This is a genomic window from Enterococcus sp. DIV1444a (assembly GCF_051712125.1).
Classification (GTDB): Bacteria; Bacillota; Bacilli; order Lactobacillales; family Enterococcaceae; genus Enterococcus; species Enterococcus faecalis.
In genome coordinates this window covers 2,169,872-2,400,557 of record NZ_JBIOOG010000001.1, presented here as the reverse complement: position 1 = coordinate 2,400,557, position 230,686 = coordinate 2,169,872, and the positions used below count along the sequence as shown (strand labels likewise).

Annotated in this window: 241 protein-coding genes, 3 tRNA genes, 2 pseudogenes, 2 riboswitches and 1 other annotated feature (2 of these 249 cut by a window edge); of the genes and pseudogenes, 197 read left to right on the top strand and 49 right to left on the bottom strand. The window is 37.1% G+C overall.

Going from position 1 to position 230,686, the window contains the following annotated elements:
• The 23 genes from IGI87_RS11590 to IGI87_RS11480 form a co-directional block, all read left to right on the top strand.
• Positions 1-148: the 3' portion of an NAD(P)-dependent oxidoreductase gene (locus IGI87_RS11590; protein WP_104855058.1), read on the top strand. Its footprint begins 743 nt before the window's first position; the window shows 148 of its 891 coding nt (coding positions 744-891); its start codon lies off the left edge, out of view; it ends in the stop codon at positions 146-148.
• A 100-nt stretch (positions 149-248) separates the two neighbouring features.
• Complete coding sequence (locus IGI87_RS11585; protein ID WP_002379802.1) at positions 249-479, top strand: YkuJ family protein; 231 nt, start codon at positions 249-251, stop codon at positions 477-479.
• Positions 480-868: 389 nt separating this feature from the next.
• Positions 869-1,309 carry a fatty acid biosynthesis transcriptional regulator FabT gene (gene fabT, locus IGI87_RS11580; protein WP_002362455.1) on the top strand — a complete coding sequence of 147 codons (441 nt, stop codon included), beginning with the start codon at positions 869-871 and terminating at the stop codon, positions 1,307-1,309.
• Between the two features lie 15 nt (positions 1,310-1,324).
• The gene (locus IGI87_RS11575) at positions 1,325-2,290 is read left to right on the top strand and encodes a beta-ketoacyl-ACP synthase III (protein WP_280212132.1); all 966 of its coding nucleotides are present in this window, start codon (positions 1,325-1,327) and stop codon (positions 2,288-2,290) included.
• Between the two features lie 52 nt (positions 2,291-2,342).
• Positions 2,343-2,570 (top strand): acyl carrier protein, encoded by a 228-nt coding sequence (locus IGI87_RS11570; protein WP_002356278.1) that lies wholly within the window; start codon positions 2,343-2,345, stop codon positions 2,568-2,570.
• Between the two features lie 136 nt (positions 2,571-2,706).
• Complete coding sequence (gene fabK, locus IGI87_RS11565) at positions 2,707-3,663, top strand: enoyl-[acyl-carrier-protein] reductase FabK (protein ID WP_104855055.1); 957 nt, start codon at positions 2,707-2,709, stop codon at positions 3,661-3,663.
• A gap of 32 nt (positions 3,664-3,695) precedes the next feature.
• A complete protein-coding gene (gene fabD, locus IGI87_RS11560; protein WP_104855054.1) occupies positions 3,696-4,625 on the top strand; it encodes an ACP S-malonyltransferase in 930 nt (309 codons plus the stop codon).
• Positions 4,626-4,628: 3 nt separating this feature from the next.
• Positions 4,629-5,366: a 3-oxoacyl-[acyl-carrier-protein] reductase gene (fabG, locus tag IGI87_RS11555; RefSeq protein ID WP_280212135.1), complete on the top strand. Its 738-nt coding sequence runs from the start codon at positions 4,629-4,631 to the stop codon at positions 5,364-5,366.
• An 18-nt stretch (positions 5,367-5,384) separates the two neighbouring features.
• Positions 5,385-6,620, top strand: a complete 1,236-nt coding sequence (fabF, locus tag IGI87_RS11550) for a beta-ketoacyl-ACP synthase II (RefSeq protein WP_104855052.1) — start codon at positions 5,385-5,387, stop codon at positions 6,618-6,620.
• A gap of 1 nt (position 6,621) precedes the next feature.
• A complete protein-coding gene (gene accB, locus IGI87_RS11545; RefSeq protein WP_438737091.1) occupies positions 6,622-7,116 on the top strand; it encodes an acetyl-CoA carboxylase biotin carboxyl carrier protein in 495 nt (164 codons plus the stop codon).
• Positions 7,117-7,119: 3 nt separating this feature from the next.
• Entirely contained in the window at positions 7,120-7,545 is a 426-nt protein-coding gene (fabZ, locus tag IGI87_RS11540; RefSeq protein WP_002356286.1) for a 3-hydroxyacyl-ACP dehydratase FabZ, read from the top strand.
• Between the two features lie 7 nt (positions 7,546-7,552).
• A complete protein-coding gene (locus IGI87_RS11535; protein WP_104855050.1) occupies positions 7,553-8,923 on the top strand; it encodes an acetyl-CoA carboxylase biotin carboxylase subunit in 1,371 nt (456 codons plus the stop codon).
• 94 nt (positions 8,924-9,017) lie between these two features.
• Positions 9,018-9,884 (top strand): acetyl-CoA carboxylase, carboxyltransferase subunit beta, encoded by an 867-nt coding sequence (gene accD / locus IGI87_RS11530; RefSeq protein WP_002356293.1) that lies wholly within the window; start codon positions 9,018-9,020, stop codon positions 9,882-9,884.
• A 1-nt stretch (position 9,885) separates the two neighbouring features.
• The gene (locus IGI87_RS11525; RefSeq protein ID WP_113794560.1) at positions 9,886-10,674 is read left to right on the top strand and encodes an acetyl-CoA carboxylase carboxyl transferase subunit alpha; all 789 of its coding nucleotides are present in this window, start codon (positions 9,886-9,888) and stop codon (positions 10,672-10,674) included.
• Between the two features lie 221 nt (positions 10,675-10,895).
• Entirely contained in the window at positions 10,896-11,423 is a 528-nt protein-coding gene (locus tag IGI87_RS11520) for a YqeG family HAD IIIA-type phosphatase (RefSeq protein ID WP_002356296.1), read from the top strand.
• Positions 11,420-12,529 carry a ribosome biogenesis GTPase YqeH gene (gene yqeH, locus IGI87_RS11515; protein ID WP_104855048.1) on the top strand — a complete coding sequence of 370 codons (1,110 nt, stop codon included), beginning with the start codon at positions 11,420-11,422 and terminating at the stop codon, positions 12,527-12,529. The genes IGI87_RS11520 and yqeH overlap by 4 nt, the downstream gene beginning before the upstream one ends.
• 23 nt (positions 12,530-12,552) lie before the next feature.
• On the top strand, positions 12,553-12,864 hold the full coding sequence (gene yhbY, locus IGI87_RS11510; RefSeq protein WP_113794559.1) for a ribosome assembly RNA-binding protein YhbY: 312 nt from the start codon (positions 12,553-12,555) through the stop codon (positions 12,862-12,864).
• A 17-nt stretch (positions 12,865-12,881) separates the two neighbouring features.
• Positions 12,882-13,541 carry a nicotinate-nucleotide adenylyltransferase gene (locus IGI87_RS11505; protein ID WP_002365150.1) on the top strand — a complete coding sequence of 220 codons (660 nt, stop codon included), beginning with the start codon at positions 12,882-12,884 and terminating at the stop codon, positions 13,539-13,541.
• Positions 13,519-14,109: a bis(5'-nucleosyl)-tetraphosphatase (symmetrical) YqeK gene (gene yqeK, locus IGI87_RS11500; protein ID WP_438737088.1), complete on the top strand. Its 591-nt coding sequence runs from the start codon at positions 13,519-13,521 to the stop codon at positions 14,107-14,109. The genes IGI87_RS11505 and yqeK overlap by 23 nt, the downstream gene beginning before the upstream one ends.
• A gap of 46 nt (positions 14,110-14,155) precedes the next feature.
• Positions 14,156-14,494: a ribosome silencing factor gene (gene rsfS, locus IGI87_RS11495; RefSeq protein WP_033072556.1), complete on the top strand. Its 339-nt coding sequence runs from the start codon at positions 14,156-14,158 to the stop codon at positions 14,492-14,494.
• Between the two features lies 1 nt (position 14,495).
• Positions 14,496-15,236, top strand: coding sequence for a class I SAM-dependent DNA methyltransferase (locus IGI87_RS11490; RefSeq protein WP_002356302.1), 741 nt, complete (start codon positions 14,496-14,498; stop codon positions 15,234-15,236).
• 80 nt (positions 15,237-15,316) lie between these two features.
• Positions 15,317-16,504 carry a nucleotidyltransferase gene (locus IGI87_RS11485; RefSeq protein ID WP_438737086.1) on the top strand — a complete coding sequence of 396 codons (1,188 nt, stop codon included), beginning with the start codon at positions 15,317-15,319 and terminating at the stop codon, positions 16,502-16,504.
• Positions 16,505-16,590: 86 nt separating this feature from the next.
• Complete coding sequence (locus tag IGI87_RS11480) at positions 16,591-17,310, top strand: YebC/PmpR family DNA-binding transcriptional regulator (RefSeq protein WP_002356305.1); 720 nt, start codon at positions 16,591-16,593, stop codon at positions 17,308-17,310.
• A 273-nt stretch (positions 17,311-17,583) separates the two neighbouring features.
• Here the strand turns inward: IGI87_RS11480 and IGI87_RS11475 are convergent, their stop codons facing one another.
• Complete coding sequence (locus IGI87_RS11475) at positions 17,584-18,804, bottom strand: IS110 family transposase (protein WP_438736402.1); 1,221 nt, start codon at positions 18,802-18,804, stop codon at positions 17,584-17,586.
• Positions 18,805-19,218: 414 nt separating this feature from the next.
• Here IGI87_RS11475 and IGI87_RS11470 point away from each other — a divergent pair, with 414 nt between their 5' ends.
• Complete coding sequence (locus tag IGI87_RS11470) at positions 19,219-20,049, top strand: DUF6287 domain-containing protein (protein WP_438737084.1); 831 nt, start codon at positions 19,219-19,221, stop codon at positions 20,047-20,049.
• 279 nt (positions 20,050-20,328) lie between these two features.
• Here the strand turns inward: IGI87_RS11470 and IGI87_RS11465 are convergent, their stop codons facing one another.
• Positions 20,329-21,273: an endo-beta-N-acetylglucosaminidase gene (locus IGI87_RS11465; protein WP_438737082.1), complete on the bottom strand. Its 945-nt coding sequence runs from the start codon at positions 21,271-21,273 to the stop codon at positions 20,329-20,331.
• 157 nt (positions 21,274-21,430) lie between these two features.
• The gene (locus tag IGI87_RS11460) at positions 21,431-22,012 is read right to left on the bottom strand and encodes a YdcF family protein (RefSeq protein WP_086317983.1); all 582 of its coding nucleotides are present in this window, start codon (positions 22,010-22,012) and stop codon (positions 21,431-21,433) included.
• A 121-nt stretch (positions 22,013-22,133) separates the two neighbouring features.
• Here IGI87_RS11460 and IGI87_RS11455 point away from each other — a divergent pair, with 121 nt between their 5' ends.
• The 8 genes from IGI87_RS11455 to IGI87_RS11420 all read left to right on the top strand — a co-directional run bounded on the left by IGI87_RS11455 (position 22,134) and on the right by IGI87_RS11420 (position 31,559).
• Entirely contained in the window at positions 22,134-22,997 is an 864-nt protein-coding gene (locus tag IGI87_RS11455) for an aminoglycoside 6-adenylyltransferase (RefSeq protein WP_438737080.1), read from the top strand.
• Between the two features lie 145 nt (positions 22,998-23,142).
• Positions 23,143-24,588: a L,D-transpeptidase family protein gene (locus tag IGI87_RS11450; protein WP_438737078.1), complete on the top strand. Its 1,446-nt coding sequence runs from the start codon at positions 23,143-23,145 to the stop codon at positions 24,586-24,588.
• A 162-nt stretch (positions 24,589-24,750) separates the two neighbouring features.
• A complete protein-coding gene (locus IGI87_RS11445; RefSeq protein WP_002356318.1) occupies positions 24,751-24,930 on the top strand; it encodes a 2-hydroxymuconate tautomerase in 180 nt (59 codons plus the stop codon).
• Positions 24,931-25,324: 394 nt separating this feature from the next.
• Positions 25,325-27,262, top strand: coding sequence for a threonine--tRNA ligase (thrS, locus tag IGI87_RS11440; protein ID WP_104855040.1), 1,938 nt, complete (start codon positions 25,325-25,327; stop codon positions 27,260-27,262).
• 165 nt (positions 27,263-27,427) lie between these two features.
• The gene (locus IGI87_RS11435; RefSeq protein WP_438737076.1) at positions 27,428-29,563 is read left to right on the top strand and encodes a peptidoglycan D,D-transpeptidase FtsI family protein; all 2,136 of its coding nucleotides are present in this window, start codon (positions 27,428-27,430) and stop codon (positions 29,561-29,563) included.
• 125 nt (positions 29,564-29,688) lie between these two features.
• A complete protein-coding gene (gene rpmG / locus IGI87_RS11430) occupies positions 29,689-29,838 on the top strand; it encodes a 50S ribosomal protein L33 (RefSeq protein ID WP_002356321.1) in 150 nt (49 codons plus the stop codon).
• A gap of 95 nt (positions 29,839-29,933) precedes the next feature.
• A tRNA-Ser gene (locus tag IGI87_RS11425) sits at positions 29,934-30,023 on the top strand.
• Between the two features lie 471 nt (positions 30,024-30,494).
• Complete coding sequence (locus IGI87_RS11420; RefSeq protein WP_104855037.1) at positions 30,495-31,559, top strand: FUSC family protein; 1,065 nt, start codon at positions 30,495-30,497, stop codon at positions 31,557-31,559.
• Between the two features lie 294 nt (positions 31,560-31,853).
• On the opposite strand, the pseudogene IGI87_RS11415 reads toward IGI87_RS11420, so the two are convergent.
• From IGI87_RS11415 to IGI87_RS11405, 3 genes and pseudogenes are all read right to left on the bottom strand, one after another.
• Positions 31,854-32,786, bottom strand: a pseudogene (locus tag IGI87_RS11415) (DUF4950 domain-containing protein).
• Positions 32,787-32,943: 157 nt separating this feature from the next.
• Positions 32,944-34,503: a hypothetical protein gene (locus tag IGI87_RS11410; protein ID WP_438737074.1), complete on the bottom strand. Its 1,560-nt coding sequence runs from the start codon at positions 34,501-34,503 to the stop codon at positions 32,944-32,946.
• A gap of 90 nt (positions 34,504-34,593) precedes the next feature.
• Positions 34,594-35,169, bottom strand: a complete 576-nt coding sequence (locus tag IGI87_RS11405) for a DUF805 domain-containing protein (protein WP_104855035.1) — start codon at positions 35,167-35,169, stop codon at positions 34,594-34,596.
• Positions 35,170-35,334: 165 nt separating this feature from the next.
• Between IGI87_RS11405 and IGI87_RS11400 the strand changes: the two genes are divergently transcribed.
• From IGI87_RS11400 to IGI87_RS11365, 8 genes are all read left to right on the top strand, one after another.
• The gene (locus IGI87_RS11400; protein WP_317094955.1) at positions 35,335-36,105 is read left to right on the top strand and encodes an alpha/beta fold hydrolase; all 771 of its coding nucleotides are present in this window, start codon (positions 35,335-35,337) and stop codon (positions 36,103-36,105) included.
• An 87-nt stretch (positions 36,106-36,192) separates the two neighbouring features.
• Complete coding sequence (locus tag IGI87_RS11395) at positions 36,193-36,735, top strand: 5-formyltetrahydrofolate cyclo-ligase (RefSeq protein WP_002394065.1); 543 nt, start codon at positions 36,193-36,195, stop codon at positions 36,733-36,735.
• A 10-nt stretch (positions 36,736-36,745) separates the two neighbouring features.
• Positions 36,746-37,456 carry a rhomboid family intramembrane serine protease gene (locus IGI87_RS11390; protein WP_104855032.1) on the top strand — a complete coding sequence of 237 codons (711 nt, stop codon included), beginning with the start codon at positions 36,746-36,748 and terminating at the stop codon, positions 37,454-37,456.
• 17 nt (positions 37,457-37,473) lie between these two features.
• Positions 37,474-37,692, top strand: a complete 219-nt coding sequence (locus tag IGI87_RS11385) for a YqgQ family protein (protein WP_002356332.1) — start codon at positions 37,474-37,476, stop codon at positions 37,690-37,692.
• Complete coding sequence (locus IGI87_RS11380; protein WP_002356333.1) at positions 37,693-38,664, top strand: ROK family glucokinase; 972 nt, start codon at positions 37,693-37,695, stop codon at positions 38,662-38,664.
• 15 nt (positions 38,665-38,679) lie between these two features.
• Positions 38,680-39,078 carry a rhodanese-like domain-containing protein gene (locus IGI87_RS11375; RefSeq protein ID WP_002356334.1) on the top strand — a complete coding sequence of 133 codons (399 nt, stop codon included), beginning with the start codon at positions 38,680-38,682 and terminating at the stop codon, positions 39,076-39,078.
• A gap of 123 nt (positions 39,079-39,201) precedes the next feature.
• On the top strand, positions 39,202-39,552 hold the full coding sequence (locus IGI87_RS11370; protein WP_113794548.1) for a DUF488 domain-containing protein: 351 nt from the start codon (positions 39,202-39,204) through the stop codon (positions 39,550-39,552).
• A 13-nt stretch (positions 39,553-39,565) separates the two neighbouring features.
• Entirely contained in the window at positions 39,566-41,404 is a 1,839-nt protein-coding gene (locus IGI87_RS11365; RefSeq protein ID WP_113794547.1) for an FAD/NAD(P)-binding protein, read from the top strand.
• 162 nt (positions 41,405-41,566) lie between these two features.
• Here the strand turns inward: IGI87_RS11365 and IGI87_RS11360 are convergent, their stop codons facing one another.
• Positions 41,567-41,734: a DUF3042 family protein gene (locus tag IGI87_RS11360; RefSeq protein WP_002356337.1), complete on the bottom strand. Its 168-nt coding sequence runs from the start codon at positions 41,732-41,734 to the stop codon at positions 41,567-41,569.
• A gap of 267 nt (positions 41,735-42,001) precedes the next feature.
• Here IGI87_RS11360 and galE point away from each other — a divergent pair, with 267 nt between their 5' ends.
• The 8 genes from galE to thiD all read left to right on the top strand — a co-directional run bounded on the left by galE (position 42,002) and on the right by thiD (position 49,520).
• Positions 42,002-42,994, top strand: a complete 993-nt coding sequence (galE, locus tag IGI87_RS11355; protein ID WP_104855285.1) for a UDP-glucose 4-epimerase GalE — start codon at positions 42,002-42,004, stop codon at positions 42,992-42,994.
• On the top strand, positions 42,975-44,225 hold the full coding sequence (locus tag IGI87_RS11350; protein WP_164982968.1) for a UDP-glucose--hexose-1-phosphate uridylyltransferase: 1,251 nt from the start codon (positions 42,975-42,977) through the stop codon (positions 44,223-44,225). The genes galE and IGI87_RS11350 overlap by 20 nt, the downstream gene beginning before the upstream one ends.
• 72 nt (positions 44,226-44,297) lie before the next feature.
• Entirely contained in the window at positions 44,298-46,058 is a 1,761-nt protein-coding gene (dnaX, locus tag IGI87_RS11345) for a DNA polymerase III subunit gamma/tau (protein WP_438737071.1), read from the top strand.
• A gap of 20 nt (positions 46,059-46,078) precedes the next feature.
• The gene (locus IGI87_RS11340) at positions 46,079-46,393 is read left to right on the top strand and encodes a YbaB/EbfC family nucleoid-associated protein (protein ID WP_002382484.1); all 315 of its coding nucleotides are present in this window, start codon (positions 46,079-46,081) and stop codon (positions 46,391-46,393) included.
• Between the two features lie 148 nt (positions 46,394-46,541).
• A riboswitch (TPP riboswitch) is annotated at positions 46,542-46,630 on the top strand.
• A gap of 140 nt (positions 46,631-46,770) precedes the next feature.
• Positions 46,771-47,259 (top strand): energy coupling factor transporter S component ThiW, encoded by a 489-nt coding sequence (gene thiW / locus IGI87_RS11335; RefSeq protein ID WP_438737434.1) that lies wholly within the window; start codon positions 46,771-46,773, stop codon positions 47,257-47,259.
• Entirely contained in the window at positions 47,243-48,061 is an 819-nt protein-coding gene (locus IGI87_RS11330) for a hydroxyethylthiazole kinase (protein WP_438737069.1), read from the top strand. The genes thiW and IGI87_RS11330 overlap by 17 nt, the downstream gene beginning before the upstream one ends.
• Positions 48,058-48,693: a thiamine phosphate synthase gene (thiE, locus tag IGI87_RS11325; protein WP_438737066.1), complete on the top strand. Its 636-nt coding sequence runs from the start codon at positions 48,058-48,060 to the stop codon at positions 48,691-48,693. The genes IGI87_RS11330 and thiE overlap by 4 nt, the downstream gene beginning before the upstream one ends.
• Positions 48,690-49,520: a bifunctional hydroxymethylpyrimidine kinase/phosphomethylpyrimidine kinase gene (thiD, locus tag IGI87_RS11320; protein WP_438737064.1), complete on the top strand. Its 831-nt coding sequence runs from the start codon at positions 48,690-48,692 to the stop codon at positions 49,518-49,520. Before thiE ends, thiD begins: the two co-directional genes overlap by 4 nt.
• 93 nt (positions 49,521-49,613) lie before the next feature.
• On the opposite strand, the gene IGI87_RS11315 is transcribed toward thiD, so the two are convergent.
• On the bottom strand, positions 49,614-49,970 hold the full coding sequence (locus IGI87_RS11315; RefSeq protein ID WP_280211057.1) for a winged helix-turn-helix transcriptional regulator: 357 nt from the start codon (positions 49,968-49,970) through the stop codon (positions 49,614-49,616).
• A gap of 143 nt (positions 49,971-50,113) precedes the next feature.
• Between IGI87_RS11315 and IGI87_RS11310 the strand changes: the two genes are divergently transcribed.
• Complete coding sequence (locus tag IGI87_RS11310; RefSeq protein ID WP_438737061.1) at positions 50,114-51,304, top strand: MFS transporter; 1,191 nt, start codon at positions 50,114-50,116, stop codon at positions 51,302-51,304.
• A gap of 51 nt (positions 51,305-51,355) precedes the next feature.
• On the opposite strand, the gene IGI87_RS11305 is transcribed toward IGI87_RS11310, so the two are convergent.
• Positions 51,356-52,717, bottom strand: coding sequence for an MFS transporter (locus IGI87_RS11305; protein ID WP_438737059.1), 1,362 nt, complete (start codon positions 52,715-52,717; stop codon positions 51,356-51,358).
• Between the two features lie 162 nt (positions 52,718-52,879).
• Positions 52,880-53,665: a TraX family protein gene (locus IGI87_RS11300; RefSeq protein ID WP_104855294.1), complete on the bottom strand. Its 786-nt coding sequence runs from the start codon at positions 53,663-53,665 to the stop codon at positions 52,880-52,882.
• Positions 53,666-53,843: 178 nt separating this feature from the next.
• Positions 53,844-53,934: riboswitch (TPP riboswitch) on the top strand.
• 104 nt (positions 53,935-54,038) lie between these two features.
• On the opposite strand from IGI87_RS11300, the gene IGI87_RS11295 reads away from it, so the two are divergent.
• The 15 genes from IGI87_RS11295 to dinB all read left to right on the top strand — a co-directional run bounded on the left by IGI87_RS11295 (position 54,039) and on the right by dinB (position 65,617).
• The gene (locus tag IGI87_RS11295) at positions 54,039-54,602 is read left to right on the top strand and encodes an ECF transporter S component (protein WP_104855295.1); all 564 of its coding nucleotides are present in this window, start codon (positions 54,039-54,041) and stop codon (positions 54,600-54,602) included.
• Positions 54,599-55,957 (top strand): ABC transporter ATP-binding protein, encoded by a 1,359-nt coding sequence (locus tag IGI87_RS11290; RefSeq protein ID WP_438737057.1) that lies wholly within the window; start codon positions 54,599-54,601, stop codon positions 55,955-55,957. Before IGI87_RS11295 ends, IGI87_RS11290 begins: the two co-directional genes overlap by 4 nt.
• Positions 55,948-56,601: a CbiQ family ECF transporter T component gene (locus tag IGI87_RS11285; RefSeq protein ID WP_113794536.1), complete on the top strand. Its 654-nt coding sequence runs from the start codon at positions 55,948-55,950 to the stop codon at positions 56,599-56,601. Before IGI87_RS11290 ends, IGI87_RS11285 begins: the two co-directional genes overlap by 10 nt.
• Before the next feature lie 11 nt (positions 56,602-56,612).
• Positions 56,613-57,296, top strand: a complete 684-nt coding sequence (tenA, locus tag IGI87_RS11280) for a thiaminase II (RefSeq protein ID WP_438737055.1) — start codon at positions 56,613-56,615, stop codon at positions 57,294-57,296.
• Between the two features lie 31 nt (positions 57,297-57,327).
• On the top strand, positions 57,328-57,750 hold the full coding sequence (locus IGI87_RS11275) for a hypothetical protein (protein WP_438737053.1): 423 nt from the start codon (positions 57,328-57,330) through the stop codon (positions 57,748-57,750).
• A gap of 179 nt (positions 57,751-57,929) precedes the next feature.
• On the top strand, positions 57,930-58,526 hold the full coding sequence (gene recR / locus IGI87_RS11270) for a recombination mediator RecR (RefSeq protein ID WP_002356363.1): 597 nt from the start codon (positions 57,930-57,932) through the stop codon (positions 58,524-58,526).
• Between the two features lie 208 nt (positions 58,527-58,734).
• The gene (gene tmk / locus IGI87_RS11265) at positions 58,735-59,373 is read left to right on the top strand and encodes a dTMP kinase (RefSeq protein WP_002356366.1); all 639 of its coding nucleotides are present in this window, start codon (positions 58,735-58,737) and stop codon (positions 59,371-59,373) included.
• A gap of 19 nt (positions 59,374-59,392) precedes the next feature.
• Positions 59,393-59,722, top strand: coding sequence for a cyclic-di-AMP receptor (locus tag IGI87_RS11260; RefSeq protein WP_002356367.1), 330 nt, complete (start codon positions 59,393-59,395; stop codon positions 59,720-59,722).
• A 1-nt stretch (position 59,723) separates the two neighbouring features.
• Complete coding sequence (gene holB, locus IGI87_RS11255) at positions 59,724-60,674, top strand: DNA polymerase III subunit delta' (protein ID WP_438737051.1); 951 nt, start codon at positions 59,724-59,726, stop codon at positions 60,672-60,674.
• 116 nt (positions 60,675-60,790) lie between these two features.
• Complete coding sequence (locus tag IGI87_RS11250; RefSeq protein WP_002356371.1) at positions 60,791-61,630, top strand: PSP1 domain-containing protein; 840 nt, start codon at positions 60,791-60,793, stop codon at positions 61,628-61,630.
• Positions 61,623-61,970: a DNA replication initiation control protein YabA gene (locus tag IGI87_RS11245; RefSeq protein ID WP_002356372.1), complete on the top strand. Its 348-nt coding sequence runs from the start codon at positions 61,623-61,625 to the stop codon at positions 61,968-61,970. The genes IGI87_RS11250 and IGI87_RS11245 overlap by 8 nt, the downstream gene beginning before the upstream one ends.
• A 111-nt stretch (positions 61,971-62,081) precedes the next feature.
• The gene (gene rsmI / locus IGI87_RS11240; RefSeq protein WP_104855301.1) at positions 62,082-62,954 is read left to right on the top strand and encodes a 16S rRNA (cytidine(1402)-2'-O)-methyltransferase; all 873 of its coding nucleotides are present in this window, start codon (positions 62,082-62,084) and stop codon (positions 62,952-62,954) included.
• Positions 62,955-62,968: 14 nt separating this feature from the next.
• On the top strand, positions 62,969-63,631 hold the full coding sequence (locus tag IGI87_RS11235; protein ID WP_317094976.1) for an ABC transporter ATP-binding protein: 663 nt from the start codon (positions 62,969-62,971) through the stop codon (positions 63,629-63,631).
• The gene (locus IGI87_RS11230; protein WP_104855303.1) at positions 63,615-64,373 is read left to right on the top strand and encodes an ABC transporter permease; all 759 of its coding nucleotides are present in this window, start codon (positions 63,615-63,617) and stop codon (positions 64,371-64,373) included. The genes IGI87_RS11235 and IGI87_RS11230 overlap by 17 nt, the downstream gene beginning before the upstream one ends.
• A gap of 125 nt (positions 64,374-64,498) precedes the next feature.
• Positions 64,499-65,617 (top strand): DNA polymerase IV, encoded by a 1,119-nt coding sequence (dinB, locus tag IGI87_RS11225; RefSeq protein ID WP_104855304.1) that lies wholly within the window; start codon positions 64,499-64,501, stop codon positions 65,615-65,617.
• A gap of 44 nt (positions 65,618-65,661) precedes the next feature.
• Here dinB and nrdG read toward each other — a convergent pair whose 3' ends face one another.
• Both nrdG and nrdD read right to left on the bottom strand, forming a co-directional pair.
• The gene (gene nrdG, locus IGI87_RS11220) at positions 65,662-66,258 is read right to left on the bottom strand and encodes an anaerobic ribonucleoside-triphosphate reductase activating protein (protein ID WP_002356379.1); all 597 of its coding nucleotides are present in this window, start codon (positions 66,256-66,258) and stop codon (positions 65,662-65,664) included.
• A gap of 32 nt (positions 66,259-66,290) precedes the next feature.
• Positions 66,291-68,474: an anaerobic ribonucleoside-triphosphate reductase gene (gene nrdD, locus IGI87_RS11215; protein WP_113794532.1), complete on the bottom strand. Its 2,184-nt coding sequence runs from the start codon at positions 68,472-68,474 to the stop codon at positions 66,291-66,293.
• A 405-nt stretch (positions 68,475-68,879) separates the two neighbouring features.
• On the opposite strand from nrdD, the gene IGI87_RS11210 reads away from it, so the two are divergent.
• The 14 genes from IGI87_RS11210 to IGI87_RS11145 all read left to right on the top strand — a co-directional run bounded on the left by IGI87_RS11210 (position 68,880) and on the right by IGI87_RS11145 (position 84,287).
• Positions 68,880-69,647, top strand: a complete 768-nt coding sequence (locus tag IGI87_RS11210; RefSeq protein ID WP_104855306.1) for an ABC transporter ATP-binding protein — start codon at positions 68,880-68,882, stop codon at positions 69,645-69,647.
• A complete protein-coding gene (locus IGI87_RS11205) occupies positions 69,637-71,733 on the top strand; it encodes an ABC transporter permease (protein ID WP_113794531.1) in 2,097 nt (698 codons plus the stop codon). Before IGI87_RS11210 ends, IGI87_RS11205 begins: the two co-directional genes overlap by 11 nt.
• A gap of 204 nt (positions 71,734-71,937) precedes the next feature.
• Positions 71,938-72,087, top strand: a complete 150-nt coding sequence (locus IGI87_RS11200; protein ID WP_002356384.1) for a teichoic acid D-Ala incorporation-associated protein DltX — start codon at positions 71,938-71,940, stop codon at positions 72,085-72,087.
• A 14-nt stretch (positions 72,088-72,101) separates the two neighbouring features.
• Positions 72,102-73,622, top strand: a complete 1,521-nt coding sequence (dltA, locus tag IGI87_RS11195; protein WP_113794530.1) for a D-alanine--poly(phosphoribitol) ligase subunit DltA — start codon at positions 72,102-72,104, stop codon at positions 73,620-73,622.
• Positions 73,619-74,824 carry a D-alanyl-lipoteichoic acid biosynthesis protein DltB gene (dltB, locus tag IGI87_RS11190; RefSeq protein WP_002382500.1) on the top strand — a complete coding sequence of 402 codons (1,206 nt, stop codon included), beginning with the start codon at positions 73,619-73,621 and terminating at the stop codon, positions 74,822-74,824. The genes dltA and dltB overlap by 4 nt, the downstream gene beginning before the upstream one ends.
• A 32-nt stretch (positions 74,825-74,856) precedes the next feature.
• Positions 74,857-75,093 carry a D-alanine--poly(phosphoribitol) ligase subunit DltC gene (gene dltC / locus IGI87_RS11185; protein WP_002356389.1) on the top strand — a complete coding sequence of 79 codons (237 nt, stop codon included), beginning with the start codon at positions 74,857-74,859 and terminating at the stop codon, positions 75,091-75,093.
• Positions 75,093-76,367, top strand: coding sequence for a D-alanyl-lipoteichoic acid biosynthesis protein DltD (dltD, locus tag IGI87_RS11180; RefSeq protein ID WP_438737047.1), 1,275 nt, complete (start codon positions 75,093-75,095; stop codon positions 76,365-76,367). The genes dltC and dltD overlap by 1 nt, the downstream gene beginning before the upstream one ends.
• Before the next feature lie 215 nt (positions 76,368-76,582).
• Positions 76,583-77,665 (top strand): M42 family metallopeptidase, encoded by a 1,083-nt coding sequence (locus IGI87_RS11175; protein WP_164982969.1) that lies wholly within the window; start codon positions 76,583-76,585, stop codon positions 77,663-77,665.
• Between the two features lie 20 nt (positions 77,666-77,685).
• Positions 77,686-78,477 (top strand): DUF975 family protein, encoded by a 792-nt coding sequence (locus tag IGI87_RS11170; RefSeq protein WP_104855311.1) that lies wholly within the window; start codon positions 77,686-77,688, stop codon positions 78,475-78,477.
• 144 nt (positions 78,478-78,621) lie between these two features.
• On the top strand, positions 78,622-79,362 hold the full coding sequence (locus IGI87_RS11165; RefSeq protein ID WP_104855312.1) for an MBL fold metallo-hydrolase: 741 nt from the start codon (positions 78,622-78,624) through the stop codon (positions 79,360-79,362).
• A gap of 32 nt (positions 79,363-79,394) precedes the next feature.
• Entirely contained in the window at positions 79,395-80,399 is a 1,005-nt protein-coding gene (locus tag IGI87_RS11160) for a lipoate--protein ligase (RefSeq protein WP_113794529.1), read from the top strand.
• A 615-nt stretch (positions 80,400-81,014) separates the two neighbouring features.
• Positions 81,015-81,704, top strand: a complete 690-nt coding sequence (locus IGI87_RS11155) for an O-methyltransferase (protein ID WP_280211027.1) — start codon at positions 81,015-81,017, stop codon at positions 81,702-81,704.
• Between the two features lie 240 nt (positions 81,705-81,944).
• The gene (gene ahpC / locus IGI87_RS11150; protein ID WP_104855189.1) at positions 81,945-82,508 is read left to right on the top strand and encodes an alkyl hydroperoxide reductase subunit C; all 564 of its coding nucleotides are present in this window, start codon (positions 81,945-81,947) and stop codon (positions 82,506-82,508) included.
• A 96-nt stretch (positions 82,509-82,604) separates the two neighbouring features.
• Positions 82,605-84,287, top strand: a complete 1,683-nt coding sequence (locus IGI87_RS11145) for an FAD-dependent oxidoreductase (protein WP_438737044.1) — start codon at positions 82,605-82,607, stop codon at positions 84,285-84,287.
• 99 nt (positions 84,288-84,386) lie between these two features.
• Here the strand turns inward: IGI87_RS11145 and IGI87_RS11140 are convergent, their stop codons facing one another.
• From IGI87_RS11140 to IGI87_RS11130, 3 genes are all read right to left on the bottom strand, one after another.
• Positions 84,387-84,977, bottom strand: a complete 591-nt coding sequence (locus IGI87_RS11140) for a hypothetical protein (RefSeq protein ID WP_438737432.1) — start codon at positions 84,975-84,977, stop codon at positions 84,387-84,389.
• 120 nt (positions 84,978-85,097) lie between these two features.
• Positions 85,098-85,631, bottom strand: a complete 534-nt coding sequence (locus IGI87_RS11135; RefSeq protein WP_002356400.1) for a 3'-5' exonuclease — start codon at positions 85,629-85,631, stop codon at positions 85,098-85,100.
• A 33-nt stretch (positions 85,632-85,664) separates the two neighbouring features.
• On the bottom strand, positions 85,665-86,420 hold the full coding sequence (locus IGI87_RS11130) for an exodeoxyribonuclease III (protein WP_002367205.1): 756 nt from the start codon (positions 86,418-86,420) through the stop codon (positions 85,665-85,667).
• A 206-nt stretch (positions 86,421-86,626) separates the two neighbouring features.
• On the opposite strand from IGI87_RS11130, the gene IGI87_RS11125 reads away from it, so the two are divergent.
• Both IGI87_RS11125 and murB read left to right on the top strand, forming a co-directional pair.
• Positions 86,627-87,541: a Gfo/Idh/MocA family protein gene (locus IGI87_RS11125; RefSeq protein ID WP_431448971.1), complete on the top strand. Its 915-nt coding sequence runs from the start codon at positions 86,627-86,629 to the stop codon at positions 87,539-87,541.
• Between the two features lie 86 nt (positions 87,542-87,627).
• A complete protein-coding gene (murB, locus tag IGI87_RS11120; RefSeq protein WP_225589862.1) occupies positions 87,628-88,515 on the top strand; it encodes a UDP-N-acetylmuramate dehydrogenase in 888 nt (295 codons plus the stop codon).
• 74 nt (positions 88,516-88,589) lie between these two features.
• On the opposite strand, the gene cbpA is transcribed toward murB, so the two are convergent.
• Entirely contained in the window at positions 88,590-89,228 is a 639-nt protein-coding gene (cbpA, locus tag IGI87_RS11115) for a cyclic di-AMP binding protein CbpA (protein WP_104855195.1), read from the bottom strand.
• Between the two features lie 285 nt (positions 89,229-89,513).
• Between cbpA and rpmG (IGI87_RS11110) the strand changes: the two genes are divergently transcribed.
• The 4 genes from rpmG (IGI87_RS11110) to IGI87_RS11095 all read left to right on the top strand — a co-directional run bounded on the left by rpmG (IGI87_RS11110) (position 89,514) and on the right by IGI87_RS11095 (position 91,526).
• Positions 89,514-89,666, top strand: coding sequence for a 50S ribosomal protein L33 (gene rpmG, locus IGI87_RS11110; RefSeq protein WP_002356408.1), 153 nt, complete (start codon positions 89,514-89,516; stop codon positions 89,664-89,666).
• 20 nt (positions 89,667-89,686) lie between these two features.
• On the top strand, positions 89,687-89,857 hold the full coding sequence (gene secE, locus IGI87_RS11105; protein ID WP_002356409.1) for a preprotein translocase subunit SecE: 171 nt from the start codon (positions 89,687-89,689) through the stop codon (positions 89,855-89,857).
• Between the two features lie 125 nt (positions 89,858-89,982).
• Positions 89,983-90,528, top strand: a complete 546-nt coding sequence (gene nusG, locus IGI87_RS11100; protein ID WP_104855196.1) for a transcription termination/antitermination protein NusG — start codon at positions 89,983-89,985, stop codon at positions 90,526-90,528.
• 110 nt (positions 90,529-90,638) lie between these two features.
• Entirely contained in the window at positions 90,639-91,526 is an 888-nt protein-coding gene (locus IGI87_RS11095; protein WP_438737041.1) for an alpha/beta hydrolase, read from the top strand.
• A gap of 92 nt (positions 91,527-91,618) precedes the next feature.
• On the opposite strand, the gene IGI87_RS11090 is transcribed toward IGI87_RS11095, so the two are convergent.
• Positions 91,619-92,341, bottom strand: coding sequence for a MurR/RpiR family transcriptional regulator (locus tag IGI87_RS11090; RefSeq protein WP_438737039.1), 723 nt, complete (start codon positions 92,339-92,341; stop codon positions 91,619-91,621).
• A 77-nt stretch (positions 92,342-92,418) separates the two neighbouring features.
• On the opposite strand from IGI87_RS11090, the gene IGI87_RS11085 reads away from it, so the two are divergent.
• The 3 genes from IGI87_RS11085 to IGI87_RS11075 are packed head-to-tail and all read left to right on the top strand — an operon-like array spanning position 92,419 to position 96,006.
• Positions 92,419-94,047: a peptide ABC transporter substrate-binding protein gene (locus tag IGI87_RS11085; protein WP_438737037.1), complete on the top strand. Its 1,629-nt coding sequence runs from the start codon at positions 92,419-92,421 to the stop codon at positions 94,045-94,047.
• A 13-nt stretch (positions 94,048-94,060) separates the two neighbouring features.
• Positions 94,061-95,164: a M42 family metallopeptidase gene (locus tag IGI87_RS11080; protein ID WP_438737035.1), complete on the top strand. Its 1,104-nt coding sequence runs from the start codon at positions 94,061-94,063 to the stop codon at positions 95,162-95,164.
• Complete coding sequence (locus IGI87_RS11075; RefSeq protein WP_002419265.1) at positions 95,161-96,006, top strand: M55 family metallopeptidase; 846 nt, start codon at positions 95,161-95,163, stop codon at positions 96,004-96,006. Before IGI87_RS11080 ends, IGI87_RS11075 begins: the two co-directional genes overlap by 4 nt.
• 65 nt (positions 96,007-96,071) lie before the next feature.
• Here the strand turns inward: IGI87_RS11075 and sdaAA are convergent, their stop codons facing one another.
• Complete coding sequence (gene sdaAA, locus IGI87_RS11070) at positions 96,072-96,944, bottom strand: L-serine ammonia-lyase, iron-sulfur-dependent, subunit alpha (protein ID WP_002367199.1); 873 nt, start codon at positions 96,942-96,944, stop codon at positions 96,072-96,074.
• A 22-nt stretch (positions 96,945-96,966) separates the two neighbouring features.
• Positions 96,967-97,635: an L-serine ammonia-lyase, iron-sulfur-dependent subunit beta gene (sdaAB, locus tag IGI87_RS11065; protein WP_002414070.1), complete on the bottom strand. Its 669-nt coding sequence runs from the start codon at positions 97,633-97,635 to the stop codon at positions 96,967-96,969.
• Positions 97,636-98,010: 375 nt separating this feature from the next.
• Here sdaAB and lsa(A) point away from each other — a divergent pair, with 375 nt between their 5' ends.
• The 5 genes from lsa(A) (at position 98,011) to rplL (ending at position 102,106) form a co-directional block, all read left to right on the top strand.
• Positions 98,011-99,507 carry an ABC-F type ribosomal protection protein Lsa(A) gene (lsa(A), locus tag IGI87_RS11060; RefSeq protein ID WP_438737033.1) on the top strand — a complete coding sequence of 499 codons (1,497 nt, stop codon included), beginning with the start codon at positions 98,011-98,013 and terminating at the stop codon, positions 99,505-99,507.
• Positions 99,508-99,629: 122 nt separating this feature from the next.
• Positions 99,630-100,052 carry a 50S ribosomal protein L11 gene (gene rplK, locus IGI87_RS11055; RefSeq protein ID WP_002356424.1) on the top strand — a complete coding sequence of 141 codons (423 nt, stop codon included), beginning with the start codon at positions 99,630-99,632 and terminating at the stop codon, positions 100,050-100,052.
• Positions 100,053-100,163: 111 nt separating this feature from the next.
• Complete coding sequence (gene rplA / locus IGI87_RS11050; protein WP_002356425.1) at positions 100,164-100,853, top strand: 50S ribosomal protein L1; 690 nt, start codon at positions 100,164-100,166, stop codon at positions 100,851-100,853.
• A 62-nt stretch (positions 100,854-100,915) separates the two neighbouring features.
• Positions 100,916-101,045, top strand: a sequence feature (ribosomal protein L10 leader region).
• Positions 101,046-101,174: 129 nt separating this feature from the next.
• Positions 101,175-101,675, top strand: coding sequence for a 50S ribosomal protein L10 (gene rplJ / locus IGI87_RS11045; protein WP_002356426.1), 501 nt, complete (start codon positions 101,175-101,177; stop codon positions 101,673-101,675).
• A 62-nt stretch (positions 101,676-101,737) separates the two neighbouring features.
• Positions 101,738-102,106 (top strand): 50S ribosomal protein L7/L12, encoded by a 369-nt coding sequence (rplL, locus tag IGI87_RS11040; RefSeq protein WP_002356427.1) that lies wholly within the window; start codon positions 101,738-101,740, stop codon positions 102,104-102,106.
• Positions 102,107-102,195: 89 nt separating this feature from the next.
• Here rplL and IGI87_RS11035 read toward each other — a convergent pair whose 3' ends face one another.
• The 3 genes from IGI87_RS11035 to IGI87_RS11025 are packed head-to-tail and all read right to left on the bottom strand — an operon-like array spanning position 102,196 to position 104,495.
• Positions 102,196-103,341, bottom strand: coding sequence for a site-specific integrase (locus IGI87_RS11035; protein ID WP_049090507.1), 1,146 nt, complete (start codon positions 103,339-103,341; stop codon positions 102,196-102,198).
• A 1-nt stretch (position 103,342) separates the two neighbouring features.
• Positions 103,343-104,164, bottom strand: a complete 822-nt coding sequence (locus IGI87_RS11030; RefSeq protein WP_239661523.1) for an ImmA/IrrE family metallo-endopeptidase — start codon at positions 104,162-104,164, stop codon at positions 103,343-103,345.
• Positions 104,136-104,495: a helix-turn-helix domain-containing protein gene (locus IGI87_RS11025; RefSeq protein WP_048962513.1), complete on the bottom strand. Its 360-nt coding sequence runs from the start codon at positions 104,493-104,495 to the stop codon at positions 104,136-104,138. Before IGI87_RS11025 ends, IGI87_RS11030 begins: the two co-directional genes overlap by 29 nt.
• Positions 104,496-104,732: 237 nt before the next feature.
• Here IGI87_RS11025 and IGI87_RS11020 point away from each other — a divergent pair, with 237 nt between their 5' ends.
• From IGI87_RS11020 to IGI87_RS10785, 48 genes are all read left to right on the top strand, one after another.
• Positions 104,733-104,933, top strand: coding sequence for a helix-turn-helix domain-containing protein (locus IGI87_RS11020; protein WP_048962511.1), 201 nt, complete (start codon positions 104,733-104,735; stop codon positions 104,931-104,933).
• A 12-nt stretch (positions 104,934-104,945) separates the two neighbouring features.
• Positions 104,946-105,230: a hypothetical protein gene (locus IGI87_RS11015; protein WP_048962509.1), complete on the top strand. Its 285-nt coding sequence runs from the start codon at positions 104,946-104,948 to the stop codon at positions 105,228-105,230.
• Positions 105,231-105,244: 14 nt separating this feature from the next.
• On the top strand, positions 105,245-105,943 hold the full coding sequence (locus tag IGI87_RS11010) for a Rha family transcriptional regulator (RefSeq protein WP_438737030.1): 699 nt from the start codon (positions 105,245-105,247) through the stop codon (positions 105,941-105,943).
• A 12-nt stretch (positions 105,944-105,955) separates the two neighbouring features.
• Entirely contained in the window at positions 105,956-106,129 is a 174-nt protein-coding gene (locus tag IGI87_RS11005; RefSeq protein WP_002369040.1) for a hypothetical protein, read from the top strand.
• 106 nt (positions 106,130-106,235) lie between these two features.
• Positions 106,236-106,391, top strand: a complete 156-nt coding sequence (locus IGI87_RS11000; protein ID WP_002389151.1) for a hypothetical protein — start codon at positions 106,236-106,238, stop codon at positions 106,389-106,391.
• A 56-nt stretch (positions 106,392-106,447) separates the two neighbouring features.
• On the top strand, positions 106,448-106,684 hold the full coding sequence (locus IGI87_RS10995; RefSeq protein WP_002389004.1) for a hypothetical protein: 237 nt from the start codon (positions 106,448-106,450) through the stop codon (positions 106,682-106,684).
• Positions 106,685-107,362 carry an ERF family protein gene (locus IGI87_RS10990; RefSeq protein WP_010824907.1) on the top strand — a complete coding sequence of 226 codons (678 nt, stop codon included), beginning with the start codon at positions 106,685-106,687 and terminating at the stop codon, positions 107,360-107,362. It abuts the gene before it with no gap.
• Positions 107,347-108,285, top strand: coding sequence for a DUF1351 domain-containing protein (locus IGI87_RS10985; RefSeq protein WP_438737429.1), 939 nt, complete (start codon positions 107,347-107,349; stop codon positions 108,283-108,285). Before IGI87_RS10990 ends, IGI87_RS10985 begins: the two co-directional genes overlap by 16 nt.
• Positions 108,282-108,962 (top strand): putative HNHc nuclease, encoded by a 681-nt coding sequence (locus IGI87_RS10980; protein ID WP_016618508.1) that lies wholly within the window; start codon positions 108,282-108,284, stop codon positions 108,960-108,962. The genes IGI87_RS10985 and IGI87_RS10980 overlap by 4 nt, the downstream gene beginning before the upstream one ends.
• Before the next feature lie 2 nt (positions 108,963-108,964).
• The gene (locus IGI87_RS10975) at positions 108,965-109,933 is read left to right on the top strand and encodes a phage replisome organizer N-terminal domain-containing protein (protein ID WP_010824910.1); all 969 of its coding nucleotides are present in this window, start codon (positions 108,965-108,967) and stop codon (positions 109,931-109,933) included.
• The gene (locus IGI87_RS10970) at positions 109,934-110,563 is read left to right on the top strand and encodes a hypothetical protein (RefSeq protein WP_048942192.1); all 630 of its coding nucleotides are present in this window, start codon (positions 109,934-109,936) and stop codon (positions 110,561-110,563) included.
• Entirely contained in the window at positions 110,564-110,983 is a 420-nt protein-coding gene (locus tag IGI87_RS10965) for a Cas9 inhibitor AcrIIA9 family protein (protein ID WP_002409390.1), read from the top strand.
• Positions 110,980-112,353 (top strand): PcfJ domain-containing protein, encoded by a 1,374-nt coding sequence (locus tag IGI87_RS10960; RefSeq protein WP_048962238.1) that lies wholly within the window; start codon positions 110,980-110,982, stop codon positions 112,351-112,353. Before IGI87_RS10965 ends, IGI87_RS10960 begins: the two co-directional genes overlap by 4 nt.
• Positions 112,354-112,355: 2 nt before the next feature.
• Positions 112,356-112,628: a hypothetical protein gene (locus IGI87_RS10955; RefSeq protein WP_048942194.1), complete on the top strand. Its 273-nt coding sequence runs from the start codon at positions 112,356-112,358 to the stop codon at positions 112,626-112,628.
• The gene (locus tag IGI87_RS10950) at positions 112,603-112,998 is read left to right on the top strand and encodes a YopX family protein (RefSeq protein ID WP_239661525.1); all 396 of its coding nucleotides are present in this window, start codon (positions 112,603-112,605) and stop codon (positions 112,996-112,998) included. Before IGI87_RS10955 ends, IGI87_RS10950 begins: the two co-directional genes overlap by 26 nt.
• Complete coding sequence (locus IGI87_RS10945; RefSeq protein WP_048962584.1) at positions 112,995-113,330, top strand: hypothetical protein; 336 nt, start codon at positions 112,995-112,997, stop codon at positions 113,328-113,330. The genes IGI87_RS10950 and IGI87_RS10945 overlap by 4 nt, the downstream gene beginning before the upstream one ends.
• On the top strand, positions 113,327-113,575 hold the full coding sequence (locus tag IGI87_RS10940; protein WP_048962582.1) for a hypothetical protein: 249 nt from the start codon (positions 113,327-113,329) through the stop codon (positions 113,573-113,575). Before IGI87_RS10945 ends, IGI87_RS10940 begins: the two co-directional genes overlap by 4 nt.
• An 11-nt stretch (positions 113,576-113,586) precedes the next feature.
• Positions 113,587-114,171: a DUF3850 domain-containing protein gene (locus IGI87_RS10935; protein ID WP_049090553.1), complete on the top strand. Its 585-nt coding sequence runs from the start codon at positions 113,587-113,589 to the stop codon at positions 114,169-114,171.
• 13 nt (positions 114,172-114,184) lie between these two features.
• Positions 114,185-114,367, top strand: coding sequence for a hypothetical protein (locus IGI87_RS10930; protein WP_002389222.1), 183 nt, complete (start codon positions 114,185-114,187; stop codon positions 114,365-114,367).
• A gap of 182 nt (positions 114,368-114,549) precedes the next feature.
• Positions 114,550-114,750, top strand: coding sequence for a hypothetical protein (locus tag IGI87_RS10925; RefSeq protein WP_002409380.1), 201 nt, complete (start codon positions 114,550-114,552; stop codon positions 114,748-114,750).
• Positions 114,751-114,894: 144 nt separating this feature from the next.
• A complete protein-coding gene (locus IGI87_RS10920) occupies positions 114,895-115,311 on the top strand; it encodes an ArpU family phage packaging/lysis transcriptional regulator (RefSeq protein ID WP_048962392.1) in 417 nt (138 codons plus the stop codon).
• A gap of 440 nt (positions 115,312-115,751) precedes the next feature.
• Positions 115,752-115,824 (top strand) — tRNA-OTHER (locus IGI87_RS10915).
• Between the two features lie 167 nt (positions 115,825-115,991).
• Complete coding sequence (locus tag IGI87_RS10910; protein WP_239658511.1) at positions 115,992-116,216, top strand: hypothetical protein; 225 nt, start codon at positions 115,992-115,994, stop codon at positions 116,214-116,216.
• Positions 116,217-116,247: 31 nt separating this feature from the next.
• Positions 116,248-116,667, top strand: a complete 420-nt coding sequence (locus IGI87_RS10905) for a terminase small subunit (protein ID WP_048943744.1) — start codon at positions 116,248-116,250, stop codon at positions 116,665-116,667.
• Positions 116,664-117,956: a hypothetical protein gene (locus IGI87_RS10900; protein ID WP_438737022.1), complete on the top strand. Its 1,293-nt coding sequence runs from the start codon at positions 116,664-116,666 to the stop codon at positions 117,954-117,956. The genes IGI87_RS10905 and IGI87_RS10900 overlap by 4 nt, the downstream gene beginning before the upstream one ends.
• Before the next feature lie 88 nt (positions 117,957-118,044).
• Positions 118,045-119,532 (top strand): phage portal protein, encoded by a 1,488-nt coding sequence (locus IGI87_RS10895; RefSeq protein ID WP_239661526.1) that lies wholly within the window; start codon positions 118,045-118,047, stop codon positions 119,530-119,532.
• Positions 119,492-119,695 (top strand): hypothetical protein, encoded by a 204-nt coding sequence (locus IGI87_RS10890; protein WP_048962400.1) that lies wholly within the window; start codon positions 119,492-119,494, stop codon positions 119,693-119,695. Before IGI87_RS10895 ends, IGI87_RS10890 begins: the two co-directional genes overlap by 41 nt.
• A 12-nt stretch (positions 119,696-119,707) precedes the next feature.
• Positions 119,708-120,610: a minor capsid protein gene (locus tag IGI87_RS10885; protein ID WP_048962402.1), complete on the top strand. Its 903-nt coding sequence runs from the start codon at positions 119,708-119,710 to the stop codon at positions 120,608-120,610.
• Position 120,611: 1 nt separating this feature from the next.
• Entirely contained in the window at positions 120,612-120,806 is a 195-nt protein-coding gene (locus IGI87_RS10880; RefSeq protein WP_048962432.1) for a hypothetical protein, read from the top strand.
• Positions 120,784-121,131 (top strand): hypothetical protein, encoded by a 348-nt coding sequence (locus IGI87_RS10875; RefSeq protein ID WP_048943747.1) that lies wholly within the window; start codon positions 120,784-120,786, stop codon positions 121,129-121,131. The genes IGI87_RS10880 and IGI87_RS10875 overlap by 23 nt, the downstream gene beginning before the upstream one ends.
• 96 nt (positions 121,132-121,227) lie before the next feature.
• Entirely contained in the window at positions 121,228-121,869 is a 642-nt protein-coding gene (locus tag IGI87_RS10870) for a DUF4355 domain-containing protein (RefSeq protein WP_438737019.1), read from the top strand.
• A 12-nt stretch (positions 121,870-121,881) separates the two neighbouring features.
• Entirely contained in the window at positions 121,882-122,859 is a 978-nt protein-coding gene (locus tag IGI87_RS10865; RefSeq protein ID WP_048962407.1) for a hypothetical protein, read from the top strand.
• Between the two features lie 14 nt (positions 122,860-122,873).
• A complete protein-coding gene (locus tag IGI87_RS10860) occupies positions 122,874-123,257 on the top strand; it encodes a phage head-tail connector protein (RefSeq protein ID WP_048962409.1) in 384 nt (127 codons plus the stop codon).
• The gene (locus IGI87_RS10855) at positions 123,254-123,532 is read left to right on the top strand and encodes a hypothetical protein (protein WP_048962412.1); all 279 of its coding nucleotides are present in this window, start codon (positions 123,254-123,256) and stop codon (positions 123,530-123,532) included. The genes IGI87_RS10860 and IGI87_RS10855 overlap by 4 nt, the downstream gene beginning before the upstream one ends.
• Positions 123,529-123,876 (top strand): HK97-gp10 family putative phage morphogenesis protein, encoded by a 348-nt coding sequence (locus tag IGI87_RS10850; protein ID WP_048962414.1) that lies wholly within the window; start codon positions 123,529-123,531, stop codon positions 123,874-123,876. The genes IGI87_RS10855 and IGI87_RS10850 overlap by 4 nt, the downstream gene beginning before the upstream one ends.
• A 1-nt stretch (position 123,877) precedes the next feature.
• Positions 123,878-124,234, top strand: coding sequence for a hypothetical protein (locus IGI87_RS10845; RefSeq protein WP_048962415.1), 357 nt, complete (start codon positions 123,878-123,880; stop codon positions 124,232-124,234).
• An 11-nt stretch (positions 124,235-124,245) separates the two neighbouring features.
• A complete protein-coding gene (locus IGI87_RS10840; RefSeq protein ID WP_048962417.1) occupies positions 124,246-124,875 on the top strand; it encodes a phage major tail protein, TP901-1 family in 630 nt (209 codons plus the stop codon).
• A 5-nt stretch (positions 124,876-124,880) separates the two neighbouring features.
• A complete protein-coding gene (locus IGI87_RS10835) occupies positions 124,881-125,789 on the top strand; it encodes a hypothetical protein (protein WP_048962420.1) in 909 nt (302 codons plus the stop codon).
• Positions 125,768-126,244, top strand: a complete 477-nt coding sequence (locus IGI87_RS10830) for a tail assembly chaperone (protein ID WP_048962421.1) — start codon at positions 125,768-125,770, stop codon at positions 126,242-126,244. Before IGI87_RS10835 ends, IGI87_RS10830 begins: the two co-directional genes overlap by 22 nt.
• Positions 126,245-126,267: 23 nt before the next feature.
• Complete coding sequence (locus IGI87_RS10825) at positions 126,268-126,558, top strand: hypothetical protein (protein ID WP_233071247.1); 291 nt, start codon at positions 126,268-126,270, stop codon at positions 126,556-126,558.
• A gap of 4 nt (positions 126,559-126,562) precedes the next feature.
• Positions 126,563-130,477, top strand: coding sequence for a tape measure protein (locus tag IGI87_RS10820; RefSeq protein WP_048962423.1), 3,915 nt, complete (start codon positions 126,563-126,565; stop codon positions 130,475-130,477).
• A gap of 11 nt (positions 130,478-130,488) precedes the next feature.
• Positions 130,489-131,343, top strand: coding sequence for a phage tail domain-containing protein (locus tag IGI87_RS10815; protein WP_048962425.1), 855 nt, complete (start codon positions 130,489-130,491; stop codon positions 131,341-131,343).
• Positions 131,344-131,356: 13 nt separating this feature from the next.
• Positions 131,357-133,681: a phage tail protein gene (locus IGI87_RS10810; protein WP_048962427.1), complete on the top strand. Its 2,325-nt coding sequence runs from the start codon at positions 131,357-131,359 to the stop codon at positions 133,679-133,681.
• Positions 133,682-133,764: 83 nt separating this feature from the next.
• Entirely contained in the window at positions 133,765-135,174 is a 1,410-nt protein-coding gene (locus IGI87_RS10805; protein ID WP_048962429.1) for a BppU family phage baseplate upper protein, read from the top strand.
• A gap of 79 nt (positions 135,175-135,253) precedes the next feature.
• Complete coding sequence (locus IGI87_RS10800) at positions 135,254-135,472, top strand: hypothetical protein (RefSeq protein ID WP_002411210.1); 219 nt, start codon at positions 135,254-135,256, stop codon at positions 135,470-135,472.
• Positions 135,469-135,702, top strand: a complete 234-nt coding sequence (locus IGI87_RS10795) for a phage holin (protein ID WP_049090496.1) — start codon at positions 135,469-135,471, stop codon at positions 135,700-135,702. The genes IGI87_RS10800 and IGI87_RS10795 overlap by 4 nt, the downstream gene beginning before the upstream one ends.
• On the top strand, positions 135,703-137,004 hold the full coding sequence (locus IGI87_RS10790) for a LysM peptidoglycan-binding domain-containing protein (protein ID WP_438737012.1): 1,302 nt from the start codon (positions 135,703-135,705) through the stop codon (positions 137,002-137,004).
• 405 nt (positions 137,005-137,409) lie between these two features.
• Positions 137,410-137,483, top strand: a tRNA-Ile gene (locus IGI87_RS10785).
• Positions 137,484-137,686: 203 nt separating this feature from the next.
• Here IGI87_RS10785 and IGI87_RS10780 read toward each other — a convergent pair.
• From IGI87_RS10780 to IGI87_RS10770, 3 genes are all read right to left on the bottom strand, one after another.
• Positions 137,687-138,058, bottom strand: a complete 372-nt coding sequence (locus tag IGI87_RS10780; protein WP_048962657.1) for a hypothetical protein — start codon at positions 138,056-138,058, stop codon at positions 137,687-137,689.
• 341 nt (positions 138,059-138,399) lie between these two features.
• A complete protein-coding gene (locus IGI87_RS10775; protein ID WP_104855203.1) occupies positions 138,400-139,902 on the bottom strand; it encodes a glucosyltransferase domain-containing protein in 1,503 nt (500 codons plus the stop codon).
• A 194-nt stretch (positions 139,903-140,096) separates the two neighbouring features.
• Positions 140,097-140,927 carry an AraC family transcriptional regulator gene (locus tag IGI87_RS10770; protein ID WP_104855204.1) on the bottom strand — a complete coding sequence of 277 codons (831 nt, stop codon included), beginning with the start codon at positions 140,925-140,927 and terminating at the stop codon, positions 140,097-140,099.
• A 148-nt stretch (positions 140,928-141,075) separates the two neighbouring features.
• On the opposite strand from IGI87_RS10770, the pseudogene IGI87_RS10765 reads away from it, so the two are divergent.
• The 3 genes and pseudogenes from IGI87_RS10765 to IGI87_RS10755 all read left to right on the top strand — a co-directional run bounded on the left by IGI87_RS10765 (position 141,076) and on the right by IGI87_RS10755 (position 146,058).
• A pseudogene (locus IGI87_RS10765) lies at positions 141,076-142,576 on the top strand (amino acid permease).
• Positions 142,554-145,631, top strand: coding sequence for a beta-galactosidase subunit alpha (ebgA, locus tag IGI87_RS10760; RefSeq protein ID WP_280211019.1), 3,078 nt, complete (start codon positions 142,554-142,556; stop codon positions 145,629-145,631). Before IGI87_RS10765 ends, ebgA begins: the two are co-directional and overlap by 23 nt.
• A gap of 178 nt (positions 145,632-145,809) precedes the next feature.
• On the top strand, positions 145,810-146,058 hold the full coding sequence (locus tag IGI87_RS10755) for a GlsB/YeaQ/YmgE family stress response membrane protein (RefSeq protein ID WP_002356434.1): 249 nt from the start codon (positions 145,810-145,812) through the stop codon (positions 146,056-146,058).
• Between the two features lie 71 nt (positions 146,059-146,129).
• Here the strand turns inward: IGI87_RS10755 and rlmD are convergent, their stop codons facing one another.
• Positions 146,130-147,500 carry a 23S rRNA (uracil(1939)-C(5))-methyltransferase RlmD gene (gene rlmD / locus IGI87_RS10750; protein WP_113794520.1) on the bottom strand — a complete coding sequence of 457 codons (1,371 nt, stop codon included), beginning with the start codon at positions 147,498-147,500 and terminating at the stop codon, positions 146,130-146,132.
• A 131-nt stretch (positions 147,501-147,631) separates the two neighbouring features.
• On the opposite strand from rlmD, the gene recX reads away from it, so the two are divergent.
• The 4 genes from recX (at position 147,632) to IGI87_RS10730 (ending at position 151,534) form a co-directional block, all read left to right on the top strand.
• On the top strand, positions 147,632-148,432 hold the full coding sequence (gene recX / locus IGI87_RS10745) for a recombination regulator RecX (RefSeq protein ID WP_104855208.1): 801 nt from the start codon (positions 147,632-147,634) through the stop codon (positions 148,430-148,432).
• Complete coding sequence (mutY, locus tag IGI87_RS10740) at positions 148,422-149,606, top strand: A/G-specific adenine glycosylase (RefSeq protein ID WP_438737008.1); 1,185 nt, start codon at positions 148,422-148,424, stop codon at positions 149,604-149,606. The genes recX and mutY overlap by 11 nt, the downstream gene beginning before the upstream one ends.
• 180 nt (positions 149,607-149,786) lie before the next feature.
• Positions 149,787-150,911 (top strand): LCP family protein, encoded by a 1,125-nt coding sequence (locus IGI87_RS10735; protein ID WP_438737005.1) that lies wholly within the window; start codon positions 149,787-149,789, stop codon positions 150,909-150,911.
• 137 nt (positions 150,912-151,048) lie between these two features.
• The gene (locus tag IGI87_RS10730; RefSeq protein ID WP_002356444.1) at positions 151,049-151,534 is read left to right on the top strand and encodes a hypothetical protein; all 486 of its coding nucleotides are present in this window, start codon (positions 151,049-151,051) and stop codon (positions 151,532-151,534) included.
• 44 nt (positions 151,535-151,578) lie between these two features.
• Here IGI87_RS10730 and IGI87_RS10725 read toward each other — a convergent pair whose 3' ends face one another.
• Together IGI87_RS10725 and IGI87_RS10720 are read right to left on the bottom strand one after the other, a co-directional pair.
• A complete protein-coding gene (locus tag IGI87_RS10725) occupies positions 151,579-152,103 on the bottom strand; it encodes a GNAT family N-acetyltransferase (RefSeq protein ID WP_438737003.1) in 525 nt (174 codons plus the stop codon).
• 16 nt (positions 152,104-152,119) lie between these two features.
• Positions 152,120-152,959 (bottom strand): NUDIX domain-containing protein, encoded by an 840-nt coding sequence (locus IGI87_RS10720; RefSeq protein ID WP_438737001.1) that lies wholly within the window; start codon positions 152,957-152,959, stop codon positions 152,120-152,122.
• Positions 152,960-153,273: 314 nt separating this feature from the next.
• On the opposite strand from IGI87_RS10720, the gene IGI87_RS10715 reads away from it, so the two are divergent.
• Complete coding sequence (locus IGI87_RS10715; protein WP_438736402.1) at positions 153,274-154,494, top strand: IS110 family transposase; 1,221 nt, start codon at positions 153,274-153,276, stop codon at positions 154,492-154,494.
• 199 nt (positions 154,495-154,693) lie between these two features.
• Here the strand turns inward: IGI87_RS10715 and IGI87_RS10710 are convergent, their stop codons facing one another.
• Both IGI87_RS10710 and IGI87_RS10705 read right to left on the bottom strand, forming a co-directional pair.
• Positions 154,694-155,881: a toxic anion resistance protein gene (locus tag IGI87_RS10710; protein WP_002356447.1), complete on the bottom strand. Its 1,188-nt coding sequence runs from the start codon at positions 155,879-155,881 to the stop codon at positions 154,694-154,696.
• Positions 155,882-155,900: 19 nt separating this feature from the next.
• Positions 155,901-156,581 carry a 5-bromo-4-chloroindolyl phosphate hydrolysis family protein gene (locus IGI87_RS10705; protein ID WP_002384086.1) on the bottom strand — a complete coding sequence of 227 codons (681 nt, stop codon included), beginning with the start codon at positions 156,579-156,581 and terminating at the stop codon, positions 155,901-155,903.
• Between the two features lie 402 nt (positions 156,582-156,983).
• On the opposite strand from IGI87_RS10705, the gene IGI87_RS10700 reads away from it, so the two are divergent.
• The 3 genes from IGI87_RS10700 to IGI87_RS10690 are packed head-to-tail and all read left to right on the top strand — an operon-like array spanning position 156,984 to position 158,572.
• A complete protein-coding gene (locus tag IGI87_RS10700) occupies positions 156,984-157,568 on the top strand; it encodes an NUDIX hydrolase (RefSeq protein ID WP_002356449.1) in 585 nt (194 codons plus the stop codon).
• A complete protein-coding gene (macP, locus tag IGI87_RS10695) occupies positions 157,565-157,861 on the top strand; it encodes a cell wall synthase accessory phosphoprotein MacP (protein ID WP_002356451.1) in 297 nt (98 codons plus the stop codon). The genes IGI87_RS10700 and macP overlap by 4 nt, the downstream gene beginning before the upstream one ends.
• A 15-nt stretch (positions 157,862-157,876) precedes the next feature.
• Entirely contained in the window at positions 157,877-158,572 is a 696-nt protein-coding gene (locus IGI87_RS10690; RefSeq protein WP_317094992.1) for a 5'-methylthioadenosine/adenosylhomocysteine nucleosidase, read from the top strand.
• 67 nt (positions 158,573-158,639) lie between these two features.
• Here IGI87_RS10690 and IGI87_RS10685 read toward each other — a convergent pair whose 3' ends face one another.
• Both IGI87_RS10685 and IGI87_RS10680 read right to left on the bottom strand, forming a co-directional pair.
• A complete protein-coding gene (locus tag IGI87_RS10685) occupies positions 158,640-158,906 on the bottom strand; it encodes a GIY-YIG nuclease family protein (RefSeq protein ID WP_438736998.1) in 267 nt (88 codons plus the stop codon).
• A complete protein-coding gene (locus IGI87_RS10680) occupies positions 158,896-159,630 on the bottom strand; it encodes a tRNA1(Val) (adenine(37)-N6)-methyltransferase (RefSeq protein ID WP_002394906.1) in 735 nt (244 codons plus the stop codon). The genes IGI87_RS10685 and IGI87_RS10680 overlap by 11 nt, the downstream gene beginning before the upstream one ends.
• 188 nt (positions 159,631-159,818) lie before the next feature.
• Between IGI87_RS10680 and IGI87_RS10675 the strand changes: the two genes are divergently transcribed.
• The 10 genes from IGI87_RS10675 (at position 159,819) to elrE (ending at position 174,529) form a co-directional block, all read left to right on the top strand.
• Positions 159,819-160,445: a lysophospholipid acyltransferase family protein gene (locus IGI87_RS10675; protein WP_002356461.1), complete on the top strand. Its 627-nt coding sequence runs from the start codon at positions 159,819-159,821 to the stop codon at positions 160,443-160,445.
• Between the two features lie 51 nt (positions 160,446-160,496).
• The gene (locus IGI87_RS10670) at positions 160,497-161,765 is read left to right on the top strand and encodes an exonuclease SbcCD subunit D (RefSeq protein ID WP_425291983.1); all 1,269 of its coding nucleotides are present in this window, start codon (positions 160,497-160,499) and stop codon (positions 161,763-161,765) included.
• Between the two features lie 4 nt (positions 161,766-161,769).
• Positions 161,770-164,907: an SbcC/MukB-like Walker B domain-containing protein gene (locus IGI87_RS10665; RefSeq protein ID WP_438736996.1), complete on the top strand. Its 3,138-nt coding sequence runs from the start codon at positions 161,770-161,772 to the stop codon at positions 164,905-164,907.
• 19 nt (positions 164,908-164,926) lie between these two features.
• Positions 164,927-168,124: an SNF2 helicase associated domain-containing protein gene (locus tag IGI87_RS10660; RefSeq protein WP_438736994.1), complete on the top strand. Its 3,198-nt coding sequence runs from the start codon at positions 164,927-164,929 to the stop codon at positions 168,122-168,124.
• A gap of 66 nt (positions 168,125-168,190) precedes the next feature.
• The gene (gene elrR, locus IGI87_RS10655; RefSeq protein ID WP_164982979.1) at positions 168,191-169,096 is read left to right on the top strand and encodes an Rgg family transcriptional regulator ElrR; all 906 of its coding nucleotides are present in this window, start codon (positions 168,191-168,193) and stop codon (positions 169,094-169,096) included.
• Between the two features lie 189 nt (positions 169,097-169,285).
• Positions 169,286-171,457: an enterococcal leucine-rich protein ElrA gene (gene elrA, locus IGI87_RS10650; RefSeq protein WP_438736992.1), complete on the top strand. Its 2,172-nt coding sequence runs from the start codon at positions 169,286-169,288 to the stop codon at positions 171,455-171,457.
• A 12-nt stretch (positions 171,458-171,469) separates the two neighbouring features.
• On the top strand, positions 171,470-171,829 hold the full coding sequence (elrB, locus tag IGI87_RS10645) for an LPXTG anchor domain-containing protein ElrB (RefSeq protein ID WP_104855334.1): 360 nt from the start codon (positions 171,470-171,472) through the stop codon (positions 171,827-171,829).
• Between the two features lies 1 nt (position 171,830).
• Positions 171,831-172,613 (top strand): WxL domain-containing protein ElrC, encoded by a 783-nt coding sequence (gene elrC / locus IGI87_RS10640; RefSeq protein WP_104855333.1) that lies wholly within the window; start codon positions 171,831-171,833, stop codon positions 172,611-172,613.
• A 39-nt stretch (positions 172,614-172,652) separates the two neighbouring features.
• Complete coding sequence (gene elrD / locus IGI87_RS10635; RefSeq protein WP_104855332.1) at positions 172,653-173,429, top strand: WxL domain-containing protein ElrD; 777 nt, start codon at positions 172,653-172,655, stop codon at positions 173,427-173,429.
• A gap of 74 nt (positions 173,430-173,503) precedes the next feature.
• Positions 173,504-174,529, top strand: coding sequence for a transmembrane protein ElrE (gene elrE, locus IGI87_RS10630; protein WP_438736990.1), 1,026 nt, complete (start codon positions 173,504-173,506; stop codon positions 174,527-174,529).
• A gap of 64 nt (positions 174,530-174,593) precedes the next feature.
• Here the strand turns inward: elrE and IGI87_RS10625 are convergent.
• Together IGI87_RS10625 and IGI87_RS10620 are read right to left on the bottom strand one after the other, a co-directional pair.
• A protein-coding gene (locus tag IGI87_RS10625; protein WP_438736988.1) for an IS3 family transposase occupies positions 174,594-175,738 on the bottom strand; the annotation gives its coding sequence in 2 pieces (ribosomal slippage) (positions 174,594-175,465 and positions 175,465-175,738; 1,146 coding nt in all).
• 110 nt (positions 175,739-175,848) lie between these two features.
• Positions 175,849-176,562 (bottom strand): HAD family hydrolase, encoded by a 714-nt coding sequence (locus IGI87_RS10620; protein WP_104855330.1) that lies wholly within the window; start codon positions 176,560-176,562, stop codon positions 175,849-175,851.
• Positions 176,563-176,888: 326 nt separating this feature from the next.
• Between IGI87_RS10620 and IGI87_RS10615 the strand changes: the two genes are divergently transcribed.
• Positions 176,889-178,604, top strand: coding sequence for an ABC transporter ATP-binding protein (locus IGI87_RS10615; RefSeq protein WP_104855329.1), 1,716 nt, complete (start codon positions 176,889-176,891; stop codon positions 178,602-178,604).
• A gap of 44 nt (positions 178,605-178,648) precedes the next feature.
• On the opposite strand, the gene trpS is transcribed toward IGI87_RS10615, so the two are convergent.
• Positions 178,649-179,659, bottom strand: a complete 1,011-nt coding sequence (trpS, locus tag IGI87_RS10610) for a tryptophan--tRNA ligase (protein ID WP_438736986.1) — start codon at positions 179,657-179,659, stop codon at positions 178,649-178,651.
• Between the two features lie 359 nt (positions 179,660-180,018).
• On the opposite strand from trpS, the gene spxA reads away from it, so the two are divergent.
• From spxA to pepF, 4 genes are all read left to right on the top strand, one after another.
• Positions 180,019-180,417, top strand: coding sequence for a transcriptional regulator SpxA (gene spxA, locus IGI87_RS10605; RefSeq protein ID WP_002356477.1), 399 nt, complete (start codon positions 180,019-180,021; stop codon positions 180,415-180,417).
• 342 nt (positions 180,418-180,759) lie between these two features.
• Positions 180,760-181,422 (top strand): adaptor protein MecA, encoded by a 663-nt coding sequence (locus IGI87_RS10600; protein ID WP_317094995.1) that lies wholly within the window; start codon positions 180,760-180,762, stop codon positions 181,420-181,422.
• A gap of 89 nt (positions 181,423-181,511) precedes the next feature.
• Entirely contained in the window at positions 181,512-182,690 is a 1,179-nt protein-coding gene (locus IGI87_RS10595; RefSeq protein WP_438736984.1) for a competence protein CoiA, read from the top strand.
• Positions 182,691-182,737: 47 nt separating this feature from the next.
• Positions 182,738-184,549: an oligoendopeptidase F gene (gene pepF, locus IGI87_RS10590; protein WP_438736982.1), complete on the top strand. Its 1,812-nt coding sequence runs from the start codon at positions 182,738-182,740 to the stop codon at positions 184,547-184,549.
• Positions 184,550-184,640: 91 nt separating this feature from the next.
• Here pepF and IGI87_RS10585 read toward each other — a convergent pair whose 3' ends face one another.
• Positions 184,641-185,300, bottom strand: a complete 660-nt coding sequence (locus tag IGI87_RS10585) for a ClpXP adapter SpxH family protein (RefSeq protein WP_438736980.1) — start codon at positions 185,298-185,300, stop codon at positions 184,641-184,643.
• A 63-nt stretch (positions 185,301-185,363) separates the two neighbouring features.
• Positions 185,364-185,942, bottom strand: coding sequence for a CYTH domain-containing protein (locus IGI87_RS10580; protein WP_104854893.1), 579 nt, complete (start codon positions 185,940-185,942; stop codon positions 185,364-185,366).
• Between the two features lie 196 nt (positions 185,943-186,138).
• Here IGI87_RS10580 and IGI87_RS10575 point away from each other — a divergent pair, with 196 nt between their 5' ends.
• Genes IGI87_RS10575 through mgtE form a run of 4 tightly spaced genes read left to right on the top strand, consistent with a single transcriptional unit; the run spans position 186,139 to position 189,916 of the window.
• Positions 186,139-186,813 carry a GTP pyrophosphokinase gene (locus IGI87_RS10575; RefSeq protein WP_280211001.1) on the top strand — a complete coding sequence of 225 codons (675 nt, stop codon included), beginning with the start codon at positions 186,139-186,141 and terminating at the stop codon, positions 186,811-186,813.
• 12 nt (positions 186,814-186,825) lie between these two features.
• Entirely contained in the window at positions 186,826-187,623 is a 798-nt protein-coding gene (locus IGI87_RS10570; protein ID WP_113794507.1) for an NAD kinase, read from the top strand.
• A 7-nt stretch (positions 187,624-187,630) separates the two neighbouring features.
• The gene (locus IGI87_RS10565) at positions 187,631-188,524 is read left to right on the top strand and encodes an RluA family pseudouridine synthase (RefSeq protein ID WP_104854891.1); all 894 of its coding nucleotides are present in this window, start codon (positions 187,631-187,633) and stop codon (positions 188,522-188,524) included.
• Positions 188,525-188,554: 30 nt separating this feature from the next.
• Entirely contained in the window at positions 188,555-189,916 is a 1,362-nt protein-coding gene (mgtE, locus tag IGI87_RS10560; RefSeq protein WP_002362548.1) for a magnesium transporter, read from the top strand.
• A 117-nt stretch (positions 189,917-190,033) separates the two neighbouring features.
• On the opposite strand, the gene cutC is transcribed toward mgtE, so the two are convergent.
• Positions 190,034-190,663 (bottom strand): copper homeostasis protein CutC, encoded by a 630-nt coding sequence (gene cutC / locus IGI87_RS10555; protein WP_202566569.1) that lies wholly within the window; start codon positions 190,661-190,663, stop codon positions 190,034-190,036.
• Positions 190,664-190,792: 129 nt separating this feature from the next.
• Here cutC and IGI87_RS10550 point away from each other — a divergent pair, with 129 nt between their 5' ends.
• The 4 genes from IGI87_RS10550 to recD2 all read left to right on the top strand — a co-directional run bounded on the left by IGI87_RS10550 (position 190,793) and on the right by recD2 (position 195,951).
• Positions 190,793-191,638, top strand: coding sequence for a methyltransferase domain-containing protein (locus IGI87_RS10550; protein ID WP_438736977.1), 846 nt, complete (start codon positions 190,793-190,795; stop codon positions 191,636-191,638).
• Positions 191,639-191,948: 310 nt separating this feature from the next.
• Positions 191,949-192,455 carry a tRNA (uridine(34)/cytosine(34)/5-carboxymethylaminomethyluridine(34)-2'-O)-methyltransferase TrmL gene (gene trmL, locus IGI87_RS10545; protein WP_002356493.1) on the top strand — a complete coding sequence of 169 codons (507 nt, stop codon included), beginning with the start codon at positions 191,949-191,951 and terminating at the stop codon, positions 192,453-192,455.
• Positions 192,456-192,670: 215 nt separating this feature from the next.
• The gene (locus tag IGI87_RS10540) at positions 192,671-193,315 is read left to right on the top strand and encodes a histidine phosphatase family protein (protein WP_438736975.1); all 645 of its coding nucleotides are present in this window, start codon (positions 192,671-192,673) and stop codon (positions 193,313-193,315) included.
• Between the two features lie 26 nt (positions 193,316-193,341).
• A complete protein-coding gene (gene recD2 / locus IGI87_RS10535) occupies positions 193,342-195,951 on the top strand; it encodes an SF1B family DNA helicase RecD2 (protein WP_438736973.1) in 2,610 nt (869 codons plus the stop codon).
• Positions 195,952-196,017: 66 nt separating this feature from the next.
• Here recD2 and IGI87_RS10530 read toward each other — a convergent pair whose 3' ends face one another.
• Positions 196,018-196,977: a diacylglycerol/lipid kinase family protein gene (locus tag IGI87_RS10530; RefSeq protein ID WP_438736971.1), complete on the bottom strand. Its 960-nt coding sequence runs from the start codon at positions 196,975-196,977 to the stop codon at positions 196,018-196,020.
• A gap of 262 nt (positions 196,978-197,239) precedes the next feature.
• Between IGI87_RS10530 and IGI87_RS10525 the strand changes: the two genes are divergently transcribed.
• Positions 197,240-197,746: a QueT transporter family protein gene (locus IGI87_RS10525; RefSeq protein ID WP_002356499.1), complete on the top strand. Its 507-nt coding sequence runs from the start codon at positions 197,240-197,242 to the stop codon at positions 197,744-197,746.
• Positions 197,747-197,983: 237 nt separating this feature from the next.
• Positions 197,984-199,192, top strand: coding sequence for an aminoacyltransferase (locus IGI87_RS10520; protein ID WP_104854884.1), 1,209 nt, complete (start codon positions 197,984-197,986; stop codon positions 199,190-199,192).
• Between the two features lie 51 nt (positions 199,193-199,243).
• Here IGI87_RS10520 and IGI87_RS10515 read toward each other — a convergent pair whose 3' ends face one another.
• From IGI87_RS10515 to IGI87_RS10500, 4 genes are read right to left on the bottom strand one after another with little or no spacing between them, the layout of a single operon-like run.
• The gene (locus IGI87_RS10515; RefSeq protein WP_104854898.1) at positions 199,244-199,879 is read right to left on the bottom strand and encodes an ECF transporter S component; all 636 of its coding nucleotides are present in this window, start codon (positions 199,877-199,879) and stop codon (positions 199,244-199,246) included.
• A 3-nt stretch (positions 199,880-199,882) separates the two neighbouring features.
• The gene (coaC, locus tag IGI87_RS10510) at positions 199,883-200,437 is read right to left on the bottom strand and encodes a phosphopantothenoylcysteine decarboxylase (RefSeq protein WP_438736969.1); all 555 of its coding nucleotides are present in this window, start codon (positions 200,435-200,437) and stop codon (positions 199,883-199,885) included.
• On the bottom strand, positions 200,434-201,207 hold the full coding sequence (coaB, locus tag IGI87_RS10505; protein WP_438736967.1) for a phosphopantothenate--cysteine ligase: 774 nt from the start codon (positions 201,205-201,207) through the stop codon (positions 200,434-200,436). Before coaB ends, coaC begins: the two co-directional genes overlap by 4 nt.
• Positions 201,208-201,222: 15 nt before the next feature.
• On the bottom strand, positions 201,223-202,215 hold the full coding sequence (locus IGI87_RS10500; protein ID WP_113794501.1) for a YhdH/YhfP family quinone oxidoreductase: 993 nt from the start codon (positions 202,213-202,215) through the stop codon (positions 201,223-201,225).
• A gap of 261 nt (positions 202,216-202,476) precedes the next feature.
• Here IGI87_RS10500 and IGI87_RS10495 point away from each other — a divergent pair, with 261 nt between their 5' ends.
• The 11 genes from IGI87_RS10495 to IGI87_RS10445 all read left to right on the top strand — a co-directional run bounded on the left by IGI87_RS10495 (position 202,477) and on the right by IGI87_RS10445 (position 213,301).
• Entirely contained in the window at positions 202,477-203,019 is a 543-nt protein-coding gene (locus tag IGI87_RS10495) for a helix-turn-helix domain-containing protein (RefSeq protein ID WP_002356507.1), read from the top strand.
• Positions 203,020-203,044: 25 nt separating this feature from the next.
• Positions 203,045-204,130, top strand: coding sequence for an ABC transporter ATP-binding protein (locus IGI87_RS10490; RefSeq protein ID WP_002356508.1), 1,086 nt, complete (start codon positions 203,045-203,047; stop codon positions 204,128-204,130).
• An 18-nt stretch (positions 204,131-204,148) separates the two neighbouring features.
• The gene (locus tag IGI87_RS10485; protein WP_438736965.1) at positions 204,149-204,955 is read left to right on the top strand and encodes an ABC transporter permease; all 807 of its coding nucleotides are present in this window, start codon (positions 204,149-204,151) and stop codon (positions 204,953-204,955) included.
• Positions 204,955-205,791 (top strand): ABC transporter permease, encoded by an 837-nt coding sequence (locus IGI87_RS10480; RefSeq protein WP_002356512.1) that lies wholly within the window; start codon positions 204,955-204,957, stop codon positions 205,789-205,791. The genes IGI87_RS10485 and IGI87_RS10480 overlap by 1 nt, the downstream gene beginning before the upstream one ends.
• Positions 205,788-206,861, top strand: coding sequence for an ABC transporter substrate-binding protein (locus IGI87_RS10475; protein WP_438736963.1), 1,074 nt, complete (start codon positions 205,788-205,790; stop codon positions 206,859-206,861). Before IGI87_RS10480 ends, IGI87_RS10475 begins: the two co-directional genes overlap by 4 nt.
• Before the next feature lie 149 nt (positions 206,862-207,010).
• Positions 207,011-207,694 carry a TVP38/TMEM64 family protein gene (locus IGI87_RS10470; RefSeq protein WP_438736961.1) on the top strand — a complete coding sequence of 228 codons (684 nt, stop codon included), beginning with the start codon at positions 207,011-207,013 and terminating at the stop codon, positions 207,692-207,694.
• Positions 207,695-207,803: 109 nt separating this feature from the next.
• The gene (locus IGI87_RS10465) at positions 207,804-209,096 is read left to right on the top strand and encodes a GntP family permease (RefSeq protein ID WP_002359581.1); all 1,293 of its coding nucleotides are present in this window, start codon (positions 207,804-207,806) and stop codon (positions 209,094-209,096) included.
• Between the two features lie 21 nt (positions 209,097-209,117).
• The gene (locus tag IGI87_RS10460) at positions 209,118-210,266 is read left to right on the top strand and encodes a glycerate kinase (RefSeq protein WP_438736959.1); all 1,149 of its coding nucleotides are present in this window, start codon (positions 209,118-209,120) and stop codon (positions 210,264-210,266) included.
• Positions 210,267-210,407: 141 nt separating this feature from the next.
• Entirely contained in the window at positions 210,408-211,421 is a 1,014-nt protein-coding gene (locus IGI87_RS10455; protein WP_438736957.1) for a CdaR family transcriptional regulator, read from the top strand.
• A 123-nt stretch (positions 211,422-211,544) separates the two neighbouring features.
• Positions 211,545-212,447: a diacylglycerol/lipid kinase family protein gene (locus IGI87_RS10450; protein ID WP_438736955.1), complete on the top strand. Its 903-nt coding sequence runs from the start codon at positions 211,545-211,547 to the stop codon at positions 212,445-212,447.
• A gap of 119 nt (positions 212,448-212,566) precedes the next feature.
• A complete protein-coding gene (locus IGI87_RS10445) occupies positions 212,567-213,301 on the top strand; it encodes a YcjF family protein (RefSeq protein WP_002384134.1) in 735 nt (244 codons plus the stop codon).
• Positions 213,302-213,583: 282 nt separating this feature from the next.
• On the opposite strand, the gene IGI87_RS10440 is transcribed toward IGI87_RS10445, so the two are convergent.
• The 4 genes from IGI87_RS10440 to IGI87_RS10425 all read right to left on the bottom strand — a co-directional run bounded on the left by IGI87_RS10440 (position 213,584) and on the right by IGI87_RS10425 (position 219,270).
• The gene (locus IGI87_RS10440) at positions 213,584-215,293 is read right to left on the bottom strand and encodes an ABC transporter permease/substrate binding protein (protein ID WP_113794496.1); all 1,710 of its coding nucleotides are present in this window, start codon (positions 215,291-215,293) and stop codon (positions 213,584-213,586) included.
• Positions 215,286-216,476, bottom strand: coding sequence for a quaternary amine ABC transporter ATP-binding protein (locus IGI87_RS10435; RefSeq protein ID WP_002388977.1), 1,191 nt, complete (start codon positions 216,474-216,476; stop codon positions 215,286-215,288). Before IGI87_RS10435 ends, IGI87_RS10440 begins: the two co-directional genes overlap by 8 nt.
• A 200-nt stretch (positions 216,477-216,676) precedes the next feature.
• On the bottom strand, positions 216,677-217,309 hold the full coding sequence (locus tag IGI87_RS10430; protein WP_002356525.1) for a GntR family transcriptional regulator: 633 nt from the start codon (positions 217,307-217,309) through the stop codon (positions 216,677-216,679).
• A gap of 14 nt (positions 217,310-217,323) precedes the next feature.
• On the bottom strand, positions 217,324-219,270 hold the full coding sequence (locus tag IGI87_RS10425) for an ABC-F family ATP-binding cassette domain-containing protein (RefSeq protein WP_438736952.1): 1,947 nt from the start codon (positions 219,268-219,270) through the stop codon (positions 217,324-217,326).
• Positions 219,271-219,483: 213 nt separating this feature from the next.
• Between IGI87_RS10425 and IGI87_RS10420 the strand changes: the two genes are divergently transcribed.
• On the top strand, positions 219,484-220,134 hold the full coding sequence (locus IGI87_RS10420; RefSeq protein ID WP_002356528.1) for a redox-sensing transcriptional repressor Rex: 651 nt from the start codon (positions 219,484-219,486) through the stop codon (positions 220,132-220,134).
• Positions 220,135-220,176: 42 nt separating this feature from the next.
• On the opposite strand, the gene IGI87_RS10415 is transcribed toward IGI87_RS10420, so the two are convergent.
• Entirely contained in the window at positions 220,177-220,830 is a 654-nt protein-coding gene (locus IGI87_RS10415; protein ID WP_104854913.1) for a CPBP family intramembrane glutamic endopeptidase, read from the bottom strand.
• 18 nt (positions 220,831-220,848) lie between these two features.
• Entirely contained in the window at positions 220,849-221,025 is a 177-nt protein-coding gene (locus tag IGI87_RS10410) for a hypothetical protein (protein ID WP_002356530.1), read from the bottom strand.
• A gap of 229 nt (positions 221,026-221,254) precedes the next feature.
• Between IGI87_RS10410 and groES the strand changes: the two genes are divergently transcribed.
• The 9 genes from groES to IGI87_RS10365 all read left to right on the top strand — a co-directional run.
• Entirely contained in the window at positions 221,255-221,539 is a 285-nt protein-coding gene (gene groES / locus IGI87_RS10405; RefSeq protein ID WP_002356531.1) for a co-chaperone GroES, read from the top strand.
• A 57-nt stretch (positions 221,540-221,596) separates the two neighbouring features.
• Positions 221,597-223,222 (top strand): chaperonin GroEL, encoded by a 1,626-nt coding sequence (gene groL, locus IGI87_RS10400; protein ID WP_104854914.1) that lies wholly within the window; start codon positions 221,597-221,599, stop codon positions 223,220-223,222.
• Positions 223,223-223,525: 303 nt separating this feature from the next.
• Entirely contained in the window at positions 223,526-224,245 is a 720-nt protein-coding gene (locus tag IGI87_RS10395; protein WP_162782527.1) for a response regulator transcription factor, read from the top strand.
• A 23-nt stretch (positions 224,246-224,268) separates the two neighbouring features.
• Positions 224,269-224,979: a hypothetical protein gene (locus tag IGI87_RS10390; RefSeq protein WP_280210981.1), complete on the top strand. Its 711-nt coding sequence runs from the start codon at positions 224,269-224,271 to the stop codon at positions 224,977-224,979.
• Positions 224,980-224,995: 16 nt separating this feature from the next.
• Complete coding sequence (locus tag IGI87_RS10385) at positions 224,996-226,543, top strand: glucosaminidase domain-containing protein (RefSeq protein ID WP_438736950.1); 1,548 nt, start codon at positions 224,996-224,998, stop codon at positions 226,541-226,543.
• 218 nt (positions 226,544-226,761) lie between these two features.
• Complete coding sequence (locus IGI87_RS10380) at positions 226,762-227,172, top strand: GtrA family protein (RefSeq protein ID WP_280210977.1); 411 nt, start codon at positions 226,762-226,764, stop codon at positions 227,170-227,172.
• A gap of 77 nt (positions 227,173-227,249) precedes the next feature.
• Positions 227,250-228,734, top strand: a complete 1,485-nt coding sequence (locus tag IGI87_RS10375; RefSeq protein ID WP_002356538.1) for a nicotinate phosphoribosyltransferase — start codon at positions 227,250-227,252, stop codon at positions 228,732-228,734.
• A gap of 2 nt (positions 228,735-228,736) precedes the next feature.
• Positions 228,737-229,564: an ammonia-dependent NAD(+) synthetase gene (nadE, locus tag IGI87_RS10370; RefSeq protein WP_104854918.1), complete on the top strand. Its 828-nt coding sequence runs from the start codon at positions 228,737-228,739 to the stop codon at positions 229,562-229,564.
• Between the two features lie 170 nt (positions 229,565-229,734).
• Positions 229,735-230,686 carry the 5' portion of a heavy metal translocating P-type ATPase gene (locus tag IGI87_RS10365; RefSeq protein ID WP_438736947.1) on the top strand. It continues 878 nt past the right edge of the window, so the window shows 952 of its 1,830 coding nt (coding positions 1-952); it begins with the start codon at positions 229,735-229,737; its stop codon lies beyond the right edge, outside the window.

The window sequence follows — 230,686 nt, the reverse complement described above, 5'->3', positions numbered from 1 at the left end:
AAAAAAACTTGACCTTCCATTACCAGCGACGCAAAAAGCGACAGAATTATATGAAAGCCTTGCAGATAAAGGGTTTGAAAATGATGGCACACAGGCCCTAATTAAGCTTTGGTGGACAGACGGCAAGCAACCAACTAATAAAAATTAAAGAACAACAAAAAAATCAAAAAAAATGACGAAAAATCATGCAAGTTAGGCAATGTTTTGTTACAATGGTACAGAACTAGTTTGCAAAAGGAGGCCCACTGATGAAACACTCACAACTTGTGGCGATTATTAAGAGACTGGAAGCAATGATCGAAGCAGCAGATAATGAAGTACAAGTACGCCGCTTTGAACGTGAAGGCGTAGAGAAATGTATTGTAAGTTTTGATAAATCAACAGAAACATTTGAATTAACAGAATCTGATACGCACCAAAGCTATCAATTCGATAACATCGATATTGTAGCAATGGAAATTTACGACTTAATTCAATAATTAATCGTCCTACATTTTAATAAGGGAGTGGAGTAGAAGCACCAAAGCTTCTGGTTCACTCTCTTCTCGTATTATCCAGTCAAGTTGTAGCAGTAGCTTAGTGGGAGTTTAAGAATTATATAACAAAAATCACTGGCACTTCTCAATCAGGGGAGTGCCAGTGATGCTTTTTAGTTGCACTTCTTTCCTTTTTCTGTGAAAATAGTTTGGGTATCAAAGTAATTGATACTTTTTTTAAAAGCCCCGTCCCTTGAAAAATTACCTTTTTTGAAATATTTGAAGAATATTTCATTAAAAATATAGAAAATTCTCTTGCATTCTTTGCTTATTTACGATATAGTTTGAACATCAAATGTTTTGATAATCAAAGTATATGGATGGTGCACAGAATGGAACCTAATTTAGAAACAGTCAATGATTACTTAGTCAGTGTCTTTAATGACATCTTAACGATTGAAGAATCTGAATTGAAAAAATCACAATTTAATGATTTATCCATTACGGAGATGCACACAATCGAAGCAATTGGTATGTACAAGAAAAAAACGTCTTCAGAAGTAGCCAAAGAACTGTCAATTACCGTCGGAACACTTACTGTAGCAATTAACAACTTAGTTAAAAAAGGCTATGTTGAACGTTTGCGTAGTGAAGATGATCGACGTGTAGTAAAACTTGGCTTAACCAAAAAAGGAAAATTACTTTTTAGAGTCCATCAGCATTTTCATCGTGAAATGGTTAAAAACATTTTGAAAGGCATGGAGCAAGAAGAAGAACAAGCGCTGTTAAGAGCCCTGAAAAATCTTCATGATTTCTTGCAAGAATACAAATAAAAAGTGAGGATCCCCATGAAGAATTATGCACGAATTAGTTGTACAAGCCGTTATGTTCCAGAGAATTGTGTCACGAATCACCAACTGAGTGAAATGATGGATACCTCTGATGAATGGATACATTCGCGAACAGGCATTAGTGAACGTCGCATCGTTACGCAAGAAAATACGTCTGATTTATGTCATCAAGTCGCAAAACAGTTATTGGAAAAATCTGGAAAGCAAGCAAGTGAGATTGACTTTATTTTAGTCGCAACAGTGACACCAGATTTCAATATGCCTTCTGTTGCTTGCCAAGTGCAAGGCGCAATTGGTGCTACTGAGGCCTTTGCTTTTGACATCAGTGCAGCATGTTCTGGTTTTGTCTATGCCTTAAGCATGGCAGAAAAACTAGTCCTAAGTGGTCGTTATCAAACAGGTCTAGTAATCGGTGGCGAAACATTTTCCAAAATGTTAGATTGGACCGATCGCTCCACAGCGGTGCTTTTCGGTGATGGGGCTGCCGGCGTTTTGATTGAAGCGGCTGAGACACCGCATTTTCTAAATGAAAAATTACAAGCAGACGGGCAACGCTGGGCGGCTTTAACGTCAGGCTACACGAACAATGAAAGTCCTTTTTATCAGGGGCAAGAGCAAGCTAGCAAGACGCTACAGATGGAAGGACGTAGTATTTTTGATTTTGCGATCAAAGATGTTTCACAAAATATTTTATCACTCGTGACGGACGAAACCGTGGATTATCTTCTGCTACATCAAGCAAATGTGCGCATTATCGATAAAATTGCACGTAAGACGAAGATTTCCCGCGAGAAGTTTTTAACGAATATGGATAAATATGGCAATACCTCAGCTGCTAGCATTCCCATTTTGCTGGATGAAGCAGTTGAAAATGGGACCTTAATTTTAGGTTCCCAGCAACGCGTGGTGCTAACAGGATTTGGCGGCGGCTTAACATGGGGCTCACTGCTCCTAACGCTGTAAAAAACTGTTCACATATAAATGAAGAAAATGACTATTTTGGAGGAATATACACATGGTATTTGAAAAAATTCAAGCAATTATCGTAGAAGAATTAGGAAAAGATGCTGAAGAGGTCCAATTAACTACAAACATTCAAGAAGAATTAGACGCGGATAGCTTAGATTTATTCCAAATCATTAACGAAATCGAAGATGAATTTGATGTGAAAATCGAAACAGAAGATGGCATCCAAACCGTTCAAGATTTAGTAACATATGTAGAAAAACAACAAGCAAACTAATACATGAAAATAGGGGGCTGGGACATTTAATTGCTAAATGACCCAGTCCCTAAAAAAACAAGTAAATAAGCCGGAAAAATCCTTTTTTACTTGAATGAAGTGTACTTATCTTAGAACTAAAGGACGTATAAAATCAATGAATCAACAGTTATGTGAGTTGCTTGGAATTAATTATCCCATTTTTCAAGGCGGTATGGCTTGGGTAGCCGATGCTTCATTAGCAAGTGCCGTGTCAAACGCTGGTGGATTAGGGATTATTGCTGGCGGCAATGCCCCAAAAGAAGTCGTAAAAAAAGAAATTAAAAAAGTTAAAGAATTAACGGAGCAACCCTTTGGTGTCAATATCATGTTACTTTCACCTTTTGTAGATGAAATTGTCGATTTGGTTTGTGAAGAACAGATTCCTGTCGTTACGACAGGTGCGGGCAATCCAGCCAAATACATGGCTCGTTTTAAAGAACATAATATTAAAGTAATTCCAGTAGTTCCTTCTGTTGCTTTAGCAAAAAGAATGGAAAAAATTGGTGCCGATGCTGTCATTTTTGAAGGAATGGAAGCTGGTGGACATATCGGAAAGTTAACCACTATGAGTGGCTTACCGCAAATCGTTGACGCTGTGTCAATTCCTGTGATTGCAGCAGGTGGGATTGGTGATGGTCGTGGTATGGCTGCTGCCTTTATGTTAGGTGCTGAAGCAGTCCAGTTAGGTACACGCTTTTTAATTGCCAAAGAATGCAACGTTCATCCAGATTATAAACAGAAAGTTTTAAAGGCACGTGATTTAGATGCAGTAATTACCTGCCAACATTTTGGCCATCCAGTGCGTACTTTAAAAAATAAATTAACCGCTCAATATAATCAATTAGAAAAACAAGAACTCCAAAAAGAAGTTCCTGATTTAGAAATGTTTGAAAAGATTGGGCAAGGCGCTTTGCGCAAAGCTGTCGTTGACGGGGATATGGATTACGGTTCCGTCATGGCGGGACAAATTGCCGGGTTAATAAAAAAAGAAGAAACAGCCCAAGAAATCATTGATTCACTCATGTCTGAATACAAAGCGAGTGTACATAAGATGAATCAGCGTTGGGGCTAAGTGAATAATTTTAACAAAAAATGAGGTGTCGTATGAAAACAGCGATTTTATTTAGTGGACAAGGAGCCCAGTATCAAGGGATGGGTGAAGAATTATATCACCAAGAAGCGATTGTTCGGGAAACCTTCGATGAAGCAAGTCATATCTTAGGTTATGAGATGGCAGAACTTTGTTTTACTGAAAATGAACGTTTAAATGAAACAGAATACACGCAACCTGCTATTTTGACAGTCAGTGTCGCATTTTATCGTCTTTTGAAACAAAAAGGACTAACGCCTGATGTCGTAGCGGGTTTAAGCTTAGGGGAATATAGTGCTTTGGTTGCCAGCGGGGCTTTGCGTTTTTCAGAAGCAGTGGCCTTGGTCCAAAAGCGCGGACAGTACATGACAGACGCAGCACCACAAGGAACTGGCAAAATGGTTGCTGTCATGAATGCTGAGCGTGAAGTAATTGAAAAAGCCTGTCAAGAAGCCAGTGCTTTCGGAATTGTGGCTCCAGCAAATTATAATACACCACAACAAATCGTGATTGGTGGTGAGGTTGCTGCTGTTAATCAAGCGATGACACTTCTCAAAGAAGCTGGTGTGAAGCGAATGATTCCGTTAAATGTGAGTGGCCCTTTCCATACGGCACTGTTACAACCAGCATCAAAAAAATTGGCTCAGGATTTAGCGAAATTGGACTTTCAAACGATGCAAATTCCTGTCATTAGTAATACGACTGCCGAAATTATGCCACAAGAGGCAATTCAAGCGTTATTGGAAAAGCAAGTCATGTCTGCGGTGCGTTTTGAAGACAGTATCGAAACGATGAAGGCTATGAACGTAGGAACGATGATTGAAGTTGGTCCAGGGAAAACATTAACTGGTTTTGTTAAAAAAATTGACAAAACAATTGAAATGCACCGTGTGGAAGATGTTGCAACATTCACAGAAACTTTAACAGCACTTACTGGGAGGTAAAAAATGGAATTAACAGGAAAAAACGTATTTATTACTGGAAGCACTCGTGGGATTGGCAAAGCAGTTGCGTTAGCTTTTGCGAAAGAGGGCGCCAATATTGTCTTAAACGGTCGGAGTGAGATTACGCCAGAACAACGACAAGAAATTGAAGCCTTTGGGGTAAAATGTATTGGCCTTTCTGGAGATATTTCCGATTTTGATGCAGCAGGTGAGATGATTCAAGCAACCGTTGACCAATTAGGCTCGATTGATATTCTGGTGAATAATGCTGGGATTACGAATGACAAATTATTATTACGAATGACAAAAGAGGATTTTAATGCCTGTTTAGATATTAACTTGGTAGGAACTTTTAACATGACCCAACAAGCGGTTAAACGTATGATGAAACAACGAAGTGGCCGGATTATTAATATGGCTAGCGTTTCTGGTTTAATGGGAAATATTGGTCAAGCAAACTACGCTGCGAGTAAAGCGGGTGTTGTTGGTTTTACTAAATCGGTGGCGCGAGAAGTTGCGCCTCGTGGTATTACCTGCAATGCGATTGCACCAGGGTTTATCCAAACCGAAATGACGGATGTTTTATCAGAAAAAGTTAAAACACAAATGAATGCGCAAATTCCCTTACAAACGTTTGGGCAAGTCGAAGATGTCGCAGCTACAGCGATTTTCTTAGCTAAAAGTCCCTATATTACTGGGCAAGTCGTGAACGTTGATGGCGGCTTAGTCATGCACGGATAAACGAAAGGAGTCAAAAGGATGAATCGAGTAGTAATTACCGGTTACGGTGTCACCTCGCCGATTGGCAATGAACCTGAGACTTTTTTGGAAAGTTTGAAAACAGGGAAAAATGGTATCGGACCGATTAGTAAATTTGATGTCAGTGAAACAGGTGTGACCTTAGCAGCTGAAGTGAAAGACTTTCCAATGGAAAAATATTTTGTTAAAAAAGATGGCAAACGCATGGATAAGTTTTCGCTATTTGGCATTTATGCTGCCTTAGAGGCAATGGCTATGAGTGGCTTGGATACTAGTCAACTAGATGTGGATCGGTTCGGCGTTATGGTAGGCTCTGGTATTGGTGGTTTAGAAACAATTCAAAATCAAGTAATTCGGATGCACGACAAAGGACCTGAACGTGTTGCACCGTTATTTATTCCAATGGCGATTGGAAACATGGTGGCGGGAAATATCGCTTTACGTGTTGGTGCCAAAGGAATTTGTACTTCAACAGTGACGGCTTGCGCTAGTGCAACTCATTCAATTGGGGAAGCGTTCCGCAATATCAAACATGGCTACTCCGATGTCATTATTGCCGGTGGAGCAGAAGCGCCTATTACAGAAATCGGTATTTCAGGATTTGCTTCCTTGACCGCTTTAACAAAGGCGACTGACCCAGAAAAAGCCTCAATTCCCTTTGACAAAGAACGTAGTGGATTTGTGATGGGAGAAGGTGCGGGTGTCTTTATTTTAGAATCATTAGATCATGCTCTAGAACGAGGCGCAACTATTTTAGGTGAAGTGGTAGGCTATGGTGCTAATTGCGATGCCTATCATATGACATCACCAACCCCAGATGGGAGCGGCGCAGCGAAAGCCATGGTACTAGCAATGGAAGAAGCTGGGATTTCTCCAGAAAAAATTGGCTATATTAACGCCCATGGAACAAGCACACAAGCCAATGACAGTGCAGAATCTAAAGCAATTGAGTTAGCTTTAGGTGATGCCGCAAAAACGGCGTATGTAAGTAGTACGAAGAGTATGACGGGACATCTCTTAGGTGCCGCTGGTGGAATTGAAGGAATTGCCACCCTAAATGCTTTACAACATCAATTTATTCCACCAACCATTAATGTGGAAAAGCAAGATGAAGCAATTACGGTGAACGTTGTTTTAAACGAAAGCAAAGAGCATAAATTTGATTATGCTTTAAGTAACTCGCTAGGCTTTGGTGGCCACAATGCAGTTATTTGCTTAAAACGCTGGGAGGATTAACATGCAGTTAGAAGAAGTAAAAGCATTATTAACACAATTTGATCAATCAACTTTAACCGAATTTGATTTACGAGAAGGCTCGTTTGAATTATATATGAATAAAAATACAGCTTCTGGACGAAGTGCCGTAGAATCAGTAGCGCAACCACAAGAAACACCAGTAGCCTCTAGTACTAGTAGTGTGTCAGTGCCTGTTGAAACAGTTTCTGTTGTTGAAGAAACGCCAACCAATACACCGACAGCCAATGAAAAGACTGAAGAAATTACGTCACCAATTGTAGGAATCGTTTATTTACAACCAGCTCCAGATAAAGAAAACTTTGTCAAAGTAGGAGACACTGTTAAAACGGGTGACGTTGTGTGTATCGTTGAAGCGATGAAATTAATGAATGAAATTACGGCGACAGTTGACGGTGTGATTACCGAAGTGTTAGTCAACAATGAAGATGTGGTTGAATTTGGTCAGCCGCTATTCCGAGTTGCTAAAGGAGAATAAAACATGAAATTAACAATTACAGAAATTCAAGAAATTTTACCCCATCGTTATCCCTTTTTATTATTAGATAGTGTTGAAGAAGTCATTCCCGGGGAACGCGTTGTAGCGAAAAAAAATGTAACGGTTAATGAGCAAGTTTTTCAAGGTCATTTTCCTGGAAATCCTGTTTTGCCAGGAGTTCTAATTATTGAATCATTGGCTCAAGCAGGCGCCGTGGCACTACTTTCAATGCCTGAATTCAAAGGGAAAACGGCATACTTTGGTGGATTAGATAAAGCAAAATTTAGACAAAAGGTAACACCAGGCGACACATTAATTTTAGAAGTTGAACTTTTAAAAGTCCGCGCTTCTGCTGGAATGGGTAAAGGTGTGGCAAAAGTTAATGGAAAAAAAGTTGCCGAGGCTGAATTAACCTTTATGATTGGATAGGTGAAAAATGTTTTCGAAAGTATTAATCGCAAACCGCGGAGAAATCGCTGTTCGCATTATTCGTGCCTGTCGCGAATTAGGCGTTCAAACAGTTGCTGTTTACTCTGAAGCGGATCAAGAAGCGTTACACACACAGTTAGCAGATGAAGCCATTTGTATTGGACCGGCGAAAGCAACTGATTCTTATTTAAATGTTCAAGCTGTTTTAAGTGCAGCGATTGTTACCAATGCTGAAGCGATTCATCCAGGGTTTGGTTTCTTATCTGAAAATAGTCAATTTGCTTCAATGTGCGAAGAATGTAACATTACTTTTATCGGTCCTAAAGCAGAAACGATTGATGCAATGGGCAATAAAATAAACGCACGTCAACTGATGCAAAAAGCGAAGGTACCTGTTATTCCAGGGAGTGATGGCGTCATTGCTTCTGTCGAAGAAGCGTTGTCGATTGCTGAAGAAATTGGTTACCCAGTGATGTTAAAGGCAGCTGCTGGTGGTGGCGGAAAAGGGATCCGAAAAGTTCTTTCAAAAGAAGAGTTACCGAAACACTTTACTTCAGCGCAGCAGGAAGCCAAAGCCGCATTTGGTAATGATGATATGTATTTAGAAAAAATTATTTATCCAGCACGTCATATCGAAGTGCAAATTTTAGGTGATCAATATGGGCATGTGATTCACTTAGGGGAACGTGATTGCTCACTACAAAGAAATAATCAAAAAGTATTAGAAGAATCACCATCGATTGCTATTTCTGAAGAAAAGCGTCAGATGTTAGGCGAAACGGCCGTTCGAGCAGCACAAGCTGTGCATTATGAAAATGCCGGAACCATTGAATTTTTGATGGATCCAGCTGGCGACTTTTATTTTATGGAAATGAATACCCGCATCCAAGTCGAACATCCAGTTACGGAAATGGTAACAGGGATTGATTTAGTCAAAGCACAATTAGAAATTGCTTCAGGTGAACCTTTAGCCTATACCCAAGAGGATGTTATCATGACTGGGCATGCGATTGAGTGCCGAATTAACGCTGAAAATCCTGCCTTTAATTTCGCCCCTTCACCAGGTAAAATTCAAAATCTCTTGTTGCCTAGTGGTGGAATGGGCTTGCGTGTAGACAGCGCTATGTATTCAGGTTATTCAATTCCGCCTTATTATGATTCAATGATTGCGAAAGTCATTGTGCATGGTGAAAATCGTTTTGATGCCTTGATGAAAATGCAAAGGGCTTTAAATGAAATTGTAACAGAAGGTATTATTACGAATGCCGAATTCCAATTGGATTTAATTACACATGACAATGTTTTGACGGGTGACTATGACACAAGCTTTTTACAAGAAACATTTCTACCAAATTGGGAGCCAGAAAGCAATCATTAAAGAAAGAACGCCGCAAGAGCTCTCTTGCTTGGAAAGATTATTGATCTTTTGAAAGGAGCTGTGCTCTTGCCGCTAAAATACGAGGAGTAAGCAAATGGCATTATTTAAAAAGAAAAATTACATTCGCATTAATCCAAATCGTGCTGATGCAAATGATGCATCAAAGAAGCCTTCTGTTCCAGATAATATGTGGGCAAAATGCCCTTCTTGTAAGCGAACACTGTATACAAAAGAAATGGGTGCAGAAAAAATCTGTCCGCATTGTGGCTATAGTTTTCGGATTGGTGCATGGGAACGATTAGCGATAACCGTTGATGAAAAAAGTTTCCACAATTGGGACAGTGAATTAGTGACAAAAGATCCACTAAATTTTCCTGGTTATCTTGAAAAGATTGAAAAAATGCAAGAAAAAACTGGACTAGATGAAGCTGTCTTAACGGGAGAAGCAACAATTGAAGGACAAGCTGTTGCAATTGGAATCATGGATGCTAATTTTATCATGGGCAGTATGGGAACGATTGTTGGTGAAAAAATTACACGCTTATTTGAACGGGCGACAGAAAAGCATTTACCAGTGGTGATTTTCACTGCATCTGGTGGTGCCCGTATGCAAGAAGGAATTTTTTCATTGATGCAAATGGCGAAAATTTCGGCTGCTTTGCAACGGCATAACAAAGCAGGCTTGCTGTATCTTACGGTCTTGACTGACCCAACGACTGGTGGTGTTACCGCAAGTTTTGCGATGGATGGCGATATTATTTTGGCAGAGCCTCAGAGTTTAATCGGTTTTGCTGGCCGCCGTGTAATTGAACAAACAATTCGTCAAGAGTTACCAGATGATTTTCAAAAGGCTGAGTTTCTTTTAGAACATGGCTTTGTAGACCAGATTGTGCCAAGAAATCTTTTGCGTCAACGATTGAGCGACTTGTTACGTTTACATTCTTTGGAAGGGTGGCGCTAGCATGGAAAAGAAAACAGCCAATGATGTTGTTACCTTGGCCAGAGCCCAAGATCGTTTAACAACTTTAGAATATATAGAAGCAATTTTTGATGACTTCTTAGAATTTCATGGGGATCGTTACTTTGCCGATGACTCAGCTGTAGTCGGTGGTGTTGCTACTTTGCAAGGGAAACCAGTTACAGTGGTAGGTATCCAAAAAGGCCGAAATCTACCAGAAAATATTGAACGTAATTTTGGTTCACCTAATCCTGAAGGGTATCGCAAAGCGTTACGTTTAATGAAACAAGCGGAAAAATTTAATCGCCCAGTCATTACCTTTGTGAATACTGCTGGTGCCTATTGTGGCATTGGTGCTGAAGAGCGAGGAGAAGGGGAAGCCATTGCGCAAAACCTGTTAGAAATGTCTGATTTGAAAGTGCCAATTATTTCAGTCATCATTGGTGAGGGCGGCAGTGGCGGTGCTTTAGCTTTAGCAGTCGCAGATGAAGTTTGGATGTTGGAACACACGATTTATGCGGTCCTTTCGCCAGAAGGTTTCGCCTCTATTTTGTGGAAAGATGGCAGTCGTGCGAAAGAAGCAGCAGAATTGATGAAAATCACAGCGACAGAGCTGAAGGAATTAGCTATTGTAGATAAAGTAATTCCAGAAGTTATGAATGGTCAGCCTCTGGAACAAGCAAAAATTAATCGCATGTTACAAAAAGCGTTCATTTCAAAATTAACTGAATTAGCTAAATTAGATACGGAAACGTTACTAGAAAAAAGATACCAACGTTTTCGCAAATATTAGAAGTTACTACTCATCAACGAACTTTTCAGGGGTTGATGGGTGGCTTTTTTTATTTTTTCTTTTATTTTACTTGTTCTTTTACAAGGAACGACCGTCCTTTATAGAAATTTTCAGTAAAATGCAGTATAATACAATAGGTAGAGACTGAAGCATAATTGTTTAGTTATGTTTCAGTCTCTTAAAATCGAAGAAACTACATAGTGTCAGTGAGAGGAGTCACGATGTTTTCAAAATATAAACCGACATGGATGATTGATGCGATTTATAAAATTACCCCCGCACAATTAAAAAAACTGGGGATTAAGGCAGTGCTAACTGACTTAGATAATACTTTAATTGCTTGGAATAATCCCGATGGAACAGAAGAATTAAAAACTTGGTTATTAGAAATGAAAAATGCAGGAATTACTGTCCTCGTTGTTTCAAACAACAAAGATAGCCGGATTAAACGCGTTGTTGAAAAGTTTGACTTAGATTATGTAGCACGTGCCTTGAAACCAACCGCACGTGGCTTCAAATTAGCAGAAAAAAAATTAGGTTTGAAGCCGTCTGAAATGTTAATGGTCGGCGATCAGATTATGACAGATATTCGGGGAGCTAACGCAGCGGGCATACGCAATGTTTTAGTTCAACCGATTGTCGATACAGATGGTTGGAATACTAGAATCAATCGGTTCTTTGAACGGAAAATTATGAAATACTTATCAAAAAAACATCCAGAAATGACATGGAGAGGCGGATTAGAATGACAGAGGCAATTCATTGTATTGGCTGTGGTGCGATTATCCAAACGGAAAATCCTCATGAATTAGGCTATACACCAAAAACAGCTTTCGAAAAAGGAATGGAAACAGGGGAAGTTTATTGCCAACGTTGTTTTCGCTTAAGACATTATAATGACATTCAAGATGTCCAATTAACAGACGATGACTTTTTACGTTTATTGAATGGTTTAGGAACAGAAGATGCGCTGATTGTGAACGTAGTGGATATTTTTGACTTTAATGGGTCTCTCATTCCAGGATTACATCGTTTTATCGGAGACAATCCCGTGTTGTTAGTTGGCAATAAAGTGGATATTTTGCCTAAATCATTAAAAAAACCTAAAATGGTTCAATGGATGAGAGAACGGGCCCATGAAGCAGGATTACGCCCTGTTGATGTTTTACTAACAAGTGGCAAGAAACCGCAAGAAATGCAAGAGTTATTAGATATAATCGAAAAATATCGTGAAGGCCGAGACGTTTATGTCGTAGGTGTGACCAATGTTGGAAAATCAACACTAATCAATCAAATCATTCAACAAACAGTGGGTGTTCAAGATGTGATTACAACATCACAATTTCCTGGCACAACGCTAGATAAAATTGAAATTCCATTAGACGATGGCCACTTTTTAATCGATACGCCAGGAATTATTCACCGTCATCAAATGGCACATTACCTAGGTAAAAAAGACTTGAAAATTATTGCACCGCAAAAAGAAATCAAACCGAAAGTTTACCAATTAAATGCTGAACAAACCTTGTTTTTAGGTGGCTTGGCTCGCTTTGATTATGTCCAAGGTGCTAAAAGTTCCTTCATTGCCTATGTTTCCAATGACTTAAATTTACACCGAACAAAAACAGCAACCGCCGATGCTTTTTATGAAAAACATGTTGGTGGCTTATTACAGCCTCCACGTGCCGATGAAGTCGCTGAGTTTCCTGAATTAGTGCGCTTTGAATTTTCCGTGAAAGAAAAAACGGATATTGTGTTTGCTGGTCTAGGTTGGATTACTGTCACAGAACCTGGTGTCGTCGCTGGTTGGGCGCCTAAAGGTGTCGATGTTTTACGTAGAAAAGCATTAATTTAAATTTTAGAGAGAAGGCAAACAATTTGAAACTTAGAGGAAAACAAAAACGTTATTTACGTAGTCAGGCACACCATTTACAACCTATTTTTCAAGTAGGTAAAGGTGGTTTGAATGACGCAATGATTACACAAATTGATGAAGCGTTGGAAAAACGTGAATTGATTAAAATTACGTTATTACAAAATACAGATGAAGTGGCAGAAGAGGTTGCAGAAGAACTAACAGCCGCCATTCATTGCGATGTGGTACAAGTTATTGGTCGCGTGTTGGTTTTATTCAAGCCATCAAGTAAAGAAAAATATCAAAAAATTTCAGCAGCAGTCAAAGAGATTTAATATTGGAGGGATGAACAATGGGAGAAAAAAGACAAGCGCGTCAAGGAGCGGACGTTCTCTTGCAAGAGGAACCGTTACGTTTTCAAACAAGAAAGCAAGTCGGCTTGTTAGGTGGTAATTTTAATCCCGTTCATTTAGCACATCTTGTCATGGCCGATCAAGTTCAAAATCAACTAGGTTTGGACAAAGTTTACTTAATGCCTACGTACTTACCACCACATGTAGACGAAAAGAAAACAATTAGCAGCGAACATCGGTTAGCGATGTTAGAACTAGCGGTGGCTGATAATCCCTGCTTAGATATTGAGCCAATTGAATTAATTCGCAAAGGCAAAAGTTACACGTATGATACGATGAAAGCTTTAAAAGAAGCCAATCCAGATACTGATTATTATTTTATAATTGGTGGAGATATGGTGGAATACTTGCCCAAATGGCATCGGATTGATGACTTACTCCATTTAGTTCAATTTGTCGGCATTCGGCGTCCTAATTATCCAACGGAATCTACCTATCCAATTATTTGGGTCGATGTTCCGCAGATGGCGATTAGTTCCACTTTGATTAGACAAAAAGTGAAAAGTGGTTGCTCAACACGCTATCTTCTTCCAGAGAATGTGATAAACTATATTCAAGAGAAGGGACTGTATCAAGATGAGCTGGACAACAAATTATGATGCTGCACAACGCGAATTATTAATGCAAAAAGTTCAAATGCAAATGAGTGAACGTCGCTTTCGCCATGTGTTAGGGGTCGAGGAAACAGCTGTGGCCTTGGCAGCAAAATATGGTGCCGATGAAGCCAAAGCCAGTATTGCTGCTTTGACGCATGATTACGCCAAAGAACGTCCAAACGATGAATTCGAGTTGATTATTCGCCGTGATGGCTTTGATTTGGGTTTATTAAACTATGGCAATGAAATTTGGCATGGCTTAGTTGGTGCGGATATTGTTCAACGGGAATTAGCCATTGATGACGAAGAAATCTTGCAAGCAATTCGTGTGCATACAACTGGGGCTGCTGAGATGAGCTTGCTAGATAAAATTATTTATGTCGCAGATTACATTGAACCAGGACGTGATTTTCCAGGTGTGAAAGAAGCCCGTGAAATTGCCCTTGTTGACTTAGATGCAGCGGTTGCTTATGAAACGAAACATACCTTGTTACATTTGATTGAACAAGAACATAAAATTTATCCAAAAACGTTAGAGACCTACAATCAATGGGTCGTTAATCAAAAATAAAAGAAGAAAGAATTACTAGGAGGGAACTATCATAGATAGCCAGAAAATTTTAGAAATTGCTGTCAAAGCAGCAGATTCAAAACGAGCAGAAGAAATTGTCGCATTAGACGTAAGAGAGATTTCATTATTAGCAGATTATTTTTTAATTTGCCAAGCCAATAGTGAACGTCAAATCAATGCGATTGTTGATGAAATTAACGAACAAGAAGCCAAAAATCAAGTAGAAGTCAAACGTGTGGAAGGTAAAGAAGGCGGAAAATGGATTTTAATCGATTTAGGTGATGTTATTGTCCACGTATTCCAATCTTCAGAACGTGCCTTTTACAACTTAGAAAAATTATGGTCAGATGCCCCAATGGTTGATCTAAGCGCTTGGGTCGACTAAAATGGCCTATGAAACGTTTGCTTTCGTCTATGACGAAGTGATGGACGAAAGCCTATACCAAAAATGGTTGGATTTTTCCAATCGTCATCTCCCACAAGGAACCCAACAAATTCTTGAAATGGCTTGTGGTACAGGCGCTTTAGCAGTTGATTTTGCAAAAAGTGGTTACGATGTGACGGCCTTAGACTTATCAGAAGAAATGTTGATGATTGCTAGTGAACGAGCTTTTGAAGAAGAAGTGCCAGTTCAATTTGTTCAGGGAAATATGCTAGATTTATCTGAAGTGGGACAATACCAAGCCATCACTTGTTTTTCTGATTCACTGTGCTACATGGCTAATCGCCAAGAAGTACAACAAGTGTTCGATGAAGTTTATCAAGCGTTAGAAGAGGAAGGAACGTTTATTTTTGATGTTCATTCTACTTATAAAATTGATTCAGTTTTTCCGGAATATAGCTATCATTATCAAACAGAAGAATTTGCTTTTCTATGGGATAGTTACGCTGGTGAAAAAGAACACAGCATCGAACATTTCTTAACATTTTTTGTGAAAGAACAGGAAACAGATGAACACTTTGTTCGGTATGATGAATTGCATCAAGAACGAACCTATTCGTTAGATAACTATTTACGAATGTTAGAAAGTGCTGGTTTCATGAATGTCAAAGTTTATGCAGATTTTACAGATGAAGCACCAACTGAAACAAGTGAACGCTGGTTCTTTGTTTGTCAAAGAGATTAATAAGATTTGGCTTATGAGCTTGGGACAGCGCTTAAAAACGTTGGTCTCTTTGCTGATAAGTCCATTTTTTTATAACGGAGGTGGCTAGAGTGAAAGCCTGTGGCATTATCGTGGAATATAATCCCTTTCATAATGGACATCGCTATCATGCCCAACAAGCTCGCCAACAAAGCGGAGCTGAAGTAGTGATTGCTATAATGAGTGGAAATTTTTTACAAAGAGGAGAACCAGCCTTACTAGATAAGTGGGCCAGAGCAGAAGAAGCTTTGCAAAATGGTGTGGATTTAGTCATTGAATTGCCGACAGCTTGGTCGGTACAGTCTGCGGATTACTTTGCCAAAGGCGGTATAAAGTTATTACAGGCGTTGCAATGTGAGAGCTTATGTTTTGGAACAGATAGTACAACCGCAATTGATTATGCGGCTTTCGGCCAGTTTGTCCAAGAAAATCAATCCTTAATTGATCAAACGTTCCACGCATTGACAGACAAACAATTGAGTTATCCACAAAAAATGACTGCTGTTTTTCGTCAAGTATATCCTGAAAGCAAGTTTGATTTTTCTTCGCCTAATCATATTTTGGGGATGAGTTATGCGAAAGAGAATGCCACGTATCCAACTCCGATGACGCTCTACCCAATTGCTAGAAAACAAGCGGGCTTTCATGATGCAACGATTTCTGGGAAAGTTGCTAGCGCCACGGCGATTAGGCAAAGTATTTTTCAACAAGAGATAACGCAAGTGCTACCAACGGTTCCTCCTATAACCGCACAACATTTACAAACACAGGCCATGATTTCATGGGAAAACTACTGGCCCTTCCTAAAGTATAAAATTGTTCAATCCTCGCTAGAAGAGTTACAAGCCATTTACCAAATGACGGAAGGACTTGAATATCGACTAAAAGATCAAATCCAAGCAGCAGGTTCTTTTCACGAATTAATGGAACGCATGAAAACGAAGCGTTATACTTGGACAAGATTGCAACGATTAGCAACCTATATATTGTTAAATATGACCAAAGAAGAAGTTGAAAATGTTTGGCAAGACAGTTATCTCCATGTGCTAGGATTTACGCCAAAGGGACAAGCTTATCTAAAAGAAACCAAAACACAGATTCAATTGCCGGTAATTTCTAAAGTATCTAAAGAAAACCGCGCAATGCTTTCGTTAGATATTCGCGCCAATCAACTATACCAGATGGGAGATTCTTCTTTAAAAGAACAAAATTTTGGTCGGTTTCCCCTACGATTTTCGCCAGATAATTAAAAAATACTTAACAAAAATCAGTTTCCCCAGTATAATAAACAAGGGATAAGATACTAACAACAAATCAGAGAAAGCGAAGTGAGAATATGGGCCGTAAATGGGCAAATATTAAAGAGAAAAAAGCTGCCAAAGACGCAAACAATAGCCGTGTTTATGCAAAATTCGGGATTGAAATTTACGTAGCAGCGAAGTCAGGAGACCCTGATCCTCATGCAAACCAAAAATTACGGTTTGTAATCGAACGCGCCAAAACATACAATGTACCAAAACATATTATTGATCGCGCTATTGAAAAAGCAAAAGGTTCAGCAGATGAGCAATATTCTGAATTACGCTATGAAGGATTTGGACCAAATGGTTCAATGGTCATTGTTGATGCTTTAACAAACAACGTGAACCGAACAGCAGCAGATGTGCGGGCCGCATTTGGTAAAAACGGCGGAAACATGGGTGTCAGCGGTGCTGTTTCCTACATGTTTGATAATACAGGTATCATTGGCTTTGCTGGTGACGATGCTGATGAAATTTTAGAATACTTAATGGAAAAAGACATTGATGTTCGCGACGTTGTTGAAGAAGACGGTCAAATTATCGTTTACACAGAGCCAGAAGATTTTCACCATGCACAAGAAGCGTTAAAAGAAAAAGGCATTGAAGAATTCACGGTTACTGAGTTAGAAATGGTTCCACAAAACGAAGTAACATTAGAAGGCGACGATTTAGCGAACTTTGAAAAAATGTTAGACGTTTTAGAAGATTTAGAAGATGTTCAAAAAGTTCATCATAATGTAGATTTACCTGAATAATCCATTTGTTAGTTTATTTGAAGATTTAGAAAGAGGTCGGGACAGAAGTGTTTAACTCCGAGAAATAAGAAGGAGTTGCTTCTGTTCCCGCCGTTTATCAGTTTTTGAGCGTGGAGCAAAAATCCAAAGTGATTTTTGTCCCACGCTCTTTCCTACGTTTAGTCAAGTGTTTTTTCGTTTATTTTTATCACGAAAAAAAAGTATACGAAATAAGCCTAATAAATTAGAATTTTTTTTATTAGGTGTGCTATAATCTATTTAAGGATATATTCCTTATTGGTCGTTAGAGGCCGTGTATGAGTAATCATACGGACTTGAATGTCGTACCATTGAGTGGAGACATTTCAAGAGCTTGTTGATGCAGGCGATGAGCGCAACCTTATGCTTTTTGGGCGAAGGTTGCGTTTTTAGTTTATAGTAATAGTCCACCAAATGATTGGGGCCCGCCGCTTGTTGCCTGATCATGTTCATCATAATAAAATACAAATTCTTTCGTGCCTTTGGATTCCCATGTTTATTCATGTGTTCTTGGGCAATATATTTTCCAGATTGATACCTCCTGGTATCAACACCGACGAAAGCGTTCAATTGTTTATGAGAAGAAAAACGACGAATGTCCCCTAATTCACCGATCATGAGTCCAGCAGAAAGTTCACCAATCCCTGGAATACTTTGATACAAATCAAATTCTATTGTTTGTTGCGCAGTTTCAATTAATTGTTGAGCGAGTTGCTCTTTCGTCACCAGTAATTGTTTCAATTGTTGGGCATAGTACACCACTTTTTGAACAGAAATACTTTGTCTAGATTCTGCTGGATAAGAATTTTGCGCCAGTGAAAGTAAGGTTTGGGCTTTATTCAATGCTTTTTGATCGGAGATTTTTTTATCGGTATTTTTCTTCAAAAGATTTTTTACTTTTGTTTGACTCAAACCTTCTAAACAAGTAGGATGCGGGAACAGCTCGACAAGATTTAAGGCGAGTTTTGATAACCTGTTGGTGAAAAGTGTTTCCAATTCTGGAAAAGTTAATTGTAAAGCGGTATGCAGGTTCATTCTCATGCGTTTAATGTCCCCTTCAACTTGTTGATAAAAACGTGCTAAATCACGTGTTTGTTCATAGATTTCTGATTGCGATTGTTTTTGTTTCCGCAAAAATTGACCGTGTGTTTGTGCGAGACGATGGGCATCACGTTTATCCGTTTTTACTGAACGTAAGTCAATATTCAGTTGTCTTTTGGCTTCTAAAGGGTTTAGTAAACAATAGGCGAAATGATTCTTTTGACAAAACGTTTCAATGACTCTTGAATAAACACCCGTTGCTTCAAAAACGATTTGTGGTCGTTCTGGAAGAGCATAAATTTCTTGAAGAAGTGCATTGAAATGTATTTTATCGTGAAGAATTTCTTGTTCAAAAAGACAAGTATTTTCATGATAAATAACGGCATAACTTTTTCCCATTGAGACATCTAAAGCAAGTACATACATGATTTTCATCTCCTAAAAAGTATTGAAAGGTTCTTCACTGCTTCATTTCGTTCCTAATTTCCTTCACACGGGCTCGAAGCCCCAACATACTTAAACCAGATTTTAAAATGACAGTGAAGGAGACCATTTTTTGTTTGGGACTCGAAGTCCAAGAGCCTGTGGTCGGTCTTCCTTTCACATCCAACTATACGCTTAAAAGAGCAATAGAAGGTAAATTCATCCGTCGATGAATTTACCCTCTAATCTTAGTATGTTTTTTCCATAGAATACATAGAAAAAAAGAAAGTTGATTGATAGGTCCATGTGACACAAAGCATTCAATGACAGGTTCAACTTTTGTCTGTTCCATAAATATTTGTCTAAACAGTTGAATTAATAGTACAATATTTTAGTAAGATAGATTATTGAACGGGGTGAATAGGCGTGAAAAAGGGAAGACTAGCGATTCTTGTAGGGGTAGCGGTTTTATCGTTAGCCGCTTGTCGGGAACCAAAAGAAAAGAAAGTAACCGCTCCAACTGAGGCATCCTCTAAAGTTGAAGAGACGAATGAAAAAACGAGTGAAACAATTGATAAGACAAACAAACAAGTGAGCAGCAGTGTCGAGTCTAACGAATCAGTGAAAAGTGAAGAGCCCACAGCTGATGAAAACAACAGTCAGCTAACCGTAGCTGATTTAGACACTACAGCGATTAATACTGGCGATTTTACTACTTTAGCTGGAACATGGAAAAATGGTAAAGGAGAGAGTTTGATCATTCATCCTGATGGTAGTACAAATACCGGAGGAATGATTACGAAGGATTCACCTACTGATGAGTCGCGACCAATTACAAGCTTAAGTATTAGGTGGGGGCCTACTGGTGCTGCGTTATTATTATATAAAATTGGTGTTGAAAATCCTAACGGCGACCAATCGGATAAGACGAAACCGCGATTGTTAATTACTCAAGATAGTGGAAATTATCCTGCGGAAGAGTATTACTATCGTTCTTCTGAAGAGGAAAATCAAGACAAAAATGAAGAGGCAAAAATCATCGATACACAAGAAAAAGCAGAGACATATATTAGAAAGACACTGACTGATGCAGAAAATAATGATACGAACCTTGGATTTTTGGGTATGAATGGAAATGACTTCTTTTTTAGAGCACAATCGAAACAGATGGTTGCAAATGGAGGGACTGGGACTGTCGGTTTTTACAGAGTATCGCCACAAGGAGCAGTTAGAATAACGGATGCACAAGGCAACTAAAGATAGTTCGTGGCAGTCTATTTAATTCCTATAAAAGTAGCAAAATAAGAATGAAATGATCATAAAATATTCACATTTAGTTTGTAAGATATAAGCATACCAACAAACAATCTTAACAACACAAAACACTTTTTCATTTTTAACTCCTTTCCCGTCCTTACCCAAAGGGCGGGTCTTTTTTATGTTCAAAACTATTCGCTCAAGATACCAAAAAGCCAGCTTGTAGTAAGCTGGCTTTTAACTCTTTATATGTTGGCGCTTGTAGACACGAGATAATAATTAAGGTGTTGGAACAGTTGGTGAATAATTCGTTTTTCGACCATAAAGTTCTTGTGTTGCCGCCGAGATATACGCAGATGAATCTTTTCCTGGGAGGTTATACATTAAATAAATACCATATTGTTCCGCTTTTGTACGTTTAGCATATTGCGCAGCTAGATTTTGATTGACACCAACTTCAACAGCGGAAGCACCTAAACGAGAAGCAGGCATACCAGCAATTTGTGGTGGATTCCAGGTACTATAATAAGGATTCCAAGCATAATCAATTAAAGAACTCATTTGAGGATTGGCTGAAGAGTTCGCAGCCGCTGGTCCAATATTATAAAAAGTAATTAATTTATCATTACCTAAGCGATTTCTTAAGGCTTGAAGTAACCAAATGAACGAAGAATTATTTGGCTGAGGCGTACCATTTTTTCCGTATTCAGCATACTCATCATCAAAATCAATACCATCTAAATGATACGTATTAACGACTTGTTCTAATTGGGATGCAAAGGCATCCGCACTTTCGTAAGTCGGGAAGTTAGCAAAGCCAGCGCCTTCATGGTTGCCTAAAATAGACAATAGGACTTTGGTGTCGCGTGCTTGAACTGGACGAATTTGTGTCTCAGCTTCGTTTAAAGTTTCTTGGACCCGTTCATTTAGATATAAGTAAGGTTTTTTATTGACCGTATCATAATTAATATTGGCTGCAAAAATAATCCCCATATCAAAAGCAGGTTGATTGGTCCCCGCTAAAGTATATTTTCCCACATTGTTAAAATCGTGGTTGTTTACTTCTACATACATGACTGTTTTAGGCGTAACATTTGATGCTGCTTGTACTTCAAATGCAGGTAGTGCAAACAGTAAACCACCGACTAAAAGGATCAAACTTAAAAAAGTTGAAATAAACCTTGTTTTCTTGTTAAAAAAATGAGTGCTTAATTGATGCCCCATAACTTTCTCCTCCTATAAATAAATATTTTTTTGTAAGCGCTAACAAAGACATGTTATCATTTTTATAATTTAAACACAAGAAGAAGAGAACAAAAGTGAGTAAATCCACAGAATAAAAAAGCGACCTTCGCAAAATGATCTTGCGAAGGTCACTTTTTTACCAATCAAAGAGTAGAGCATAGCCTAAAGAAAGCAGCTCTCGACCAAAATTTTTGATGTCTTTTGGAAAAGAAGAAGCCGCGGTAATGCCTGAAACGTTTGAGATGCCCACTCGCTTGGCTAAAAGTTGCGAGCGATACATATGAAAGTCACTAGTAACAATCACTAGACGTTTAAAAGAAAGGAGTTTTTGTGAATTGACAATATTTTCTTTGGTGCGTGTGGCACGATTTTCTAAGAGAATCTGTTTTTCTGGAACACCTTTATTTAGCAAGTATTGTTTCATAACCGCGGCTTCCGTAGCCGGCTCATCTGCTCCTTGCCCTCCGCTAACAATAACGGGTGTCTCGGGGTGTTGTTTAATATAGGGGATAGCCACATCTAACCGAGCTTGCAAAACACGGCTGGGCAGTGCGGTTTCTTTAGACGTTCCTAAAACACGGGCCCCTAAAATTAAAATAGCATCTGGTTTATCGGTGGGTTGCGTATTTTTGCCAGTAAAAATAAGTAGACCTAAAATCAAAAGAATACAAAAGCCAAAACTGACAATGGATAAACTTGTTATTTTTAACCAATGCATGAAACATCCCTCCTTGTAATGTTAGTGTATACGAAGTACCATAGAAAAAGCGATAGAAAACAAAAGACTTATAAAAAAATCTATGTTTTAATAGAAACTTTTGAAGAAAGGGAGCGAGTGAATGCGTACAGAAGAAGAAATGTTTCAACTTATTCTGGATGTAGCAAAACAAGAAGAACACATTCGAGCCGTGGGAATGGTGGGTTCTCGCACGAATGTGAAAGCGCCAAAAGATAGTTTTCAAGATTTCGACATTGTTTATATTGTAGAACCATGTGCTGAATTTTTTGAAACAGCAACGTGGATAGCAAAATTTGGACAACCATTAATTATGCAACGTCCCAAGGAAATGACCTTATTTCCCACAGAACCGAAGACTCGGGAAACATTTTTAATGTTATTTGAAGATGGTCAACGTATCGATTTAACGTTGTGTCCTCTCGCAGAAAAAGACAATTGGAATGAAGGAGATTCTTTAGCAATTATCTTGTTAGACAAAGATGACAGCTTGCCACCTTTACCTGTAGCATCTGATAAAAATTATACAGTAACAGTTCCGGATCAGCAGCAATTTAACGATTGTTGCAATGAATTTTGGTGGGTTAGTACGTATGTAGTTAAGGGGCTTTGTCGGAATGAATTATTTTACGCTGTCACACATCTCTATGAATATTGTCAGCAGGAACTGTTGCGCTTGCTTTCTTGGCAAGCAGCTTGGCAGGAACCAGAGCCAATTTCTGTTGGGAAACAATTTAAGTATCTGAAAAATTATGCCACTCCTGACACGATGGATCAATTAGCATCGTTGCTAGATTTTTCTAGTAAAGAAGCTTGTTGGAACAGCTTAATAAAGACACAAGCCTTTTTTAACGTCGTCGCTCAGGATTTTGCTAAAATGGCCCAGTTTACGTATCATTTACAAGAAGCAAAAAAAGTCACAGAGTATACAAATTCTTTAAGATTAAAGGATTTACAAGGAAAATAAGCTGAACACAACGTAAAAATAGTGTATAATTGAAAAAATTAATCAGCGAAGATAGGGCATCTTTTTTACTTGTAAATCACCGCAGTTGTTTGTTGCCTAGTCTCTAAGAAATAAACCTAAAATTATTGATATAAAGGATGAACAAATGAAAAAAGAAGAAATGCAAATACGTAATACACGTCGTCAAAAATCAAGAAAAAATAATAAAAAGAAAGTAATTATTACTTCTTTGGTTGGACTAGCTCTGGTTGCTGGGGGCAGCTATGTTTATTTTCAAAGTCACTTTTTACCAACCACAAAAGTAAATGGAGTTTCTGTGGGCTGGTTAAATGTAAATGCCGCAGAAGAAAAATTAGCGCAAGTTAATCAAACCGAAGAAGTTGTGGTTCAAACGGGGACAAAAGAAGAAAAAATTCAACTTCCTAAAAAATACCAATTGGATCAAAAATTTTTAAAAGACCATTTACACAGTAGCAAGGTGAAGCTACCGTTAAATGAGGCGTTCAAAAAAGAACTAGAAGCTAAATTAGCGACTTTGAGTTTTCCAGAGGGGACGCCAAGCAAAAATGCGAGTATCCGTCGAGGCAATGGCACTTTTGAAATTGTTCCCGAAGAACAAGGCACAGTAGTGGACACGCAGCGCTTAAATCAGCAGATTATTGCGGATGTTGAAGCGGGAAAAGGCAACTATCAATACAATGCCAAAGATTTTTATAAAGCCCCTGAAATTAAAAAAGAGGATCAAACGTTAAAGGCAACATTGACAACGCTCAATAACAAGTTAAATAAAACAATTACAGTTGATATTAATGGTGAAAAAGTAGCCTTTGATAAAACACAAATTCAAAACGTGCTGAATGATGATGGCACAATCAACAAAGAAAAACTAACTACTTGGGTGACACAATTAGAAACAACATATGGTTCTGCTAATCAACCAGTTTTATTTACAGATGTTCACGGCACGACACGTCGTTTTAAAAACAACGGAAGTTATGGCTGGTCGATTGATGGGGCCAAAACGCAAGAACTACTAGTAAACGCGCTGAATAGCCAAGAACAAACGAATGCAATCACTGCTCCGTTGGTTGGCGATACCAAAGAAAATAGTAAAATTGCCAATAATTACATTGAAATTGATTTAAAAGATCAAAAAATGTATTGTTTCATTGATGGTAAAAAAATAGTCACCACAGATGTCATTACTGGCAGATATAACAAAGGAACCGCAACAGTGCCTGGATTCCATACAATTTTATATCGGACAACCGATGTGAATTTAGAAGGTCAAATGCTTGATGGTTCTCGATACAGTGTACCAGTAAAATATTGGATGCCGTTATTAAGTCAAGGGGGCGTTGTGACACAAATTGGGATTCATGACTCCGACCATAAATTGGATAAGTATGGCGATAAAGAAGCCTTTAAAACCGATGCTGGTAGTAATGGCTGTATCAATACGCCAGGAACAGAAGTTTCGAAAATCTTTGACGTATCTTATGACGGAATGCCGGTAATTATTTACGGGCATATCTATGATGATGCACCAGGTGAATTTGATAAACCTGTGGATTACGGCGAAGAAGTATAGAGAGATACTAGGCAAAATCGTATTTTAGTCCACTTATTTATCTGAAGAGTGAAAATTGGGGACGTCAGCGTAACGACTGATGTTCCCAATTTTTTATTGACAAGCGTCATAACCCGCTCTATGATACAAACAGAACAAGCAATTTAAATTGGGGGAACGAAGATGCCATTTGTACATGTAGAATTAATTGAAGGCCGCACAGAAGAACAGTTAACTAATATGGTCAAAGATATTACAGAAGCTGTGTCAAAAAACGCTGGTGCACCAAAAGAGAATATCCATGTGATTGTCAACGAATTGAAAAAAGACCGCTATGCACAAGGCGGCGAATGGAAAAAATAAGTTTTCAGAGAATTTCTGTTGAATCACTTGCTTTTTCTGAAAATAAGTGGTTAAATAAGTGCATAAATGATTGATGAGAAAGACAACTGAACTTGCCCGCGATCTATTAGAGAGGAAAATCTTGGCTGAAAATTTTCCAGATTGGCACAAGGGATGACCACTTTCGAAACCTTTGTTGAAACAAAGGCGGTCGCACCGTTAACACGCTAGAGGAACACAGATTATTTGTGTTCAAAATTAGGTGGAACCACGATATTTTCGTCCTAGTATTCGTTAGAATACTAGGACTTTTTGTTTTTTAACAAGGGGAACAGGTGGCTGTTTCGTTTCATTGTGAAAAACAGGAACACAATGAAACGCTTCAAATCAAAAATTAAAAGGAGAGAATTTTATTATGTCTATTCACATTACTTTTCCAGATGGCGCTGTCAAACCGTTTGATTCTGGGATTACAACATTTGATGTTGCTAAAAGCATTAGCAACAGTTTAGCCAAAAAAGCTTTAGCTGGTAAATTCAATGGTGTTTTAATCGATTTAGATCGTCCTATCGTAGAAGATGGTTCGCTTGAAATCGTGACACCTGATCATGAAGATGCTTTAGGAATTTTACGTCACTCGGCAGCTCATTTAATGGCTAATGCTTTACGCCGTCTTTTCCCTAACATTAAATTTGGCGTAGGTCCTGCGATTGATTCTGGGTTCTACTACGATACAGATAATGGAGAATCCCCCGTGACAGCGGAAGATTTACCTGCAATTGAAGCCGAAATGATGAAAATTGTGAAGGAAAATAACCCAATCGTTCGTAAAGAAATCTCACGTGCAGAAGCGTTAGAATTATTTGCTGATGATCCTTACAAAGTTGAATTAATTACAGATTTACCGGAAGATGAAATCATCACTGTCTATGATCAAGGTGATTTTGTTGATTTATGTCGTGGCGTTCACGTTCCTTCAACAGGACGGATTCAAGTCTTTAAATTACTTTCAGTAGCTGGTGCTTATTGGCGCGGAAATTCTGACAATCATATGATGCAACGAATTTACGGCACTGCCTTTTTCGATAAAAAAGATTTAAAAGAGTTTATCAAAATGCGCGAGGAAGCCAAAGAACGTGACCACCGTAAATTAGGAAAAGAGTTAGATTTATTTATGGTTTCACAAGAAGTTGGTTCAGGGTTACCTTTCTGGTTACCAAAAGGCGCAACCATTCGTCGTACAATTGAACGTTATATTGTGGACAAAGAAATTAGCTTAGGGTACCAACATGTGTATACACCAATTATGGCTGATGTGGAATTATACAAAACATCTGGTCACTGGGATCATTACCATGAAGATATGTTCCCACCAATGGATATGGGCGATGGCGAAATGCTAGTATTACGTCCAATGAACTGTCCACACCATATGATGGTTTATAAAAATGACATTCATAGTTACCGCGAATTGCCCATTCGAATTGCTGAATTAGGCATGATGCACCGCTATGAAAAATCTGGCGCATTATCAGGATTACAACGTGTTCGTGAAATGACTTTAAACGATGGCCATACTTTTGTTCGTCCTGACCAAATTAAAGACGAATTTAAACGTACTTTGGAGTTAATGGTAGCTGTCTATGCTGACTTTAACATTACGGATTATCGTTTCCGTTTAAGCTATCGTGATCCAAATAATACAGACAAATATTTTGATGATGATGCGATGTGGGAAAAAGCGCAAGCGATGTTAAAAGCTGCCATGGATGAATTAGAATTAGATTACTTTGAAGCAGAAGGTGAAGCCGCCTTTTATGGTCCTAAGTTGGATGTTCAAGTAAAAACAGCTTTAGGAATGGAAGAAACACTATCAACAATCCAATTAGACTTCTTATTACCAGAACGTTTTGACTTAACTTATGTCGGCGAAGATGGTGAAAATACACATCGTCCAGTTGTTATCCACCGTGGTATTGTCTCAACAATGGAACGATTTGTAGCTTACTTAACAGAAGTTTACAAAGGCGCTTTCCCAACTTGGTTAGCACCAATTCAAGCAACTATTATCCCAGTTTCTGTAGAAGCACATTCGGATTATGCTTATGAAATCAAAGAACGTTTACAAGCACAAGGCTTACGTGTTGAAGTCGATGATCGTAACGAAAAAATGGGCTACAAAATTCGGGCCTCTCAAACACAAAAAGTACCTTATCAATTAGTGGTCGGGGACAAAGAAATGGAAGACGCAACGGTGAACGTCCGTCGTTATGGAAGCAAAGAAACGTCTGTCGAAGATTTATCAATTTTCGTTGACAGCATGGCTGCTGAAGTTCACAACTACAGCCGTTAAAAAAAGAGAAAAAGTCAAAAGGACTTCTGAATTTAGAAGTCCTTTTGACTTTTTTTTAACAACAAAATAATTAAATATTTCCTTAGAGCTAGGAATAATCCTGATTTTTTGACTATTTTTTGTTACAATGAGAATGCGAAACTTTTTAGTGAAGGGACTAGAGGTATGAAGAAAAACTCATTTATAGATAAAATAAAAAAAACAGATGCCGCAGCAAAGAGTCAACGAGGTAGAAAGCCACATATTCCTTTTCGATTGAACTTATTATTTTTTGTGATATTCACTTTATTTGTTTCATTAATTGTCCGTTTAGGGTATTTACAGATCGTAGAAGGAGAAGAGTTTAACAAAAAAATCACTGCCAACTCTTCACTACAAATCACGACACCATCCCCTCGAGGACAAATTTATGATTCACAAGGAAAAGTCTTGGTTTCTAACAAAGCCAATTTAGCAATCACTTACACACGAGGAAAAAATATTGAAGGAAAAGATATTTTGCCGATTGCGAATAAAGTCAACGAACTTATTAACGTTCCAGTTGATCCAAACTTAACGGATCGTGACAAAAAAGATTATTGGTTAGCGAATCCTGAAAATTTAAAAGCAGCTCAAGCCCGTTTAACCAATCAAGATAAAGAAGATGAAAAAGGCAACAAAATTACGGACGAAGGCACATTATATGCCAAAGCAGTTGAAAAAGTCACTCCTGAAGAAATTGCGTTTGATGATCGGACCTTACAAGCAGTGACGATTTTTAAACGAATGAATGCAGCGTCACAAATGAACACGGTCTTCATCAAGAATGAAGGTGTGACAGAAGGTGAAATTGCGACAATTGGTGAACATACAGCGGAAATATCTGGTGTTTCAACAGGGACTGATTGGACGCGTGATTATTCTCAAAGTGGTGCATTACGTAGCCTGTTGGGCACCGTTTCAACTGAAAAACAAGGATTGCCAGCCGAAGAAGTCGATGAATATTTGAAAAAAGGCTATGCACGAAATGACCGTGTCGGGACTAGCTATTTAGAAAAACAATATGAAGACGTTCTACAAGGTAAAAAAGCAAAATCAGAAGTCGTTTTAGACAATAACGGAAATATTGTTTCACAAACCCCAATTTCCAAAGGGGAAAAAGGCTCCAACTTAAAATTAACGATTGATTCAAATTTCCAAAACAAAGTTGATGAAATTTTACAACGAAACTATTCACAAATAGTCAAAACCATTGGACCATACTCAGAAAATGCGTATGTCGTTGCTATGAACCCTCAAACAGGTGCTATTTTAGCGATGTCTGGATTTCATCATGATTTAGCAACTGGAGAAGTTACACCTAATCCTTTAGCACCTATTTTGAATTCTGAAGTTCCTGGATCAGTTGTGAAAGCAGGTACTTTAACAGCTGGTTATGAAACAGGAGTCATTAAAGGCAATGACGTTTTAACAGATGAAGCTATTTTACTAGCAGGTAGTAATCCAAAAGCTTCTTGGTGGAATGCTTCTGGCGGAACAACCATGCAATTAACTGCGGAGCAAGCGTTAGAATATTCTTCGAATGCCTATATGATGAAATTAGTCTTTAAAATGATGGGTGTGAATTATTATCCCAATATGGTTTTCCCTTATGAAGTAGGAGATGACACTGTCTTTAAAGAATTAAGAAAAGCTTTTGCAGAATATGGTATGGGAACGAAAACTGGAATTGATATACCAGGAGAAACAACAGGAATCCAAAACAAGGACTTTAAGGATTCGTCTTCTGCTCCACAAGGCGGTAATCTTCTTGACCTATCTTTTGGACAATATGATACCTATAGTGCGTTACAATTAGCACAATACGTTTCCACTGTCGCAAATAATGGTATTCGCGTGCAACCTCATGTAGTAGAAGGAATCTATGGCAATGATGAAAATGGAGCTTTAGGAAAAATTTTAAAAGAAATCGAACCGAAAGTTTTGAATAAGGTAAATATTTCTCAAGACCAAATAGGAATTCTTCAACAAGGTTTCTATAATGTGGTAAATGGAACTAGTCCTTTCACAACTGCACGTGGTTTAAAATCAGACAAGTTTTCAATTGCTGCTAAAACAGGGACCGCTGAAACGCAAGCAACGGATGCTAATGGAGTAACCCATACAACGGTTAATAGTAACTTGGTAGCTTATGCACCTTACGAAAACCCTGAAATTGCAATTAGCGTTGTTTTACCACACTTAAATGACGAATCTTCAAAACCAAACCAAACGATTGCCAAAGAAGTTTTAGAAGCGTATATGGAAATGTACAAAAAATAAAATTTGTAAAGTAGTTCTACTTTACAAATTTGCCCAAAAGGGTAGTCAAATGACAAAAAAAATGGTATGATATTCAAGTCTAAGAAATCTCTTGGAAAGATCAATTATTAGTAGGAGGGGAAAACATGCGCGTAAACATCACTTTAGAGTGTACTTCTTGTAAAGAACGTAACTACTTAACAAATAAAAATAAACGTAACAATCCTGATCGTTTAGAAAAACAAAAATATTGCCCACGTGAAAGAAAAGTTACTTTACACCGTGAAACTAAATAATTTAGTTAGATAGAGCCTAGAATCCTTGTTGTGTAAGGGTCTAGGCTTTTTATCTATAGATTCATTACATGTTCATTTGTAGATGGAATGTATCGGGAGGATTACCCAAGTTTGGCTGAAGGGGACGGTCTCGAAAACCGTTAGGCGAGTAACATCGTGCAAGGGTTCGAATCCCTTATCCTCCGTAGCGAGAAGTAGTTTAGTTATTAGTTGCAAATAAAACGACAGAGACGTACACTTAAAGTAGAGCAATACTTAAGAAGAGGTGTCTATGATGTCAAACTATGAAAAAAAAGAAGCGCAAGCATTAGTAAAAATTGCCGACGTTTTGAACAATTGGATGCAAGTTTAGAAGAGTTGGGCTCGCTAGATGAGGATACAAAAAAACATAGTATGAAGAAATGGATCTGCTAGAAAAGTTTATGTAATTTATTTAATTTTGAGCCTAGAATTAATCGTTTTGATTTTTTCTAGGCTTATTTTTTATGAACTAAGCAAATATTATAAGAGGTATTGGATTAAGAAGTAAAGCATGTATTGATTCAGAAAAAAAGTTGTAGTAAAATGTTCGTCACAACTACTTTTTTTATGATTTTGTAGAAGGAAAAGTTGGAATAATGAATTGAGAAGAGTCGAGTTTTAGGAGATGATTTTTGGTGACTTTTTATCAATTATTGCAGTTAGATCCATTTATTTTAAAACAAAAAATTCATCAAGCGGACACTAAAAAACAGCGGAGATATTTTTGGCGCGCTTTGTTAATAAGAGATCTTTTATTAGTTTCGTTTGCGATTTTATGGGTGTCGACGATTACTTTTTTCTTTGGAAAAGCTGTAGCGCCTTTTTCAATTGTATTATTTTGTTTGCTGTTGAGTATCCGTTTCGTCTCATACGGCTATAGGGAAAAACAGGCCTTGCTTAGTTTAGGAATCGTGTTAACAATTCTGGGTGTTAGTCCACTAATTTCATTGATTTCTGTATCATTTTTACAATTAGTTCTTCATTTTATCTGCTTGCTGGCATTGTTTTTCTTAACTGGTAAAAACCCTAAAATGGGTAATCCTGGCTTGTATACGTTCTCCTACTTATATTTAGTTGGCACTGTTCACTATCAATCGTTTCAGCAATTAGAACAAACTTTCTTTGTATTAGTGTTTGCCTATCTACTTTTAGCTTTTGTTTATCATGTGAAACATAAAAAGTTGGATCATGAGATTACTTTTATACAGATGGTTAAGGAAAATGGTTTTTTTAATCAAAGAAATATTTGGTTTGGTTATTACGCTTTAGGCATTAGCTTATTACTTTTTATAGGAACGCACCTTCAGATTGACCGCTTTATGTGGGCAACATTTGCTAGTTCTTCATTATTTTCTGGGTATGACACGTTTAAATTGTCTGAACGAGCCAAAGAACGAATAATAGGGGTCGTTATTGGCTCTATAGTATCGGCTATCTTGTTATTTTATTTACCAACGAACCTGCTTGGTATTTTAGGAGGTCTTTGTTTAGGCCTATGTACGTCTTATAAAAGTAAAACGATTTTTAATTGTGTTGGTGCTATCATGGCAGCTTCTATGATATTTGGGCTAGAAACAAGTCTTTACTTAAGAATTTTGTTAAATATGTTGGGGCTAGCTTATGGTTTGTTTTATCATTTTGTCTTTGTAAAAACTATGTCTTATTGCAATCGCAAGCAGTGGCTGAAATTGTCGGAATAAAAGGAGCCTAACACTCTTTCTTGAAAGAGTGTTAGGCTCCTTAGGCATTACTTTAATTATAGAGAATGGGGAAAGATTCATTTTAGCGTATATTCCATATTATCAAATTATACGCATGCTGTTAATCAATGAGCAACTGTTATCTTTAAATGCCGCAATTTTTGCTGAGCCAGTCGGGACAAGGTCTAGTTCCACTTCGTCAAACTGATTGTCATCAACTGGTACCCAAAAGTAAATTGTAGATGGTCCAGTTCTACTTTTATAGACTATTTATCTATTAGTATACCTAAAATTCTATTTAATTCGTAATGACTGACCCGGATAAAAAACAGAGGTTTCAATGCCTGGATTTAACGCTAATAATTCTTTTAAGGTTAAACCATTTCTTTCAGCTAACTGTCGCCCACCTTCACCACTTCGTACCGTATCGTATATAGGTTGGTCTGATTTAGAATTTTGTATCTATTCACCAGAATCAGAGTTTTGTGGCGGTTGCTGTTCAGATTGTTCAAAAACTTGTTGAGCTTGATTATTTCTTTTAATTAATTGTTCCAACGTAATATTACCTAGATAAGTGTATACTTGTTCATCAACAGTTAAAGTACCGTCATTATTTTTCGTTACTATTCGGGGCGTATTATTCAAAAGAAACGTCATTGTTTGATTACCATTCTCATCCACAGAAAAACTTACATTTTGAAGAGGAACATTCGATTGAGTAGTGCTAGTAAGCGTTCCGTCAGCATTTATAAAAAATAAGTTATCACTTTGAGGAATACCCCAACCGCCTATAAAATCAGCTAAGCTAGCTTGTGCTAGCGGTTCTTTAGTAGTAGATGAAGGGGTAGATTGGATTGTTCCAGATGAGATGTTTTGATAATTAGAGCTGGTTTCTTTCGTTTTATCTTTTTGAGTGGAAGAATCAATACTTTTCTTTGTGTAAGGTTTTAAAACTAGTTTTGTTTGGTTATCAGAATTGTTTGTCTTAGTAGGCGTGAAAAGTAGATTTTGCTTTTCTTTTTTTATCTTGTAAGCTACTTCTTTTCCTTCATTTTCCCAACGAATTTGATTGTTTTTTAGATGGTATTTGACTTTGTAGTCTATTTTATTTGCAATTTGCTTACCTAATTCTTCGCCTACTTTTTCCAAATCATTTTTTGCAGTTGATGTGCGTTCATCTGTATTGATTTTGAAAGTAGCGGTATCTTCGCTGAATGATACAATCATTATTACTTCATCAACGTTGGAGTTCACGGTCCACTCGTTTGCCATTAGCTCTTTTGTGGTCACTTTATTTCTGCATGAAGTAAGGGTCAGTAAGGATAAAAAAACAATCAACCCCAGTAAACTTTTTTTCATTTTTAACTAAATCCTCTTTTCTATTTTACTGTTTTTTGTATCTTCGGATATCTCTCAACCCCAGCCAACCACTCGCTGATAACAAGTACCAAAACGGCATAAACTGGATTAAATAGCGAGAGCGGCCGCCTTCAAAGAGCAATAAATATAGAATAGCTCCAATGAAAGCTAATTTTAAAATCGCGTAGTTATTTTTTGAATCTTTTAGAGGAATACTGAATAATAGACCTAATAATGTGAGTAAATAGAAGAAATGCATATAAATTCGTAGATAGTTACTTTTTGGATTTTGCGGATAATACAGTGCCCGCAAGTGTTCTTGCCAACGATTTTTAGAAGGTGTTTCTGGTATTAAATCACCACCATCCCAACCCCAGTCAAAATCACCATTGGCAGTATTATGACGATTTTTTTGAACCAGAAAACGGAGATAACCAAAGAAGCCTTTATTTTTTAAACGTTCTTGGATTGTTTTTATGGTATAAGCTTTTTTGGCTTCTTGTGTGGGCAACTGATTTACTGCTTGTGTATCTGCATCATTGTAACCGCCAGTTCCCGTCAAGCCCATCATTACAAAAAGTGTCCAAGGTTTGGCTTGTTGTTTATCGATTTCCGTAATCGCTTGTTTTTCTACAAAAAATTGAAAACTAGAATATGCGCTAGCGAAACCGGTCAGTAAAAAGAGAGCAACCACGGTTAATTTTACGATAGACTGTTTGTTCCGATTTACTAAAAGAAGTTGCAGCACTTTTAAACAACTAAATGCAATAAAAAAGATAATAGACGAAGGTTTCATTAAAAAACACCAAGCTAAGCCAATTCCAATAAACAGTAATAAACAATATTTTACGAAGGGAGGGGAAACTTTCTCAAAAAGGCTATATGCAAAAAAGACTAGGTTGATGAACAATAAGACGGCCGTATCTGTATAAGGCGTTAGTAACCATGGAGACAATCCGAAAGAAAGAAAAAATAAACTGTAAGCAACGAAGGCCGTTAGTGGATTAAAGACACGTTTAGAGGCATGATAAAAGAGAAATAAACTGCTATTAATAAACAAGCAATTAACTACTTGCCAACTAAACCAAGTGTTGCTCCAGCTCCCTGTTACATCAATGAAACGCAAAAATTGATTAAGGTAATACATCATGAAAAAGAAAAATTCGTTATTGGGATTTAAAGAAAGTACGATTTTTGAATAATCCTTATTTTCAGTGGTAATACTATGAAAGTTGTCAAAAACATCCCAACCAATTGGCACAGTAATCTGCGTCAGGAGTAAAAGTTGCAGTAAAAATAAACTGATCAAACTACCAATAATAACCACACAATCATGGGTTTTTATTAAGTGCCAGAGCGCTTGAATCTTAGTGTAAAGAAATTTTTTGTTTTTATAAATAATCAACAATAGAATAATTAATAGAGGAAGTAAAACAAGCAAGTGCTTAGGCTTTTCCAAAAGAATTTTTACCAGCGAATAGGGAGAGTTAATTGCGCCGTAAAAGACGAATAAAATAAAAAAAGTAAAAATATAATTTTCTAGATTCAGAATCCGTTTAAAAGTAGCCATATTTTCTCCTTCCATTTTTTTAGCTAGACTAGTTCTTATTTTATCATAAAGATTTTAAAATAAGAAAAAAGCCTTTCTTTTAAAAGAAAGGCTTAAAACTTTTCCTTACTTCACTTCTTTGTAACGGAAGAAGAAGCGTAAGACGCTATTTTGGCTAGTTGTTGTTAGTTTATCTGTCGGTAAGACTGTTAGTAAGAAGAAAAACAGACTAATCACAAGAGTGAAAAATAAGAAGACGGGACTGCCACCTGTTATCACAGTATCTGTTTGAACATCATATTTAAATGTTGACATAACAGAGAAAACTTGTGTATAGCTACATGCAATAGAAAGTAGATATAAAACAAGCACGCCCCAACCTGTCATCCCAGCATCACGATAACGACGTACGCACATTGCCCACGTTGGTAATAATAAAGCTAACCATAAAACAAGTGCAAAAAGCATCAACGGTAATAAGTTCCCAAAATCATAGGTTTCAAAATATTCAGCTGCTAAAATGGCTGACACGGCTTTGCCGACAATAGCAATATAAAAAATAAGTCCTAAAATGCTTAATACCAAGGTCATCCACCAATAACCAGCACGTGTGGTCCGACCTTTAAAATCCACATATCCACGAAAATAATCTTTAAAAGCTTGTCCAAATGTTACTTTGCCTTTTTCCTCAATTTTAACCATAAAAACACCCCTTTGTATTTAATAAAATGATTATAACGGAAAGTAATAAAATAGGAAAATGCGAATTCGCATATTTTGTGTTTTTTTTGATAAATCATATAAGAAGCAGGTTTTATCAAAAAACGGTAAAATAAGAGAAGATATTTTATAATGGAGGAATCATGAATGAAAATTAGTATTAGACATCGTTACATAGCAAAAATTCCAGTATTAGAAGTGACAACGGAAGAGCAAAAAAACGAAGCCTTACCTTTAATTGTTTACTATCATGGTTGGCAATCGGCAAAAGAATTATCTTTAACACAAGCGAGAAAATTAGCATACGAGGGGTTTCGGGTCATTTTACCAGATGCCATGAACCACGGAGAAAGAAAAACAGGACCTATTTCCACGATCCCTTCGATTACATTTTGGAGTAGTATTCAATATAATTTGATTGAATTTCCAGTAATTATTCATCATTTTCATAAATTAGGGTTGATTAAAGAAAATTGGATTGGTGTGGGTGGTGTATCCATGGGCGGTATTACTACCAGCGCTCTTATGACCCAACATCCTGAGATTCAAGCTGCTGCTTGCTTAATGGGAACGCCATATCCAGCGCGCTATATTCAGCGAGTGATTCAACGGGCGAAAGAATTTGCTATTTTTGTGCCTAAAGACTTGCCATTGTTGCTAAGCTGGGTGCACCAATACGATTTATCACAAACGCCAGAAAGACTGCAAGAACGACCGATGCTGTTCTGGCATGGAACAGAAGACGAAAAAATTCCCTATGAAGACATGGCTGCTTTTGAACAATTAGTGTCTGGGAAAACGTATGCAAAAAATACGCAATTTATAACGGAAGTCGGTGAGCGACATTTAGTGAAAGGAGAAACAATGGATTTGGTTGTTGACTTTTTTAAAGAAGCGTCAAAAACGTTAGAAAAATAACGGGATTTTTCAAAGAGAAAAGGGGAATCAGCTTGTTTTTTAAGAACACTTTCTATAAACTTAACAGAAAAGGGGTTGAAGGTGTACATGGAGAAAAACAAGTTGAGAAAAGTGGGCTTAACTGCCCTGGAATGGCTAAAACAACATCCAGAAATTAAACAACATAAAGAATCAAGTCTCTATGAACAGTTGTTTGCTAGTCAGCAATGGCAACAAGCACAAACAATCGGAATGATTCGGTCGTTACCGCTAGAATTATCAACACAGCCAATTTTCGAAAGGGCCATGCAAGAGGGTAAGCAAGTGGCGGTGCCGCGAACATTTAAAGGAGGCAAAATGCACTTTTATCAAGTCTTTCCAGAGACGGTTTATGACACCAGTGCATTTGGCGTGGAAGAACCTCCGTTAACAGCGGCAGAAATAACAGCTACAGCGATTGATTTATTGATTGTGCCAGGGATTGTTTTCAATCGTGCTGGCTATCGAATAGGCTTCGGCGGTGGTTTTTATGATCGTTATTTGGAACATTTTTCGGGCCATTCATGTAGTTTAGTTTTTAGTGAACAACTCCATGAACAATGGCAACCAGAAGCGTTTGATCAGCCAATCGAACAATTATTTATACAATAGGAGGAATGGAATGAATTATCAAACAGAAATGAAATTGAAACGGCTAAAAAATCAGCCGTTCATTACGTATGCCCTTTTGGGTATTTCAATCATTGTTTTCCTTGGATTGGAATTAACTGGAGGATCAGAAAATATTTTAAACTTAGTTAATTGGGGGGCAATGGTTCGTCCACTGGTAGCTCAAAACCATGAATACTGGCGGTTTATCACGCCAATGTTTCTTCACATTGGGTTTATGCATATTATTTTGAATATGGTTACTCTTTATTATATCGGCGCACAGGTTGAGGCAATTTATGGACATTGGCGCTATTTGGGAATTTATTTATTGAGTGGGATTGCTGGAAATATCGCCAGTTTTGCCTTTGGGACACCCAACAGTGTCTCAGCGGGTGCTAGTACAGCGCTTTTTGGTTTGTTTGGCGCATTTGTTATTTTAGGACGCCATTTTAGAAACAATCCAGCGATTATGTATATGGTGCAACGCTATTCAATGTTTATTGTAATTAATTTGTTATTTAACTTGTTTAGTAGCTCTGTAGATATGATGGGGCATGTTGGTGGTCTAATTGGTGGATTATTAGTAGCGACGGCTTTTGCTGTTCCAAATCGTGAAGAAGCATTTAATAAGCACGAGCGAATTATGGCCACGTTAATTTTTATTTTTCTTGTCGTAATTTGTCTGTTATTGGGTTTTAAAAAATACGGTTTACCTGTATAATAAGGAAGTGTTTTCGTATGGAAACGTTATATGATGTACAACAACTTTTTAAACAGTTTGGGATGTATATTTATGTCGGTGCACGGATTTATGATATTGAGTTAATGATGATTGAATTAAAAAAATTGTATGAAGGTCAATTGGTAGACCGAGATACGTATTTACAGGCCCGGCATATTTTGCAAAGAGAGCATCGAATAGAAGAATCTAGAGGGAAGCAGAAAGGAATCGACTAAATGGATAAGAAAATTATTGGGATTGATTTAGGTGGAACGACCATCAAATTTGCTATTTTAACAACTGATGGCGTTGTTCAACAAAAATGGAGTATTGAAACGAATATTTTAGAAGATGGCAAGCATATTGTGCCATCAATTATTGAAAGTATTCGTCACCGTATAGATCTTTATAATATGAAAAAAGAAGATTTTGTGGGAATTGGTATGGGAACACCAGGAAGTGTCGACATTGAAAAAGGAACTGTTGTAGGTGCCTATAATTTAAACTGGACGACTGTACAGCCTGTCAAAGAACAAATCGAATCTGCTTTAGGAATTCCGTTTGCCTTAGATAATGATGCCAATGTTGCTGCTTTAGGTGAGCGTTGGAAGGGCGCGGGGGAAAACAATCCCGACGTGATTTTTATTACTTTAGGAACAGGTGTTGGCGGAGGCATTGTTGCAGCGGGAGAATTGCTCCACGGTGTTGCTGGCTGTGCTGGTGAAGTTGGGCATGTGACGGTTGATCCTAACGGTTTTGACTGTACTTGTGGCAAACGCGGCTGTTTAGAAACCGTTTCTAGTGCCACTGGTGTCGTTCGTGTTGCACGTCATTTATCAGAAGAGTTTGCAGGTGACTCTGAACTGAAACAAGCGATTGATGATGGACAAGATGTTTCAAGTAAAGACGTTTTTGAATTTGCTGAAAAAGGCGATCATTTTGCTTTAATGGTGGTGGATCGTGTTTGTTTCTATTTAGGCTTAGCCACAGGAAACTTAGGTAACACGCTAAATCCAGACAGCGTAGTTATCGGTGGAGGTGTTTCTGCAGCAGGAGAATTTTTACGTAGTCGTGTAGAAAAATATTTCCAAGAATTTACCTTCCCGCAAGTTCGAAATAGTACAAAAATCAAATTAGCAGAGCTAGGTAATGAGGCCGGCGTGATTGGTGCCGCTTCACTAGCATTACAATTTTCAAAAGAGAAATAGAGAGGGCTTTTTAGAATGAGTATTTTATGGGTAATCAATGGTATTTTGCTAGTTATTGTACTAGCGATGGTATTCAATGAATTATATTTGAAAATTATGGTGAAACGTTCAGCAAAAATGTTGACGGAAGAAGAATTCAAAGAAACAATGCGTAAAGCACAAGTGATTGACGTTCGTGAGAAAGATACATTTGATGCTGGGCATATTTTAGGGGCGCGCAGCATGCCATACAGCATGTTAAAAACAACAATTGGCTCTCTTCGTAAGGATCAACCTGTTTATCTTTATGATCAGAAGAAAGCTTTAAGTATCCGAGCAGCTAATTTATTACGCAAAAATGGCTATACTGATATTTATATTTTAAAAGGCGGCTATGATGGCTGGACTGGGAAAGTGAAAAAGAGAAATAGTTAATAACAAAAAGAGTTGGTCTTCATTGAGATCGACTCTTTTTGTATAGGAAAGCTTAATAGAAATGTTGCTATTTTTGTCAGTCCTCATTTTTTGAGCTACAATAAAGAGAAGAGGTGAAGGCAGATGATTCAAATCAAGCGAGCATATGAAGCACCGACAGAGCAAGATGGCTATCGTGTTTTAGTTGACCGTGTTTGGCCACGAGGAAAATCCAAGGAATCTGAAAAGTTAGATGAATGGCTCAAAGAAGTGGCCCCTAGTACGGAGCTACGGAAATGGTTTAATCATGAAGCAAATAAATATCCCGAGTTTAAACAAAAATACCAAGAAGAATTGAAACATGAGCCAACTGCCACAGCGTTTAAGCAGTTACAGACAATTGTAAAAAATCAGCCAATAGTTACGCTGGTCTATGGAGCGAAAGATACAGCGCATAATCAAGCGGTTGTCTTAAAAGAATTATTAGAAAAATAGAGTAGGTGATTGGATGAAAATTGCAATTGTAGGTGCTGGACCCAGAGGCTTATCAGCTGCAGAACGAGTCATTGAATGGGCTCGTAAAACGGAAATAAATGTTCAGCTCACGTTGTTTGATCCATACGGTCCAGGTGGGAAAATTTGGCGAGCAGAGCAACCTAATTATTTATTAATGAACACCGTGATTAGTCAAGTCACTTTATTTACAGATGAATCTTTTAGTGGCGAAGGACCAATTGTCAAAGGCCCCACTCTCTATGAATGGACCCAAACAGAAGCTGCGCAGTACATTCAACAGCAACAACCCTATAATTATCTTGAGTTGTTGAAAGAATGTCATCGCCTTGGACCGAATGATCACTGCTCGAGGGCTTTTTATGGCATGTACCAAAAATGGTTTTATACTTATTTAGCCAAGCGATGTAACGAACAAACATCGCTGACGTTTTTTAAAGAGCCAGTAACTGCTGTACGGGCAGGAGAGGATAACTATTATGTGTACACCCAATCCATTGAGTTTACGGCAGACAAAGTAATTTTAGCCATGGGTCACCAAGAAAATGAATTAACGACTGTTGAACAAGAGCTTGCGGACTACGCCAAGGAGCATCGTTTGTTTTATTCTTCCCCTAAAAATGCGGTGGATGCTTTATTGGCACTTGCCAATATACCCGCAAAACAACCCGTTGTGTTAAAAGGCTTAGGTTTGGCATTTTTTGACTATTTATCTGCCTTGACGATTGGTCGTGGGGGTGTTTTTTCTCGTCAAAATGGCCGCTTACGTTATGAACCTTCTGGAAGAGAACCTATTATTATTGCTGGTTCTGGTCGCGGTTTTCCTTCTCATCCTCGAGGGATTAATCAAAAAGGCTACGGGGAAACCTATCAACCTGTTTTTTTAACCGAAACGTATTTAGCTGAATGTCGTAAAAAAGGACAGGTTACAGGCGCAGAGTTTTTTGGGTATTTAAAAAAAGAAGTGGAATATGTGTATTACACCTGCTTAATCGAAGAAAAATATCCGCATCTTTCTAAAGAGGCCTTTCAACAGCTGTTTATTCAAACCAAGGGAGCGCCGGAAAGCCTAGCCCACTTTGAAAAACAAGATTGGTTTGATTGGCAAGCGTTAGAACATCCTGAAACAAAGAAAACCACCCATGAAAGTTTTCGTTCGTTTTTACTAGAGTATTTAAAATGGGATATTCAAGAAGCAGAGAAAGGCAATCTTAGCGGTCCTTTGACCACTGCTTTAGACAGTTTAAAAGATTTAAGAGATCAGATTCGCTTTGTTTTGGATGAAGGGTTATTAACGAATGACGAGAGTCAAAAGTGGTTGTGGCATTGGTTTACCCCGTTGAATACCTTTTTGTCAGTGGGACCTTCTGTTGAAAGAACAGAAGAGCTACAGGCGTTAGTTGAACTGGGGTTAGTCACGATTCTGGGGCCAGAAATGCGTGTCGAAATGAAAGCGGGTCAATTTATTACTTATGCTAATTTGTTTCCGGAAAATCGGTATAATAGTCACTTTTTAATTGAAGCGCGCATTCCCAAAGTTAATAATGAAAAAAGCTTGAATCCTTTAACGAGGCAGTTGTTAGCCGATAAGCTAGCTACGCTCCATCAACTGGCATTAGCCGATGGTCAAATAGTCAAAACAGGCGCACTCTTGATTGTGCGTGCCACGAATCAAGTCATCACAAAAGATGGACAGGTGGCGACAGGCCTTTTTAGTTGTGGTATTCCAACAGAAGGTATTCATTGGTTAACAGCCGCTGCAGCTCGTCCTGGTGTGGATCCTTGGAATATGCGCGATATGGATCGGATTGCTGCTACTATTTTTAATAGTTAAGAAAAATAGTCAGCTCCTTTGGTAAAAAAGAAAGCATAACAAGTGGTCATCCATCGCTTTGATGGATGACCACTTGTTATGCTTAAGAGAATCAACCGAGCCAGAAGTGCTCCTGTTGATTTCTTGGCGTTAGATTTTTTATCTCAACGTCACAGCTATTTTTTAACGTGCAATACGTTTACGCATCGCTTTTTTACGGTTTTCTTCAATCATATCTTCTTTTTCTTCAATTGGATCAATAACTGTTTTTTTAATAGTTGTAGCCACACCGGCTAAAGCAGCAACTGTGATAGCAGTACCGACTAACATACCTGATACAAATTTTTTCATCGTTCATTCCTTCTTTCAAATTGTATTTGTTTCTATTATGACGGAAAACAGCAAAAAAATCCAATAGTTACAATGATTTTTCATAAACTCTACGACTAATTTAGAGATTTGTTAAAATTTAACAAGTCCTTTCTGTATTTTTATAGGAAAAATGAATAAGGAGAAATGGCCAAATTAAATCCTGTTTACAAAATGAAATAATTCAGAAGTAAACCTTATTTAATGGTACAATAGAAAAAGAAATTAGAGAGTAAAAGGAGCGTATTTATGTCTATTTTAGTATTAGGTGGCGCAGGCTACATTGGCTCACATGCCGTTGATCAATTAATTTCAAAAGGATATGCCGTTGTGGTTGTTGATAATTTATTAACGGGGCATCGTGCATCCGTTCATGAACAAGCGACTTTCTATGAAGGCGATATTCGTGATAAAGCTTTTTTACGTAGTGTCTTTGAAAAGGAATCAATTGAAGGGGTGTTGCACTTTGCGGCCAATTCTTTAGTAGGAGAATCCGTGGAGCAACCGTTAATGTATTTCAATAACAATGTTCACGGCACTCAAATTGCCTTGGAAGTCATGCAAGAATTCGGAGTGAAACATATTGTTTTTTCTTCCACAGCAGCCACTTATGGCGAACCAAAAGCAATGCCTATTACAGAAGAAACCCCAACGAATCCTAAAAATCCGTATGGGGAAAGTAAATTAATGATGGAAAAAATCATGAAATGGTGCGACAACGCTTATGGAATGAAATATGTTGCTTTGCGTTATTTTAATGTCGCAGGAGCAAAAAAAGATGCCTCAATTGGGGAGGATCACACGCCAGAAACGCATATTGTGCCGATTATTTTACAAGTAGCATTAGGCCAACGAGCAGAGCTAAGTATTTTTGGGGATGATTATGATACACCAGATGGCACGTGCATTCGAGATTATGTTTATATTGAAGACTTGATTGCAGCACATATTTTGGCTTTAGAATACTTGAAAAATGGTGGCGAAAGTGACGTCTTTAACCTGGGTAGCAACAACGGCTATTCTGTTAAAGAAATGTTAGATGCTGCTCGTGAAGTGACAGGCCAAGAAATTCCTGCGACAATCGCGCCACGCCGAGCAGGGGATCCTAGCACGTTGATTGCTTCTAGTGAAAAAGCCAAGCGGGTTTTAGGCTGGCAACCAGAAGTAACTGAGGTCAAGGACATTATCGCCACCGCTTGGCAATGGCACCAAGCTCATCCACATGGGTATCAAGAAAAGTAATAGGAGGAATGAATCGATGACCACGAGTCAAATGATTGCCGATTTTACCACACTTGCTATTCAAGCAGGTGGTTGGATGGAATTGGATCGCTTATATCTTCAGAACCGTTTATTAGCAATGATTGGTGAACAAGAATTAGGCGAAGTAGACATACGGCCTGTGGCAACACCCGCCGCTGATTTGGCGGAACAATTGTGTCAAATTGCGATTGCCAACCAATTTGTAAAAACAGAGCAACAAAAAGAACAGTTCATGGTGCAATTGATGGATTTGTTGACACCGCCCCCTTCTGTGGTTAATGCTTTTTTTGCACAACATTATGCTAAAGAGCCACAAGAGGCTACCGAGTATTTTTACCAACTTTGTCAAAAAAACGGTACGGTCATTGAACAGGAAGAACCTGTTGTTTTTTCAACGGTCTATGGTGATTTTTTAGCAAGTAAGGTACACAGTGAGGCGCCAAAAGCAACGCTCTCTGACCAAAGATATCCCCGCTGTGAATGGTGCATGGCAACAGAAGGCTACCAGGGAAGTCAGCAATTTCCTGCGACTACGAACCATCGGGTGATTCGGATGAACTTAGATGGCGAAAGCTGGGGGTTTTCCTTTGTAAAACAGGCACAATATCAGCAACAAGGTGTGATTGCGTTTGAAAAACATCAGGCAGTGAAACGTTCAGTTAAGACTTTTCAGCAGTTGTTGAAAATTGTGGAGGTCTTTCCTCATTATTTTGCTGGGATTGATGCTGTCTTTGAACAAAATGAGCATGTCTATTATCAAACGGGTTTGCAACAATTTCCATTAGCCGCCGCGAGTATTTCAGAATATGTTGAGTTAGCTAACTATCCTTTAATCAACGCAGGAATGGTGAATTGGCCAGTTGCGACATTTCGCCTAGAGGGGCCGAATGCGTCAGAAGTTGCCCAAGCCGCAAATGATATTTTTGAGCAATGGCAAATGCTGAAACTGCCAACGGATGAGATACAAATCGTTGCACGACGAAAAGAACTTTTATATGTCATGGACTTAATTTTTAGTCGACCTCAAGCAAAGCCTTCGTTAACGTTAGCGGAAGTCCAAGGTTTAACGACTTGGAGCAACCAGGAAACGCAGACACTTGAAAATGTGGTTTCAGCGTATCAACAGCGTCTAAAAGAAGCCAGTGCGTTTGCAGAAACAAGTGAAGGAAAAGCGGCTTTTTTAGCAATGGTTGCGCCAGTGACTCATTAAAAGAAAAAAGATGCCGAATGACTAAAAATCACGTATAATAGATAAGAATGAAAAATAAGGGAGGGTAAAAAAATGGCTTATCAAGCACTTTATCGGGTCTGGCGTTCACAACGTTTCGATGACGTAGTAGGACAAAAAGCAATTACTCAGACACTGAAAAATGCGATAGTGAAAAAGAAAACATCTCATGCCTATTTATTTACTGGCCCTCGTGGTACAGGTAAAACCAGTGCCGCAAAAATTTTCGCTAAAGCGATTAACTGTAAACATAGTCAAGATGGTGAACCTTGTAATGTTTGTGAAACCTGTGTAGCCATTACGGAAGGTCGTTTAAATGATGTCATTGAAATTGATGCGGCGAGTAATAATGGCGTGGAAGAAATCCGTGATATTCGTGATAAAGCAAAGTATGCACCGACGCAAGCAGACTATAAAGTTTATATTATTGATGAAGTTCATATGCTATCGACAGGCGCGTTCAATGCACTTTTAAAAACCTTGGAAGAACCGCCACAAAATGTTATTTTTATCTTAGCAACGACTGAACCACACAAGATTCCGTTAACGATTATTTCGCGGACACAACGCTTTGATTTTAAGCGAATTAGTACGCAAGATATCGTCGATCATATGGCCCATATCATGCAGGAAATGGCTCTTGATTATGAGGAACAAGCCCTATATGTGATTGGTCGTGCTGCGGAAGGCGGGATGCGAGATGCCTTGAGTATCTTGGATCAAACGATTTCCTTTAGTGATGAAAAAGTAACATTGGAAGATGCAATGCAAGTGACAGGTAGCCTAACCTATGAAATGATGGATCATTATATTCAGCGTTGTGTCGCCGGTGATGTTGAACGAGCATTAGAAGGCTTGGAAAGTATTTTAGGCGAAGGCAAAGAAGCGCGCCGTTTCTTAGAAGATTTGTTATTATATTGTCGAGATTTGCTGATGTACCAGCAAGCACCGAAGTTATTAGCAGAAAAAGCAGGAACCTTAACAGAAGCATTTAAGGAACTAGCTACACAAACGCCTGCTGAAAAAATCTACCAACTAATCCAAATTTTAAGTGACACACAAAATGAGATCCGCTTTACCAACAATGCGAATATCTATTTGGAAGTAGCCACTGTCAAATTGGCTAAAACGGTGCAGCTCAATAAACACAACACGCCAGAAACAGCTAATCAAGGTGGTAGCGCAGAGGAAAATCCAGAATTAGCCGATTTACAAAATCAAATTGGGCAACTGAAGAAAGAACTGGCTGAATTAAAGAAACACGGTGTAGCTGCCAAAGAAGCAGATGCGCCACGTCAACAAGCACGACCACAAGCGCCAAAAAGTTCGTTCCGTGTGCCCACAGAACGGGTATATCAAGTCTTAAATGAAGCGACTAGAACACATTTAATGAATGTGAAAAATGTCTGGGAAGACTTACTGCAAACATTATCTGTGACTCAACGAGCGATGCTCAAAGCTAGTGAACCTGTCGCAGCGAGTCCTAAGGGCATCGTGGTGGCATTTGACTATGAGATTGTTTGTGCTCGTGCAACAGACGATGAAGAGATGCAGTTAGCTTTCAATAATAATTTAAGCCGTTTGATGGACTATACACCAGAGATGGTCTGCATTACTAGAGAAAGCTGGCCAAAACTAAGACAAAGTTTTATTAACCAAAATCAGGGCAGTTTGAATCATTCTGAACCTGAAAATGAAATGGCTCGTCTAGCGGACGAACCGCCTGTAACAAATGAACATTCACAAGAAAATCCAGTAGTAGATGAAGCAATCGCTATGTTTGGTGAAGAGCTTGTCGAAGTACTAGATGATTAATACGAAGGAGTAGAGGAATTATGATGCGAGGAATGGGCAACATGCAAGGCATGATGAAACAAGTACAAAAAATGCAAAAAGAAATGGCCAAAGCGCAAGAAGCGCTAAATGAAAAAGAATTTATCGGTGAAGCAACCAATCAACTTGTGACAGCGACATTTACTGGTGATCGCACAATGAAAGATTTGACGATTAAAGAAGACGTGGTTGATCCTGAAGACGTTGATATGTTACAAGATTTAGTCATTATGGCTGTCAACGATGCGTTAGTAAAAATTGAAAAAGAAACCGAAGCAACTTTAGGTAAATACACCAAAGGAATGCCAGGATTCTAAAAAAACAAGACAAACGCGAGTATGAAAAACGCCATGCCCAAAAAATCGAACTTTTGGGGCATGGTGTTTTTTCTGTTTTTGTGGGAAAACTCTTTGGCAATTTTAGTAGTCGCTTCCAAAAAACTATGCTATACTAAAGCCAATTGAAGAGAAACATTTGGGGTGCTATTAGCTGAGATTATACCCATGGAACCTGAAACAGTTAGGACTGGCGCAGGGAAATGTCTTGAAATTTTGACCGATTATTGCACCCAACTACGTTTATTTGTGGTTGGGTTTTTCTGTCTTTTTCAGTCGCGCCTCCTTTTGCTTCTCGCAGAAAGGAGTTTTTTTACGTGGAAAAAAATCGAATCCACAGAGTTACGTTACTGGCTTTGATGATTGCGATGGACGTTGTATTATCGCCGTTAATGCGAGTTGAGGGAATGGCCCCTATGTCCAGTGTCATGAACATTATTGCCGGAGTTTTATTAGGCCCTCTTTACGGAACGCTCATGGCACTTGTCTGCGGCTTAATCCGTATGACGTTCTTAGGTATTCCGCCATTAGCGTTAACAGGTGCCGTCTTTGGCGCATTTTTTGCTGGTTTATTTTATCAATGGGGACAAAAATTAGGCTGGTCGATGCTAGGAGAAATTTTTGGTACAGGCATCATAGGCTCGTTATTGTCCTATCCTGTAATGGTTTGGTTTACTGGCAGTAAGCAGGATTTTTATTGGTTCATTTATACACCACGATTTATTGGCGCCACACTGATTGGTTCAGGGATTGCCTGGCTTGTCTTAGTAAAGCTGAAAGAAACTCGGGTATTTAAACAAACACAGGAATTATTTTTAGGAGGATACTTTTATGAAAACAAGCGTTAAGTTTGAAACGATTTTTCCACTGACAACAGCACCATTAATTCAGTGCATTACGAATGAAATTACGTGTGAGTCTATGGCGAATGCATTACTTTATATTGATGCTAAGCCCATTATGGCAGATGATCCACGGGAATTTCCGCAGTTGTTTCAGCAAACCAGTGCCTTGGTTTTGAATTTAGGACATTTATCACAAGAACGAGAGCAGAGCTTGTTAGCAGCTAGTGATTATGCTCGGCAAGTGAATAAACCGACCGTAGTCGATTTAGTCGGTTATGGCGCCAGTGATATTCGGAGTGAAGTCGGGGAAAAGCTGGTGCGCAATCAGCCAACCGTTGTGAAAGGGAATCTTTCAGAAATGCGGACTTTTTGTCAGTTGGTTAGTCATGGCCGAGGAGTGGATGGCAGTCCTTTGGATCAAAGTGAAGAAGCAATTGAGGAACTGATTCAGGCTTTACGTCAACAAACGCAAAAGTTTCCCCAGACGGTATTTTTAGCAACAGGGATTCAAGATGTTTTGGTTAGCCAAGAGCAAGTGATTGTCTTACAAAATGGCGTTCCTGAGTTGGATTGTTTCACTGGCACAGGTGATTTAGTCGGCGCATTAGTTGCCGCTTTATTAGGTGAAGGCAACGCGCCAATGACTGCGGCAGTAGCCGCAGTGAGCTATTTTAATCTTTGCGGAGAAAAAGCCCAAACTAAGAGCCAAGGGTTGGCCGATTTTCGCCAAAATACGTTAAATCAGTTATCTCTTTTAATGAAGGAGAAGGATTGGTTTGAGGCGGTGAAAGGACGAGTGCTATGAGAGAGCAATTGAAAGTTTATTTGGTGACAGGACGGTATGATTTTAGTGAGACTGAATTTTTAAAACGAATTGAAACTGCTTGTCGCAGTGGAGTGACATTGGTGCAACTGCGCGAAAAGGAAGTGTCAACCCGGCGCTTTTACGAATTAGCAGTGAAAGTCAAAGTGGTAACAGATGCGTATCAGATTCCGTTGATTATTAATGATCGCGTCGATATTTGCTTGGCAGTGGATGCGGCAGGTGTGCACATAGGTGATGATGAATTGCCGATTGCTCTTGTGCGAAAACTGGTTGGGTCTACAAAAATCGTAGGTGTTTCAGCCAAAACGGTGGCACGAGGAGTTGAAGCGGAAAACGAGGGCGCCGATTATTTAGGCGTGGGCGCAATTTTCCCCACAACGACTAAGGACAGTCCGTTAACTTCTTTGCAGACACTTTCTGAAATTACCGCAGCAGTCACGATTCCGGTTGTGGCGATTGGTGGGATCAAAGAAGAAAATATAGAACAACTTATGGGAACGGGAGTGGCTGGTGTTTCACTGGTCAGTGAAATTATGCTGGCCGAACAGATAACCGAGAAAGTGCAGGGGTTGATGCGTGTAACGGAGCAAATGTTGGAGGCGAGAAAATGACCGAATATAATTTGACCCCACAAGTAGTCACGATTGCTGGTTCTGATTCTGGTGGGGGAGCAGGCATGCAAGCAGATTTAAAAACATTTCAAGCGCGGCAAGCATTTGGCTTAAATATTGTCATTGCATTGACGGCACAAAATACGTACGGGGTGCAAGATAGCTTACCGATTCCTAGTTCATTTATTGATGCACAATTTCAATCACTGGCGGCTGATTTTAAAATTGGGGCAGCAAAAACGGGAATGTTAGCAGATAGTGAGCGTGTCGAAGCTGTTGTCCGCAATTTGCAAAAAGTTGATTTTGGTCCGTTGATTGTCGATCCTGTAATGGTGGCTAAAGGTGGACATCATTTGTTAGAAGCCGAGGCAGTTCAAACAATTAAAGAGCAACTGTTGCCACTAGCAACGGTCGTGACACCTAATTTACCAGAAGCGGAAGTTTTACTAGAGACAACCATCAAGACAGAGCAAGAAATGCAAACAGCAGCAAAAAAATTACAGCAATTGGGCACAAAAAATATTATTATGAAAGGCGGACATAGCACGAATCAACAAGCGGCTGATTATGTGTTAATGGAAGACGGTTCGAGCTTTTGGCTAAGTGCACCGCGAGTTGTAACGAAAAATACTCATGGAACAGGAGATACTTTTTCAGCGTGTATCGCAGCCGAATTAGCAAAAGGCACGCCGTTAGAAGCGGCGATTGTGATTGGCAAACAGTTTATTCAAGGGGCCATCAGCCAAGCAATTTCTGTTGGACATGGCCACGGACCTACTAATCATTGGGCCCAATTAACGCAAGATATTCAAATTATTGAAGCATAAGAAAAGCCTGGGGAAAAATCATTTTAGATTTTTCCCCAGGCTCTTAAATAGCTTAAAGCTCCTTTTTGATATAGTTTATAAACGTTTTGTTCACTAATCTTCACATTTTAAATAAATTTCTTGGCCTTGTTCTTGCAAATAAGCCACGTGGGATTCTCCCCAATTACATAAGTTATCTAAGACAGCAGAGAGGCTTTGACCATAATCGCTTAAATAATATTCGACTTTTGGTGGAACTTGGTTGTAAACTTTCCGCTCGATAATGTTGTCTTCTTCGAGTTCCCGTAATTGTTGTGTCAGCATTTTTTGACTAATGCCAGTAATGCCGCGTTTTAAATCGCTGGGGCGCATGGCGCCGTGCCGTAAATTACACAGAATAATTGGTTTCCATTTGCCGCCAATAACATCCATCGTTGCTTCCACACCAATCGCATATGTACGAGTTTCCAAAAAACATTCCTCCTTAATAGGTTGATAATAAACAAAAGTTACTAAAAGGTACTTATGATACAAAAAAGTAGGTACTTATCAAAAAATCAATCTTAGTATATAGTAATTTTTGTTGAAATTCAAATGTTTTTAGGAGGAAGAGAATGGAAAAGAAAATTTCACCAAATTTAACGCTCTTTGCATTAGCTATCAATGCTTTCGCAATCGGCTCAACGGAATTTATTAGTGTGGGTTTATTACCAATGATTGTTAAAAGTTTTCATATTAGTCTTTCCCAAGCTGGTTTGACTGTTTCTTTATACGCTTTAGGTGTGACGATTGGGGCGCCGTTATTAACAATTTTGACAGGAAAATGGAATCGTCGCTCATTAATGCTGGGGATTATGCTTCTTTTCATTAGTGGGAATTTAATTGCTGCGTTTGCGCCAACGTTTATTATTTTATTGGTAGGGCGGATACTTTCTGCATTGGCGCATGGTATTTTCATGTCTGTTTCGACTGTCATCGCCGCAGATGTTGTGCCGCCATCACGTCGAGCCAGCGCTATTGCTATTATGTTTACGGGCTTAACGGTTGCAACAGTGACTGGCGTACCTTTAGGGACGTTTATTGGACAACAAACAGCTTGGCATATGTCCTTTCTTTTTATAGCCAGTATTGGCTTGGTGGGACTGATTGCTAGTTATTTTTTAGTTCCCAAAAATTTACCGATACCAGGAAAGGTTGACTTAAAAGGAATCACGCGAATTTTTACGAACAAATCCCTCGTTTTCTCTTTTCTAATTACTGCTTTTGGTTATGGTGGAACGTTTGCTGCATATACGTACTTGTCACCATTATTGGAAAATTTAGGCTTTTCAGCCAACGTGGTAGTGATTATTTTAGTCGTTTATGGTGTAATGGTCGCAATTGGCAATACAGTAGGTGGTCATTGGGCAAATAATAAACCCTTAGATTCGTTAGTAAAAATGTTTAGCTTATTAATTCTGTCCTTAGTCTTTTTATTTATTACTGTTTTAATGGATAATAGTCTTCTAGGCTTGTTAGCAAGTTTGATGTTGGGGCTATTTGCCTTTATGAATGTACCTGGCTTACAATTATATGTTGTAGAATTAGCGGAAAAGTATGTCCCAGAAGATATCACTTTGGCCTCAGCTTTTAATATTGCAGCCTTTAATATTGGGATTACCGTCGGCTCAATGACAGGTGGGGTGGTCACAGATCATTTATCAGTAACATATACACCGATTTTTGGTGGTTTTATCGTGTTGATTGCTGTCTTGTTTGTACTTTATATTCGGAAGCAAGAAGAACAAAAAAACAACTATCTTTAGAAAACTAAAAAAAGCAGCTGGTCACTACGGAACTGACCAGCTGCTTTTTTTTTAAACTTTTTTGCGGAAATAATTCCAACAAGCAATCAAAACAATCACTAATAAGGTTAGCAAGAAAATCAGAGAAATGAGTGAACCCATCGTTGTCCCCTGAGCAAAATTATCTGCGTGGTCTTGAGCGATATTAATAATCGTCGCTACAATGGCCGTTGCAATAGCGCCAGAAAATTGTTGAAGGGTATTAAATAACGTATTGCCGTCGCCAAAATCTTTCTCCTCTAACAAGCTCATACCAGTCGTCATCATGTTACTGTATGCAAAACCTAGACCAATCATATAGGTAACATGTCCAGCAACGAATCCTAATAAAATAGGCATCTCTAGTAAAATTGTTAAAGCTAGCCAACCGATTGTCGCCAAACTTAAGCCAAATAATATGGGTTTTTTAGCGCCGTATTGATCCAAAACTCGTCCAGAAAGTGGTGCCAAAATGGCCCCAACTGTAGCACCTGGTAGCATGACTAGCCCAGCTACAAACGCATTTTTTCCAAGGACGATTTGAACAAAGTTTGGTAAGACAAAGGAAATACCTAACAATAAGAATTGACAAACTAAAAAGCCGCATAAAAATAAAACGAAGGCGGGATTTTTTAAAATTGTCAAACGAACTAGTGGCTGTTCAGCGGTCGTTGCTCGTTTATAAAAAATAACAAAGCCAATAATGGCTACCAGAAGTGAAAGCCAGCCAAACAATGTGCCAATTTTACTTAAGAACATCAACAAACCACTAAATAACAGGGCAATACCAATTAAACTAACTAAATCAAGGGTAGTGGTTTTTTTAACAGGTATTTCTGGAATAGCAGATAATCCCATAAACAAAGAAAGTAGTAAAACAGGAATTAAGAATAAGAAGATGGCATGCCAAGACAGGGAAGAAGTTAAAATTCCACCATACGTTGGACCAATGGCTGGAGCAATTGAAGTGGTCAATGTGCCTACTCCCATCATTGTTCCCCGTTTTTCTATCGGAGTAAAGTTCAAAATAATATGAAACATCAGTGGCAAAGCAATCCCAGTGCTAGCCCCTTGGAAGAGTCGGCCTAATAACAAGATACTGAAAGTTGGTGAATAAACATCAATCGCTAAACCAATCAAAAAGAAAAAATTCGCAACAATAAATAAGCGTCTTAGCGAATAGGTTTTTAATAAATAATTGGATAAGGGCACCATGATAGAAATAACTAATAAATAAATTGTTGTTACCCACTGCACGGTACCGGTGGAAACGCCAAATTCCTTCGTTAATGTCGGAAAGGTTACATTCATTGCCGTTTCAATTAAAACGCCAGCAAAAGACATAATTCCTGTCGCTAAAACGGCAGGGAATAATCGTACGTTTTTTTGTTCCATTTAATCACCTCTATAGTTTTCATTTTTCGTAAAAAAATAGAAGCAGTTTCTATAAGAATAGAAACCGCCTCTCTCTCGACACGCAACTCGCGTGTTATCTGTACGATTTGTTTACATGTTGCATTGTAAACAGTTTTTAGGCAATCGTCAAGCAGAAAATAATTAACGTTGCATGAAGAAACTAATAATTGCAAAAATAGCAATGTGGGCTGGATAGAAAATATAAAAGAAATTCCGCATGCCACGGCCTTTTTCGCCGTTATAAAGAACAATTGGAATGGCTGCTAAAATCATCATCCATTGGTGGTTCGCTCCAAATAGTTCTTGGAAGTTATAACTGGCTGCTGAAATTAACGCAACAACGCCAATCGCTGAAATTTGTAACCATTTTTTGCCATGGAATAGATAAAAAGCGACGGCTAAGAGAACAAATAAAAACCCACCTTCTGTCATCATTAGTGATGGCACAATCAGATTGAAAAGTTGGAAACCAATTAAGATAGCAGGGTTGCTTAGTATATCTGGAGAACTAAAAATAACGAAAGGTAGAGCACTGATTAATAAAGGCACAATAAACCAAAGAAGCCCTTTACCAATTTGTTTTTGTTTAAAATATTCCATAGACTGCATATAGACCGTACCTAAAAATAACGTCCCAAAAATATTATTGATAATTAAGCCACCTGTTGAAAAATACGCATTTAAAATGCCGTTCAGAATCCCCATAATCCAGAAGCCTAACAATAACCGGAACATGTATTTTCGCCGATTACTTGTGTGAATGAAGCCTTCAGAACTTTCAAATAAGAAAATAGGTGCAGCGATTCGTCCAATCCAACCGAACCAACCAGGCACGCCTAAAAAACTAAAAAATTGCAATAGATGGTCAAAGACCATTGAAATAACTCCAATGACTTTCAAATGAAAGCCAGTTAATGTTTTACCCATAGTATAAACTCCTCTCTTTCATAAAAAACAATATAACAAAATCCATAACAATCAACCATTTATTTGCCTAACAGTTATCTTACAAAATTGTTTGATTTCGTCAGCTTTTGATGAAAGAAAAAAGAACCAAGACTAGTTTTTATAATTATTCTATGCTATAGTAAAAGTACATTTTAATAAAAAACATTTGGGGTGCTGTTATGGCTGAGATGATACCCATTGAACCTGATGCAGTTAGTACTGTCGCAGGGAAATGCCGATTTACTTTGATTTTTCACGCACTCATTCTGTCCTAGGATGAGTGTGTTTTCTTTTATCAGGGTTTATTTAAGTCACTCCTTTTGCTTTTTGTTAAGAGAAAGGAGTTTTTTTATTGAAAAAATGGTCATTGCAACAAGTCGTCTTACTCGCTTTTTTAGCCTTTTTGTTTGGCGGTGTTTTTATGGGAGCAGGTTTCCTCTATGCGTTAGTGAATGCTGCGCTGTTACCATTAGGACTGAGTCCATTTGCCAATGAGCTTTTATTTGGAATGTGGACCATGGTAGCACCAATTGCAGCGATGCTGATTCCACGAGCAGGGAGTGCTGTTTTGGCGGAAGTTTTAGCCGCCTTAGCAGAAATGCTTTACGGTTCGTATTTCGGACCTAGTGTGTTAATTTCTGGTGTGATTCAAGGCCTAGGCAGTGAAAGTGGCTTTTTGGTAACACGCTATAAACGTTACGATACACTAACGTTATTTTATAGTGCGATTGGGACGACTATTTTTAGTTATGTGTATGAATACTTTAAGTTTGGTTATGGCAATTACGGTCTGGGGATGAACATTGCTTTAATTAGCGTTCGGTTCGCTTCTATTTGTTTCTTTGGTATTTTCTTAACGAAAGTTATTATACGAATGTATCAGTCTGCGCAAGGGTTAGCTGTGAAGGCAAAATGAATAGTATTCAATTAAAAGCTGTGTCCTTTTCACGAGAACAACCCTTGTTTGAAAAGACAAATTTAGTAATTCCTCAAGGAACGTTTTCCTTATTAATTGGCGATAGTGGCAGTGGAAAATCAACGCTTTTACGCTTGATTGCAGGGTTTGCTCCGCTTGACTATCAAGGAGAAATTTTGATTGAAGGAATGGAACGCCGACAATTATCAACTCGTGAAAAGGCGCAAAAAATTGGCATGCTTTTTCAAAATCCCAGTCAACAATTTACAATGAAAACCTTGGAACGAGAACTGATTTTTGCTTTAGAAAATCTAGGGATCTCTCCTGAAGAAATGAATCAAAAGATCCAAACAGCGCTTCAACTTGTTCAGACTCAAACCTTATTCACACGAGAACTAGCGACGTTATCTGGTGGTGAAAAACAAAAAGCGGCGTTGACAGTTCTGCTAGCAATGAACCCAGATATTCTTTTATTAGATGAACCTTTTGCAAGTATTGATCCAACCTCTCGAAAACAATTTATTCAAATTTTAGCAAGACTTCATCAAGCAGGCAAAACGATTTTGGTGTGCGACCACGATTTCAGCGATTACGCTGATGTTGTGGACCAAGTCGTCACGTTGAAAAACGGCCAGTTTGAAAAACAACCGCTGACGTTTATCAAAACAAAACCGCAGACATTTCACCTTACAAATTCTGCGGTAAAACAACCGATGCTCCAATTGAAAAATTTTCGTTTGTCTCAGGGAAAACGAGTGCTACTTGAAGAAAAAGAAGCTCTTTTTTTAAAAGGAATTACCACGTTGACGGGGCCAAATGGGGCGGGTAAATCAACCTTATTAAAAGCCATTGTTCAAAGACAAAAATATCAAGGGAAAATGTTCTTGGCAGGCCGCCGCTTGCGGTCTTCAAAAAAGTTGTACCAACACATGACATTAGCGGTGCAACAAGCCAATCGTCAGTTTGTCACGTTGACTTTACGAGAAGAGCTTTTGTTTGGTCAGAACATGACGGCAGAAAAAAGAAGAAAACAAGAGGAAGCCTTAACTTTTTTAGGGTTAAAAGAAAAACTAGAGCATAGTGTTTTCCAACTAAGTGAAGGGCAAAAAAAGATGGTGCAATTAATTAGTTTGCTGAGCTTAGATTTGGACTGTTTACTTTTAGATGAACCTTTTGCTGGGTTAGATGAGCGCGCATGCAGTTATTTTGTTGAATGGATCAAAGAAAAAAGTGCGCAACAAGATTTTCTAATCGTCACGCATCGGCTAGAACCTCTCTCTGGCGTGAGCAATTACCGAATAGAATTGCTGCAGCAACAACTGAATATCTGGCAGGAGGGAACCACATGCAAATAAGGCAAACGAATGCAGCGATTTATGCTTCTTTGATTCTTATTTTGACCTTTGAATTATCTTTTTCTCAATCCATTTTGGCAAATTTGGCGGTTTTTATGGGTTGTGTCATTTTTTTAATAGGCCAGCGAAAATCCCGCTTACTTCTTTGGTTATTTTTCTTGCCACTTTTACCAGCCATCGGAACTTTCTGGTCTATTTATCTGCATGGTACAAGTAGTCAACAAGCCTGGCTTTTGTTTAGTCGAACATATGCCTTTGCCGGTTTAGGACTAGCTTTTGCTGTAGGCGTTGATTTTGAAGAATTATTGTTGTTATTGGAACAAAAGGGGCTAGCACCGAACTTTGTTTATGGAATTTTAGTGGTGGTTCACGCCTTACCGGAAGTGAAAAGAGAAATTAATGATTTAAAAGAAGCGAGCCTGCTCCGTGGCAAAACGTTTCATTTTTGGTCGCCGATGCTTTATGTTAAAACACTGCTCGTTGCTGTTTCCTGGCGAGATAAATATACGGAAGCAATGTCTGCCCATGGCTATGAAGAAGGAGCCGCCAGAAGTCGAAAAGAGCATTTTGTGTCAGCAAAAGTCAGTCTTGGGCTTGCTATTTTGATCATCATTTTTACAAATTTGTTTATTTTTCTAACGTAAAGGAGAAACCTATGACATTTACAGAACAAGCCAAAGAACAAGCGCAAGCTTCTTGGCAAGGGAGTTTTCAGCATCCTTTTATCACAGAATTACATGAAGGAACCTTGAGTCCAACGATTTTTCGCTACTATTTAATTCAAGATCATTACTATTTAAAACATTTTAGTCAACTTTATCGCTTGATTGCGGCACAGACGCAACAACCTCGATTAAAAAAATTACTCTTAACAAATGCGGAAAATCTCGCGTTGGGCGAATTAGCTATTCGTGAAACTTTTTTTGAAGAACTAGCGATTACGGAAGAAGAAGTTACAGCGACACCGATTGCACCAACCGCTTATCACTATGTTTCTCATATGTATCGCCAACTTATTGAAGGAACGCCTAAGACGGCCGCAGCAAGTATGTTGCCTTGTTCTTGGCTCTATCAAGAAATTGGTACACAGTTAGTCAAACAACACTCACCAGAGCCACTGTACCAACGTTGGATTGAAACCTATGCCGGGGAGGATGCGTATCAACACGTCCAAGAGGAACGCCAACTGTTGGACCAATTATATGAAGAAAGTTCACCACAAGAACAAGCAGCTATGATCACCGCTTTTGTTATCAGCAGTGAGATGGAATACGCTTTTTGGGAAATGGCCTATACACACGAAACCTGGATACAAAAAGAAGAGATGAACATGTGGTAAAATAAATTTATCAAAATAGGAGGATAAATTTATGAAAAGTGTTGGTATACTATTGTTCATTGTTGGTATTGGAAATTTTGTTTATCAAGGGATTTTGACCTTACGGAAACTGCGTAAAGAAGCAAATGAGGTACGCACAACGCATAGGTTTTGTTGCACGGCTTGTGGTGAAAAATATGAGTTAAGTACAGTGGAAACAAAGGAAAAAATCAAGTGGAGTATTCATACCCGCAAAGAGACGTTAAATACACAAAAAAACTTGTACAAATTTATTTGTCCAATCTGTGGTGAAAAAACATTTCAGGAACGATTGTATGATTTGAATATTGCCAAATTGAAAGGCAGGATTCGGTATCAAGGTACAGAATTTCAGCTAAGAGAATTAGTTCTTTTTTTCTTGAAAGGTATATTACCATTATTACTAGTACGTTGTCTATTGCGATTTTTAATTTGAGCAAAATAAAAAAACTTCCATTTTGTCACAACAAAGTGGAAGTTTTTTTGATTCTTTAAATAGCGGTTAAATATTGCTTTTTTGACAGAGCGTGATAAGATATTCAGTGACGCAAAATCTGTTATAACTCGCTTAGTAATAACAGAAACGCCTTGCTAAGAAAGGACTGTAGAAGCCTCATGAATTATCCAGAACCGATTGCAAAATTGATTGAAAGTTATATGAAATTACCAGGGATTGGTCAAAAAACAGCGACACGGCTTGCTTTTTATACAATTGATATGAAAGAAGAAGACGCTAATGCTTTTGCAAAAGCGCTAATTAGTGTCAAGAGAGATCTCCATTTCTGTAGTATTTGCGGAAATATTACTGAAGAAGATCCTTGTGAAATTTGCCAAGATAAAAATCGTGACCGTAGTATTATTTTAGTAGTGGAAGAGCCAAAAGACGTTATGGCAATGGAAAAAATGCGTGAATATCAAGGCTTGTATCACGTACTCCACGGGGTGCTTTCACCGATGGAAGGAACAGGACCAGAAGATATTAATATTGCCTCTTTGATCAAACGTTTGCACGATGATGAAGTGAAAGAGGTCATTATAGCAACCAACGCTACCACGGAAGGAGAAGCGACGGCGATGTATTTATCACGGCTTATTAAGCCAGCTGGAATCACCGTTACTCGTTTGGCACACGGCTTGTCTGTCGGCAGCGATATTGAATATGCAGATGAAATAACCTTGCTGAAAGCAGTTGAAGGACGTCGAGAAATTTAACAGAAACATCGTTGGAAAAAGAGATTGAAATCGAAGTAGCTCGTTTCTGTGGGCAAATGTCGCAGTTCTAGCTTCTCCGTATTTCTTTTTCAACTTCTTTTTTTTCAGCGGTGCATCACTTTAAATAGGACGTAAGGATTTCAATTAGACTGATAGAGCAAGATGAAGTATAATAGATACAAGTAAAAATTGATTGGAGTTTTCGCACGTGCAGGGTATTTTTATCACATTTGAAGGTCCAGATGGCGCTGGCAAAACCAGTGTTTTGAAGGAAGTTTCTGAAAGATTAGCTAAAGAGTCAAAACGAAAAATTGTCACCACAAGAGAACCAGGCGGCATACCGATTGCCGAAAAGATTCGAACAGTTATTTTAGATCCGAGAAATGACAGAATGGATGAGCGAACAGAAGCTTTACTTTACGCAGCTGCTCGTCGTCAACATTTAGTGGAAAAAATCTTGCCAGCTTTGGAAGCGGGTCATTTAGTCCTATGTGATCGTTTTGTTGACAGCTCATTAGCCTACCAAGGCGCTGGGCGTAGAATTGGGATTGCACCCATTGCTTCAATTAATGCGTTTGCGACAGAAGGTGTCTCACCAGATTTTACAATTTATTTAGACGTTGACTCAGATACTGGCTTACGGCGGATTCAAGAAAATCGAACACAGCAAATTGATCGCTTAGATTCAGAAGGATTAGAATTTCATCAACGTGTTCGCCATGAATATTTGAAATTAGCAGAAGAAAATCCACAACGTATCAAAAAGATTGATGCACGGATGAGTTTAGAACTTGTCGTAGAAGCAACGTATCAGGCGATTATTGAACGTTATCCAGAAAACTTTTAATTATAGGAAGGTGTAGACCATGAAGATTATTTTAGCCATTGTACAAGACAAAGATAGTAACCGATTAGCCAACGAATTTATTGATGCCAATATTCGTGCTACAAAATTATCCTCAACAGGTGGGTTCTTAAAAGCGGGAAACAGCACATTTATTATTGGGATTGATGATGAACGTGTTGACGAAACATTAGCTTTAATTAAGGAAACATGTCAATCAAGAAAACAATATGTTTCAACACCTGTGACTTTAGATATCACAATGGATGGCCAAATTCCTTATCCTGTAGAAGTTGAAGTCGGCGGCGCTACTTGCTTCGTCTTGCCAGTTGAAGGATTCCATCAATATTAAGATGAATGAAACACAACAACTGCAACAAATGCAACCTTTGCTGTACAAGCAACTCCAAAAAAGTTTTGAGCATGGTCGTCTTGCCCATGCTTATCTTTTTGAAGGAGATACAGGAACTGGAAAACAAGAATTTGGCTTATGGATGGCGAAACATGTCTTTTGTACGAATTTAGTAAATCAACAGCCTTGTAACGAATGCCATAATTGTGTGCGGATTAATGAAAATGAACACCCAGATGTTTTAAGAATTGCGCCAGATGGGCAAACCATCAAAGTGAACCAAATCCGTGAATTAAAAGCGGAGTTTTCTAAAAGTGGGGTTGAGACTGCTAAAAAAGTTTTCTTAATTCAAGAAGCTGATAAAATGAGTACCGGCGCAGCCAATAGTCTCTTAAAATTTTTAGAAGAACCAGAAGGACAAATTTTAGCTATTTTAGAAACCACTTCACTCTCTCGAATTTTACCAACGATTCAATCACGATGCCAAACCTTACATTTTCAACCATTAGTCAAAAAAACATTAATTGATCGTTTAATCAAACAGGGGATTAGCGAAAAGACTGCAACCCTTTTAGCTGAGCTGACAAATAGTTTTGAGAAAGCAGTTGAAATCTCTCAAGATGAATGGTTTAATGAAGCTAGGGAAATCATTTTACAATGGTTTAATTATCTAAAAAGTAATGATTTACAGGCATTTATCTACGTTCAGAAGAAAATGGTCAAAGTATTTAAGGAAAAAGAACAACAAGCGCTTAGCTTTGACTTGCTCATGGTTTATTACCGTCAATTATTGGAAGAAAGTGTTGTAACACAGCAAGCCAAAAAAGTAACGGAAGAGCAGGCGGAACGGTTGGCACTAATTTTGAAAGCACGCCAAAAATGGACAGCCAATGTTAGTTGGCAAAGTGTTTGTGAACAATTAGTTATCCAAATGATTCACCCTAAATCATAAAGTAAAAAAGTGCCAAGTGGCATTCAGTTTCATAATATAGTAGGAATTTAGTTGTTTCAGCAAGTTCCTTAACCGATTGAAGCGACGTTCACTTGAACTAGATTAGGAGGAATAAAATGGTAGAAGTAGTAGGAGTTCGCTTCCGTGAAGCCGGTCATATCTATTATTTTGCTCCTGGAAAATCTGAGTATATTTATAATGAGAAAGTACTCGTTGAATCTCAACAATCAAAACAATTAGCTACTGTTGCTATTCCTAAAAAAACAGTCGATTCAGACGATTTACCAGAGGACCTAAAACCCATTTTAAATAAAGCAACAGCCAATGATTTAGAAAAAGAACAAAAAAATTTGGCTGATGCAGAAGCTGCCAAAAGCATTGCCAATGAAAAAATTCGAGCCCATGACTTAAAAATGAAATTAGTGCGAGTAGAATATACCTTCGATCGTAGCAAAATGATTTTTTACTTTACGGCAGATGGGCGAATTGATTTTCGTGAATTAGTCAAAGACTTAGCGGCTATTTTCCGGACGCGGATTGAGTTACGTCAAATTGGTGTCCGAGATGAAGCGAAAATATTAGGTGGCATTGGCCCTTGTGGCAGACAACTATGTTGCTCAACATTTCTAGGAGATTTTATGCCAGTTTCAATCAAAATGGCTAAAGATCAAGGGTTATCTTTGAATCCTGTCAAAATTTCAGGATTATGTGGCCGTTTAATGTGTTGTTTGAAATACGAAAACGACGAATATGAAGCCGCCAAAAAAGAATTACCAGATTATGGAAAAGAAGTAATAACACCAGATGGCAAAGGCAAAGTCGTCGGGTTGAATCTATTAAGTCGGATTGTCAAAGTTCGTCTGCATGGTCGTGAAATCGCAGCGGATTATGATTACGAAGAAATCAAAGAAGCTACTGCGAAAGTTGCTGCTGAAAAAGGTGATCAAAATGGATAAACGTTCGCTCTATGATGGATTAAATTCGTTGGAAACTGATTTAGACAGTTCCGTGACACAATTAAGAGAAATTAAAGCAGCACTCCATGAGTTGGTAGAAAAAAATACCACGTTGGAAATCGAAAACCAACGCTTACGGGAGCATCTCCAAGAACTGAATAAGTTAGCAGGAAATACAACTGAAACTGAAAAACAAGAGCTATCAAAATCACGTATGAATTTGGAAAAACTTTATGAAGAGGGCTTCCATGTCTGCAATATTTTATATGGTTCAAGACGTGAAAATGATGAAGAATGTGCCTTTTGTCTTGATGTTATTTATGGGGAACGCACGCGTTAAGTCTAGTGGACACTGCAAATAAAAAGGAAAGGTTTGGTTTGACAGTCAATCGATTGTCAAATCAAACCTTTATCTATTTATAGAACGAAAAATGAAAATGAGGGATGCGCTATGCAAAAACAGAAAAGTTTTGATAAGCAAACAACAAAAGGAAAATTGTATCTTGTCCCAACTCCTATCGGCAATCTAGAAGATATGAGTATTCGTTGTTTAAACATATTGAAAGAAGCAACGGTGATTGCTAGTGAGGACACAAGAAACACACAAAAATTGCTAAATCATTTTGAGATTACGACACCACAAATTAGTTTACATGAACATAATTACAAAGAGCGAATTCCTCAACTGATTACACGATTGCTGAGCGGCGAAACGATTGCCCAAGTTAGCGATGCAGGGATGCCTTCAATTAGTGATCCTGGTCATGAATTGGTTACGGCATGTCTTGAAGAAGAACTGGCAGTGATTGCCTTGCCAGGACCTACGGCAGGAATGACCGCTTTGATTGCTTCAGGTCTTTTACCACAGCCATTTACGTTTTATGGTTTTTTACCAAGAAAGAAAAAAGAACAGAAAGACGTGTTATCAGAATTAAAAGAAGAACGGCCGACACAGATTTTTTATGAGTCCCCCTATCGGATTGCGAAAACGGTAGCAACGTTTGCTGAAGTCTATGGTCAAGAACGCCCCGCGGTGATTTGTCGAGAATTAACAAAACTTCATGAAGAATATTTGCGTGGTACCTTAGGAGAACTAACAGAGTATTTAGCAGAAAATACGCTAAAAGGCGAATGTTGTTTATTAGTGAGCGGATTTACTGGTGAGAAAGAGACAATAGCAGCAATGCCGGCTATTTCTCTCAAGGAACATGTGCAAGTTCTAATGGAGGAAGAGGGACGGAGTTCCAAAGAGGCAATCAAAGAAGTGGCTAAATTGAGAAATGTAAAAAAACAAGAAGTATATAAAGAATATCATTCCATTTAAAAAAGGAGAGAAACATGAGTAATTTATTGAGAGCAGAAGGCGTGTCTTATCAAGTAAATGGTCGTAGCATTCTTTCTGATATTGATTTGTCATTTGAAACAGGCAGCAATACAACAATTATTGGTCCTTCAGGTAGCGGGAAAAGTACATTTTTAAAAATTTTATCTTCATTATTAAGTCCTACAGAAGGCGAAATTTTTTATCAAGAAGCGCCAATTACTACAATGCCAATCGAAACATACCGCCAAAAGGTGTCTTATTGTTTTCAGCAGCCAACTTTATTTGGTGAAACCGTGTATGATAATTTGTTATTTCCATTTACTGTCAGACAAGAAGCGTTTAATCAAGAAAAAGTCGTAGCATTGCTCCAACAAGTGAAATTGCCCGCTACTTATCTTGAAAAGAAAATAGCCGAACTCTCTGGTGGTGAGCGACAACGGGTTGCTTTGCTACGAAACATTATTTTTGTACCAGATGTTTTATTATTAGACGAAGTTACAACGGGATTAGATGAAGAAAGCAAACAAATTGTTAATCAATTGTTAAACCAATTAAACAAAGAGCAAGGAGTCACGCTGATTCGTGTCACGCATGATACCGAAGAAATTCAGCAAGCACAGCAAGTGATTCGTATTGTAGCAGGAAAGGTGGCACCGACAGATGGATTTAGCAGTTAATAATTTATCCTTATTTTTTTCAGCCATGCTAGTGGTGGTCGCATTAATTATTAGTACTAAAGAAAAATTAGGTTTTACAAAAGATATTATTATTAGTGTGATTCGAGCAGTCATTCAATTAGTCGCAGTCGGCTATTTATTAAAATATGTTTTTCAAGTCAATAACCTGATTTTAACGCTCGTCATGGTTTTGGTGATTGTTTCCAACGCAGCCTTTAATGCAAAAAAACGCAGCCAGCAATTACAAAAGGGCTTTTTGATTTCTTTTATTGCAATTGGTTGTAGTACAGGAATTACCATTGGTATTTTGATTTTTTCTGGTTCTATTAAGTTTATTCCTTCTCAAATCATTCCTATCAGTGGGATGATTGCTAGCAATTCGATGGTGGCAATTGGTTTATGCTATCGCAATTTAGATACTCTTTTTCAAAACCAACGGCAAGCGGTAATGGAGAAACTAGCATTAGGTGCAACTATCAAACTCGCCTCTTTACCAATTATCCAACAAAGTGTCAAAACGGGGATGGCGCCGACGATTGATTCTGCCAAAACTGTTGGAATTGTTAGTTTGCCTGGGATGATGTCAGGCTTGATTTTTGCGGGCGTTGATCCTGTCCATGCGATAAAATATCAGATTATGGTGACTTTTATGTTGCTATCAGCAACAAGTATTGGTTCAGTAATCGCAACTTATCTTGCCTATAAAGGCTACTATAATCAACAAAAACAATTGGTCGTATAATTAAAAAGCTGGAAATCTGTGACTGTAACTTCACGGGTTTTCAGCTTTTTATGATTGAAATAAAGAAGTTTCAATTTGAAAAAGAACGGACGTTCGTATATAATGGAGGAAGGAGGCGAATCAAAATGATGAGCGAATTACGTTTTCCCTTAAAAAAAGATACGTCGAGAAAAATTATACATATTGATATGGATGCGTTTTTTGCTTCAGTTGAAGAGCGAGATCATCCAGAGCTAGTAGGACATCCGTTAGTTATTGCGCGCCATCCAAGTGATACTGGGGGCAAAGGAGTGGTGACCACAGCAAATTATATTGCTCGACAATACGGCATTCACTCGGCTATGAGTGCTCAAAAGGCGTATGAACTATGTCCAAGTGCCATTTTTAAGCCAGGTAATTATCAGAAATATAGTGAAATTTCTCAAGAAATCCGTGAAATTTTTCGCCGTTACACTGATGTGATTGAACCAGTATCTATTGACGAAGCGTATTTAGATGTAACTGAAAATAAGGCCAACAGTAAGTCGGCTATTAAAATTGCAAAAATGATCCAATATGATATTTGGCATGAATTGCATTTAACTTGCTCGGCAGGTGTTAGTTACAATAAGTTTTTAGCCAAGTTAGCATCAGATTTTCAGAAACCAAAGGGCCTGACAGTTGTCTTACCGGAAGAGGCCGAAGATTTTTTGAAAGCATTACCGATTGAAGACTTCCACGGAATCGGGAAAAAAACAGTGCCTAAAATGCATGAACTAGGGATTTTTACCGGAGCAGATTTATATAAGCAAGATGAGATGACGTTGATTCGGTTATTCGGTAAAATGGGTTATTCATTGTATCGTAAAGTCCGCGGTATCCATGATGCGCCAGTTCAAGTGACTAGAGATCGTAAGTCAGTAGGGAAAGAACATACTTACGGCACCCCTTTAACGACGGAAGAGCAGGTTACGGCTCAATTGAGACAATTAGCAGCAGGGGTTGAACGCGCGTTGCAACGAGTGCAAAAGCATGGCAAAACAGTAGTCCTAAAAGTTCGTTATACTGACTATACGACGATTACGAAACGTGTGACATTACCTGAATATATTTCTAAAAAAGAAGAACTTTTCTATCAAGCGAATTTAATTTGGGAAGATATTTTAGGTTTAGAACAAGGAATCCGTTTATTAGGCATTACTTTAACGAATTTAGATCCACTAGCGTATGAAAACATTGTCTTACCTTTATGGGAAAAAAGTTAGCCCTTTAGACACATCCTCAAGAGATGGCTAAAGGGCTAACTTTTTTAAATTGATTTTTTGATTTGTTCATAAGACGTTTCGGCATCATGACATTTTTCCCAAATAACAGCTTTGCCAGCAGCAAGTGATTTGGGCACATCAATGATGCGTTGATTACTACTGCCACGAAATTGTAAATTTAAATTACGTTTTGCCAGTTCAAAGCGCCCATCGACTAAAATATCAATTGAATGGAGTAGTTCAAGCTTATCAGGCGTTTCTAAAAGTAGTTCTTCAAAGGTATACCCTGACCAAGACCAGATATCTTTGGCTGAGCCGAATGTTTCCCGCACACGTTTGACTACGCTAAGGCAAACATCTGTATTCAGAAAAGGTTCACCGCCCAAAAGAGTTAAACCTTGGACATAGTCATGGGACAAATCTTCAATAATCTGATTCATTAAAGATTCTGTAAACGGCGTACCATAATTGAAATTTTGGACAGCTTTGTTAAAACAACCTTCACAAGCAAAGAGACAGCCACTCACATATAAACTATTGCGTACACCTTCGCCATCAACAAAGTTGAACGCTTTGTAATCGGCAATCTTTTTTTGGCTGTAGTCTTCGGTTTTCCATTCTTGTGGTTTCGGATTACGCATCAGCAAAACTTCTTTCTATAGAATAATCGAGTTTAATTTTTTAAATGTTTCACACGAGAGGAAATTTCTTTGTGACGACCGTGTACCATGGGGCGAGCTTGTGGATTACCTAAATAACCACAAGTCCGTTTAACGACATCACAAGTCTTAGGATCATGATTGCCACACTCTGGACATTCAAAGCCACGTTCGGTCGGGTTGAAGTCCCCTTCAAAACCACAGGCATAACAATGATCAATTGGCGTATTGGTTCCTAAATAGCCAACTTTGTCATAAGCGTAATCCCAGACTGCTTCAAGTGCTTTGGGATTTTGCTGTAACATGGGGTATTCACAGTAGTGGATAAAACCACCAGAACAGTATTTTGGATAATCCTTTTCAAAATCAAGTTTTTCAAAAGGTGTTGGATTTTTGCGTACATCATAATGGAAACTGTTTGTGTAATATTCTTTATCTGTAATATTTTCGACGAGACCAAATTTTTCAGTATCTAAACGACAAAAACGGTCAGTCAAGCTTTCGCTTGGTGTAGAATAGACACTAAAATGATAGCCATATTCATTGCCCCAGTTGTCGGCATTTTTTTTCAGTTCTTTTAAAATATCGAGTGTAAAGTTTTTGGCCTCTTGATTGTCTTCCCAAGCACCGCCGTAAAAGGCAGAAGCCACTTCATACAAGCCAATATAACCAAGTGAAACCGTGGCACGTTTGTTTTTAAACAGTTCATCTACGGAATCCTGTGTAGCTAAACGTTTTCCGAAAGCGCCATACATGTATAAAATCGGCGCATTCGCCGGTTTAGCTTCTTTAACTCGTTCGACACGATAAACCAAAGCATCTTTAACGATTGCCAACCGTTCATTTAAAATTTGCCAGAACTTTTCTTGACTTCCTTGCGCTTCTAAAGCAATTCTTGGTAAGTTCAAGGTCACAACGCCTAAATTCATGCGGCCAACATTTACTTCTTCACCTTGTTCGTCTTTCCAGCCTTGTAAAAAGGAACGACAGCCCATCGGTACCTTGAAACTACCTGTCAGTTCAACGATTTTATCATAGTTTAAAACATCAGGGTACATGCGTTTCGTTGCGCATTCTAGTGCCAGTTGTTTAATATCGTAGTTTGGATCAGTAGGTTGCGCATTAACGCCTCGTTTAATCGTGAAAATCAATTTTGGAAAAATAGCTGTTCGTTTTTCAATCCCTAAGCCATTGATTCGGATTTGTAAAATCGCCCGTTGAATTTCTCGTTCAAACCAGTTGGTACCTAAACCAAATCCCAGAGAAGTAAACGGGGTTTGTCCATTGGAAGTAAATAAGGTATTAATTTCATACTCAAGACTTTGCATGGCATCAAAAATATCTTTTTTCGTTTTCTTCTGAGCGAATGCTTTTTGGCGTTCTTCTCCTTCAATCCATTCTTGCGCATCTGCTAAATGTTTTTCATAATTGCGTTCCGCAAACGGCGCTAATAATTCATCAATCCGATCGGCAGAGCAACCACCATATTGACTGGAAGCTACATTGGCAATAATTTGAGAAATTTGTGCAGTGGCCGTTTGAATTGATTTTGGTGATTCAACATCAGCGTTCCCAATTTTAAAGCCATTGTTTAGCATGCCTTTAAAATCAATTAAACAGCAGTTTGTCATGGGAGTATAAGGATGATAATCCAAATCATGGTAATGAATGTCGCCTTTTTGATGGGCATTAGCCACGTGTGAAGGCAACATCTTTAAACCAATCGATTTCCCAACAATCCCAGCTGTTAGATCACGTTGCGTATTAAAAACATCGCTGTCTTTGTTGGCATTTTCGTTCACGACAGTCTGATCTTTATTAATTAATTTACCAATAGATACATTAATATCAGTCGCTTTACTACGCTCAAAATCACGTTGTGTTCTGTAATGAATGTATTCTTCGGCTAAGGCATATTCATTGTTGGATAGGAGGGTATGTTCCACAATATTTTGGATTTCATAAATTTTTACGTTATTGGTAAAACGTTCGGCAATTTCTCGATTGACATCGGCAACAATCGATTGGACTTTTTGATGGGTCAAAGGAGTAACTTGGTCATGTATTTTTTGTTCAGCTTTGATCAAAGCGTCGTATATTTTTTGATCATCGAAAGTCACTAAACGACCATCTCGTTTGACGACCTTAATTGTTGAGAGATTGACATCCTCGGTTTTTTCATCAGTAATCTTCATCATTTTATCCAGCTCCTTATATCTCGTTAGTAACTATCCTAATACAAAGACCGACTAAATTCAATCGATATATTGCGTATTTTTAGTAAAATATCACTAGACAAACACTATATATTGTGCTTGTGGTGTTTTGAAAAAATATGAAAACAAATGAAGAAAAGGATTGAGTAAATTTTTTTACGTGAAAAAATTTTTTTGTCCAAATTAAAAAACAGCAAAGATTTTTTTGCCAATTCGCTAAAAGAAACACTAAAAAATAACAATTATTAAGTAATAATTGTTTGCGGATTTATTCACGAAATGACAATTATTCTTTGACTACCGAACGATATTGTAAGATAAAACGATGTTCATTCAGATTTTTTCTTGGTAAAATAAGAGTAATAACAAAACGTTGGAGCGAGAAAAATGAAAAAAATTGTAGAAGTAAGTCATGTCAGCAAGACATATGGTCGTTTAAATAATAAAACAGAAGTATTAGATAATATTTCATTTACTATTGATGAAGGTGAATTTGTGGGGATTATGGGTCCCAGCGGTGCTGGAAAATCGACACTGTTGAATGTCTTATCCTCAATCGTTTTACCAACCGCAGGAATTGTGCGCATTGCCGGACAAGATATTTTAAAAATGCGAGATAATCAATTAAGTGATTTTCGGAGAAACGAAATGGGGTTTATTTTTCAATCGTTTAACTTAATTGATACGTTAAATGTGAAGGACAATATTCTGTTGCCTTTAGCTGTAGAAAAAGTTTCATTAGAAGAAATGGATAAACGTTTGTTACATGTGACTTCGATTTTGGGGATTCAGGAGCTTTTATCTGCTTATCCACCAGAGATTTCTGTGGGACAAAAACAACGGGTAGCAGCTGCTCGTGCTTTGATTACGAACCCTAAAATTATTTTTGCAGATGAACCCACTGGCTCACTGGATTCAAAATCAGCAACAGAATTGTTGAAATATTTAGCTGAAATTAATCTACATGATGATGCCACAATTTTGATGGTGACACATGACCCGTACACGGCCAGCTTCTGCAATCGCATCTTGTTCATTAAAGACGGTGCGATTTTCTCAGAAGTTGTTCGTCAAGGATCACGTAAGGAATTTTTTAATCGTGTGATAGATATGCAAGCAACGATTGGTGGAGGCGGGCGCGCAAATGATTTTTAAACTATCATTAAAAAATTTAAAAGCTCACGTACCTAATTATCTGGTTTATTACATTAGTATGACTTTTGCAGCAGTCGTTTATTATTGTTTCCGCGCGATTGCTTATAACCAGCCTCTGGTCGCAGGTGCAGGCCGTGATATCGAAATTAAGCGATCTTTAGGACTCGGTAGTACCTTAGTCACCATTATTATTTTGGGCTTTATGTTGGCAGCAAATCGCTTTTTTATTGGCAAACGTAGCCAAGAAATTGGGTTGTATCGATTAATTGGCTTGAGAAAGAGTCAAGTTTCACTAATTTTCTTAGTGGAAAATTTAGTTTTAGGCTTTGTTTCGCTAATTAATGGGATTATTTTAGGAGTGATTTTCACCAAGTTGTTTTCAATGATTTTAGCCAAAGTTATGTTTTTAGAAGTGCCCAGTTTCTTCTATATTTCTTGGCGTTCTGTTATTGAAACCGGTGTAGCTTTTGCATTTATGATTTTGATCGTCTGCTTAAGAAGTATTTGGATGATTTATCGATATCCATTGTCGCAGCTTATGCATCAAGAAAAAATTGGTCAAATTAATTATAGTCGTTTAACGAAACGGCGGCAGTTTCTAGGTATCTTAGGACCTATTTGTTTACTGGCTGGTTATTTTATTGCGTTTGATTTTCGTAATTTAGCGACAGGTATTGTGTATAAACAATTAAATAATTCACTTGATATCTCGATTCCAATGATTATTACGTTGACACCTTTTATCATTTTGGGTCTATGTGTGGTGGGAACTTATTTATTTTTCCGTTATACCATGTATTTTATCATTCGCTTATTTAATCATAGAAAAAAATGGTATTACCAAGATTTACGCATGATTACTTTAGGCAACGCCAAACGTTACTTATTTAAAAGTAGCAAAACACTCACTGGTTTGACCTTGTTAATTGCGACAGCCTTGAGTGGGATTGGCGTGATGGTTTTTGTGTATACGATTAGTATGCACAAGGTCAACAGTGATGGTCCCGTAGATTTTTTGGTTTCGCAGGAAAGCTATCCTAAATTGAAGAAAGTTCTCGATGAAGCAGCGGACACCAAAATAAAAAATGAAGTGACACTTTCTTATAAAATTACTGGAATTGAACGCAGTTTGCGAATTGGTCAAACGCAAGAGGAACAGGAAACGATTGAAGCAGTTAATGTTTTATCCTTCTCCAATTATCGCAACTATCAAAAAATTAATCCTTATTTGAAAGATCTGCATTTAAAAAATGACAAAAGTGTTATTTATATGGATAGCTTTACCAATATTTTAAGTGGTATGTCTCGTTATGAATCGAAACTGCAATTTGTTGAAGGGGAGACGGCACAACTGCAACAAGTGCTACCTAACTATCTAGGCAATTTTTTATTGCAATATTTCTTACCAACAATTGTCGTTTCCGATGCCCTTTACCAGAAAGTGACAAAAAATTCCATTCAGTATCAGATTAAGGCTGTAAATATTGACACGAAAAGCCGTGAAAAACTTTATGAAGCGGTAAATAAACAAATTGCCACAGAATGGCAAGCGCCAATTTTGTATAAGTATGAAAAAACCAACCAGCAGTTGAGTGGTTTTGCCAAACGAATGCCAAACGAAACGGCGAATAATACGCAAGATGATGTCACGGAAACTTGGCGGCTAAATATTAATGATCGCTATGCATCTTTACGCTATGAACGAAAAATTAACGGTTTGACTTTATATGTCTCTATGTTTGTGGCGGTTTTAGCGTTGTTTATTACGGGAAGTATTTTGATGTTACGGCAACTGTTTTCCGCTGTGAGCGAGCGTCAAGATTACGTGACCTTAAAAAGGATGGGTGTTTCTAGTAAAGCGATAACTAAGCAAATTTATCGACAAAATAGTTTGATATTCTTTCCGCCGATGGTCATTGGGATTTTGCATACCACCTTTGCCATTTATTTGTTAAGCCAATTTATTAAGAGTCCAGGATATTTGTTAGTATATCTTTCTTGTGGAATCTTAATAATTGTTTATCTAATTTTTTATATTTTAACGTCTGCCATTTATGCACGGATGATTCGACACATCCATTTTTAAAGAAACTGTAAAAGCCGTTTTGAAGCGGTTTTTACAGTTTCTTTATGCGAAAAAATTATGAGAGTTCAGTTTATGAAAATCATGAAAATTTAAGAAGTGACGAAATTGTTAGTTTTTTTATTAAATTGTAAGAAATTTCAATGGACTTTGCTGAAATATAGCATAAAATAATGGATAGCGATTAACCTTAGGAGGTGAATGATAATGAAAACAACTTTTCAGAAAATTCTCAATAACGAAAGTCTTAAATTCATCGGTAAAACGTTATTTTATTCTTTCATTGTCATTGCATTAATTTATCTTTATCATTACAAGAATATCAATGGAGGAACCTTCATTTATAACGAGTTTTAAGGAGGCGGCTATATATGGAAAAAGTAATTAATATGATTCAAACGATTGATGAATGGGCACGTAAAGAACCCCAACGTCCTGTTTATTTAACCGAAGAAAAAGTCTCTACGTATGGAGAGTTAAAAGAAAAATCAGACAATCTAGCCGCTTATTTAGCTGAGCTGAAAACGGACAAGTCAGCGATTGTCGTATACGGAGAATTAGATTTTGAAATGATTGTGAGTTTTTTAGGCGCATCGAAAGCTGGTTTTAGCTATATCCCCATTGATGCACATACACCAAAAGAACGCATTGAACTAATTCTAAACGTAGCCAAACCAACCGCAGTTATTGCTGTGCATGAATGGCCTGAATTAGCCACCGAAGTGCCAGTAATTACGGCGGAAGAATTAACAGAAATGATGAGGCATGCACCCCGGCATGCGCCTGCGTTGGCGCCTGTCACAGGAGCAAGTAATTACTATATCATTTTCACTTCAGGGACAACTGGCGTACCAAAGGGTGTGCAAATCAGCCATGATAATTTAGTTAGCTTTACGAATTGGTTGTTGCAAGATTTTGGTTTAGAAGAAGGGGCACGCTTTTTAGCACAGGCACCTTATTCGTTTGATTTATCGGTGATGTCTATTTATCCCGCATTGGCGTTAGGCGGCTCATTAACTCCGTTACCCAATAAAATCATTAACGATTTTAAGCAATTATTTACGCGTTTGCCACAATTAACGATCGACGTCTGGGTTTCAACACCGTCCTTTATTGAATTGTGTCTAATGGAACCAACCTTTGATGGTGAACATCTACCAGCACTGCGCACGTTTTTATTCTGTGGAGAAGAATTACCAAAACCAACGGCTGAGAAATTAGCCGCTCGTTTCCCAACTGCGCATATTTATAATACGTATGGGCCGACAGAAGCGACTGTAGCGATTAGTGCCATTGAAATCACCCAAGAAATTTTAAAAAATGTCCAACGTTTACCAATCGGGTATGTGAAAGAGGATACGCAAATTTATATTATGGAAGGCATGTCAAAATTACCTGCAGGTGAAATTGGTGAAATCGTCATTGCTGGACCAAGTGTTTCCAAAGGCTATCTAAATAATCCTGCGAAAACAGCTGAAGCTTTTTTCCAATTAGATGGCGTACCAGCTTATCGCACAGGCGATGCTGGAAAGTTAGTCGATAACCTATTGCAGTATGAAGGACGCTTAGATTTTCAAATTAAGTTGCATGGCTACCGCATTGAGTTAGAAGAAGTGGATCATCACTTAACGAATGTTTCCTACGTGAAACAAGCAGTCGTTGTGCCGAAATATCAAGGAAATAAAGTCCAACAATTAATTGCCTATGTCGTTCCGCAAGCACATGAATTTTCAAGTGATTTTCAATTAACTAAGGCAATTAAACAAGAATTAGCCACGTTGACAATGGACTATATGATTCCGCAAAAATTTGTATATGTTGAACAATTACCTTTGACAAGTAATGGCAAAATTGATCGGAAAGGGTTGATGAATGAGGTGAATGCCACATGATGAATTTTCCTCATATGATTCCCTATAATGCACCGTATTACTTTGTTCTGCTAATTGCGGCCTTGTTGCCGATGATTTTAACTTTAGCCATTAAAGGGACACGTTGGCCTTGGTACCAAACACTTGTGACACTGGTCTTTTTATATATCAGTTTTGGTGGCGAATTTTGGCAACAAGGAGTCGCTCTGATTGTATATGTTATTTATCAAACGTTACTAACGTGGGGCTATGCGGCTTATCGAAAAAATAAAAATGCAGGTTGGGTCTTTTATCTGGCTGTCTTTTTAGCTATATTACCGCTTGTTTGGGTGAAAGTTTCTCCCTTCATGACAGGCAAAACAACCTTACTTGGCTTTTTAGGGATCTCTTATTTAACCTTTAAAGCGGTCCAAGTGGTCATGGATTTACGGGATGGCGTAATGAAAGAATATCATCCGTTTCGTTACATTCAGTTTCTCTTGTTTTTCCCGACTATTTCTTCAGGACCCATCGATCGTTATCGGCGCTTTGAAAAAGATTTGAAAAACCCGCCGAGTGCGGAGAAATATTTAGACTTTTTAGAAAAAGGAATTTTTTATTTATTTCTAGGATTTTTATATAAGTTTATTATCAGTCATTATCTTGGTGGTGTCTTTTTACCACATGTGGAAAAAATGGCCTTGGCACAAGGTGGTTTATCCTGGTGGACAGTCGGCTATATGTATAATTACAGTTTGTATCTATTCTTTGATTTCGCAGGCTATAGTTTACTGGCCGTAGGCACAAGTTATTTAATGGGCTATGATACACCAATGAACTTTAACAAACCGTTCCTAAGTTGGAATATTAAAGAATTCTGGAATCGTTGGCACATGACCTTATCTTTTTGGTTCCGTGATTACATTTACATGCGCTTAATGTTTTTCTTAATGAAAAAGAAAGTCTTTAAAAGTCGGATCGTGACTTCTAATATTGGCTACTTTGCGTTGTTCTTAATTATGGGCATTTGGCATGGATTAACGTGGTTCTACATCGCTTATGGGCTCTACCATGCAACACTAATTTGTGTAACAGATGCTTGGCTACGTTTTAAGAAAAAACATAAAGACAAGATACCATCAAACAAATTTACACATGCATTTGCAGTCTTTTTAACTTTCCAAGCGGTTTGTGTCAGCTTCCTGATTTTCTCAGGATTTTTAGACAAACTATGGTTTAAATAAACAAAAATAAAAATATAAAGGGGCAATTTATAATGAACATTCAAGAAACAGTATTAAACATTTTAGAAGATATTACAGGAACAGACGAAGTTGTGAACAATCAAGACATTCAATTATTTGAAGAAGGATTATTGGACTCTTTAGCAACGGTTCAATTATTAGTAGAAATTGAAGGACAATTAGGAATCCAAGTTCCTGTATCAGACTTTGACCGTGAAGTATGGGGAACACCAAAACAAATCATTCAACAAGTGGAAGCTTTACAATAATGTCTAGAAAAAAACGACTAATCAGAATCTTAGGTCCAGTGCTTTGTTCAGCGGTCTTGGTTGCAGTGTTCTTTTTTGCACCGTTCAGAATCAATTTAACTTCCGAAAAAACGTTGAAGGAAGCATCAACGTCAATGGCACCGAACGTTTTAAAAGGCAATGTGATTAAAAACAAAGCAGTGGCTTCTGGTAAATATGTTCCTTTTTTTGGCTCTTCTGAATTAAGTCGATTTAGTGCTTTCCACCCTAGTGTGCTCTCTGAAAAGTATCAACGGAACTACCGACCGTTTTTACTAGGAGAAGCGGGCACACAGTCATTAACCCAAGCAATGGTCATTCATTCGATGGGCGATGCGATTGCCAATAAGAAAGCGGTCTTTATTTTATCTCCGCAATGGTTTGTCAAAAAGGGTGTACCTAATGATAGTTTTGGTGCACACTATTCACAATTACAAACCTACCAATGGTTAGCTAATTTAACCGAATTAACCAGCGGTGACCAATATCTAGCACAACGTTTGACCAAATTTCCAGTTGTTCAAAAAGACAAAGTCTTAATGGAAACTTTGGCAAATCTGCAGGCAGGGCAACTTCCCCAACGCTCTCAACGAGATTATTTTATAATGAATCTCCGTTTCTTGAATCGTGAAGATGAATTGTTTAGCCAAATTGGCATGGTTAGCAGAGAACCAATTGTTGAAAAAGATATGAAACAATTACCTGCTACTTATAATTTTAATGAATTAGATCAGCTAGCTGGAAAAATTGCGGCAAAAGCCATTAATAATAATAAATTTGAAATTAGTAACGGTTTTTATCGCCAACGGATTAAACCAGTTTTACCGAAATTAGCTCATTCACAAAAGAAATGGGATTATCGTTTTTCTCCAGAATATGGTGATTTCCAAGCTGCGTTAGAACAGTTAGCAGAAAAAAATGTTGATGTTTTATTTGTAATCCCACCTGTTAACAAACGTTGGTCGGACTATACGGGCTTGTCACAAGATATGTTGCAGCAAGTAGCGCGCAAGCTGAAATATCAACTTCAAGAGCAAGGCTTTACGAACATTGCTGACTTTTCAACATGTAGTAATGAACGCTACTTTATGGCAGACACGATTCATTTAGGTTGGCGTGGTTGGCTGGCTGTTGATCGTCGAGTAGATGAATTTATGAAACAACCTGCGCCTAAAAATTTAGCCTATCAAATTGATGACCGTTTTTACCAGACAGACTGGCAACAACAAAATCCATTGGCCTTACCTCAGTTTTAAGAAGGCAAGATAAATCAAGCACCAATTATTTTGGTGAAGAGGACTAGAAGTACCTCGTAACAATGAAAATAGCCTGTACCTGCCGTTGAACAACGAGCGTGCAGGCTGTTTTTTCGTTTACTTTTAGTGGAGAACGTTGCTCAATTTATTTTTGTAAGTATTTTTTTAGTTCGTGGTATAATGGATAAAATTGGTTTTTGAGGGGAGTTATTTTTATGGATGCAAAAGAAGAAAAAATGTTAATTGAGTTAACAAGTGCTAAAGGGATTGCTGGAAATGAAGACGAAGTCCGTTCGTTATTTAAAAAGTATGCAGCACCTTATGCGGATAAATTTTTATATGATGGCCTAGGCAGTATTATTGCAAAAAATGTTGGTGATAAAGAAGGACCAAAAGTCTACATTTCTGGGCACATGGATGAAGTCGGGTTTATGGTCACTCAAATCACAGAAAAAGGCTTTTTAAAATTCCAAACTGTTGGCGGTTGGTGGGGCCAAGTGATGTTGGCCCAACAAGTCCAAATTAAAACCACCACGGGGAAGGTTTACCATGGTGTCATTGGGTCTAAACCACCGCATGTGTTAACAGCGGAAGTTCGTAACAAACCTTATGAGATTGCAGATATGTTTATTGATATTGGTGCAAGTAGCGAGCAACAAGTCGCAGAATGGGGGATTCACCCAGGGGATATGGTGACACCCTATATTGATTATCGTCGCATGAATGATACAAAATTTTTATTGGCAAAAGCGTGGGATAACCGAATTGGTACGGCCGTTTCATTAAAAGTTTTAGAAAATTTAGCGACAGAAGGGCACCCCAATATTTTATTTGCAGGCAGTGATGTGCAAGAAGAAGTCGGGCTACGCGGTGCACAAACAAGTACGCATCTTGTGAATCCAGACATAGCGTTTGCTTTAGACACAGGAACAGCTGGTGACACACCAGGAATGACACCTAAAGAAGCCGACTCTGTTTTAGGTGAAGGGCCCCAAATTTTGATTTATGATGCATCAATGATTCCACATAAAAAATTACGTGATTTTGTTATTCAAGTGGCGGAAGAAAATAACATTCCCTTCCAATATACAGTGATTACAGGGGGAGGTACGGATGCTGGGCGCATGCATTTAACACGCAATGGGATTCCATCATTAGCTATCACGGTGCCTGTTAGATATCTGCATTCACATACCTCAGTTATTCATGAAGATGATTATTTCAACACAGTCAAATTAGTCACAGAAGTGGTGAAACGTTTAGATAAAGAAACAGTCGCTAAATTGACTAGCTATTAGTTTCAGAAAGGATGAAATGAATGAAAAGTTTAGTAACAAATTCGCAACATCGTGCCAATGCTCGCAGAGCCCTTGATGGGCAATGGGGGATTATGGCTTGGTTAACTTTCTTAGGAGTGGTTTTACAGAGCTTCTTAACATCGATTGTGCAAAATTTATTTTCTGGCGACAATCAAGTTTTTCAAAGTAGCTTTGCCGCAGTATTACTGCAAATTTTTGTTTTATTCGCGTTAAGTTATGCGCTATATTACGCAGCCTTGAAGGTGTTGCGTGGTGAAAAGGTGCGGGTCAATATTTTAATGAGTGTTTTTCAAGGAAAATATTATGGTCCGCTATTTGTGGTCAACCTACTTCAAAAAGTACTTGAACGTGTAATTGGTTTGTTATTTTTGTTACCAATTTTATTCGGTGCAGGGACAACCTTGTATTTCAAATTGATGTTTAATACCGTTACGCCAGAGGAAATCCAAACCTTTTTCTTAAATGATTTTTCCTTTTTCCTAGCGTTTGGCGTTGCCACTATCTTGATCTTTTTAATTGGTTTATTTGTGAGTGGCGTTTTTCAATTTGCTGTGTGGTTACGTTTTGATAATCCAGAACTGCCAATTATGCTGGCATTGAAACAGGCGTTATATTTAATGAAAAATCGTTTTTGGCAATATTTATGTTTACAATTTTCTTTTATTGGTTGGTATATTGTGGGCTTTTTAGCTATTGGTATCGGTCTATTATGGGTGATTCCTTATAACTATGTAGCGTTAGCTAGTTTTTATCAAACTGCCTTAGAAGAAAAAGGGTTAGCCGAAGAATAAAAAGAAGCTTGAATCCTTCGTCATCTCGACAAAGGGTTCAGGTTTTTTCTTTGGTCTTTTTGTGAAAATTTAAGCGTTTTAACCTCGTTTTTCCGTTATTTTATGGTAACATGGAAGTATCGTATTGAAGGAGGTTGTCCACACATGAAATTGACTGTCTTAGGCTGTTTAGGTGCTTATCCATACAAAGGAGAAGGAACGAGTTCCTATTTGTTAGAATCTGAAGGCTTTCATTTGCTTATTGATGCAGGCAGTACGACATTAGTGCGTTTAGAAAACTATCTAGATCCATTGAAATTAGATGCTGTCATTCTGTCGCATTATCATCATGACCATATCGCAGATTTAGGCGTTTTACAATATTATCGTCAGCTTTATCCAACGCTAGAACCGACTCCTATTTTGCCAATATATGGCCATACACAAGATCAAATGCATTTCAAAGAACTAACGCTTCCTAACGTTTCCGAAGGGAAAGAGTATTTTGAAGCAGAAGAGTTGGCAGTAGGACCATTTCTGATTACTTTTATGGAAACGATTCACCCTGTCACTTGCTACGCGATGCGGATTGTTGAAAAAGCGACCGGCAAAGTCTTTGTCTTTACAGGAGACTCTGGTTACTTAGCAAGTTTTGAAGAATTTGCAAAAGACGCCGATTTATTCTTAGCGGATACGTACTTATTTGAAGGTAATGAACGACATCATGCACATTTTACGTCAAGAGAAGCGGGTGAAATTGCCAAAGCAGCACAAGTCAAACAATTGATGTTGACCCATTTACCACAACATGGGTCATTGGAACAACTACGTGAAGAAGCGCAAAACTATGCTGGAACGGAAATTCCAGTGACGTTAGCCCAACCAGATTTAACAGTTGAGATTTAAAAAAGTAACTATACCAAGGGAGAGAACCGATTGTGATTTTTGTACCGAATGAAAATAATGACCCACGAGTGAACTTAGCAATTGAAACATATTTGTTAACAGAAATGCCTTTAGATGAGCCCATCCTGTTATTTTACATTAACGAGCCGTCAATCATTATTGGCCGTAACCAAAATACAATTGAAGAAATTAACAAAGAATATGTAGATGAGCATGGTATTCATGTTGTTCGTCGCTTGAGTGGCGGCGGCGCCGTTTATCATGATCATGGAAATTTGAATTTTAGTTTTATTATGCCCGATGACGGCAACTCTTTCCGTGATTTTGCGAAAGTTACACAACCAATTATCCAAGCATTGCACGACTTAGGCGTTGAAGGTGCCGAATTAAAAGGACGCAATGACCTAGTGATTAATGATATGAAGTTTTCAGGAAATGCGATGTACGCTACAAATGGCCGCATGTTTGCACATGGAACCTTAATGTTTGATAGTGACATTGACGAAGTTGTAAATACATTGAAAGTACGGAAAGATAAGATCGAATCTAAAGGCATCAAGTCTGTTCGTTCCCGGGTAACAAACATCAAACCATTTTTATCTGAAGATAAACAAGATATGACAACGGAAGAATTCCGCCAAGAAATTCTTTTGAAAATTTTCGGTGTAGATTCGATTGATCAAGTTAAAACGTATGAATTAACTGATCAAGACTGGGCGGCCATTAACAAAATTTCAGAGCAATACTATCGCAATTGGGATTGGAATTATGGTAAATCACCCGCATTTAACTTAGAACGTCGCCATCGTTTCCCAATTGGTTCAATTGAAATGAAAATGAATGTGGCGGATGGTGTCATTCAAGAAATTAAAATCTTTGGGGACTTCTTTGGGCTTGGTGAAATTAAAGATGTTGAAGATATTTTAACTGGCGTGAAATATGAGAAAGCTTCTTTAAAAGAAGCCATCAATCAAATTGACGTAAAAAAATACTTTGGCAATATCGAAAAAGAAGATTTGCTTGGGTTAATTTATTAAAAAAAAGACAGCCGTTTCAAACGGTTGTCTTTTTTCTAGCTAAAATAACTATTTTTAGCTTTTAGAAAGGTAGTGCTATGTGCAAAATCGTCGAAACGATTTTTATCAGGGAACTATCAAATAGCTCGCCTGCATATGTACTTGAACCAAGTCAAGTCCGGGAATTTGGTTATGTGCTTCACTATAAATCACTATCTGTAAAGAGTATACAAGATTTCCTTTCTTTTGTGATATCAAATTTTTACAGACAAAGTAGTAAAAATTGACGTTTCTTATTTTAGCAAGGTTATAGGCTTGTTTTGGGGCTTGAAATAGCAAGAGTCGAGAGTGATTTAAGGGAAAATATTAACATATGTAGAAGTATTTTTATAAGAAATAATGAGAAAAAATCAATAGGTATGTTCTTGAAGGCTACTTTTTGACGTTTTCTGAATAAAACTTAATAAAAAAATAGCGGAAACAAAGGAAAAATGTGCTTCAGAAAAGTAATCAGTACTTAGCTAGGAAGTTAAGACCGCGCATGTTATTTTCAAACAAATAATAAGAATCCTATTTCAATCCTTTACAGAGGAACAAGGACTTCGTATAATAAAGGAACGAAAAGGAGCGAAAGTGATGAGAAACGAAATGATGCATCGACCAGTCGTTAAACCAGAATTGGTTGAGTATATGCGTACAAAACAAAAGAAACTTCCCGGAGAATTAGGTGCAGTGGAAGCGGAAGCCAATGAAGCAGGTGTGCCGATTATTCCGCACGAAACAGTAGTTTTTCTACAATTTTTGCTAGGACAACTAAAGCCAAAAAATATTTTAGAAATCGGGGCAGCCATTGGTTTTTCTTCAAGTTTAATGGCCCAATTTGTCGGTGAAGAGGGCCACGTGACCACGATTGATCGTTTTGATGTAATGATAAAAAAAGCGAAGAAAACCTACCAACGTCTAGGCTTAGAAGAAAAGGTCACTCTTTTAGAAGGACAAGCAGCTGAGATTTTACCAACGCTAGAAGGACCTTATGACTTTATTTTTATGGATAGTGCCAAATCAAAATACATTGAATTTTTACCCGAATGTTTACGACTGCTACCAGTTGGCGGCGTTTTAATGGTGGATGATGTATTTCAAGCTGGGACAATTTTAGACCCTGCTGAGGAAGTACCGAAAAAAAATCGAGCGATTCATCGTAAATTAAACCAATTTTTAGATGTAGTCATGGCTCACCCTGATTTAACTTCTACTTTAGTTCCTCTTGGTGATGGAGTTATTTTAATTACCAAAGAAAAAGAAACGATTATTTTAGATAGTTAAAGAATGTCTTCACAAAAAGAAAGCGAATCATTAAAAAGCAAGCTCTTTTAATGATTCGCTTTCTTTTTTATGTTATTTAAAAAGTTATCTCACTATTTCTAATTGAGAATGATAATCATAAAATTCTCAATAGGACAGTATTATGCGTTAATAAAACCTTGTTTGTTTATAATTATTCTATTGACGGAATAATTATAAACTGTTATCCTTAAAGAGTAAAAAAACAGAGGAGGAACGACAATGAATTTAATTAATCAAAAGCTTTTTGACTTTGAATGTGATGCCTATCACGATGGTGAGTTTACACGAGTATCAACAGAAGATGTTTTAGGAAAATGGAGTATTTTCTTCTTTTATCCAGCTGATTTTTCTTTCGTGTGTCCTACGGAATTAGGGGATATGCAAGAGCATTATGCGCACTTGCAGGAATTAAATTGTGAGGTTTACTCTGTTTCAGAAGATAGTCATTATGTGCATAAAGCATGGGCTGACGCTACAGAAACGATTGGAAAAATTAAATATCCAATGTTAGCCGATCCCAACGGTCAACTTGCTCGTTTCTTTGGCGTTTTAGATGAAGCTTCTGGAATGGCTTACCGGGCTTCATTTATTGTGAGTCCAGAAGGTGACATTAAATCTTATGAAATCAACGACATGGGGATTGGTCGTAATGCTGAAGAACTTGTTCGTAAATTAGAAGCTTCTCAATTTGTAGCAGAACATGGTGATAAAGTTTGTCCAGCCAATTGGCAACCAGGAGAAGAAACAATTGCGCCAAGCTTAGATTTAGTTGGTAAAATTTAAATTCGCTTTGTAAATAGAGGTCAAAGAGTTGGATAAAACAGAGAAAATGTTTTGTTCAGCTCTTTTTCTGAAACACAGAGAAAAGAGGAGAAGCAAGTGACAGAAGAAATCTACGATTTGATTATTATTGGTGGCGGCTCAGCTGCTTTATCTGCAGGTATCTATGCAGGTCGCGCAATGATAGATACCTTAATTATTGAAAAAGACAAAATTGGCGGACAAGTAACGACGACTTCTGAAATTGTTAACTATCCAGCGATTCGTCACACAACAGGTCCAGAACTAATGGAAGAAATGCGCATTCAAGCACAAGACTTCGGTGTAGCTTTTACAAACGACGAGATTATTGATGTTGATTTTAGTCAAACGATAAAAACTGTTCAATCAGCGAGTCAAACCTACCAAGCATATGCAGTATTGATTGCGACAGGGGCCTCTGCTCGTAAAATTGGTTTCCCTGGTGAAAGTGAATTTACAGGACGCGGCGTGGCCTATTGTTCTACTTGTGATGGGGAGTTTTTCCAAGGCCTAGATATTTTTGTGGTTGGTGGCGGGTATGCAGCAGCGGAAGAGGCCGTTTATTTGACACGTTACGGTAAATCAGTAACGATGATTATTCGAGAACCTGATTTTACATGTGCAAAATTAACTGCGGAGGCGGCCAAAAATCACCCGAAAATTAAGATTGTTTATAATACAGAAGTGAAAGAAATTACAGGAGATGATTTTGTCCGGAAAGCTGTGTTTGTCAATAACCAGACGGGAGAAGAAACGGTTTATGAAGCACCAAAAGACAGTACATTTGGTCTGTTCGTTTTTGCTGGAAATAAACCAAGTACAGAAATTTTTGAAGGAAAAATTGCCTTAGACCGTGGGTATGTGCCCACAACTGAAAATATGGAAACCAATATTCCCGGTGTTTATGCAGCAGGAGATTTACGAATAAAAGAATTACGTCAAATTGTGACGGCGGTTGCAGACGGTGCAATTGCCGCCACTCATGCGCAACGTTACGTGACAGAACAAAAAACACAGGCGGGCCAACCGATTGTAACAAAGCGAATGACCGAACGATTAGCTAATCAATCTGCCCCTGAAACAAACAGTCAGCAATCAAAAGAAAAACAACTAGCGAAAGTTACTGGCAAGCATCAGTGGTTCCCAGAAAGTATGCGCCAACAATTAAGCGGTATTTTCGCTAAACTAACCAAAAAAGTGACATTGCTTCAGTTTTTGGATGCAAGTGATGAAAAATCATTGGAACTTCAGTCATTCTTAACAGAATTTGCAAGTCTAGATCAGAAGATTACTTTAGAAACGATTTTGAAAGATACTGAGCCAGCCAAAGAATTGCTGTATGGGATTGAAAAAATGCCTAGCGTTGTACTCTTAGATGCGGCAGGAAACTATACAGGAATTAAATTTAGTGGTATTCCTAGTGGCCATGAAGTAAACTCGTTGGTTTTGGCGGTTTATAATGTCGGCAGCGAGGGGCAGCCGTTAGAAACAAGTCTCCAAAAGAACATACTTGCATTGCCAAAAAGAAAAATAGAAATCTTTGTTTCACTAACATGTCATTTCTGTCCCGATGTCGTGGCGGCTTGCCAACGTATTGCATCAATTAATCCTCATGTGGAAGCAGAAATGGTGGACATTAGTCTATTTCCAGAGTTGAAAAAAGAAAAGAAAATTATGAGCGTTCCAGCAATGCTGATTGATGGCGAACAAATGATTTTTGGTTCAAAAACAATGGCCGAAATTATTGAAGCCTTGGCTTAAAAGAGGCGGGAAAAAGTAATTAGCCCAAAGACCTAAGTCATTCAAAAAAGTGAGAAATACGTCGAGATGATGTATTTCTCACTTTTTTCGCATAGTTAGTCAAGTACCTTTTTTGATTAAGCGATTGAGTTTTCTAAAAAGAATTAAAAAGACACAACAGCAAATGAACAACAGGCTTCCTGTTAGTGGTAAAAAGACATCTTGCATGTAGCTATCGGTATGCATTAAACCAGGTACCTCGCTGAAAAAATCATGGATAAACTGTTGAATGAGCTTATTAGCTAGAAAAGCGGCTAAAGGCAAAATAAAAACCAAATAATAGATGGGTTGTAAGGCATAGCTAATTAAAATTTGTAATTTTGTCGTACCTAAAAGAGCTAAGATCAGTAAGTCGTTTTTTTGCTCTAAAAAAGTTAGGAAGAAAGCTCGGCAAATATAACTAATCAGGAAGAAAAAGAGTGTTCCAGCGCTGATTCCAGCCAAACCTCTGAAAATTTTCAAGGGAGGAATCACTGCATAATTATCAAGAAGAATCATTTGTGAAAGCCATCGAGAAAACAACAAAGTCAATAATAGAGCAGAAAAAGTCAGAAAACTAATAATAAAGATAAGAATCAACGTACTAAATTGGTTTTTTGAGCGCCACGCATTTTTGAGAGAGTCTGTGAATAAGTAAAGAATCGAATACATCATCGCGTCCTTTCTGAAAAATTTTTGGTTTAGCGGAAAAGTTATGTAAAAGAAAAGACGGTATCTCCTGCCAACTAGCCACTGAAAGAGATAACGCCTTCGCTGGAAACAAGAACTGGATTATTTCACCAATACTAATTTTTTTAAAGGTTCAACCCCAAATCGTTGTTCTTGCTGTAAAAGAATTTCGGCACAAGCTCGGCTATCTTCTAAAGCATCATGATGATTATTTAAAGTGATATTGAGGTTTTCACAAACGGTATTTAATTTATGATTAGGAAATTCAGGAAACAGTTTGCGACTCGTTTTGACTGTACATAAAGAAAGGTAATTAGGTTGTTCTAAGCCATAGTAATCTAAACAGCCAGCCAAAACGCTACAATCAAAACTTGCATTGTGAGCAACCACTAAACGATTTGGTTGAAAACAATGCTGAATTTGTTGCCATACTTCAGGGAATTTGGGCGCATTGACAACATCTGATTCATGAATGCCGTGAATTTGCGTATTCCGCCAGAAAAAAGGTGTTTCTGGTTTGATTAACGTGTAAAATTCATCCACAATCCGACTATTTTCTACTTTAACAATTGCAATGGAACAGGCACTATGTTTATCATAACTAGCCGTTTCAAAGTCAAAAGCGTAAAAGTTCATTAAAAAAACTCCTTTCAACGCGTTGAGTAACACTTAAAAATCAAGTACAACTTCCACTGGACAATGATCACTACCAAGAATATCTGTATGGATTTTAGCACTGACTAAACGTTCATTCAAGGATTCTGACACAACGAAATAGTCAATCCGCCATCCTGCGTTATTTTTTCGTGCGTTAAAGCGATAACTCCACCATGAGTAGATGCCCTCAGCTTCTGGATAAAAATAACGGAATGTATCAGTGAAGCCACTGTCTAACAACTCAGTAAATTTTTGACGTTCTTCAGGCGTGAACCCCGCGTTTTTTTGATTGGTTTTCCAATTTTTCAAATCAATTTTTTGATGGGCGACGTTTAAGTCACCGCAAAGAATTACGGGTTTTTCTTGATTTAATTCATTTAAATAGGCACGAAAAGCATCTTCCCACGTCATTCGATAGGCTAAACGTTTTAGTTCAGCTTGTGAGTTCGGTGTGTAGCAAGTGACCATGAAAAATTCTGGATATTCTAAAGTAATCACGCGGCCTTCTTGATCATGAGCCTCAATACCTAAGCCATAGCGAACACTTAATGCTTCTTCTTTAGCAAAAATTGCTGTACCAGAATAGCCTTTTTTTTCGGCATAATTCCAATACTGATGGTAGCCAGGAAGTTCTAAATCAATTTGCCCAGCTTGTAATTTTGTTTCTTGTAAACAGAAAAAATCTGCATCTAATTCATTAAAAACATCCATAAAATTCTTTTTAACAACCGCTCGTAGGCCGTTGACATTCCAAGAAATACATTTCATTGTTGAAACTCCTTTCAAATCAGAAACGCTTTTGCTCGTTTCAGTGCAAACCAGAACCAAAGAAAAGGTTGATTGGTGCTTTCTTCTATTCTAATACTTTTTAAAGAAGTTTTAAATACTTGAAAAGAAAAAGAGAAAATGACTGATTTTTGAAAAGAAGTAGTCTATGATAAAATAGTAAAAAGAGCAGAAATGAGGAAAAACGAATGAAAATTGGCGTCATTGGTTTAGGAAACATTGCACAAAAAGCGTATTTGCCAACTTATAGTGAATGCCGCCACTTGGCAGAGTTTGTATTAGCGACTAGGAACCCAGAAACACGACAAAAAATCGCTGATCAGTATGGCTTTACAGAAACAGTCGGGACCATAGAAGAATTGATTGAAGCGAAGATTGATGCTTGTTTTGTCCATGTGGCCACGAAAGTACATGGCGTAGTCGTTCGCCAATTATTACAGGCAGGTATTCACGTCTTTGTGGACAAACCTTTAAGTGAAGAGCTTGCTGAAGTCAAAGAATTACAAGCATTGGCAGCAGCAAAAAATCTGCGCCTGATGGTTGGTTTCAATCGTCGTTTTGCCCCTTATACGGAAGTATTGAAAAATATTCCTGAAAAACAAACAATTTTTATTAAAAAGAACCGCATCAATACAACGAGAGAAACAAGTTTTATGATGTATGATTTATTTTTACATGTCGTTGATACCGCAGTTTATTTAGCGGAAGGACCGCTCCACGTGGTGCAGTCAAAATTAGTGGAAGAAAACGGTCATTTAAAACGAGCAATTTTACAATTAGAAACCGAACAGACAACGATTGTTTGTTCCATGGATTTACACTCTGGGGCCAATACAGAAACTTTTGAAGTCACCAGCCCCACAGGTACTTATCGCTTGGAAAATTTAACGCATTTGATCATCCAAACAGAAGGAGAATACCAAGTAAAAGAGATGGGAGATTGGACGCCAACATTGGAAAAAAGAGGTTTTTACCAAATGGTTACTGCTTTCATCCAGGCCATTCAAAAACCGCAAGAGCAAGAGTTAAAACAAGAAAAAGTCTATGAAAGTCATGCGTTATGTGAAGAAATGCTACGCCAACAACAACGGCATGTTCTTTAAAGAGGACTAGCAACTTTCTTTCTATCATGCTAGAATAAGACAGATATTTTGAAAAGAAAGGACTAACTTTCGTGAACACTAAAGCTATGTTAGAAACATTAAACGAAATTACTTTATTAGTAGATGAACCATTAAAAAACGTAACCTTTACCAAAACAGGCGGCCCAGCCGATGTGTTGGCCTTACCCAAAACAAAAAAAGAAGTCGAAGAGATTGTGGCGTATTGCCGAGAACAGGGACTTTCATGGCTAGTATTAGGCAACGCTAGCAACTTGATTGTTCGTGATGGCGGTATTCGCGATGTCGTGATTATGCTAACAGAAATGAAAGAAATCAAAGTAGCCGGTACCACCATGATTGTGGATGCTGGTGCCAAGCTGATTGATACAACCTACGAAGCCTTAGCAGCTGATTTAACTGGTTTTGAATTTGCTTGTGGCATTCCAGGAAGTGTCGGCGGTGCTGTTTATATGAATGCTGGAGCATATGGCGGGGAAATTAAAGATGTTTTCCAGTCTGCAGAAGTGCTGTTGGCAGATGGGACTATCCAAACAATGACGAAAGAAGACCTGAATTTCCGTTATCGTCATAGTGAAATTCAAGAATTACATTGTATTGTCTTGCAAGCAACGTTTGCTTTAGAAAAAGGGAATCATGCAGAGATTAAAGCCCGAATGGATGAATTAACGGAACTTCGTGAACTGAAGCAACCGCTAGAGTATCCCTCTTGTGGCAGTGTCTTTAAACGCCCTGTTGGTCATTTTACAGGGAAATTAATCCAAGATGCTGGCTTACAAGGTTTAAAATGGGGCGGTGCTCAAATTTCCGAAAAGCATGCGGGATTTATTGTTAACATCGATCATGCAACTGCAACAGATTATGTGGAACTAATTGCACATATCCAAGAAGTGATTAAAGAAAAATTTGATGTTGAATTGCAAACGGAAGTTCGAATTATTGGTGAAGAAGTCTAAAAAAACAAGCTAGGGCGGTAAGCCATTTTGACTTACCGCCCTAGCTTTAAATTCTAAGCTAAAGGTCGTAAATTTTACTCGTCTCCTAAATTTTCCAATTCTACAACTTTAAAGTTTTTCCGCTCTAAATGTTCTACAATGGCTGTACACGTTTCGGCAGTTGTGCCGGCTGGTAAAGTAATAAGTGTGCGACGAACAAATTCTTCACTATCAACATCCAATGTAATACAGCTGGCGATGCTGCTATATTTGGCAATGATTTTTGAAATGGCGGCTAAGTCGCCTTGTTGACCAACTGAAGCAATCGTTAAAACATAGCTCCCTTGTTTTACATTCCAAGATTGCGCTAAAATATTTAATAAGGTGCTGTGTGTTAAAATGCCGTAAAAATAATTATTTTCATCTAAAACAGCAATGTAAGGCAGTTCTTTAATAGTAAAAAATACCTTGAAAAATGAAGTGTTGACATAAATAAATTTTGTGGCATTTTTTAACAAATAGGTAACAGGTAAACTCATATCGCCACCGTTTGCTTTATGGCGGTAAATATGCATTTTATAAATATTTCCTCGGAAAATTTTTCCAGATTCGTCTAAAATTGGGACACAACGGTAACCTGAGTCTTCTAAAATAGAAAGAGCTTCTTCTAAAGTACAAGATTCATTGACGGTTGTTAAATTATCTTTTTTAATAACTACAGATTTTAATAACATAAACAGGCCTCCTAAGGGTTCATTTTTAATAAATTTATCATATCATAACTTGGCAGAAAACAATAGCTGAGACCTCATAATAAAAGCAATTTTGTTAAAATAAATAGAAAATAAAGAAAAATCAGATATTTTTCAAAAGAAATCAAGCACGTATTTGCGATAATGGTAAAAAATTACGTAAGAATCGGCACGACGCTTCTTTGAAAAGTAAATTAAACTTTGACAACTTTTTCGAATAATGGTACTGTTAAGAAGTAAATTTGTGAATAGAGGAGGTCGAAGAACATGGCAACAAAGAAAGCAGCTCTTGCTTGTTCCGTTTGTGGCTCTCGCAACTATTCTAAATCCGTTAGTGAAGGTAAACGTGGCGAACGCTTAGAAATCAATAAATTCTGTAAATATTGTAATCAATACACGTTACATAAAGAAACGAAATAGATTTAGAGGAGGGTATCAACATGAAATTTTTCCGCAGCGTTGCTGATGAGATGAAACAAGTAACTTGGCCAACAAAAAAACAATTGCGTAAAGATACATTAGTTGTAATTGAAACATCTATTTTATTTGCAGCATTGTTCTTTATCATGGATACTGTTATCCAAACGGCATTTGGCTGGATTTTAAAATAATTAATTCTAGTATTTCCCGACGAGGGGTGCTATAATAGTATTCGAGAAAAAGCTTCGGGAAACTGAGCTTTTTTTATTTGCTCGAAAAAAAATAAACTAAAACATTTAAAGGAGCCGAATCAGTAATGGAAACTTTTGAAAGAAATTGGTACGTATTGCACACCTATTCAGGCTATGAAAATAAAGTAAAAGCAAACATTGAATCACGTGCACAAAGCATGGGTATGGGCGATTATATTTTTCGTGTCGTTGTACCAGAAGAAACAGAAAAAGAAGTCAAAAATGGTAAAGAAAAAGAAATCGTTCATAAAACTTTCCCTGGTTATGTGTTAGTGGAAATGATTATGACCGATGATTCTTGGTATATTGTTCGTAATACGCCAGGCGTCACTGGGTTTGTAGGCTCACATGGTGCTGGTAGTAAACCCGCTCCTTTATTACAAGAAGAAATTAACCACATTTTACGTTCAATTGGCATGAGCACCCGTCAAACAGACTTAGAAGTAGCGCTAGGCGATACAGTGAAAATTATCGAAGGTGCCTTTTCTGGTCTTGAAGGTGTTGTGACAGAAATCGATGAAGAAAAACAAAAATTAAAAGTAAACATCGATATGTTTGGTCGCGAAACAAGTACAGAATTAGACTTTGAACAAGTCGATAATATTGATTAATAAACAAGCTGACAAACTATTGCTCAGCTGATTGATGCAGATTGTAGGGTCTGGAAAAGCAGTCAACTGACTTCTTTTCCAAGCCCTTTTTTAGTTCATCGCAGAAAGGAATGAAAAAAATGAAACAGGCCAAAAAATATCGTTATTTTTCTTTGCTAATGGGTCTTGTTCTATTATTAAGTGCTTGCCAAATTGGGGCAAGCACGAAGAATGACAATCAAGCCGCCACAAAAGAAGCAACCGTTGAATTAAACCGCACAACAACACCAACGCTCTTTTTTCATGGTTACGCAGGAACTAAAAATTCGTTTGGCTCGTTACTTCATCGCTTGGAGAAACAAGGTGCTACAACTCAAGAATTAGTGCTACTCGTTAAACCTGATGGGACTGTGGTTAAAGAGCGAGGAGCTTTAAGTGGCAAAGCGACGAATCCCAGTGTTCAAGTTCTATTTGAAGATAATAAAAACAATGAATGGAATCAAACAGAATGGATAAAAAACACATTGCTCTATTTACAAAAAAATTATCAAGTGAACAAAGCCAATATTGTCGGGCACTCTATGGGTGGTGTTAGTGGTTTACGTTATTTAGGAACCTACGGGCAAGATGTATCGTTGCCTAAAATTGAAAAATTTGTCAGCATTGGAGCACCTTTCAATGATTTTATTGATACGAGTCAACAGCAAACCATCGAAACGGAACTAGAAAATGGCCCCACAGAAAAAAGTAGCCGCTATTTGGATTATCAAGAGATGATCAATGTTGTTCCAGAAAAACTGCCCATTTTATTAATTGGTGGTCAATTAAGTGCAACAGATTTAAGTGATGGAACGGTGCCGTTATCTAGTGCCTTAGCAGTCAACGCCTTGCTAAGGCAACAGGGAGCTCAAGTCACTAGTAAGATTATTAAAGGAGAAAATGCACAACATAGTCAATTACATGAAAATCCTGAAGTAGATCAATTGCTAATAGAATTTTTATGGCCGAGTAATAAATAGCAAAAAGGCACATGTTCCATAAAAAATGGAACATGTGCCTTTTTCTATACTTTGGCTAGCGAAATAGCTTTTTTCAGCTATAATAAATAAAATTATTTATTTTTAGGAGATATTGGAATGTAATCCTCATGATTTAAATAAGCAGAAATCAAGGCTTCAAAGGTGATTAATGTTTGGCCAAAAAACATTTGTGGCTGAGCGACACTTGTTGAAAACGGGCTGTAAGAGTCAGTTGAAAAAACGAGGTCTGCCAGTCGACCAAGGGTTGAATTTTTGGCGCCAACAAAAGAAATGATAGGATGTTTCTTCTCTTTCGCAAGCAGAGCTGTTTCTTTTAAATATTTTTCTTCACCAGAATGTGAAAGGATGATAAAAAGAAAATTCTGATTATTTTGACTATTTATCGAATGAGTATGGGCTGTTGTGATACTGGGAATGCCATGGAAATTGAAAACTTCACTAATGTAAGCCGCCAAATGTCGTGAAAAGTCATGACCTAAAATAACAAATAAATGACTCTTGTGTTTGGCAAGCAGTCGACAAAACTCATTGGTTGTTTCAAATGAAGGGGCTGTTTCAAAAGGGATTGGCAGAGAAAAATGGGCTTCTTTTAATTTGTAAATAAGTTCATTATAACCTGATAAATTTAATTTTTTGGCTAAACGAATGATGGAACTAGGCGAAGAAAAGCAGTGCTTGGCAACTTCTCGAATACTCAAATCGGCTGCGTTCGTACTTTGTTGATCCAAATAATACAAAATCTGACTTTCTGTTTTCGTTAAATGGTACGTTTCTTTTAAGTAATCTAAGTTCATGAGCAAACCTCCTTTATCAGATTATAAATAATTTTGTGGGAAAAAGGTATCAAAAAATAAAAAAATGAGGTGTTTTTATGAAAAGGGCAACAAAGCAAAGGCTGTCTTTGGCAGCAATCATGGTTCTACTTCTCTCGGGCTGTGGAAGTGTTGGGAAAGAAACCAAAAAGCAAGAACAACAAGTATTACGGGTCGGGATTGATTCGGAATTATCAACGGCAGACGTGTCGTTGGCAATGGATAATACAGCAGCAGATGTAATGAGTCAAGTAGGGGAGGGACTTTTTTCCTTTGACGAAAAAGGAGAAGCTAAACCAGCATTGGCAACTGAAAAAGTACAGCCCTCCGATGATGGTTTAAGCTATACTTTTACGATTCGAAAAGATGCAAAATGGAGTAACGGCGAGCCAATCACAGCAAATGATTTTGAATACTCTTGGAAGCGCACAGTGGACCCCAAAACAGCTTCCCCGCAAGCGTATTATTTTGAAGGTCTAAAAAATTATCGTGCTATTGTTGACGGTGGCAAATCTAAAGAAGAGTTAGGGGTAACAGCCATTGATGACCATACCTTGGAAGTAGAGCTGAGCTATCCTATGAGTTATTTTCAACAATTATTGGCGGTACCAGCTTTTTATCCTTTAAATGAAACATTTGTCGAAAAAACGGGCAAAAACTATGGTACATCAGCTGAGTCAACACTTTACAATGGCGCCTTCACATTAGAAGGCTGGGATGGTACGAATAATACTTGGTCCTATGTGAAGAATAAAAATTATTGGGATCAAGCGAATGTTTCGCTGGATAAGGTGGATGTCCAAGTAGTCAAAGAAGTCAATACTGGGAAAAATCTTTTTGAAGGGAAAGAATTAGATGTTGTAAAAATTTCTGGAGAAATTGTTGCACAAGAACAAGGCAATGCAGCCTTGAAAATTCGTGAAATTCCTGGAACTTATTATATCCAATTAAATACGCAAAAAGATCTTTTGGCAAATAAGAATGCACGTCGAGCGATAGCATTATCATTGAATTCTGAACGTTTAGCTAAAAATGTTTTAAATGATGGCTCAAAAAAAGCACTTGGCTTCGTGCCAACAGGTTTCACTAATCAAGAAACGCAAAAAGATTTTGCTGAGGAATTAGGAGATTTAAATCCTAGTGAACCTGAAAAAGCGAAAGAGTTATGGCAAACGGCTAAAAAAGAATTAGGAATTGAAAAAGCGGAGCTAACCATTTTAAGTTCGGATACAGAAAATGCAAAAAAAATCAGTGAGTATGTTCAAGGAGCTTTAGCAGATAATTTAGAAAATTTAACAGTCAACGTTTCACCAGTTCCTTTTAATAATCGTTTAGAAAAAAGTCGTAGCGGAGATTTCGACATTGTGGTTGGGGGCTGGACGCCAGTGTATGCTGATCCAATCGATTTCTTAAACTTACTGCAATCAAAAAATTCCAATAATTTTGGTAAATGGTCTAATAAGACCTTTGATCAGTTGCTTCAAGAAGCAAACGTAACTTATGCAAATAAATATGCAGAACGTTGGAAAACATTACAAAAAGCGGCTCAATTGGTTGCGGAAGAAGCACCCCTAGTTCCTCTTTATCAATTAACAGAAGCACGCTTAGTTGACGATTCTGTCCAAAATTTAGTCTATGGTCCATTAGGTTCAGGCTATTACAAATCAGTCTCTATCAGTGACAAGTAAAGGTTGGGAAAAAATGAAAAAAAGTCAAGCTGTTCAATTAATTCAGGAACTTTCAAATGCTAATGGTGTTTCAGGTTTTGAAACAGAAGTCGTTAGAATCCTTCAACACGCAACTGCGGATTTTACTATTCAACGGCTAGATGCCATTAAAAATTTATATCTTGAGAAGAAAAATAATCTAAGTGAAGGTCCAGTAGTGCTTTTTGATGCTCATAGTGACGAAGTGGGTTTTATGATTCAAGCAATTAAAGAAAACGGTTTGTTGCGTTTTCTTCCGTTAGGTGGTTGGGTCCCAAATACGATTTCTGCACAAAAAGTTCGGATTCGTAACCGGGAAGGCACCTATCTGCCAGGCGTAGTTACTAGTCGGCCTCCTCATTTTATGACACCAGAGGAACGTCAGCGGCCATTAACCATTGCTGATTTGACGATCGACATTGGCGCTACCTCAAAAGAAGAAGTAATTGAGACTTACAAAATCGATCTTGGTGCACCGGTCATTCCAGATGTGACGTGCTGTTATAACGAACAGACAAATCTTTTTTTAGGAAAAGCTTTTGATTGTCGTATTGGCTGTGCTTGCTTAGTGGATGTCATGGAGGAGTTGAAAGAAGAGACACTTCCATTTAAGTTAGTTGCGACAGTAACTGCACAAGAAGAAGTTGGCGAAAGAGGGGCACTTATTGCCGCAAAACAAGTCAATCCTGATTTAGCTATTGTTTTCGAAGGCTGCCCGGCTGATGATACGGCAGAAACGCCAGAGATGATTCAGTCCGCAATGGGAAAAGGGCCGATGTTACGTTATTTTGATGTTTCTATGATTACGAATCCGGAATTTCAAGAGTATGCACTAGAGATTGCTAAAATACACAAAATTCCTGTTCAAGTTTCTGTTCGAAGTGGTGGTGGAACCAATGGTATGGCGATTACACAAGTTCAAGGAGCCCCGACGATTGTTGTAGGAATTCCTGTCCGTTACGCTCACACACCCCATTGCTATGTGGACTTTCAAGATTACCAAGCGGCGAAAGAATTAGTCATTCAATTAATCAAAAATTTAGATGCTGACAAAATTCAAGCACTGGTTCAGCCATTGTCAAAGGAGTGGAACAAATGAAAATTTATGTGTCATGCGATATTGAAGGATTAGCAGGTATTGCGACATTTGATATGGAAAAAGAAGACACCGTTTTATTCCGAGAATTATATCACCAACATGTGGCTTGGTTGATTGAAGGGATTCAAAAGAGTGCCAAAAATGAACAAATTACAGAAATTACTATTGCCGATTCGCATAGCCGTGGATTGAATTTAGCTTATGCGCGCTTGGCAGAAATGGATGAACGAATTTCCTTAGTGAGTGGCTTTCCTCGCATGGATTATATGATGAGTGGCTTGGATAGTAGCTATGATGTGGTCTTTTTCTTAGGTTATCATGCCGGTATTGGTAAACAAAAAGGGAATATGGATCATGGGTATAGCGCTAGTGTTGCTTATGATTTAAAAATAAACGAATTAGCGATGAATGAAACGACAATTAATGCAGCTTATGCTAGCGAATTAGGTGTCCCTGTTGGTTTAATTATCGGTGAATCAGGCTTAGAGGAACAACTTTTTCAAGAAAAAATGATGCCCGAAGTTCCCTTTGTTTCCACCAAAGAATCTCTGGGACGTTATGCAATCAAAAATAGACCCATGCAACAAGTTCGGGAAGCTATCGTAGCAACTACAAGTCAGGTGTTAACTTCCTTTGCGTTGTCTGAATTACCCCGATATGCCTTGCAAACACCTGCAACTGTAAAATTGCAATGTGTGACGACAGCACAAGCAGATCGCATTGAAATGTTACCAATGATTAAACGCATTGATGGTAGAACTGTTTCATTTGTAGGTGAAACGATGAAAGATGTCATGAATGGAATTGTCGCTGTGGTCGGTTTAGGCGGAACAAGTTATTAAAGTAAGAAGCTTACGGAAAAAACGAATGGACGTTTTTTTCTGTAAGCTTCTTGCTATAGTTATTTCTATTTTTGTTTCTCTAGAATTTCTTTGCTTAAACGTTGTGCAGTTGGTGTCACCGCAAGACCGCCTTCTGCTGTTTCTTTAAAAATTTGTGGCATTTGGCGACCCACTTGGTACATTGCGTGGATGACTTCATCTGGTGGAATGACACTTCGAATCCCCGCTAAAGCCATGTCAGCTGAGATGAAGGCTTGAGAAGAACCTAAGGCATTTCGCTTCACGCAAGGGACTTCAACAAGTCCCGCAACAGGATCACAAATGAGGCCCATCATATTTTTTATCGTAATGGCCACAGCTTGAGCAGATTGATCAGGCGTACCGCCAGAAGCCGCAACTAAAGCGGCACTAGCCATTGCACTAGCAGAACCGACTTCGGCTTGACAACCACCTTCGGCACCACTGATTGAGGCATTATTGGCAATCACTAAGCCAAAAGCCCCAGCTGTAAATAGAAAATCCAATTGTTGCTGATGCGTTAACTTTAAGCGATCGATAACTGCCAACAAGACACCAGAAACTACTCCGGCACTGCCTGCGGTTGGTGTAGCACAAATCAAGCCCATTTTCGCATTAACTTCATTAACAGCAATCGCATTTCGCACGGCTTGTAAAATGGTCTCACCGCTTAAAAAGTTGCCTGAATGTATGTAATCATTTAAGCGAGTTGCATCGCCACCAGTTAGCCCTGTTACTGAGGTAACACCAGCGATTCCTTCAGCAACAGATTGTTTCATAACGGCTAGATTTTTTTCCATTGTTTCAATAATTCGTTCACGAGAATATCCGCCATGAGCCATTTCTGTTGCAATCATTAATTCGCTCACAGAAGGGTACTCTTTCGCTTGAGCTACCAAATCTTCAATTGAATAAAACATCGTATTACTCCTTTACGTTCATTTAGTCAAAATAGTTAACGCTATATATATGAGGGATTTCAGCTAATTGCATGACAATATCACCAACTTCGGCTTGATCAACTTCAATAATCATGATCGCTTTTTCCCCTTTAGATTCTCGGGTAACGGTCATTGTACTAATATTGATATCGCTAGCTGAAAGGATGTTGGTCACCTTAGCAATCATGCCAGGAACATCTTGATGGACAACGATAAATGTTGGCGTGCCCATACTTAAAGACAATTTGAAGCCATTTAATTCAGAAATTTGAATGTTTCCACCACCAATTGAAATTCCTGTCACAGATAGTTTTCGGTCGCCAGAAGAAACCACAATTTTAACGGAATTAGGGTGGTCTGCTTTTTCACTTTTAGGAATAAAACAAACTTCCATTCCTTGTTCATAAGCAATTTCCAAAGAATTGGCCAGTTGCTCATCATCTGGTTCCATGCCTAAAAGGCCGCCAACTAAGGCGATATCTGTTCCGTGACCACGATAAGTTTTGGCAAAAGACTCATATAAATAAATGTCAACGCTATCAGGTTGCTGTCCAAAAATACTCCGAACCACTTTTCCAATTCTTGCCGCTCCAGCTGTATGAGAACTGCTTGGACCAATCATAACGGGTCCGATAATATCAAAAACACTATTAAAGCGTAACTCTTCCATTTCAGCACCTTCTTCATTAGAATATGTTTTCATTGGAAGTCTAACACAAAAAATGGCGGGCAACTAGGCAATCGCTTGTGTTTTAGCGAATAATTTAAATTTTTATTAGAATGAGAGCAAGGGGCCTTCGTTGACAAATCAGTGAAGAGATGCTAAATTCTAGATAATAAAAGACGAAAAGAGGGATTCGTGCGTTGAAAATTTAAGTTAATTTTTTAGAGAAACTGTATAACTTTGCCTGAATATAACAGGTGGAGTGTGCGGATTTTCGGAAATTAGCTTAAAGAATTCAGCCACGGGTCTTTTTGTATACCTTGGATTGATGCCGCTGATTTCCGTAAAGCTGCATCAATTTTGCTTTATGGAGGTATATTTATGTCGAAAATTGAACTAAAACAACTATCTTTTGCCTATGATAATCAAGAAGTATTGCTTTTTGATCAGGCAAATATCACGATGGATACCAATTGGAAATTAGGATTGATTGGCCGCAATGGCCGTGGGAAAACCACCTTATTAAGATTGTTACAAAAGCAGTTGGATTACCAAGGAGAGATTCTTCATCAAGTCGATTTCGTCTATTTTCCACAAACAGTTGCGGAAGAACAACAGCTGACTTATTATGTCTTACAAGAGGTGACTTCTTTTGAACAGTGGGAATTAGAACGAGAATTAACGCTTTTAAACGTTGATCCTGAAGTTTTATGGCGGCCCTTTTCTTCTTTATCAGGCGGCGAAAAGACGAAAGTTTTATTAGGACTTCTTTTTATTGAAAAAAATGCCTTTCCTTTAATTGATGAGCCAACAAATCATTTAGATCTAGCTGGCAGACAACAAGTGGCTGAATATTTGAAGAAAAAGAAACACGGGTTTATTTTAGTCAGCCACGATCGGGCCTTTGTTGATGAAGTGGTTGATCATATTTTGGCGATTGAAAAAAGTCAATTGACACTGTATCAAGGGAATTTTTCTCTTTATGAAGAGCAAAAAAAATTAAGAGATGCTTTTGAACTGGCAGAAAATGAAAAAATCAAAAAAGAAGTCAATCGCTTGAAAGAAACCGCTCGTAAAAAAGCGGAATGGTCGCTGAACCGTGAAGGTGATAAGTATGGCAACGCTAAAGAAAAAGGGAGCGGGGCGATTTTTGATACAGGGGCCATTGGTGCCCGGGCAGCGCGCGTAATGAAGCGCTCGAAACACATTCAACAACGCGCCGAAACACAATTAGCAGAAAAAGAAAAACTATTAAAAGATCTTGAGTATATTGATCCTTTGTCAATGGATTATCAGCCAACGCATCACAAAACATTATTGACGGTTGAAGAGCTTCGTCTGGGCTACGAGAAAAATTGGCTATTTGCGCCAATTTCTTTTTCAATAAACGCGGGAGAAATTGTCGGAATAACAGGAAAAAATGGCTCAGGGAAATCGAGCTTGATTCAGTATTTATTGAGGAAATTTTCTGGGGATTCAGAAGGCGAAGCCACTTTGGCTCACCAATTAACCATTTCTTATGTGCGCCAAGATTATGAAGACAATCAAGGAACTTTATCCGAATTTGCAGAGAAAAACCAGTTAGATTACACCCAATTTTTAAATAACTTACGAAAACTTGGGATGGAGCGCGCCGTTTTCACTAATCGAATTGAACAAATGAGTATGGGGCAACGGAAAAAAGTCGAAGTAGCCAAATCATTGTCGCAATCAGCGGAACTTTATATTTGGGATGAACCCCTTAATTACTTGGATGTGTTTAATCATCAACAATTAGAAGCGCTAATCTTATCTGTGAAGCCTGCAATGCTAGTGATTGAGCATGATGCGCACTTCATGAAGAAAATAACAGATAAAAAAATTGCCTTGAAATCATAAAAACATCTTGAAAAAGTAAAGGGAATCCTGTATAGTAATAGGGTATGTTTTAAATGTACGTTGAGTGGGAGGGGAAATCTCAACCCCATTAACCACGCACGAGAACTTAAGGAGGTATTTTCGTGGCTAAAAAAGTAGAAAAAATCGTTAAATTACAAATTCCTGCGGGGAAAGCAACACCAGCTCCACCAGTAGGTCCAGCGTTAGGTCAAGCAGGTATCAACATCATGGGATTCACTAAAGAATTCAATGCTCGTACAGCTGACCAAGCAGGCTTGATTATTCCAGTAGTAATCTCTGTATATGAAGATCGTTCATTTACATTCATTACTAAAACACCACCTGCTGCAGTCTTATTGAAAAAAGCTGCAAAAATCGAAAAAGGTTCAGGTGAACCAAACAAAACTAAAGTTGCAACTGTTTCAAGCGATCAAGTGAAAGAAATCGCTGAACTTAAAATGGCAGACCTAAACGCCGCTGACGTTGAAGCAGCAATGCGCATGGTTGCAGGAACTGCACGAAGCATGGGTATCATCGTAGAATAATTTTTATTCCACACTTACTCAAAGAAGTAGCTTCTCAGTTCGTTTCATATTTAAAGATATGAAAGACGTGGGAGGTACAACCGTTATAACCACAATCAAGGAGGAAACAAAATGGCTAAAAAGAGCAAAAAAATGCAAGAAGCATTGAAAAAAGTTGATGCTACAAAAGCTTACTCAGTTGAAGAAGCAGTAGCTTTAGCAAAAGATACAAACATCGCGAAATTTGACGCAACAGTTGAAGTTGCTTACAAATTAAACGTTGATCCTAAAAAAGCAGACCAACAAATCCGTGGAGCAGTTGTGCTTCCAAACGGAACTGGTAAAACACAAACTGTTTTAGTATTCGCTAAAGGCGAAAAAGCTAAAGAAGCTGAAGCTGCTGGTGCAGATTTCGTAGGCGACGACGACATGGTTGCAAAAATCCAAGGTGGATGGTTCGACTTTGACGTAGTTGTTGCGACTCCTGACATGATGGCTACAGTTGGTAAATTAGGCCGTGTCTTAGGACCAAAAGGTTTAATGCCAAACCCTAAAACTGGTACTGTAACAATGGACGTTACAAAAGCTGTTGAAGAAGTTAAAGCTGGTAAAGTAACTTACCGCGTTGACAAAGCTGGTAACATCCACGTACCAATCGGTAAAGTTTCATTTGATAACGAAAAATTGGTTGAAAACTTCAACACAATTAACGACGTATTATTGAAAGCTAAACCATCAACTGCTAAAGGTCAATACATCAAAAATATTTCAGTAACAACAACATTTGGACCTGGAATCCACGTTGACCAAGCTTCTTTCTAATTTGAAAGAAAATAATAAAAAAATTCTTGACTCACTCACTTACCCTATGGTAAAGTGAGTGAGGTTAATAATTAACTGTACCGAAGACAGTAGGTGACGCAAGTCTTAATTTCCTACCGAGGACAATTGTTGAGTTATATACAATTCGGTCCCTCTATGTCTACGGTGGCATGGAGTTTTGTTGTTTTACACGACTTTTTGAAAAAAAGCCGATGTAAATAATACTTGGCGAACGAAGTGAGCGAAGTTTCATTTGATTCTTCTACTTTACATATCGTAAACCAAGTCCAACTCCACCATCAAAATCAGGAGGTGAAATAAATGAGTGAAGCAGCAATCGCTAAAAAAGAAACCCTAGTTCAAGCAGCCGCTGAGAAATTTGAATCAGCAGCATCAGTTGTAATCGTGGACTACCGTGGTTTAACAGTTGAAGAAGTCACTAACTTACGTAAACAATTGCGTGATGCAGGCGTAGAAATGAAAGTCATCAAAAACTCAATCCTTTCTCGTGCAGCTAAAAAAGTTGGTTTAGACGGCTTAGACGAAGTCTTTACAGGCCCAACTGCTGTCGCATTCAGCAACGACGATGTAGTAGCACCAGCTAAAATCATCGACGAATTTGCTAAAGATGCAAAAGCATTAGAAATCAAAGGTGGCGTCATCGAAGGAAAAGTTTCTTCAGTGGAACAAATTACTGCGTTGGCAAAACTACCAAACCGCGAAGGTTTACTATCTATGCTATTATCTGTATTACAAGCGCCAGTCCGCAACGTGGCTTACGCTGTCAAAGCAGTGGCAGAGAAAAACGAAGAAGTTGCTTAATTGCAGTCTAATTCAAACAAATAAAAAACAAACAATTTTAATTTAAATGGAGGAAATTCAAAATGGCATTAAACATTGAAAACATCGTTGCTGAGTTAGAAACAGCAACTATCTTAGAACTAAGCGAATTAGTTAAAGCTATCGAAGAAAAATTTGACGTATCAGCAGCAGCTCCTGTAGCAGTAGCTGGACCAGCAGCAGGTGGAGCAGCAGAAGAACAAACTGAATTCACTGTTGAATTAACAGCAGCTGGCGATCAAAAAGTTAAAGTTATCAAAGCAGTTCGTGAAGCAACTGGCTTAGGCTTGAAAGAAGCTAAAGCTGTAGTTGATGGCGCTCCTGCACCAGTTAAAGAAGCTGTTTCTAAAGAAGAAGCAGAAGCTTTAAAAGCTGCTTTAGAAGAAGTTGGCGCTTCAGTAACAGTAAAATAATTATATCGATTTTTAATAGGCTGAAAACCTTGATGCTAAAGGTTTTTAGTCTTTTTTTATTTTATTGACCATACTTTTGACCATACTTTTCAAAAATTTAAATAGGCTGCAAATTTATCGGCAGACCTTTCTTTTTGTTTTTTTGTTACATGTGTGTAAATATTCATTGTTGTGTGAATATCTGAATGTCCTAGTCTTTCCTGTACCTCTTTAACAGATAAGCCAGCTTCAAATAATAAACTACAATGTGTATGCCGAAATCCGTGTATTGTAATGTCGTTAAAATCATATTCTTTACAGATCCGAGACAAAACGGTATTTGGTCGGGTTATATCGATGTAGTTATTATTTTTAGAAGAAAAAATTATTTGTTCCTTTGTTTTAACATGTTGACCATGTATAAGTAAATATCTTTTTTGTTGAGTTTGCCAAGCCCTCAAAGTATTAAGCGTTTCATCATCCAGTGAAATTTTTCGGTTAGATGTATCTGTTTTAGGGGGCGTGGTGACTAATTTATTATCTGAATTTCTTACGACTGTTTTATTAATCTCAATCGTTTTATTAAAAAAATCCACATCATCCCAAGTTAAAGCTAAAGCTTCTCCTTTTCGCATTCCAGTAAAAGCTAGAATCCTGAATAAAGGATAAGTTAAAGGAAATTTGTCTTTTTGGCAGCATTTAAGAAAAGTTTGTAATTCTTCTTTTTCGAAGTACTTTATTTTATCTTTTTTACGTTTTCGATCACCTTTTGAAAAAGTTACTTCTTTCATGGGATTATCTTTAATAAGCTTCATCTTTTTCGCATAATCAAAAACTGCAGATGTATAACTCTTTAAAGCTTTGTAGGTAGAATATTGCTCTTTCCATTTATTAATAATTTCTTGGCAGTAAGCTATGTTATAGCTTTGGATTTTTTTATTTCCGAAATAAACTGAAATGTTTTTATCAAATAAAAACTTAACACGTAAATAGGTGCTTTCTCTTACCGTAGGTTTGTATTGTTCCATCCACATATCTTTTACCTGCGCAAAAGTATAACTAGTCTCTTTCAATAACTCTTTATCTGTAGCTAGAACTTCTAGTCTCGCAAGGGCAATTTTTGCCTCTTTCTGCGTTCGAAAACCTCTCTTAGTTGTATACCTCTTTTTTCCAGTTGATGGATCAATTCCAAGGTACGTCTTGAAATACCACGCCTTCTCACCATTTTTCTTTTGATACTGTTTTATCATTGCCATATTATTCAGCCCCTTTCCAATTGACATTTGATAAAAGAGTGAAAAAATTCTTGGGAACATTAAGTAGTAGTTGAATATCTTTAAGTGCTTTTGTTCCAAAAACTTCATGTTTATAAGGAAGCAAATAGTCATAAAGTGCAGTGTTGGGATTTAAACCTATGTTATACATAAGATAATTATTTAACCGATTGTGTAAAGCTGTTTTACTAATGCCGTGTCGATTGACAATCATGTCAAAAGAACATCCATCATCTAGGTATTTGACAAGGCGTTCATCATTTAAGTTTAGTATTGAAGCGATAACATTTGCCTCATCCTCAAATGGAATAATTGATTCAGGATAGTCTTCATCGGATTGTAAAGATGCAAATATTTGCATATATTCACCTTGTTTACAATGAAAATAAATGTGAACAAGTTCATGAAGCAAGGTGAATATAATCCTTTCAGCACAATAAAACTGTTGTAGAAATATTTTAAAATAATTCCCATCAGTCATTGTAAATCCAGAAACTCTTTTGAGATAGGCTTCGGATACTTCAAGAGAAATTAATGGTTCAAATCCATTGATTTTTCTTTTTATTCTGTCGGTATTATCAAAATATATAATATCAATTGGGAAAGAATTTAAGAAAAATTCAATTACTTCTGTGCAGCTAAGATCAATCACAGGTATACTGCTCCATTCTGAAATTTCTTTCAAAAGGTAATTTGCATTTTTATTATAATTTTTATAATCATAAGCGCTTACTCGTCGATACTCAAAAGTTTTGTAATTATACATAAACAACAACCTACTTCCCGCTTTTTCTATCTTTTTCAAATAAGTCCTTAGCAAAATTCATTAATTTGTCCATAGATTCATTAAATTCCCTCTTTTCTTCTTCAGTCATTCCAGCAGTATTTTTTCTGAACATGGTTATAATTTTTTCTTCTTCTGGATCCGCTTTTTGCAATTTGGATGTATCACGCCCCAAAAGATAATCGGTAGTAACATTGAAATAATCTGCTAATTTTTTTAATGGCTCAATTGAAGGGTTTTGTTTATCCCACTTTCCAATAGTACCGTTTGCAATATTGAGCTTACGTTCAAGCTCAGCAATTGTAATTTTTTGTTGAATTGCAAGTTGTTTTATCCTATCTTTAGCATTCATTTTATAGTCCTCCAAAAAAACACACAAAAATAGATATTTAGCTATTGACAAATAGATAAACGGCTATTATACTAAGGATGTACTTGTGAGAGGGTACAAAAAAAGATAGCAGTTATTGCGTCAAAATAGCTAAAAAAGTATTTTTTGTATTTAGTTTATTTGTTATGCACTAATAATAGCTAACTATCTATTGTTTGTCAAGTTGTTTAGGTAAAAATCTACAGGAGGTGATAATCTATGATTTATGAAAAAATTAAAAATTTGGCTATCGATAAAGGGGTTTCAATCTATAGAGTTGAAAGAGATGCAGGGCTAGCTAATGGAGCAGTAAGCAAATGGGGCAAAACAGCTAATCAGAGCCCTTCATCGGAAAGTCTAAAAAAAGTAGCCGATTATTTCGGAGTAACAATGGAGTATCTGTTAGAAGACACAAAATAGGAGGTGTAGTTTATGCATCTAAACATACCTGATGAGGTAATTCAAAATGAACTAGCTAATAATATCACCTTTGTAGTTTTAAAGGAGGTTGAAAAACGTTTGAATTTGTTGACTAAGGTTATTGAATTGCCGCCTTATCCGAACAAATCTCAGGTAAAGAAGATTTTAGAAATCGGCGATGAAAAATTAAGCAGTTGGATTTCAAAAGGCTTGAAAGTGCAGCAATGGAGCGGTCAGGATATACGAATTGAACGATCTGAGTTACAACGGTTTTTAAAAGAAACTTTTGAGACTTAAAGGAGGAAAATAAAATGAACAACTTAGTAATAATGAAAGACCAACAAGCAGTAACAAGTAGTTTACAAATTGCCGAAACATTTAATAAAAACCATCGTGATGTTTTAGCAGCAATTGATGATTTAAAAGAGGGGGTTGCGGAAAATTACGCAGACCTATTTTACGAAGATTCCTACATTCATCCACAAAACAAACAGTCTTATCGCCAAGTAATTATGATCCGTGACGGATTCACGCTACTAGCAATGGGATTCACAGGTCAAAAAGCTTTGCAATTTAAATTGAAATATATTGAAGCTTTTAATCAAATGGAAAAAGAAATTCAACAGCCTAAATTACCAACCTCAAAGCGAGAATTAGCTTTACTGGCTTTATCAGCAAATGAAGAAACAAATGAGCGTGTAGATAATATTGATAAACGATTAGTAGATATCGAAGAAAATAAACTGATTAGCACTGAAGATAAAGGGACGATCGATAGCAGAGTTAGAAAGAAAGTGTACTACTTATGCAAAGAACAACGCTTAAGTCAAGAAGCAAAATCAATGCTCTTTCAAGATTTGGGATCTAGCATAAAACGACTGTTTAATGTTCCTAATAGAGGTCGCATTAAGGATAAGGATTTCCAACGTGTTCTTGAATTTATTGATAACTGGCAGCCGTCATCTGTTACTAAAGAACAGATTAAACAGCTTGAATTAGAAATGTTCTAGGAGGTAAATAATATGAGAAAAATTTATAACTTAAGAAGAATTGCAGTACTGCTTATTGTTTTCGGATTGGGTCTGCTAGTGGGTGGAAACTTTAATCCAATCATCCAAAATGTGTATATTGGATTGTTCATTATTTGGACATTATTTTATGACTTAGCTCTTGAAGATAGAGAGGTAAATAAATGACAAGGAAAGAAAAACTACAGCAAACGAAAAAACTTGCTGATTTATGGTACCAGCAACAAAAAAATCAAATATACATTATGCAACAAAAAGAGAGAAGGGAATTTAGATGTTTAAAGCAGTAGGAAAAGATAGTTTGAAAATTTACGTGGTTGAGGATACGAAAGCCCTGGTATTTCAAAAGCTTAAAGAAAAATATCCAGACACTGCGATAAATAAGGCAGTATTTCCAGAAGCGTTATTTATCCAAGAAACAAAAAAGTGACTTCCGCCGGCAAGCAAAAAGTCACAAACAAAATTAATTGATAGGAGAATTATAGCATGAGAGTGGAAGTGGATTCAATGCAAAGAATTGTCTTAATTGATAATCATTCACCTTATGGATCACTGATTTTTGAAAAGGATGCTATTAATAATCATGTTGCTGTTTACCAAGATAGCGAAGATGAAGAAGTTAGAACAGTATTCGAGAGTTTAGATGAAAGTGCTTATTTTAATCAAGTTGAATTAATCGAAGGACTTCAAAAAGTTATTTCATTACTGAAAGAAGGGGAATAAATGAACGAGAACAGCGAAAATTTAAAAGAATTGTTTGATGGGATGTATAAGCTAAAAAGCAAATTAATTCAACCAAGATTTGACGCAGAAGTTGCCTATACAACGAAAAAAGGTCCAATGAATTTCCAATATGCAACTCTAAAAGCGATTGAAGAAGCAATTAGAAAAGCTGCACAAGAATCCGAAAGCGGAATTGATTTTCAACAAAATGTCGTCAATGAGAATAATGCGTTAAAAGTCACAACAATTATTACTCATGTTAGCGGTCAATATATCATTCATGGACCTTTTGAATTTCCAAACAGTGGCACTAATCCGCAAGGGCTAGGAAGCTTAACAACTTATGCAAGACGTTACTCTTTGTCTGCTGCTTTTGGAATTGCTGCAGATAAAGACGATGATGGCCAAACAGCAGCTGAAAAGAACAGCGATACTTCAAAAGTTGATTTGATTAGCGGTAAACAGTTAGCTACGTTAAACGATCATATCCGACAACTTTCTGAGTTATCGAATTCTGAACTTGACTATGTGCGGAATGAGCTAAGTAAAGAATTGAATGTAGATGTCAATGAAAATATGCCAGCTAGCATGTTCAAGAAAGCTATGGAAGTTCTGAAGCAATGGATACAACAATTCCAACCACAACCAGAAGAAAACATTACATGGGGGCAAAACTAATGACAAACGAATTAACAACAGAATTGCAGTTTAGTGTTGATTTTAAAGCCAGTGAAATTACCATTCAAAACGAAGTGCAGCTAGCTTCGATTGTCGACAGTGCTGTTGAACATTATTCAACAATGATTTTTACAGATGAGAATATTCCCGACGCAAAAAAAGCTAGAGCAGATTTGAAAAAAGTATCTGATTTACTAGAAAACCAACGAAAAAATATAAAAAAAGAATACAGTGAACCTTTAAAAAAATTCGAGGACAAAATAAAAAAATATACTGGAAAAATCAATCTAGTGCGCTCAAGCATCGATGAAAATATTAAGTCTTATGAAGAAACCGAACGCAATAAACGAAACGAAAAGCTTCAAGAAGTAATTGCTGAAATGTCTGAAAATTATGGTGTTGATATCAATGAATTTAAAATTTCGGATTCATGGTTAAATAAAACATCTTTCACTGCTAAAGGTGAATTAACCAAAAAAACTATTGAAGAGATCGCAACAGTAATGTATTCAGTAGCAAAGGAAAAAGAGCGTATCAAAAACGATAAGCTCATTGTTGAAAATTATGCTAAGGCAGTTGGTCTTGACTCGTTTTCTTGGGTCGCATTAATCGATAAAGGGTCTACTGCACCAGAACTGATAAAAGAAATCGATTCAGCCGTTGCTTTAAAAAAAGAACAAGAAGAACGTGAAAGAGCAAAAAGAGAACACGACGAAGCCATGGCTGCTTTGAAAACTGAAACAATCAACAATAAAACGGTTGACACTGCGACAGGTGAAATCATCACGGAAAAAGCGCCAAAAATCAGCAAAAAACAACAAGAGAAAACAGTTACGTTAAGACTAACAGCAGAGCATCAAAAGTTAGTTGCTTTAAACAATTTTATTATTAATAACGGGATTCAAGTGGAAGTGATTGAATGAACCTGAACAATGTTTATTCTGCTGTTATTAAGAGTTTGAAAAACAACTCAATAACAGCAGTAATAAACGAAGCAATAAATATTGAACGATTAAAAACCATGTATTTTGATTATACAGGGCCAAGAGAAGTTGAAATAAGATTTATTGATCCGAGAAAATTTAGTGTTGCCCAACGTCGATTTATCTTTGCAATGCTAGAGGATATATTCTCTTTCACAGGGCAAGAAACGGAAGTGTTAAAGGAAATGTTCTATCTCAGGTTTGAAGCGTTACAAGGCTATGAAATTAGCCTCAGAAACGACTCAACGAACACAATGGACGATGCAACCATTTTAGCGAACATTATCTTGAATTTCATCTTTGAAAATAATATTCCATTTCGCAATGGGTACGATATTTTACCTGCTAATCAGGAATATTACTTTTACAAATGCATCACTAACAGAGTTTGCTGCATATGTGGCAAAACTGGTGCAGACATTGACCATTTTGATAAAGCTCTAGGTCGGCGGAAAAGAAAAAGTGTGGACCACACAGAATACACTTACGCTGGTTTGTGCCGATGCCATCACACAGAAAAACACAACATTGGTATTACAGCATTTAAGAAAAAATATCATGTTAAAGGAATTAAATTAAATCAAGATACCATCAAGAAATTACACATTGGAGGGTAAACATGGCAGACAATAAAAAATATTACTATCTCAAACTCAAAGATAATTTTTTCGATAGTGATGAAATGATTGTGCTAGAAAGTATGCCCGATGGTTATATCTATTCCAATATCTTATTAAAACTTTATTTAAGAAGTTTGAAATATGAAGGGCGCCTAATGTTTAACGAAAGGATACCATTCAACTCAACAATGCTATCACAAGTGACGAGGCATAGCGTTGGAGATGTCGAAAAAGCAATACAGGTTTTTAGAGATTTAGAGCTCATTGAGGTTTTAGATAATGGAGCAATTTATATGTTAGATATCCAAAATTTTATTGGAAAATCTTCAACAGAAGCAGATAGAAAAAGGGATTATAGACAACAAATCAAGAAAGAAAAAGACAGTCTGTTGCTTAATGATGTGACAAATGTAACTACAAACGTCCGGACAAATGTCCAAAAAAAGGGTAACAAATGTCCGGACAAATCTACACCAGAGATAGAGATAGAGTTAGAGAAAGAGTTAGAGATAGAAAAAGAAGATTCAAAACCTTCTCGTAAATATTCTAACGAACATTTACGCCTTGCTGAAAAGTTAAAAAATAATTTAATCAATGATTTTCCAAGTGAAATGAAAAGAGCCAATATTGAAAAGTGGGCTGATACGTTCAGGTTAATCGAAGAACGAGATCAACAGACTATTGCAGCAATTGACTATGTTCTTGATTGGTTACCGACAAATTCATTCTGGTTCGGAAACATTAGAAGTGCTTCTAAGCTAAGAACGCAGTTTGAAAAACTAAAATTTGAAATCAAAAATGAAAAGGAACGTGGCCAACAAAGAGCGACTTACCAGCGTCAAAATGTGAGGGTTGAAAATTTACCAGAGTGGGCAAAAGAACCCAAAGAAAATACTGAAAAAAAGCTTTCGCCTGATGAGCAAGCAGAATTAGACAGACAAATCAAAGAATTCCTGGAGGGGAAATAAATGAACGACAATAAATTATCAAAACATTTAAAACGAGCCGTATCTAAGTTTGAATCAAGACCAATTTTAAGATGTGTCCATTATGATGCAAATGGAAGCATAGCTGCAACAGACTCTCATAGATTATTGCTAATCGAGAACTTCCACAATCACAATAAAGAAATTAACCAAGATATCAGAACAATGGAAATACTCGACGCACCATATCCTGAGCTTGGCCATCTTATACCGAATAAGGCAAAATCAAAAATAAAAATAACAATAAGTTTGTCAGTTTTATTAAGAGCAGCAAAGGCATTAAACACAAATACAGATGAAATAATCGTGATGAAAATTGAACAAGGTAAAATTACTTTTACAAACTTACACGACGAAAAAATATATGGTTCACCAGTGAAAATTGAAGTGAATGCACAAGTTGTTGGTGAATCAATGAAGTTAGGTGTTAATTCACGATATATCATTGATGCCTGTGAATTTCTATTAGATGCAAAAGAGAGGTATGCCGTTGATGATACTGTAATTCATCTTTATTCAGAAAATAAACCATTTACGCTTGAAATCAAAGAAGGTAAGTATCTTTATCTGGTAACTCCAGTGAGACTGAATCTGCCTGACGGAGGTAAATAGATGACTGATGTAAAAGAAAAAGCACTAGTTATTATGCTTAAAGAAATGGAAAAAGAGCACACAAAAGCTGAAGATAAAATTCATAATTGGTTATGCGATCAAGAAGATGAAGAACTATTTAAAGGGGTTCTGAAACAAGGTAAATCAATCAGCAATGCTCTAAATTATTGTGGACATAAAGCTCGAGAAATGGCTATGAAAGGGGTAGCTATTGTAGACGATTTAGAAGTTTTTGATTGGGTAAAAGAATATTACCTATCAGATGAAACAAACGTCAAACAAGAAACGTCACAAGTTGCAACATCAATTAAATCTAAAAATAAACCTGTCAAAGATAAGAAAAAGTCTAAAGAAAAACCAAAAGCCAATAAACCAAAAATCAATGAAGGATTGCAATTAGATTTGCTTGATTTTCTATGAAAAAGAATGCTGATTGGTACGTTGAGAAGAAATTAATTCCTCCTAAAAGTTTTTTTAACTGGTGTGAATCACAAATACCGATTTATAAGTGGTCCAACAAAAATGAAGTGATCGTATCTTCTGACAGAAAATTTGGCCATGTTATAGAAAAAAGGTTAACAAAAAATTCAAGATTAACTTTTGTAGATAAGTTTTATTCATTCGCAATAGTACTTGTTACTTCTAAACGAATCGAGGTTCAGTCTTATGGCTATTGGTTAGATATTATTGACGGTAAAGAAAGCCTAGAAAGCACGTTGGTGAATTTTGAAATTTTCGATAATGATGAATGTGTAAAGATAACAAAATGGGGTAAAGGATATGTTTTTGGACTTACTCCAAATTATGGAGGAATGAGTTCGCCTTATCATGGAACAATTTTTTATAAAAATAATTGGGAGACAAAAGTAAAAAAGATTTCGCCATTAAAATATTTAAAGTTTAAGTATGATGACATTCAAATTTATGAATTAAGAAACTGGTATCAATATCGCTTTGAAATTGAATTTTTGCAGAAAATAAATGCAAAAAAACTAGCAGATGAAGTGATGTATCCGAAGTATTCATATCAGAATGGAACATATAGAAAAGGTGTAGATATGCGGACCTTGAATAAGAAATGGCTGAAAGAAAATAAACAATTTTTCAAAAATTCTAACCGAGATTTTTATGAATTCGAATTAGAAAAACGGATAAAAAACCGGAATGGAAAGGTCGTACCTGGTATTGAAAAGTTCTTGGATTATCATGCCATTAACAAAATTCCGAAAGGTATAGGAATGGTTAAATTTCAGAATTGGGTTATTAAAAATAAAATCAATATGCTTTACTACTTCGACTATCTGAATATGTTAAAAGATTTAAATATAGATCCTACAGGTGATGCTAATTTAATTATTCCTAAGGATTTAAAAAAAGCACATGATAATGCTGTGGAATTGCTGAATCAATTAAAAATCGAACAAAAGAGAAAAGAAAATGAAAAACTACAGCAAGAGTACGAGGAAACGTTGGTCAAACGCTTAAAACTAGAAAGAGTTGTTGGTAATTATGAATTCAAAATACCTCGAGACATTATCGAAATAATCCAAGAAGGTAAAGCATTACATCATTGTGTAGGTGGTAGCCATTACATTGAACGTCACAGTAAGGGGCAAACAACTATTGTATTTGTTCGTAAGAAGAACGACACAGAAACGCCGTTTTACACCTTGGAATATCAAAAAGGGCATATTGTTCAATTGAGAGGTAAACGTAATCAGAGAGCATCTCACGAGGTAGAAACAGCTAGTGAGAAATGGATTGAATTAATAAAAAAAGAGGTGATATAAAAATGCCTTACGTTGTAAAAGTAACTGCATATTTGGATCAACATGGGAATCCTGTATCAAATATAAAAGATGCTAAATTTTTTGAAAAAAAGGCGATTGCAGAAAGTGCTGCATTTGTAACAGATGGAATTATTAAAGAGGTTAGCAAAGTAATAGTTATACCTAAAAAAAATAAAATTTTGAAAACAAAAACTGAACCAATTAAGAAAGAAAAAAGCACTAAAAGCAATCAAGTTTGGATGAAAGCGAGTGAAGAAGATGATTCCAAAGTTTAGAGCGTGGGAGCCAGATGTAAAATATATGAACGATCAAGTACGAGTGACGAGTAATCGATTTGGAAGTGGTGAGGTTTGGGTTGAGGCGACCGAATCTTTTGGGTGGACAGAATTGAGACCAGAGCATCTTATGCAATCCACAGGATTAAAAGATAAGAACGGCGTTGAAATTTTTGAGGGTGATGTATTATATTACATTCCTTTCGAATCGCATATAAATGATAGCATCGTTGTATTTGAAAAAGGTTCATTCTGCAAAAAAATGTTAAGAAATGGAAAATTAACATCTGTTAAATTCATTGACAGCGAAGAATATGAAGTTATCGGAAATATCCACGAGAACCCAGAACTATTGGAGGTCGCAGAATGAGTAAAAAAGCCGTTTGGTTATCAGATATTGAATTCATTGAGATGCATAGTAGCGATTGGGAAAGATTGGAAAGTGAAGCATTTGAACCAGATGAAAGTGCGAAGGCGCAGCTCAACGAAAATCAGCAGATTGTGCTAGATTGGTTGAAAGAATCATGCAAATTAAATGGATTACGTGAAGTTATTGAAATCATGGGATTTTTGCCAACTACTGGTGGAAAAATGAAGTATAAGCAAATAGCTTATGCATATGCTGATTTAAATGAGGTTGAATTAGCTCAAGTATTACAGGCGTTTGGCCAGTGGGCTTTGGAACAGGAGGAAGCGGAATGAGCTACGAAATAACATATGACGAGAACGTCAGCAATAATGTGCAACAAAAAAATATTGTTGTCAATAGTAGGCATTTATACAAAGTTTATCTTGAAAAAGAAGCCTATCGTAAAAATGAGGAGATGGGTATTGATTACACATTAGACATTAAATGTGATGAAACTGGCGTCAATGTACAAGCGGTGTTACCACACGAGGTCCTTTATGAATTAAATAAAATGATAGGCGACAGTCTGAAATTTTAGGAGGAACAGCGATGAATAAACAAGAATTGATTGAAGAATTAGAATGCATAGAAGTTTCTACAGACAGCCTTGATTATTTGAAAGGTGCTGACTATGCCAACGAAAGAGCAATTAATTTAACAAAACAACTAGATGAACCGATAAAAGTTGTTGTTCCGAAGTTTGTTGCGGAATGGCTTGATAAACATAAGTATTCCACTGATATAATTGATCTCTTTTTAAGCGTTGAGTACGCAACTGATTCAGATGGGTTTGTTGCTGAAAAATGGGATTACAGCGGAAAATTTTATGATTGGTTGAGTAATAGTGCAGATATACAGTTTACGTTGTGCGACGCTATGAGGTATGGCTACGAAGTCGAGAAAGAGCCAACCATTCACGAGCTTAAAATTTTACCAGAATACTTTGAAGCAGTTGTTTCAGGTAACAAACGTTTTGAAATCCGTAAAAATGACCGTAACTATCAAAAAGGTGATATCTTACGCTTAAACGAATATCAAGACGGACAATATACAGGTGATGTCCATGTCGCAGAAATAACGTACATTACAGATTATGCCCAACAAGATGGCTATGTAGTGATGGGAATTAAGTGAGGAGGTCAAATAAATGGAACAACTCTTATTAACAAAAACTGGTGAAAACGAAATCGGTATAAATGCTACAGGAATGGATGATAATGAAATTGTCTTCACGTTAGCTGCTGCTTTAATTGGATACAGCAAGGAATTGGGACTAACAGAAGCAATACTAAACGAAAGTATGTCCGTGCTGTGGAAAGATGGTGAATAAATGAAACGCAATTGGAAAAGATTAATAAATAAAGTTAGTGGCATTGCAATAATGATTCTTGTAGCAAAAGCAGCCGTGAGCTATTTCGTGTATAGCAATGACATAACAAGCAGTGACCTCGTTTATTTCCTTTCATGCTCGTTTATTTTGGGGTTAGGGCTATATTTAGGAGGTTCAAGTGTATGAGTTATCCAGAAGTTTATATCTTAGGAAGGCAAGTCGATGGCGTTTATGTTGAGTATTCAGAACCATATCTTTCAAAAAAAGAAGCTGAATTTGATAAGCATCACTATGAAATGGGCCAATCAATGTCACATGATGCTGGCTCTTGGAAAATTTTAAAGTATGGCAGACCAATTACACTGGAGGTGCAACATGGGTAAGAAAAAATCAAAAATTAAAAAGAAAAAGCGTCGCTTGCAAGAAAAGGCAATTGCAAGCGGTACTCAAAATTCTAAAAAATAAAAAAAGTCGGAATCGCTCCGACCAATCACATTGATATTATAACATAAAAGGAGCGATTTAACTTGATTCAATTGTTAAAAGAAATTGATTTCAGTCAGACTAGAGCCAATGCGAGAGCCGTGTTGAAAAATTTTAGGCGTTTGGACCGAATAGCTGGTCGTTCCTTAGTAGATGTTCGATCACCAATCATTACAGATATGCCCAAAGGTATAAAGCATGGTAACAAAGCAGAAGATGCGTTGATCCAGATGATTGATGTCGAAGTAGAGCGTGATGCAATCCTAACGGCTTTGATGTCATTAAGTATAATAAGTCGTCAAATTCTTCACTACAGTTTCTGTGTGCAGGACCATTACTCTAACTACAAAATCGCCAGAGAAGTCGGCTATTCTGAAAGAAGTATTCAAAGAATGAAATCAGAAGCTTTGATTGAATTTGCTGAAGCTTATCGAAATGGTAAAATAATTGCCTATAAATAAAATTTTGGCGGTTTTTTGGCGGAAAGTTGGCGGTTTTTATACGAATTTGAGTGATAATATAGTAGTATCGAAAGTCAAAGAAATGGACACATTACACACTTTCTGGTTTAGTCAACGTTTGCTTTGCCTTTCGATGGTCACTTGCAGACTATACGTTCTCAAAAAACAAAAAGTGAGGTGAAATTCCTCCCTTATTTTTCTACAAGTTTGCAAGTGACACAAATAGTTGCTAGGGACGCAGTAACTACCTGATTCATACTAGGCGAAGTTAGGCATGTTACTCCATTCCAGCATATGACGATAAGAACATTAACCAGATCTCTGCGGCAGCTGCTTACGCACGAGAGCAATTCCTAAACTCATAGAGTAGCAGCTAGGTACGTTTAGGATAAACTTAATCAATTGTTTTTGCTGGTGTTTGATTGATCAGTCATTGTGGGTGGCGTGTAGCATTGTGGTAATGCAACTGACTTCGTGTGAGATAAGATGCAGGTTCGACTCCTGTCACGCCAATAAGTGGCAAAACCACTTAAATAAATTAGGAAACGTCAATAGATGTTTCTACCCTTCACGAGAGACATCCGCTTGCGGGGTGTCTCTTTTTATACATAAAATTACGCAGAAAAAGGCATCTTCCTAAAAAATGGGAATGTTTTTTTAGACAGAAAGGAAGAATAGTTATGATTTTACAATATGCAATGAGATTGAACGAAGAAGGAACAGAGAAAGCAGAACACATCGAGGACGGTGTAACCTCTGTTGCAATCACAGAAAACGAAATAAAAGTTTATTACGAAGACAAACGTGGGGTAAAAAATAGCACTACGTTTTTAAAGGATTGTTCGCAAATTTACAACATGTGGTTACTAAGTGATACGTTTAAAACGTTAAAAAGATTAATTTAGATTAGGTTTGATATAGAAAGGCGGTGAAGTCATGGCCGTAAATGAGATACGTAGTCAACAAAAAGATTTTGTAAAACATTATTTAGCACTAAGAAAGAAGAATGCGACTCAAGCAGCTATCAGGGCCGGATATAGTGAAAAAACAGCAGCTAGTCAGGCCTCGCAACTTCTTAAGAATCCTAAAGTTTTGAAATATCTCGAAGAGAAAGAAGAAGAGCAAACCAAAGCTTTATGGAACGAATTTAAGTTTGATGCTTTAGAAGCACGAGAGGTAATGCACAAAATCATGAAAAATCCCTTAGCTAAAGACAGCGATCGTATATCAGCGGCTAAAGATTTCTTGGATAGAGCAGGATTTAAGCCAATAGAAAAAGTAGAACACTCAGGATCACTCGAAATTTCCGATGCAGCAATCGAAATCGAGCAGTTTTTCGAGGATGATTCTACATGAGCCCTAAAAAGCGAAAATATTTAAACCTAATCAAAACGAATCCGGTAATTTTTGGAAATTTAGTAGGGTTTACCGATTTAGGAGAACTGCACAATGATTGGTTAAAGTCTTTTTTGTTTGAGAAAGACGATCAAACGCTATTGGCTCATCGTGGTTCATTTAAAACAACTACATTGGCAATCGCTATTGCGTTGTTAATGGTTCTTTTTCCCAATAAAAATATTATCTTCTTACGAAAGACTGATACGGACGTCGTAGAGATTATTTTACAAGTGGCTAAGGTTTTATCTAGCAAATACTTTAAAACGCTTGTATTTGCATTATATGGCGTTGAATTAGTGCTTTTGAAAGAGACCACCACGGAAATAGATACCAACTTAAAAACATCTAGCCGAGGAACCTCTCAATTACTCGGTATGGGGATATACGCTTCTCTAACTGGTAAACATGCGGACATCGTTATTACTGATGACATTGTTAATATTAAAGACCGAGTCAGTCGAGCCGAACGAGAGAGAACGAAACTTCAGTATCAAGAATTGCAGAACGTTAAAAATCGCGGTGGTCGTTTTATTAACACAGGTACACCATGGCACAAAGAAGATGCTATATCTAAAATGCCTAACGTCAAGAAATTCGATTGTTACGAAACAGGATTAATTGACAAAGAACAACGTCAATCATTGCAACAAGCAATGACACCATCATTATTTGCGGCAAACTATGAGCTAAAACATATTGCTGACAGTGAATCGCTATTTGCTGCACCAACCTATACCGACAGTATTAATCTTATTTATAACGGTGTAGCACACATCGACGCGGCTTACGGTGGTGATGACAGCACAGCCTTAACCATCTTCAAAGAACAAAAAGATGGAACAATTATTGGATATGGTAGGAAGTGGCAGAAACATGTGGATGATTGCTTGCCTGAAATTTTGCGATTGCATCAACACTACCAGGCAGGAACTTTCCACACAGAAACGAACGGAGACAAAGGGTACTTAGCTAAGAATTTACGTGAGTGCGGTCAGTTTGTTACTGAATATCATGAATCTATGAATAAATTTATTAAAATATCTACTTATTTGCGTAAGCACTGGCACTTGATTATTTGGTTAGAAGATACAGATAAAGAGTACATTGCCGAAATATTGGACTATACAGAAAATGCAGAACATGACGATGCACCAGACAGCGCGGCCAGTCTCCTTAGGACCTTAAGCTTGAAGAATCCACAATCATTAGAGGAACGTATGGACGCTGCCAAGTTCTTCTTTGGATAAAGAAAGGGATGAAAAAGTGAATAAAAAGAATGAAGTAACGTTTTTAAGAAATCACAGGTATCATAAAAATGCGAATGCGGTTTTTAGAATGGCACAGGAAGATTTTGAAAGCCTAGAATTTGATAGTGAAACATGGATTACTCAACTAAAAAGATTTGTTAATCGACATCTTGCTGAACAAGTACCACGTTTAAAAGAGCTTAAACGCTATTACTTAGCAGATAATAACATTAAATATCGTCCTCCAAAAACTGATGAATACGCTGCCGACAATAGAATAGCAAGTGATTTTGCTAGATATATCACTATTTTTGAGCAAGGCTATATGTTGGGACAGCCGGTCCAGTACAAAAATGAAAATGATGAACTGCAAGAAAAAATCGATGACTTCAATAAGCAAAACAACGAAGCCTATCACAACGTACTTATCAAAACCGATTTGTCAATCTATGGCAGAGCCTACGAGTTGGAAACAATTGCTTTACAAGATGAACAAGCGTTTGTAAAACTAGTTAAATTAAACCCAGAGCAGACATTCATTGTTTATGATGATACGACTGACAGTAATTCGTTATTTGGTGTTTATTATTATTCAATAGATTATGGCGATGGGGTGCGTAAGGATTTTATAAACGTTTATACATCTGACATGTTATACATCTATGTCAATGACAACCAGAATAAAAAGGGATTGACATTATTAGACTTTGAAGATTATGCGTTTAATGGCGTACCTATTAATGAATTCGCAAATAATGAAGACCGTACAGGTGCATATGAACCTGTTTTAGATTCAATTGATGCTTATGATTTGTCTCAATCTGAGTTAGCTAATTATCAGCAGGACACAATGGACGCTATTTTGCTTATCAAAGGAAATCCATACACAGGGACTGCTCAAAATGACTTAGATGAAGACGGTAATATTGTTCCTAATTCACGGTTAGCTGTTTCTTTAGCTTTCAAAAAAGCACGAATAATGATTTTAGATGATAATCCAAATCCAAACGGATCAGAACCTGATGCAAAATATCTCATAAAAGAATATGACTCAGAAGGTGCAGAAACTTATAAGAAAAGATTGGTTAATGATATTTTACGATTTACTTTTACACCAGATACATTGGATGTCAATTTCAGTGGTACACAATCAGGTGAGAGTATGAAATACAAGTTAATGGCTGCGGATAATCGGCGGGTTATGCAACAACGCTTATTTGAAAAAGGATTGATGAGACGATTACGACTAGCTATTAATATTTGGCGAATAAAAGGGAACGATTCAACAGCGTATAATGATATTAACAATACGAATATTATATTTACTGCGAATGTTCCTAAATCAGACAATGAGGTTGTTTCATTAGCTAGTCAATTAGTTGGGCAAGTTTCAGATGAAACATTATTTGAAATATTGTCTACAGTGACGGGTGTCGATCCCGATGTCGAACTAAAACGTATTAAAGAAGAAACAAATGATAAGCCAGAACCACGAAGACCTGAAGTGAATAAGAATGAAACGGGGAATGAAGACGATGAACGAGAAGCAGCTAAAAGAATTAATGAAGATGAATGAGAATAATCAAACACTTGAAGCTATATTTTTCGAAACGCAAAGAAGTTTAGAATTTATTGCTAAGCAGGGGAAATATCTTTTTGATAAATGTTTAGATGAGGGGTTTAATGAAAATCAGGCTTTAAGATTCACTATTGGCATTCTGACTGGCGTTTCAAATTAAGGGGCTGATTGAATGACTTCACAGCAATATTGGATAAAGCGTATGGATGAAATCATGGCTTACGTTGATAAAACGGATTTAGATTTCTTCGATGAATTACAATCTATATACACAGAAAATCGTCAGAACATCCAGAAAGAGATATATAAATTTTATACTCAGTATGCTAAAGAAAATAGAATCTCTATGCAAGAAGCAAAAAAACGGCTCATGAGGGAGGACTTAAGTGATTATAGAGAGAATGCCAAGAAATATTTCAAAGCGGCTAAAAAAGACCCGGAATTATTGAAACGCTTAAATGAACAATATAGAGCTGGAAAAGTCACTCGATTAGAGGCGTTACAGCTAGACTTACTTTATCAATTAGGTGTGATGCGCGGTGATCTTGAACAATCATTTAATGACTATTTGAAAGAAGTCGCGAAGTACGCATATAGAAAAATATCTGGTGGAAATTCTGCGAGTACTTTAAATCTACCTGCCTTAGAACAATTAGTGAATACACCATTCAATGGAAAAAACTATTCGCAAAGCATTTGGAGAAATGTGGATGATTTAGCTAATGACTTGAGGAATACTTTAGTTAAAGGATTTGTTAGAGGATTGGGTCCTGCTGAAATGGCAAGGGAGTTAAGGAAAAAATACAATGTAGCGCGTTCAAGAGCTGAAGCAATCATTCGTACAGACGGAACGAATATTATCAATAATGCTACGGCAAAATGCTATATAGATGCTGGTTTCACTGAATATGAATACCTTGCTCATATTGACAATCGCACTACTGAAATATGCAAAGGTCTAAACGGTGTCGTCTTTAAATTAACAGATTTTCAACCTGGTCTAAATGCACCACCTATGCACGTGAATTGTCGGAGTACGATCATTCCAAGTAAAAAAGAATTGAGGGATGTTTAAAATGCTGTTAAGATTTATTGCTTTAATTATTGGCATGCCTTTCTTAGGGTTTTCACTAGCAATAACGATTATGCTGATTAAGACAGGAATTCATTACGAACAAAAAGAAGTACCAGATCCATATGATTACCTCGACTCTGATTATGAAGAGCATTTGAGAAAAGAAAATAGTAATGAAAGAAAAAGCAAAAGTTAATGTGTTAGGCGTAGAATACACAATTTATAAAGAGACAACAGAAGCAGACAAGCCTTTTATGCGCGGTGCAGACGGTGTCACTGATTTTACGACCAAAGAAATTTTTATTAATCAGTTAGATAACGGAGATCCAGATAATTTTCAAGAAATTGATGTATATGAAGCTAGAACCATACGCCATGAAATTATCCATGCTATTTTATTTGAATCGGGATTAGACAATAACGCAGAATGGCCAAGAAATGAAGAAATCGTTGATTGGATTGCTATTCAGTTTCCTAAATTATTAAACATTTACAAAGAATTAGAAGTTGAGTCGTTTTAAACGGCTTTTTATTTTGTCCAGGCGTGGATGACAAAAAAAGCTACGGAAATGAGCAAGCATTGATTCTCAATAAAAGCTATGGAAGGAGAAAGTCAAATGAAAACATGTAATTTATTACCAATGCAATTACAATTTTTTGCTGCAGATAATGGAAATGGTTCAGGTGGAGGAGATAATCATCAGCAACAAAATGAAGACGAACAAAAATCATTGAATCTCGATGAACTAGATGAAGAACAGCTGACTTCAATTAAAGAAAAGTTCGGATTAAAAGACGATAAAGATGTTAATGAGATTATCAAAAGTAAAAAATCACGTTGGCAAAAAGATTTAGAAGAACAAAAGAATGAAGCTGCTCGTTTAGCGAAACTTTCAGAAAAAGAGCGACAACAAGCTATTCTTGATAAAGAAAAAGAAGATTTTGAAAAACAAAAGGCTGAGTTCCAAAAACAGCAACTGTTCGTTGAAAAAGGAAATCAGTTAAAAGATGAAGGTATGCCTTCTGATTTTGCCCATAGAATTACCGGAGAAACAGCTGAAGAAATTCTGGAAGATGTAAAGGCATTTCGTGATGAATGGGATAAAGCTGTAGAAGCAAAGGTGAACGAGCGTCTTGCTAGCAAAAATAAGACACGAGTAGGCAATAATGGTGGTCAAATGACTAAAGCAGAAATTATGCAAATTAAAGACTCTAAAGAGCGTCAAAGAATGATTGCTCAAAATAGAGATTTATTCTAGGAGGAATAACTTATGAAAAATATGTCAAAAACTAATAAAGAACGTTTATTAAAAATGGATTTGCAACTATTCGCGGCAGAACCAGACCTTACAAAAATGGATGATTTAGGGGAAATTAAATCCATTGATTTTGTGAATCGTTTTGAGAAAGGCATCAAAGAATTATTAGAGTTATTAGGTGTAACACGGTTAGAACCTTTATCTAAAGATATGAAAATTCAAATGTACAAATGGACAACGTCATTAAAAGATGGAAATGTTGCGGAAGGCGATGATATTCCTTTATCCAAAGTAACTCGAACTAAAGGAAAATCATTTACAGTAACATTCAATAAGTGGCGCCGTGCAGTAACTGCTGAAGCAATTGCTCGTCATGGAGCATCTATTGCGATTGATCAATCTGACGAAAAATTATTGCGCCAAATTCAAGGTGGAATTAAATCACAATTTGTTAACTTCTTAGGTACAGCCCCTACTAAAATTCAAGCTGAAGGGTTACAAAAAGCGTTAGCACAATCATGGGGGAAACTAAGCACATTCGAAGAGTTTGATGGAGCTCAATTTGTTTCCTTTGTAAATCCTATGGATGTAGCAACCTACTTAGGGGATACAAAAGTCTTAGCAGACGCATCTAATGTATTTGGTATGACCTTATTGAAAAACTTTCTAGGTGCAACAAACGTTATTGTATTAAACGCAATCCCAGAAGGAAAGGTTTATTCTACCGCCGTTGACAATATCGTATTAGCGTACTTGGATATGAAGGCATCTGATTTAGGTGATATTTTTGTGGACTTCGTTGATGAAACTGGTTTTATTTCAGCGACTCGTGGACGTACTCTACGAAATGCAACATTTGAATCATTGTTTATGAATGCTTTAACATTATTCCCTGAAATTCCAGAAGGTGTAGTGGAAGCAACAATTAGTGGTGAAACAACAACGACAACGACAAAACCAACAACAACGACTACTACGACACAAGGGTAAAGTAGGTTTCTGATATGGAAAAGACAGAAAAAGAATACGGTAATCGTCTGAAGGAAATCAAAGTTTTGTTAGGCATTTCTGACGAACTCCAAGATGAATTGTTAACATTAGTGATTCAAGACAGTGAAGAACGTATTTTATCTGTCTTGAATCAATATGCTCAAAAAAATGGAACAGATAAGTACGATGCTGTACCTGATAGTTTGAACTATATATTGAGAGATGTATCAATTAAACGTTTCAACAAAAGAAATAGTGAAGGGACAAGTTCTGACAGCGAAGAAGGTCGTTCTTTTACTTGGGAAAAGAGTTATTTGGATGAATATTTGAACATTTTAGACGAGTATACCAAGCCTGAAATTAGAGCTGGTAAAGGAATTGCGAGGTTTTTACCATGATTTATAACCATCGTTGTAAAATAGTCAAGAATATCACTACTGAAGGGTATTTAGGAGAAGAAGCCAGTTCAAAAGAAGTTAGAACAGTACCTTGTAGTATCCATAATATTTCTTTTGATGAACAAATAGCTTTCTTTGGAAAATACAATAAGAATGCACTTAAAGTTCATTTACAGGGATATTTCTTCTTTGATGAAATTAATATAGACGGTATTTCTAAAAATATTTTTGATGTTAAGTTTCATCGCAATTCAACAGTTGTGATATTAACATGAGCAAAGTTATTCAAATTGTTGGACTGAAGGCATTTGTTCGGGGTGTCAAGAAGCAAACAGGAAAAACAGAACAGTCTATTCATAAAGAACTACAAAAATCAGGATTTAGAGTTGAGAAAAGGGCTAAACAATTAGCACCGGTAGATACTGGATGGTTAAGAAGCAATATATATTCATATATGATGAACAGAATGTGTGTAAGTATAGACTCGCCTGCTAACTATTCAATTTTCATCGAAGAAGGAACACGCTTCATGGCTGCTCAACCTTTCTTGTATCCTGCTGTTAAAGAAGAATATCCAACATTAATGAAGAATTTACAAAAGATAGTTGGAGGTAAATGAAGTGGAACATGCCCCAAATACAAAATTTTTAAAAGAGATTTCTGAAAAATTAAATAAAACGGGAATTCCTATTTACTATAAACTTCCAGGGCCAGAAATTATTGAGCCTTTTTATGTTATTGGCAATCACTTTGACGATGATACAAAAAGTGCAAAATTTGGTGCTGCAATAGTAAACACTGATTTACAAATAGATTTATTTTATCCAATAAATAATAGAGCGGAAGTCGAAGATGTAATATATCAAACCAAGTCTGCTCTACGCACAAAGAAAATTAGTACAAATATTAGACCTGATAACACTATTGGTAGAGAAGTTTATCATGTCGTATTTAAAATATCGGATTATATTTTTTAGGAGGAATTTATATGCCAGAAACAGTAAATAACGGAATTAAAAAATTCCAAGGAACACCTATTAGAGGAAACCGTGTTTGGTACTTTATTCAAAGCACACAAGCACCAATTGGATCTCCAGCCCTATTGCCTGCATTTCAAACAGATGGCACTACAACTATTGGCGGTGACAACATCGATGAACAAACAAAAATGGGACGTATCATTTTAAAGTCAACTGATGAACATAGTATTGAATTGACACAATACTTTGCTCCCGATGATGAATCAATTGATGTTATTGAAGAAGCTAAAAAGAATGGACATTCTGTTAAAGTATGGCGAGTCGTTGTAGACGATACTCTTGCAAAGGAAGAAGGAACTGGAACTAAAGCTTATCCAGCTAAATTTGGTTATGGTATCCCTGACGAATTAGAATATGCTGAAGGGGAAGATTTAGTTGAAATTAGCTACACATTAAATATTGTAGGGAAATTGCAAGACGGAACATTTCCTTTATCAGATGAAGACGTTGCAATGGTCGAAAGTTTGTATCAATTCCAACGCCCAGGAGAAACTACTGGTGATTATAGCAATATTGATAATGGAACAACAACAACCACTACAAGACCTACAACAACCACAACGACAACTCAAGGGTAATTAAAATGAAATATCTATTATGTCAGCCTGCGATTCAAAGATTTAAATGGGAATTAGAAGTGTGTCTTACTAATTTAAAAAAAGTAGGAATTGAAGACATCGTTTTGCTCTTTTCGAAACATGATCCATCAATTCCTGTGTATTTTAAAGAAGAGTATGGTGTAAAAGTGCATACTTATGAGGATAATCGAAGGGATAAAAGTTATATCCCTTCGATTAAGCCTTATTTGTGGTGGCAATATTTAAAAGAAGACCCTAGTAGAGAAAAAGAAACATACTTCTATATGGATTCAGATGTGATTTTTAGAGAACTGATTGATTTCAACAAGTTTAATTTGAAAGAGGATGTTTGGTACTGTTCAGATTGTAGTGGCTATTTAAATATTGATTATATACGTAGCTGCAAAAATGGAGACAAAATATTGCAGGAGATGTCCGATATAGTTGGTGTCAATCTTGAATCACTTGAAACAATTAATAGTAATTCAGGTGGGGCTCAATGGGTTATAACCAATCCGAAAAAAGAATATTGGGAAAAGGTTTATTGTGATTCAAGACGTTTATTCAAGTATTTAAATAACCAAGACAGTAATATTCAAATTTGGACTGCGGAAATGTGGGCTCAATTATGGAATATGTTAGTTTTTAACATAGGCCCGAAAATCGATGAAGAATTAAATTTTTGCTGGCCAACTGATCCAGTCAATAAATGGTACGAAACAAAAATGTTACACAATGCAGGTGTAACTGAAAAAGATAAAGATTTATTTTTTAAAGGAAAATATGTTAATACAAGTCCCTTTGAAGATAGGTTAGATAATATGGCTAAAGATAAAGCAACTATAAAATATATAGAAGCTATAAAAATGGCTAAAACAGGAGGAAATAATATATGTCATTTGCAGTTGAATTAAAAGGGAAACAATTAGAAATTAAGTTTAATTATGGAATGTTATTTAAAGCTAATAAAAAGCTAGGTACAAAAGATGCTCAAGGTAACTCACAAAATGATGGCGCAGGTGTTCTTTTTGTAAAAGTTCTAGAAGAAGATGATGATGCGCTTTTTGATATTATCAAGTTGGCTTCAAAAGACAAAGTAACAGATGAAGACATTGCGAAGTCTGTTCAGGATTTTGTGGAAACTTTTGAAGATGAAGAAGAAGGATACAGCATGGTATTTGAAAAACTTAAACAAGAAATGTTGGATTCTGGTTTTTTCGTGAAGAAATTGAAGAAATATATCAGCAATCTAGAGAAAGCAGCAGATTACTTGAAGAGCCAACAACCGACCGAAGAGATTCAAAATCCAGAGCAGCAAGCAAAAGCGGTCAAAGATTTAGCAGATCGAATCAAGAAAGAAATCTCATAGTGAATTGTGCTAGGCAAGGATTAGTGGATATTCCATTAATTATGTCTTGTTATAAGTGGGAGTTAGAAGCGATTTTAGAAGGATTAGCTTTGAAAAGCGTAGATGAACAAGAACAAAAAGCTCATTATGCGTTTACTTTAAGATATGTTTTGAATGCAAAAAAGCCAAAAATAAAAAAGGTATTTGATAAAGAAAAAATTGAACGCAAAATAAAATCTATTTTTGCTACGACAAACGAAAAGGAAGAAACATACAATCGTGTGGAAAAGGCAAAAGAAGTGATGAACTATTTCAAAAATAAAAAGTGGAGGTGAGTAAATGGCTTTTGAAGGTGCTATTAACGCTGTTATCGGTGCTGATTTGTCGCAATATAATGCTGCAATGAATAAAGTTTCATCTATAGCAAATAAAACTATGAATGATGTTGCTAACATATTACAAAATGGATCTATGAGTACTACTCAAAAAGTCGGTCAAATTATGAGTAAGTTAGCTGATCCGATGCTAAATAGCGTTTCTAAAGTTTTACCACAAACTGTTGCATTATTTGAAAAAGCTGGCGGCGGTATTCAACGTGTAATTGCTGGAATCGGCGAAAAAATACCACAACCAATTAAAAAAGGGATGTATGCTGCCAAGAATGCGGTTGTAAGTTCAGCTAAAGAAATGGGAGCTGGACTATCACAACAAACATCAATAATTGGTAAAGCATTTTCGACAGTTGCTTCTAAAATACCACAGCCTTTTAAAAGTGCATTTAAAGCTGTTGAATCAAGTGCTAGTGAAATAAGTTCAAAAATTACTACTTTGGGAACTAATATAGGTTCGAAATTAACTGGAGCGTTTAATAGTGCTGGATCAAAAGCGTCTAACGCACTAAATAAGATGGTTTCAGGAACCAATAAAGCAGGATCAGCAACAGATGATTTAGTAAAAAAAATCATAGGTATTGGTGCAGCATACGCGGTAGCTCAAAAAGGCATATCAGCACTTTCTAGCGGATTTAAAGAAATTATAGGTGACTTGAACCAAGGCTCAGCTACATGGAAAACTTTCAATGCTAATATGGAAAATATTGGTAAAGGAAAAGATGAAATAGCATCTGTAAAAAAAGAGCTACAGGATTTTGCCACTAAAACAATTTATTCTGCTTCTGAAATGGCTACTACATATAGTCAATTAGCAGCTGTAGGAATAAAAAATACTGACAAATTGGTTATGGGTTTTGGTGGATTAGCTGCGGCAGCTGAAAACCCGACACAAGCGATGACAACGCTAAGTCAACAAGCTACACAAATGGCTGCTAAACCGATGGTTCAATGGCAAGATTTTAAATTGATGTTAGAACAAACTCCTGCGGGTATTGCAGCTGTTGCTAAAACTATGGGCATGTCAACCTCTGAAATGGTGACTGCGGTTCAAGATGGGAAAATTGCTACTCAAGATTTCTTTGATGCAATAACTAAAACTGGTACAAACGAAACGTTTTCAAAAATGGCTACCGAATATAAAACTGTCGGTCAAGCAATGGATGGCTTAAAGGAAACAATCACCAATAAATTACAACCGGCTTTTGATCAACTGTCTCAAGTAGGGATAGAAGCAGTCAGCAAATTAACAGATAAAATTGGTGATTTTAATATGGATAAAATATCTGCAGCAGTAGATGTTGCTACAAATGTTTTAAACCATTTTATCAATGGCACTGATTTGTCTAAAAAAAGTATTGATGCTTTAAAAGGTGCTATTCAAGGACTATTACCTATAGCTGCCGTATTGGGAAGCGCGCTAGTAGTCAGTAAAGCAGTTCCTGCAATTGCATCTCTTTCAAGCGGATTTTCAGCATTTTCAGGAATATTAGGAGGTATGATAAGCGGACCGTTCAAAATGTTTAGTTCTGGATTAACAGGTTTGATAGGTTTAATTCCTAAAATAGGAAGTAGTTTATCCATGGCAAGTTCTGTTGGTATGGGAGCCTTAGGTGGCATGACTTCTGCAATGGGAACTATCATGCAAGTAGCTTTATCAGCTATAGGACCTGCAGCTATATTAGGATTAGTTATAGCTGGATTGGGACTAATCAATAATCAATTTGGAGCACAAATTGACAAATTATTAAAGACGGTAACTACAAAAGGCCCAGAAATTATAACTAATCTTGTTAATGGTATTACCTCACAATTGCCACAACTTATGCAAAGTGGCACTGAATTAATTGCTAAACTAGCCAGTGCTATATCTACAATGATTCCAGTAATCATAGATTCAGGTATGAAGATTATTGGAAGTCTTGTACAAGGTGTGGGACAAAATGCACCGTCTCTTATAAATTCAGCGTTAGAAGTTATTACTTCATTTTTGAGCTCCATAGCAAGTGCATTGCCTGAATTATTAAAAATGGGAATGGAACTTTTGCTGAATATAGTTAAAGGAATCATTCAAAATATACCGAAAATAGTTGAATCAGTGAAAAAAATCTTGGATTCGTTTGTTAATTCTGTAATGGAAAATCTACCTCAAATTATAGATACGGGTATTCAGATTCTTCAGAATTTAATTGATGGTCTTACTCAATTACTGCCACAAATTTTACCTGTCGCATTAAACGCAATTCTCACATTAATCCAAGGTTTAATGGATAATATACCTAAACTTTTAGATGGAGCAGTCCAAATAATAAATTCATTATGTAATTTTATTGTAGAAAACTTACCTATGATTCTAGACGCAGCAATGCAAATTATTATGGCCTTGGTTAATGGTATTGTTGAGAATTTGCCAAACATCGTTTCTTCGGGAATACAAATCATTATGACGTTGATTGGCACGGTGATCCAGATGCTCCCACAAATTATTGCTGCTGGGTGGGATATTATTAAAGCTCTTGCTGGTGCTATTTTAGAGGCTATTCCTAATTTTTTAAAAGGAGCTTGGGATGGTATTAAAAATGGGTTTTCAAATTTATGGAACACAATAACGGGTAAGTCATCTGAAACAAGCTCAAAAGTATCAAGTGATGCTACTACTACTGCTACAAATTTGAGTTCATCTTATGGACAAGCAAGTTCAAATGTTTCTAATTCAATGAACAACATGAATCTAAATGTAGGTAATTTGAGTACACAAGCCTCAAACAATGCAATTAATGCTTCTAATGCAGCTAAAGATGGTACGTCTTCAAACTATAATCTACTAGCTACAAATGTATCAGGAACGATGAATAACCTTAATAGTGTAGTAAATTCAAATTCAACTAAAGCAGCAAATGCTGCAACAAAAGAGTCTAATAGTGCACTAAATGGTGTCTCTAGTGACTATAATAGTATTTTATCTAATGTTAATCAGGCTACCTCGGGTACTGCGAATGCTGTTGGCACTAATATGAATCAAGCTACCCAACAAGCTTCTAGTGCCTCTAACCAAATGTTTCAAAATGTATCAAATAATACACAAAATATTAATAACAAATCTTCGCAAGACATTTCACAGATGTCAAACAATGTAACGAAGTCCATGAACTCAATGAAGTCAAATGTGACAGGTACAATGAATAGTGTTGTTAGTACTATTAATGGGGGATTCAGTAGGATAAATTCTGCAAATACTCAAGCATTCAATTCAATGGCAAATAATGTTCAAAATGGTATGAATAGAATGAATAGTACCGTTATGAATAGCATGAATTCAATGACAAGCATAATGATTTCTTCCACGAGTCGAATAAACTCCATTTTTAGTGGATTGACTTCAACGCTTTCTAATATCGGTTATAATGCAGGTATAGGTTTGAAAAATGGTTTAGCAAATTCTGCGGGTTCTATTTACGCAACTGCTAGTAATATAGCTAGTAACGTAGCCCGTACTATGAGGAAAGCACTGGATATTCATTCGCCATCACGTGTTACCGATAAAATTGGGGGATTTGTTGGGATGGGTTTAGTTAACGGCATGTCAAGAATGCAAAAGCAAGTTGATAGACAAGCGTTAGCATATGCAACATCAATAAAATCACAAGAATATGAAGCAAATTCTGTTTTAACGGCGGATACTAGAAATGTCTCTAATAAGCTTTCTTCATCTATGAATGAATTAAGCGAAGAAGTTAAAACTAGTCAATTACAAGAACCAGTATTTGAAGTTCATACCGAACTTGTTGGAGATAAAATATACACAATTGTTAAACAAAAAGAAGCAAGAAATCAAAATAAAGTTAATTTGGTTAACAAGAAATAGAGGAGGACACTATGGACTTAAAAATAGAAAAGGAAAACTTATCTACAAGGATGTCCTCCCTAGGTGTCCTTGTGAAAGATATTGATTCCACTAATTCTATTGTTGAAATTAATACTAAAAAAATAGACGGAACTAACCGAAGTCTATTTTTTGGAGCCACTCATAGTGAGAAAAAAATCACTGTGAGTGGTTATTATTATGTAGAAAATGAACTTCAAGATGAGTACATGAAAGATAAATTGAATGGTACTTTTGCAGACACAGAACCATTTTATATAACTAAAATGTATACTAATCAAAGCTTATATGGTTATGAGCGACCTGGAGAAAAGCAAGGTTTCGATATGTTGAGAGTTGATAAGCAACGTCAATATCATTATAGATATAAAGTGTTATTAGACGGAGAAATCAATTATGATTTTCAAGGTTTTAGTGATGTAGGCCTTCTATACGAAGTATCACTAACATTTAAGACGGTAGATTTACCATTTGGAATTACCATCCCTGATGATATAGAAATAACAAATTCTAAAATGATTGAATATCGCGGTACTGTTCCTTGCAGTCAATTAGAGTGGCCGTGGAAAGTGCAAATTATTGCAAAAAAAAATTTAGGGGCTGAATTTAAATTATCCATTGATGGACGTGAGTTCAAATATGTTGGTAAAAGAAATATTTTATCTGGCGATAAATTTTTATTAGAAGGGACATCTTTTACTCTTAATGGTTTAAATATTAATGATCAGACAAATATTGAATATTTTATTTTAAAACCGAATGAGGTTGGTTTTATACCATTTTCTACATCTTTTAAAATTGGCGAAGTAGAAATAAATATACTGAATAAAGTTGACTTATATAGATAAGGAGTAAGTAGTGATGGTTAAATTCATAGATACAGACGGAAATACTTTTATTGCATTGGCAGATATATCTTTCGTTAGAAGGTTAAATGGCGAAAAATCAATTAGCGGTACCATATATACTAATAATGATGTCTTGCACAGAATAGACAGAGGGTGGCAAGTAGAATTTGAAAATGAAAAATACTATTTAACTTATGCCATGCCAACTGATCATGGAAATAACATTACGGTTGAATTTGATGCCATACATGAATTTTTCTTTAAGATGGGTAAATCATGCATATATGATACTTTAAACGGTTCAAATACTGCAAAAACTTATCTAGATTTTATTTTTAAAAATAGTGGATACACTTATTCATTAGCTACTACTATACCAGCATTTGAAAAAGAAAACTTCGGAATGAAGAATAGATTGGCACTATTTAATGACTTTATAAATAGTACTAACACCGAATTTCAAATTATTGGTAATGACCTTTACATCGTAGATAAAATAGGTAATGATTTATCAACAATTGTACGTAAAGGTTTTAATATGCAAGAGTTAGGATTAGAGCACAATATAAGTGATTTTGTTACGTATGCGAAAGGATTTGGGGCATACAAAGACCCAGATGATGTTACTAAAGGAAGATTAATAGTTGAATATACCAGCCCGCTAGCGGAAATTTATGGAAAGCTTGAGGCAGACCCAGTTGTTGACGAACGCTATACTAAAGAAGATAGTTTTCTTGAACATTTAAAGGAAATTGTTGAATCATCTTATAGTATTTCTGTTAATTTAACCGTAGAAGATTTGAGAAAAGCTGGGTATCAATATGGTTTGCCTGAACCAGGAGATTACATTATGGCTGTTAATGAACAGTTAGGTTTTCAACAAAAGATAAGAATTGTCGGTGTAGATGAAAGGTTCAATGTTACCGGTGACTTAATTGAAAATAATATTACATGTAATTCAATTAATTTGATAGAACAAAAAAATAAAGCTGATGCAAGCAACTCTAAAAATTGGTCAGATATAGCTAACGGCGTAAAGCCAATCCCGGAAGAATGGCTAACAGATGCTATACAAAGAGCAACATCTGATTTAATAAACTCACAGTCAGAAGTTAAGTATACAGAAGATGGAATATTGGCTGTTGACAAAAATAATGGTAATCGAATCGTTATTTTAAATTCTGCAGGAATAGGTGTTACAACTGATGGTGGTAAAAGTTTTGAAAATGCGATTACCGCAGATGGAGTTAATGCCACTGCTATAAACACAGGTATTTTAAAAGCAATAGCTATCGATGGTGTAACAATAAACGGCTCAACAATAAGTGGTGGCAAGCTTATTCAGAAGAGTAGTGATTACACTGCAACAATTGAAAACGGCACGATTATTTGGAAAAACAATAAAACTAATACAGACTTCTTCAAGATTAGGCCAGGGGGAGCAAAAAATGATACACAAGACCAAAATACTATAGCGATTCAAGCCTTACAGAATGATACTATCTATTTTGGAAAAGATGATGATTGGTGGAAGACTAAATCTTCAGTTTTTAGGTTTTCTCCAAGTACAGGTAATTTAAATATAGATATGTTGAATTCAAAACCATTATCATCAAATGATGGTGGAAATGTTAATTTATATGCGCATGCAAATGGAAGTGTGATGGATTATAGCAAAAGACAAGCTATAGAATTAACTTTGGATGCTAATAATAATATGCCGATGGTTAGATTGGGAACAACTGGAAAATGGAAGCCTTCTTCATCATCTGTAGAAAATTCATACTCTTTATCTATGAATGACTCATATATCGAACTTACCAATTATAATAAAAATACTTCTAACAGTAGTAGAGTTCAAAATAGCATCATGATGTATGTCGGTAATGGCATTAATCCAAATTCTACTTATACAAGCATAAGTTCATCAGGAGCGGTAAGAGTTTCAGCAAAAAATTTCACTGTTTCTGGCACTAAAAATGCCACTGTTAGAACTGAAAATTATGGAGATAGATTGCTAAATGCTTATGAAACACCAGAATGTTATTTTGCTGATTATGGAGAAGCAGTTACTGATGATTCTGGTAAAGTAAAAGTTAATATAGATCCTATATTCTCAGAAACTATTGTAACAACACATTACATGGTCTTTTTAACCCCTACCAAATTAACAAAATGTGCTGTTATCCATGAAGATACAGATCATTTTGTTATCCAGACTGAAGAACCAAATGTATTAGTTAGATGGAATATAGTAGCACATAGGTTGGATTATCAAGGAGTTCGTTTGGATATTGATGAAACTGCATCTAATTCTCGTAAAAATAATGAAAATTAATTACAATCGAATAACAGATAAATTTGACGAACGTTACAAAATCGAAAACAAAAATGTCAAGAATTACTAAAGGAGGCTTAATAATGAGTGACTTGTTAAGGTTCGATCTTTCAAAGAATTCGATTGGAAGACCAATTGTTTTTGGTCGAGTTGGAGACGGCGAGAGCCTTTCGATGAGGGTTCAAATATTTAAAGATGGAGCTCCCTTCGATTTGACTGGCTGGGTAGCTACTTTTGAAGGAGTAACCCATGAAGAAAGAACGAAAGTTTTTGATTCAGATGGAATAGAGGTAACAAATGGAAAAAATGGTGAATTTACCTATACTTTTCCAAATATGGCATTTGCTGTGGCTGGTTCATATGAACTAGCATATTTTTCTTTCATGAAGGATGATAAGAGAGAATCTACTGATGATTTTGAGATTACGGTATACGGGAATGCTGACATTGATGCAGAAGAAGCAAAAACTATAATTACTGAATACAACAAATTAGTTAAAGCTTTAAATGAAGCTTATCAATCTGCATTAGAAAAAATGAATACTGATTATGATGAAGTTATTAAGCAAATTGAAACAATAAAAACAGAAATGAATAAGTTACAAGTTCAAATTGACAAAACGGTAAATGATGCAGAAGGCCGTATTTCAAACATTCAAAAAGCAGTAACAGAGGCAATGAATAAAGCCCTAGAAGAACTACACGCAGCAGATTTTTACACGAAAGCAGAATCAGATAACAAATTTATTCCTAAATTATCGGCTGAAAGTGGATTATTTGTCAGAAAAAATTCTAAAATATCAGATTTAAATGATGCTGTGGAACCAGGTATTTACTCGATTCCAGCTATAGGAGTGGAAAATAAGCCATTACCAAACTCAGGAAGCTTGATTGTTAGCAAAGATCCAGGTGGGGTCAGACAATTATTTCAAACAGAACGGACAGTATTTATTCGCCAATTTGGTGGAACTCCTTCAAGTTGGACAGATTGGAAAGAGGTTGCATTTGCAGCGAATGTTGTAAACTTAACTGAACCCCAGCGTATAGGTGGGACTAAAGAATTTTCTGAAACTCCTTTAGTAAATGGAAAAGAAGTTGCTTTAAAAGAAAATACGTATACTTATAAAAAATCAGGACTTGATGAAGTAGAAGCTGCGTACAGAAGTGCTTTTGGAGCAGAAACCAATATTCTTTTAGTTCGTAAGGGAAATAAGGTCGATGCCTATTTGCGGGTAAACGTGACGGATGTAGAAAAATTAAAGCCAAACATGGTCCAAATTTTTAAAATTCCTAAAGGATTTATGGTTGATCAAGAAATGAGAGCAGGGTATTGGAATACCGCATTAACAACTGTACAATATACGTTCCCTCAAGGTAATTATGCGGCTTTATATGAGGAAGGCGTGAAGGGAATTAGATTTTGTAGTGACAGAAAAGGGAATCATTATGTTTGTGGTAGTTGGTACACTGCAGATGCTTTCCCAGAAACATAAATGATAATGGAATTAATGAAAGATAAACCGTTTAGCGAAAGCTAGGCGGTTTTATTTGTAAGTAGAAAGTAGGTGCATGATGAACTTAACACTAGAACAATGGTTAGCGCTGATTACATTTTTAGGCGGAATTATCTTCGCATTAATGAAATTCTATCATGTCTTCTCTCAATTAGAGGATAGCATGAAAGAACTAAAACAAGCTGTTGACCGATTAAATAACCATGAAGTGCGCATTAGTCGATTGGAAGAACAAAATAAAACTCTCTTTCGGGGAATTGGAGGAAACAAAAAATGATAGATTGGAAATCAAGAATAAAAAATAAACAATTCTGGTTGTCCCTAATTCCTGCAGTTTTGCTACTTATTCAAGTAGTCGCATTACCTTTTGGGTATAAATTTCAAATTGATGTGATTAATCAGCAACTGCTAGATATCGTCAATGCATTGTTTGTTGTATTAACTATTCTAGGAATTGTGACAGACCATACAACGCCTGGATTATCAGATAGAAAAGGAGACAAATAGATGAAAAAGAAAATTTTAGCAGGAGCGCTTGTCGCTCTGTTTTTTATGCCTACAGCTGTACTTGCCGCTAAAGGAGATCAAGGTGTGGATTGGGCGATTTATCAAGGCGAACAAGGCCGTTTTGGCTATGCACATGATAAATTCGCTATTGCCCAGATTGGTGGCTACAATGCTAGCGGTATTTATGAACAATACACATATAAAACGCAAGTAGCAAGTGCTATTGCACAAGGTAAACGTGCGCATACCTATATTTGGTATGACACTTGGGGAAACATGGACATTGCGAAAACAACAATGGATTACTTTTTGCCACGTATTCAAACACCTAAAAATTCCATCGTTGCATTAGATTTTGAACATGGAGCGTTGGCTAGTGTTCCAGATGGATATGGAGGATATGTAAGTTCAGATGCCGAAAAAGCAGCAAATACAGAGACAATTTTGTACGGTATGCGCAGAATCAAACAGGCTGGCTATACTCCAATGTATTACAGCTATAAGCCATTTACACTAAATCATGTAAACTATCAACAAATCATCAAAGAGTTTCCTAACTCTTTATGGATTGCTGCGTATCCTATCGATGGTGTGTCACCATATCCATTGTATGCTTATTTCCCAAGCATGGATGGTATTGGTATTTGGCAATTCACATCCGCTTATATTGCAGGTGGTTTAGATGGTAACGTAGATTTAACAGGAATTACGGATAGTGGTTATACAGATACCAATAAACCAGAAACGGATACGCCAGCAACAGATGCAGGCGAAGAAATTGAAAAAATACCTAATTCTGATGTTAAAGTTGGCGATACCGTCAAAGTGAAATTTAGTGTTGATGCTTGGGCAACTGGCGAAGCTATTCCAGATTGGGTAAAAGGAAACAGCTACAAGGTGAAAGAAGTAATTGGGAGCAGAGTATTGCTAGAAGGCATCTTGTCATGGATTAGTAAAGGCGATGTTGAATTATTGCCAGATGCAACAGTTGTTCCTGATAAACAACCAGAAGCAACTCATGTGGTACAATACGGTGAAACGTTATCTAGCATTGCTTATCAATATGGGACAGACTATCAAACGTTGGCGGCATTAAATGGATTGACAAATCCAAATCTTATTTACCCTGGACAAGTTTTAAAAGTCAATGGATCAGCACTAAGCAATGTTTACACGGTTCAATACGGTGATAATTTATCAAGTATTGCAGCTAAGCTTGGTACGACTTATCAAACCTTAGCTGCATTAAACGGATTAGCAAATCCTAACTTGATTTATTCTGGTCAAACATTGAGCTATTAATTCTTAAAAAGCGCTTGCATAAATTGAAATATAGAGTTAAAATAAATTTATCCAATAGCAAATCTTTTTCATTGTAACTTTTTTTCTTTTACGAATCACTCGATTTTTAGAGTGATTCAATACATAAGAAACACCTACCGCAGATGCACATTACTTCCCCAAGTAGTTGTCTGTGTGGTAGGTGTTTTTATAATATTACCTTGAAATAATGAAAACGTTATAGTATATTAGACCTACAATAAAGGAGTCATTCACTTAAACCGTCCTTGCCAAGGGACGGTTTTTGTTTTACAGGAAAAATTCTATATAGTATACTTTCTGTAGTGATGACATTCACTACAGAACCTCAATTAATGGCAAAATCACTCACCGTCATACGACAGATTGTGGGTGATTTTGTTTTCAGGACCATTAGCTCAGTTGGTTAGAGCAAACGGCTCATAACCGTTCGGTCACAGGTTCGAGTCCTGTATGGTCCATAAAAAAATCCAACCTAAAAAGGTTGGATTGATAACACAACTATTTGAAAACACTGAAACGGAATATTATATCTAAGATTAAGATTGAAAGTACTATCCAAAATGCAATTCGTTTTTGAATTGGTTTTCTGTCGTGGAAAATGCATCTAATTTGCTCTTTTCTTTTTGTTATTCTATGTTTTATTTTAGCCATTGCAGTGCTCCTATTTTTTTGAAGTAAATGTGTTTCCACAATTTTTGCAGTGCCATTGATTTTTCCCTTTTTTTCCAGCGAATCCAGCCAATGTACCCACGCCACCTGTTAAAATTGCACCACCTGCAGCTTTACCTACAGAAAAACTTTTACGGTTATTTTGCATAAATTCTACATTCATACTACGACATTTAGGACAGTGAACCCCGTTATGAAACATGGGTGCTTTTTTATCTTTTTTCTTATCGATTGTTTTTTTTCTTTCTTCAGCTTTTTTGATTCTTTCTGGATCATTTTTCCATTCTTGGAATGAATCAATACTTTTCTCAGTAGCCTTTTTACTAACATCTAACGCTTTTTTTCCAACTTCTTTCCAATCCATAACATACACTCCTGCTTATTAATTTAAGTCAATTCTATCACTTAATAAAGATTTTATAAAGAAAAGTATTATTTTAATAAAATGACCATACTTTGACCATACTTTTTATGAAAAAGTGGAACTTGTCAGAAAAAAATTAACTAAAGAAATACCGGTATTAAAGCGTCTAGAAAGAATTAGAGTTCGTCAAAAAGTACAAAAATCATAACAGTAAAATAATTCATTCAACTTTTGAATGTTTGAGAACCCTTGTGTGGCAAGGGTTCTTTTTTTATAGCAAACGGTAGTTGTCTTTTGCTAAAACAACTACCGTTAGTAAAATATCTATAAAATTTAATTGTTTACTTTGACAAATTAACAACAATACAATCATCTACCACTCTGATAGAATCTTTGCTAGGCCAGACGTTCATTTCCGCTTGTAAAGCTTGGTGTTTTTCAAAATCTTCTGGTGTAGGATCATTAAAATTTAATCCAAATGTTTTCATATAGAGTAAAGTATTTAAACTAGTATGCACCGAGTTAGGCATGAATTCAAATAATGAGACACCGTTTGTTTCACCTTTTATATTTGAAACATTCCGAGGAGAACGATTTCCATACATTAAAAGTTTATAGGATTCTGGATTCTCAATTTCCATTGAATAAATATTATTTGTAATCATTTCCGCAGTACGTAAATCTTCTTCCGCTGTTAGATACTCAGAATATTCTAGGTTGGTTGTTTCCCGAACTTGAATAAAAGTAAAGAGAATTACTATGCCAATTAATAAATGTTTAAGCACAAAGTTATATCCCCAGTAAATCATAATAAAGATGAGTAATAACGCTAAAACAGCAGGGAAGTTAGGTACTTCACCTCTAATTGCTGGACGTTTTCCACCTAAAATTGTAAACATGAGTGGAGTGATTAGAATACCTAACAAGGTAATAAAGATGAAGAAAACATTTTTGCGTTTTAGATAGGACATATTAATTAATACAACGGCCAGTAAAATAACACATATCAAAAATAACGGTGTAAAAAAAGTGTCTCCGACTGGAGGGAAGAACAGCTCTTTGGCGTAATCTTTAATATCATTGATAGAATCTATCAAGGGACGTTTGCCCCAAAGAATCATATTATCTAGATAGGAGCTTTCAACGTTTAAAAATTTTTTCGCTAACATCGTCATTAGTTGAGATAGAACGAGAGATGAAATAGCTAGTAGAATAAAATGACCAATTTTGAAGGCATAGTCTTTAAAAGAAATTTTAAGATCATTCAACTGAGCAAAATACAATGCCATTAAAATCTTGAATAAAATTAAGGTACACGCAAATACAAAGAATGATTGGTACATAGTAAGTGTAAACGTCAGTAACAAAAAGCCAAATAATTTAAAAATTTTATTGGGAATATGGTAAATAGCAATGAGAGATAGTATAACCAAACAGATACCTAATGAAAATTCAAAATTTTGTAGGACGAAGTAAAATTGTTCACTAAATAATTGACTGGTTGGAAAAATACTTGGGATAATATATAAATACTTTTTGTTATAAATCTGCTTAGTTGAAAGATCAACATAATAGCATAACAAGATAGTGGCGATAGCAAAGAAAATAATAGCTAACAAATTTAAAAAATAAACATTTACATAGTTGTATGTTAAAAGCTTTAAAGCTACTAATCCTGGTCTACCAATGGAAACCCAATGTTTTAAGTAGCCTCTGTAGTTAGTCATTAAGTGCATAGTATCAATAGCGTAAGTATTGTTAAATAGTTTAATACCATAAGTAGCAAAGACAATTAAAAAGCTGTAGATGGCTAAACCTTTGTTTTCTTTAATAAAATGTTTCATTTTTCTCTCCAATATTGTTTATTTGCTAAAACTTGTAAATTATTTATTGATTTTAATTAGTCTATATATCACACTCCCACCTATAATAAAACCCTAATTAATTATAAAATAGATAAATTATAAGAACTACCTAAATTTGAAAATTATTAAATAAATCGTTTTTTTCTTTAACTACAGATAAGCAACAATTTATTTTAAGTCAAAAACTGTTGACGATATTGTCGAGGCGTCATCTCTTTTTTCTGGAAGAAAAATTTTGAAAAATAAGAAGGCGAAGAAAAACCTGCCTCAAAACTGATTTCCGTAATGGTTAAGGAACTTTTTCTTAACAGAGAACAGGCTTTTTGCAATTTTAAGTTTTGTACATAAATACTAGGATTTGTTTGTTCATAACGCTGAAACAGCTTAAATAAATAGCTACGATCAATGTTGTACTCAGCAGCTAACTGACTAATTGAAAGATTGTTTGAAAAATTTTCGTGGATAGCCATTTTAATTTGGTTAAATAATTGTTGGCTTTGATTTTCGTGCTGTGTAATGGAATGATGCTCTAGATAATTCAACAATTGAAAGCTTTCACTTAAACTGCCAAAATGATTATGTTTCTTCGCTTCTTGGTAAATATTTTTAAATAAACTTTCTAATTTCTTATCAACAGTTCCTTTTAAAATACAATTTTCGGTAGTCAGGCCAATTTTTTCTAAATACTGAGAAGAAAGATCTCCAACAAAACCGACCCAATGATAGGTCCAAGGATTTTGCCGATTAGGATAATAAATATTGCGACAATTGGCTGGGATCATAAACAAATCGCCAGCGGTAATGTGTTGTTTTTCCATAAAGGGTGTTGAAAAATAGCCTTCACCATCGCTACAATAATGCAAAACCCAATAATTAATGGGGGCAAACTCCGTTGGTTTTGTCGGGCGGCATTTTTCATAGCCAGCTTCATAAAGATGAAATTCTTGGCTAATAGGTTGATCATTAATCAGGATGCTGACATTATTTGTAAAAACATTTTGCATGCTATCACCTCTTTATAAGAGTATGTAAAGGCTTTCTAAAAGTCAACATCTTTACAAGAAATAGGCAACATTTTTTATTTTTAAAAAACTGTAAGCGTTTTACAATGTGTGAGTACTAATTAATTTGATAAAGAGAGGATGTAGTAAAATGGCAACACATTCACGGGAGCGATTAGGTTCTGTCGCGTTGATGCTCATGACTTTTTTCAGCGGTTTTTGCCTTTCCCAGCATTGTTAACAACAGTATTCAGATTGGCTTAGCAACTATTCCAGGCTATTTATTCGGCTCTATTTTTTACTTTTTACCATTTATTCTAATGATTGCAGAATTTGCTTCTGCTAATTCTGAAAATGAATCAGGCGTTCATAGTTGGTTGGAATCTGTGTTAGGACCTAAATGGGCATTTTTAGGTGCTTGGTCGTATTTCTTTGTCAACTTGTTTTTCTTCTGTTCATTACTACCGAATACATTGATTTATGGTTCATACGCTTTTTTAGGTCAAAACGTTTTTCAAGGAAACCATAGTACTAAAATAATTGCAGTGATTTCTATCCTGTTATTTTGGTTAATGACATGGGTTTGTATTAAAGGGGTTTCGTGGATTTCGAAAGTGACTAGCTTAGCGGGTGGTGCTCGTTTATTTATGGGCGTAGCTTTTGTGGTTTTAGCCTTTGTCGTCGTGTTTGGTTTTGGCAATGAACCAGCACAAGAGTTTACCACGACGTCAATTATGCCAACTTTTAATTGGACTTTTTTCATGACAATGGCGTGGATTTTACAAGCTGTTGGCGGTGGTGAAAGTATCGGTGTATATATTAAGGATGTTAAAGGCGGCAATAAAACGTTTGTCCGCACGATGATTGGTGCAACGATTGCGGTCGGTATCATGTATATTCTTGGTGCCGTTGCTGTAGGTTTGGTAGTGCCAACGGACGTCTTAAAAGGAAATTTTTCAAATGGTATTTTTGATATTTTTAAAATTTTAGGTACGTATTTCCATATTCCCGCAGCAATGATGGTGCGCTTAGTAGGAATTATCTTATTTGTCGGAAGTCTTGGTTCTTTGGCTCTGTGGACTGCAGCACCAGTTAAAGTATTTTTCTCAGAAATTCCTGATGGGGTCTTCGGTAAGTGGCTAGTGAAAACGAACGAAGAGGGAAATCCAACCAATGCTTTGTTAGTTCAAGGAATTATTGTGACGATTTTAGTTGCCATTCCAGCACTAGGAATTGGAAATATGGATAGCTTTTTAGAAACGTTAATTAATATGACAGCCTCTACGTCATTAGTGCCTGTCTTGTTCTTGTTAATCGCCTATATTGGGCTTCGTTGGAAAAAAGAAACAATGCCGAGAAGTTTCCGCTTTGGTAATCGAACCTTTGGCTTAATTGCGGGGATTTTCTTATTAGCCATTTTTATCTTTGTGTTCTTTATGTCAACTGTGCCGGATCCAAAATTAATCATGGAAGAAATCAATGGCACGTTACCGAAAGGAACCGCTAGTCCACTAGGTATGTTGGCGTATAACATCATTGGTTTAATTGTCTTTATGGGATTTGCTTGGATTTGTTGGAAACGATATGAAACAAAAGAAAAAAATGAAGTTGGTAAAGGAGAAATGAATTATGAAGACTTGGGAAAATTATAAAGTAGATAGTATCAATCGGTTGCCTGGACGAGCCCATTTTTCGAGCTTTCCTTCGGAAGAAACAGCGTTACTAAATGAAAATAAATATACACAAGCATACAAAAATTTAAACGGACGCTGGCATTTTCTTTTTTTAGAAGCGCCAGAATACAGCCCAGAAAACTTTTTTTCTACGGATTTTGATACAAGTCAGATGGATCAAATCACTGTTCCTGGAAATTGGCAAGTCCAAGGATATGGCAAAATGCATTACTCTGATTTATGGTACAATTTTCCCATTAATCCGCCGTATGTACCAACGGAAAACCCAACAGGTATTTACAAACGGACATTTACTGTGGATCAAACATTTCACGATAAAAAAATCATTTTACGTTTTTGTGGCGTAGATTCAGCTTATCATGTTTGGGTGAACGGCCATGAAGTTGGCTACAGTAAAGGTGCACGAAATGAAGCGGAATTTGACATTACGTCTTACGCTAAAATTGGTGAAACAAATGATTTAACGGTGCGAGTCTATCAATGGTCAGATGGCACGTATTTAGAGGATCAGGATATGTGGTGGTTAAGTGGTATTTTTCGGGATGTTGAATTACTCGGTGTACCAGAAAATGGGCTGGAAGATTTCTTTATTATTTCCGATTTAGATGATTCGTATCAAAATGGCCGCTTGGCAATTACGGGTAAATTTTGGCAAGACAAAGGACAACAAGTTCAATTGGAATTGATGGATCAACAGGGCAAAACGGTTCTTAAAGAGACTGTCGCAGGAAATCAGGGTACGGTTGAATTTTCAGCAAGTTTGTCGTCTGTCACTGCCTGGTCAGCTGAAAAACCATACTTATATCAACTATTTATGACTGTTTTTTCTGAAGGGGACGTCGTCGAAGTTATTCCGCAAAAAGTTGGTTTCAGAAATATTCATGTATCTGGTGAGACTTTCTTAGTTAATGGTGTAGCCATTAAACTAAAAGGAATGAATCGTCATGATTATAATCCGAAAAATGGTCGAGTGGTTAGTCGTGAAGAAATTGAAAAAGATATTCGTTTAATGAAACAATTTAATATTAATGCCATTCGGACCAGTCATTATCCAGCATCTGCTTATTTCTATGATTTATGCGATGAATATGGGATGTATGTGATTGATGAAACCGATTTGGAATGTCACGGCTTTGAATTAACCGGAGAATATGATTGGATTAGTAACGATCCAGAATGGGAAACGGCTTATGTTTCTCGGATGGTACGGATGATTCAACGGGATAAAAACCATCCATCAATTCTCTTTTGGTCTTTAGGAAATGAATCAGCGTTTGGTCATAACTTTATTAAAATGGCCCGTATGGCAAAAGAAATGGATCCAACGCGTTTGGTCCATTATGAAGGTGATTTTGAGGCAGAGGTCACGGATGTCTATTCTACAATGTATACGTGGTTGGAACACCCAACCAGAGAATTACTGATGAATACGATTATTGAAAATTCAAAAAAACCGCATATTTTATGTGAATATTGTCATGCGATGGGGAATGGCCCTGGGAATTTAAAAGAATATCAAGAGCTATTTTATGCTCATGATAAATTACAAGGTGGCTTTATTTGGGAATGGTTTGACCATGGCATTGAAACAATAACAGATAACGGTGAAGTTTATTATCGTTATGGCGGCGATTTCGGCGATGATCCAAGTAACAAAGATTTTTGTATTGATGGGATGTTGATGCCTGACCGTACGCCATCTCCTAGCTTGTATGAATACAAAAAAGTAATTGAACCAATTACAACTAGTGCTATTGACGTTCTGTCAGGTGAATTCTCATTATTGAGTCGGTTTGATTTTGAAAACCTGGCTATCTTTAAGCTGGTTTACACAATTACTGAAGATCAAACAGTGATTCAATCAGGGACAGTAGCAGTGCCAGCAATTGCTGCTAGAGCAGAAGGAAGATTGCACTTACCGTATCATTTAGATTTTCCTAAAAAAGCAGGAGCCGCCTATTATTTAACTCTTTCATATCAATTGAAAGAAACGACCGCCTATGCATCTGCTGGTCATGAATTAGCTACCGCACAGTTTGAATTGCCAATTGCAACACCAGGGATTGAGATCACACCAGTTGGCTCGCTGATGGCAAAGGAAATTGGCCCTCATTTATACATTGAAGGACCAAACTTTTCAATTAATTTTGATAAGGTGAAAGGCACCTTAACGAATGTGACACGAGATGGTAAAAAATTATTGCATAAAGGGCCGAAATTTACATTTTGGCGGGCACCGATCAGTAATGATATGGAAATTATTGATGAAATGAAGAAGAAATATTTCTTACATTTAGAGCATGAAATTGTCCGTTCTTTTGAGTGGAAAAAAGTTGATGATTTTATCCAAGTCATCGTAAAAACAATTAACGGAACAACTAATAGTGCTTGGCATTATCAATGTGCCTATCAGTATTTAATTGCACCAAATGGCGAAATTTTCTTCGACTTAAAAGGTAGTCCTGCTGGTAAAATTGAAAATGCGCCAGATATGCTACCACGTTTGGGTGTGACTCTCCATTTAGACAAGTCTCTGTCAGAAGTAAAATATTTCGGTAAAGGGCCGAGAGAAAACTATGTAGATTCACAAGAAGCTGGTTTACTTGGCGTTTATGATGCTACAGTGGCGGAAATGTTCACTAATTATGTTGTTCCACAAGCTAACGGTAACCACATGGCGACTAAATGGTCCGCATTCACGGATGATCGCGGCCAAGGGGTAGTAGCAACAGCGGCTGATTCATATAATTTTAGTGTTTCTTATTTTGAAGAACAAGCGCTAGATGTTGCTAAGCATACCAATGAATTACAAGAAAGTGATTATGTTATTTTAAATATCGATTACAAACAAAACGCCTTAGGTAGCTACTCTTGTGGCCAGTGGCAATTAGAAAAATATCGGACTACGTTCGAAGAATTCCAACTGGCATTCCGTTTAACACCTTTTAATAATAAAGAGATTCAAGCAGCAGATGTCGCACATGAACGAGTAAAACGACCAACAATTTCTTAAATAAAAGCTCAGAACAGTTTATTTCTGTATTCTGTTCTGAGTTTTTTAATGAAATTATCATAATTTTTTTCTTTTTTTCATGGAAGTAAGCAAACTATTTTGTTATCTAATAAAAATAGTTCATAATAGTAACATAGCGAATTATTCGCTAGATAAAGCATTTAGGAGGAATTATTTTATGCATACTTTATGGGTTTTAATCGTTGGTGCTGTTATCGGTGCTATCGCTGGCGCGCTTACAAGCAAAGGCCAATCAATGGGTTGGATTGCGAATATCGTTGCTGGTTTAGTTGGTTCATTTATCGGAGAAAAAATCTTAGGTAGCTGGGGTCCCCATGTAGCAGGTATGGCAATTGTGCCATCAATTATTGGGGCAGTAATTTTAGTTGCTGTGGTTTCATTCTTCTTCGGACGAAAAAATAGCTAATTAAGCAAATAATTACTTAATTAGCTAAAGGCACCAAGTCTCACGGTTTTCGTGGAACTTGGTGCCTTTTTTTATTTTCTCGTTAATTTAACGACAACTTCACAACGAGCAGTTTGTGGAAACATATCAACAGATTGCAAGTAGTCTACTTGATATACTTTGGCTAATTGAACTAAATCGCGTGCTAATGTGGAAACATTACAAGAAATATACACCATTTTCTTAGGTGGTTGTTTCAAAAGGGCCGTTAATAATTTACGATCCAAACCAGTCCGTGGCGGATCAACTACAATGGCATCAGGTTGAAAGCCTTCTTTAAACCATTTAGGTAATAAGTCTTCAGCTGTTCCAACAGCATAATGTGTGTTCGTAACACCAAGTCGTTTTGCATTGAATTTAGCATCGTCAATTGCGGCGGGAATGGTATCCATACCACGAACTTGATGCGCTTGTTTCGCTAAACTTAAGCCAATGGTCCCGACGCCACAATAAGCATCAACAACTGTTTCGTTTGGTTGTAAATCTAAGGCCTTGATTCCTTCATTATATAAAACTTCCGTTTGTTCTGGATTCAATTGGAAAAATGCTCGCGGCGATAAATCAAAGACAACGTCGTTAATATGCTCTTCAATGCTTTCTTTGCCCCATAAGTGAAGGGTATCATCGCCCATTACTAGAGAGGTTTTTTTATTTTGGACATTTTGCATAATAGAAACAACTTCTGGTAATTGTTCATTAATTGCGCGAATCATTTTTTCTCTTTGTGGAAATTTCTTCGATTGTGTAATGAACACTACTTGGACTTCGCCAGTTTGGATGCCCACTCGAACCATTAATGTTCGAAAGATACCACTATTTTTACGTTCATCATAAATTGGTAATTGAAAGTCATTCAATAAATCAACTAATGTATTCATTACCTTGGTTGTCGCAGGCTGTTGAACCAAACAGTTATCAATCGGTACTAATTGATGTGAATCAGCTTGATAGAGACCAGCTTCTACTTGGCCATCGATTTGGCGTAATTGGAATTGGGCTTTATTTCGATAATTCCAAGGATTCTCCATCCCAATTGTTTTTCGTAGTTCATAGTTTTGGTAATTGGCTGGCTTAAATTTGTTAAGCGCTTGCTTTAATAAATCCTTTTTAAAGTCTAATTGCGCTTTGTAGGCTAAATGTTGTAGCTGGCAGCCGCCACATGTTTCATAGACAGGACAAGGGGGAACCACGCGATCTTTAGCAGCTCTTTTGACAGATTGAAGGGTTCCTTCAGCAAATTTGGGTGTGACATTTGTGATTGTGGCAGTCACTTCTTCTTTGGGTAGCGCCCCAGGAACGAAAATAATTAATTTTTTATAATAGCCGATACCTTCGCCATTAATTCCTAATCGTTTAATTTTTAAAGAAATTTGTTGGCCTTTTTTTACTAGTTGTTGAGTCATATTCTTTCATCCTTTAGTCATCTCACATTTTTCACTTCCTCCCATTTTAGCACATTTTTATTTATTTGGCTTCCAAGGATTCTATGGTATAGTAGAATATATGTTCTGATTTAGAGGGGCAGGAGAATAAGATGACAACAATTACACGAATTAGTAAAGATAAAGGTGAATTTTATCTACTTTGGCTATCTTCAGGCGAAAAACTGCGTGTCTCGGAAGATATTTTAGTACGGCAGCGTCTGCTAAAAGGCCAAGAGTTATCAGATACTTTAATAGAAGAAATTAAAAAAGCCAGTTCTTATGATGTCGGATTACAAATGGCGATGAATTACTTAAGCTATCAATTACGTTCAAAGAAAGAGATTTTTACTTATTTAAAAGAGAAAGAAATTGTACCTGAAGATCGAGTAAAAATCGTTCAACGTTTAGAAGAGCTGCGGTTGTTGGATGATGCAATTTTTAGTGAAAGTTACGTGCGGACAGCTATGCGAACCAGTGATAAAGGACCACGAAATGTGGCACAACAATTAAAGCAAAAAGGCATTAGTGAAGAAGATATTCAGCATGGCTTGACCTTTTATACGTTAGATGAACAGCTTAATGTTGCAACAGCAACCGCAGAAAAGGCCATGCAACGTTATCGAACTAAAAGCTTTAAAGATGCACTTCAGAAAACACGTCTGCATCTGATGCAAAAAGGTTTTACCAATGAAATCATTGATTTAGCTTTGGAATCTTTAGCATTTGAAAAGGACGAAGAACAAGAACAACAAGCGTTAAACAAGGAAGGCGAACGTTTATGGCGTGCCAATCAGCGATTTGATTTTTCTAAAAAAGTCCAAAAAGTAAAACAAAGCCTATTCCAAAAAGGGTTTGACTATGATTTGATTCAGCAATTTATTAGCGAAAAGGAAGTAGAACATGACGAATAAAGAGCCTTGGGAGGCGTGGAGTCCCGAAAAAGTTAGTTCATTCCAGGAAGATTTTTTAGCTTGGTATGAACGAGAAAAACGCAATTTACCTTGGCGAGCGAATACAGATGCGTATCGTATTTGGATTTCTGAAATTATGCTACAACAAACTCGCGTAGATACAGTCATTGATTATTTTTATCGATTTATGGAATGGTTTCCGACAATCCAAGATTTAGCAGAAGCGCCAGATGATAAGTTGTTGAAAGCTTGGGAAGGGTTGGGCTACTATTCACGAGCGCGTAATTTAAAAGTGGCAGCGCAACAGATTGTTTCAGAATTTGGTGGGATAATGCCTGACACAATTGAAGATATTCGGAGTTTAAAAGGAATCGGCCCCTATACGGCCGGTGCGATTGGTAGCATTGCCTTTAATCTTCCTGAACCAGCAATTGATGGTAATGTCATGCGGGTAGTGAGCCGTTTATTTGAAATTGATGCAGATATTGCAAAAGCGAGTAGTCGTAAAGTATTTGAAGCGGCGATGCTTAAAATCATCGATCGTGAGCGTCCAGGGGATTTTAATCAAGCCTTAATGGATCTAGGCTCAGCCGTTTGTACCCCAACTTCACCTAAGTGTGAAAGCTGCCCGCTTCAGCAATATTGTGCGGCCTATCAGGCAGATAAAATGACCGCTTATCCGGTCAAATCAAAAAAAGTTAAGCCGAAAGATGTGTATTATGTCGGCACTATTATTGAAAATAAAAAGCAAGAATTTTTATTAGAACAACGACCTGAAACCGGTTTGTTAGCCAATATGTGGCTGTTTCCGATTGAAGAAATTAGCAAAAAACAATTTCAACAATTGCAAAAACTGGCGCAGCCAACAGAAACGGAAAAACAATTAACTTTAGACTTAGATTCTGTAACAGAACCTTTGGTCGCTGAAGAACCTGTCAGTTTTTTTACTGACTATGAAACAGTTGTCTGGCAAAAACGTGCCTTAGGCGAAGTCGTTCATATTTTCAGTCATTTAAAATGGCATATCTTAGTCTTTTATGGTCGAAATACAGGCGAATTAGCAACACTAGAATCGCAGCGATGGGTGGCAGCACAACAATTTTCGGACTATGTTTTTCCAAAACCACAACAAAAAATGGTGGAGTTGTTCAAAAAAGAACACAAAAATAAATAACAAAAAAGAGAGGCTTATAAACAAATAAGCCTCTCTTTTTTGTTTCCTCTAGGTTATACCCCTATATAAATTCTGCTATGTTTAGTTTTGAAGGGGACTGGTAAGATAGACTTGTCTCTTGTCTGCTTAGAGGAGTAGTCATGATGGTGGAGACTTTTCAAGAGAGAGGAAGTACAGCCAATGAGTAGGAAGCGAAAAATCAGCTTAATTAGTTTAGTCGTCATTTTGTTTTTTGTCACAGTCGGCTCAGCATACTTTGCTGTAGCGGGTAGCTATTTAAAGAAAACAATTGATAAAGGCTATGTTCCCATAAAAAATGATTATAATGAAGCGCAAAATAAAGATAGTCAATCGTTTTTGATTATGGGGCTAGACAATACAATTGAACGGAAATTAGGCACAACTAGGACTGATGCTATGATGGTGATTACCGTGAATAACAAGACGAAGAAAATAACCTATTTAAGTTTGCCACGGGATAGTTTTGTTCAAATTGATGCGAAAAATTACCAAGGGATGCAACGAATTGAAGCAGCCTATACCTACGATGGACCGACAGCTTCTGTTAACACCGTTGAGAAATTATTGAATATTCCAATCAATCATTACGTTGTGTTTAACTTTTTATCTTTTATTAAGTTAATTGATGCGGTTGGCGGCATAGATGTCAATGTCAAGCAGGCGTTTGATGGTGTTACCAAAGACGGACCAGGAGCCATTCATTTTGATGCAGGCAAACAGCATTTAGATGGTACGAAAGCTTTATCTTATGCTCGTGAAAGACATAGCGATAACGATATTATGCGTGGATTCCGACAACAAGAAATTATTCAAGCAGTTGAAGACAAGTTGAAATCCGGTCAATCCATCATGAAAATAATGGACATTATTGCTTCGTTAAATGGAAATATTCAAACTGATGTGGATTCCAACGAATTGACTCATTTAGTCAAAGAAGGTTTGACTTGGACCAACTATGATAAACAACAGCTTTCTTTTGACTGGCGCACTTTTAGTAATGAAGGGCGCAGTATGGTTGAACTATATCCAGATAGTATTGAAAATGTCCGTCATCAATTACGTGTGTCTTTAAATTTAGAAAAGCCAGATGAACGAGATCAAGACGGCTATGTCTTCCATACGAACGGCGAATTTTTATATCAAAGTGATTATACCGTTCAAGATGAAGCAGCTGAGGAAAACGAAATGACTTCCATCAACGGCAATACGTATATTGGTGTTCCTGGCAATACACAGACCGGCCCGTTGCCATCAGTTAAAACGGAAAATGGCTTTATAAAATAATTTATTTTCTAAGTGTAGAAAATCCGAACATAATAGATTAAGTAATCCGTTTACTTATTATTCTTCTAAGGAAAAAGCGAAGGATTTTAGCAAGAAAACAGCGTATCATTTGATATAAACCCAACATTCCCTTTATAATGAAAGTAACAAGCAAATTTTTGTTACTTAGAAGGGGAAGGGAGCAAGGAGTTATGTTTAGTTATACAGATACCATTTTGTCAATTATGCAAAGAATTGAAGTATACAACGAAATTTTCAAAGCCATCTCTAAAGAAGTTCAAGAATACGGTTGTAATCAGGCTGCACATCGGAGAGGCCGTGATACTTATATGTTTTGCCGAAATAATGTGAATCGTTTTTTTACAGAAGAAATGATGTTTCGTAAAAATTTAGAGCCGTATTATGATAAAGAAGCAACGAAAATCTTGCTAGAAGGATTAGATACGTATAAAGAAGGGGTATTTTTCTGGTTAGAGGCATTAAGTGAATCTTGCCAAGTGACAGATGAATTGAAATATCAATTAGGTATCCGCCAAAAAGAATCCTCTTATTTATTAATTAATCAAGCTTGTAAAGAAGCCTGTGAGGGCATTCAAAGCGCTCATAGTGTTCATAAGATGTAAAAAGTTAGGTACGATTGTCAATCTGACAGTCGTATCTAACTTTTTTATTTCAATATCATCTGATAAGCATAACGTTCGCCATCGTTAACATCTAAAATCACGTCACCTTGATAAACAAAGCCAGCTTTTTTAATCAGGTGCTGCATGGCGAGATTTTGTGGATGTGTATCGATTCGAATATCAGTAACACCTTGCAAACGAGCGGCTGTAACCAATGAGCGCAAAAGCACCAAGGCCAGTCCTTGACCTTGAAAGGAACTTTTTAGAGCAACACGATGAATTGCCGTATACGTAGCTTGAGAATGAGGTTGCCAAGAACCATTAAAAATCGCTTCATAAGCAGGATCAATCTCCGAACATAAAACACCAACGCCTGCCAAGGCATCATCAACCATTAAAATATAGCAAGTTTGCTGGTCGATATCTTTTGCTAAAATTTCTTGATTCGGGCCATCGCCGTTTTGCCATTGGGGAATGCCACTTTTTTGTAAGGTGCGGCGTCCATCTTCAATGATAGCAAGGATGTTAGGCAAATCAGAAGGTTCTGCTTTTCTTAAGTAAACAGTCAAAAAATATTCCCTCCTCTTAGAACCCTGTCGTTGTTTTCAATTGATAAATTTTTGAAGGGCGGCCAATGCCAACGGGACGTTCACCTAACTCTTCAAAATATTGTGTCATGGCTTTTTTAAAATTTGAATGGTCAATGCTACGATAATCAACGCCGAGGAACTTCGCAAAAACTTTACGGGCTTCCGTAATGGTGAAATCTTTTCCTAAGACTTGAAGCACTTGCGGTTCATGTTCCATTTTATCAACAACACGATTAAACGCCTTAATTATAATTTCACTATGGTCGAAGGCTAATGTATCTTTACCAAGAGAGGCCGCTGTTTTCAAGTTTAAAGTAATTTCCACATCTTCATGAGATAACGTGATGTGTTGACCATGACGTTCAAGATTGAACCAGTGGACTTCTTTGGCATCGTCGCCAGCAATTAAAGGTTCTTCACCAATAAAGGCTAAATAGCTGACTGTCACGACCCAGCCACGAGGATCTCGATCTGGGCGACTAAAGCTGTGTAATTGTTCAATATTTTCTTGAGAAATCACCACACCAGTTTCCTCTTTTGTTTCTCTTAAAACACTATCTTCAGTAGATTCGTTGCGATTAACAAAACCGCCAGGAAGCGCCCATGAGTTTCTAAAGGGGTGACCTTTACGTTGAATCAGTAAGACTTTTAATTGATCAGCTTCCTTGTTGTAACAAAGAAGAACCATATCAACGGTTAAAGAGGGTTTTTCATATTCAGGCAATTCTTGTTGATGATACCAAGTTAAAAACTCTGCTAAGCTAGCTTGGCGTTCATAATAATTTTTTTCTTCGGCTTTAGAAGCAAATTGTGGCACAATTGCTCCTCCTTTCAAAAAGAAACATGGTTTTCTTTTATTGTATCATTAAGTGGCTGAAATACAATATTCAAGCGTAAAAAGAAAACATACTAAGATTAGAGGGTAAATTCATCGACGGATGAATTTACCTTCTATTGCTCTTTTAAGCGTATAGTTGGATGTGAAAGGAAGACCGACCACAGGCTCTTGGACTTCGAGTCCCAAACAAAAAATGGTCTCCTTCACTGTCATTTTAAAATCTGGTTTAAGTATGTTGGGGCTTCGAGCCCGTGTGAAGGAAATTAGGAACGAAATGAAGCAGTGAAGAACCTTTCAATACTTTTTAGGAGATGAAAATCATGTATGTACTTGCTTTAGATGTCTCAATGGGAAAAAGTTATGCCGTTATTTATCATGAAAATACTTGTCTTTTTGAACAAGAAATTCTTCACGATAAAATACATTTCAATGCACTTCTTCAAGAAATTTATGCTCTTCCAGAACGACCACAAATCGTTTTTGAAGCAACGGGTGTTTATTCAAGAGTCATTGAAACGTTTTGTCAAAAGAATCATTTCGCCTATTGTTTACTAAACCCTTTAGAAGCCAAAAGACAACTGAATATTGACTTACGTTCAGTAAAAACGGATAAACGTGATGCCCATCGTCTCGCACAAACACACGGTCAATTTTTGCGGAAACAAAAACAATCGCAATCAGAAATCTATGAACAAACACGTGATTTAGCACGTTTTTATCAACAAGTTGAAGGGGACATTAAACGCATGAGAATGAACCTGCATACCGCTTTACAATTAACTTTTCCAGAATTGGAAACACTTTTCACCAACAGGTTATCAAAACTCGCCTTAAATCTTGTCGAGCTGTTCCCGCATCCTACTTGTTTAGAAGGTTTGAGTCAAACAAAAGTAAAAAATCTTTTGAAGAAAAATACCGATAAAAAAATCTCCGATCAAAAAGCATTGAATAAAGCCCAAACCTTACTTTCACTGGCGCAAAATTCTTATCCAGCAGAATCTAGACAAAGTATTTCTGTTCAAAAAGTGGTGTACTATGCCCAACAATTGAAACAATTACTGGTGACGAAAGAGCAACTCGCTCAACAATTAATTGAAACTGCGCAACAAACAATAGAATTTGATTTGTATCAAAGTATTCCAGGGATTGGTGAACTTTCTGCTGGACTCATGATCGGTGAATTAGGGGACATTCGTCGTTTTTCTTCTCATAAACAATTGAACGCTTTCGTCGGTGTTGATACCAGGAGGTATCAATCTGGAAAATATATTGCCCAAGAACACATGAATAAACATGGGAATCCAAAGGCACGAAAGAATTTGTATTTTATTATGATGAACATGATCAGGCAACAAGCGGCGGGCCCCAATCATTTGGTGGACTATTACTATAAACTAAAAACGCAACCTTCGCCCAAAAAGCATAAGGTTGCGCTCATCGCCTGCATCAACAAGCTCTTGAAATGTCTCCACTCAATGGTACGACATTCAAGTCCGTATGATTACTCATACACGGCCTCTAACGACCAATAAGGAATATATCCTTAAATAGATTATAGCACACCTAATAAAAAAAATTCTAATTTATTAGGCTTATTTCGTATACTTTTTTTTCGTGATAAAAATAAACGAAAAAACACTTGACTAAACGTAGGAAAGTAAGCCTGGGACAAAAATCACTTTGGATTTTTGTCCCAGGCTTATGCTGTAAGAAGTTTGTTCTAAACGTTGTTTATTGTGTTAATTCTAATAATTTGTTTTTCAAATCTTCTTCCATATGGCCAAGTTCGATTTCGGCAGCTTGGCGTTTTTCTTTTCCTTCTTGTTGAATACGTAATGTTTCTTGGATGGTTTCAATTAAATCATTTTGTGTTTTTTGTAATGTTTCAATATCGACTAGGCCACGTTCATTTTCTTTTGCTGTTTCAATTGCAGAAATTTTTAGCATTTCTGAATTTTTCTTCAGTAAGTCATTGGTGGTTTCAGAGACTTGACGTTGAGCAGTCACAGCATCTTTTTGACGGAGTAAGGTTAAGGCGATGACTACTTGGTTTTTCCATAACGGAATCGCCGTATTCACCGATGATTGAATTTTCTCAGCCAAAGCTTGGTTAGTATTTTGGATTAAACGAATTTGTGGGGCTTGTTGAATCGTAATTTGACGAGCCAAGCGTAAATCATGGGTTCTTTTTTCTAAACGATCTAGGAATTGGTTATAGTCATTGACAATTTGAACATCCATTTGATCCCCAGATTCTTCCGCTTTCTTCATGGCTTCAGGGATAATTTGCGTCCGTAATTCTTCTGCTTTTAATTCCCCAGCAGCAATATAGATGTTTAAGGCATCAAAATAATCTTTATTTTTTTGATACAATTGGTCTAACATGGCGTTATCTTTTAAAAGACCATCTTTTTCATGGGTTAATTTGACAGCAATTTTGTCAATTTGTGCCCCAATTTTTTGATATTTGGCGGTGATTTCGTAAACGGATTGTTTGACTTTACCTAACATTTTTTGAATAAAATTGCCTTCACCAGCACGTAATTCATTGGGATTGGCTTCATTTAAACGAAACATTAGGTCGGTTAGTGAATCACCAACAGGACCAATGTCTTGTGCTTGAACGTGGTTTAACATCGCTTGCGAAAATTCGCCGAGTTTGATTTGGGCATTCGAACCATAGGTAATCACTGCTTGTGAATCTTGGACGTCAATTTTTGAAGCTAACTCTTTTGCTTGTGCTTGACGTTCTTGTGGTAATTTATCAATTAAACGAGGAGCTGCTTGCTGTTCTTTTAACTCAGATAGTTCATTTTGTTGCGTTGGTGTTAGTTCATCCATTGATGAAAATGGATTACTTAATAAATCATCCAATGTATTGGTTACAGATGTTGTTTCTTTGGGTTGTTGCTCAGTCATTTTTTTTCCTCCCTAATGATTATTGCTGGTCTTCGTTTGCTTGAGGTGATTCCTCAGTCGCAGCTTTTTGCGACAAGCTGCTTTTAGCGATCGACATTTCGACATCTAAATCGTCTAAGTCATCGGAAACGATTTCCTCATAATCATTTTTAACTAATTTTGACAATTGGTCAATGATTTGTGCGCTTTCTTCTAATTTTTCATACGTTTGTTTGTTTTTTACTTCATGTTGTTCGATTTCTAAATGCTTACTTGTTAAGTCAACGATATTTGGTAAATGTGTATAGAGAAAGTGATTGGCTAAGTGTAACTTTTTAGGTTCTTTCACTAACTCTTTAAACAGAGCTTTAGAAACCTTCGTAGTATCATTACGTAAGTCAATCGCCCGTAATTTAGTTGAACGATTCATGTTTTCTTGTAATTGTATGATTTGTTTTTTGGCTGTGCTCATTGTACTTCTGAAAAAATCAATTTCTTGTGGAGATAACCCCAACTCACGATAATGGGCTTCTTTATCTTTCGTTAAGTAAGGCATTTGATCGCTCTTGTCGGCGGCATTTTTCTTTTTTCGATAGAGAACGAATACTAAAAAGCCTACCAGAATCACAAAAGCGAAGAAGCCATATTCTCTAGCGACAGCAATGATTAAGGCTCCTAAAAGAATATAGCCAATCAGTAATTTTGTATTTAATTTGTTCATTTATATAGTTCCTCCTATCTATCTAATCCTCGAAAGAGTCAGCTCTCGTTACAATAGTTATTTTAGCACACTCTGTGAGAGAAAAGACATACAGCGGAAGATGTATTTTATGATTTAGTGAAATCCTAAGAAAAAAAGTGTAAAACGCAAAAAAAGACCCGTCCTAATTGGGGGTAGGACGGGAAAGGAGTTAAAAATGAAAAAGTGTTTTGTTAGGGTTGTTTGTTGGTATGCTTAAATAATACAAGGAAGTTGTGAATTTTTTATGTCTATTTTTTTTCGAAAATGTAATTTTTTTCTAAAGCAATAAATTTTTTTCTTTGAAAAGGGTTTAACTAAAGAAGAAGGGGTGCGATTTTTATCATTTTAGGGTATGATAAACAAGAAAGGTTGGTGAAAGATATGTTAAATTATGAGGACTTCGAAGAAAAAACACTTCAACGTCGAGAAATTTTTAAAGGAAAGATTATTGATGTTTTTTTGGATGATGTAGCTTTACCGACAGGCGGCACAGCTAAACGCGAATTGGTTTTTCATTCAGGCGCAGTAGCTATGATTCCGTTAACCGCAGAAGGAAAAATCGTCTTAGTTAAACAATTTAGAAAACCATTGGAACAAGTGATTTTAGAAATTCCAGCGGGGAAAATTGATCCTGGAGAAGAAAATCAACTGGAAACGACGGCTATGCGGGAATTAGAAGAAGAAACTGGGTATCGTGCAGGTCAGCTCACCTACATAAATTCAATGTATCTGTCACCAGGATTTGCTAACGAAAAATTGGCTCTCTATTTGGCAACGGATTTGCAGAAAGTCGAAAATCCGCGTCCTCAAGATGAAGATGAAATCTTGGAACTTTACGAGCTAACAATAGCAGAAGCCAAAGCAGAGGTGGCAAAAGGCACGATTTGTGATGCCAAAACACTTTTTGCTATACAATACTGGGAATTGTATTTACTGCAGAGACAGTTTAAGGAGGACACGCAATGAGCAAAGGTCCGTTAGTCACTCGGACAGAACTTCGCAAACGCAGAGAAGCAGAAGAAAAAGAAGCAGAACGTCGTCAGCAGGAAGAACAGAAGCTGGCGGAAAAAGCGTATAAGCGAAAAGAAAAAGAAATTTCGACGTTTTATCGTAAAGAAAAGAAAAAACAAAAACCAATCAACAAGTCACGAGTAGGAGAATACTCGAAGCGTCGAGAACGGAGTACTTGGTTAAACAAGGCAATTATTATTGTAGCGATTTTATTAGCCGTTGTGGCATATATCGTTTTGAATTTATAGAAAAGAGGAATCACTATGAAAATTGGAATTATTGGAGCAATGGATCAAGAGGTCAAAATTCTAAAAGAAAAATTGACAGACACGATGTCATGGGAACGAGCAGGAGCTTTATTTGTTTCTGGTTCGTTAGGAAGACATGAGGTGATTGTGGTTCGTTCAGGAATTGGTAAAGTGGCCTCAGCTGTGACCACGACTTTATTGATTCATCAATATGGCGTAAATATGGTGATTAATACAGGTTCTGCTGGTGGTATCGGTGAAGGACTAAAAGTCGGCGATTTAGTCATTGCAGACAAATTAGCTTACTTTGATGTTGATGTCACTGGGTTTGGTTATGCCTATGGACAATTGCCTGGTGGTGTGCCTTTGTATTTTGAAACAAGTGAATACTTGCGGATGGAAATTGCGAAAGCTGCTGAAAAAACTGGGCTAGCTATTCGGAAAGGATTGATTGTTACTGGAGATACTTTTGTGGATAGCGCTGAGAAAATCGTCAAAATTAAGAAAGAGTTTCCTGAAGCCTTAGCTTGTGAAATGGAAGGCGCAGCAATTGGCCAAGCGGCTTCACAGTTTAATATTCCGTTCTTAGTTGTACGAGCAATGAGTGATACAGCAGATGGCGAAGCAACTCAAAGCTTTGACGAATTCATCGATGAAGCTGGGAAAAAATCAGCCGAAATGGTTATTCATTTTGTCGAGAACTTAGTTTAAAAAGAGAAAGAAACAGCCATCATTTCATTGATGAAATGATGGCTGTTTCTTTCTGCTTTATTGTCATTTAATGAAAGGCTTTTAAATACTGTTCTTTTTGTTTGCGCGTTAATTTTTTAAAGGCGGCTTCGGCTTTGGTGGCCTCGCTACGTGTTTCAAATTTCTCTGTATGAATCATTTTGACTGGCCGTCGTTTGGCTAACCGTGTATATTTTGCACCAGTTCCGCTATTGTGTTCGGTTAAACGACGTTCTGGCTCAGTTGTATAGCCACCGTAAAAGGAACCATCTTGGCAAAGTAAAACATAAAAATAATGGGATTTCTTATTCTCCATACAGCATAGCCTTCATTTCTGCTTCGTATTCGTTCTTCTCATTATATGTAAAAAGAGGTGGCAACACACGAAAACCGTCTTTTTTACCTTGCTTAATGCCTTCAATTAGTAAAACATTGGCTTCTTTGCCTGGCTTCGGATAAACAAACCGGGCTTTTTTCGGCGCAATATTGGCGTTTTCCATGGCATGTAAAATATCAAGGAAACGATCAGGACGATGAACCATTGCGAGGCGACCATTTGTTTTTAATAAATCCGCTGACACAGTGACCACTTCTTGAAGGGACGTGTGAATTTCATGACGGGCAATCGCTAAGTGCGGGTTTGGATTTTTTTGGCTAGTTGGTCGTTCTTTAAAGTATGGGGGATTACATAGTACTAAATCGACAGAATCTTTTTTGATGACCTCTGTCGCTTGTTTTAAATCACGTTCATACATCGTTACTTGTTTTTCCAATTTATTTAATAGAATACTTCGTTGACCCATATCTGCCAAACGAGGTTGTAATTCGATTTGGTCGATCGTTGCAGCTGTTTTCCGACTAACGAAGAGGCCGACCGCACCATTGCCAGCACACAAATCGACAATCTTGCCCTTTTTTGGTAGTTGCGGAAAATTAGCCAATAAGACTGCATCAATGGAAAAAGAAAAGACTTCTTTGCTTTGAATAATTTGAATATCATCCGCATATAATTGATCAATCCGTTCGCCGGATAATAACATAGATTAAGAACCTCCAACTTTTCATCTGATTGTTCATGTATTATACTACTTTTAAACTCGTATGACAAAATCTGTTCCCTAGATTAGTGAGGACATGTAATTTCTTTGATTGATGGAAGTAAAAAAAGCTTGTCAAAAGGTAGAGCTTTCGGCATACTAGAAAGCGGAGAGAAGAAAGGAAGAAAATTATGTTTTTTACATTTATGCGTGGCGTGGTTCGCGTCATTTTATTTGTGATTAATGGAAATGCGCATTACGAAAATAAAGAAAAACTACCAAAAGACCAAAACTATGTCTTGGTTGCGCCGCATCGAACATGGTGGGAACCGCTGTATTTAGCTGTTGCTGGCAGTCCTAAGAAGTTTAGTTTTATGGCCAAAAAAGAGTTGTTTAAGAATCCTGTTTTACGTTTCATTTTAAAACATGCGAATGCGTTTCCGGTGGATCGTGAGAAGCCCGGTCCCAGCGCAATTAAGACACCTGTCAAAATTTTAAAAAATTCTGATTTAAGTTTGATTATGTTCCCCAGTGGCACGCGTCATTCCTCAGAATTAAAAGGTGGGGTAGCCTTGATTGCTAAAATGGGTCGAGTACCTATCGTGCCATCTGTTTATCAAGGTCCGTTAACTTTAAAAGAGTTGTTTAAACGTAAAAAAGTAACGGTTCGTTTTGGAGAGCCAATCGATATTAGCGATATTAAAAAAATGGATAAAGACGGTTTAGCTGAAGTGGAACGTCGAATGCAAGAAGCATTTGATCAGTTAGACAAAGAAATTGATCCAACTTTTAAATATGAATCAACAGAAAAAGAATAAAACAAACCGCTACAGAATAGGAATTTTACTGGCAGGTAGTCTCATCAAAAGATGATGCTCCCTGTCTTTTTTCTTGCGTTAAGAAAAAAGTTTGTTAAAAATCTAATTCTTCTGTCCGATTTTCTTAAAAAATACCAGAAATTTGTTATAATAATAAGAAGGACTTTTTTAGGCGGTGAAAAAATGAAATTTTTACATACAGCAGATTGGCATATTGGCAAAAAATTACATGGTTTTGATTTGTTGGCAGAACAGAGGGAAGCCTTCAAACAAATCTTAGCAATTGCGAAAGAAGAGCAAGTGGATGCTGTTGTGATCGCTGGAGATTTGTATGATCGCTCTGTTCCAGCAGTTGAAGCAGTCGAGATTTTTAATGAAATGATGATTCAAATGAATCTCAAAGAGCATTTCCCCGTGTTAGCTATTTCGGGAAACCATGATAGCAGTACTCGTTTAGAAACAGGAGGCCCTTGGTTTAACCAAACGCAATTTCATTTGAACACGCGTTTAGAACAAGCCTTTCAACCAATTGAAATCAACAATACGCAATTTTATTTGTTGCCTTATTTTGAACCGATTGCGGCTCGCTTATATTTTGAAGATGAAACGATTCGAACGATTCAGGCGGCGATGGAAAAAGTTGTCGCGAAAATGCAGGAATCTTTTCTTCCCAACAAAAAACAGGTATTAGTTAGTCATTTTTTTGTCGCTGGTAGTGAAAAAACTGATTCTGAAACAAAATTAACAGTGGGTGGGTTGGATGTTGTCCCGACGGCTTTGTTAGAGCCTTTTGATTACGTCGCGTTGGGCCACTTACATGGAAAAAATGCGTTGCAAGCACCTAATGCTCGATACAGTGGCTCGCCTGTAAAATTTTCTTTATCAGAAATGACACAAGAAAAGGGTGTTTGGCTTGTTGAAACAGAAGCTGAAGTTCATTTTCAATTCCGTGCTTTGAAACCATTACGAGACATTCAACAATTGACGGGCTCGTTTCAGCAGTTAACGGATCCCGCGTTTTATCAAGAAGTGAATCGGGAAAATTATTTACATGTCCAATTAACCGACCGAGCAATTATTCCCAACATGATGAATCAATTGCGAAAAATTTATCCCAAAATTATTGGGCTGGAACGTTTGAATGGTCGAGAAACAAGCAGCGGAAATCAGAAAAAAGTGGTACAAATAGAACAACGTTCACCAGAAGAACATCTGCATGACTTTTTTAACGATGTGACAGGAGAGGACCTGACAGAACAACAAGCACAATGGGTCCAAGAAGAGCTGAGTACACTTAATCAATTAGAAAGAGGGAAGTAACAGGATGAAACCATTATCTTTAACATTGAAAAACTTCGGTCCGTATATTAATGAAACCATTGATTTTACGAAGTTTGAAGATTCTTCACTTTTTCTAATTAGTGGAAAAACAGGGGCTGGTAAAACGACGATTTTTGATGGAATGAGCTATGCTTTGTTTGGTGAAAGTTCTGGGAAATTACGTTTAGGTAAAGAAATGCGTTCCACATTTGCTGAGCCCTCAGAAGCCACTGAAGTTACTTTGCTTTTTAAACATAACGAGTATCTCTATGAACTGAACCGCCTTCCCGAACAAGAACTTTTTAAAAAACGTGGCACAGGAGTCCGTAAACAAAGTGCCAAAATATCTTTAATTGTCAAAGATGCTCAAGGGAAAGAACTACGAGCCTATTCTAAAAGACGCGAAGTGGACGAACTCATTCAAGAATTATTGCATTTGAATGCCAATCAATTTGCTCAAATTGTATTGTTACCTCAAGGAGAGTTTCGGACTTTTTTAATTGCTAAAAGTGATGAAAAAGAAAAAGTTTTGCGTAATTTATTCGGAACAGAATTGTATCAGTTGTTCAGCGAAAATTTAAAAGAACGCTTAAAAATTGCGAATCAAGAGATTCAAGAAACCCAGCAAAAAATTGAACTGAAAACAGAACAGTTGCGTTGGTCAGAAGAACCTGAACCGACAATGACACTTTTTGAAAAACTTCAATTATTAGAAAGTCAACAACAAGAGACCCAACAACAACTGTTAGTTGAAAGAGAACAAATTGCAACCTTAAAACAAGCAAAACAAGCAAAAGAGCAAGTTCTTTATGCCATTGAAGAACGGCGAGACCTGCAACAGCAAAAAGAAGAATTGCTGGACAAGAAAGCAAAACAAGCTGAACAGGAAACCGTCATTGAGCGGTTAAAGGAACAGATTCAGCAATTAAAATGGAGTCAAAAGCAGCAATCTTTAGCTGAAAAAGTCTTTGAAAAACGAAGCGAAAAGCAACAAAAAGAGCAAGAAACAAAGTCCAAACAACAAGCTCTCATGGAAACGCAACAAGCATTGACGGATTGGCAAGCAATCATGAGTGAGTTGGAAGAACAACAACCATTGATTGCTGAAAAACAAGAACGTCTTCAAACGATTCAACGTCAATTACCACAATACCAAGAATATGAACAGTTAGCCCAACAACAAATAGCAGAACAAGCCAATTATCAAGCCATTCAAAAAGAGTATGAATCTTGCCAACAGGAAAAAATAACATTGGCGGATAAAGTGGCGACAGCCAAACAATTTATTGAACAAGAAGGAACGCTTGAAAAAGCAAATTTTGAATGTTCTAGTGTAGCAGATCATTGGCAAAATTTTGTAGAACGTTGGCAAAAAAATCAAAAAGCTTGGCAAAAAATTAGTCAAAACCAAGCGGAATTGCACAAGTTGACACAACGGTTTGCTGTTGAACAGCAACAAAAAAGCGCTGAAGAAGCGAAGTTGCAGACAAAGAAAAGTCAATGGGCCTCTTTACAAATCCAACGATTAAGCTTGTTACTTGAAGAGGGGGCACCTTGTCCAGTTTGTGGCTCTTTAGAACATCCAAAGCAACAAACTCATCAAGAAGTTTCCTTAGAAGAGATTGATCAAGCGGAACGGGAATTAACGGAAGTTGAAAAAACGGTTCAACGATTTACTGAAACGCTCTCTGCATTAGGGGCGGAAAAGCAACAGAAAGAAAGCCAATTAAAAGAACAGGAAGCTGCGTATACTGAGGAACAAGAACAATTAGCAGCGCAGTTTGCTGACTTGCAGTTGCCGTTAACAGGACTAACATTTTCACAAGTAACACCTGCAGAAATTGCGGAAGTTGAGTCGCAATTAGCTAAAGAAAAACAACAAATAGCGCAAAAACTAACGGAAATTTCAGTTGAAAAGGACCGTCTGGCGGAACTAGAAGAACAATTAGCTGAAAATGCCCAACGCTTTGAAGTGCTTCGACAACAAGTAGAAACAATGCAACAAAGTCTGGAAAGAATCACTATCCAGCAGCAAATGATTGCTAGCCAATTATTGGATGCAACCGTCACATACGAAGAAATGACCAAACAACAAGCTTTGCTTCAAGAAGAACTCTCTGCATTTGAACGTCAAAAAGAAAACGTGACGACACAAGGAGAAACCTTGAAGAAAGAAGAAATGATCCTTGAAAGTACGCTGACGCATTTGGAGAAAGAACAACAAACACTTCAACAAACAGTCGCACAACTTGAGAGTCAGTTAAACGCAGTTTTAACGGAACAAGGAGTGACAGAGGACCAATTGACGGAGTGGTTGAAAGAGGTACCGACACTTGAAAGTCAGCAAGAACAAATTTCTTTATTTGAACAAGAGCAAACCCAACTGGCTATCCAACTAGCTGGAATTGAGAAAAAATTATCTAGTGATACGTTCCCAGAATTATCTTTAATCACCACAGAAATTGAACAAATAACACAACAAATTGAAGAACAAGAAAAAAAATACTATCAACTGCATGAAAAAATGCTGAATAACCAACAGTTGGTTCAAGAAATTAATGCACAAAGAACAACAATTGAAGACAAGTTTGAGGAAGTTGCTGCACTACAGCAGTTAGCAGATACGGTTAATGGCAATAATCCTAAAAAAATTAGTTTTGAACGGTATATGTTACAAACGTATTTAGAAAAAGTGCTGACAGTCGCTAATCAGCGTTTAGACCGTTTGACAAATAGTCGTTATCAATTTGAATTGAATCACGAAGCAGGCAGTTATCGGAATCAAACGGGGTTAGAAATCAATATTTATGATGATAATTCAGGGACGGTGCGCAGCGCTCACACGTTATCAGGTGGTGAAAGTTTTATAGCAGCGTTAGCTTTAGCACTCTCTTTGGCAGAAGTGATTCAAGAACAAGCAGGCGGGGTCTTCATTGATGCGTTGTTTATTGATGAAGGTTTTGGTTCCTTAGATGAAGAAGCATTGGAAATGGCAATGGAGGCGTTAGAAACGATCGAAAACGAAGGCCGCATGATTGGAATTATTAGTCATATTGGCGAATTAAAAGCACGAATTCCACAACAATTACAAATAAAAAGCAATGGGAATGGTCAAAGTACCGTTCACTATCAGCTAGCTTAGTAGAAGAGGAGGTGAGTCGATGAAATGGAGTATTCCAGAGCGAATCGTTGAACAAGGGCGCGAATATATGCAAGAAGGCCGTGTCTTATCTATCGTTCAAAATCCAGAAAAAAGGATCTGGTTGTCTGAGGTTTTAGGTGAAGAACTTTATCTTGTTGAATTGGATGGTACTGCCAAAGAACAAGATGTTTGTGAATGTCAATATTGGATGGAACATGGCTATTGCAAGCATACAGTGGCAGTTGAACTGGCACTGAAACAACGAGGTGTGTCAAGAATAATTCAAGTAAATCAAACAGTCAGTTTTGAAAAGACAAATCGATCAACAGCTGAAATGTTTACAAAAGGCTTTGCCAAATTAAGCAAAGGCTCTGCCGAAGTTCCCTTGCAACCTTTACGTTTAGAATTTCATTTAGATGTAATCGAAACGAATAATTACTATCCAGAATTGTCAACGATTGGCCTTTCTTTAAAAATTGGTTTGGAAGGCACCAAACCTAAAACATATATTGTGAAAAATATTGGTGATTTTTTACAAGCATATGAAAAAGAAATGACCTTTATGGTGAATAAACAACACCAATTTACCTTACTGCATGATTCTTTTTCAATGGAAATTCAAGAAATTTTAACAGAACTTGCGGCAATTTATCATACCAGCCAATTATTAGGTGCAAACGGTATTCAAGTTAAAGGGAAAATCGACAAACGTTATTTATTATTGCCGATTGATCGCAGTCAATCGTTAGTCGAAAAAATGAATCGAACGGGTCATTTTTTATTGACCAATCAAACTCATAAGTATCGCTATCTAACGTTCAAAGAAACTAGTTTGCCACTTACGTTTACAGTCCAAAAAAACGAGGAACAAAGCTTCAAATTAACTATTCAGAATCCTATTACAACGTTTCTAGCCCACTATCACTGGGCGATTGCGGATCAAACGGTTTATTTACTAACAGAAGAGCAGGAAGCCATCTACACCACGTTACTTCAATTGATGAAACGCTTGGAAGAGCCGTCAATTATTTATGAAAAAGAAACAGTTTCTGATTTATTTAGTGAAGTGTTACCATTATTGGAAAAAATTGGTCGAGTGTCTGTTGAAGAATCAGTTGAAGAATTAGTCGTCCATCATCCTTTAAAAGCAGTCTTTATTTTTAAGAAAATTAAAGGTCGGATTAACGCCCGGATTGACTATCACTATGGAGAAGTCATTTTCTCGACAAACCCAAAATATGCTCAATTACCTGAAGTCAATCAAGAAATCGTTCGAGATAAAGCAAAAGAAACAGCAATTAAGCAGCAATTTCAACAGTTTGCCTATCAGCAAACAACCACAGGCTTTGAAAAAGTCTTACCTGCTGGGGAGTCCTTGTATTATTTCTTTAAAGCCGAAGTTCCAGCTTTCCGTCAATTGGGAGAAGTTCGGATGGGACGGAAATTACGGGAATTGTATTTAGATGCCCAACATCATCAACCAACGATTGAAGTTGCAGAAGGGGATTCTTGGTTAGATATTCGGTTTGATGTCACTGGCATTGATGAAACCGAAATCGATGCAGTACTGACCAGTTTGCTACGTAATGATGCTTTTTATACGTTAAAAAGTGGTGAAATTCTTGCTTTTGATTCAGAGGAATTTTTCCATACAAGTGCAATTTTAACGAAGCTGCGAAAAAATATGCATCAAGAAGACAATGTCATTCATGTGCCCAAAAACCAAGGCCTCATGATCGAAAGCTTACTAGAAGACAACGAGCGGGCACATTTTTCAGATTCCTTTAAAAAAATGGTTACGGATTTAACGCATCCAGAAAACTTTGAAGCGCAAGTCCCGAATACCTTACAAGCAACGTTACGCCATTACCAAGAAACAGGGTATAAATGGCTGAAAATGCTTAGCCATTATCAATTTGGCGGTATTTTAGCTGATGAAATGGGTTTAGGGAAAACACTGCAAACCATTACCTATTTACTTTCGGAAAAAGAAGAAGAGCGCTTGAAAGGGACAGCTTTGATTGTCGCACCTGCAAGTTTAACCTATAACTGGTTAGCCGAAGTCAAACGTTTTGCGCCAACCTTAAATGTTCAAGTGGTTTCTGGCAACCGCCAAGAACGAGCAGCGCTTTTACAAAATAGTACTGAAGATATTCTAATTACTTCTTATGCAAGTATGCGACAAGATGTTCAGCTTTATCAGGAAATGCGTGTCGGCTATTTGATTCTGGATGAGGCCCAAATGGTTAAAAATAGTGGGACCAAAACGGCGCAAGCCTTAAAAAGTTTAAAAGTACCCCAACGTTTTGCATTAAGTGGTACACCAATTGAAAATAATTTAGATGAACTGTGGTCGATTTTTCAAATGATCTTACCGGGATTATTCCCAGGCAAAAAAGCCTTCCGAGAAATTAAGCCAGAAGAAATTGCCAAAATGATTCAACCATTCATTTTGCGGCGAGACAAGAAAACGGTGCTCGCAGACCTACCAGAAAAAATTGAAAATAATATGTATAGTGTCTTAACAGAAGAGCAAAAAACGGTTTATTTGGCGTATTTAAAACAAATACAAGCAGATGTTAGTCAAATGGATCAGGCAACCTTCAAGAAAAATCGTATGAGTATTTTAGCTGGCTTGACTCGTTTACGACAAATTTGTTGCGATCCGCGTTTGTTTATTGAGGATTACACAGGAGGTTCTGGCAAAGTAGAACAAGTCAAAGACTTTTTAGTGGCCGCCAAAGAAAACAATCGTCGTGTTCTATTATTTTCTCAGTTCACAAGCATGCTTTCTATCTTAGAAAAAGAATTGAATGAATTAGGTTTAGAGACGTTCTATTTACGAGGAAGTACCAAGCCTCAAGATCGGTTAACGATGGCGAATGCCTTCAATGAAGGAGAAAAAGATGTCTTTTTAATTTCATTGAAAGCAGGGGGAACAGGACTAAACTTGACGGGTGCAGATACAGTTATTTTATACGATTTATGGTGGAATCCCGCAGTTGAAGAACAAGCGGCTGGCCGGGCGCACCGCATGGGACAAAAAAAGGTTGTTGAAGTGTGGCGGATGATTGCAGAAGGAACGGTTGAAGAAAAAATGAATTCCTTACAGCAAGAAAAACGCGAGCTGTTCCAAAAAGTGATTCAAGGAAATGAAGAGCAATTAGCGAAAATGACGGAAGAAGATATTCGCACAATTTTAAGCATTGGGGAATAGCCGTTCAACTTAGTTGCTATCTTATTAAAGAGAAATGGAGTAATTCGTTTGAAACAAAAAGAATATATGGAATATCGGCCGCTAGGTGAAGAAATTGAACGGCTTCGTAAAGGGAAAAATATTCCTCTGCGTGTCTTTGATGAAAATGGTGTTTCTAGTCGAAGTTATCAACGCTTTGTTCAAGGAAATAGTGAGTTGCGCATTTCAGATTTAGCCATTATTGTCGAAATCTTGTCTATTTCGCCGATGGAAATGACAGAAAAATTAACGCCAATGTCCAAAACAGTTTTAGCTAAGGAACAGTTTAATCAAGCAATCTTTAGTAAAAATTTTCAAGAAAGTAGTCGAATCGTTGCAGATTATCGGGCGTACTATGAGAAATCGTCTTTTGCTTTAGGAAAACAAGAAGTAATGTATTCGATGTTGGCGTTGGAATATCTTTTTAACCCTCAAACGGTTGTGACAAAAGAGGAAATTATTGCATTAGAAAATCAGATTCTGGAACGATTAATTAATGCCGATGTGTATACTATTTTTAATTTGAAGTTTTTAGCATTACAAAAAAACGTTGGCTTGCAGCCGTTTCCAACTTCGTTACTTTTTCGTGTGCTACAATCTGTCAATGAGCGGGAAATTATTGATATTCGCTCGCTAGAAATCATCGAGCAAGTAATTATTGATTTTTTATTTGCGGCGATTGTCAGCCAAAATGTTCCCCATATTCTTCATGTATTAGGCATGATTAAAGAATATGAAGTGGGTGAAAATAACTGGCGAATGATTCTCTGGAAAAAAATAGCAGAAAAAATAGAAATGATTTTAACCAATGAAGAAATATTCGCAGATTGGGCAATTTTTAAAGAACAAATCCTCTTATCTATCACATTGTTCTTACCAAAAGCCAAACAAGAATTTTTTGCTGGGCAGTTGGAAAAAATAGAGGATAGTTTAAAAGAAATAAAAGAAAAGTAGGCATAATTGAGAATTTGCCATAATACATTCTGGTTGTGTTTAGCGACAAAGAGCGCCAAATAGGGATAGAAAACCCTATTTGGCGCTCTTTGTCTTGTCTATACAAATTTATTTGGACAGTTTGTCGTAATTGAACCCATTTGCAGTTGATATTCACTATAATTAAGAAAATATTAGGAGGTGAAGTTTATGAAAAAAATGTGCATCTCCACAGTTAGTGCTTTACTTTTGGCTAATAGTTTGCTACTGCCTGTAACAACTTTCGCCGAAACGACCGAAACAATCGCATCCTCCAGTGAAGAAAATGTTTCATCTGTTTCAGAAGAAAAGATTCCAGAAATTTCATCAGCAGAAGAGCAAAATTCAGCAACCAGTAGTTCGGAGATTCCCCAATCAGAAGAGTTAACGACTGTTGAAACAAGTGAAGAGCCGCCAAATGAAGCACTAGCGATAACGGAAGCACAACTGATGATGCCCCAATTATACGCAGGTGCTGTCTTAGATAAAACGACGCCTATCAGTACACTATTTCCTGATCCAGCTTTTGCGGAAAATATCAGAAAACAGTTAAGCAAATCTCGGACCTCTAATACTGTCACCCAAGCAGAATTGGATAAACTGAATAAAGTTATTTTAGAAAATGTCGTTGTTTCTAATGTAGAAGGAGTTCAATACCTAAGAAACTTAGAAGAATTATCTTTTCAAGATTCACTCAATGTAACAGATTTGAGTCCTTTTGCTAAAGGTGAATTTAAGCTATTACGTTTTTTATATATGAGAAACAATAAAATAGCTGATCTTAGTCCGTTAGGTCAAGCAGGATTAATTAGTTTAGAAGGCTTGTATGTTGAGAACAATCAATTAACGACATTAAATGGGCTTGAAGGAATGCCTGCTTTAAAAAATTTAAGTATCCAAAATACGACAGATCATCCGTCAAAAATCACGCCGAATAATCGAGTGACTTCATTCGACCCGCTTCGTTCTCTTCGTAATTTAGAAACTATTTGGGCTGCCAATAATCAGATTGCTACTTTAGATGGGCTTACGGAAGCAAATAACCTACTCCGTCTTTATGTGGAAAATAATCAATTAAAAACAATTGCGCCCTTGGCGAATAAACCACGTCTAGAAGAGTTGAGTATTATGAATCAAACGATTGCTAGTCTGGAAGCTTTAAGCACTGTTCCTAGTCTGCGTGTACTGTATGCAAGAAACAATCAAATTTCTTCCCTGACACCGTTAGAGAAAACACTCAATCTAACAGTTTTAGATGTGGGAGAAAATCAAATTTCAGATATCAGTCCGTTAAAAGGCTTAACGGCCATTACAGGGCTAGATGTATCTAATCAAATGATTATCTTATCTTCTGTCGATTATATTGCTGGGAAACCACTGCAATTAAAAAATAAGGTGATATCTCGTGATGGTCAACTATTTCCACCGCTGACGATTAGCCCTTATGGAAGTTACGATGCTACAAAAGGACTGTTTGAATGGAATTTACCCAAAGCTCATGAAGGCGTTTCTTATATCTGGGAATCAACAGATAAAGCATACTTGGGGAACTTTTCTGGAACAGTCGTCCAACCTGTCAAAGAAGTTTTCTTAAGTGAAACGAAACTATCTTGGTCAAAAGAGCGTATAGAAAAGTCGTTGGAAAAAACAATCGATATTGATGACTTTCAAAAAACAGCCCTGCCTTTTTATTGGCAAGATGTTGATGCTGGGAATAGATTACAATTTATTGTCAAAAAAGAGGGCCAAGAAATCCAGAAATTAGCAGATGAAACAACCACTAATTCTAAAACATTTAAGGAAAAAGCCTTGTTATTACCAGAACTAACTTATGGGAAACATCAGTTGGTCGTGGAAGTCTATGATAAAGGCTACAAGATTGATGAATTAGCGCTAACAGTCACTATGGTTGGCTCTGTCAGGTTCAAAACGGTACCAACAGCGATTTCCTTTGGGAGTGAGCTGCAAATCGCTAGTAGCACGACCCAATATCCAATTGTTTCCATGGATCAACCATTAGTGATACGAGATACTCGTCAAACGGGGAATAATTGGTCGCTTGCGCTAAACGTTACTTCTGATTTCAAATCTGAATCAGGTGCTAGGTTGCCGAATATTTTAAAATTTAGAACCAACCATCGCTTACAGGATATTCCAGAAGGCCAATCGATTCTTGTTCACAACCAAGTCAATGGACACCAAGAAACAAATATTTCTGATCAATGGAAAGAAAATGACCAAGAGTTGTTATTATCTGTTCCTGGAGGGACGGCCAAAGCAGAAGAATATGAAGCAAAACTAACTTGGTACTTGATGGACGTACCTGATGGTAGTGCAAAATAGGGAGGGAGTCTTATCAAAAAAATAATTAGCGGTGTATTGTTATTAGGATTGATTTCATCGGTTGATATATTTGCTGAAACAAATGCCTATCCGACAAATGCAGAAGTTTCTTTTTATGGCGAGTATGAACCACCAGCCAACAAAGAAAAACCAGATGGTAAGATACCACAGCGTTTCCCCAAGCAGTCGGAAGCAATACCAGCAGTGAGTGGAGAATCATTGAAGCATTCAACAAGTAAAACAGTTGATCAAAAAGGCTCAGGCTTCTTACCTCGAACTGGTACTAAACAGCAACAAATGTTTAATTATCTCGGAATAATAGTCATCTTTTTGGCTAGTTTTATTTTAAAAAAAAGAAAGAAGGAACAATAAAATGAAAAAAATTATCTTAGCAACAATCCCAGCTATCACTTTAGGCGTGGCTATTGCACCAGAAGTGAATGCAGAAGAAAAAAACTATGAATCAAATGCTATCGTTGAATTTACACCGGATGCCTCTAGCAACAAACCAGTCGATCCAGTGAATCCAGATACCGAAAAACCTGTTGAACCCTTTGACCCAACGACACCAGACACTGGTAATAAGCCAAATGAAGGAACAACTGGTCCACTAAGTATCGATTATGCTTCTAGTTTAGACTTTGGCAAAAATAAAATTTCAAATAAAGATGAAAAATATTATGCAAATCCACAATACTTTTTCTTGGCAGACGGTTCTGGTCCTGATTTGACTAATCCTAAACCAAATTATGTACAAATTTCCGACAAACGCGGAACGAATGCCGGTTGGGCCTTAACAGTTAAACAAGAAACACAATTAACAGCGACAAAAGAAACATTAAATAAAGTTTTAGACGGTTCAGAAATTAAATTAAGTCAAAACAAAGCAGTGTCAAATTCCAAAGCAGTCACACCAACTGCGCATGAAGTAACTTTAGTAGCTGGCGATTCATCAAATGTGATGTCTGCCGCTGAAGGTCAAGGTTCTGGAACTTGGCTTAGTGCGTTCGGTGGGATTGAAAAAGTGGAAGTTGACGGTGAAAACGTAGATAAAAATACAGCGATCACATTAACTGTACCAGGAGCAACACCAAAAGATGCTGTTCAATACAAAACTGTTTTAACATGGACAATCGCTGATTTACCAAGCGTATAATTATTGAAACTATAACAATAGAAGAGAAGGAGCACTAACATGAAAAAAATGACCATCGCAAGCAGCTTAATTTTAGCAACCATCGCGGTAGGAACACTACCAGTTCAAGCAGAGGAAGTGGCTAATCGCGACACAGATGCTATTGTAAAATTTAAAGCACCAGATGAAAAAGATCCCAACAGCAAAAATCCTGTAGTGGATCCAGAAGACAAAGACGGCAAAGATCCTGTGACACCTATCGACCCAGTAAAGCCTGACAAGCCAGTTGATGAAGGTTCTACAGGTCCCTTAACCTTGGACTATGCTTCAAGTTTAAACTTTGGTGAAAATATCATCAGCACAAAAGATGAAACCTATTTTGCATCAGCACAAGTTTTAAAAGATAAAAATAATGTTGAAAAAACAGGCCCATTATTTGCTCAAATTACAGATAATCGTGGAACTTTAGAAGGCTGGACTTTATCTGCAAAACAAAATTCTGCATTTACTTCTGCTATCAAAGGTCAGACGCTTGAAGGAACTGAAATTGTCTTTCAGAATGCTTCAGCTGTGACAGCAGGACAAAGCGCTGCACCAACAAGTTTAGCGAGCGTAACTTTTGGTACAGTGGGTGAAAGTCATAACGTGATGGCAGCCGCAACAGATCAAGGTGCTGGGAAATGGTCATACTTATACGGCAATGCTAGTTCAATTGCTGAAGTTGACGGCCGTCAAGTAATGAAAGATGTTCAATTAAAAGTGCCAGGTAAATCAGTTAAATTAAACGATGCCTACAAAACAACAATTACTTGGACATTAGCTAATACGCCAGTATAAAAAGAACCTTTTGGGAGCAAGGAAGAGGGAAACTCAGCCTTTCTCCTTTACATAGAAATGGAGTGTAGAGCGAAATGAAAAATAGATATTTTATTCTGATGATTCTAAGTTTTTATTTCTTTGCTTTTGGGATTGAAACCTCAGCAGCAGAATTACGATTTAGTGTTGAAACAGAAATTCCAGAAAACCAAATAGATAAAACAAAAACATATTTTGATTTAATGATGAAACCAGACCAAGAACAAATTTTGAAAGTTCGAGCGGCCAATAGTACAGATGAAAATTTAGTGATTGATGTTAGTGCGAAGTCGGCCACAACAAACAGCAACGGAGTGATTGAATATGGTGAGTCGTTGACAGCATTAGATAAATCTGCACCAGCAGATTTATCAGAAATCATTCAACTGAAAGACGGCGGTGAGAGTGTTGAATTGCCTGCTAAAAGTGAAAAAGTAGTTGAATTGCGAGTGAAAATGCCTAAAGAAGAGTTTTCAGGGCAACTAGCGGGCGGGATCACGTTTAGTGAAAAAGTCGATGAAACGAAAGACAAGCAAAAAGAAAATACAAACGGCTTAGCAATTGAAAATCGCTATGCCTATACAGTAGCTGTTTTACTTCGAGAAAATGAAACAGTTGTGCAACCTGAATTGTCTTTAGAGAAAGTTGAACCGACGCAAAGAAATGCGCGTAGTGTTATTTCTGCAACACTGCTAAACCATGAAGCAGCCTATCTTCAATCAATGAAAGTAACGGCAAATGTTAAAAATAAGAAAACAAATAACGTTATTTTAGAGAAAGAACAAGAAGATATGCAAATGGCGCCCAATTCAATTTTTAATTTCCCTATTCCTTATGAAGAAAATGAAATGGAAGCTGGGACGTATGTATTGGCAATGACTGTGGAAGGCTCAGGAAAAAAATGGCAATTTACGAAAGAATTTACAATCTCAAAAGAGGAAGCAAAAACATTTAATGAGAAAGATGTAACTGTCAAAAAAACGGAATCTAAACTTATTTATCTCTTAATCGGTTTATTGATCCTTTTACTGATAATCTGCCTGTTCATCATTTTACGTCTGAAAAAACAAAAAAATAAATAAAAAAAAGCCGCTCTTCAAATGGAACTGACCTAAGATTGTGAGACAGACATAAAAAAGCATTTTCCTAGACTGCTGATTTCCGATAGTCTATCGGCGATTGGTAGTCTAGTTTTTGTTGAATTCGACTTTCATTATAATAAGTAATGTATTTTTTTACAATTTCTATTACAATAGATGTAGGTTCATTTGTGAGCCCATCTAAGTAGAACGTTTCAGACTTTAGTGAGGCATGAAACGATTCGATGCAGGCATTATCTGAAGGTGTCCCTTTGCGGGACATACTCATGGTAATGCCTTTTGTTTTTATTTGGTTCTGGTAGTCAAAAGAAGTATAAACAGAGCCTTGATCACTATGCAATAGACAATCCGTTGTTTGGGGTAATTGATCAAGTGTATCCAGAACAAAAGCCGTATCTTGCTTATCACCGATGGTATAGGCGATAATTTCACTATTGTATAAATCCATAATTGAAGATAAATACAATTGCTTTTGACCAAAAGGCAGATAAGTAATATCTGTTACCAATTTCTTTAAAGGAGCATCTGAAGAAAATTGTCTATTCAGCTTGTTCTCGACAACCGTGTAAGGTTGTCCCACTTTACTGCGTTTTTTCATTTTCACGCGACAATTCCAATGATATTTCTGCATAATCTTTTGTACGGTGTTTTTATTTACTTTGTATTCCTTGTTAATCAGCGCAGTAATTTCTCGATAGCCATATCGAAACTTGTGCTGGAAACAAAGACGACGAACAGCTTCTTCAAGAGATGTTAACTTTCCCAAGTCTTTTCGATGAGTCCAACGATAATAAGTAGCTCGCGAAACGCCGAAAAGTTGACACAATGCAGTAATGGTTAATTTCCCTTTCACTCTTTTAACTAATTCTACAAATACTTCTGGCTCCACATCCTTTCCAATTCTTTGTACTTTTTTAGCACCTCAATGTGCATTTTTAAAAATTTATTTTCATTTTTAAGCTGTTGTTCCTTGGATTGATTTTCTGGCCCTTTTCCATACGAATATTGTTTTCCAACCGGTTGAACCAATCGATGATTCTCACCATTACGGTACCAACGCCACCATGTTTCAATTTGTGTTTTGTTTTTAATTCCTAATTCTTCCATGATCGTTTTTACAGGAATGTTCTCTTTTTTCATCTGTATAGCCATTTCTTTGATGTGAATCGGATAAGAAACTCGATTTCCCATTGAAAAAGCACCTCCTAGTTAAATTCATTTTAACGTGAATTCAACAAGAGGTGCTTTTTTATTTTGTCTCAGTTTATTGGGTCAGTTCCAAATTGAAGAACGGCTTTTTTTTAAAGATTAAATAATTTCTCCACAGTCGGACAAAGTTCGGTGAAACAAGTGACTTCTGCAAGGTGTGATGCAGGTTGGCAACTTGGTAGTTCACGAGAGCGGTGGTTAAACCAAAGGGAATGCCAGCCACCATTCCGCGCGCCGACAATATCATTGTCATAACTATCACCAACATATAAAGTATGTTCAGGTTCCATACAAAATTGATTACAGGCTAAATCAAAAATTTCCTTTTCAGGTTTTTGAAAACCCGTACTTTGAGAAATAATGATATTTTGGCTTGGAACCCATTTTTCAAGATTCAATTGTTTTACTTTTTTAAATTGATGGTCTGTTGGACCATTTGTAATAATCCCCATCGGAATTTCTTTCTCTTGTAAAGTATCAAGAAGCTTAGTAACTTCTGGATGCATCGTAATATTATCCAATTCTTCTTCATAAACTTGTTGGAAAATTTTTCCTTCTTCTTGTGAAATTCCTGGATAGTTTAGATCCTTTAATGTTTCATTCATTCGGAAAAACCGCATGAAATCTAGGGACCATTCATTGGCTAAAACTTTCGGAAACGTTTCATCGCTGTGGTGTCTAAAACGAAGATACAATTCATGCATGTCCTCTGTCGCAACGTGCGGGAAAATTTTAGTCATCGCATTTCGAAAGGGTTGTTGCTGATCGTACAGCGTGTCATCAACATCAAAAACAATGGTTCTCATTTAACAAGTGCACCTCTTAACTTTTTTACAAAACTTTTCATATGTTATATTGTAGACGATATTTTCACAAATAAATAGAGTATTTTTCACTGTATTTCAAGGTTTTACACAGAAATCAAAGCCTTGAGGGAAAAGACAATTATAGTTATTTTTACCAAAAAATGGAAACGATAAATGAAAAAATATTCTGATAATGAAAAGTTTGTGAAAATGATTTTGAGTCAAAGTTACTTAAATAACACGCGTTCTGATAGAAGTTAGAATTTTGCATGAGACAGTCTTTTTCCGTATAATGAATGAGAATGAAGGGGGAGAGTTAAGGAGTTATGTTAAAGCGTTTTTTTGGGTATTATCGGCCTTATCGTCGATTGTTTATTTTGGATTTTGGGTGTGCTGTTTTTGCAGGGCTGTTAGAGTTGGCTTTTCCAGTAGCAGTCAACCAAGTAATTGATAAGATTATGCCAAAAGGAGACTTTCGCCTCATTGCATTAGCTAGTGCGGGCTTATTTGCATTTTATATAATCAATACGTTTTTACAATTTATTGTGGTTTATTTTGGTCATATGTTAGGCGTGAATATTGAAACAGATATGCGTGAAGAATTATATCAACATCTTCAAACACAACCGTTTGAGTATTATGATAATCAAAAAACAGGGAAATTAATGAGTCGTCTGACTACTGATCTTTTTGAAATTTCGGAAGTGGCACATCATGGACCAGAAGACGTTTTTATTACGATTATGACGTTAGCAGGTTCTTTTTTATTAATGTTAACCATTCACGTGAAATTAGCCATCGCTACGTTTATTTTATTGCCATTTATCACGATTGCGCTAGGCTATTTTAATAAAAAAATGACAAAAGCGAATACGGATATTTACGATAATTTAGGAGAATTTAATGCTGGGATTGAAGCGTCAGTAAGTGGGATTCGTGTCACGCAATCTTTTGCAAATGAACCATTTGAACGAAAACAGTTTAATTATTTAAATCAAATGTATCGAAAATCGAAATTATATTTTTATAAGGTTATGGGTGTCAGTTCCGCCTATAATTACTTATTAATTCGTCTGATAAATTTATTTTCATTAATTTTTGGCGCGTATTATACAATTAAAGGAGAAATTACAGAAGGACAGTTTGTAGGATTTATTTTATTAGCCAATATTTTTATTCGGCCGATTGAAAAAGTCAACAATATGATTGAAAGCTATCCCAAAGGATTCGCTGGCTTTAAACGTTTTACGGAAGAAATGGACAAACAACCGTCCATCAAAGATTTGCCAGGAGCTGTAGCTGTTTCGCATTTAGAAGGAACGATTGCCTATAAAGATGTTTCATTTGCTTATGAAGATGGCACAAAAGTTTTAGACCATATCAATCTAAAAATTCAACCTGGCGAAACCGTTGCTTTCGTTGGCCAAAGTGGTTCAGGAAAAACGACCTTGTGTAATCTGTTGCCTCGTTTTTATGAAGTCAGTAGTGGTGAAATTACAATTGATGGTAGAAATATCCAACAAATGACCTTGGCTTCATTACGTAAGCAGATTGGAATTGTTCAACAAGATGTGTTTTTATTTCCTGGAACATTACGAGAAAATATTGCTTATGGGAATTTAAACGCTACAGAAATGGACATTCAACAAGCGGTGAAATTAGCACATTTAGAACAGGTAATTCAGCTAATGCCAGATGGCTTGGACACAATTATTGGCGAACGTGGCGTGAAATTGTCGGGCGGTCAAAAGCAGCGAGTGGCAATTGCGCGAATGTTCTTGAAGAACCCGCCGATTTTAATTCTAGATGAAGCGACTTCTGCATTAGATACAGAAACAGAGCAAGTGATTCAAGAGTCATTAAACTCGTTAGCTGATGGGCGAACAACATTAATTATTGCCCACAGACTGGCAACGATTAAACATGCTGATCGAATAATCGTAGTGAGTGACCAAGGAATTTTAGAAGATGGGACACATGAAACTTTGTACGCGCAAAGAGGCCACTATCGTCGGCTGTACGATGCTCAATTTAGAACATAATAAAAACCCGCGAATAAAACTTCGCGGGTTTTTATTATGTTTAGTTAGCGCCGAACTTTTCTTCCCAAACCAACAGCATTTTTCATTCGTTGAAGTGTTTTGTTGGCTACACGGCGAGCGTTTTCTGCGCCCTCATCTAAAATCATATCTAATTCTTCTGAAGCTAGAAGCTCTTGGTAGCGAACTTGAATAGGTTCTAATAAGGCAACCACTGCTTCTGCTAAATCTGCTTTGAAGTCTCCATAGCCTTTGCCTTCGTAAGCTTGAACAAGTTCCTCAACAGTTTGACCTGTTGCAGCAGAATAAATATTTAGTAAGTTAGTAATGCCAGGCTTTTCTTCTTTATTATATTCAATTACACCAGTTGAATCAGTTACAGCAGAGCGGATTTTTTTACGAATCACTGCTGGCTCATCAAGCATTGAAATAAAGCCCTTCACATTTGTATCGGATTTACTCATCTTTTTCGTTGGTTCCTGTAAGCTCATAATTCGACTACCTTGCTCAGCAATTTTTACTTCAGGCATCGTTAAAATTTCTTGTTTTTTTTGAGCGTAACGTTTGTTGAAGCGTTCCACAAAATCACGTGTTAGTTCTAAATGTTGTTTTTGATCATCTCCGACTGGCACTAAGTCAGCGTTGTACAACACGATATCACCAACCATTAATGGAGGGTATGTTAAAAGACCAGCACTTACGCCAGCACGACCATTTTTTTGCGATTTATCTTTAAATTGTGTCATTCGCTCTAACTCACCAATAGAAGTATTGCACTGAATGATCCAACCAGCTTCTGCATGCGCACTCACTTCAGACTGTATGAAAATTGTTGCTTTTTGTGGGTCTAAACCAACTGCTAGGTAAAGAGCTGCTAAGCTACGAATTTGTTGGCGTAGCTTTTGCGGTTCTTGGGGAACAGTAATGGCATGCTCATCCACAATACAAAAATAACAATTGTATTCATTTTGTAATTCGATAAATTGTTTCATCGCACCAATGTAATTTCCGATTGTCGGAGTACCACTGGGCTGAATACCAGAAAAAATTGTTTTCATTAAATAACCACCTGACTTTAGACTTAAGATAGTGAATAGTTCTATTATACATTTTATTAGCAAAAAATACATGGGAACTTCTTGAAAAGTCACCAAGAGAAGTAAATTATAACAGCATCCATAAAAATAGAAAACTGTATTACTTTTTTACAGAATCATAACGAATATCCATAAAATTTATTAAAAATTAACCCTAATTTTACACGGATGTAATGAAGGAAAAATAAACAAAGTTAATAAAAAATGTTTAAAAACCCCTAGTATTTTTATTAGAAATTAGGTATACTGGTTTTAAATAGAGGAACAGTAAAGTTCCCTGTTTCAGAAACGCGATGATTCGCGAAAAGGAGTGATGCACAATGTTGACACTTTATACTTCCCCGAGTTGCACGTCATGTCGTAAGGCTAGAGCCTGGTTGCAAGAGCACGAAATTCCTTTTAAAGAAAGAAATATTTTTTCTGAACCTTTAAACATTGAGGAATTAAAAGCAATTTTAATCATGACAGAAGATGGAACAGAAGAGATTATCTCTACTCGCTCTAAAGTCTTCCAAAAATTAAATATGGATTTGGACGAGCTTCCACTTCAAGACCTATTAGAGTTGGTTCAAGAAAACCCTGGATTGTTGCGTCGGCCAATTATGATTGACGAGAAAAGATTACAAGTCGGTTTTAACGAAGATGAAATTCGTCGATTCTTACCAAGAGATGTTCGACAACTGGAATTGCGCCAAGCACAATTAATGGCAGGTTTATAAAAAATATAAAATTTTGTTCTTTATTTGTTAATTGTAATAAAAAACGATTCATATGAATTTAGGGCCAGGGATTTTTATCTCTGGCTTTTTAATACATATTTAGAATTTGTATTCATTTGATTTGGCAGAACGTGGTCAAGGAAAAATAGTATCTTTTTTGGAGAGACTGCGTTAAGATGAAGAGGTAGAAGGAGCGAAAAACCAATCGTTAAAAAAGTTCAAAGTTTATAAAACGCTCGCTAGTTTTCGAGGATTTACAGACTTTCCACTTTACTTTTGTGTAGTTTTCGCTACAATGAACGTAAGAAGTTTCCTGATTGAAGCAAAGAGAGGTGTAGCGCTATGGAAATGGAACATATTAATGAAAATACGATTCGTGTGTTAATTGGCAACGAAGACCTGGCGGATAGAGGGATTACTTTTCTTGACTTACTAGGAAACCACAAAGATGTTGAAAATTTCTTTTATAGTATTTTAGAAGAAGTGGATGTCGAAGATGAATTCCAAGGTAGTGAAGCAGTCACTTTCCAAGTCTTGCCTAAAAATGATGGCTTAGAACTGTTTATTAGTAAAAATGTCGCTATGGACGAATTGTCTTCCTTAGAAGGCTTAAGCGAAGTCAATGCAGATGTTAGCGAATTGATTCGCAAACAAATTGAAGCAGACAAAGCAGCCGCCGATGAACTTGACGAGATGGAAGCCACAGATGAAACCAACAGAAATGTAATCTTTGAATTAGATAATTTTGAAGCGATGATCCAATTATCCAAAGAAGTCTTCATGCAATCTGTTTTGACTAACTTATACACGTACAACAATCGTTATTACTTACAAGTTTTGTTCTTAACCGATGAATTAGAGAAAACAAATGTTGACAATGAAATCGCGCAGATTTTAGAGTTTGCTCATAAAACAACTGTCACTCAGGATACTTTAGTCGAATATGGCACTTGTATTATGGAACGCAGTGCGCTGGAATTAACACGGTATTACTTTAATGATTAAGTAAAAAAGCAAAAACTTTCGGGTTTTTGCTTTTTTTTTCGATGAAAATAAATAAACTTTGCGTAGTTTATTTATGAGAGGTGAAAATCATGTTAACAGCTTTAACGGCAGACAACCAAGAATTATTTTCTTTAATCGATTGCTCGATTGATGAATTAACACAGATACGAAGCGAACAAGCTTTTGTGTGCCCAATGTGTTATCAATCGGTAATTTTGAAGGCAGGCCCCATTAAAATACCCCATTTTGCTCATCGGAAAAGAAATAGTTGTTGGTACGAAGCAGAAGCTGAAACAGAAGAACACCTCCGCTTGAAGCAGCTTTTTGCGGAAAAGTGTTTACGCGAAAAGCTGTCCTTTCAAGTTGAAGCATATTTACCCACCTTGAAGCAACGCCCAGATTTACTCATTGGCAAGATAGCCATTGAAATTCAATGTAGCCCATTGCCAATTAAACGTTTGGTGGAACGGACGGAGACTTATCAAGCTCATGGCTATCAAGTTGTTTGGATTTTAGGTGAACGTTTAGTGCCTAAAGACAAACTCACGCAATTAACGAAACAATTCCTTTATTTTTCGGAGTCCTTGGGATTTTATTTATGGACGGCCGATAAGAAGCAAGAACGAATAGAATTACTTTGTCATATTGAAGAGAGTCAATGTCAACAATTTTATAGAAGAAAACAATCATGGGATTTTTACGAAAAAAAATTACTAGAAATCTTCCAACTGCCAATCGCTAATTTAAATTTACTGCCAAATAGACGTCACACTGGGCAATTGATACATGATTATTATCAAAAATTAACTCAACAACTTGGTTACAGAAATGCTCAGTTGCTTAGAACACAAAGCTTTTTATATATGAAAGGTTGTCACCTTCTCCAGTTACCTCCTTGGTTTTACTACCCTGGATTAAAGCTATTACCTTCTTCTGAAGAAGATATTCATTTAAAAATGCTTGTTTGGGAAGCACTAAAAATCGAAGAAGGACATTTAGTGACAAAACAGGAACTGTGGCGTATCTTGGAAGCTATTTTTTGGGAAGAAGGGAACTTTGTTTGGCAACCACTGCCGAATATTGGCTTAGAAAAGCTTTTTAAAATCGTGGGAAATAACTTATTGAGATGGTTACAAGAATGTCATGTGTTAATTAAAGTAAACAATAAGTACCTAATAACTAGTATTTTCCTAAGAGAAGATCCTGAAAAGCTCATTCATTGGCTAAAAAAAGTGAAAAAACAACATTTTTTTAGTCACACGTGTTAAATTATGATAGTATAATGAGTAAAACGTTTCTTAAAGGAGAGTAAACTATGAGTGAAATTAAACAATTACCGACACGTGATGAAGTTCCAACTTCATTGACTTGGGATTTAACCAAAATTTTTAAAGATGATGCTGCTTTTGATGTTGCTTATGAACAGTTGACAGAGGAGCTAAATCAAGCAGAGTCATTTAAAGATACATTAGGGAATGGCGCAGAAGCCTTTTTAGCTGCATTAGAATATGTTTTAGATGTCTATCGAAAAGTGGAAACATTATATGTCTATTCTCATTTAAAAAATGATCAAGACACTACAAATACAGCTTACCAAGCTTTATATGCAAGAGCTAGTTCTTTATATGCACAAGTCAGTGAAGCTGTTTCTTGGTTTGATCCAGAGCTCTTAACATTAAGTGATGAACAAATCTGGGGATATTTTGAAGAGCAGCCAAAATTAGCTGTTTATCGTCACTATATTCAAAATATTTTAGATGAACGTCCCCATGTTTTATCAATGGAACAAGAAGCTTTACTTGCGGGAGCTAGTGAAATTTTTGAGGCCTCAAGTAATACTTTTTCAATTTTAAATAATGCAGACTTAGAATTTCCAACTGTGCAAAATGCTGAAGGAGAAACGATTCAACTTTCTCATGGTGTTTATGGTCAGTTAATGGAAAGTGTCGATCCATCTGTTCGTGAAGCAGCATTTAAAGGGTTGTACAAAGTATACAAACAATTTAGAAATACATTAGCCTCAACTTTGGGTGCCCATATTAAAACACATAATTATAAAGCAAAAATTAGAAATTATGATTCTGCTCGGGCAGCATCTTTAGCAAGTAATCATATCCCTGAAAGTGTTCACGAAACATTAGTAGCGGTAGTAAATAAACATTTACCTTTGCTGCATCGCTATGTAAAATTAAGAAAAAGATTATTAAACGTAGAAGAATTACACATGTACGACTTGTATGCACCTTTGCTAGGTGAAGCACCAATTCGTTACAGCTATGAAGAAGCAAAAGAAAAAGCAATTGAGGCTTTAAAACCATTGGGTGAAGACTATTTATCTATTGTTAAAGAAGCTTTTTCAAGTCGTTGGATTGATGTGATTGAAAATCAAGGAAAACGAAGTGGCGCATATTCTTCAGGAGCTTATGATACAGCCCCATATATTTTAATGAATTGGCATGATAGTTTGGATCAACTATTTACATTAGTCCACGAGATGGGCCATAGTGTTCATAGTTACTATACAAGAAATAATCAGCCGTATGTTTATGGTGACTATTCAATTTTCTTAGCTGAAATTGCTTCAACAACAAATGAAAATATTTTAACAGAATATTTATTACAAACAGAAACAGATCCTAAAGTACGTGCGTATGTCTTAAATCACTATTTAGACGGCTTTAAGGGAACCATTTTCCGTCAAACACAATTTGCGGAATTTGAACATTTTATTCACACGGAAGATGCTAAAGGCACGCCATTAACAAGTGAATATTTGAGTGAGTATTATGGCGAGCTTAATGCTAAATACTATGGACCAGAAGTAGTTAGAGATGAAGAAATTAGTTACGAATGGGCGAGAATTCCTCATTTTTATTACAATTACTATGTTTATCAATATGCAACTGGCTTCTCAGCCGCTTCGGCATTGTCTAAACATATTTTAGCTGGAGAAGAGGGAGCTTTAGAGAACTACCTTAACTACTTGAAAGCAGGAAGTAGTGACTTCCCAATTGAAGTGATGAAAAAAGCGGGCGTGGATATGACACAAGCCGCGTATATCGAAGATGCAATGAAAGTTTTTGAAGAACGTTTAACAGAATTAGAAGCTTTGGTTGAAAAATTATAGACAAAAAAGTGGGCTATAAGTCGAAATGACTTATAGCCCACTTTTTAAATCTTAAGATAATCAATCAACTACTTTTGTCGTAGTCTCTTTTTTATAATAAATGTAAATGTCCATTTGGAAAATGATAATTGGAGCGACGTTTAAATTCGAAGGTTGCGTCACCTTGGTCCAGCAACGATTCGTTATGCGGATGGACACGACACAGTTGTTTAATTTCATCCATGTTTTCAAAATTTTCGACTAAAATGCCGAAATCATTCTCACAAGTATAGTTGTAAACGACTGCGGTAGGGTGTTGTTTAATCCCCATTTCTCGAGCAACTTTTTGATCGGTTTGGAAAGATTCTTTGACAAAATCTGATTGTCGGTCTTTACGATACATATCAATGTCCCCGCCGGCCGCTAGAAGTAGTTCTTCTGATAACTCAGGAGAGTAGGCTAAACCGTCTTCAGCTACTGCTTTTTGTAAGCCAATCAACAATTGTCGACCTTTTTTTCGGCCTTGTAACTGTGCTGCTTTATAGTCAAGAGCGGCTGAGTATAAATCTTCAAAAATTCGATTCCGTCGTTTAATGTCATTAATCGGAATATGTTGACGACTTAAAAATTCATTGATCGTTTTCATGTTTAATAAAGGGATAAAGCGCAATTGTATTTTCTTCTTGTCGTTAACAGACAATTGTATAATTTCTTTTTCAATTTCTAAACAGACGCCGCCTAAAGGATTGACGAACAAATAAATTTCAACCATTCATACTTCCTCCAATGCCATGCTTTTTCAAATACAGGTGCCAGAACGTCAGTGCTTCGAATACTAAGGGGCAGTGGTCCGCATCATGCGTTGAATCTTGTTAGGTGCAAGCGTAATGGGAATGTTCAAATCAGCCATTAATGTTTGAAACGCTTGCTTGCCGCTTTCAGCTTCAGTAACTTCTAACTCTAATTCAAAATCGTGCTGTTGGTTATACCAACTTTCGTCTAGCGCAAGTAATCCTTGAGGAATTTGTTTTTCTGCACGTGCTGTTTTTAATGAACCAATTAAATGGATTGAGGCGATTTCAATACCTAATTCTTGTAATTTCTTCGCCACAGCCCCCTCAGTAGGGAGTTGATTCATTTTGATAAAGTGGTTCGCCGTCTCAAGCGATAAAGGGTCGTTGATTTCTAATAATCCTTCTGGCGCAGGAACTTTTAAGGTTAACTCACCACGATCTGCTAATACGCGAATTCTTAAGCCCATTCGTTGTGCTTTTAATTGAAAATCGTCCGTATCAAAATAATGATTTGTTTGCGTAAAAAAGTCCGTTTTTTGAATAGCAAAATGGTCGATTAATCGTTTGAAATCTTGTGGACTAACTAATGTTTTAAATTCAATTTCTAAGTGCTCACTCATGGGGTTCTCTCTCTTTCTTAAATCACTCCAATTTTCACATATTATATAGGTTTCCGTCAAGAAAAGTGGTCTTCTCTGTGAAAAAAATTTCTAATGAAAGGTGTTTGGAAATCAAATAGCGAATAACACCCTATTTTAGGGAGGACTGTGGTAAAATAATCAGTGAATGAAATTCAAGGAAATTGAGGGATCTACCATGGAACGAAAGTGGGAGCTGTTTTTAGCGCCATATGAACAGGCGGTCAGCGAATTAAAAGTAAAACTACGAGGTATTCGTAAACAATTTCGGGAGCAAGATAAACACATACCAATTGAATTCGTTACGGGACGTGTGAAACCAGTAGATAGTATTTTGACAAAGACGGCTATTCGTCATATTCCTTTAAATCGGATTGAAGAAGAAATGCAAGATATTGCTGGTTTGCGGATTATGTGTCAATTTGTGGAAGACATTTACCAGGTAGTCGCACTTTTAAGAAATCGTAAAGACTTAAAAATTGTGGAAGAACGGGACTACATTGAAAATAAAAAAGAAAGTGGCTATCGTTCGTACCATGTGGTGGTGGAATATCCTGTGCAACTAGTCACTGGGGAAAAGATTATTTTGGCCGAAATCCAAATTCGGACACTCTCTATGAATTTTTGGGCAACGATTGAACATTCTTTGAATTATAAATATCAAGGTGTCTTTCCAGAAGAAATGAAAGAACGTCTTCAGCGAGCGGCAGAGGCAGCATATTTATTAGATGAAGAAATGTCATCCATTCGTGAAGAAATTCAAGAAGCACAACATTACTTCTCTCATGGCCGTGGGTTGCTAGAAAACGAATACTATAAGCAAATTAAAAACGAAACACCAGAAAATCAGTAAAGGAGTCAGCTTATGAAAGTGGCGATTGTTCATAACTCGGAAGAAAAATCGAAACAAGTTACAAAACAACTGACAAAACTATTAGAGCAAAACCATATTCAAATAGACAATCGTCAACCTGAACTTGTGATTTCAGTCGGCGGAGATGGTACGCTTCTTTCCGCTTTTCATCGATTTAATCATCTGTTAAACGAAGTAAGTTTCTTAGGTGTACATACCGGACACTTGGGTTTCTATACAGATTGGCGTGATTATGAATTAAAAGAACTAGTTGAGAGTTTGTGTATTCATCGTGAAAAAAGTACGAGTTATCCATTATTAGATGTGCGGATTCGGTTTAGAGATGGGAAACCAGATAAACATTTTTTAGCATTAAATGAATCGACAATTAAACGAGGAAACCGGACGATGGTGGGCGATGTGTTTATTAAAGACGAACTGTTTGAACGATTTCGTGGTGATGGGTTGTCGATTTCGACCCCCACTGGCTCTACTGCGTATAATAAAAGTATTGGTGGAGCTGTTTTACATCCCAGCATTAATGCGTTTCAGCTAACAGAAATCGCCTCCTTAAACAATCGTGTCTTTCGAACATTGGGTTCACCGATTGTAATCGCCCATACGGAGTGGCTGGAGATTAAATTACAGGAAAGTGATGATTATTTTGTCACGGTGGACCAATTAGATATTTATCAAGAAAATATCGCTTCTGTCTGCTATCGAATTGCAGATGAACGGATTCATTTTGCCTCTTATCGGCACATGCATTTCTGGCATCGAGTGAAAGATGCCTTTATTGGTGAGGATTAATTAAACGATGGAATTTCAATGGATATATGACAAAGAAACAACACAACAAGTGAAATATTTTTTAAAGGAACAAGGCGTTTCAAAAGGGTTATTAGCGAAGGTGAAATTTCAGGGTGGTAAAATCCAAGTGAATGGGACCGTTCAAAATGCCATCTATCCTTTACAAACTGGCGATGTCATTAAAATGACGATTCCAGATGAAGCGGAACATGAGACGTTATTAACAGATGATGAACCGATTGAAATTGTGTTTGAAGATGATCATTTTTTAGTAGTTAATAAGCCTGCTGGCATTGCCTCGATACCTGCTCAGTATCATCCTTCAGGAACGATGGCGAATCGTGTCAAGGGGTATTACAAGCGACGAAATTATGTTAATCAAGTCATTCATGTCGTGACTCGTTTAGATCGAGATACTTCTGGGCTGATGTTATTTGCGAAACACGGCTTTGCCCATGCTTTAATTGATCAAGAATTACGAGAAAAAAAGGTAACAAAAATTTATTATGCCCTTGTTGGTGGAGCGATTGAGCAGTTAAACGAGCATCAATTGATTGAAAAGCCAATCGGGCGCGACTTGTCCTCTTTATTAAAACGCCAAGTTATCGAAACGGGTCAATTTGCTAGTACAGAATATTGGCTCGCAAAAAGAGGTGCCCAAGCAGCAGCTGTGCGCATTCAGCTCCATACAGGACGAACACACCAAATTCGGGTACATTTTGAAGCAATTGGCTGTTCATTGTTAGGGGATGAGATGTATCATGGAGAGATGGATCAAGGAATTGAGCGGCAAGCGTTGCATTGTATGGAACTAATTTTTACTCATCCTTTTACCAAAGAAACGGTTCATCTGATTTCCCCACTAGCGGAGGATATGAAAAGTGTAGATGATACGTTATAATAATAAAGAGGCAGGAGGGGAAAGTGTAAGATGAATGAAGGCCAAGAAATGGAAGAGCAATTTGCCCTTCTTTTAGAAACGCTAAAAAATCAACAAATGAACGAATTTCGTGAGCTATTTTTAGCGTTACACATTTATGAACAAGGACAATTTTACCAATCGTTAGATGAAAAAGACCGACAACATTTATACAATTACCTATCTCCGAAAGAACTAGCGGATATGTTTGATGTTATCGAAGAAGATAATGAGAATATGAAAGATTATTTAGCTGAAATGCGCCCAAGTTATGCAGCAGATATGTTAGCTGAGATGTATACCGATAATGCGGTGGATTTACTAAATATGTTAGATAAAAGTCAAAAGGCGAAATATCTTAGTTTGTTAAGTAGTGAAGAAGCAGGCGAAATTAAAGAGTTACTTCATTACGAAGATGAAACTGCTGGGGCGATTATGACCACCGAATTTGTTTCGATTGTGGCGAATCAAACAGTGCGTTCTGCGATGTACGTCTTAAAGAATCAAGCGGACATGGCGGAAACAATCTATTATGTTTACGTAGTCGACCAAGAAAATCATTTAGTCGGCGTTATTTCGTTGCGGGATTTAATTGTTAATGATGATGATACTCTGATTGCTGATATTTTGAATGAACGGGTCATTTCAGTTCATGTTGGCGATGACCAAGAAGATGTCGCGCAAACAATTCGTGACTATGACTTCTTGGCTGTGCCCGTTACAGATTATGATGATCATTTGTTAGGGATTGTAACAGTTGATGATATTATTGATGTCATCGATGATGAGGCCGCTAGCGATTACTCTGGTTTAGCCGGGGTCGACGTTGAGGAAGTTAGTGAGAACCCTTTAAAAGCTGCTTCTAAACGATTACCTTGGTTGATTACGCTGCTGTTTTTAGGGATGTCTACGGCCTCGTTAATCAGTAATTATGAGTCTTTAGTTAGCGAAGCGAGTATTTTAGCCGTTTTTATTTCTTTAATTACCGGGACAGCCGGCAATGCCGGGACACAATCATTGGCGGTCGCGGTACGCCGTTTGGCTATGAAAGATGAAAAGGATAGTAATTTTGGTCGCTTAATCTTAAGTGAAGTGCTCACAGGATTAGTGACGGGGGCTGTGACAGGTTTAACCATTATGATTGTGGTTGGCGTGTGGCAACATAATCTTCCGCTTGGATTTGTGATTGGCATGGCAATGCTCTGTGCAATTACTGTAGCGAATTTAGCAGGGAGTTTAATTCCGATGTTAATGGACAAATTAGGGTTTGATCCCGCAGTTGCCAGTGGCCCGTTTATTACTACGTTAAGTGATTTAACCAGTGTATTAATTTATTTCAATATTGCAAGCATGTTTATGCGTTATTTTGTTTAAAAAATTGCACTTATTTATCATGAGACCGAGGTAAAAGGATTCGTTGGTTTGCTTAAAATTAAAAAAGTGAGGCAGCCGTCGTTGCGACGGCTACCTCGCTTTTTTAGATACAAGAAATTAAACAATTTTTGTGCCATGGACTTCTGTCACTTTTAAAGTGTCCATCACAGTTTGAACGTTTTCTGTGGAAATACCGCCACCTGGTAAAATAAGAATCCGTTGATCTGCATAGGCAATTAATTCTTTTAAATGATCAAAGTTGTCTTCGATGGGGGTGCCAGCTGGTCCACCATGAGTTAAAATACGCGTAACACCACGCTCAGCTAACCAGTCGATCGCTTTAAATTGGTTTTCTTTCGACAAGGTGTCAAAAGCCATATGGAAAGTGATTTGCAAGCCTTCAGCTGTTTCAATGAATAAGTCCAAAGCTTCTTCATCTAACCAACCATCCTCAGTTAAACAGCCAATAACAATGCCGTCGGTTCCTAATTTCTTTGCTTCGATTAAATCGGTATGCATAATTTTTAATTCAATATCATTATAGACAAAATTGCCGCCACGAGGACGAATGATTGTCATCACTGGTACAGAATGTTCGCCAGCGTATGCTAAGACTTCTTCAATAACACCAGTACTTGGCGTCGTTCCACCCACGGCTAAGTTATCGCACAATTCGATGCGATTCGCACCTTTTTGAATAGCTTGGGGAATCTTAGTGAAATTTTCGGCACAGAATTCTTTAATCATTTCTTATCGCTCCTTGCTTTTTCTTCACAGGCATTGTACCATAATTCTGCTTACTACCATAGCCCTGTAAAAAAGAGTGCAACTTTTTATAAGAGAAAATGTTCATTTGATGAACGTAAGGAGTTTTAAATGTTAAAGAAAATTGAACGAGCACAACAATTATTGAAAAAAGAAGCAGCCGTATTTCGCTGTCCAACTTGTCATCAGCCAATGCATTTAGAAGGGGTTGGTCTGATTTGTCAACAGAGGCATCAATTTGATTTATCCAAGAAAGGCACGCTATACTTTCTAAATCATGGCGTTCAGACAGAATATAATAAAAAAATGTTTACTTCTCGAGGAAAAATGATTCAAAGTGGCATGTACGCGCCTGTTTTAAACAAAATTATGCACTATCTTCCTCAAAATAAAACAGTAGTCGATGTTGGTTGTGGTGAAGGGAGTTTTCTAGCTGAGTTAAGTCAAGCAGGCTTATCTGGACTGAAAATCGGATTTGATTTATCAAAGGAAGGAATCTATTTAGCAAGTAATCAACCAATTGATGCTTTTTGGTGTGTGGCGGATTTAACGAATTTGCCATTTGCGGATGAAGGGCTTGATGCGCTTTTAAATATTTTTTCTCCTTCACATTATCAAGAATTTCGGCGAGTACTAAAAGCTGAAGGGACTGTTATTAAAATTATTCCTGAAGAGCATTATTTAAAGGAATTACGAGCGGCTTTTTATCCCAATGACGAAAAGAAACAAAGTTATTCCAATCAAAAAGTAGTTCAACGTTTTGCCGAGGAATTAGCTGTGGAAGTAGATGAACGAATAACTTATCGCTTTGACATTCCCGAGGAAAGACGGTTGGATTTATTAGAAATGTCGCCATTAGAGTGGCAAGTTTCTCAAGAAGTTAAAGCCGAGCTACAACAGCGACCGTTGGAAAAAATCACGATTGACGTCCGCTTGTTAGTGGGTCGTAAAAGATAGACTTTTTTGTGAAGAAAATCCTAAAAAAGTCTTGCAATAAAGTGACATTGGTGTTATATTACTTACAAGTTGTTTTTTCATTGGTTTTTATCAGGGTCCTGTTCTGATAAAAGTTAGTGAAGAGACCTTCACTAACGTAACGACTCGCCGTGCTAGACACCGAGACGGTACGTTTTTTTTATTGGTTAAAATAGTTGCCGCCTGACATCATCGCGTCATGCGGTTTTTTTGAAAATAAGTATTATGGGCGCTATTTATTTTGAATTTATGCTAAAATGAATACGATTGATATTTGAGGAGCTGAAGATAGTTGACGAACCATATTGTTTTATTTGAACCACAAATTCCAGCAAATACTGGAAATATTGCACGGACATGTGCAGCGACGAATACACCGTTGCATTTAATTGAACCTTTAGGATTTTCAACAGATGATAAACACTTAAAACGTGCCGGATTAGATTATTGGAATGATGTAAATATTACGTATCATAAAGATTTGGCTGCCTTTTTAGCCCATGTGGCAGGCAAACACTTGCATTTAGTAACCAAATTTGCTCACCAAACATACAGCGAGGTCAATTATAATGATGGCGAGGACCATTATTTTCTTTTTGGAAAAGAAACAACGGGCTTACCAGAAACGTTTATGCGAGAAAACGAAGAAAAGTGTATCCGAATTCCTATGAATGATGAACATGTGCGCTCATTGAATCTTTCTAACACTGCCGCACTAATTGTTTATGAAGCCTTACGTCAGCAAAATTTTCCGAACTTAGAACTGACTCATCATTATGAAAATGATAAATTAGATTAAAAAAGTTAGGGCAGCAGCGCTTTTTTCAAAAATGTCAGAAGCAAGTGGTTTTATTTTTACTGTTGCCCAATTTCCAAGCCTAGAACAAAAAGCAATTTAGATTGTTGTTCTAGGCTTGTTTTGCTTGGACTACTAGAAACTTCCATGGATATTTTCGCAGGGAAGTGATAAACTAGAAAGACATATGAAGAGATTAAGAAGTTTGGAGAAGTTACATGAAATTATATTTTACACGACATGGAAAAACCGAATGGAATCAACAGAAACGATTTCAAGGAATGACAGGGGATTCGCCGTTATTACCAACTAGTTATGATGAAATTAAACAATTAGGCCAATATTTACAAGATATTCCGTTTGAAAAAATTTATTCTAGTCCGCTGTTACGTGCTAAAAATACTGCGCGGGGAATTCAACAAGAATTGAATCATCCAGTTGAAATTGTTTATACAGATAGCTTAAAAGAATTAGGTTTAGGTCGTTTAGAAGGACAATATATTGAAGAAATGCGTAATTTTTATGGAGAAGAATTAGATCATTTACGGTATCGTTTAGATTTGTATGATCCAACAGTTTTTGATGGTGAACCGATCGAGCAAGCGATTCAACGGATTTCAGAAACAGTTGTCGAAGCGGCGAAGCAATACGAAGGCCCAGTTCTATTTGTCGGACACGGTGCAGCTCTGACGGCGGCAATCCAAGCGATGGCTGGTAAACCATTATCAGAATTACGGACAATGGGCGGGCTGTTAAACAATAGCCTCTCAATTCTTGAAACCAAAGAGGCAACAAGGAACATGCCATACGACTTAACACTATGGAATGATACGTCTTTTTTAGCTAAAGAAAAAGTCCAATAAGCACAAAACAGAAAGGAGGGCTTGTGGTGGTAACACTTTTTGGTGAGGACGAAGAAAAAGCCTTTATTGTTGGGACTGTACAAGCAATCTTTTTTGAAAATCCTAGTAATTTTTATAAAGTCGTTCTTGTAAATGTGACCGATACAAATACAGATTATTTAGAAAAAGAAATTGTAGTGACTGGAAGTTTTGGCCAAGTTCAAGAAGAAGAGCCCTATCGTTTCTTTGGTCATTTTGTGGACCATCCTCGTTATGGCAGACAGTTTCAGGTGGACAGTTACCAACAAGAAAGACCGACTTCAGCTAATGGGGTGGTTAACTACTTATCAAGTGATAAATTTCCTGGGATTGGTAAACGAACAGCTGAAAAAATTGTTGAAGTATTAGGAGAAAGTGCGATTGACCGAATTATTGATGACCCAAGTGTTTTAGAAGAAGTTACTGTTTTAAATGAAAAAAAACGTCAAGTAATCGTCGAAACAATTCGCTTGAATCACGGGATGGAGCAAGTGATTGTGGGACTAAATCGATACGGCTTCGGTAGTCAGTTAGCTTTTTCAATTTATCAAACCTATCAAGAAGAAACCCTTTCTGTGATTCAAGAAAATCCTTATCAGTTAGTTGAAGATATTGAGGGGGTCGGATTTAAACGAGCGGACAATATTGCTGAACAAATCGGCATTCAGGCGGATTCTGCTGTTCGAATTCGAGCGGCTATTTTACATGAAGTGTTTGAACACTCTATTCGCTCAGGCAATACGTATGTTCAAGCAGATGTTTTGTTAGAAGAAGCGATTCGGACCTTGGAAGCAAGTCGCCCAGTGGAAATCTCACCTGATCAAGTGGTCAATGAAATCATTACGTTAGTCGAACATGGAAAAATCCAACAAGAAGAGACTAAACTTTTTGAGAACAGTCTCTATTTCTCTGAATGGGGCATTGGTACTTCGATTCAGCGTTTACTTTCTCGTAAAAAAGAAATTCATTATGAGGAAGAAGAAGTCCAAAAAAATATCCGAATGATTGAGAAACGTTTAAATATTCAGTATGGCGACTCGCAGCAAGCAGCGATTGAAGAAGCGATTAAATCGCCGTTATTTATTTTAACTGGAGGGCCCGGAACAGGGAAAACAACTGTTATTAATGGGATTGTCTCGTTGTTTGCGGAACTAAACGGTCTTTCATTAGATCTCAAAGACTACACGCAGGAGATGTTTCCGATCTTGCTAGCGGCGCCAACTGGGCGAGCAGCGAAACGTATGAACGAAACGACAGGTTTACCTGCAAGTACCATCCACCGTTTGTTAGGCTTGACAGGTCGTGAAAAAAATCCGAGTTTAACAGCGAAAGAATTAGAAGGCGGTTTGCTAATTGTAGATGAAATGTCCATGGTGGATACTTGGTTAGCCAATACGTTATTAAAAGCTATTCCGACAAACATGCAAGTGATTTTTGTTGGTGATAAGGATCAGTTACCGTCTGTTGGACCAGGACAAGTCTTACATGACTTATTGCAAATTAACGAAATTCCCAAATGTGAGTTAAACGAAATTTATCGTCAGGGAGATGGTTCAAGTATCATTCCTCTTGCCCATGAAATTAAAGAAGGAAAGTTGCCTGCTGATTTTCAAAAAAATCAAAAGGATCGCTCGTTCTTTGCAAGTGATATTGGTCATATCGAAGAATACATTCGACAAATCGTCACAAAGGCAAAAGCAAAAGGGTTTACGCCGCAAGATATCCAAGTTTTAGCGCCAATGTATCGTGGCGCGGCCGGCATTGATGCCTTGAATAAGATGATGCAAGAAATCTTCAATCCAAATGATGGTAAGAAAAAAGAAGTCAAATGGAATGACACCGTCTATCGGATTGGGGATAAAGTTTTGCAACTAGTCAATACGCCAGAATTAAATGTGTCCAATGGAGATATGGGAGAAATCGTCGGAATTACTTTAGCCAAAGACTCAGAGGACAAAGTGGACGAGTTGGTTTTACAGTTTAATAATAATGAAGTAACGTATAAAAGAAATGAATGGAATAAAATTACGCTATCGTATTGTTGTTCGATTCATAAAGCGCAAGGTAGTGAATTCCGTATGGTGTTACTGCCAATGGTCCATCAGTATAGCCGAATGCTGCAACGAAATTTGTTATATACAGCAGTGACACGTAGTAAAGAATTATTAATTCTATTAGGTGAGGTTTCTGCTTTTGAAACATGTGTCAAAAACGAATCGGCTAGTCGCATGACGATGTTAAAAGAACGAATCGTGAACGCAGAACAAATGACCTTAACGACTAGAACTCAGTTAGAAGCCTATGAAGAAGGCTTAACGGCAGACCATCCATTTACTGAAAAAGAAACGAAAGCTGTCTCTTATGAAACCGAACAGCAATCAACGAAAGCCAATCAGATCAAAGAAACAGACGAGCAATTAGTTGACACGACGGTACAAGAAGTTTCACTATTTGCTGATGAAGTGGAAGAGTCAACCCCAGAAACAGCAAATAAAGCGACAAAAGTTGTCGAAGAATCATTACCAAAAGAACCACGACTAACAGTCGAAATTATTCAAACAAATGCTGTTGATCCAATGATTGGAATGAAGGATACGACGCCTTATCAATTTATGTGAGAAAAGGAAAGAGTGCCATAAGTCGTTTTGACTTATGGCACTCTTTTTAAACCTTAAGGGACTCACTTAAAACCAAAACAAACGTTTTTGTGTGGTGTAAACCATATCAATACTTCGTTTGCCTAAAATTTCGCCATCTGCGTGAACGGCATGTGGAATCGTCGAAACAATTCGAATTTTGCTTGATTGAAAATGATGAAAATGCTTAGATTTCCCTTGTTTTTGGCGAAGCAATAGGAAAATAAGCCACAAAATTTTAAAAATGTTGATCCGTTCCACGACAACTAAGTCCACGACTGCTTTGCGAGGATTGGCCGTCGGCATAATTGATACACCCCCGCCAAAATAAGGATGATTTGTGACCGTACATAGGAAAGCACGATTAAATGTGTATTGTTTACCATTCATTTCAACTAAAATTGGAAAGCCCTTTTGTTTAAAAAAGACATGAATGATTGAAGAAATATAGGAAAGCGAGCCAAGCTTAAATTTATTTAAGGCTTTTTTTGATGACGATTCGTTGGTTTTTTCCACGATTGCCGCATCTAATCCTAAGCCAACATTATTGGTGGCTAAGCCGATTTCTTCTTGGTTGGCTTCTACATAATGAATCGTTTGAATTTCTTTTGGTCGTCTAGTGCGCAGGATTTGATGCAATGCTTTATCAATATTTCTTGATAATCCCACCCCTCGTGCAAAATCATTTCCAGAGCCACACGGAATGTAGCTTAAAGGAATAGCTGAATCATATGGAAGTAATGAATTAATGACATTATGTAGTGTGCCATCGCCACCTAGCACGACTAGGATTGGAAAAGTTGAAACTTCTATGTCTTCAGACCAAGGAAGTAAAGTTGTTTCTGCAAGTTCCTTCGTCAATTCTTTTTCATGTCCAGCGTAATCAGTGTAAAGAGCCGTATATTTAAGTTCTTGTTGCTTGAGTTGTTGAATCACTTTTCTAGCGACTTTTCGGCCATTGCCGCTACTTGCCTGCTCGTTGATAATAAGATAGTAGTGAATGTTCATTAAGCTCCTCCTTTGAATCGCTATTGTCCATTATACCAGAGGGAGGAACTTCTGCGAATAAAGATTGCTTAAAAAAGTAAAAAATGACTAGAAAAAGGCACGAAATAATGCATGAAAGGTGAAAACTTCAAATAAGTGCAAAGTAAAACAGAGCTTTCGTTGACTATTTTGACTTTCCATATTAGAATGTGAACTGTTGCAATTGTAACCAAGGTTCATCAACCATCCCTTGTAAAAAAACTCGGAGAAAGAAGGAAAAAGTATGCAAAATTCGTTTCAAGCCAATCGAAAGCTAAGAACAGTCTTAGCCAATGGTATCATTATGGGCTTATATATTGTCCTCTCTTTATTGGTTCGGCCAGTTTCTTCTGGTATGATTCAATTTAGAATTTCAGAAAGTTTGAATCACCTAGTCGTTTTCAATCGCAAATTGATGTGGGGTGTTTTAGGCGGCGTTATCTTTTTTAACTTATTTTTTGGTTTTGGTGTAATGGATGCTCTGTTTGGTGGAGCGCAAACATTATTCGCATTGAGCTTAACAGCTTTTTTACAAAAAAAGGTACCAAGTATTCCTGTTAGAATGTGTCTAAATAGTCTATTTTTCACTGTAAGTATGTTTTTTATTGCCTTTATGCTAGTACCAAGTGGCGGTCAAGCATTTTGGACAACTTATGGTTGGTTAGCATTAAGTGAAGCGATTATTATGACGATTTCAGCACCAATCATGTATTTTATCAACAAGTCATTGAAATTTGAAACACGTATTTAATTGAAAAGATGTAGATAGAAATGATTCATCCTTTGAATGGCAGTGAAGAAAAGTGTCGTAGCTATTAGTTAACTAAGTGATAGAATGAACTGTTTCTACCTCGTCTTTTTTACATAAAGAATAAGATCTACATTTTTTCTAAAAATTTTCATGTAAAACTTTACTAGTCTGTTGGAATACACTATGATAGTGTAAGATAAACGGACTATTGGAAAGTCACAGTAGAGGAGTTTGAACATGTACACATTTAAAATCGGTATTCCGGCAGAAGTACACGATACATTTGTTAAAAATCACCCATTATGTAATTTACTCCAGTCATCTTCATGGGCAAAAGTCAAGGATAACTGGGGTTCTGAAATTGTTGGGGTTTATGAAAAGGATACATTAGTCGCATCAAGTTTAGTTTTAATCAAACCATTACCAGCCGGTTTTACGATGTTATATACACCAAGAGGTCCAATAATGGACTATACAAATGAACGTTTGGTCAGCTACTTTATGGCTGAATTGAAAAAATTTGGCAAGAAAAAACGAGCTTTATTTATAAAAATGGATCCAGCGGTTCACTATCAAGATTTCCATTTGGGAGAAGAACATCAACCGCATGCTGAAGCGACATCCATTATTGAGACTTTAAAAAAAGCTGGAGCCAAATATCAAGGACTAACAATGGATATGGGGGCTACCATCCAACCTCGTTTCCAAGCGAATATTTATCGTGAAGATTTTAGTGAGGAACAATTGTCAAAAAGCACCAAGAAAATGATTAAAACAGCCGAAAAAAAGGGGGTCGTTGTGCAGCAAGGGCATGTCGACTTTGTTGATGAATTTGAAAAAGTCATTCAATCAACCATGGAACGCCAACATATTTCTTTACGGAATAGTGATTACTTTAAGAAGCTGTTGAACATTTACCCAGAAGACTCCTTTATTATGCTGGCGCAAGTCAATTTAAAGGAACGTTTAGATAGCACGCAACAACGCTATGATAAAAATCAAAAAGACTTAAGTAATTTGAAAGAAAATCAAGTGAAAAAGCGCCATAATTTAGAAGAATTAGATGCTTCCTTGACTCGGGAACTAAAAGAATTAGAAGAAAATATCGCAGAAGCTGGTGAAATCGTCACGGTTGCTGGCGCCTTGGCTGTGACATTTGGTCCAACAAGTGAAATCCTTTATGCTGGCTTAGATGATCGTTATAAACGCTACATGCCAACTTATGTGACTTGGCGAGATGCTATTCAAGAGTGTTTTAATCGTGGGTGCGAAAGCTGTAATATGGGCGGCTTAGAAGGTAGTTTAAATGATGGCTTAATTAAGTTTAAAGCCAACTTCAACCCAACGATTAATGAATTTATTGGGGAATTTGATTTGCCGGTTAATAAATTATTATTTAAAGCCAGTGAATATGCCTATAAATTACGAAAACAAAAAAATAAATAAAAAACACAAGGACTAAAAATCAAACTCGATTTTTAGTCCTTGTGTTTTTTTCTATAATTTTTGCGTTGCATTCCGTTTCATTAAGCGAAGCAAAACGCTAGCAATTGCTGAAGCAGCTACACCAGCAACAAGAGCTTCTGGCACACCAGAACTGAAAATCGTTGCAATAATTGCTAAGTAAACAGCAGTTCCAGCTTTACCAATAATTTCAGCATAAGCGGAATTAAAAAGAAAATAAATCATGTTCATGACTAAAATGGTATTCGTTGCTGAGCCTAAAACACCAGCCACAAACAAGGAGACAGGTTGCGCTTTTTCCTTCGTTAATTTATTTAGCCATTTGTAGGCGAAATAAGGGACGACTCCAATTAAAATCCGCGGAATGAGCACAATTAAAAGAGCTTTCCAACTACCATGATCGGTACCAATCACAGGAATAAATGGAGAAAAAACAAACGACAAAGGTGTTGGTGCTGTCGTATTTTTAATTAAGCTAATGACCCCAAACGTGCCGCCCAACATACTACCGATTTTTGGTCCTAAAACAATGGAACCAATAATTACAGGAATATGCATCGTGGTCGAATTTAAAGGGCCTAGTGTGATGAATCCTAGCGGGGTTAAAGCCAGTAAAAGTAAGATAGCTAAGAACATTGCTGTTAACGTAAATTTTTTCGTGTTATTCATAAATTACTCCTTGTTATCAGATGATAAAATTTTCAGCACTGTTTGAATGATATCTTCAACAGTGGCAAGTGCGCCACGACCATAATCACCACAAGCTAAAAGAGCCTCGCGTGGGATTATTTCTTGATAGCCGACTTCTTTTAAAATGCCAATATTTCGTTGGACAATGGGGTTTTGGTACATATACGTATTCATCGCTGGCGCAATAATTTTTGGGGTTTCAGGATAAAGTGCCAAAGCAACTGTTGATAATAAGTCGTCGGCAATCCCATGAGCCAATTTCCCAATTGTATTGGCCGAAGCAGGCGCTACTAAAAATAAATCCGCTTTTTTAGCTAACTCAATGTGATTAATTTTACTGGAGTCAATTTCCATCATAACATCCGTATGCACCGGATTCTTAGAAAGTGATTGTAATGTCAGTGGGGTGATGAACGCCGTGCTGCTTTTAGTCATTAAAATTTCCACATTGTACCCAAGTTTAGTTAGATGACTTGTAATATCTGCTGCTTTATATGCAGAAATGCTGCCAGAGACACCTAATAAAATAGTTTTCATTGTTGTTCTCTCCATTTCTTTTCAACATTTTTAACGATCATCGAACCAATCCCTTGTTTTGAACAAGCTTCTTGGACAATGCCCGTTTCGTTAATTAATAATCCTTCGTGTTCAGTTTCATGAACGTTCATCAAGTCATTGGCTAAGACAAAGTCACACCGATTTTTAATCAAAGCGGCTTGTGCAACCTGGACAAGTTCTTCTTGTGAAACGTTGACAAGTAATTTAAAGCCAACTAAAACAGTTTGTGGTTGGTTGTCACGAATCATTTGGATGACTTTAGGATTTTTCTTTAGAAAAATTAATAATCGATCCGTATCGGATGAAATTTTTGTTGCTGTTTGAGGAATATCAGCAATCTGATTTAATGTGTTTTGAATGATAGTTGCCAAGGCATCTTTGGTCTTTGGCAATGTTTGTTCGCTTAATTGTTGAGCAAAAGAGGCAATAAATTGTTCTTCCGTTTGCGCAGTTTCCGTCGTGAAATCACTGACTGCCATTGCGTGAACAATCGCATCAAATTGCTTTTCAGCGAAGAGTTGTTCTAACGTAGTGGCTAATTCAACCGTTGTTTCTATTTCTTTAATTGATAAGTCCAATTGTTGCGTTGGACGTAATGCATGTTTGGTTGTTACATAGGTTACGGTGTGTCCAGCAGCTAAAAAACTTTCAGCAATTGCTTTTCCTAGTCCGCCAGAAGAATGATTGGTAATTGAACGAACATTATCAATCGGTTCTGACGTTCCGCCAGCAGTAACTAAAACATCCATAATCAAAACGCCTCCTTAAGAAATTCGGACAATGGTCCGTCCAATATGTTGGCCTGCTTGTAATGCTTCAAAAACAGGGGGAAGTTCTTCTAAAGTAATCTCTTGATACACAGCTTTTTCAGTGATGTCTAAATCAGTCGCCAGACGTTGCCAAACTGTTTTTCGTTTGTCCATACCAACATTAACCGAATCAATGCCCAATAAATGAACGCCCCGTAAAATAAAGGGTAAAACGGTTGTCTCTAATGTAATTCCAGCAGCACGGCCACAAATGGCTGAACGGCCATCATAACGAAGTTGTGGTAAAACAGCAGAAGTAATTTCCCCACCAGTAGTATCAATTGCAAAAGCAAAACGCTGTTTCATTAATGCTTTAACAGGAGTTGCTAAGAAATCTTCTACTAATAAGCATTCACTAACACCTAACTCTTTTAAAAGCTCAAAAGAATCTGGCTTTCTAGTTAATGCAGTGATTGAAGTGTAGCCTAATTGATGCAACATCGCAATAGACAATGTCGCCACACCGCCTGTCGCACCAGTTACAATAATGGGGGCTTCTTTGTCGTCTCGTAAGCCATCGTCTTCTAAAGCTGTGACAGATAATCCTGCCGTAAAGCCAGCAGTTCCAAAAATCATTGCTTCTTTGAGACTCATTTTTTCAGGAAGTGGAACTACCCAATCACCAGGAACACGTACATATTCAGAATAACCACCAGTATGACTAACCCCTAATTGATAGCCTGTTACGATCACTTTATCGCCTTCTTTGAAACGAGGATCTTCCGATGCGACGACAGTGCCACTGACATCAATTCCTGGAATCATTGGATAATTGCGAATCACACCGCCGTCTTTTTTTGAAGCTAAAGAGTCTTTAAAGTTAACTGAGGAGTAGGCTGCTTTGATTATTACAGTGCCTTCTGATAAATCGTCTAAAGTAATGGTTTCTAGTTGACCAATAACAGATGTGTCTTGTTCTCTTAACGTAAATGCTTGAAATGAATTCATATAAAAACGCTCCTTCCAATTATGTAAAAAGCAACTCGTCTTATTTTATCATATTCTGATTTTTTCGTATCATTTTTCTTCTTATAAACAGTAAGTTATACAGAAAAGAAAGATTGTGTGACAATTAAACTAGAAAAATAAAGAAAAATGGTTGAAATTTTTCAAAAAGTTCGTATACTAAAAAAGGTAAAACTAAACTGTAAGTTTAGTATTACAAAACTTTTGTTGAAAAGATTAGTTGAAATAGAAACGAGGTGTGCCATGGAAATTGGTGAGAAGTTGAGAAATTTACGCATTCAGAAAAATTTAACGCAAGAAGAATTAGGCGAAAGAACGGATTTATCCAAAGGCTATATTTCCCAATTGGAGCGGGATTTAAGCTCACCATCAATGGAAACATTTTTCTCAATTTTAGAAGTCCTAGGCGTGACGCCAGAGCAGTTTTTTAGTCAACAACCGCTTGAACAGAAAATTGTCTACAATGAAGAAGAAAGTACCCTCTATTATGATGAAGAACATGGCTATGAACTAAAATGGTTAATTCCAGCCTCAAATGAAAAAGAAATGGAACCTGTCATTATTACTTTTGATAAAAATGGCGAATATAAAACGTTTGAACCTTCTCTATCGGAAACATTTATTTATGTGATTGATGGCTCCATTCGTTTGACATTAGGGGAAGCCACGTATATTGCTAAAAAAGGTCAAACCATGTATTACCAAGCAACAGAACCTCACCAAATTAGCAACAATGGTCGAGGAAAAAGTCGTGCGTTAATTGTGGCGACAGAATCGTATTTATAAAGGACGAAATGGAGGAGTTTATCCAGTGAGAAACCATGTGATTTCATTTGAAAATGTTGTCAAACAATTTGACGATGAACCAGTATTAAAAAATGTCAGCTTTGAAATTGAAGAAGGAAAATTTTATACGTTATTAGGACCTTCAGGATGTGGCAAAACAACGATTTTGCGTATTATTGCGGGATTCAATGATGTGACTTCTGGCGATGTTTATTTTGATGGCAAAAGAATAAATGATGTACCTGCCAATAAACGCCAAGTCAATACCGTGTTTCAGGATTATGCTTTGTTTCCTCACATGAATGTTTTTGATAATGTTGCGTTTGGTTTAAAAATCAAAAAACTATCTAAAGCAGAAATTGAAAAAAAAGTGAAAGAGGCATTACGTTTGGTTCAATTACCGGGCTACGAAACACGTGAAATTAGTGAAATGTCTGGGGGTCAACGTCAGCGGGTCGCAATTGCTCGAGCGATTGTGAATGAGCCAAAAGTATTGCTTTTAGATGAGCCGTTATCCGCTTTAGATTTGAAATTACGCACAGCGATGCAATATGAACTACGTGATTTACAACAACGTTTAGGGATTACTTTTATTTTTGTGACCCATGATCAAGAAGAAGCATTAGCGATGAGCGATGAAATTTTTGTCATGAATAAAGGCCATATCGTGCAAAGTGGCACACCAGTTGATATTTATGATGAACCGATTAATCACTTTGTCGCTGACTTTGTGGGGGAAAGTAATATTGTGGATGGCGTGATGCTGGAAGATAATTTAGTTTCATTTGTGGGCAAAAAGTTTGAATGTGTCGATGGCGGCATGCGGAAAAATGAACCTGTAGAAGTCGTTTTGCGTCCAGAAGACTTAACGATTACCACGCTTGAAAAAGGCAAGCTAACCGTAACGGTGGACACACAGTTATTCCGCGGCGTTCATTATGAAATTATTTGTTTTGATGAACAAGGAAACGAATGGATGGTGCATTCCACTCGAAAAGCCAAAGAAGGGGCTCAAGTGGGGCTATCTTTTGAGCCAGAAGATATTCACGTGATGCGTTTCAATGAATCAGAAGAAGACTTTGATGCCCGTTTAGAAAGTTACGACGAGTAAACGAAAGGGGAAAATAAAATGAAAACAATGCGTCGAATTTATTCGATTCCCTATGTAATGTGGTTACTTTTATTCGTCATTGCGCCAGTGCTAATGATTATTTATCAATCATTTTTCGATATGAATGGCCAGTTTACTTTGGCGAATTACCAAACGTATTTTACATCAGGAACATATTTAAGTATGACCATTAATTCGGTTTGGTATGCTTTTCTGATTACCATTTTTACGTTATTGGTAAGTTATCCTACGGCTTATTTTTTGACAAAGCTCAAGCATAAACAGTTATGGTTAATGCTGGTTATTTTACCAACGTGGGTGAATTTATTATTAAAAGCTTATGCCTTTATTGGGATTTTCAGTATTCATGGGAGTATCAATCAGTTTATGAGTTTTATGGGTTTGGGCACGCACCAAATTCTGTTTACAGATATCAGTTTTTTATTTGTCGCAACGTATATTGAAATTCCATTTATGATTATGCCGATTTTTAATGCCTTAGAAGAGATGAATCCTTCATTGATTAGTGCTAGTCGGGACTTAGGAGCTAGCAGTGCGGAAACGTTCCGCCGGGTCATTTTTCCTCTCTCCCTAAACGGTGTGAAAAGTGGTGTTCAAGCTGTCTTTATTCCTTCGCTCTCGCTCTTTATGTTAACGCGTTTAATTGGCGGCAATCGGGTGATTACGTTGGGGACGGCGATTGAGGAACACTTCTTAGTAACGCAAAACTGGGGTATGGGTTCAACAATTGGTGTGATTTTAATTGTTGCCATGTTTATTGTGATGTTGCTGACGGGTGAGAAGAAGAAAGGGCGTGGCAAATAATGCAAAAGAAAAAGTTTAAATGGTCTTATGTGTATTTATTCGTTGTCTTTGCGCTACTGTACGCACCAATCTTTTATTTGATTTTTTATTCGTTTAACGACACGCAAACGATGAATCAGTTTACTGGTTTTACGTTAGATAATTATCGGAACGTTTTTGAAGACACACGTTTGTTAACCATTGTTCTGAATACATTTTTGTTAGCTTTCTTATCGGCTTTAATAGCAACCATCATTGGAACATTTGGTGCGATGGGGATTTATTATACAAAACGTCGTAAAAACCGGAACACATTGCTTAGCTTTAATAACATTTTACTCGTTTCACCAGATGTTATTATTGGGGCCAGTTTCTTAATTTTCTTCACGGCAGTAGGGTTTATCAGTTTAGGTTTTACAAGTGTGTTATTGTCGCATATTGCCTTTAGTATTCCAATTGTTGTTTTAATGGTTTTACCAAAACTACAAGAGATGAACGACTCCATGGTAGATGCGGCACGGGATTTAGGGGCCAATAATGTTCAAGTGATTAAAAATATCATTTTGCCTTTTTTAGCGCCAGGAATTATTGCTGGCTACTTTATGGCCTTTACTTATTCGTTGGACGATTTTGCCGTAACATTCTTTGTGACAGGCAATGGTTTTTCAACATTATCTGTTGAAATTTATTCACGAGCACGTCAGGGAATTAGTTTAGAAATCAATGCCTTAAGTGCGTTAGTGTTCCTATTCTCAATGATTCTAGTTGTCGGTTATTACTTTATCAGTAAAGACAATACGCCAAAACGTTTAAAGAAAATGCGTCGGGAACAAAGTGAGGTGGCCAAGTTAAAATGAAAAAATTACAGTCACTTTTTATTGGAATTATCGCTATTATTGTCATCTTGTTTTTTGGCGTGCGCCAATTGGAGAAAGCAAGTGGCATGGCAGGAGCAGATACCTTAACCATTTACAATTGGGGGGACTATATAGATCCGGCCTTGATTAAGAAATTTGAAAAAGAAACAGGCTATAAAGTCAATTACGAAACCTTTGATTCTAATGAAGCCATGTATACAAAAATTCAGCAAGGTGGCACAGCCTATGATATTGCCATTCCTTCTGAATATATGATTCAAAAAATGATGAAAGCGAAGATGCTTTTACCACTTAATCACAGCAAATTAAAAGGCTTAGAAAACATTGATGCACGCTTTTTAGATCAATCTTTTGATCCCAAAAATAAGTTTTCCGTTCCATACTTCTGGGGCACGTTGGGGATTATTTATAATGATAAATTTATTGACGGCCGTCAGATCCAACATTGGGATGATTTATGGCGCCCGGAATTAAAAAATAATGTCATGCTGATTGATGGCGCTCGCGAAGTGTTAGGATTATCTTTGAACAGTTTAGGCTATTCGTTAAACAGTAAAAACGACCAACAATTACGTCAGGCTACCGATAAGTTAAACCGATTAACGAACAATGTTAAAGCAATTGTTGCCGATGAAATCAAAATGTACATGGCTAATGAAGAAAGTGCAGTTGCTGTAACTTTCTCTGGTGAAGCAGCTGAAATGCTAGAAAATAATGAACATCTACATTATGTGATTCCCAGTGAAGGCTCTAATCTATGGTTTGATAACATTGTGATGCCTAAGACAGCCAAAAATAAAGATGGTGCCTATGCATTTATGAACTTTATGTTGCGACCAGAAAATGCAGCACAAAACGCAGAATATATTGGTTATTCCACACCAAATAAAGAAGCTAAAAAACTATTACCAAAAGAAGTTGCCGAAGATAAACAATTTTATCCAGATGACGAAACCATCAAACATTTAGAAGTTTACCAAGACTTAGGTCAAGAATACTTAGGAATTTATAACGATCTGTTCTTGGAGTTTAAAATGTATCGGAAATAAAAAAATACCTTCGTAACTTTCGAATCGCCCCTAAAAGTTAGATTTTTTAGTCTAACTTTTAGGGGCGGCTTTTATTCATACAAGCTTCTAATTGAGGCACGAAGAAACCTGTGCTACACTTTGTATAAAGCATAAAAGGAGCAAAGAAAATGAAGAGGAAAACAATCCGAATACTACTAATCAGTAGCGGGCTTATTTTAATCCTGCTGGTGGGTTACCGTTTGTATCTAGAATATCAAACAGATATTCAATTATTTTTGAATCCTAAAGCCAGTAAGACACAATTATTAGAACGAATTCGTTCACATGGTTTTTCAGCAGCGCTATTGTTAGTTTTTTTGACCGCGATCATGTGTGCAGTACCAGGGATTCCAACCTCGGTAATTGGTGTGATTGCAGGATTGAGTTTTGGTCCCTTTAGCGGCACACTCATTAATGTTTTAGGGAATAGTATGGGAAATTTAGTTGCGATCTTTTTGATGCATCATATAAAATTTTTAGATAAAAAAACGGAGACCAATCATTGGGTCCAGGCCATTCAGCGGATGAAGCATCCAAAAATGGGGATTATGGTGGGCTACATGATTCCAATTATTCCTTCTTCGGTGATTAATTTTGCTGCGGATACTATGCAGTTGACATTAAAAAATTTAGTAGCCGCTATATTGATTGGCGTGATCCCTTCCTCAATACTTTACGCATGTGGAGGCGAAGCGCTATTTCATGGATATAATAAAACGGCTGTGTTGTTAATTGTGAGTGTTCTTTTATTCGTTGGCTTGGTGGTCATTATTGAGAAAGATAGAAAAAGATTTCAAAAAACTGTTCTTTAAGAACGGTTTTTTTGTGCATTTGAACAATAAATCCTGTTAAATTTACAATTTTAAAAAGAAAGGACTTTGATAAAATGAAAGCGTAAACAATTTAAGGAGCTGATTTTGAATGCCAGATATTACAATATCTTGGGTTGCTGCAATTTTAGGATTAGTTGTAGCGATAGTATTAATTTTGAAAAAATTTAATCCTGTGTATTCCTTGTTTTTTGGTGCAATTGTTGGTTGTCTTATTGGAGGCGCTTCCCTGTCAGATACAGTCGCTGTTCTATTAAACGGAACACAAAGTATTATGGGAACCGCAATCCGTGTCTTAGCAGCCGGCATGTTGGCGGGTGTGATGATGGAATCCGGTGCGGCAGAATCAATTGCCAACGCCATTGTACAAAAGCTGGGCGAGAAAAAAGCTATTTTATCTTTGGCATTATCCACAATGGTAATTACAGCAGTGGGCGTATTCATTCCTGTTGCAGTGTTAATCGTTGCCCCGATTGCTCTATCCGTTGGGAAAAGTACAGGTATCAGTAAGTTATCATTATTGATTGCTTTATCAGGTGGCGGCAAAGCGGGCAATATTATTTCGCCTAATCCAAATACTATTGCAGCGGCGAACGGCTTTGATTTACCTCTAAGTGACGTTATGATTGCTGGCTTTATTCCAGCCGTCTTTGGTTTAATTACGGCTGTTGTTCTTGCAAATATCATGAGAAGCAAAGGATCAATGGTCAAAGAGACGGATCTTGTGGAGGAACAAACAAAAGAATTATTACCTTTGAAAAAGGCGTTAATCGCGCCAGTGTTAGCGATTGTCTTATTATTACTTAATCCGATTGGCGCCGTTTTAAATATTTCTTTCATCAAAAGTTTGAATATTGATGCTCTGTATATTTTGCCGTTCGCCTCAGTTGTTGGGACAATTGCGATTGGGCAAACAAAACAACTGGCTTTTTATGCGTCTTCTGGCTTGAAGAGAGTAACCGATACCGTTTTAATTTTAATTGGTGCAGGTGCAATTGCTGGATTAATTTCTGTTTCTGATTTATCAACACAAATTGTCCACTTAATTTCTGTAATGGGAATTTCTGGAACCTTCTTGGCACCAATTTCTGGTATTTTAATGGGCTTAGCAGTTGGTTCAACATCCACAGCGGTTATTTTAGCGACCGGTTCTTTTGGACCAGCGATTTTAGATATGGGCACATCTTCACTTTCAGCAGCAGTCATGGTGCATACTGGGGCAACTGTGATTGATAGTGTTCCTCAAGGCAATTATTTCCATATTACGGCACAAAGTATGAATATGACGATTAAAGAAAGAATTCGAGTGATTCCTTATGAAATGTGTGTCGGTGGGGTAATGACGATTGTTGCAACCATTTTATATGGCTTTATTTTAAACTAGTTGGAAAGTAGGCGCGAAAAGATGACGAAAAAATTTGTTTTGGCTCCAGACTCATTTAAAGAAAGTATGAGTGCAAAAGAAGCCTGTCTGGCAATGGAAAAAGGGATTTTAGCTGTATTTAAAGATGCAGACATTCAACATGTCCCGATGGCAGATGGCGGGGAAGGAACGGTGGATTCCTTAGTGGATGCAACAGGAGGCACAAGAGTACCAGTGCGTGTGGCAGGACCGCTTCCTGATCAAATCGTTGAAACCTATTACGGCTTATTAGGTGACCAAGAAACGGTGGTCATTGAAATGGCGAAAGCCAACGGAATTGAATTGGTCAAAGCAGCAGAACGTAATCCCTTGATCACTTCTACTTATGGTACAGGAGAAATGATTCAACATGCGCTCAATCATGGGGCAAAAAAAATCATTATCGGTATTGGTGGTAGCGTGACAAATGATGGGGGTGCAGGTATGATTCAGGCACTTGGTGCGCGTTTGTTAGACAAGGAAGGGCAAGAATTGACACGTGGCGGTGGTGCATTAGATAAACTGGCGCAGATCGATTTAACAGAGTTTGATCAACGTATTTTTGCTACCGAAGTTCTAGTAGCAAGTGATGTGAATAACCCACTAACAGGGCCAACAGGGGCGTCTCATGTCTTTGGTCCGCAAAAAGGTGCGACAGAAGAAATGGTGGCTCAATTAGATAAAAACTTAGCCCATTATGCAGCGATTATCAAAAAAGAGGTCGGCATTGATGTTGAGATGATGCCAGGCGCAGGAGCTGCTGGTGGTTTGGGTGCAGGGTTACTAGCATTCACGAAAGCTCAGTTACGCCCAGGGATTGATATTGTCGTAGAAGTGAATCAATTAGAAGAAAAAATAAAAGCCGCTGATTATGTCTTTACTGGTGAAGGTGGGATGGATTTTCAAACAAAATTCGGCAAAGCCCCTTATGGCGTCTCACGTTTGGCCAAGAAGTATCAAAAACCGGTTTTCGCTTGTGCTGGCTATATCGGCAAAGATGTGGATGTCCTTTATGAAGAAGGGATGACGGCTATTTTTGGAATTTTGGCCAAAGCCGAACCATTGGAAGCAGCATTGAAAAATGGACCAATTAACTTAGAAAGAACCGTTGAAAATATTGCTCGTACATTACAGCTGCTGCCTTGTGACTAAGAACTAACCATGGTATCATCAGTAATGAAAGCTGAAATAAAGATGTTCAATCGTTGATCTGAAGAATTAAGCGTTTGGGACATAAGTCATTGCGGCTTATGTCCCAAACGCTACTCGCTTTTTAGAAAGTTGGCGATAGCAATGTTAAAATTAGACAAAATCCAAGCAAATAAAATTGTTGAAAAGTTAATGGCGGATATTCCTTATAACATCAATATTATGGATGAACGAGGAAAAATTATTGCGAGTGGAGATTCTGCTCGAATTGGGGAGCGCCATCGTGGCGCAGAAAGAGCCATCAATGAACGAAAAAATATTGAAATTTATAAAGATACTTCTTTAGAGAAAAAAGGCACCAATGAACCGATTATTTTGAATGATCACATTTTAGGTGTCGTAGGCATTTCAGGGGAACCAGACGAGGTGCGCAAATTTACCAAGCTTGTGCGCTCGATTGTTCTTTTACTGACAGAAGAATTAAATACACAACAAGAACGCGAAAAAAAGAAAAAACAAAAAAATCAGTTTATCCAGCACTTAATGCATGTGGATTCTGCTTACTCAGAAGCCTTAAAACTTGAAGCGTTGGAACTATATAACCTTCAATTAGATGACCAGAATCATTGTGTACTGACCAAGGACAAGCGCTTATTATCCAGTTATTATCCTAGCCATGAAATATTTGAATGGGAAAATTGTTATCTGGTGATTACTTCTGAACCACCTCAGATAACAAAGTCAGTAACAGAATATCTTGTAATAAGTTCGGAAAAAGACACGATTCAACAAATGGTCCAAGAGGCACAAAACACGTATTTACTTCTATCGTTTCTCCAATTAGAAAAGGCCAAGCTTTACCAAGCAGAAGATTTTTTCATTCAAGGAATTTTTAATTTTCCTTTTCATATTGAATTGGATTTTTTTGAAACCATCCAGACGATTTATGATGAATACTATGAAACCGTTATTTTTTTCGCCAATCATAACTTAAACATCAATGAAACCTCACAAGGATTACATATCCATCGAAATACATTGAATTACCGTTTGAAACGAATTCATGAATTGACGGGGATGGATCCAAAAGTTTGGCAAGATTTTTGGAAATTGTTCTATTATTTTGCCTATTGCTTTAAAGAACGTTTTGAAAAGTAGTGAGGAGCAGGAATGCTTGTTTGTTAAGCAAGTGTCAGCATATTTTTCGCCAGAATCAAAAATATCTTTTATAATAATTGTAAGGAATCAAATGATTTAGTTACGAAATGAGGAGTGGAGCCAGTGAAAAAAGCAGTTTTAATTGTTAACCCCAGTTCTGGTGGTGAAAAAGCCAAAGAATTTGAAACGTTAGCAGAAGAAAAATTAAAGCAGTTATTTGATGAAGTTGTAGTGAAACAAACAGAAAAAGGCGGCGATGCAGAACAATTTGCCCGTGAAGCTGCAGAAAGTCACTTCGACAGTGTTTTCGTAATGGGGGGAGATGGAACTGTTAATGAAGGAATTAGCGGGTTGGCAGAACAAGCTTACCGCCCAAAATTTGGCTTTTTTCCTTTAGGAACGGTGAACGATTTAGCGCGAGCCTTGAATTTACCGATGGACCCTGAAGAAGCGATTCAACAATTAGATTTAGAAAAAACCAGTGCTTTAGATGTGGGGAAAATCAATGACGACTACTTTATGAATGTCGTTGCGATTGGGACGATTCCAGAGTCAATTAACGACGTGGACGTTGAACAAAAAACGAAGTTAGGAAAACTCGCTTATTTTATTTCAGGGGCCAAACATTTAGCGAATGCTCAAACGTATCCTTTTCATTTAAGATTGGATCAAAAAGAACAAACCATTGAAAGTAGTACCGTTTTAGTTGGCTTAACGAATTCAATCGGTGGGTTTGAAACATTATTACCAGAGGCCCAAGTGGATGACGGCAAACTTCATTTAGTTTATTTAAAAGATCAATCATTGTGGGATGCAGTAAAAGCAGTCCCAGATTTGTTAAAAGGAGTCGATCAGTCCACTGATAATTTAGCTTACCTAACCTTTAAAGAAGGAACAATCTCCTTAGAAAACCAAGAAGAATTAACCACTAATGTGGATGGTGATGAAGGAGCTGCTTTGCCAATTACGCTGGAAATTTTATCTAAACACTTGACGGTGTATTGTGGTGAAGAACAAACAAAATAGCTGATTTTTTGAGAAAAGCTAGAACATTTCTATTTGTTTAAAAAACAGATAAGTTCTGGCTTTTCAAATCATCTAAAAGAGAATCAATCAGGGGATATGCTATACTTTGTTTCTACATATTGATAGATAAAGGAGTTAATGAGATGAGAAGAAAAAAACATAAAAACAAAAAGAAACAAGAACTTTTTGAAGAGATTGAAAAACAAGAATTAGCAGAACAAGAAACTAAGCAATTGAATGAAGAAATCGAAGACCCAGAATTTCGTTCTTTTTTTCAAGATGTCTTGAAAAAATTTCCACAAAAAACATCTACGGCCATAATGAATGCTTTCGCAACTTCTAAAGGTAAAGCAGAACAATTAGTGACGAACAGTCAAACACAACTCGACAAAGTATTTGATGAATTTTTGGCTGGTGTTTCACCTGACGTGAAAAAGAAAAGTCATCAAACGATTCATTTTGCTGCATTGTCAGCAGCAATTATTGGGTTTTCGCCAATTCCATTTTCGGATGCTTTTTTACTGGTACCTGTTCAATTAACTATGATGTCACGGCTGCATAAAATTTTTGGTCAGTCTTGGTCTGAAAGCTTAGGTAAAAGTTTAACCAAAGAATTAGTAGTAGTCAGTTTAGGTAAGAGCGCAGTCGGAAATATTCTAAAAGTGATTCCTGTTGTCGGAACGGTGACTGGTGGCATGGTCAATGCTTCAGTTGCGGTAGCAATTACGGAAGCGCTTGGCTGGGTTACCGTCAAAATGTTAAATGATGGTGTCGATATCTTTGATGATGTGATGTCTTTCAAAGGACAATTTTCAACATTGTTTAAAGCCATCCAAAATGCTAAAAAGAAATAATCGCTGTATCGATTAACTAGGGTGATACACATTTAAACTTTTTTAAGTAATTCGTAGCAAATTTCCAAGGTTTTCGTCACAAATTATTCACAGGTTCTCGTTAATATATAAGCATACCAACAAAACACCCAACATAAACACTTTTCATTTTTACTCCTCAAGTAAAAATAACTCCTTTCCACTCAGTCTACCCAACTGAGTGGTTTTTTTACGAAAAAAGAGGCCGTTGAACAATTTGTTCAACGGCCTCTTTTAATAAATGGGGAAGTCATTTATCAAGAATTATTTTTTCCATTCTGCCACTTGGTCTTTATGTGAATCAACCCAATCGCGTGCAGCTTCTTGTGGGTCTTTGCCTTCGTTAATTTCTAACATGACTGATTCCATATCCTTAGTTGTCCAATGGAAATTATTTAACACTTTGTAAGCTTCTGGTTGATCTTCTTTTAGGCCTTGGCGAGCCATTGTGTGAATCGCTTCTTCGCCGCCCATAGTGCCTTTTGGATCAGTTAAATATTTTAAATCATATTTTGCAAACATCCAGTGAGGCGACCAGCCAGTAATAACGATATCTTCGTTGTTTTTAATTGCTTGTCCTAAGGCAACAGTCATGGCACCTGATGAAGAAGTTTCAACAGACCAATCTTTCAAATTAGGATAAGCTTCTTTAGTTTTCTCTGCTGCTGCAACAACACCAGCACCAGGTTCAATTCCAGTAATCTTTTTCCCAGCTTGATCAGATAAATCTTCGATAGAATCAACATCCATATAAGAAGGGACGACAATTCCTAGCTTCGCACCTTTAAGGTTTTCACCGAGGTCGTCTAATTTATCTTTATATTGTTTATATTGCTCTGCGTGAGTTCCTGGCAGCCACGCACCAACCATGGCATCTGTTTCACCTTTAGCTACAGATTCCCACATAATTGCGTTATCTAAAGGAGTCGTTTTAACATCATACCCCATATCTTTTAAGACTTCGGCAACCACATGTGTGGAGGCTACTTCGGTATCCCATTCCACATAAGAAAGGGAAATTTGCTTATCATTTGTTGTTGTAAAAATTGAAGCACCAACTAAGCCAGCGACAATTACAACAACCGCTGCAATAATCCCGTATTTTTTCTTTTTAGAGGTGGCACCAGCTGCTTTAGGGGCTGCTTTTTTATTATTTAAATGTTGAGTAAAACGGTCAATGATAATCGCTAAAATAACTAAAGCCACACCATTTACGAAACCGTTCCCGACTTGTGCACGTTGTAAAGCGGAAAGGACGCCACGTCCTAATCCAGGCGCACCAATCATTGAAGCAATAACTACCATTGATAGAGCTAGCATTGTGGTTTGGTTAACACCAGCCATAATCGTGTTTTTGGCTAAAGGTAATTCTAATTTGAATAATTTTTGCCAGCCAGTACTACCGTAAGAATCAGCTGCTTCGACAAGTTCATTTGGCACTTGGCGAATTCCTAAGTTCGTAAAGCGGACGGTTGGTGGTAAAGCGAAGATAACAGAGGCGAATACCCCAGGAACCATACCAATTCCGAAGAATGCAACGGCTGGAATCAAGTAAACGAAACCAGGCATTGTTTGCATGAAGTCCAAAATCGGTGTAATGATACTCTTGGCTTTTTCGCTTTTCGCCATTAAAATCCCTAGCGGCACACCAATGATAATGGAAATAACACTAGAAAGTAAAACTAACGTAACGGTACTCATTAAATCGTTCCATAAGTTTTGATTATAGATAAACATTAAGCCGATAAACGTGAATAAACTTAAGCCAATTTTTTTATTAGAAATAAAGAAAGCAGCAATCGTTAAGAGCACGATCAGCACAAGTGGCGGTACGGCTGTTAGTAATGCAGTAATGTTGTCCATTACACTTTGACCAATAGCTTGTAAAACGCTGAATAATCCAGCAAATGTTGAAGTTAACCAATCAGTAAAACTTTCAACCCAAGACGCGACAGGTAATTGATACTTATTCATGTTCGTTCACCTCTGTTTCTGCAAGTGCTTCAAGTACGCTACCACGGATGACCACGCCTAATAGTTTGCCGTTATCAGTCACGGCAAGAGGCGTTTGTGCATCATAAATCAGTGGGAAAATATCATTCACTAACATATCTTTGTCGATTGTTTGAATTTCTGGATCCACACATTCTACAAGAGAAGTCCCGTTTTTACGCGCTTCTAAAGCTTTTTCTGCGCGTACCACACCTTTTAGTTGGCGTTTTTTATCCACGGCTAGTAACATACTCACTTCTTCTTGACGCATCCGTTTTAAAGCAACAGTTGGGCCATCAATTTCAATGTTAGTAGTTAATGCAGGTACCATAATATTTTGGGCAGTTAAGACTTTTGAACGATCCACATCTTCCACGAAGGTCCGTACATATTCGTTGGCTGGGTTAGTTAAAATTTCTTCCCCAGTCCCGATTTGCATAATTTGACCATCTTTCATCAAGGCGATTCGGTCCCCAATTCGTAGGGCTTCATTCAAATCATGTGTGATAAAGATAATGGTTTTTTTGACATTTTCTTGTAAATCTAATAGTTCATCTTGCATTTCACGCCGAATTAACGGATCAAGAGCAGAGAACGCTTCGTCCATTAATAAAATTTCTGGATCATTAGCCAAGGCACGAGCAAGGCCGACACGTTGTTGCATCCCACCAGATAGTTGACTAGGTAATTGGTCTTTAAAAGCAATTAAGCTAGAATTTTCTAAGGCTTTTTCAGCTTTTGCTTGGCGTTCTTCTTTAGGAACGCCACGGATTTCTAAACCGTATTCCGTATTTTCTAAGATAGTTCGATGGGGGAAAAGACCAAAGTTTTGGAAAACCATGCTCATTTTATTTCGACGTACTTCACGTAATCCTTCTTTATCTAAAGAAGAAATATCCTGTCCATCAATATAAATATTTCCTGAAGTTGGTTCAATCAAACGATTTAATAAACGAATTAATGTCGATTTCCCACTTCCTGATAACCCCATAATAACGAAAATTTCGCCTTCTTCAACTTCGAAATTTACATCATAAACACCGACTGTGGCACCGGTTTTTTCTAAAATTTCTGTTTTGCTTTTGTTGGCACGAATCATTTCAAGTGCCGGTTTGGTTTTCTTACCAAAGATCTTGGTAAGGTGATTTACTTTTACTTTTGGCAAATCATTGTTCCTCCTCAATAAAAAAAGTGACTACACCAGACTACTATAAAGTTGTCACTTTGTCAAATTAGATGAAAATCTTTCTGAAAACGAAGAAAAACAGTGCTTTAACTAGGTTTTATAAAGGTTTTTTATGAAAAATAGAAAAAATAAATAAAAAAAGTGACTATTTATCGCAAGATAAGTAGTCACTTTTTTGTTTAAGGATAAAAGAAATTTTGGACACGTTGTAAGGTTGATTCGTCATGTCCAACAAAATAAAGCGTGTCGTTCAACGAAATCTTTGCATATGGACCAGGTGAGACCAGAAGCTCTTCTTTGTGTTTGATAGCGATGATGGTTGCCGAGGTATTTTGCCAAAAATTCATTTCGCTAATCGTTGCCTCAAGATAAGCAGCTTCTTCTGTTAAAACTAATGAATAGGGATTCATTGGATTGAAAGAATCAAAACGCTTTGTTTGTTCAACAAGAGTATCTAGAATGCTAGAAAAATGAGTAAGTTCTTCTTTTTGTTTGGCTACGCTATCTAGCAATTCTTCTTTAATTTCAGCAATCGTTTGAACGTCTTGATATTGTGTTACAAAGTCCTGCGCTTTTTCTTTTGATGCTACATAGAAGCCACTGCCGTGTTTGGCTTTAACGATTTCTAAATCGACTAAAACGATAATGGCTTTGCGGGCTGTTTCTGGCGACACCTGGTATTGGTTAGCCAGGGTAGAACGGGCATGGATTTTATCTCCAACATGTAATTTGCCCTCTGCAATTTTTTCCGCAACATCAACGGCGATTTGTTGATATTTGGGCTTCGTTAAACTAATTTTTTTGGAAGCCATAGTGAATCCCTCCGTTAATTGTTATTTTCCATTTCTTCTAATTCTAAACTGAAATTTTCCCATTGCTCAAGTAGTTCATCTTGTTGCTGACGAGTTTCATCTAATTGTTGGTTTAAGGCCAGCAATTCAACATGATTTTCTAGAATGTCTGGTTGACTCATTTGTGCTTCTAATTGTGCAATTGTCGTATCTAACTGAGCAAGATTTTCTTCGACTTGTGTTATTTTTCTTTGCAAAGTACGGAGTAATTTTTGTTGCTCCTTGTTTTGATAAAAGGTATTTTTGGCTGTGACTGGTTCGGGTTTTTTCACCGCTTCTTGATTAGCTAGGAGAGCAGCGATTTCTTCTTCCTCTTGTTTCTTTTCTAAATAATAATCATAGTCGCCTAAATAAAGTTTGCTGCCTTTTTCAGAAAGCTCAACAACTTTTGTTGCAATTCGATTGATAAAGTAACGGTCATGGGAAACGAAGAGGATGGTTCCTTCATAATCAATCAGCGCATTTTCTAAAACTTCTTTATTATCGATATCCAAGTGGTTGGTTGGCTCATCGAGAATCAAGAAATTGTCACGATCCATCGCTAATTTTGCTAATGCCACCCGTGCTTTTTCGCCACCGCTTAATAAAGGAATCGTTTTTTCAACATCATCTCCACTGAAGAGAAAGCCGCCTAAAACACTACGAATCTCTTTTTCAGGTGTGGTTGGGTGTTCATCCCATAATTCCGCTAAGACTGTTTTGTTGCCATGTAAATTCGCTTGCTCTTGGTCATAGTAACCTACAGAAACATTGGTGCCAAAAGTTTTACTTCCTTTAATGAAAGGAATGCGGTCAATAATTGATTTCAAGAGAGTGGATTTACCAATTCCGTTCGGTCCGACTAAGGCAATGGCTTCTTTGCGACGAATATCCAAGTGAATAGGTTCGGATAAAATATGGTCTTGGTCGTAGCCAATAGCGGCATCTTCGACTTGTAAAACAACATTTCCCGAGACTTTTTCACTATCGAAAAGAAAATGCGCCGATTTTTCATCTCCTTGAGGTCGGTCTAAACGATCCATTTTTTCTAATACTTTTCGGCTACTTTGCGCACGTTTCGTTGTAGATGCACGAACCAGATTTTTGGCAACGAAATCTTCTAACTTATTGATTTCTTCTTGTTGCTTTTCATACGCTTTCCATTCACTAGCTAATTGTTCTGCTTTTAACTCTAAGTATTTGGAATAGTTTCCTTTGTAGTGAGTCATTTTTTTGCGGCTCAGTTCATAAACTTCATTAACTACCTTATCTAAAAAATAACGATCGTGGGAAACAATCAATAGGGCGCCGGCATAACTTGGCAAATAAGATTCCAGCCAAGAAAGCGTCTCGATATCTAAGTGGTTTGTAGGCTCGTCCAGAATTAAAATGTCTGGTTTTTGTAAAAGCATTCTCGCTAAGGCAAGCCGGGTTTTTTGACCACCAGATAAAGTTTGAATATCTTTTGTGTAAAACGATTCATCAAAGCCGAAGCCGTGAAGGACTGAGCGAATTTCATTTTCATAGCCATAGCCATTTTTTTCGGAAAACGTATGTTGCAATTGATCGTACTCTTTTAAAATTCCTTCATAAACGGAAGTGGTTGGATCCATTTCACTAATTTTGGTTTCTAATTCTCGCATACGCTGTTCCATTTCTAGGATGTCAGCAAAGGCTTTTGTCATTTCTTCCCAAACGGTTTTATCTGATTCCAAGCCAGTATTTTGAGCTAAATAACCTAACGTAGCGGTTTTATTTTTGGCAATGGTTCCGCTATCGGGAGCATCAATGCCTGCAATGATTTTTAAAAAAGTCGATTTTCCAGCACCGTTACGACCAACTAAGGCAATCCGACTTTTTGTTGCAATTTCTAAATGTATGTTTTCAAACAATGTTTCCGAGCCAAAATGCCGGGCAACTTGATTTGCTTGTAATAAAATCATCAGTAGTCCTCATTTCTAAATTCATTGCCCTTAGTGTAGCATAAAATCTGTTAAAATAGCACGTATCAAAAAATGCTTTGTGAAGGTTTATACCTTTTATCACAAACTTTTGAAGAAAAATGCTATTTTTGAGCCATAGAATTGCTTTTTATTGTGAAAAACTGCTATTATGTTAATGGATAAGATTTAAGTGAAAGTATTGGAGGTCCAATTGTGAAAGATCAAGTTATTCCAAAAGCAACGGCGCGACGCCTTCCTTTATATTATCGTTACTTAAGAATGTTACATGATACAGGAAAAAATAAAGTTTCATCAACTGAATTAAGTGAAGCGGTACAAGTAGACAGTGCGACTATTCGTCGTGACTTTTCATATTTTGGTGAATTAGGTAAACGTGGGTACGGCTATGATGTTGAAAACTTAATGAACTTTTTTGCAAAAACATTGAATGAAGACGAGTTAACCAATGTCGCATTAATCGGGGTTGGTAATTTAGGAAGTGCTTTATTAAAGTACAAATTCCATCAAAGCAACAGTATTCGTGTAAGTTGCGCATTTGATGTGAATGAAGATATTGTGGGACGCATTGTTGACGGTATTCCAGTTTATCCAATGGAAGATATGATGGAACAAATCCGTGTTCAACAAATCGAAGTAGCTATTTTGACTATTCCAGCTCGTAAAGCGCAAGAAGTTGTGAACAAACTTGCCGAAGCAGGGGTCAAAGGAATTCTAAACTTTACGGCTGCGCGTTTAGTAGCGCCACCTGAAGTACTAATTCAAAATGTTGACTTAACCAACGAATTACAAACATTGATTTATTTCTTACATCATGACAATGAATTGATTGACGAAGAAGAATAAGCAAAAGAAAAAGGCCTAGTCGTTTAGACGAAGGCCTTTTTCTTATTGAATTGCACCGTTATGCAAAAGTAGTTGAACAATAATCACAATCGTATTCATGCCGCAATGAGCGATAATTGAGGTCCAAATTTTTCCAGTTTGCTTGTACAAAAGAGCAAAGAAAAATCCCATAAAGAAATAAACAAAAAAGTGACCATCGGCATGTGCTAATGAAAAAATTGCCGAACTGACAGTAGCCGCAATCCAGAAATTTGTAAAAGGCTGGATTAAATGTATAAACGCGTAACGAAAGACGAATTCTTCCATAATCGGACCACCAATAGTAGTTGCCAAAATAAATAAAGGGTTTGCCAAAATCACCGCCACAATGGCTTGTGTATTTTGAGAAGTAGCTTGTTCTCCTGTGATGGCTACTTCAATGGCGAAAGTAATTCCTTGTATCAGCATAGCAATGAAAATACCACTAACACCTAATAAAAAAATAAAAATAGGTGATTTCAAGGTTGCTGTTTCCTCTAAAGGAGAAGGTTCTGTTGTTTTTAAAAAGATGCCAATCATTACAAGGGCGCCAATAATGTAGAGAGCAGTTGTCACATTAATCGCTGCATTAGGGGAAATACCAGAAAAAAGTAATGGCCCGAAAAAAGCGATAATATATGTGACTAAAATAAATAAACTTGATTTTCTTAAGGTCATGGTTAATCCTTTCTATAATTATTTTTTACGATTATTGCGATATCCTAATAAAAGAAAAACGAATAAGAAAAAGAAAAGAGATTCCCAAAGTGTCGAAACAATTCCTTCTGTGACACTGAAAACAAGATTTCCTAAATTCGCTATCACAAAATAAACGAATGTTGCTATTAGTGCTGTAAGTAAACGTTGTTTCATTTTATTCGCCTCCAATCGTAGTCAATTTATTTTACCATGAATTAAAGAATTGGAAAAACATTCCTTGAAAAAAGAATACTTAAAAAATGCGTATCTTATAATTGACAAGAAAAAGAGAGAAAATACTTGCATTTTTAGAGTGAAATGAGTATTATAAGTAGTGTGAGTTAGCACTCTTGTGTATCGAGTGCTAAAATAAGCGAAAACTTTTTATTTGGAGGGATTTATTGTGTTAAAACCATTAGGCGATCGCGTCGTAATTAGAGTCGCGAAAGAAGAAGAAAAAACTGTTGGAGGAATTGTTCTTGCATCCGTTGCAAAAGAAAAACCACAAACAGGTGAAGTTATCGCAGTAGGTGAAGGTCGTGTGCTTGAAAATGGCACAAAAGTTCCGATGGAAGTAAAAATTGGTGACACAGTAATGTTTGAAAAATATTCAGGAACAGAAGTGAAATACGAAGGCGTAGAATACTTAATTGTATCAGCCAAAGACATTATTGCTACTGTTGAATAATAAACAACTTTTACAGAATAATATAATAGAAGAAAAAAATTATGAGGTGAAGAAATCATGGCAAAAGAGATTAAATTTGCAGAAGATGCACGTGCAGCAATGCTACGCGGAGTAGATGTATTAGCAGATACAGTGAAAGTAACATTAGGCCCTAAAGGTCGTAACGTTGTTTTAGAAAAATCATTCGGTTCACCATTGATTACTAACGATGGGGTAACAATTGCTAAGGAAATTGAATTAGAAGATCATTTCGAAAACATGGGCGCAAAATTAGTTTCAGAAGTTGCTTCTAAAACGAATGATATTGCTGGTGACGGAACAACAACAGCGACTGTTTTGACACAAGCCATTGTTCGTGAAGGCTTAAAAAACGTAACTGCTGGAGCTAACCCATTAGGTATTCGTCGTGGGATTGAATTAGCAACAAAAACAGCAGTAGAAGAATTACACAATATTTCATCTGTAGTTGATTCAAAAGAAGCGATTGCACAAGTCGCTGCTGTTTCATCAGGTTCTGAAAAAGTCGGCCAATTAATTGCTGATGCAATGGAAAAAGTTGGTAATGATGGCGTAATTACCATTGAAGAATCAAAAGGGATTGAAACAGAATTAGATGTGGTTGAAGGAATGCAATTTGACCGCGGTTATTTATCTCAATACATGGTTACTGACAATGATAAAATGGAAGCTGTTTTAGAAAATCCATATATCTTAATCACCGACAAAAAAATCTCAAATATTCAAGATATTTTACCTTTATTAGAACAAATTTTACAACAAAGCCGTCCACTATTGATCATTGCAGATGATGTTGATGGGGAAGCATTACCAACATTAGTGTTGAACAAAATCCGTGGTACATTTAATGTTGTCGCAGTAAAAGCGCCAGGATTTGGTGACCGCCGCAAAGCGATGCTTGAAGATATTGCTATTTTAACAGGTGGTACAGTAATCACTGACGACTTAGGGTTAGAGTTAAAAGACACAACCATTGAAAACTTAGGAAATGCTAGCAAAGTAGTTGTCGACAAAGATAACACAACAATTGTTGAAGGTGCTGGCTCAAAAGATGCCATTGATGCCCGTGTTCATTTAATTAAAAACCAAATCGGCGAAACAACGTCTGATTTTGATCGTGAAAAATTACAAGAACGTTTAGCTAAATTAGCTGGCGGGGTTGCTGTCGTTAAAGTCGGTGCTGCAACTGAAACAGAATTAAAAGAATTAAAATTACGAATTGAAGATGCATTAAACGCAACACGTGCCGCAGTGGAAGAAGGCATGGTTTCTGGTGGTGGTACCGCACTTGTCAATGTAATTGGTAAAGTCGCTGCACTTGAAGCTGAGGGCGATGTGGCAACAGGAATCAAGATTGTCGTTCGTGCATTAGAAGAACCAATCCGTCAAATCGCTGAAAACGCTGGTTATGAAGGATCAGTGATTGTTGACAAACTAAAAAATGTTGACTTAGGTATCGGATTCAATGCCGCTAACGGTGAATGGGTAAACATGGTTGAAGCCGGTATTGTTGACCCAACAAAAGTAACTCGTTCTGCATTACAAAATGCAGCTTCTGTGTCAGCTTTATTATTAACAACTGAAGCAGTTGTTGCAGACAAACCAGAACCAGCTGCACCAGCTCCTATGATGGATCCATCAATGGGCATGGGCGGTATGATGTAAAAATAAAAAAAGTATTCTAAAAGCTTACGATTGAAAAATCGTAAGCTTTTTTTTACATAAAGAATAAATAAACTGAATAATAACCTTACTTGGAGTATTTTCTCAAATATTTGCTCATTTAACAAAAAAGATGATAATTTAAAGGCTTCGTTTTAGCTAGACAGCCTTGTTTTTATTCGATAAAATTTAGTAATAACAATCATTTTTTGAAAACTAGTAGTTGGTAATTTTTATTTATTAATAGAATATAAATAAAAATTATTATATTTTAAAGGAGAATGTTAGGAAGATTGAGGTGAAAAAATGGAAAAATATACAATTGGTGTCGTCCCTTTGACAACTGAAACAAACGAATACTGTCAAAATTGGTTTGTGAGTAATCAAGTAGACTGTCAGATCATCCAAGGCACAAATATCCTTCTTCATTTGCACCATATTGATGGACTAGTGATTGAAGTGACTGACCACCAACAAGTAAATACTTGTTGTGAGTTATTAATGACGATTCGCAAGCAGTCAGACTTGCCGATTTGGTTATTTTCTCGGACAGAAGCAATTAGTAAAGTCAATCGAATTATTTATTTACAATTAGGTGCAGATGGGGTTTTTGATCAATCTTATGATCGTCAAGAATGCGTGTTAAGCATGAGTAATTTATTGCAACGTGTAAAAAGACGTTTTTATCCTAAACTAGCTAGTGCAAACCAGGAACAAACAGTTACTAAGAATCTTTCTGAGAGATTGTATTTAATTGCCCCAAATTTGAGTGTTTGCTTGGGAAGTGGAGAAGAAATTCTTTTAACAAAATTGGAATTTTTCACAATAGAGTATTTATACAAACACGCAGGGCAAACAATTACATATGAAGAACTCTACAAAAATGTCTGGAAAGATACTGCGAATGAACGGAAATACCGTGTTGCTAATGTGATTTTCCATTTGCGCAAAAAAATTGAGCAAGATGTGAACAAACCACAGTATATCAAAACAATTCGCTCAAAAGGCTATATGTTAACGGTGTAAAAGGTACGAAGGGGGAGAAAAAGATGTGGCAATTTTTGACTAAAAACAATGAAGATGGGGAGTATGAGAAGATGCCGGATTTTGAAAATGAACAATCGGTGAAAGCACAACCAAAGATAACAGAAGAAGCAATCTTTGATGACGAGGTTGTTTATGCAAAAGAGCAAGCTGCAAAAGTTAAGCAGGTCAAGCAAGAAGTGCCGACTGAACTGTCAGAAGAATCATTTTCTTTTGTTGAAAAATTAGAAGAAGAAAATCAAATTTATCAGCAATCCGTTAAAAAGCTAACGGAGCAATTATTAGTACAAACCAATGAAATGGAAGCCTTACGAAAACAAGTAGCCGAAAAAGATGTGCAACTTGAACATGTTAAAGAAACGTTAAGTGATAAAGAAGCAATTATCACTTCTTTACAAAAACAATTTTCTGAAGAAAAGATGCAACAGAGACAGACCAGCGAAAAGCACTTAGACACAGCAGTTACGCTTTCTCAAAAAGAAATTGGCGAAGTGTTATTAGAAGCCAAGCGTCAAGCAAAAGAAACAATTGCTCAAGCCAACCAACAAGTTGTAACAGTTCATGAAGAACTGGCACAACGTTTAGCAACTTTAACGCGCATGAAGCAAGTGGCAAGTGAGTACCAAGCTTATTGTGAACAAATGCTGACCATCAAGAATGAATCAAATGGAATGTACCAACAGATAGAGCAATTATTAGCAGAAATAAAGAGGTAAATGAAGGAGAAATGCAATGAAAAAAAGAAAGGCAAGATATTTGAAGTTGGTATATATTGGAGTCTTAGGAACTTACGTGGGCATCAGTTACTACAATTCGGAACCATTAATCGCTCAAGAAGAGATCGAAACGAGTGACAGAAGCCGACAGCTAGTGTTGGAAGAAAAAATAGCGGGCCAAGTCAATCAAGACCAAAGAACCCTTACTTCTTCAACGGAGAACGAAACAATAATAAGTTCGTCTGAACAACAAGAAAGTTCAACACAAAATGACAGCAGTGACCAGCGGGAAAATAATATGAAACCTTCAGAACCTGAAAATAGTTCACCGCCACAAGAAAAGACAATTGCTAGTACTAAACCAACCGAATCGTTACAAAGTGAGCAACCAACGTCTGAAAAGCGTAAAACACTCACTGAAAAGCCGCCTCATAATCAGGAATCACAAAATTCTACATTAACTGAAAAGACCAAAGAGCCAATAGCACATTCAGAGATGAACAATAGCCAAGAAAAGGAAAAGCAAGCAGGCATTCAACAACAAGCTGAGGCAAATTTTGTTGTCCAAGAAAATGCTTCTATTTCTGAGTTTATTAGAAAAATCGGTGAAGAAGCACGAGTTATTGGTCAGCGACATAATCTATACGCTTCTGTCATGATAGCTCAAGCTATTTTAGAGAGTGGCTCGGGCAATAGTGCGTTAGCGGCGGCGCCAAATTATAATTTGTTTGGCATTAAAGGCGCTTATCAAGGTCAAAGTGTCAGCTTTTCCACACAAGAAGATGATGGTAAAGGGAAGATGACCACCATTCATGCCGATTTTCGTCAGTATCCTTCCTATAAAGAGTCATTAACAGACTATAGTAAATTAATCATCAATGGACTGGCGGGTAATCCGACGTTTTATCACGGCGTTTTGAAAGCAAACACGACGAATTATCAGCAGGCAACAAAATTTTTAACAGGTCGTTATGCAACGGATACATATTACGATAAAAAATTAAATGCGTTGATTGAAACCTATCAATTAACTGAATACGATCAAGAAAAGAAAAAACCAGTAGTGACTAATTTGGCAGAAGAAAAGAAACCTTCGTTTGATAAGGAAGCAGTCAAGGCACAGCTAAAAAAAGAAGCAGTCGTCTATGAAGTAAGCAAAGGAGATTCTCTCGCCACCATTAGCCAGACGTTTGGTGTGTCAGCAACAGCCATTTTAAAACAAAATTCAAAGACTCAAGAAATGTTTTATATTGGCCAAAAGATCACGATTCCTCAGCAAACTGCGGCGACTTCTCTAGAACCGAAAGAACAAGCGTTACTTCAATCACTAATAATCAGTAAATCGGTGACTAATGCTTTGAAGACAGCAGAGCAAACAAATGGTAAAGCGAATGACTCAAAAACAGAGTCTACTGAGTATCATGAAGTAAAAAGAGGAGAGACACTTGCGAAAATTGCTAAACAAACTGACTATTCCTTAACCGCGCTTAAGCAGGCAAATGACTTAACGTATTCTCTATTAATCGAAGGACAAAGGATAGCACTTCCTGAGCTAAAGGACTAACGCTGATTTAACTTATCGGTCAATGGAGTCAATATGTTATTAGACGAAGAGTAGAGGGAAAATTCATCCATGAATGAACTTTCCCTCTACTCTTACTATGTTTTTCATAAATGTTTAATAAATAGTAAAATTAGCAAGAGAATTGTGTCTTTACACAAAATAGATAGGTTTTCTTGCCGAAGTTTGATAAAATGATTAGTTGAAAGGGTGCGTGAAAATTGAAAGAATTATTTCGTAAATACCGGGAAGTACTTGCTTATTTATTTTTTGGTGGTGCAACGACTGTCGTCAACTTAGTTGTGTTCTTTGTTTGTCAAAACGTGTTAGGGATGGATTATAAGATAAGTAACGCAATTAGTTGGTTTTTATCTGTTTTATTTGCCTTTTTCACTAACAAATATTGGGTATTCGCAAGTAAGCATGAAAGCATAGCTGGTTTTTTTAAAGAAATGGGCTTATTTTATTGGTACCGAATTTTATCTTTTGTGGCTGATATGGGTTTAATGATTCTCCTAATTGATGGCATTCATTTTTCATCGTTTTGGGCGAAAATGATTACACAAGTTGTAGTAGTAGTTTTAAATTATTTCTTCAGTAAATTTTTTATTTTTAAAGAAAAAGAGGTCTAAGCAGATTTTAGGCTAAAAAAAATTTTTTTGTTATAATATAAACAAGTTTTTAATACAAAGAATAGAGGTAGGAAACGATGGACTATACATATGCAGATGATAGTTTGACATTGCATACAGATATGTATCAAATTAATATGATGCAAACATACTGGGAATTAGGGAGAGCAGATTTACATGCTGTTTTTGAATGTTATTTTAGAGAGATGCCCTTTAATCATGGCTACGCAATTTTTGCCGGTTTAGAACGTTTAGTCAATTATCTCGAAAATTTAACGTTCACAGAATCTGATATTGCATACCTCCGAGAAGTTGAAGAATACCCAGAAGATTTCTTGACGTATTTAGCGAATTTTGAATTTAAATGTACTGTACGTTCTGCTTTAGAAGGGGATTTAGTTTTTAATAACGAACCGCTAATTCAAATTGAAGGTCCTTTGGCACAATGTCAATTGGTAGAAACTGCCTTGCTAAATATGGTGAATTTCCAAACATTAATTGCGACAAAAGCGGCTCGAATTAAATCTGTGATTGGCGATGATCCTTTATTGGAATTTGGAACACGCCGGGCCCAAGAATTAGATGCTGCCATTTGGGGCACAAGAGCCGCCTATATTGGTGGGGCGGACGCGACAAGTAATGTTCGTGCCGGTAAAATTTTTGGTATTCCAGTTAGTGGAACTCATGCCCATTCATTGGTTCAGTCGTATGGAAATGATTATGAAGCATTCATGGCGTATGCCAAAACACATCGGGATTGTGTTTTCCTTGTGGATACGTATGATACCTTGAAAGCGGGAGTGCCAAGCGCAATTCGAGTGGCTCGAGAAATGGGTGATAAAATTAATTTCCTAGGTGTGCGGATTGATAGTGGCGATATGGCTTATATTTCTAAACGAGTTCGTGAACAATTGGACGAAGCTGGCTTTACCGAAGCAAAAATTTATGCATCGAACGATTTAGATGAAAATACGATTTTGAATCTAAAAATGCAAAAATCAAAAATTGATGTCTGGGGCGTTGGCACCAAGCTGATTACCGCCTATGATCAACCAGCGTTAGGAGCGGTGTTTAAATTAGTTTCAATTGAAGGTGAAGATGGTCAAATGAAAGATACCATTAAACTATCTAGCAATGCTGAAAAAGTGACAACACCAGGAAAAAAACAAGTCTGGCGTATTACACGTAAATCTGATAAAAAGTCAGAAGGGGACTATGTGACACTTTGGAACGAAGATCCTCGCCAAGAAGAAGAAATTTATATGTTCCATCCCGTGCATACCTTTATTAATAAGTATGTCCGTGATTTTGAGGCACGGCCAGTACTCCAAGACATTTTTGTTGAAGGAAAACGTGTGTACGAATTACCAACTTTAGATGAAATTAAACAGTATGCAAAAGAAAATTTAGATTCACTTTGGGAAGAATACAAGCGGGACTTGAATCCGCAGAAATATCCAGTGGACCTTTCAACAGATTGTTGGAACCACAAAATGAATTTATTGGAAAAAGTGCGTAAAGACGTTAAACATTTAACGGAAACGGTGAATAAGGAGGCCTAGAAATGACAACACTTCAAGAAAAAATCATTCAAGAGTTAGGTGTTTTACCGACAATTGATCCAAAAGAAGAAGTTCGTAAAAGTATTGATTTTCTGAAAGCTTATTTAACTAAACATCCTTTTTTAAAAACCTTTGTCTTGGGAATTAGTGGCGGACAAGATTCAACATTGGCTGGGCGCTTAGCACAATTAGCGATGACTGAAATGCGCGAAGAAACAGGAGATATGTCGTATCAATTTATTGCGATTCGCCTTCCTTACGGTGAGCAAGCAGATGAAGCTGATGCACAAGCCGCGCTAGCCTTTATCCAGCCAGATGTTTCTTTACGAGTGGATATTAAACCCGCAGTGGATGCAATGGTTGGTTCGCTAGAAAACGCTGGTGTTCAAATTAGCGATTTTAATAAAGGGAACATGAAAGCACGTCAACGTATGATTGCACAATATGCAGTAGCTGGCGAAAATGCTGGCGCAGTAATTGGCACAGACCACGCAGCCGAAAATGTGACAGCTTTCTTCACCAAATATGGCGATGGCGGAGCGGATATTTTACCGTTATTTCGTTTAAATAAGCGCCAAGGAAAAGCCTTGTTGAAAGAACTTGGGGCACCAGAAGCCTTGTATCTAAAAATACCAACAGCTGATCTAGAAGATGACAAACCGTTAGTTGCAGATGAAGTTGCCTTAGGTGTCACGTATGATGCCATTGATGATTATTTGGAAGGCAAAAAAGTCTCAGAAACAGATCAACAAACAATTGAAAACTGGTATCAAAAAGGACAACACAAACGGCATTTACCAATTACAATTTTTGATGATTTTTGGAAATAAACAACACAGACCATCGGCGAATGAACGATGGTCTGTGTTTTTTTTTACATAACTACTTTTCAGAAAGTAAACGTTGCTACAGCAACTATTTTATGATAATGAAAGTCGTTTTCATTTAGGCGTTTTCACTTTCTTTTTCAAAACAGAAAAGGTACGCTCAATAATGTAAAGTGAATGATGGGAGAGAAAAAGAGATGAAGCATGTAACCAAATTAGGGATTACAATTATAACAGGCGTTTTTGCATTATTATTTGAATTTATTTTACAGCAGCCAAATTGGGCGTATGGCATTATTTTAATAACAGGTTCTGTAATGGCGTTAATGATGTTCTGGGAAATGATTCAAACCTTACGTGAAGGAAAATATGGTGTCGATATTTTAGCGATTACCGCTATCGTTGCAACCTTAGCTGTGGGAGAATACTGGGCCAGTTTGATGATTTTAATTATGTTAACTGGTGGCGATTCATTAGAAGACTATGCCGCCGGAAAAGCAAACCAAGAGCTGAAGTCGTTATTGGATAACTCGCCACAAAAAGCCCATCGCTTGAATGGGGAAAATTTAGAAGATGTTTCTGTTGAGGAAATCAATGTTGGCGATGAATTAGTAGTAAAACCAGGGGAACTAGTTCCAGTTGATGGCTTGGTGAAAACTGGGACATCAACAGTTGATGAATCTTCCTTAACAGGAGAATCAAAACCAATTGAAAAAAATCCTGGTGACGAGTTAATGTCTGGTTCCGTGAATGGTGATGGCTCTTTGAAAATGGTTGCGGAAAAAACTGTAGCAGACAGTCAATATCAAACAATTGTGAACTTAGTGAAAGAATCTGCGGCACGTCCAGCTCACTTTGTACGTTTAGCAGATCGTTATGCGGTACCTTTTACGCTAGTTTCCTATCTAATTGCAGGTATTGCTTGGTTTGTTTCAAAAAGTCCGACACGTTTTGCGGAAGTTTTAGTCGTTGCTTCGCCATGTCCTTTGATTCTATCTGCCCCAATCGCTTTAGTGGCAGGGATGGGTCGTTCAAGTCGTCATGGGGTCGTTATTAAATCGGGAACGATGGTCGAAAAATTAGCTTCTGCAAAAACGATTGCGTTTGATAAAACGGGTACGATTA

Excerpts from the sequence above, each read along its gene's own strand:
- IGI87_RS11410 (WP_438737074.1), bottom strand. The coding sequence starts at position 34,503 with ATGGAAGGAGAAAATATGGCTACTTTTAAACGGATTCTGAATCTAGAA.
- IGI87_RS10530 (WP_438736971.1), bottom strand. The coding sequence starts at position 196,977 with ATGAACATTCACTACTATCTTATTATCAACGAGCAGGCAAGTAGCGGC.
- pepF (WP_438736982.1), top strand. The coding sequence starts at position 182,738 with ATGAGTGAAATTAAACAATTACCGACACGTGATGAAGTTCCAACTTCA.
- thiW (WP_438737434.1), top strand. The coding sequence starts at position 46,771 with ATGATTGCGATGGACGTTGTATTATCGCCGTTAATGCGAGTTGAGGGA.
- IGI87_RS11210 (WP_104855306.1), top strand. The coding sequence starts at position 68,880 with ATGAAAAAAATTGTAGAAGTAAGTCATGTCAGCAAGACATATGGTCGT.
- IGI87_RS10670 (WP_425291983.1), top strand. The coding sequence starts at position 160,497 with ATGATGCTCCCTGTCTTTTTTCTTGCGTTAAGAAAAAAGTTTGTTAAA.
- IGI87_RS11400 (WP_317094955.1), top strand. The coding sequence starts at position 35,335 with ATGAAAATTAGTATTAGACATCGTTACATAGCAAAAATTCCAGTATTA.
- secE (WP_002356409.1), top strand. The coding sequence starts at position 89,687 with ATGAAATTTTTCCGCAGCGTTGCTGATGAGATGAAACAAGTAACTTGG.
- IGI87_RS10840 (WP_048962417.1), top strand. The coding sequence starts at position 124,246 with ATGCCAGAAACAGTAAATAACGGAATTAAAAAATTCCAAGGAACACCT.
- cbpA (WP_104855195.1), bottom strand. The coding sequence starts at position 89,228 with ATGTTATTAAAATCTGTAGTTATTAAAAAAGATAATTTAACAACCGTC.
- IGI87_RS10755 (WP_002356434.1), top strand. The coding sequence starts at position 145,810 with ATGCATACTTTATGGGTTTTAATCGTTGGTGCTGTTATCGGTGCTATC.
- IGI87_RS11230 (WP_104855303.1), top strand. The coding sequence starts at position 63,615 with ATGGATTTAGCAGTTAATAATTTATCCTTATTTTTTTCAGCCATGCTA.
- IGI87_RS11245 (WP_002356372.1), top strand. The coding sequence starts at position 61,623 with ATGGATAAACGTTCGCTCTATGATGGATTAAATTCGTTGGAAACTGAT.
- IGI87_RS11165 (WP_104855312.1), top strand. The coding sequence starts at position 78,622 with ATGAAATTGACTGTCTTAGGCTGTTTAGGTGCTTATCCATACAAAGGA.
- IGI87_RS11010 (WP_438737030.1), top strand. The coding sequence starts at position 105,245 with ATGAACAACTTAGTAATAATGAAAGACCAACAAGCAGTAACAAGTAGT.
- IGI87_RS10455 (WP_438736957.1), top strand. The coding sequence starts at position 210,408 with ATGTTAAAATTAGACAAAATCCAAGCAAATAAAATTGTTGAAAAGTTA.
- tenA (WP_438737055.1), top strand. The coding sequence starts at position 56,613 with ATGACATTTACAGAACAAGCCAAAGAACAAGCGCAAGCTTCTTGGCAA.
- dinB (WP_104855304.1), top strand. The coding sequence starts at position 64,499 with ATGATGAGCGAATTACGTTTTCCCTTAAAAAAAGATACGTCGAGAAAA.
- IGI87_RS10800 (WP_002411210.1), top strand. The coding sequence starts at position 135,254 with ATGAACTTAACACTAGAACAATGGTTAGCGCTGATTACATTTTTAGGC.
- IGI87_RS11535 (WP_104855050.1), top strand. The coding sequence starts at position 7,553 with ATGTTTTCGAAAGTATTAATCGCAAACCGCGGAGAAATCGCTGTTCGC.
- ahpC (WP_104855189.1), top strand. The coding sequence starts at position 81,945 with ATGAATTTAATTAATCAAAAGCTTTTTGACTTTGAATGTGATGCCTAT.
- IGI87_RS10425 (WP_438736952.1), bottom strand. The coding sequence starts at position 219,270 with ATGATTTTATTACAAGCAAATCAAGTTGCCCGGCATTTTGGCTCGGAA.
- IGI87_RS10475 (WP_438736963.1), top strand. The coding sequence starts at position 205,788 with ATGAAAAAATTACAGTCACTTTTTATTGGAATTATCGCTATTATTGTC.
- yqeH (WP_104855048.1), top strand. The coding sequence starts at position 11,420 with ATGACAGAGGCAATTCATTGTATTGGCTGTGGTGCGATTATCCAAACG.
- IGI87_RS10910 (WP_239658511.1), top strand. The coding sequence starts at position 115,992 with ATGATTTTACAATATGCAATGAGATTGAACGAAGAAGGAACAGAGAAA.
- IGI87_RS10500 (WP_113794501.1), bottom strand. The coding sequence starts at position 202,215 with ATGAATTCATTTCAAGCATTTACGTTAAGAGAACAAGACACATCTGTT.
- thiD (WP_438737064.1), top strand. The coding sequence starts at position 48,690 with ATGACCGAATATAATTTGACCCCACAAGTAGTCACGATTGCTGGTTCT.
- IGI87_RS10430 (WP_002356525.1), bottom strand. The coding sequence starts at position 217,309 with ATGGCTTCCAAAAAAATTAGTTTAACGAAGCCCAAATATCAACAAATC.
- IGI87_RS10525 (WP_002356499.1), top strand. The coding sequence starts at position 197,240 with ATGCAAAATTCGTTTCAAGCCAATCGAAAGCTAAGAACAGTCTTAGCC.
- IGI87_RS11445 (WP_002356318.1), top strand. The coding sequence starts at position 24,751 with ATGCCATTTGTACATGTAGAATTAATTGAAGGCCGCACAGAAGAACAG.
- IGI87_RS10460 (WP_438736959.1), top strand. The coding sequence starts at position 209,118 with ATGACGAAAAAATTTGTTTTGGCTCCAGACTCATTTAAAGAAAGTATG.
- IGI87_RS11015 (WP_048962509.1), top strand. The coding sequence starts at position 104,946 with ATGCATCTAAACATACCTGATGAGGTAATTCAAAATGAACTAGCTAAT.
- IGI87_RS11520 (WP_002356296.1), top strand. The coding sequence starts at position 10,896 with ATGTTTTCAAAATATAAACCGACATGGATGATTGATGCGATTTATAAA.
- recR (WP_002356363.1), top strand. The coding sequence starts at position 57,930 with ATGAATTATCCAGAACCGATTGCAAAATTGATTGAAAGTTATATGAAA.
- IGI87_RS11370 (WP_113794548.1), top strand. The coding sequence starts at position 39,202 with ATGATTCAAATCAAGCGAGCATATGAAGCACCGACAGAGCAAGATGGC.
- IGI87_RS11350 (WP_164982968.1), top strand. The coding sequence starts at position 42,975 with ATGGGTATCAAGAAAAGTAATAGGAGGAATGAATCGATGACCACGAGT.
- IGI87_RS10730 (WP_002356444.1), top strand. The coding sequence starts at position 151,049 with ATGAAAGTAACAAGCAAATTTTTGTTACTTAGAAGGGGAAGGGAGCAA.
- rplL (WP_002356427.1), top strand. The coding sequence starts at position 101,738 with ATGGCATTAAACATTGAAAACATCGTTGCTGAGTTAGAAACAGCAACT.
- IGI87_RS10945 (WP_048962584.1), top strand. The coding sequence starts at position 112,995 with ATGAGTAAAAAAGCCGTTTGGTTATCAGATATTGAATTCATTGAGATG.
- IGI87_RS10775 (WP_104855203.1), bottom strand. The coding sequence starts at position 139,902 with ATGAAACATTTTATTAAAGAAAACAAAGGTTTAGCCATCTACAGCTTT.
- IGI87_RS11235 (WP_317094976.1), top strand. The coding sequence starts at position 62,969 with ATGAGTAATTTATTGAGAGCAGAAGGCGTGTCTTATCAAGTAAATGGT.
- IGI87_RS10875 (WP_048943747.1), top strand. The coding sequence starts at position 120,784 with ATGAAAGAAAAAGCAAAAGTTAATGTGTTAGGCGTAGAATACACAATT.
- IGI87_RS11395 (WP_002394065.1), top strand. The coding sequence starts at position 36,193 with ATGGAGAAAAACAAGTTGAGAAAAGTGGGCTTAACTGCCCTGGAATGG.
- IGI87_RS10465 (WP_002359581.1), top strand. The coding sequence starts at position 207,804 with ATGCCAGATATTACAATATCTTGGGTTGCTGCAATTTTAGGATTAGTT.
- IGI87_RS10885 (WP_048962402.1), top strand. The coding sequence starts at position 119,708 with ATGACTTCACAGCAATATTGGATAAAGCGTATGGATGAAATCATGGCT.
- IGI87_RS11140 (WP_438737432.1), bottom strand. The coding sequence starts at position 84,977 with ATGTATTCGATTCTTTACTTATTCACAGACTCTCTCAAAAATGCGTGG.
- thiE (WP_438737066.1), top strand. The coding sequence starts at position 48,058 with ATGAGAGAGCAATTGAAAGTTTATTTGGTGACAGGACGGTATGATTTT.
- IGI87_RS11170 (WP_104855311.1), top strand. The coding sequence starts at position 77,686 with ATGAAAAGTTTAGTAACAAATTCGCAACATCGTGCCAATGCTCGCAGA.
- fabD (WP_104855054.1), top strand. The coding sequence starts at position 3,696 with ATGAAAACAGCGATTTTATTTAGTGGACAAGGAGCCCAGTATCAAGGG.
- IGI87_RS11465 (WP_438737082.1), bottom strand. The coding sequence starts at position 21,273 with ATGGGGCATCAATTAAGCACTCATTTTTTTAACAAGAAAACAAGGTTT.
- IGI87_RS10735 (WP_438737005.1), top strand. The coding sequence starts at position 149,787 with ATGAGTAGGAAGCGAAAAATCAGCTTAATTAGTTTAGTCGTCATTTTG.
- IGI87_RS10955 (WP_048942194.1), top strand. The coding sequence starts at position 112,356 with ATGCCTTACGTTGTAAAAGTAACTGCATATTTGGATCAACATGGGAAT.
- rsmI (WP_104855301.1), top strand. The coding sequence starts at position 62,082 with ATGCAAAAACAGAAAAGTTTTGATAAGCAAACAACAAAAGGAAAATTG.
- IGI87_RS11365 (WP_113794547.1), top strand. The coding sequence starts at position 39,566 with ATGAAAATTGCAATTGTAGGTGCTGGACCCAGAGGCTTATCAGCTGCA.
- IGI87_RS11490 (WP_002356302.1), top strand. The coding sequence starts at position 14,496 with ATGGCCTATGAAACGTTTGCTTTCGTCTATGACGAAGTGATGGACGAA.
- IGI87_RS11095 (WP_438737041.1), top strand. The coding sequence starts at position 90,639 with ATGAAAAAAATGAAACAGGCCAAAAAATATCGTTATTTTTCTTTGCTA.
- IGI87_RS10860 (WP_048962409.1), top strand. The coding sequence starts at position 122,874 with ATGGAAAAGACAGAAAAAGAATACGGTAATCGTCTGAAGGAAATCAAA.
- rplA (WP_002356425.1), top strand. The coding sequence starts at position 100,164 with ATGGCTAAAAAGAGCAAAAAAATGCAAGAAGCATTGAAAAAAGTTGAT.
- IGI87_RS10985 (WP_438737429.1), top strand. The coding sequence starts at position 107,347 with ATGGGGGCAAAACTAATGACAAACGAATTAACAACAGAATTGCAGTTT.
- IGI87_RS10935 (WP_049090553.1), top strand. The coding sequence starts at position 113,587 with ATGAATAAACAAGAATTGATTGAAGAATTAGAATGCATAGAAGTTTCT.
- IGI87_RS10665 (WP_438736996.1), top strand. The coding sequence starts at position 161,770 with ATGAAACCATTATCTTTAACATTGAAAAACTTCGGTCCGTATATTAAT.
- dltD (WP_438737047.1), top strand. The coding sequence starts at position 75,093 with ATGTCTAGAAAAAAACGACTAATCAGAATCTTAGGTCCAGTGCTTTGT.
- holB (WP_438737051.1), top strand. The coding sequence starts at position 59,724 with ATGAATGAAACACAACAACTGCAACAAATGCAACCTTTGCTGTACAAG.
- fabG (WP_280212135.1), top strand. The coding sequence starts at position 4,629 with ATGGAATTAACAGGAAAAAACGTATTTATTACTGGAAGCACTCGTGGG.
- IGI87_RS10620 (WP_104855330.1), bottom strand. The coding sequence starts at position 176,562 with ATGAGAACCATTGTTTTTGATGTTGATGACACGCTGTACGATCAGCAA.
- IGI87_RS10585 (WP_438736980.1), bottom strand. The coding sequence starts at position 185,300 with ATGGTTGAAATTTATTTGTTCGTCAATCCTTTAGGCGGCGTCTGTTTA.
- IGI87_RS11505 (WP_002365150.1), top strand. The coding sequence starts at position 12,882 with ATGGGAGAAAAAAGACAAGCGCGTCAAGGAGCGGACGTTCTCTTGCAA.
- IGI87_RS10790 (WP_438737012.1), top strand. The coding sequence starts at position 135,703 with ATGAAAAAGAAAATTTTAGCAGGAGCGCTTGTCGCTCTGTTTTTTATG.
- ebgA (WP_280211019.1), top strand. The coding sequence starts at position 142,554 with ATGAAGACTTGGGAAAATTATAAAGTAGATAGTATCAATCGGTTGCCT.
- IGI87_RS10835 (WP_048962420.1), top strand. The coding sequence starts at position 124,881 with ATGAAATATCTATTATGTCAGCCTGCGATTCAAAGATTTAAATGGGAA.
- IGI87_RS11305 (WP_438737059.1), bottom strand. The coding sequence starts at position 52,717 with ATGGAACAAAAAAACGTACGATTATTCCCTGCCGTTTTAGCGACAGGA.
- IGI87_RS10795 (WP_049090496.1), top strand. The coding sequence starts at position 135,469 with ATGATAGATTGGAAATCAAGAATAAAAAATAAACAATTCTGGTTGTCC.
- IGI87_RS10970 (WP_048942192.1), top strand. The coding sequence starts at position 109,934 with ATGAACGACAATAAATTATCAAAACATTTAAAACGAGCCGTATCTAAG.
- IGI87_RS11310 (WP_438737061.1), top strand. The coding sequence starts at position 50,114 with ATGGAAAAGAAAATTTCACCAAATTTAACGCTCTTTGCATTAGCTATC.
- IGI87_RS10865 (WP_048962407.1), top strand. The coding sequence starts at position 121,882 with ATGAAAAATATGTCAAAAACTAATAAAGAACGTTTATTAAAAATGGAT.
- sdaAB (WP_002414070.1), bottom strand. The coding sequence starts at position 97,635 with ATGGAAGAGTTACGCTTTAATAGTGTTTTTGATATTATCGGACCCGTT.
- IGI87_RS10900 (WP_438737022.1), top strand. The coding sequence starts at position 116,664 with ATGAGCCCTAAAAAGCGAAAATATTTAAACCTAATCAAAACGAATCCG.
- IGI87_RS10540 (WP_438736975.1), top strand. The coding sequence starts at position 192,671 with ATGAAATTATATTTTACACGACATGGAAAAACCGAATGGAATCAACAG.
- mgtE (WP_002362548.1), top strand. The coding sequence starts at position 188,555 with ATGAATGAAGGCCAAGAAATGGAAGAGCAATTTGCCCTTCTTTTAGAA.
- IGI87_RS10980 (WP_016618508.1), top strand. The coding sequence starts at position 108,282 with ATGAACCTGAACAATGTTTATTCTGCTGTTATTAAGAGTTTGAAAAAC.
- rplJ (WP_002356426.1), top strand. The coding sequence starts at position 101,175 with ATGAGTGAAGCAGCAATCGCTAAAAAAGAAACCCTAGTTCAAGCAGCC.
- elrE (WP_438736990.1), top strand. The coding sequence starts at position 173,504 with ATGAAAAATAGATATTTTATTCTGATGATTCTAAGTTTTTATTTCTTT.
- IGI87_RS10715 (WP_438736402.1), top strand. The coding sequence starts at position 153,274 with ATGAAAATCATGTATGTACTTGCTTTAGATGTCTCAATGGGAAAAAGT.
- IGI87_RS10705 (WP_002384086.1), bottom strand. The coding sequence starts at position 156,581 with ATGAACAAATTAAATACAAAATTACTGATTGGCTATATTCTTTTAGGA.
- cutC (WP_202566569.1), bottom strand. The coding sequence starts at position 190,663 with ATGATTAAAGAATTCTGTGCCGAAAATTTCACTAAGATTCCCCAAGCT.
- IGI87_RS10905 (WP_048943744.1), top strand. The coding sequence starts at position 116,248 with ATGGCCGTAAATGAGATACGTAGTCAACAAAAAGATTTTGTAAAACAT.
- IGI87_RS11475 (WP_438736402.1), bottom strand. The coding sequence starts at position 18,804 with ATGAAAATCATGTATGTACTTGCTTTAGATGTCTCAATGGGAAAAAGT.
- IGI87_RS11085 (WP_438737037.1), top strand. The coding sequence starts at position 92,419 with ATGAAAAGGGCAACAAAGCAAAGGCTGTCTTTGGCAGCAATCATGGTT.
- IGI87_RS10410 (WP_002356530.1), bottom strand. The coding sequence starts at position 221,025 with ATGAAACAACGTTTACTTACAGCACTAATAGCAACATTCGTTTATTTT.
- IGI87_RS10515 (WP_104854898.1), bottom strand. The coding sequence starts at position 199,879 with ATGAATAACACGAAAAAATTTACGTTAACAGCAATGTTCTTAGCTATC.
- IGI87_RS10700 (WP_002356449.1), top strand. The coding sequence starts at position 156,984 with ATGTTAAATTATGAGGACTTCGAAGAAAAAACACTTCAACGTCGAGAA.
- IGI87_RS10965 (WP_002409390.1), top strand. The coding sequence starts at position 110,564 with ATGACTGATGTAAAAGAAAAAGCACTAGTTATTATGCTTAAAGAAATG.
- IGI87_RS11385 (WP_002356332.1), top strand. The coding sequence starts at position 37,474 with ATGGAAACGTTATATGATGTACAACAACTTTTTAAACAGTTTGGGATG.
- IGI87_RS11380 (WP_002356333.1), top strand. The coding sequence starts at position 37,693 with ATGGATAAGAAAATTATTGGGATTGATTTAGGTGGAACGACCATCAAA.
- IGI87_RS10485 (WP_438736965.1), top strand. The coding sequence starts at position 204,149 with ATGAAAACAATGCGTCGAATTTATTCGATTCCCTATGTAATGTGGTTA.
- IGI87_RS10805 (WP_048962429.1), top strand. The coding sequence starts at position 133,765 with ATGAGTGACTTGTTAAGGTTCGATCTTTCAAAGAATTCGATTGGAAGA.
- IGI87_RS10375 (WP_002356538.1), top strand. The coding sequence starts at position 227,250 with ATGGACTATACATATGCAGATGATAGTTTGACATTGCATACAGATATG.
- IGI87_RS10565 (WP_104854891.1), top strand. The coding sequence starts at position 187,631 with ATGGAATTTCAATGGATATATGACAAAGAAACAACACAACAAGTGAAA.
- IGI87_RS11585 (WP_002379802.1), top strand. The coding sequence starts at position 249 with ATGAAACACTCACAACTTGTGGCGATTATTAAGAGACTGGAAGCAATG.
- IGI87_RS10580 (WP_104854893.1), bottom strand. The coding sequence starts at position 185,942 with ATGAGTGAGCACTTAGAAATTGAATTTAAAACATTAGTTAGTCCACAA.
- IGI87_RS10925 (WP_002409380.1), top strand. The coding sequence starts at position 114,550 with ATGAGTTATCCAGAAGTTTATATCTTAGGAAGGCAAGTCGATGGCGTT.
- dltA (WP_113794530.1), top strand. The coding sequence starts at position 72,102 with ATGGAAAAAGTAATTAATATGATTCAAACGATTGATGAATGGGCACGT.
- elrC (WP_104855333.1), top strand. The coding sequence starts at position 171,831 with ATGAAAAAAATTATCTTAGCAACAATCCCAGCTATCACTTTAGGCGTG.
- dltC (WP_002356389.1), top strand. The coding sequence starts at position 74,857 with ATGAACATTCAAGAAACAGTATTAAACATTTTAGAAGATATTACAGGA.
- IGI87_RS10895 (WP_239661526.1), top strand. The coding sequence starts at position 118,045 with ATGGCACAGGAAGATTTTGAAAGCCTAGAATTTGATAGTGAAACATGG.
- IGI87_RS10685 (WP_438736998.1), bottom strand. The coding sequence starts at position 158,906 with ATGGAGAATAAGAAATCCCATTATTTTTATGTTTTACTTTGCCAAGAT.
- coaC (WP_438736969.1), bottom strand. The coding sequence starts at position 200,437 with ATGAAAACTATTTTATTAGGTGTCTCTGGCAGCATTTCTGCATATAAA.
- fabF (WP_104855052.1), top strand. The coding sequence starts at position 5,385 with ATGAATCGAGTAGTAATTACCGGTTACGGTGTCACCTCGCCGATTGGC.
- IGI87_RS11285 (WP_113794536.1), top strand. The coding sequence starts at position 55,948 with ATGCAAATAAGGCAAACGAATGCAGCGATTTATGCTTCTTTGATTCTT.
- IGI87_RS10770 (WP_104855204.1), bottom strand. The coding sequence starts at position 140,927 with ATGCAAAATGTTTTTACAAATAATGTCAGCATCCTGATTAATGATCAA.
- IGI87_RS11360 (WP_002356337.1), bottom strand. The coding sequence starts at position 41,734 with ATGAAAAAATTTGTATCAGGTATGTTAGTCGGTACTGCTATCACAGTT.
- IGI87_RS11135 (WP_002356400.1), bottom strand. The coding sequence starts at position 85,631 with ATGAACTTTTACGCTTTTGACTTTGAAACGGCTAGTTATGATAAACAT.
- nusG (WP_104855196.1), top strand. The coding sequence starts at position 89,983 with ATGGAAACTTTTGAAAGAAATTGGTACGTATTGCACACCTATTCAGGC.
- IGI87_RS10675 (WP_002356461.1), top strand. The coding sequence starts at position 159,819 with ATGTTTTTTACATTTATGCGTGGCGTGGTTCGCGTCATTTTATTTGTG.
- IGI87_RS10810 (WP_048962427.1), top strand. The coding sequence starts at position 131,357 with ATGGTTAAATTCATAGATACAGACGGAAATACTTTTATTGCATTGGCA.
- IGI87_RS11290 (WP_438737057.1), top strand. The coding sequence starts at position 54,599 with ATGAATAGTATTCAATTAAAAGCTGTGTCCTTTTCACGAGAACAACCC.
- IGI87_RS11575 (WP_280212132.1), top strand. The coding sequence starts at position 1,325 with ATGAAGAATTATGCACGAATTAGTTGTACAAGCCGTTATGTTCCAGAG.
- IGI87_RS10570 (WP_113794507.1), top strand. The coding sequence starts at position 186,826 with ATGAAAGTGGCGATTGTTCATAACTCGGAAGAAAAATCGAAACAAGTT.
- IGI87_RS11200 (WP_002356384.1), top strand. The coding sequence starts at position 71,938 with ATGAAAACAACTTTTCAGAAAATTCTCAATAACGAAAGTCTTAAATTC.
- dnaX (WP_438737071.1), top strand. The coding sequence starts at position 44,298 with ATGGCTTATCAAGCACTTTATCGGGTCTGGCGTTCACAACGTTTCGAT.
- IGI87_RS10395 (WP_162782527.1), top strand. The coding sequence starts at position 223,526 with ATGGAAAAATATACAATTGGTGTCGTCCCTTTGACAACTGAAACAAAC.
- IGI87_RS11005 (WP_002369040.1), top strand. The coding sequence starts at position 105,956 with ATGAGAAAAATTTATAACTTAAGAAGAATTGCAGTACTGCTTATTGTT.
- IGI87_RS10995 (WP_002389004.1), top strand. The coding sequence starts at position 106,448 with ATGAGAGTGGAAGTGGATTCAATGCAAAGAATTGTCTTAATTGATAAT.
- IGI87_RS10780 (WP_048962657.1), bottom strand. The coding sequence starts at position 138,058 with ATGGATTGGAAAGAAGTTGGAAAAAAAGCGTTAGATGTTAGTAAAAAG.
- IGI87_RS10870 (WP_438737019.1), top strand. The coding sequence starts at position 121,228 with ATGAAAACATGTAATTTATTACCAATGCAATTACAATTTTTTGCTGCA.
- IGI87_RS11340 (WP_002382484.1), top strand. The coding sequence starts at position 46,079 with ATGATGCGAGGAATGGGCAACATGCAAGGCATGATGAAACAAGTACAA.
- IGI87_RS11450 (WP_438737078.1), top strand. The coding sequence starts at position 23,143 with ATGAAAAAAGAAGAAATGCAAATACGTAATACACGTCGTCAAAAATCA.
- fabZ (WP_002356286.1), top strand. The coding sequence starts at position 7,120 with ATGAAATTAACAATTACAGAAATTCAAGAAATTTTACCCCATCGTTAT.
- yqeK (WP_438737088.1), top strand. The coding sequence starts at position 13,519 with ATGAGCTGGACAACAAATTATGATGCTGCACAACGCGAATTATTAATG.
- IGI87_RS10575 (WP_280211001.1), top strand. The coding sequence starts at position 186,139 with ATGGAACGAAAGTGGGAGCTGTTTTTAGCGCCATATGAACAGGCGGTC.
- IGI87_RS11035 (WP_049090507.1), bottom strand. The coding sequence starts at position 103,341 with ATGGCAATGATAAAACAGTATCAAAAGAAAAATGGTGAGAAGGCGTGG.
- accD (WP_002356293.1), top strand. The coding sequence starts at position 9,018 with ATGGCATTATTTAAAAAGAAAAATTACATTCGCATTAATCCAAATCGT.
- IGI87_RS10850 (WP_048962414.1), top strand. The coding sequence starts at position 123,529 with ATGAGCAAAGTTATTCAAATTGTTGGACTGAAGGCATTTGTTCGGGGT.
- IGI87_RS10385 (WP_438736950.1), top strand. The coding sequence starts at position 224,996 with ATGAAAAAAAGAAAGGCAAGATATTTGAAGTTGGTATATATTGGAGTC.
- IGI87_RS11480 (WP_002356305.1), top strand. The coding sequence starts at position 16,591 with ATGGGCCGTAAATGGGCAAATATTAAAGAGAAAAAAGCTGCCAAAGAC.
- IGI87_RS11205 (WP_113794531.1), top strand. The coding sequence starts at position 69,637 with ATGATTTTTAAACTATCATTAAAAAATTTAAAAGCTCACGTACCTAAT.
- IGI87_RS11025 (WP_048962513.1), bottom strand. The coding sequence starts at position 104,495 with ATGAATGCTAAAGATAGGATAAAACAACTTGCAATTCAACAAAAAATT.
- IGI87_RS11435 (WP_438737076.1), top strand. The coding sequence starts at position 27,428 with ATGAAGAAAAACTCATTTATAGATAAAATAAAAAAAACAGATGCCGCA.
- IGI87_RS10940 (WP_048962582.1), top strand. The coding sequence starts at position 113,327 with ATGAGCTACGAAATAACATATGACGAGAACGTCAGCAATAATGTGCAA.
- fabK (WP_104855055.1), top strand. The coding sequence starts at position 2,707 with ATGAATCAACAGTTATGTGAGTTGCTTGGAATTAATTATCCCATTTTT.
- elrD (WP_104855332.1), top strand. The coding sequence starts at position 172,653 with ATGAAAAAAATGACCATCGCAAGCAGCTTAATTTTAGCAACCATCGCG.
- IGI87_RS11330 (WP_438737069.1), top strand. The coding sequence starts at position 47,243 with ATGAAAACAAGCGTTAAGTTTGAAACGATTTTTCCACTGACAACAGCA.
- IGI87_RS11375 (WP_002356334.1), top strand. The coding sequence starts at position 38,680 with ATGAGTATTTTATGGGTAATCAATGGTATTTTGCTAGTTATTGTACTA.
- IGI87_RS10990 (WP_010824907.1), top strand. The coding sequence starts at position 106,685 with ATGAACGAGAACAGCGAAAATTTAAAAGAATTGTTTGATGGGATGTAT.
- IGI87_RS10520 (WP_104854884.1), top strand. The coding sequence starts at position 197,984 with ATGTACACATTTAAAATCGGTATTCCGGCAGAAGTACACGATACATTT.
- IGI87_RS10930 (WP_002389222.1), top strand. The coding sequence starts at position 114,185 with ATGGAACAACTCTTATTAACAAAAACTGGTGAAAACGAAATCGGTATA.
- IGI87_RS11390 (WP_104855032.1), top strand. The coding sequence starts at position 36,746 with ATGAATTATCAAACAGAAATGAAATTGAAACGGCTAAAAAATCAGCCG.
- rpmG (WP_002356321.1), top strand. The coding sequence starts at position 29,689 with ATGCGCGTAAACATCACTTTAGAGTGTACTTCTTGTAAAGAACGTAAC.
- IGI87_RS10820 (WP_048962423.1), top strand. The coding sequence starts at position 126,563 with ATGGCTTTTGAAGGTGCTATTAACGCTGTTATCGGTGCTGATTTGTCG.
- IGI87_RS10595 (WP_438736984.1), top strand. The coding sequence starts at position 181,512 with ATGTTAACAGCTTTAACGGCAGACAACCAAGAATTATTTTCTTTAATC.
- IGI87_RS11080 (WP_438737035.1), top strand. The coding sequence starts at position 94,061 with ATGAAAAAAAGTCAAGCTGTTCAATTAATTCAGGAACTTTCAAATGCT.
- IGI87_RS10440 (WP_113794496.1), bottom strand. The coding sequence starts at position 215,293 with ATGAATAAGTATCAATTACCTGTCGCGTCTTGGGTTGAAAGTTTTACT.
- IGI87_RS10470 (WP_438736961.1), top strand. The coding sequence starts at position 207,011 with ATGAAGAGGAAAACAATCCGAATACTACTAATCAGTAGCGGGCTTATT.
- galE (WP_104855285.1), top strand. The coding sequence starts at position 42,002 with ATGTCTATTTTAGTATTAGGTGGCGCAGGCTACATTGGCTCACATGCC.
- IGI87_RS10815 (WP_048962425.1), top strand. The coding sequence starts at position 130,489 with ATGGACTTAAAAATAGAAAAGGAAAACTTATCTACAAGGATGTCCTCC.
- rlmD (WP_113794520.1), bottom strand. The coding sequence starts at position 147,500 with ATGACTCAACAACTAGTAAAAAAAGGCCAACAAATTTCTTTAAAAATT.
- macP (WP_002356451.1), top strand. The coding sequence starts at position 157,565 with ATGAGCAAAGGTCCGTTAGTCACTCGGACAGAACTTCGCAAACGCAGA.
- dltB (WP_002382500.1), top strand. The coding sequence starts at position 73,619 with ATGATGAATTTTCCTCATATGATTCCCTATAATGCACCGTATTACTTT.
- IGI87_RS11130 (WP_002367205.1), bottom strand. The coding sequence starts at position 86,420 with ATGAAATGTATTTCTTGGAATGTCAACGGCCTACGAGCGGTTGTTAAA.
- rpmG (WP_002356408.1), top strand. The coding sequence starts at position 89,514 with ATGGCAACAAAGAAAGCAGCTCTTGCTTGTTCCGTTTGTGGCTCTCGC.
- IGI87_RS11525 (WP_113794560.1), top strand. The coding sequence starts at position 9,886 with ATGGAAAAGAAAACAGCCAATGATGTTGTTACCTTGGCCAGAGCCCAA.
- IGI87_RS10890 (WP_048962400.1), top strand. The coding sequence starts at position 119,492 with ATGAACGAGAAGCAGCTAAAAGAATTAATGAAGATGAATGAGAATAAT.
- mutY (WP_438737008.1), top strand. The coding sequence starts at position 148,422 with ATGACGAATAAAGAGCCTTGGGAGGCGTGGAGTCCCGAAAAAGTTAGT.
- IGI87_RS10660 (WP_438736994.1), top strand. The coding sequence starts at position 164,927 with ATGAAATGGAGTATTCCAGAGCGAATCGTTGAACAAGGGCGCGAATAT.
- groL (WP_104854914.1), top strand. The coding sequence starts at position 221,597 with ATGGCAAAAGAGATTAAATTTGCAGAAGATGCACGTGCAGCAATGCTA.
- IGI87_RS10480 (WP_002356512.1), top strand. The coding sequence starts at position 204,955 with ATGCAAAAGAAAAAGTTTAAATGGTCTTATGTGTATTTATTCGTTGTC.
- coaB (WP_438736967.1), bottom strand. The coding sequence starts at position 201,207 with ATGGATGTTTTAGTTACTGCTGGCGGAACGTCAGAACCGATTGATAAT.
- IGI87_RS11300 (WP_104855294.1), bottom strand. The coding sequence starts at position 53,665 with ATGGGTAAAACATTAACTGGCTTTCATTTGAAAGTCATTGGAGTTATT.
- IGI87_RS11175 (WP_164982969.1), top strand. The coding sequence starts at position 76,583 with ATGGATGCAAAAGAAGAAAAAATGTTAATTGAGTTAACAAGTGCTAAA.
- IGI87_RS11075 (WP_002419265.1), top strand. The coding sequence starts at position 95,161 with ATGAAAATTTATGTGTCATGCGATATTGAAGGATTAGCAGGTATTGCG.
- nrdG (WP_002356379.1), bottom strand. The coding sequence starts at position 66,258 with ATGCGTAATCCGAAACCACAAGAATGGAAAACCGAAGACTACAGCCAA.
- IGI87_RS10680 (WP_002394906.1), bottom strand. The coding sequence starts at position 159,630 with ATGTTATTATCCGGCGAACGGATTGATCAATTATATGCGGATGATATT.
- thrS (WP_104855040.1), top strand. The coding sequence starts at position 25,325 with ATGTCTATTCACATTACTTTTCCAGATGGCGCTGTCAAACCGTTTGAT.
- IGI87_RS11155 (WP_280211027.1), top strand. The coding sequence starts at position 81,015 with ATGAGAAACGAAATGATGCATCGACCAGTCGTTAAACCAGAATTGGTT.
- nadE (WP_104854918.1), top strand. The coding sequence starts at position 228,737 with ATGACAACACTTCAAGAAAAAATCATTCAAGAGTTAGGTGTTTTACCG.
- IGI87_RS10855 (WP_048962412.1), top strand. The coding sequence starts at position 123,254 with ATGATTTATAACCATCGTTGTAAAATAGTCAAGAATATCACTACTGAA.
- IGI87_RS10495 (WP_002356507.1), top strand. The coding sequence starts at position 202,477 with ATGGAAATTGGTGAGAAGTTGAGAAATTTACGCATTCAGAAAAATTTA.
- elrA (WP_438736992.1), top strand. The coding sequence starts at position 169,286 with ATGAAAAAAATGTGCATCTCCACAGTTAGTGCTTTACTTTTGGCTAAT.
- IGI87_RS10830 (WP_048962421.1), top strand. The coding sequence starts at position 125,768 with ATGTCATTTGCAGTTGAATTAAAAGGGAAACAATTAGAAATTAAGTTT.
- accB (WP_438737091.1), top strand. The coding sequence starts at position 6,622 with ATGCAGTTAGAAGAAGTAAAAGCATTATTAACACAATTTGATCAATCA.
- IGI87_RS11460 (WP_086317983.1), bottom strand. The coding sequence starts at position 22,012 with ATGCATTGGTTAAAAATAACAAGTTTATCCATTGTCAGTTTTGGCTTT.
- IGI87_RS10550 (WP_438736977.1), top strand. The coding sequence starts at position 190,793 with ATGTTAAAGAAAATTGAACGAGCACAACAATTATTGAAAAAAGAAGCA.
- IGI87_RS11250 (WP_002356371.1), top strand. The coding sequence starts at position 60,791 with ATGGTAGAAGTAGTAGGAGTTCGCTTCCGTGAAGCCGGTCATATCTAT.
- IGI87_RS10615 (WP_104855329.1), top strand. The coding sequence starts at position 176,889 with ATGTTAAAGCGTTTTTTTGGGTATTATCGGCCTTATCGTCGATTGTTT.
- spxA (WP_002356477.1), top strand. The coding sequence starts at position 180,019 with ATGTTGACACTTTATACTTCCCCGAGTTGCACGTCATGTCGTAAGGCT.
- IGI87_RS11275 (WP_438737053.1), top strand. The coding sequence starts at position 57,328 with ATGAAAAGTGTTGGTATACTATTGTTCATTGTTGGTATTGGAAATTTT.
- IGI87_RS11455 (WP_438737080.1), top strand. The coding sequence starts at position 22,134 with ATGCGTACAGAAGAAGAAATGTTTCAACTTATTCTGGATGTAGCAAAA.
- IGI87_RS11000 (WP_002389151.1), top strand. The coding sequence starts at position 106,236 with ATGTTTAAAGCAGTAGGAAAAGATAGTTTGAAAATTTACGTGGTTGAG.
- recX (WP_104855208.1), top strand. The coding sequence starts at position 147,632 with ATGACAACAATTACACGAATTAGTAAAGATAAAGGTGAATTTTATCTA.
- IGI87_RS11125 (WP_431448971.1), top strand. The coding sequence starts at position 86,627 with ATGAAAATTGGCGTCATTGGTTTAGGAAACATTGCACAAAAAGCGTAT.
- trpS (WP_438736986.1), bottom strand. The coding sequence starts at position 179,659 with ATGAAAACAATTTTTTCTGGTATTCAGCCCAGTGGTACTCCGACAATC.
- sdaAA (WP_002367199.1), bottom strand. The coding sequence starts at position 96,944 with ATGTTTTATTCAATTGAAGATTTGGTAGCTCAAGCGAAAGAGTACCCT.
- nrdD (WP_113794532.1), bottom strand. The coding sequence starts at position 68,474 with ATGATGAAGATTACTGATGAAAAAACCGAGGATGTCAATCTCTCAACA.
- IGI87_RS10690 (WP_317094992.1), top strand. The coding sequence starts at position 157,877 with ATGAAAATTGGAATTATTGGAGCAATGGATCAAGAGGTCAAAATTCTA.
- IGI87_RS10880 (WP_048962432.1), top strand. The coding sequence starts at position 120,612 with ATGCTGTTAAGATTTATTGCTTTAATTATTGGCATGCCTTTCTTAGGG.
- IGI87_RS10415 (WP_104854913.1), bottom strand. The coding sequence starts at position 220,830 with ATGACCTTAAGAAAATCAAGTTTATTTATTTTAGTCACATATATTATC.
- IGI87_RS10710 (WP_002356447.1), bottom strand. The coding sequence starts at position 155,881 with ATGACTGAGCAACAACCCAAAGAAACAACATCTGTAACCAATACATTG.
- IGI87_RS11260 (WP_002356367.1), top strand. The coding sequence starts at position 59,393 with ATGAAGATTATTTTAGCCATTGTACAAGACAAAGATAGTAACCGATTA.
- IGI87_RS11405 (WP_104855035.1), bottom strand. The coding sequence starts at position 35,169 with ATGGTTAAAATTGAGGAAAAAGGCAAAGTAACATTTGGACAAGCTTTT.
- IGI87_RS11090 (WP_438737039.1), bottom strand. The coding sequence starts at position 92,341 with ATGAACTTAGATTACTTAAAAGAAACGTACCATTTAACGAAAACAGAA.
- IGI87_RS10960 (WP_048962238.1), top strand. The coding sequence starts at position 110,980 with ATGAAAAAGAATGCTGATTGGTACGTTGAGAAGAAATTAATTCCTCCT.
- murB (WP_225589862.1), top strand. The coding sequence starts at position 87,628 with ATGTTAGAAACATTAAACGAAATTACTTTATTAGTAGATGAACCATTA.
- IGI87_RS10600 (WP_317094995.1), top strand. The coding sequence starts at position 180,760 with ATGGAAATGGAACATATTAATGAAAATACGATTCGTGTGTTAATTGGC.
- IGI87_RS10390 (WP_280210981.1), top strand. The coding sequence starts at position 224,269 with ATGTGGCAATTTTTGACTAAAAACAATGAAGATGGGGAGTATGAGAAG.
- IGI87_RS11020 (WP_048962511.1), top strand. The coding sequence starts at position 104,733 with ATGATTTATGAAAAAATTAAAAATTTGGCTATCGATAAAGGGGTTTCA.
- elrR (WP_164982979.1), top strand. The coding sequence starts at position 168,191 with ATGGAATATCGGCCGCTAGGTGAAGAAATTGAACGGCTTCGTAAAGGG.
- fabT (WP_002362455.1), top strand. The coding sequence starts at position 869 with ATGGAACCTAATTTAGAAACAGTCAATGATTACTTAGTCAGTGTCTTT.
- IGI87_RS10975 (WP_010824910.1), top strand. The coding sequence starts at position 108,965 with ATGGCAGACAATAAAAAATATTACTATCTCAAACTCAAAGATAATTTT.
- IGI87_RS11570 (WP_002356278.1), top strand. The coding sequence starts at position 2,343 with ATGGTATTTGAAAAAATTCAAGCAATTATCGTAGAAGAATTAGGAAAA.